At 74.7% G+C, this 220,903-nt stretch carries 194 protein-coding genes, 5 tRNA genes, 2 pseudogenes and 1 riboswitch (1 of these 202 running past the window's edge); of the genes and pseudogenes, 116 read left to right on the forward strand and 85 right to left on the reverse strand.

Features of this window, described 5'->3' with window-relative positions:
• A protein-coding gene (locus ACZ6PY_RS23055) for a S1 family peptidase (RefSeq protein ID WP_466074945.1) crosses the window boundary here: on the forward strand, positions 1-390 show its 3' portion. It extends 1,164 nt beyond the left edge of the window; 390 of the gene's 1,554 nt are visible here — the last part of the coding sequence; its start codon lies beyond the left edge, outside the window; the stop codon is at positions 388-390.
• Positions 391-477: 87 nt separating this feature from the next.
• Here ACZ6PY_RS23055 and ACZ6PY_RS23060 read toward each other — a convergent pair whose 3' ends face one another.
• Both ACZ6PY_RS23060 and ACZ6PY_RS23065 read right to left on the reverse strand, forming a co-directional pair.
• Positions 478-2,052 (reverse strand): YbjN domain-containing protein, encoded by a 1,575-nt coding sequence (locus ACZ6PY_RS23060; protein ID WP_466074946.1) that lies wholly within the window; start codon positions 2,050-2,052, stop codon positions 478-480.
• Positions 2,049-2,528: a type III secretion system chaperone family protein gene (locus ACZ6PY_RS23065; RefSeq protein ID WP_466074947.1), complete on the reverse strand. Its 480-nt coding sequence runs from the start codon at positions 2,526-2,528 to the stop codon at positions 2,049-2,051. The genes ACZ6PY_RS23060 and ACZ6PY_RS23065 overlap by 4 nt, the downstream gene beginning before the upstream one ends.
• 113 nt (positions 2,529-2,641) lie before the next feature.
• On the opposite strand from ACZ6PY_RS23065, the gene ACZ6PY_RS23070 reads away from it, so the two are divergent.
• Positions 2,642-5,086 (forward strand): DNA translocase FtsK, encoded by a 2,445-nt coding sequence (locus ACZ6PY_RS23070; protein WP_466074948.1) that lies wholly within the window; start codon positions 2,642-2,644, stop codon positions 5,084-5,086.
• Between the two features lie 66 nt (positions 5,087-5,152).
• On the opposite strand, the gene ACZ6PY_RS23075 is transcribed toward ACZ6PY_RS23070, so the two are convergent.
• Complete coding sequence (locus ACZ6PY_RS23075; RefSeq protein ID WP_466074949.1) at positions 5,153-5,392, reverse strand: hypothetical protein; 240 nt, start codon at positions 5,390-5,392, stop codon at positions 5,153-5,155.
• A 94-nt stretch (positions 5,393-5,486) separates the two neighbouring features.
• Positions 5,487-5,801, reverse strand: a complete 315-nt coding sequence (locus tag ACZ6PY_RS23080; RefSeq protein ID WP_355060880.1) for a DMT family transporter — start codon at positions 5,799-5,801, stop codon at positions 5,487-5,489.
• Between the two features lie 52 nt (positions 5,802-5,853).
• A riboswitch (guanidine-III (ykkC-III) riboswitch) is annotated at positions 5,854-5,920 on the reverse strand.
• Between the two features lie 95 nt (positions 5,921-6,015).
• On the opposite strand from ACZ6PY_RS23080, the gene ACZ6PY_RS23085 reads away from it, so the two are divergent.
• The 7 genes from ACZ6PY_RS23085 to pspM all read left to right on the forward strand — a co-directional run bounded on the left by ACZ6PY_RS23085 (position 6,016) and on the right by pspM (position 12,294).
• Complete coding sequence (locus tag ACZ6PY_RS23085) at positions 6,016-6,939, forward strand: ornithine cyclodeaminase family protein (RefSeq protein ID WP_466074950.1); 924 nt, start codon at positions 6,016-6,018, stop codon at positions 6,937-6,939.
• A 77-nt stretch (positions 6,940-7,016) separates the two neighbouring features.
• Positions 7,017-8,516 carry a 30S ribosomal protein S12 methylthiotransferase RimO gene (gene rimO / locus ACZ6PY_RS23090; protein ID WP_466074951.1) on the forward strand — a complete coding sequence of 500 codons (1,500 nt, stop codon included), beginning with the start codon at positions 7,017-7,019 and terminating at the stop codon, positions 8,514-8,516.
• Between the two features lie 47 nt (positions 8,517-8,563).
• Positions 8,564-9,145: a CDP-diacylglycerol--glycerol-3-phosphate 3-phosphatidyltransferase gene (gene pgsA, locus ACZ6PY_RS23095; protein ID WP_313722464.1), complete on the forward strand. Its 582-nt coding sequence runs from the start codon at positions 8,564-8,566 to the stop codon at positions 9,143-9,145.
• Positions 9,146-9,238: 93 nt separating this feature from the next.
• Entirely contained in the window at positions 9,239-9,814 is a 576-nt protein-coding gene (locus ACZ6PY_RS23100) for a CinA family protein (protein ID WP_466074952.1), read from the forward strand.
• 227 nt (positions 9,815-10,041) lie between these two features.
• Positions 10,042-10,479 carry a helix-turn-helix domain-containing protein gene (locus ACZ6PY_RS23105; RefSeq protein ID WP_466074953.1) on the forward strand — a complete coding sequence of 146 codons (438 nt, stop codon included), beginning with the start codon at positions 10,042-10,044 and terminating at the stop codon, positions 10,477-10,479.
• Between the two features lie 166 nt (positions 10,480-10,645).
• A complete protein-coding gene (locus ACZ6PY_RS23110; RefSeq protein ID WP_466074954.1) occupies positions 10,646-11,497 on the forward strand; it encodes a PspA/IM30 family protein in 852 nt (283 codons plus the stop codon).
• Between the two features lie 17 nt (positions 11,498-11,514).
• Positions 11,515-12,294: a phage shock envelope stress response protein PspM gene (gene pspM, locus ACZ6PY_RS23115; protein WP_466074955.1), complete on the forward strand. Its 780-nt coding sequence runs from the start codon at positions 11,515-11,517 to the stop codon at positions 12,292-12,294.
• A 17-nt stretch (positions 12,295-12,311) separates the two neighbouring features.
• Here the strand turns inward: pspM and ACZ6PY_RS23120 are convergent, their stop codons facing one another.
• The 5 genes from ACZ6PY_RS23120 to ACZ6PY_RS23140 all read right to left on the reverse strand — a co-directional run bounded on the left by ACZ6PY_RS23120 (position 12,312) and on the right by ACZ6PY_RS23140 (position 23,313).
• Complete coding sequence (locus ACZ6PY_RS23120) at positions 12,312-15,923, reverse strand: multicopper oxidase domain-containing protein (RefSeq protein ID WP_466074956.1); 3,612 nt, start codon at positions 15,921-15,923, stop codon at positions 12,312-12,314.
• Positions 15,924-16,052: 129 nt separating this feature from the next.
• On the reverse strand, positions 16,053-16,958 hold the full coding sequence (locus ACZ6PY_RS23125) for a zinc finger domain-containing protein (protein ID WP_466074957.1): 906 nt from the start codon (positions 16,956-16,958) through the stop codon (positions 16,053-16,055).
• 37 nt (positions 16,959-16,995) lie between these two features.
• Positions 16,996-17,790 (reverse strand): SAM hydrolase/SAM-dependent halogenase family protein, encoded by a 795-nt coding sequence (locus tag ACZ6PY_RS23130; protein ID WP_466074958.1) that lies wholly within the window; start codon positions 17,788-17,790, stop codon positions 16,996-16,998.
• Entirely contained in the window at positions 17,787-18,293 is a 507-nt protein-coding gene (locus ACZ6PY_RS23135) for a GNAT family N-acetyltransferase (RefSeq protein ID WP_466074959.1), read from the reverse strand. The genes ACZ6PY_RS23130 and ACZ6PY_RS23135 overlap by 4 nt, the downstream gene beginning before the upstream one ends.
• Positions 18,294-18,555: 262 nt before the next feature.
• On the reverse strand, positions 18,556-23,313 hold the full coding sequence (locus tag ACZ6PY_RS23140; RefSeq protein ID WP_466074960.1) for an Lhr family helicase: 4,758 nt from the start codon (positions 23,311-23,313) through the stop codon (positions 18,556-18,558).
• Positions 23,314-23,484: 171 nt separating this feature from the next.
• Between ACZ6PY_RS23140 and ACZ6PY_RS23145 the strand changes: the two genes are divergently transcribed.
• From ACZ6PY_RS23145 to ACZ6PY_RS23190, 10 genes are all read left to right on the forward strand, one after another.
• Positions 23,485-23,853: a hypothetical protein gene (locus ACZ6PY_RS23145; protein ID WP_313722453.1), complete on the forward strand. Its 369-nt coding sequence runs from the start codon at positions 23,485-23,487 to the stop codon at positions 23,851-23,853.
• 121 nt (positions 23,854-23,974) lie between these two features.
• Complete coding sequence (locus ACZ6PY_RS23150; RefSeq protein ID WP_466074961.1) at positions 23,975-26,809, forward strand: Na+/H+ antiporter subunit A; 2,835 nt, start codon at positions 23,975-23,977, stop codon at positions 26,807-26,809.
• Between the two features lie 163 nt (positions 26,810-26,972).
• A complete protein-coding gene (locus tag ACZ6PY_RS23155; RefSeq protein ID WP_466074962.1) occupies positions 26,973-27,455 on the forward strand; it encodes a Na(+)/H(+) antiporter subunit C in 483 nt (160 codons plus the stop codon).
• A complete protein-coding gene (locus ACZ6PY_RS23160) occupies positions 27,452-28,957 on the forward strand; it encodes a Na+/H+ antiporter subunit D (RefSeq protein WP_466074963.1) in 1,506 nt (501 codons plus the stop codon). The genes ACZ6PY_RS23155 and ACZ6PY_RS23160 overlap by 4 nt, the downstream gene beginning before the upstream one ends.
• Complete coding sequence (locus tag ACZ6PY_RS23165; protein WP_466074964.1) at positions 28,954-29,610, forward strand: Na+/H+ antiporter subunit E; 657 nt, start codon at positions 28,954-28,956, stop codon at positions 29,608-29,610. Before ACZ6PY_RS23160 ends, ACZ6PY_RS23165 begins: the two co-directional genes overlap by 4 nt.
• Complete coding sequence (locus ACZ6PY_RS23170) at positions 29,607-29,870, forward strand: MrpF/PhaF family protein (RefSeq protein ID WP_466074965.1); 264 nt, start codon at positions 29,607-29,609, stop codon at positions 29,868-29,870. The genes ACZ6PY_RS23165 and ACZ6PY_RS23170 overlap by 4 nt, the downstream gene beginning before the upstream one ends.
• Before the next feature lie 58 nt (positions 29,871-29,928).
• Positions 29,929-30,258, forward strand: a complete 330-nt coding sequence (gene mnhG / locus ACZ6PY_RS23175) for a monovalent cation/H(+) antiporter subunit G (protein ID WP_466074966.1) — start codon at positions 29,929-29,931, stop codon at positions 30,256-30,258.
• Between the two features lie 161 nt (positions 30,259-30,419).
• Entirely contained in the window at positions 30,420-31,775 is a 1,356-nt protein-coding gene (locus ACZ6PY_RS23180) for a hemolysin family protein (RefSeq protein WP_466074967.1), read from the forward strand.
• The gene (locus ACZ6PY_RS23185) at positions 31,772-32,836 is read left to right on the forward strand and encodes a hemolysin family protein (protein WP_466074968.1); all 1,065 of its coding nucleotides are present in this window, start codon (positions 31,772-31,774) and stop codon (positions 32,834-32,836) included. Before ACZ6PY_RS23180 ends, ACZ6PY_RS23185 begins: the two co-directional genes overlap by 4 nt.
• 104 nt (positions 32,837-32,940) lie before the next feature.
• Positions 32,941-33,867 carry a sporulation protein gene (locus tag ACZ6PY_RS23190; RefSeq protein ID WP_466074969.1) on the forward strand — a complete coding sequence of 309 codons (927 nt, stop codon included), beginning with the start codon at positions 32,941-32,943 and terminating at the stop codon, positions 33,865-33,867.
• Between the two features lie 32 nt (positions 33,868-33,899).
• Here ACZ6PY_RS23190 and leuE read toward each other — a convergent pair whose 3' ends face one another.
• Together leuE and ACZ6PY_RS23200 are read right to left on the reverse strand one after the other, a co-directional pair.
• Positions 33,900-34,568 carry a leucine efflux protein LeuE gene (gene leuE, locus ACZ6PY_RS23195; protein WP_262284563.1) on the reverse strand — a complete coding sequence of 223 codons (669 nt, stop codon included), beginning with the start codon at positions 34,566-34,568 and terminating at the stop codon, positions 33,900-33,902.
• Entirely contained in the window at positions 34,565-35,812 is a 1,248-nt protein-coding gene (locus ACZ6PY_RS23200) for a bifunctional pyridoxamine 5'-phosphate oxidase family protein/GNAT family N-acetyltransferase (protein WP_466074970.1), read from the reverse strand. Before ACZ6PY_RS23200 ends, leuE begins: the two co-directional genes overlap by 4 nt.
• A 38-nt stretch (positions 35,813-35,850) precedes the next feature.
• Here ACZ6PY_RS23200 and ACZ6PY_RS23205 point away from each other — a divergent pair, with 38 nt between their 5' ends.
• Together ACZ6PY_RS23205 and ACZ6PY_RS23210 are read left to right on the forward strand one after the other, a co-directional pair.
• Positions 35,851-37,188: an aminotransferase class I/II-fold pyridoxal phosphate-dependent enzyme gene (locus tag ACZ6PY_RS23205; protein ID WP_466074971.1), complete on the forward strand. Its 1,338-nt coding sequence runs from the start codon at positions 35,851-35,853 to the stop codon at positions 37,186-37,188.
• Positions 37,189-37,408: 220 nt separating this feature from the next.
• Entirely contained in the window at positions 37,409-38,107 is a 699-nt protein-coding gene (locus tag ACZ6PY_RS23210; protein ID WP_466074972.1) for a UdgX family uracil-DNA binding protein, read from the forward strand.
• Between the two features lie 40 nt (positions 38,108-38,147).
• Here the strand turns inward: ACZ6PY_RS23210 and ACZ6PY_RS23215 are convergent, their stop codons facing one another.
• Positions 38,148-38,801 (reverse strand): 4a-hydroxytetrahydrobiopterin dehydratase, encoded by a 654-nt coding sequence (locus tag ACZ6PY_RS23215; RefSeq protein ID WP_466075233.1) that lies wholly within the window; start codon positions 38,799-38,801, stop codon positions 38,148-38,150.
• 130 nt (positions 38,802-38,931) lie between these two features.
• Between ACZ6PY_RS23215 and ACZ6PY_RS23220 the strand changes: the two genes are divergently transcribed.
• The 7 genes from ACZ6PY_RS23220 to rny all read left to right on the forward strand — a co-directional run bounded on the left by ACZ6PY_RS23220 (position 38,932) and on the right by rny (position 46,829).
• A complete protein-coding gene (locus ACZ6PY_RS23220) occupies positions 38,932-40,074 on the forward strand; it encodes an acyl-CoA dehydrogenase family protein (RefSeq protein ID WP_466074973.1) in 1,143 nt (380 codons plus the stop codon).
• Between the two features lie 70 nt (positions 40,075-40,144).
• Complete coding sequence (locus ACZ6PY_RS23225; protein WP_466074974.1) at positions 40,145-41,488, forward strand: MFS transporter; 1,344 nt, start codon at positions 40,145-40,147, stop codon at positions 41,486-41,488.
• A gap of 3 nt (positions 41,489-41,491) precedes the next feature.
• On the forward strand, positions 41,492-41,692 hold the full coding sequence (locus tag ACZ6PY_RS23230) for a DUF3046 domain-containing protein (protein ID WP_148428079.1): 201 nt from the start codon (positions 41,492-41,494) through the stop codon (positions 41,690-41,692).
• Between the two features lie 184 nt (positions 41,693-41,876).
• Positions 41,877-42,923: a recombinase RecA gene (gene recA / locus ACZ6PY_RS23235; RefSeq protein ID WP_091269420.1), complete on the forward strand. Its 1,047-nt coding sequence runs from the start codon at positions 41,877-41,879 to the stop codon at positions 42,921-42,923.
• A 14-nt stretch (positions 42,924-42,937) separates the two neighbouring features.
• Entirely contained in the window at positions 42,938-43,636 is a 699-nt protein-coding gene (locus ACZ6PY_RS23240; RefSeq protein ID WP_466074975.1) for a regulatory protein RecX, read from the forward strand.
• A 47-nt stretch (positions 43,637-43,683) separates the two neighbouring features.
• The gene (locus ACZ6PY_RS23245; RefSeq protein WP_466074976.1) at positions 43,684-44,388 is read left to right on the forward strand and encodes a 3-keto-5-aminohexanoate cleavage protein; all 705 of its coding nucleotides are present in this window, start codon (positions 43,684-43,686) and stop codon (positions 44,386-44,388) included.
• 674 nt (positions 44,389-45,062) lie between these two features.
• Positions 45,063-46,829, forward strand: coding sequence for a ribonuclease Y (gene rny, locus ACZ6PY_RS23250; RefSeq protein ID WP_466074977.1), 1,767 nt, complete (start codon positions 45,063-45,065; stop codon positions 46,827-46,829).
• Between the two features lie 75 nt (positions 46,830-46,904).
• Here rny and ACZ6PY_RS23255 read toward each other — a convergent pair whose 3' ends face one another.
• From ACZ6PY_RS23255 to ACZ6PY_RS23270, 4 genes are all read right to left on the reverse strand, one after another.
• The gene (locus ACZ6PY_RS23255) at positions 46,905-47,792 is read right to left on the reverse strand and encodes an amino acid ABC transporter permease (RefSeq protein ID WP_466074978.1); all 888 of its coding nucleotides are present in this window, start codon (positions 47,790-47,792) and stop codon (positions 46,905-46,907) included.
• Positions 47,792-48,466, reverse strand: coding sequence for an amino acid ABC transporter permease (locus ACZ6PY_RS23260; RefSeq protein ID WP_466074979.1), 675 nt, complete (start codon positions 48,464-48,466; stop codon positions 47,792-47,794). Before ACZ6PY_RS23260 ends, ACZ6PY_RS23255 begins: the two co-directional genes overlap by 1 nt.
• 79 nt (positions 48,467-48,545) lie before the next feature.
• Positions 48,546-49,412, reverse strand: a complete 867-nt coding sequence (locus ACZ6PY_RS23265; protein WP_466074980.1) for a glutamate ABC transporter substrate-binding protein — start codon at positions 49,410-49,412, stop codon at positions 48,546-48,548.
• Positions 49,413-49,468: 56 nt separating this feature from the next.
• Positions 49,469-50,224, reverse strand: coding sequence for an amino acid ABC transporter ATP-binding protein (locus ACZ6PY_RS23270; protein WP_313722431.1), 756 nt, complete (start codon positions 50,222-50,224; stop codon positions 49,469-49,471).
• A gap of 191 nt (positions 50,225-50,415) precedes the next feature.
• Between ACZ6PY_RS23270 and selD the strand changes: the two genes are divergently transcribed.
• The 3 genes from selD (at position 50,416) to miaB (ending at position 53,822) form a co-directional block, all read left to right on the forward strand.
• Positions 50,416-51,411 carry a selenide, water dikinase SelD gene (selD, locus tag ACZ6PY_RS23275; RefSeq protein ID WP_466074981.1) on the forward strand — a complete coding sequence of 332 codons (996 nt, stop codon included), beginning with the start codon at positions 50,416-50,418 and terminating at the stop codon, positions 51,409-51,411.
• Between the two features lie 237 nt (positions 51,412-51,648).
• The gene (locus ACZ6PY_RS23280; protein ID WP_466074982.1) at positions 51,649-52,128 is read left to right on the forward strand and encodes a hypothetical protein; all 480 of its coding nucleotides are present in this window, start codon (positions 51,649-51,651) and stop codon (positions 52,126-52,128) included.
• 194 nt (positions 52,129-52,322) lie between these two features.
• The gene (gene miaB / locus ACZ6PY_RS23285; protein WP_466074983.1) at positions 52,323-53,822 is read left to right on the forward strand and encodes a tRNA (N6-isopentenyl adenosine(37)-C2)-methylthiotransferase MiaB; all 1,500 of its coding nucleotides are present in this window, start codon (positions 52,323-52,325) and stop codon (positions 53,820-53,822) included.
• Positions 53,823-53,873: 51 nt separating this feature from the next.
• Here the strand turns inward: miaB and ACZ6PY_RS23290 are convergent, their stop codons facing one another.
• Positions 53,874-55,487 (reverse strand): cellulase family glycosylhydrolase, encoded by a 1,614-nt coding sequence (locus tag ACZ6PY_RS23290; protein WP_466074984.1) that lies wholly within the window; start codon positions 55,485-55,487, stop codon positions 53,874-53,876.
• 346 nt (positions 55,488-55,833) lie between these two features.
• A complete protein-coding gene (locus ACZ6PY_RS23295; RefSeq protein WP_466074985.1) occupies positions 55,834-57,042 on the reverse strand; it encodes a DUF349 domain-containing protein in 1,209 nt (402 codons plus the stop codon).
• A gap of 202 nt (positions 57,043-57,244) precedes the next feature.
• Between ACZ6PY_RS23295 and ACZ6PY_RS23300 the strand changes: the two genes are divergently transcribed.
• Genes ACZ6PY_RS23300 through dapF form a run of 3 tightly spaced genes read left to right on the forward strand, consistent with a single transcriptional unit; the run spans position 57,245 to position 59,720 of the window.
• Positions 57,245-57,964, forward strand: a complete 720-nt coding sequence (locus ACZ6PY_RS23300; RefSeq protein WP_466074986.1) for a class III extradiol ring-cleavage dioxygenase family protein — start codon at positions 57,245-57,247, stop codon at positions 57,962-57,964.
• Positions 57,949-58,866 (forward strand): tRNA (adenosine(37)-N6)-dimethylallyltransferase MiaA, encoded by a 918-nt coding sequence (gene miaA / locus ACZ6PY_RS23305; RefSeq protein WP_466075235.1) that lies wholly within the window; start codon positions 57,949-57,951, stop codon positions 58,864-58,866. The genes ACZ6PY_RS23300 and miaA overlap by 16 nt, the downstream gene beginning before the upstream one ends.
• 8 nt (positions 58,867-58,874) lie before the next feature.
• Positions 58,875-59,720, forward strand: coding sequence for a diaminopimelate epimerase (dapF, locus tag ACZ6PY_RS23310; RefSeq protein WP_466074987.1), 846 nt, complete (start codon positions 58,875-58,877; stop codon positions 59,718-59,720).
• A gap of 171 nt (positions 59,721-59,891) precedes the next feature.
• On the opposite strand, the gene ACZ6PY_RS23315 is transcribed toward dapF, so the two are convergent.
• Positions 59,892-61,364 (reverse strand): NAD-dependent malic enzyme, encoded by a 1,473-nt coding sequence (locus ACZ6PY_RS23315; protein ID WP_466074988.1) that lies wholly within the window; start codon positions 61,362-61,364, stop codon positions 59,892-59,894.
• 196 nt (positions 61,365-61,560) lie between these two features.
• Here ACZ6PY_RS23315 and hflX point away from each other — a divergent pair, with 196 nt between their 5' ends.
• Complete coding sequence (hflX, locus tag ACZ6PY_RS23320; protein ID WP_466074989.1) at positions 61,561-63,024, forward strand: GTPase HflX; 1,464 nt, start codon at positions 61,561-61,563, stop codon at positions 63,022-63,024.
• Positions 63,025-63,074: 50 nt separating this feature from the next.
• Entirely contained in the window at positions 63,075-64,676 is a 1,602-nt protein-coding gene (locus ACZ6PY_RS23325; protein ID WP_466074990.1) for a hypothetical protein, read from the forward strand.
• A gap of 49 nt (positions 64,677-64,725) precedes the next feature.
• Here the strand turns inward: ACZ6PY_RS23325 and lexA are convergent, their stop codons facing one another.
• Positions 64,726-65,508, reverse strand: coding sequence for a transcriptional repressor LexA (gene lexA, locus ACZ6PY_RS23330; protein ID WP_466074991.1), 783 nt, complete (start codon positions 65,506-65,508; stop codon positions 64,726-64,728).
• Between the two features lie 544 nt (positions 65,509-66,052).
• Here lexA and nrdR point away from each other — a divergent pair.
• From nrdR to ACZ6PY_RS23350, 4 genes are all read left to right on the forward strand, one after another.
• Complete coding sequence (gene nrdR, locus ACZ6PY_RS23335; RefSeq protein ID WP_313722418.1) at positions 66,053-66,529, forward strand: transcriptional regulator NrdR; 477 nt, start codon at positions 66,053-66,055, stop codon at positions 66,527-66,529.
• A gap of 34 nt (positions 66,530-66,563) precedes the next feature.
• Positions 66,564-69,455 carry a vitamin B12-dependent ribonucleotide reductase gene (locus tag ACZ6PY_RS23340; protein ID WP_466074992.1) on the forward strand — a complete coding sequence of 964 codons (2,892 nt, stop codon included), beginning with the start codon at positions 66,564-66,566 and terminating at the stop codon, positions 69,453-69,455.
• Positions 69,456-69,597: 142 nt separating this feature from the next.
• Entirely contained in the window at positions 69,598-70,572 is a 975-nt protein-coding gene (locus ACZ6PY_RS23345; protein ID WP_466074993.1) for a DUF2332 domain-containing protein, read from the forward strand.
• Between the two features lie 42 nt (positions 70,573-70,614).
• Positions 70,615-71,328, forward strand: coding sequence for a nucleotidyltransferase domain-containing protein (locus ACZ6PY_RS23350; RefSeq protein WP_466075237.1), 714 nt, complete (start codon positions 70,615-70,617; stop codon positions 71,326-71,328).
• Positions 71,329-71,388: 60 nt separating this feature from the next.
• On the opposite strand, the gene ACZ6PY_RS23355 is transcribed toward ACZ6PY_RS23350, so the two are convergent.
• From ACZ6PY_RS23355 to ACZ6PY_RS23365, 3 genes are all read right to left on the reverse strand, one after another.
• Entirely contained in the window at positions 71,389-72,576 is a 1,188-nt protein-coding gene (locus ACZ6PY_RS23355; protein WP_466075239.1) for an RNA polymerase sigma factor, read from the reverse strand.
• 65 nt (positions 72,577-72,641) lie between these two features.
• Positions 72,642-72,983, reverse strand: coding sequence for a YciI family protein (locus ACZ6PY_RS23360; protein ID WP_262284531.1), 342 nt, complete (start codon positions 72,981-72,983; stop codon positions 72,642-72,644).
• Positions 72,984-73,079: 96 nt separating this feature from the next.
• Positions 73,080-74,336, reverse strand: coding sequence for an MFS transporter (locus ACZ6PY_RS23365; protein ID WP_466074994.1), 1,257 nt, complete (start codon positions 74,334-74,336; stop codon positions 73,080-73,082).
• Between the two features lie 155 nt (positions 74,337-74,491).
• Between ACZ6PY_RS23365 and ACZ6PY_RS23370 the strand changes: the two genes are divergently transcribed.
• The 4 genes from ACZ6PY_RS23370 to ACZ6PY_RS23385 all read left to right on the forward strand — a co-directional run bounded on the left by ACZ6PY_RS23370 (position 74,492) and on the right by ACZ6PY_RS23385 (position 77,021).
• Positions 74,492-75,133 carry a class I SAM-dependent DNA methyltransferase gene (locus ACZ6PY_RS23370; RefSeq protein WP_466074995.1) on the forward strand — a complete coding sequence of 214 codons (642 nt, stop codon included), beginning with the start codon at positions 74,492-74,494 and terminating at the stop codon, positions 75,131-75,133.
• Positions 75,130-76,107, forward strand: coding sequence for an asparaginase (locus tag ACZ6PY_RS23375; RefSeq protein ID WP_466074996.1), 978 nt, complete (start codon positions 75,130-75,132; stop codon positions 76,105-76,107). The genes ACZ6PY_RS23370 and ACZ6PY_RS23375 overlap by 4 nt, the downstream gene beginning before the upstream one ends.
• Before the next feature lie 36 nt (positions 76,108-76,143).
• Positions 76,144-76,386, forward strand: coding sequence for a DUF5522 domain-containing protein (locus tag ACZ6PY_RS23380; protein WP_466074997.1), 243 nt, complete (start codon positions 76,144-76,146; stop codon positions 76,384-76,386).
• An 86-nt stretch (positions 76,387-76,472) separates the two neighbouring features.
• On the forward strand, positions 76,473-77,021 hold the full coding sequence (locus tag ACZ6PY_RS23385; RefSeq protein ID WP_466074998.1) for a hypothetical protein: 549 nt from the start codon (positions 76,473-76,475) through the stop codon (positions 77,019-77,021).
• Positions 77,022-77,037: 16 nt separating this feature from the next.
• On the opposite strand, the gene ACZ6PY_RS23390 is transcribed toward ACZ6PY_RS23385, so the two are convergent.
• Positions 77,038-77,724 carry a metal-dependent transcriptional regulator gene (locus ACZ6PY_RS23390; protein WP_466074999.1) on the reverse strand — a complete coding sequence of 229 codons (687 nt, stop codon included), beginning with the start codon at positions 77,722-77,724 and terminating at the stop codon, positions 77,038-77,040.
• Positions 77,725-77,822: 98 nt separating this feature from the next.
• Here ACZ6PY_RS23390 and ACZ6PY_RS23395 point away from each other — a divergent pair, with 98 nt between their 5' ends.
• From ACZ6PY_RS23395 to ACZ6PY_RS23405, 3 genes are all read left to right on the forward strand, one after another.
• On the forward strand, positions 77,823-78,665 hold the full coding sequence (locus tag ACZ6PY_RS23395) for a sulfurtransferase (protein WP_466075000.1): 843 nt from the start codon (positions 77,823-77,825) through the stop codon (positions 78,663-78,665).
• Positions 78,666-78,729: 64 nt separating this feature from the next.
• Positions 78,730-79,911: an acetoin utilization protein AcuC gene (locus ACZ6PY_RS23400; RefSeq protein WP_466075001.1), complete on the forward strand. Its 1,182-nt coding sequence runs from the start codon at positions 78,730-78,732 to the stop codon at positions 79,909-79,911.
• A 3-nt stretch (positions 79,912-79,914) separates the two neighbouring features.
• Positions 79,915-82,470, forward strand: coding sequence for a bifunctional acetate--CoA ligase family protein/GNAT family N-acetyltransferase (locus tag ACZ6PY_RS23405; protein WP_466075002.1), 2,556 nt, complete (start codon positions 79,915-79,917; stop codon positions 82,468-82,470).
• Positions 82,471-82,473: 3 nt separating this feature from the next.
• Here the strand turns inward: ACZ6PY_RS23405 and ACZ6PY_RS23410 are convergent, their stop codons facing one another.
• Together ACZ6PY_RS23410 and sigB are read right to left on the reverse strand one after the other, a co-directional pair.
• Positions 82,474-82,881, reverse strand: coding sequence for a VOC family protein (locus tag ACZ6PY_RS23410; protein ID WP_466075003.1), 408 nt, complete (start codon positions 82,879-82,881; stop codon positions 82,474-82,476).
• 82 nt (positions 82,882-82,963) lie between these two features.
• Complete coding sequence (gene sigB / locus ACZ6PY_RS23415; protein WP_466075004.1) at positions 82,964-83,950, reverse strand: RNA polymerase sigma factor SigB; 987 nt, start codon at positions 83,948-83,950, stop codon at positions 82,964-82,966.
• Positions 83,951-84,174: 224 nt separating this feature from the next.
• Between sigB and ACZ6PY_RS23420 the strand changes: the two genes are divergently transcribed.
• Complete coding sequence (locus ACZ6PY_RS23420; protein WP_466075005.1) at positions 84,175-84,963, forward strand: sporulation protein; 789 nt, start codon at positions 84,175-84,177, stop codon at positions 84,961-84,963.
• Positions 84,964-85,025: 62 nt separating this feature from the next.
• Here the strand turns inward: ACZ6PY_RS23420 and ACZ6PY_RS23425 are convergent, their stop codons facing one another.
• The 4 genes from ACZ6PY_RS23425 to ACZ6PY_RS23440 form a co-directional block, all read right to left on the reverse strand.
• The gene (locus ACZ6PY_RS23425; RefSeq protein ID WP_466075006.1) at positions 85,026-86,012 is read right to left on the reverse strand and encodes a transcriptional regulator TrmB; all 987 of its coding nucleotides are present in this window, start codon (positions 86,010-86,012) and stop codon (positions 85,026-85,028) included.
• A gap of 122 nt (positions 86,013-86,134) precedes the next feature.
• Positions 86,135-89,833 carry a S8 family serine peptidase gene (locus ACZ6PY_RS23430; RefSeq protein WP_466075007.1) on the reverse strand — a complete coding sequence of 1,233 codons (3,699 nt, stop codon included), beginning with the start codon at positions 89,831-89,833 and terminating at the stop codon, positions 86,135-86,137.
• A 96-nt stretch (positions 89,834-89,929) separates the two neighbouring features.
• Positions 89,930-90,352: a D-aminoacyl-tRNA deacylase gene (gene dtd / locus ACZ6PY_RS23435; protein WP_466075008.1), complete on the reverse strand. Its 423-nt coding sequence runs from the start codon at positions 90,350-90,352 to the stop codon at positions 89,930-89,932.
• Positions 90,352-91,836: a DUF7782 domain-containing protein gene (locus tag ACZ6PY_RS23440; protein WP_466075009.1), complete on the reverse strand. Its 1,485-nt coding sequence runs from the start codon at positions 91,834-91,836 to the stop codon at positions 90,352-90,354. Before ACZ6PY_RS23440 ends, dtd begins: the two co-directional genes overlap by 1 nt.
• A 185-nt stretch (positions 91,837-92,021) precedes the next feature.
• Between ACZ6PY_RS23440 and ACZ6PY_RS23445 the strand changes: the two are divergent.
• The 4 genes and pseudogenes from ACZ6PY_RS23445 to ACZ6PY_RS23460 all read left to right on the forward strand — a co-directional run.
• Positions 92,022-93,236, forward strand: a pseudogene (locus ACZ6PY_RS23445) (S8 family peptidase); the annotation flags it as partial.
• Between the two features lie 114 nt (positions 93,237-93,350).
• Positions 93,351-93,935, forward strand: a complete 585-nt coding sequence (locus ACZ6PY_RS23450) for an HhH-GPD-type base excision DNA repair protein (protein ID WP_466075010.1) — start codon at positions 93,351-93,353, stop codon at positions 93,933-93,935.
• A 62-nt stretch (positions 93,936-93,997) separates the two neighbouring features.
• Complete coding sequence (locus tag ACZ6PY_RS23455) at positions 93,998-95,197, forward strand: low temperature requirement protein A (protein WP_466075011.1); 1,200 nt, start codon at positions 93,998-94,000, stop codon at positions 95,195-95,197.
• Between the two features lie 76 nt (positions 95,198-95,273).
• Positions 95,274-96,506, forward strand: a complete 1,233-nt coding sequence (locus tag ACZ6PY_RS23460) for a low temperature requirement protein A (RefSeq protein WP_466075012.1) — start codon at positions 95,274-95,276, stop codon at positions 96,504-96,506.
• A 3-nt stretch (positions 96,507-96,509) separates the two neighbouring features.
• Here the strand turns inward: ACZ6PY_RS23460 and ACZ6PY_RS23465 are convergent, their stop codons facing one another.
• Positions 96,510-96,821 (reverse strand): BrnA antitoxin family protein, encoded by a 312-nt coding sequence (locus ACZ6PY_RS23465; RefSeq protein WP_262284514.1) that lies wholly within the window; start codon positions 96,819-96,821, stop codon positions 96,510-96,512.
• Entirely contained in the window at positions 96,811-97,122 is a 312-nt protein-coding gene (locus ACZ6PY_RS23470; protein ID WP_466075013.1) for a hypothetical protein, read from the reverse strand. Before ACZ6PY_RS23470 ends, ACZ6PY_RS23465 begins: the two co-directional genes overlap by 11 nt.
• A 106-nt stretch (positions 97,123-97,228) precedes the next feature.
• Between ACZ6PY_RS23470 and ACZ6PY_RS23475 the strand changes: the two genes are divergently transcribed.
• A complete protein-coding gene (locus tag ACZ6PY_RS23475) occupies positions 97,229-97,585 on the forward strand; it encodes a DUF3099 domain-containing protein (RefSeq protein ID WP_466075014.1) in 357 nt (118 codons plus the stop codon).
• 36 nt (positions 97,586-97,621) lie between these two features.
• Here the strand turns inward: ACZ6PY_RS23475 and ACZ6PY_RS23480 are convergent, their stop codons facing one another.
• Both ACZ6PY_RS23480 and ACZ6PY_RS23485 read right to left on the reverse strand, forming a co-directional pair.
• Positions 97,622-98,518 carry a carbohydrate kinase family protein gene (locus ACZ6PY_RS23480; RefSeq protein WP_466075015.1) on the reverse strand — a complete coding sequence of 299 codons (897 nt, stop codon included), beginning with the start codon at positions 98,516-98,518 and terminating at the stop codon, positions 97,622-97,624.
• Positions 98,515-99,450, reverse strand: a complete 936-nt coding sequence (locus ACZ6PY_RS23485; protein ID WP_466075016.1) for a pseudouridine-5'-phosphate glycosidase — start codon at positions 99,448-99,450, stop codon at positions 98,515-98,517. Before ACZ6PY_RS23485 ends, ACZ6PY_RS23480 begins: the two co-directional genes overlap by 4 nt.
• A gap of 88 nt (positions 99,451-99,538) precedes the next feature.
• Between ACZ6PY_RS23485 and ACZ6PY_RS23490 the strand changes: the two genes are divergently transcribed.
• The 3 genes from ACZ6PY_RS23490 to ACZ6PY_RS23500 all read left to right on the forward strand — a co-directional run bounded on the left by ACZ6PY_RS23490 (position 99,539) and on the right by ACZ6PY_RS23500 (position 102,361).
• Complete coding sequence (locus ACZ6PY_RS23490; RefSeq protein WP_013284783.1) at positions 99,539-99,757, forward strand: DUF3039 domain-containing protein; 219 nt, start codon at positions 99,539-99,541, stop codon at positions 99,755-99,757.
• A gap of 40 nt (positions 99,758-99,797) precedes the next feature.
• The gene (locus ACZ6PY_RS23495) at positions 99,798-100,448 is read left to right on the forward strand and encodes a trimeric intracellular cation channel family protein (RefSeq protein WP_466075017.1); all 651 of its coding nucleotides are present in this window, start codon (positions 99,798-99,800) and stop codon (positions 100,446-100,448) included.
• Positions 100,449-100,627: 179 nt separating this feature from the next.
• On the forward strand, positions 100,628-102,361 hold the full coding sequence (locus ACZ6PY_RS23500; RefSeq protein ID WP_466075018.1) for a DEAD/DEAH box helicase: 1,734 nt from the start codon (positions 100,628-100,630) through the stop codon (positions 102,359-102,361).
• A 200-nt stretch (positions 102,362-102,561) separates the two neighbouring features.
• Here ACZ6PY_RS23500 and ACZ6PY_RS23505 read toward each other — a convergent pair whose 3' ends face one another.
• Together ACZ6PY_RS23505 and ACZ6PY_RS23510 are read right to left on the reverse strand one after the other, a co-directional pair.
• Positions 102,562-102,795 (reverse strand): DUF7455 domain-containing protein, encoded by a 234-nt coding sequence (locus tag ACZ6PY_RS23505; RefSeq protein ID WP_013284786.1) that lies wholly within the window; start codon positions 102,793-102,795, stop codon positions 102,562-102,564.
• 245 nt (positions 102,796-103,040) lie between these two features.
• Positions 103,041-104,666 (reverse strand): RNA polymerase sigma factor, encoded by a 1,626-nt coding sequence (locus ACZ6PY_RS23510; RefSeq protein ID WP_466075019.1) that lies wholly within the window; start codon positions 104,664-104,666, stop codon positions 103,041-103,043.
• Positions 104,667-104,951: 285 nt separating this feature from the next.
• On the opposite strand from ACZ6PY_RS23510, the gene ACZ6PY_RS23515 reads away from it, so the two are divergent.
• Positions 104,952-105,773: an inositol monophosphatase family protein gene (locus ACZ6PY_RS23515; protein WP_466075020.1), complete on the forward strand. Its 822-nt coding sequence runs from the start codon at positions 104,952-104,954 to the stop codon at positions 105,771-105,773.
• A gap of 87 nt (positions 105,774-105,860) precedes the next feature.
• Here ACZ6PY_RS23515 and ACZ6PY_RS23520 read toward each other — a convergent pair whose 3' ends face one another.
• Positions 105,861-106,373, reverse strand: coding sequence for a LytR C-terminal domain-containing protein (locus ACZ6PY_RS23520; RefSeq protein ID WP_262284590.1), 513 nt, complete (start codon positions 106,371-106,373; stop codon positions 105,861-105,863).
• Between the two features lie 437 nt (positions 106,374-106,810).
• Here ACZ6PY_RS23520 and ACZ6PY_RS23525 point away from each other — a divergent pair, with 437 nt between their 5' ends.
• On the forward strand, positions 106,811-107,107 hold the full coding sequence (locus ACZ6PY_RS23525; RefSeq protein ID WP_091269374.1) for a DUF4193 domain-containing protein: 297 nt from the start codon (positions 106,811-106,813) through the stop codon (positions 107,105-107,107).
• A 132-nt stretch (positions 107,108-107,239) separates the two neighbouring features.
• Positions 107,240-108,094 (forward strand): hypothetical protein, encoded by an 855-nt coding sequence (locus tag ACZ6PY_RS23530; protein WP_466075021.1) that lies wholly within the window; start codon positions 107,240-107,242, stop codon positions 108,092-108,094.
• A gap of 21 nt (positions 108,095-108,115) precedes the next feature.
• On the opposite strand, the gene ACZ6PY_RS23535 is transcribed toward ACZ6PY_RS23530, so the two are convergent.
• Entirely contained in the window at positions 108,116-108,607 is a 492-nt protein-coding gene (locus ACZ6PY_RS23535) for a DUF3093 domain-containing protein (protein ID WP_466075022.1), read from the reverse strand.
• 86 nt (positions 108,608-108,693) lie between these two features.
• Between ACZ6PY_RS23535 and dut the strand changes: the two genes are divergently transcribed.
• The 4 genes from dut to ACZ6PY_RS23555 all read left to right on the forward strand — a co-directional run bounded on the left by dut (position 108,694) and on the right by ACZ6PY_RS23555 (position 111,122).
• Positions 108,694-109,191: a dUTP diphosphatase gene (dut, locus tag ACZ6PY_RS23540; RefSeq protein ID WP_466075023.1), complete on the forward strand. Its 498-nt coding sequence runs from the start codon at positions 108,694-108,696 to the stop codon at positions 109,189-109,191.
• A 25-nt stretch (positions 109,192-109,216) separates the two neighbouring features.
• Positions 109,217-109,849: a DUF3710 domain-containing protein gene (locus tag ACZ6PY_RS23545; RefSeq protein ID WP_466075024.1), complete on the forward strand. Its 633-nt coding sequence runs from the start codon at positions 109,217-109,219 to the stop codon at positions 109,847-109,849.
• Positions 109,850-110,070: 221 nt separating this feature from the next.
• Positions 110,071-110,451: an OB-fold nucleic acid binding domain-containing protein gene (locus ACZ6PY_RS23550; RefSeq protein ID WP_313722389.1), complete on the forward strand. Its 381-nt coding sequence runs from the start codon at positions 110,071-110,073 to the stop codon at positions 110,449-110,451.
• Positions 110,452-110,507: 56 nt separating this feature from the next.
• Entirely contained in the window at positions 110,508-111,122 is a 615-nt protein-coding gene (locus ACZ6PY_RS23555) for a DUF3159 domain-containing protein (protein ID WP_466075241.1), read from the forward strand.
• A gap of 18 nt (positions 111,123-111,140) precedes the next feature.
• Here ACZ6PY_RS23555 and ACZ6PY_RS23560 read toward each other — a convergent pair whose 3' ends face one another.
• Together ACZ6PY_RS23560 and ACZ6PY_RS23565 are read right to left on the reverse strand one after the other, a co-directional pair.
• Entirely contained in the window at positions 111,141-111,830 is a 690-nt protein-coding gene (locus ACZ6PY_RS23560; protein ID WP_466075243.1) for a potassium channel family protein, read from the reverse strand.
• Positions 111,831-111,832: 2 nt separating this feature from the next.
• The gene (locus ACZ6PY_RS23565; protein WP_262284501.1) at positions 111,833-112,498 is read right to left on the reverse strand and encodes a potassium channel family protein; all 666 of its coding nucleotides are present in this window, start codon (positions 112,496-112,498) and stop codon (positions 111,833-111,835) included.
• Positions 112,499-112,655: 157 nt separating this feature from the next.
• Here ACZ6PY_RS23565 and ACZ6PY_RS23570 point away from each other — a divergent pair, with 157 nt between their 5' ends.
• The 4 genes from ACZ6PY_RS23570 (at position 112,656) to dxs (ending at position 119,193) form a co-directional block, all read left to right on the forward strand.
• A complete protein-coding gene (locus ACZ6PY_RS23570) occupies positions 112,656-114,719 on the forward strand; it encodes an APC family permease (protein ID WP_466075025.1) in 2,064 nt (687 codons plus the stop codon).
• Positions 114,716-115,972, forward strand: a complete 1,257-nt coding sequence (locus ACZ6PY_RS23575; RefSeq protein ID WP_466075026.1) for a class I SAM-dependent RNA methyltransferase — start codon at positions 114,716-114,718, stop codon at positions 115,970-115,972. The genes ACZ6PY_RS23570 and ACZ6PY_RS23575 overlap by 4 nt, the downstream gene beginning before the upstream one ends.
• A gap of 46 nt (positions 115,973-116,018) precedes the next feature.
• Positions 116,019-117,179: an anhydro-N-acetylmuramic acid kinase gene (locus ACZ6PY_RS23580; protein WP_466075027.1), complete on the forward strand. Its 1,161-nt coding sequence runs from the start codon at positions 116,019-116,021 to the stop codon at positions 117,177-117,179.
• A gap of 70 nt (positions 117,180-117,249) precedes the next feature.
• Entirely contained in the window at positions 117,250-119,193 is a 1,944-nt protein-coding gene (gene dxs / locus ACZ6PY_RS23585) for a 1-deoxy-D-xylulose-5-phosphate synthase (protein ID WP_466075028.1), read from the forward strand.
• 218 nt (positions 119,194-119,411) lie between these two features.
• On the opposite strand, the gene ACZ6PY_RS23590 is transcribed toward dxs, so the two are convergent.
• Both ACZ6PY_RS23590 and ACZ6PY_RS23595 read right to left on the reverse strand, forming a co-directional pair.
• Positions 119,412-119,933, reverse strand: a complete 522-nt coding sequence (locus ACZ6PY_RS23590; protein ID WP_466075029.1) for a hypothetical protein — start codon at positions 119,931-119,933, stop codon at positions 119,412-119,414.
• A 154-nt stretch (positions 119,934-120,087) separates the two neighbouring features.
• Positions 120,088-121,272 (reverse strand): hypothetical protein, encoded by a 1,185-nt coding sequence (locus ACZ6PY_RS23595; RefSeq protein WP_466075030.1) that lies wholly within the window; start codon positions 121,270-121,272, stop codon positions 120,088-120,090.
• A 237-nt stretch (positions 121,273-121,509) separates the two neighbouring features.
• Between ACZ6PY_RS23595 and ACZ6PY_RS23600 the strand changes: the two genes are divergently transcribed.
• A complete protein-coding gene (locus tag ACZ6PY_RS23600) occupies positions 121,510-123,318 on the forward strand; it encodes a DUF6311 domain-containing protein (protein WP_466075245.1) in 1,809 nt (602 codons plus the stop codon).
• Entirely contained in the window at positions 123,276-125,063 is a 1,788-nt protein-coding gene (locus ACZ6PY_RS23605) for a DUF6311 domain-containing protein (RefSeq protein ID WP_466075031.1), read from the forward strand. The genes ACZ6PY_RS23600 and ACZ6PY_RS23605 overlap by 43 nt, the downstream gene beginning before the upstream one ends.
• A 24-nt stretch (positions 125,064-125,087) precedes the next feature.
• On the opposite strand, the gene ACZ6PY_RS23610 is transcribed toward ACZ6PY_RS23605, so the two are convergent.
• On the reverse strand, positions 125,088-126,923 hold the full coding sequence (locus tag ACZ6PY_RS23610; RefSeq protein ID WP_466075247.1) for a DUF6311 domain-containing protein: 1,836 nt from the start codon (positions 126,921-126,923) through the stop codon (positions 125,088-125,090).
• Positions 126,924-127,019: 96 nt separating this feature from the next.
• On the opposite strand from ACZ6PY_RS23610, the gene ACZ6PY_RS23615 reads away from it, so the two are divergent.
• Complete coding sequence (locus tag ACZ6PY_RS23615) at positions 127,020-128,300, forward strand: outer membrane protein assembly factor BamB family protein (RefSeq protein WP_466075032.1); 1,281 nt, start codon at positions 127,020-127,022, stop codon at positions 128,298-128,300.
• Positions 128,285-129,580: an outer membrane protein assembly factor BamB family protein gene (locus tag ACZ6PY_RS23620; RefSeq protein ID WP_466075033.1), complete on the forward strand. Its 1,296-nt coding sequence runs from the start codon at positions 128,285-128,287 to the stop codon at positions 129,578-129,580. The genes ACZ6PY_RS23615 and ACZ6PY_RS23620 overlap by 16 nt, the downstream gene beginning before the upstream one ends.
• Before the next feature lie 24 nt (positions 129,581-129,604).
• On the opposite strand, the gene ACZ6PY_RS23625 is transcribed toward ACZ6PY_RS23620, so the two are convergent.
• Entirely contained in the window at positions 129,605-130,852 is a 1,248-nt protein-coding gene (locus tag ACZ6PY_RS23625) for a peptidase C39 family protein (RefSeq protein WP_466075034.1), read from the reverse strand.
• 160 nt (positions 130,853-131,012) lie between these two features.
• Here ACZ6PY_RS23625 and ACZ6PY_RS23630 point away from each other — a divergent pair, with 160 nt between their 5' ends.
• The 4 genes from ACZ6PY_RS23630 (at position 131,013) to ACZ6PY_RS23645 (ending at position 136,229) form a co-directional block, all read left to right on the forward strand.
• Entirely contained in the window at positions 131,013-131,681 is a 669-nt protein-coding gene (locus ACZ6PY_RS23630) for a response regulator transcription factor (RefSeq protein WP_466075035.1), read from the forward strand.
• On the forward strand, positions 131,678-132,838 hold the full coding sequence (locus tag ACZ6PY_RS23635) for a sensor histidine kinase (RefSeq protein ID WP_466075036.1): 1,161 nt from the start codon (positions 131,678-131,680) through the stop codon (positions 132,836-132,838). The genes ACZ6PY_RS23630 and ACZ6PY_RS23635 overlap by 4 nt, the downstream gene beginning before the upstream one ends.
• A gap of 257 nt (positions 132,839-133,095) precedes the next feature.
• Complete coding sequence (locus tag ACZ6PY_RS23640) at positions 133,096-135,636, forward strand: malectin domain-containing carbohydrate-binding protein (RefSeq protein WP_466075038.1); 2,541 nt, start codon at positions 133,096-133,098, stop codon at positions 135,634-135,636.
• Between the two features lie 206 nt (positions 135,637-135,842).
• Positions 135,843-136,229, forward strand: a complete 387-nt coding sequence (locus ACZ6PY_RS23645) for a VOC family protein (protein ID WP_466075040.1) — start codon at positions 135,843-135,845, stop codon at positions 136,227-136,229.
• A gap of 65 nt (positions 136,230-136,294) precedes the next feature.
• Here the strand turns inward: ACZ6PY_RS23645 and ACZ6PY_RS23650 are convergent, their stop codons facing one another.
• From ACZ6PY_RS23650 to ACZ6PY_RS23665, 4 genes are all read right to left on the reverse strand, one after another.
• Positions 136,295-137,137, reverse strand: a complete 843-nt coding sequence (locus ACZ6PY_RS23650) for a hypothetical protein (protein ID WP_466075042.1) — start codon at positions 137,135-137,137, stop codon at positions 136,295-136,297.
• Positions 137,138-137,380: 243 nt separating this feature from the next.
• Positions 137,381-139,447, reverse strand: a complete 2,067-nt coding sequence (locus ACZ6PY_RS23655) for a 3-hydroxyacyl-CoA dehydrogenase NAD-binding domain-containing protein (RefSeq protein ID WP_466075044.1) — start codon at positions 139,445-139,447, stop codon at positions 137,381-137,383.
• Complete coding sequence (locus ACZ6PY_RS23660; protein ID WP_313722366.1) at positions 139,444-140,640, reverse strand: thiolase family protein; 1,197 nt, start codon at positions 140,638-140,640, stop codon at positions 139,444-139,446. The genes ACZ6PY_RS23655 and ACZ6PY_RS23660 overlap by 4 nt, the downstream gene beginning before the upstream one ends.
• 203 nt (positions 140,641-140,843) lie before the next feature.
• Positions 140,844-142,166: a ribonuclease D gene (locus ACZ6PY_RS23665; protein ID WP_466075046.1), complete on the reverse strand. Its 1,323-nt coding sequence runs from the start codon at positions 142,164-142,166 to the stop codon at positions 140,844-140,846.
• Between the two features lie 625 nt (positions 142,167-142,791).
• Here ACZ6PY_RS23665 and ACZ6PY_RS23670 point away from each other — a divergent pair.
• Both ACZ6PY_RS23670 and ACZ6PY_RS23675 read left to right on the forward strand, forming a co-directional pair.
• Positions 142,792-143,952: pseudogene (locus ACZ6PY_RS23670) on the forward strand (S1C family serine protease); the annotation flags it as partial.
• A 124-nt stretch (positions 143,953-144,076) separates the two neighbouring features.
• The gene (locus ACZ6PY_RS23675; protein ID WP_466075048.1) at positions 144,077-144,970 is read left to right on the forward strand and encodes a hypothetical protein; all 894 of its coding nucleotides are present in this window, start codon (positions 144,077-144,079) and stop codon (positions 144,968-144,970) included.
• An 81-nt stretch (positions 144,971-145,051) separates the two neighbouring features.
• Here ACZ6PY_RS23675 and ACZ6PY_RS23680 read toward each other — a convergent pair whose 3' ends face one another.
• Positions 145,052-145,624 carry a DUF3000 domain-containing protein gene (locus ACZ6PY_RS23680; protein WP_313722363.1) on the reverse strand — a complete coding sequence of 191 codons (573 nt, stop codon included), beginning with the start codon at positions 145,622-145,624 and terminating at the stop codon, positions 145,052-145,054.
• Between the two features lie 192 nt (positions 145,625-145,816).
• Between ACZ6PY_RS23680 and hemE the strand changes: the two genes are divergently transcribed.
• From hemE to hemQ, 3 genes are read left to right on the forward strand one after another with little or no spacing between them, the layout of a single operon-like run.
• Positions 145,817-146,908: a uroporphyrinogen decarboxylase gene (gene hemE / locus ACZ6PY_RS23685; RefSeq protein ID WP_466075051.1), complete on the forward strand. Its 1,092-nt coding sequence runs from the start codon at positions 145,817-145,819 to the stop codon at positions 146,906-146,908.
• A 12-nt stretch (positions 146,909-146,920) separates the two neighbouring features.
• Positions 146,921-148,330, forward strand: a complete 1,410-nt coding sequence (hemG, locus tag ACZ6PY_RS23690) for a protoporphyrinogen oxidase (RefSeq protein ID WP_466075053.1) — start codon at positions 146,921-146,923, stop codon at positions 148,328-148,330.
• Positions 148,327-149,028 (forward strand): hydrogen peroxide-dependent heme synthase, encoded by a 702-nt coding sequence (hemQ, locus tag ACZ6PY_RS23695; protein ID WP_466075055.1) that lies wholly within the window; start codon positions 148,327-148,329, stop codon positions 149,026-149,028. The genes hemG and hemQ overlap by 4 nt, the downstream gene beginning before the upstream one ends.
• A gap of 46 nt (positions 149,029-149,074) precedes the next feature.
• On the opposite strand, the gene ACZ6PY_RS23700 is transcribed toward hemQ, so the two are convergent.
• From ACZ6PY_RS23700 to ACZ6PY_RS23710, 3 genes are all read right to left on the reverse strand, one after another.
• Positions 149,075-150,184, reverse strand: a complete 1,110-nt coding sequence (locus tag ACZ6PY_RS23700; protein ID WP_466075057.1) for a lytic polysaccharide monooxygenase auxiliary activity family 9 protein — start codon at positions 150,182-150,184, stop codon at positions 149,075-149,077.
• A gap of 130 nt (positions 150,185-150,314) precedes the next feature.
• A complete protein-coding gene (locus ACZ6PY_RS23705; protein WP_466075059.1) occupies positions 150,315-150,764 on the reverse strand; it encodes a GNAT family N-acetyltransferase in 450 nt (149 codons plus the stop codon).
• A 30-nt stretch (positions 150,765-150,794) separates the two neighbouring features.
• On the reverse strand, positions 150,795-151,055 hold the full coding sequence (locus ACZ6PY_RS23710; protein ID WP_466075061.1) for a Prokaryotic metallothionein: 261 nt from the start codon (positions 151,053-151,055) through the stop codon (positions 150,795-150,797).
• A 157-nt stretch (positions 151,056-151,212) separates the two neighbouring features.
• Between ACZ6PY_RS23710 and ACZ6PY_RS23715 the strand changes: the two genes are divergently transcribed.
• Complete coding sequence (locus ACZ6PY_RS23715; RefSeq protein WP_466075063.1) at positions 151,213-151,488, forward strand: isoamylase early set domain-containing protein; 276 nt, start codon at positions 151,213-151,215, stop codon at positions 151,486-151,488.
• Positions 151,489-151,495: 7 nt separating this feature from the next.
• Here the strand turns inward: ACZ6PY_RS23715 and ACZ6PY_RS23720 are convergent, their stop codons facing one another.
• Complete coding sequence (locus ACZ6PY_RS23720) at positions 151,496-151,867, reverse strand: hypothetical protein (protein ID WP_466075065.1); 372 nt, start codon at positions 151,865-151,867, stop codon at positions 151,496-151,498.
• Positions 151,868-151,903: 36 nt separating this feature from the next.
• On the reverse strand, positions 151,904-152,314 hold the full coding sequence (gene msrB, locus ACZ6PY_RS23725; protein ID WP_466075067.1) for a peptide-methionine (R)-S-oxide reductase MsrB: 411 nt from the start codon (positions 152,312-152,314) through the stop codon (positions 151,904-151,906).
• A 47-nt stretch (positions 152,315-152,361) separates the two neighbouring features.
• Here msrB and ligD point away from each other — a divergent pair, with 47 nt between their 5' ends.
• The 5 genes from ligD to ACZ6PY_RS23750 all read left to right on the forward strand — a co-directional run bounded on the left by ligD (position 152,362) and on the right by ACZ6PY_RS23750 (position 161,144).
• Positions 152,362-153,390, forward strand: coding sequence for a non-homologous end-joining DNA ligase (ligD, locus tag ACZ6PY_RS23730; protein ID WP_466075069.1), 1,029 nt, complete (start codon positions 152,362-152,364; stop codon positions 153,388-153,390).
• A gap of 141 nt (positions 153,391-153,531) precedes the next feature.
• Entirely contained in the window at positions 153,532-156,717 is a 3,186-nt protein-coding gene (locus ACZ6PY_RS23735) for an FtsX-like permease family protein (protein WP_466075071.1), read from the forward strand.
• Positions 156,714-159,437 carry an FtsX-like permease family protein gene (locus ACZ6PY_RS23740; RefSeq protein WP_466075073.1) on the forward strand — a complete coding sequence of 908 codons (2,724 nt, stop codon included), beginning with the start codon at positions 156,714-156,716 and terminating at the stop codon, positions 159,435-159,437. The genes ACZ6PY_RS23735 and ACZ6PY_RS23740 overlap by 4 nt, the downstream gene beginning before the upstream one ends.
• 1 nt (position 159,438) lies before the next feature.
• Positions 159,439-160,428: an ABC transporter ATP-binding protein gene (locus ACZ6PY_RS23745; RefSeq protein ID WP_466075075.1), complete on the forward strand. Its 990-nt coding sequence runs from the start codon at positions 159,439-159,441 to the stop codon at positions 160,426-160,428.
• Complete coding sequence (locus ACZ6PY_RS23750) at positions 160,428-161,144, forward strand: ABC transporter ATP-binding protein (RefSeq protein ID WP_466075077.1); 717 nt, start codon at positions 160,428-160,430, stop codon at positions 161,142-161,144. Before ACZ6PY_RS23745 ends, ACZ6PY_RS23750 begins: the two co-directional genes overlap by 1 nt.
• 84 nt (positions 161,145-161,228) lie before the next feature.
• Here the strand turns inward: ACZ6PY_RS23750 and ACZ6PY_RS23755 are convergent, their stop codons facing one another.
• Both ACZ6PY_RS23755 and ACZ6PY_RS23760 read right to left on the reverse strand, forming a co-directional pair.
• Complete coding sequence (locus tag ACZ6PY_RS23755; RefSeq protein ID WP_466075079.1) at positions 161,229-161,771, reverse strand: hypothetical protein; 543 nt, start codon at positions 161,769-161,771, stop codon at positions 161,229-161,231.
• Between the two features lie 236 nt (positions 161,772-162,007).
• Entirely contained in the window at positions 162,008-162,460 is a 453-nt protein-coding gene (locus ACZ6PY_RS23760) for a GNAT family N-acetyltransferase (protein WP_313722345.1), read from the reverse strand.
• A gap of 73 nt (positions 162,461-162,533) precedes the next feature.
• On the opposite strand from ACZ6PY_RS23760, the gene ACZ6PY_RS23765 reads away from it, so the two are divergent.
• Positions 162,534-163,025: a potassium channel family protein gene (locus ACZ6PY_RS23765; RefSeq protein WP_466075082.1), complete on the forward strand. Its 492-nt coding sequence runs from the start codon at positions 162,534-162,536 to the stop codon at positions 163,023-163,025.
• A 13-nt stretch (positions 163,026-163,038) separates the two neighbouring features.
• Here the strand turns inward: ACZ6PY_RS23765 and ACZ6PY_RS23770 are convergent, their stop codons facing one another.
• Positions 163,039-164,187 carry an RsbRD N-terminal domain-containing protein gene (locus tag ACZ6PY_RS23770; RefSeq protein ID WP_466075084.1) on the reverse strand — a complete coding sequence of 383 codons (1,149 nt, stop codon included), beginning with the start codon at positions 164,185-164,187 and terminating at the stop codon, positions 163,039-163,041.
• Positions 164,188-164,359: 172 nt separating this feature from the next.
• Here ACZ6PY_RS23770 and ACZ6PY_RS23775 point away from each other — a divergent pair, with 172 nt between their 5' ends.
• On the forward strand, positions 164,360-165,637 hold the full coding sequence (locus ACZ6PY_RS23775; RefSeq protein ID WP_466075086.1) for a YncE family protein: 1,278 nt from the start codon (positions 164,360-164,362) through the stop codon (positions 165,635-165,637).
• 15 nt (positions 165,638-165,652) lie between these two features.
• Here ACZ6PY_RS23775 and ACZ6PY_RS23780 read toward each other — a convergent pair whose 3' ends face one another.
• Both ACZ6PY_RS23780 and ACZ6PY_RS23785 read right to left on the reverse strand, forming a co-directional pair.
• A complete protein-coding gene (locus ACZ6PY_RS23780; RefSeq protein ID WP_466075088.1) occupies positions 165,653-167,239 on the reverse strand; it encodes an alpha/beta hydrolase in 1,587 nt (528 codons plus the stop codon).
• A gap of 34 nt (positions 167,240-167,273) precedes the next feature.
• Positions 167,274-168,386, reverse strand: a complete 1,113-nt coding sequence (locus ACZ6PY_RS23785; RefSeq protein ID WP_466075090.1) for an ATP-dependent DNA ligase — start codon at positions 168,384-168,386, stop codon at positions 167,274-167,276.
• A 135-nt stretch (positions 168,387-168,521) separates the two neighbouring features.
• Between ACZ6PY_RS23785 and ACZ6PY_RS23790 the strand changes: the two genes are divergently transcribed.
• On the forward strand, positions 168,522-168,734 hold the full coding sequence (locus tag ACZ6PY_RS23790; RefSeq protein ID WP_091311643.1) for a hypothetical protein: 213 nt from the start codon (positions 168,522-168,524) through the stop codon (positions 168,732-168,734).
• Between the two features lie 189 nt (positions 168,735-168,923).
• Here the strand turns inward: ACZ6PY_RS23790 and ACZ6PY_RS23795 are convergent, their stop codons facing one another.
• The gene (locus ACZ6PY_RS23795; protein ID WP_466075092.1) at positions 168,924-169,436 is read right to left on the reverse strand and encodes a GNAT family N-acetyltransferase; all 513 of its coding nucleotides are present in this window, start codon (positions 169,434-169,436) and stop codon (positions 168,924-168,926) included.
• Positions 169,437-169,529: 93 nt separating this feature from the next.
• Between ACZ6PY_RS23795 and ACZ6PY_RS23800 the strand changes: the two genes are divergently transcribed.
• Positions 169,530-170,051: a DUF1990 family protein gene (locus ACZ6PY_RS23800; protein ID WP_466075094.1), complete on the forward strand. Its 522-nt coding sequence runs from the start codon at positions 169,530-169,532 to the stop codon at positions 170,049-170,051.
• Here the strand turns inward: ACZ6PY_RS23800 and ACZ6PY_RS23805 are convergent.
• The 9 genes from ACZ6PY_RS23805 to ACZ6PY_RS23845 form a co-directional block, all read right to left on the reverse strand.
• Positions 170,045-170,959 carry a DNA-3-methyladenine glycosylase family protein gene (locus ACZ6PY_RS23805; protein WP_466075097.1) on the reverse strand — a complete coding sequence of 305 codons (915 nt, stop codon included), beginning with the start codon at positions 170,957-170,959 and terminating at the stop codon, positions 170,045-170,047. The genes ACZ6PY_RS23800 and ACZ6PY_RS23805 overlap by 7 nt on opposite strands.
• Positions 170,960-171,151: 192 nt before the next feature.
• On the reverse strand, positions 171,152-171,796 hold the full coding sequence (locus ACZ6PY_RS23810) for a hypothetical protein (RefSeq protein WP_262284454.1): 645 nt from the start codon (positions 171,794-171,796) through the stop codon (positions 171,152-171,154).
• A gap of 205 nt (positions 171,797-172,001) precedes the next feature.
• Entirely contained in the window at positions 172,002-172,793 is a 792-nt protein-coding gene (locus ACZ6PY_RS23815) for an anti-sigma factor family protein (RefSeq protein WP_466075103.1), read from the reverse strand.
• Positions 172,790-173,488, reverse strand: coding sequence for a sigma-70 family RNA polymerase sigma factor (locus tag ACZ6PY_RS23820; RefSeq protein ID WP_151465193.1), 699 nt, complete (start codon positions 173,486-173,488; stop codon positions 172,790-172,792). Before ACZ6PY_RS23820 ends, ACZ6PY_RS23815 begins: the two co-directional genes overlap by 4 nt.
• A gap of 82 nt (positions 173,489-173,570) precedes the next feature.
• Positions 173,571-174,428: a spermidine synthase gene (locus ACZ6PY_RS23825; RefSeq protein WP_466075107.1), complete on the reverse strand. Its 858-nt coding sequence runs from the start codon at positions 174,426-174,428 to the stop codon at positions 173,571-173,573.
• The gene (locus ACZ6PY_RS23830; protein WP_466075110.1) at positions 174,428-175,384 is read right to left on the reverse strand and encodes a hypothetical protein; all 957 of its coding nucleotides are present in this window, start codon (positions 175,382-175,384) and stop codon (positions 174,428-174,430) included. The genes ACZ6PY_RS23825 and ACZ6PY_RS23830 overlap by 1 nt, the downstream gene beginning before the upstream one ends.
• Before the next feature lie 19 nt (positions 175,385-175,403).
• Positions 175,404-177,878, reverse strand: coding sequence for an AAA family ATPase (locus ACZ6PY_RS23835; protein WP_466075112.1), 2,475 nt, complete (start codon positions 177,876-177,878; stop codon positions 175,404-175,406).
• Positions 177,878-179,026 (reverse strand): exonuclease SbcCD subunit D, encoded by a 1,149-nt coding sequence (locus tag ACZ6PY_RS23840; RefSeq protein ID WP_466075114.1) that lies wholly within the window; start codon positions 179,024-179,026, stop codon positions 177,878-177,880. The genes ACZ6PY_RS23835 and ACZ6PY_RS23840 overlap by 1 nt, the downstream gene beginning before the upstream one ends.
• A gap of 10 nt (positions 179,027-179,036) precedes the next feature.
• Entirely contained in the window at positions 179,037-180,785 is a 1,749-nt protein-coding gene (locus ACZ6PY_RS23845) for an ATP-binding protein (protein WP_466075116.1), read from the reverse strand.
• Positions 180,786-181,023: 238 nt separating this feature from the next.
• Between ACZ6PY_RS23845 and ACZ6PY_RS23850 the strand changes: the two genes are divergently transcribed.
• On the forward strand, positions 181,024-182,658 hold the full coding sequence (locus tag ACZ6PY_RS23850) for a lipase family protein (RefSeq protein WP_466075118.1): 1,635 nt from the start codon (positions 181,024-181,026) through the stop codon (positions 182,656-182,658).
• A gap of 9 nt (positions 182,659-182,667) precedes the next feature.
• On the opposite strand, the gene ACZ6PY_RS23855 is transcribed toward ACZ6PY_RS23850, so the two are convergent.
• Both ACZ6PY_RS23855 and ACZ6PY_RS23860 read right to left on the reverse strand, forming a co-directional pair.
• A complete protein-coding gene (locus ACZ6PY_RS23855; protein WP_466075120.1) occupies positions 182,668-183,078 on the reverse strand; it encodes a DUF7144 family membrane protein in 411 nt (136 codons plus the stop codon).
• 203 nt (positions 183,079-183,281) lie between these two features.
• Positions 183,282-184,067: a pyrimidine reductase family protein gene (locus ACZ6PY_RS23860; protein ID WP_466075122.1), complete on the reverse strand. Its 786-nt coding sequence runs from the start codon at positions 184,065-184,067 to the stop codon at positions 183,282-183,284.
• Positions 184,068-184,217: 150 nt separating this feature from the next.
• Here ACZ6PY_RS23860 and ACZ6PY_RS23865 point away from each other — a divergent pair, with 150 nt between their 5' ends.
• The 6 genes from ACZ6PY_RS23865 to ACZ6PY_RS23890 all read left to right on the forward strand — a co-directional run bounded on the left by ACZ6PY_RS23865 (position 184,218) and on the right by ACZ6PY_RS23890 (position 190,891).
• Positions 184,218-184,763, forward strand: a complete 546-nt coding sequence (locus ACZ6PY_RS23865; RefSeq protein ID WP_466075124.1) for a plasmid pRiA4b ORF-3 family protein — start codon at positions 184,218-184,220, stop codon at positions 184,761-184,763.
• 244 nt (positions 184,764-185,007) lie between these two features.
• Positions 185,008-186,324 (forward strand): extracellular solute-binding protein, encoded by a 1,317-nt coding sequence (locus ACZ6PY_RS23870; RefSeq protein ID WP_466075126.1) that lies wholly within the window; start codon positions 185,008-185,010, stop codon positions 186,322-186,324.
• 121 nt (positions 186,325-186,445) lie between these two features.
• A complete protein-coding gene (locus tag ACZ6PY_RS23875) occupies positions 186,446-187,426 on the forward strand; it encodes a carbohydrate ABC transporter permease (RefSeq protein ID WP_466075128.1) in 981 nt (326 codons plus the stop codon).
• Positions 187,427-187,435: 9 nt separating this feature from the next.
• Positions 187,436-188,332 (forward strand): carbohydrate ABC transporter permease, encoded by an 897-nt coding sequence (locus tag ACZ6PY_RS23880; RefSeq protein ID WP_466075130.1) that lies wholly within the window; start codon positions 187,436-187,438, stop codon positions 188,330-188,332.
• A complete protein-coding gene (locus ACZ6PY_RS23885) occupies positions 188,329-189,762 on the forward strand; it encodes a GH1 family beta-glucosidase (RefSeq protein WP_466075132.1) in 1,434 nt (477 codons plus the stop codon). Before ACZ6PY_RS23880 ends, ACZ6PY_RS23885 begins: the two co-directional genes overlap by 4 nt.
• An 82-nt stretch (positions 189,763-189,844) precedes the next feature.
• Positions 189,845-190,891, forward strand: coding sequence for a LacI family DNA-binding transcriptional regulator (locus ACZ6PY_RS23890; protein WP_357077524.1), 1,047 nt, complete (start codon positions 189,845-189,847; stop codon positions 190,889-190,891).
• A 55-nt stretch (positions 190,892-190,946) separates the two neighbouring features.
• On the opposite strand, the gene ACZ6PY_RS23895 is transcribed toward ACZ6PY_RS23890, so the two are convergent.
• Positions 190,947-192,020, reverse strand: a complete 1,074-nt coding sequence (locus ACZ6PY_RS23895) for a phosphotransferase family protein (protein WP_466075134.1) — start codon at positions 192,018-192,020, stop codon at positions 190,947-190,949.
• Positions 192,021-192,170: 150 nt separating this feature from the next.
• On the opposite strand from ACZ6PY_RS23895, the gene ACZ6PY_RS23900 reads away from it, so the two are divergent.
• Together ACZ6PY_RS23900 and ACZ6PY_RS23905 are read left to right on the forward strand one after the other, a co-directional pair.
• Positions 192,171-192,875, forward strand: a complete 705-nt coding sequence (locus ACZ6PY_RS23900; RefSeq protein WP_466075136.1) for an ACT domain-containing protein — start codon at positions 192,171-192,173, stop codon at positions 192,873-192,875.
• Positions 192,876-192,955: 80 nt separating this feature from the next.
• Entirely contained in the window at positions 192,956-194,041 is a 1,086-nt protein-coding gene (locus ACZ6PY_RS23905) for a GNAT family N-acetyltransferase (RefSeq protein WP_466075138.1), read from the forward strand.
• 52 nt (positions 194,042-194,093) lie between these two features.
• Here ACZ6PY_RS23905 and ACZ6PY_RS23910 read toward each other — a convergent pair whose 3' ends face one another.
• From ACZ6PY_RS23910 to ACZ6PY_RS23920, 3 genes are all read right to left on the reverse strand, one after another.
• Entirely contained in the window at positions 194,094-195,659 is a 1,566-nt protein-coding gene (locus ACZ6PY_RS23910; protein ID WP_466075140.1) for an aldehyde dehydrogenase family protein, read from the reverse strand.
• A gap of 267 nt (positions 195,660-195,926) precedes the next feature.
• Entirely contained in the window at positions 195,927-196,451 is a 525-nt protein-coding gene (locus ACZ6PY_RS23915) for an isochorismatase family protein (RefSeq protein WP_466075143.1), read from the reverse strand.
• A gap of 93 nt (positions 196,452-196,544) precedes the next feature.
• Positions 196,545-197,327 (reverse strand): LPXTG cell wall anchor domain-containing protein, encoded by a 783-nt coding sequence (locus tag ACZ6PY_RS23920; RefSeq protein WP_466075145.1) that lies wholly within the window; start codon positions 197,325-197,327, stop codon positions 196,545-196,547.
• A 295-nt stretch (positions 197,328-197,622) separates the two neighbouring features.
• On the opposite strand from ACZ6PY_RS23920, the gene ACZ6PY_RS23925 reads away from it, so the two are divergent.
• The 4 genes from ACZ6PY_RS23925 to ACZ6PY_RS23940 all read left to right on the forward strand — a co-directional run bounded on the left by ACZ6PY_RS23925 (position 197,623) and on the right by ACZ6PY_RS23940 (position 202,719).
• On the forward strand, positions 197,623-200,487 hold the full coding sequence (locus tag ACZ6PY_RS23925) for a glycoside hydrolase family 9 protein (RefSeq protein ID WP_466075147.1): 2,865 nt from the start codon (positions 197,623-197,625) through the stop codon (positions 200,485-200,487).
• A gap of 117 nt (positions 200,488-200,604) precedes the next feature.
• Complete coding sequence (locus ACZ6PY_RS23930) at positions 200,605-201,558, forward strand: endonuclease domain-containing protein (RefSeq protein ID WP_466075149.1); 954 nt, start codon at positions 200,605-200,607, stop codon at positions 201,556-201,558.
• Between the two features lie 63 nt (positions 201,559-201,621).
• Complete coding sequence (locus tag ACZ6PY_RS23935) at positions 201,622-202,143, forward strand: DUF488 domain-containing protein (protein WP_466075151.1); 522 nt, start codon at positions 201,622-201,624, stop codon at positions 202,141-202,143.
• Positions 202,144-202,194: 51 nt separating this feature from the next.
• On the forward strand, positions 202,195-202,719 hold the full coding sequence (locus tag ACZ6PY_RS23940; RefSeq protein WP_466075153.1) for a GNAT family N-acetyltransferase: 525 nt from the start codon (positions 202,195-202,197) through the stop codon (positions 202,717-202,719).
• Between the two features lie 20 nt (positions 202,720-202,739).
• On the opposite strand, the gene ACZ6PY_RS23945 is transcribed toward ACZ6PY_RS23940, so the two are convergent.
• The 3 genes from ACZ6PY_RS23945 to bioB are packed head-to-tail and all read right to left on the reverse strand — an operon-like array spanning position 202,740 to position 204,536.
• Positions 202,740-203,246 carry a GNAT family N-acetyltransferase gene (locus ACZ6PY_RS23945; RefSeq protein ID WP_466075155.1) on the reverse strand — a complete coding sequence of 169 codons (507 nt, stop codon included), beginning with the start codon at positions 203,244-203,246 and terminating at the stop codon, positions 202,740-202,742.
• A 2-nt stretch (positions 203,247-203,248) separates the two neighbouring features.
• Positions 203,249-203,533, reverse strand: coding sequence for a biotin synthase auxiliary protein BsaP (gene bsaP / locus ACZ6PY_RS23950; protein WP_466075157.1), 285 nt, complete (start codon positions 203,531-203,533; stop codon positions 203,249-203,251).
• A 7-nt stretch (positions 203,534-203,540) separates the two neighbouring features.
• On the reverse strand, positions 203,541-204,536 hold the full coding sequence (gene bioB / locus ACZ6PY_RS23955; RefSeq protein WP_466075159.1) for a biotin synthase BioB: 996 nt from the start codon (positions 204,534-204,536) through the stop codon (positions 203,541-203,543).
• 167 nt (positions 204,537-204,703) lie between these two features.
• On the opposite strand from bioB, the gene ACZ6PY_RS23960 reads away from it, so the two are divergent.
• Genes ACZ6PY_RS23960 through ACZ6PY_RS23975 form a run of 4 tightly spaced genes read left to right on the forward strand, consistent with a single transcriptional unit; the run spans position 204,704 to position 209,110 of the window.
• Positions 204,704-205,840 carry an 8-amino-7-oxononanoate synthase gene (locus ACZ6PY_RS23960; protein WP_466075161.1) on the forward strand — a complete coding sequence of 379 codons (1,137 nt, stop codon included), beginning with the start codon at positions 204,704-204,706 and terminating at the stop codon, positions 205,838-205,840.
• Positions 205,841-205,895: 55 nt separating this feature from the next.
• The gene (gene bioD / locus ACZ6PY_RS23965; RefSeq protein ID WP_466075164.1) at positions 205,896-206,630 is read left to right on the forward strand and encodes a dethiobiotin synthase; all 735 of its coding nucleotides are present in this window, start codon (positions 205,896-205,898) and stop codon (positions 206,628-206,630) included.
• Between the two features lie 54 nt (positions 206,631-206,684).
• Positions 206,685-208,436 carry a sensor histidine kinase gene (locus tag ACZ6PY_RS23970; protein WP_466075166.1) on the forward strand — a complete coding sequence of 584 codons (1,752 nt, stop codon included), beginning with the start codon at positions 206,685-206,687 and terminating at the stop codon, positions 208,434-208,436.
• On the forward strand, positions 208,433-209,110 hold the full coding sequence (locus ACZ6PY_RS23975; RefSeq protein ID WP_466075168.1) for a response regulator: 678 nt from the start codon (positions 208,433-208,435) through the stop codon (positions 209,108-209,110). The genes ACZ6PY_RS23970 and ACZ6PY_RS23975 overlap by 4 nt, the downstream gene beginning before the upstream one ends.
• Before the next feature lie 15 nt (positions 209,111-209,125).
• Here the strand turns inward: ACZ6PY_RS23975 and ACZ6PY_RS23980 are convergent, their stop codons facing one another.
• From ACZ6PY_RS23980 to ACZ6PY_RS23995, 4 genes are all read right to left on the reverse strand, one after another.
• The gene (locus tag ACZ6PY_RS23980; protein WP_466075170.1) at positions 209,126-209,947 is read right to left on the reverse strand and encodes an ABC transporter permease; all 822 of its coding nucleotides are present in this window, start codon (positions 209,945-209,947) and stop codon (positions 209,126-209,128) included.
• Positions 209,944-210,876: an ABC transporter ATP-binding protein gene (locus tag ACZ6PY_RS23985; protein ID WP_466075172.1), complete on the reverse strand. Its 933-nt coding sequence runs from the start codon at positions 210,874-210,876 to the stop codon at positions 209,944-209,946. Before ACZ6PY_RS23985 ends, ACZ6PY_RS23980 begins: the two co-directional genes overlap by 4 nt.
• 69 nt (positions 210,877-210,945) lie before the next feature.
• Positions 210,946-212,109 (reverse strand): cytochrome P450, encoded by a 1,164-nt coding sequence (locus ACZ6PY_RS23990; protein WP_466075174.1) that lies wholly within the window; start codon positions 212,107-212,109, stop codon positions 210,946-210,948.
• Between the two features lie 9 nt (positions 212,110-212,118).
• Complete coding sequence (locus ACZ6PY_RS23995) at positions 212,119-212,787, reverse strand: class I SAM-dependent methyltransferase (protein WP_466075176.1); 669 nt, start codon at positions 212,785-212,787, stop codon at positions 212,119-212,121.
• Between the two features lie 196 nt (positions 212,788-212,983).
• On the opposite strand from ACZ6PY_RS23995, the gene ACZ6PY_RS24000 reads away from it, so the two are divergent.
• Positions 212,984-213,817 carry a hypothetical protein gene (locus tag ACZ6PY_RS24000; protein WP_466075178.1) on the forward strand — a complete coding sequence of 278 codons (834 nt, stop codon included), beginning with the start codon at positions 212,984-212,986 and terminating at the stop codon, positions 213,815-213,817.
• 84 nt (positions 213,818-213,901) lie between these two features.
• Complete coding sequence (locus tag ACZ6PY_RS24005) at positions 213,902-215,071, forward strand: alkane 1-monooxygenase (protein ID WP_466075181.1); 1,170 nt, start codon at positions 213,902-213,904, stop codon at positions 215,069-215,071.
• Here ACZ6PY_RS24005 and ACZ6PY_RS24010 read toward each other — a convergent pair.
• On the reverse strand, positions 215,059-215,661 hold the full coding sequence (locus ACZ6PY_RS24010) for a TetR/AcrR family transcriptional regulator (protein ID WP_466075183.1): 603 nt from the start codon (positions 215,659-215,661) through the stop codon (positions 215,059-215,061). The two genes, ACZ6PY_RS24005 and ACZ6PY_RS24010, sit on opposite strands and share 13 nt — an antisense overlap.
• 272 nt (positions 215,662-215,933) lie before the next feature.
• Here ACZ6PY_RS24010 and ACZ6PY_RS24015 point away from each other — a divergent pair.
• From ACZ6PY_RS24015 to ACZ6PY_RS24025, 3 genes are all read left to right on the forward strand, one after another.
• Positions 215,934-216,006, forward strand: a tRNA-Gly gene (locus ACZ6PY_RS24015).
• A gap of 34 nt (positions 216,007-216,040) precedes the next feature.
• Positions 216,041-216,111: transfer RNA gene (locus tag ACZ6PY_RS24020), tRNA-Cys, on the forward strand.
• 13 nt (positions 216,112-216,124) lie between these two features.
• A tRNA-Val gene (locus ACZ6PY_RS24025) sits at positions 216,125-216,199 on the forward strand.
• Between the two features lie 49 nt (positions 216,200-216,248).
• Here the strand turns inward: ACZ6PY_RS24025 and ACZ6PY_RS24030 are convergent.
• Complete coding sequence (locus ACZ6PY_RS24030; protein ID WP_466075186.1) at positions 216,249-217,229, reverse strand: ArsR/SmtB family transcription factor; 981 nt, start codon at positions 217,227-217,229, stop codon at positions 216,249-216,251.
• A gap of 70 nt (positions 217,230-217,299) precedes the next feature.
• On the opposite strand from ACZ6PY_RS24030, the gene ACZ6PY_RS24035 reads away from it, so the two are divergent.
• On the forward strand, positions 217,300-218,115 hold the full coding sequence (locus tag ACZ6PY_RS24035) for an isocitrate lyase/PEP mutase family protein (RefSeq protein ID WP_466075190.1): 816 nt from the start codon (positions 217,300-217,302) through the stop codon (positions 218,113-218,115).
• 83 nt (positions 218,116-218,198) lie between these two features.
• Here the strand turns inward: ACZ6PY_RS24035 and ACZ6PY_RS24040 are convergent, their stop codons facing one another.
• The gene (locus tag ACZ6PY_RS24040; RefSeq protein ID WP_466075193.1) at positions 218,199-218,441 is read right to left on the reverse strand and encodes a DUF6458 family protein; all 243 of its coding nucleotides are present in this window, start codon (positions 218,439-218,441) and stop codon (positions 218,199-218,201) included.
• A 184-nt stretch (positions 218,442-218,625) separates the two neighbouring features.
• Between ACZ6PY_RS24040 and ACZ6PY_RS24045 the strand changes: the two genes are divergently transcribed.
• From ACZ6PY_RS24045 to ACZ6PY_RS24055, 3 genes are all read left to right on the forward strand, one after another.
• A tRNA-Gly gene (locus tag ACZ6PY_RS24045) sits at positions 218,626-218,698 on the forward strand.
• A gap of 52 nt (positions 218,699-218,750) precedes the next feature.
• A tRNA-Val gene (locus ACZ6PY_RS24050) sits at positions 218,751-218,825 on the forward strand.
• A gap of 334 nt (positions 218,826-219,159) precedes the next feature.
• Positions 219,160-220,806: a PKD domain-containing protein gene (locus ACZ6PY_RS24055; RefSeq protein ID WP_466075197.1), complete on the forward strand. Its 1,647-nt coding sequence runs from the start codon at positions 219,160-219,162 to the stop codon at positions 220,804-220,806.
• The last annotated feature ends 97 nt before the right edge of the window (positions 220,807-220,903 follow it).

Genomic DNA, 220,903 nt, shown 5'->3' on the forward strand with positions numbered 1-220,903 from the left:
CCCTCCGCGCCGCCCGCCGGGGGCGAAACCACCGCGCCGCCGGAGAGCACCGCACCGGCCACCCCGCCGGCCGGCGACGCCACGGACTGCACCGGGCAGGTGAGCCGGACCGGCCGGATCGCCGCCGGCCGGGCGCAGGTCCAGCCCGACGGCCGCTTCTTCCGGGTGTCCGGCGGCGCCCAGGAGGCGTGCGTGTCCGCGCCGGCGGGTGCCCGCGTGGTGCTGGAGCTGCAACGCTTCACCGGCACCACGTTCCGCACCGTGGCCCGCGCCGGCAGCACCGACGGGCTCGCCCGGCTCACCGCCGACACCCCGGCCGGCGCCTACCGCTACCGGGTGGTCGGGCTGGCCGGCGCCGGCGAGTACACCCTGGCGTTCTCCGCCCGCTGAGCCGCCGCCGGGTCGATCCCGGCGGCACCGGACCGCGGCCCCCGTCCACCACCGCCCGGTGGGCGGGGGCCGCGCCGCGTCCCGGGCTCACGGCAGCGCGGCGACCGCCTCGGCGTACGCGGCCCCGGTGCTGACCGCCGCCGTGACCAGCACGACGAGCTGTGCACGGGCCACGCCGTACGCCAGGTCGGTGGTGACGTCGGCGGCCAGCAGCAGTGTCCCGTCGCCCGGGTCGTGCACGTACGCCGCCGGCAGCAGCCGGTCGTGGTTCCAGGCGTTGCAGAACGCGTACGCCTCGGCGCGGCGGGCGGCCGGCAGCCGGCGCAGCGCCACGGCGCGGGCGTGCAGCACCTCGCCCTGCGGCCCGAGCCGCCGGAACTGGAGCACGGCCTCGCCCCAGCGCCCCACCACCGTGCCGTCGGGTTCCACCGTGTACGCGTCGCCGCGCGCGTCGAGGGCGGCGGTGAGCATCCGCAGGCTCAGCGGGGCGGGTTCCTCCGCGCCGGGCGGGCCGGGCTCGGCCGGGTCGTCGTCGGTGACGTCGTCCTCGGCGGGCAGCGGCACCGGCTCGGCGAGGGGCCGCTCGGCCAGCCAGGACGCGATCCGGCCGGACTGGTGGCCGGTGCCGTTGCGGGCGTCGAAGCTGCCGGCCAGCGTGGTGGCGAGGGCCTGGAGCTGACCGGCGAGCGTGGACACGTCCACCTCGGCGGCGGGCCGGGGCCCGTGGCCGGGGCGGTGGATCCGCCGCCCGCCCAGTCCGGCCTCGGTGGCCAGCCCGCAGAGCAGCGCGCCCGCCGCCGCGAACTCCATGGCGGACAGGTCGTCGGCCGGGTGGTCGAGCCGGGGCAGTTGCTCGGCCAGCACGTCCAGCCCGTGCGCAAGGTGCCCGCCCAGCGCGCAGAACCGCAGGTGGGCGGCGAGCTGCGGGAAGGCCGCCCGCTCGCGGCGGTGCCGCCGGTACGCCCGCACGTGCGCCCGGGCGGCGCGCTCCGCCTCGCCGGTGCGCAGCCAGGGCAGCAGCCCCGCCGCGAGGGCCCGCTCCGGCTGGTCGGTGCAGCCCGGCTCGCCGTCGAGCACCGGCTCCAGCACGGCCAGCGCGGCCGCCGGCTCGCCCCAGCCGGCCAGCAGCTCGGCGCGGCGGGCCGGGGCGCAGCCCGCGCAGCCGGCCACCGGGTCGGTGGCGTCGCCGGAGGACCAGCTGTCGTACTCGCGGCGGGCGGTCGGCTCGTTCCCGAGGTGGTCGGCGAGCCGGCAGCGCAGCTCGGCCACCGGCCCGGCGGCGGGGCCCAGCCGGTCGGCGAGGTCGTCCAACAGGGAGCGGGCCTGGTCCAGGGCCACCCGGGGGGTGCCGAAGAGCGCCTCGACGGCCTGCCGCTGGTGCCGGCGCAGCCGCTCGGCCCCGCCGGGGCCGTCGAGCAGCTCCGGCCGCCGGTCCACCATGGCCACGCAGCGCCGTACCGGCTCCACGGTGCGCCACCGCTCGCCCAGGTGCAGGTACGCCTCGACCAGCGCGAACCGCGCCGCCAGCGCGGTGCGCGGGTCGCCGGTGGCGTCCGCGCGGGCGGCGATGCGTTCCAGCTCGGCGCAGCGGGCCTCGCCGTCGGGCAGGTCCCGGGCGTCGGCGAGCGCGTCGGCGAGCCCCCGGTCCCGGAACGTCGTCATCGCAGGGTCCCGCCGGGCAGGTCCGCCACGGCGGCGGCGAGCTGGCAGCCGGTGGTGACGCCACAGTCGACGAGCTGGTCGAGCTGGTGCGGGGTGACCCCGCGTTCCAGGTCGGTCGTCACCTCGCCGCACACCTGGGCCAGCCCGTCGTCGGCGACGTGCACGAACGCCTTGGGCCAGAGCCGGTCGTGGTTCCAGGCGTTGCAGAAGGCGTGCAGGTCGGGCACCGTCTCGATGCCGAAGCGGTGGGCCGTGACCGTGCGCACCTGGAGCAGCTCCCCGGCGGCGCCGCGCCGGAAGAACCAGATGAGGCTGTCGCCCCAGCGGCCCACCAGGTCGCCGTCGGCGTCCTCGGTCACCGCGTACCCCCGGTTGGTCAGCACGGCGGCGATCAGCTCGCCGGTCAGCGGTCGTAACGTCTGCGGGTGTCCGGCCAGGGGGCCGTCCGGACCGTCCTCGATCTCCGGCGACGCCATGAGGGCATCCCTTCTGAGGCGAATAACACAACGCGCGGCGGATCCCTGCCGCGACGCGCGGACACGACCCGGAAAAGCGGCGATCTGCCGGGTCCCGCCGTTACGGTGACTGTATGGCGGGCCGTACCTCTCAGGCGAGCCGGCGGCGCGGCGCGTCGCCGCGCGGAACCACGAACAGCCGTGCCCGCCAGCCGGCCAAGAAGGCCACGAGGGCGACCGCCCGGCGGCGCCCGGCGCGCGGGCCGAGCCCGGCGGCGTTCGTGGGCCGGGCGGTGGGTGCGCTGTGGATGGGGCTGGCGCACAGCGTGGGCTGGGCGTTCCGGGCCGCCGGCCGGCAGGCCGCCACCACGCGCCAGCTGGACCCGGAGCACCGCCGCGACGGCGCCGGGCTGCTCCTGTTCGGCCTGGCCATCCTCAGCGCCGTGGGCATCTGGTCCGGCGGGGCGGGGCCGGTGGGCCGGCACCTCGCGGACACCGCCCGCCTGTTCGTCGGGGCGATCGCCATCGTGCTGCCGGTGCTGCTCATGGTGGGCGCCTGGCGGCTCATGCGCACCCCGGCCGATCCGGAGCACCGGGGGCGCGGCCTGGTCGGCTGGGGCTCGATGCTGCTCGCCACGGCGGCCATGCTGCACATCGGACAGGACCCGGTCGACGAGGTCCAGCGCGACTACGCGGGCGGCCTGCTGGGCGCCGGCGTGGGCGACCTGCTCAAGTCCGCGGTGACCGCCTGGGTGGCCATGCCGCTGCTGCTCCTGCTGCTGGTCTTCGGGCTGCTGGTCATCACCGCGACCCCGATCAACAAGATCCCGGAGCGGCTCGGCCTGCGCGGCGGCCCCGTGCCGCCGCCCGAGGACGAGGAGACCGAGCCCGAGGCGGCGGCGAAGCCGCCCCGCAAGCGGGCGGCCAAGCGCCTCCCGCCGCCGCTCGACCCGCTGGACCCGGACGACGACCTCGACGGCGTCGACCTCCAGGACACCCTGGTGCTGCCGCGCAAGCGGGTGCCGGCCAGCCGCAAGCCGGTCGAGCCGCCGGAGCACTCCCCGCTGCCCACCCGCGCGGAGCAGCTCGCGCTCACCGGCCTGGCCGGCGATTACACCCTGCCGCCGGCCAACATGCTGGGCAGCGGGGCCGCGCCGAAGACCCGGAGCAAGGCCAACGACGAGGTCATCGCCGCGCTGACCGGCGTCTTCGAGCAGTTCGACGTGGACGCCGCGGTCACCGGCTTCACCCGCGGCCCGACGGTCACCCGCTACGAGGTCGAGCTGGGGCCGGGCGTCAAGGTCGAGCGGATCACCCAGCTCTCCCGCAACATCGCCTACGCCGTGAAGTCACCGGACGTGCGGATCCTCAGCCCCATCCCGGGCAAGAGCGCGGTCGGCGTGGAGATCCCGAACACCGACCCGGAGAACGTGGCGCTCGGCGACGTGCTGCGCTCGCGGGCGGCCACCAGCGACCACCACCCGATGGTGGTGGCGCTCGGCAAGGACATCGAGGGCGGCTACGTGGTGGCCAACCTGGCCAAGATGCCGCACATCCTGATCGCCGGCGCCACCGGCGCGGGCAAGTCGTCCTGCCTGAACTCGCTGCTGGTGTCGGTCCTCACCCGGGCCACCCCGGACGAGGTGCGGCTGCTGCTGATCGACCCGAAGCGGGTCGAGATGACCGGCTACGAGGGCATCCCGCACCTGGTCACCCCGATCGTGACCAACCCGAAGAAGGCGGCCGACTCGCTGGAGTGGGTCGTCCGCGAGATGGACATGCGCTACGACGACCTCGCCGCCAACGGGGTCCGGCACATCGACGACTTCAACCGCAAGGTGCGCAACGGCGAGATCAAGGCGCCGCCGGGCAGCGAGCGGGAGATGCGGCCCTACCCGTACCTGCTGGTGATCGTGGACGAGCTGGCCGACCTCATGATGGTCGCGCCGCGCGACGTGGAGGACTCCATCGTCCGGATCACGCAGCTGGCCCGCGCCGCCGGCATCCACCTGGTGCTGGCCACCCAGCGCCCCTCGGTCGACGTGGTCACCGGCCTGATCAAGGCGAACGTGCCGTCCCGGCTCGCCTTCGCCACGTCCTCGCTGGCCGACTCCCGGGTCATCCTCGACCAGCCCGGCGCGGAGAAGCTGCTCGGCCGCGGCGACGGGCTGTTCCTGCCCATGGGCGCCTCGAAGCCGATCCGCATCCAGGGCGCCTGGGTGACCGAGCGCGAGATCCACGACGTGGTGAAGTTCTGCAAGGACCAGCGCGAGCCGGACTTCCGTCCGGATGTGCTCGCCCCCGCGCAGGACAGCAAGAAGAAGATCGACGAGGACATCGGCGACGACCTGGACCTGCTGGTGCAGGCGGTGGAGCTGGTGGTCACCTCGCAGTTCGGCTCGACCTCGATGCTGCAGCGCAAGCTGCGGGTCGGCTTCGCCAAGGCGGGCCGGCTCATGGACCTCATGGAGACCCGGGGCGTGGTCGGCCCGTCCGAGGGGTCCAAGGCCCGCGACGTGCTGGTCAAGCCCGACGAGCTGGAGGAGGTCCTGGCCGGCCTGCGCGGCGGCGAGGAGTAGCCCGGACGTGGCACGCGACGAGGGCCCGCCGGGATCCGGCGGGCCCTCGTCGTGCGGGGAACGGGGTCAGGAATTCAGCACCGCGGCGGCGAGCACCATGCCGAGGATGGCGCCCACGACGCTCGCGACGGCGGCGTACCAGCCGAGCGGCTTGTCGCCGAGCACCGCGCCCACGATGCCGAGGATCAGCCCGACCAGGCCGAGGAACGGCACGAAGAGGGCGATGACGGCGAAGACGAAACCGATGATCGTGCAGATCCGGGCGGCGTTGCTGCGGGGGCGGGTGCTGGCGGGCATGTCGGCCATGATGTCCTCCGTCGGTGGGTTTCCTCGCGGGTGAAGCGAGGAGGGGATACCCCGGGCGGCAGCAGGTCCAAACGGGACGCCGGCGGGTCGGCGGTCAGTGGAAGAGCTTGAGGCCGACCACGCCGGCGACGACCAGCAGCAGGCAGGCGATCCGGGGCAGGCTGGCCGACTCGCCCAGCGCCACCATGCCGACCAGCGCGGTGCCGACCGCGCCGATGCCGACCCACACCGCGTAGCCGGTGCCCACCGGGATGTCCCGCAGCGCGTACGCCAGCCCGGCCATGCTCGCCACCAGCGAGACGGCGAAGACCACGGAGGGGAGCGGGCGGGTGAAGCCGGCGCTGCGGTCCAGCGCGATCGCCCAGGCGGTCTCCAGGAGTCCGGAGAGCACCAGCACGAGCCAGGCCATGGGTCACCTCTGACGGGACGGGCCCGGCCACCGGGGCCGGGACGGGCGGTCACGCGGGGCGTCTTGGCCTGACCGGGTACGCCCACCACTCGTCCGGGGCGGCACGGTGGCCGCCGGATCCGACGCTAGCACCGCCGGGGTCGGCGGTCCGGCACGGTGACGAACCCCACCATCGCTGGAGTTCACGTGAACTTCAGGTTGCACGATGGTCCGCATGACCGTGCTCTTCTCCGACGAGGACGTCGCCGCCGCCCTGGACGCCCCGCGCACCGTCGCCGCCATGCGGGACGCGCTGCTGGCCGCGTACGAGGGGCGGCTGATCGCCCCGCCCCGGGCGTCCGCCCCGCTCGGCGGCGGCCGGATGGTGCTCACGGCCGGGCACCTCACCGGCGAGTGGTACGGCTTCCGCTCGTACGACACGTTCGGGCACCCGGAGAGCGGGCAGCTCGTGGTGCTGCACGACGCCACCACCGGCGCGGTACGCGCCATCGCGGTCGGCGAGGAGCTGGGCTCGCGGCGCACCGGGGGACTGGGCGGGGTGGCCGTGGACGCGCTGGCCCGTCCCGACGCGGCCACCCTCGGCGTGGTCGGCTCGGGCCGCCAGGCGTGGACCCAGGTCTGGGCCGCCGCCGCGGTCCGCCCGCTGCGCGAGGTGACCGTGCACAGCCGCTCGGCCGCCCGCCGGGAGGCGTTCGCCGCCCGGGTGCGGGCCGAGCTGGGCGTACCGGCCCGCGCGGTCGACTCGGCCGCCGCGGCGGTGCGCGACCGGGACCTCGTCGTACTCGCCACCACCAGCACCTGCCCGGTGCTGGCCGCCGCCGACCTCGCCCCCGGCACCCACGTCAACGCGGTCGGCTTCAAGCAGGTCGACCGGCACGAGTTCGGGCCCGACCTGCTGGCCGCCGCCGACCTGCTGGTCACCGACTCGCCCGCCCAGGCGGCCGCGTACGCCCCGCCGATGCTCGCCGCCGTCGCGCCGTACGGGGACCGGCTGCGCGACCTGGGCGCGGTGCTGGCCGGGGCGGACCCGGGGCGGACCGCCGCGGACCAGATCTCGGTCTTCTGCTCCACCGGCCTGGCCGGCACGGAGGTCTTCCTGCTCGACCGGCTGGCGCGGGTCGGCGCGGCGGCCCGCTGACCCGCGGCCGGAGTGTGAGCCGGCCGATGCCCCCGGCCGGCCGTCGTGGGGTTCCCGGCCCGGCCCGGTACCCTCGGATGGTGTCTGCCACCTCCCCCTCTTCTGCTGACGGCCGTCGCGTCGCCCTGCTGACCCTGGGCTGCGCCCGCAACGAGGTCGACTCGGAGGAGTTGGCCGCCCGGCTGCACGCCGACGGCTGGCAGGTGACCACCGACGGCGAGGGCGCCGACGTGGTGGTGGTGAACACCTGCGGTTTCGTGGAGAAGGCCAAGCAGGACTCGATCCAGACGCTGCTGGCCGCCGCCGACACCGGCGCGAAGGTGGTCGCCGCCGGCTGCATGGCCGAGCGCTACGGCCGCGAGCTGGCCGACAGCCTCCCCGAGGCGCAGGCGGTGCTCAGCTTCGACGACTACCCGGACATCGCCGCCCGGCTGGACGCCGTGGTGGCCGGCGAGACGCTGGGCGCGCACACCCCGCGCGACCGGCGGGAGCTGCTGCCCCTCACCCCGGTGAAGCGCCGGGAGGCGGCCGTGTCGCTGCCCGGTCACGGCACCCCGACCCGGGTCACCACGGAGGCCGACGAGCACACCCCGGCGCACCTGCGGCAGGTGCTGCGGCACCGGCTCGACACCGGGCCGGTGGCGTCGCTCAAGCTGGCCAGCGGCTGCGACCGGCGCTGCGCGTTCTGCGCCATCCCGGCGTTCCGCGGGGCGTTCGTCTCGCGTACGCCGGACGAGCTGCTCGCCGAGGCGGAGTGGCTGGCCAAGACCGGCGTCCGCGAGCTGGTGCTGGTCAGTGAGAACTCCACGTCGTACGGCAAGGACCTGGGTGACCCCCGGGCGTTGGAGAAGCTGCTCCCGCAGCTCGCCGCGATCGACGGCATCGTGCGGGTGCGGGCCAGCTACCTCCAGCCCGCCGAGACCCGGCCCGGCCTGGTCGAGGTGATCGCCACCACGCCGGGCGTCGCCGCGTACTTCGACCTGTCGTTCCAGCACTCCAGCGAGCCGGTGCTGCGCCGGATGCGCCGTTTCGGCTCCACCGACCGGTTCCTGGAGCTGCTCGCCTCCGCCCGCGAGCTGGCCCCGGCGGCCGGCGCGCGCAGCAACTTCATCGTCGGCTTCCCGGGCGAGACCCGGCAGGATGTGGCCGAGCTGACCCGCTTCCTGACCGAGGCGCGGCTCGACGCCATCGGGGTGTTCGACTACAGCGACGAGGACGGCACCGAGGCCGCCGGCCTGCCCGGCAAGGTCTCCGCCGCGACGATCAAGCGGCGCTACGACCGGCTCGCCGCGCTCGCCGACGAGCTGTGCTCGCAGCGGGCCGAGGAGCGGCTCGGCTCGACCGTGGAGGTGCTTGTCGACTCGGTCGCCGACGGCGTGGTCGAGGGGCGGGCCGCCCACCAGGCCCCCGAGGTCGACGGCTCGACCACCCTGGTCGCCCCGCGGGGCGGCGGGGTGGACCTGGCCGCGCTGCGCCCCGGCGACCTGGTCCGGGCCACGGTCACCGCGACCGAGGGAGTCGACCTGATCGCCGTACCGGATGAGATGATCTCGGCGGCGCCCGGCGCGGCACGGTGACGGCGGGAGCGGACGGAACGGGGAAGCCACGTGGGGCGGTGCCGGACATGACCGGAGCGGAGTCGACGGTGGCGGCCCCGGTGCCCCTGCTCAACGCGGCGAACGTGCTGACCGCGGTGCGACTGGTGCTGGTCCCGGTCTTCGCGGTCACCGTGGTCGCCTCCGCCATGAGCCACGCCGGCTGGCGGATGGCGGCCTGCGTGATCTTCGTGGTGGCCTCGGCGACCGACCTGGTGGACGGCTGGATCGCCCGCCGGTTCGGGCTGGTCACCTCGCTGGGCAAGGTGGCCGACCCGATCGCCGACAAGGCGCTCACCGGCGCCGCCCTGGTGCTGCTCTCCTGGTACGACCGGCTGCCCTGGTGGGTGACCGCGGTGATCCTCGCCCGCGAGCTGGGCATCACCGCGCTGCGGTTCTGGGTGATCCGGCACGGCGTCATCGCGGCCAGCCGGGGTGGCAAGGTCAAGACCGCGCTGCAGATCCTGGCGATCACCTGGTACCTCTGGCCGATGCCCGAGGCGCTGGCCCCGGTCGGTCCCTGGATCATGGGAGCGGCCGTGGTCGTCACCGTGGTCACCGGCTTCGACTACATCGCCCAGGCGCTGCGGCTGCGCCGTCCCACCCGCTGATCCCGGCCGGCGCGTCGCCGCCCACAACGTCATGATCGGCGAATCGGTGCGCAGGATGAGTAGGTCGCCGCGGGACGGGAAGAGAGGGCCGGCATGGGGACGGATGCGAACTACGAGCGGCCCGCCGGAAGTCCGGCGGCCTCGGTGGTGCACAGCCTGCACGAGCGCAAGGAGACACTGGCCACCGTCGAGTCACTGACCGGCGGGCTGCTCTCCGCCTCGATCGTGGAGATCGCCGGGGTCAGCGGGGTCTTCCGGGGCGGCCTGGTGGTCTACGCCACCGAGTTGAAGTCGGAGCTGGCCGGCGTACCGGAGGACCTGCTGGCCGAGCGCGGGCCGGTCGATCCGGACGTGGCCGCCGCCCTCGCCGAGGGCGGCCGGCGGCGCTGCGGCGCCGACTGGGGCCTGGCCACCACCGGCGTGGCCGGGCCGGAGCCGCAGGACGGCAAGCCGGTCGGCCTGGTCTACGTGGCCGCCGCCGGGCCCGGCGGCCGCGGCGAGGTGCGTGAGCTGCGCCTCGACGGTGGCCGGGACCACGTCCGCTCGGCCGCGGTGATCGAGGCGTTGCGCCTGCTCGCCGAGCAGATCCACGCCGCCGCCCAGGCCGACGAGGCGCGGTCCGCCGACGAGGCGGACGGCGCCGACCGGGCCGGAGCCGGCCAACGGTGACCCGGTCCGCGACACGCCCGACCGCGGCCGCACCGGCCCGGGGCCGCCGACCGGCCCGCGAGATCGGTCCGGCAGGATTGGAGAGGCGGGGTGGGATGTCGTCGGGGCGACCAACGGGTACGGTTGCGGGAAGGCTCCGGCGGACGACGCCGGCGCCGGGGCGGTCCGCCGCGCCCGGCGCGGCACGCCCGGCCGGAGATGGTGGTTCCCGTTCAGGGGGAGGTGCGATGGTTCTGCTACGCCGGGTGATCGGTGACGCACTGCGGGCGCGCCGGCAGGGGCAGCACCGCACCCTCCGCGAGGTCTCCTCCGCCGCCAACGTGAGCCTCGGCTACCTCTCCGAGATCGAGCGCGGCCAGAAGGAGCCGTCCAGCGAGCTGCTGGCCGCGATCTGCGACGCGCTCGGCGCCCGCCTCTCCGAGCTGCTCCGCGAGGTCAGCGACACCGTCGCCCTGGCCGAGCAGATGCCGGGGGTGCTGGTCCCGGTGACCGATGAGTCGATCGAGCCGACGCCGGCCGTGCGCAAGGCCACCAACCGGGGAGTCCGCCAGGTCACCTCCGACGGCTCGGTGGCCGTCCAGGTCCGCCAGGACTCGCCGCTCAAGGCGACGCTGCGCACCACCCGGGTCCGTTCCGCGGACCGGGACGTGGTCTGCGCCGCCTGATCCCGCCCGTCGCGCCGTGGCCGCCGGTGGCGGACCCGTCGTAGTGTTGATCAGGGTCGTACGGGGTGCCGGGTTGGCGTCCGACTGGGACGATGGAGGCACACCGCGCGGCTCGCCGGTCGACCCCGGTCGGGCGACGCGACGCTACTGAGGGGACAAGGCGGAGATGGCGAACCCGTTCGTCAAGGGTTGGAAATACCTGATGGCGCTCTTCGGCGCGAAGATCGACGAGCACGCCGACCCGAAGGTGCAGATCCAGCAGGCCATCGAGGAGGCCCAGCGGCAGCACCAGGCGCTGGTCCAGCAGGCGGCCGCCGTGATCGGCAACCAGCGCCAGCTGGAGATGAAGCTCTCCCGGCAGATGACCGAGGTCGAGCAGCTCCAGGCCAACGCCCGGCAGGCCCTGGTCCTGGCCGACCAGTCCCGGGGCCGCGGCGACGAGACCGAGGCCGGCCGCTACGAGCAGTCCGCGCAGCTGCTGGCCAGCCAGCTGGTCTCCGCCGAGCAGGCCATGGAGGACCTCAAGACCCTGCACGACCAGGCGCTCGGCGCGGCCGCGCAGGCCCGCAAGGCGGTCGAGAACAACTCGATGATCCTCCAGCAGAAGCTGGCCGAGCGCAGCAAGCTGCTCAGCCAGCTCGAGCAGGCCAAGATGCAGGAGACCGTGGCCCGCTCGCTGGAGTCGATGTCGGCGCTCACCGCCCCCGGCACCACGCCGTCGCTCAACGAGGTCCGCGACCGGATCGAGCGCCGCTACGCCGACGCGATGGGCCGGGCCGAGCTGGCCGGCAACTCCGTCGAGGGCCGGATGATGGAGATCCAGAAGGCGACCCTCGACTCGGCCGGGTCGGCGAGACTGGAGCAGATCCGGTCGAGCATGGCCGGCGAGCAGCTCGGCGGCCGGCAGGAACGCCCCGCCGTGGGGCAGCCCGCCGACCCGGCGGCCGCCGCCCGGCTCGACGAGATCCGGGCCAACATGAGCCGGGAGCGCGGCGCCGGGGAGAGCACCACCAGCTAGGGGGATGGGGGAGACCGATGGTCGACGAGCGGGCGCGGCACTTCCGCCGGCTGCGCAGGTTGCGCCGGTCCGCGCGGCGCTGGAGCGTCCTGGCCGGTGGGCTGGGCGGCGCCGCCGCCGTGCTGACCCCGTACGCCGGGCTGGGCCTGCCCGACGCCGTCTGGGCCGGGGCCGCCGGCAGCGCCGTCGCCGTCGCGGTCTGGCGCTGGGCCGACCTGAGGGTCCTCGCCGCCGCGCCGGCCCCGCCGGCCCTCGACCCGGCCGAGGCCGCCGCCCGCTCCCGCGCCCGGCTGGTCGCCGCCGTCGAGCGGCTGCCCGTCGGCCCCGGCGTCCTCGCCGAGGTACGCCGCGTCCGCTCCCGCCTCGCGCTGCGCGGCACCACCGCCGCCGAGGCGTGGGCCCGGCTGGACCGGGCCGCGCTGACCCTGGCCGGGCTGGCCGGCCGGCTCACCGGGCTGGCCGAGCCGGCGGTCCGCGAGGCGGCCGACGCCGACCGTTCCCTGCGTGACCTGGCCAACCGGGTGGCCGGCGTGGAACGCGCCCTGAAGCTCGCCCCCGCCGACGCACGCGGCTCGCTCGCCGAGGCGCACGCCACCCTGGTCGACCAGCTGGAGAGCGGAGTGGCCGCGTACGAGCGGCTGGTGGTGGCCGCCGCCGGCTACGTGGCCGAGGACGCCCATCCCGCCACCCACGATCCCTCGTCCGCCCGCCTCACCGAGGCCACCGACCTGCTGCATGGCGTCGCGTCCGCCCTGGCCGAGCTCCGCACCGCGCACGCGCCCCTCCGCACCCCCTGACCCACCGCCTCCCCGCGTCAGTCGGGCGTGGTGACCTGGGTGGGGGCGGTCCAGGCCGAGGTGCCGACGACGTTGACCGAGCGGATGCGGTAGTGGTACGTCGCTCCCCGGGCCAGGCCGGTGTTCGTGAAGCCGCGGCCGGTCACGCTGAACGTGGCCAGGTCGTGCGTGAACGCGGCGTCGGTGGCGCGCTGCACCACGAAGCCGGCGCCCGTGCCGGTGGGCGTGCTGGCCGACCAGCTCAGGATCACCGTGGCGGTGTCCGGGGCGGGCGCGGTGGCGGTGGCGAGCACCCCGGTCGGCACCCCGGGCCGGGGCGGCGTGGTCACCGTGGCCACCGTCGACCAGGGTGACGCCGCGCCCAGGTAGGTGGTGCGTACCCGGTAGTAGTAGGTGGTGTCCGGTGCGACCACCGGGTCGAGGTGTGCCTCGCCCACGGCGATGGCCGTGGTCCCCGGCCCGCTCGTGAACGTCGGGTTGGTGGCCCGCTGCACGTCCACGCCGGTCGCGAAGGAGCGGTTCGCCCAGCGCAGCGCGATCCGCAGCGGCGCGGCCGGCGGGATCACGGCGGCCAGCCTGGCCGGCGCGGTGAGCTGCACCGACGCGGGGATGCTGTTCGACCAGGCCGAGCAGCTCACCGCGTTCTCGGCCCGGATCCGGTAGTGGTAGGTCACCCCGGGGGTGACTGTCGCGTCGGTGTACCGGGTGGCCGCGGCGGCCACGGTCAGCTCGGTGAGCCCGGCCGTGAAGGCCGCGTCGGTGGCGCGTTGCAGCCGGTGGCTGGTGGCCGGCGGGCGGCTGCCGTTGCCGGTCCAGGTCAGCGCGATGGCGGGCAGCGCGGTGGCCGAGCCGGGCGCCGGGGTGGCGGTCAGCCCGGTCGGCGCCTTGGGCGCCATCCGCAGCACGAGCGGCCGGCTCATGCCCTGGTCGCGCAGCCCCGCCGAGCGGGTCTGCCAGCGGTACTCCCACCCCAGGTTGACCAGCTGGTTGACCACCGCGGCGGGCCGCCCGTCGACCGGGCTGACCGGGCTGGCGTCCAGCCGGGCGCCGGCCGGCCGGGTCGGGTCGAGCAGCCGCACGCTGTCGCCGATCTTGAAGGGGAGGGTGGGCGGGACCGGGCGCAGGGCCACGATCACGTCCTCCCGCGGGTTGACCCGGACGGTGTCCTTCCAGCCCAGCTCGTTGGCGTCGGGCGGGCGGACCGTGCCGTCCCAGCCGACCCGGTTGACCAGTTGCACGTCGCAGCCCTCGACGTGCACCGGGTGGGTGCGGGGCGCGTCGCCGACGATCCGCCACAGCTGGGTGCCGTCGGCCGGCCCGCCCACCGGCACGGTCGGGTCGGTCGCGTACAGCACCTCGGTGGCCGGGTCGGCGGGGCCGAGCGGCAGGGTGGCCGGGGTGCGGTGCCCGGCGTTCGGGTGGGCGACCCCGAGCCGCCCGACGGCCCGGCCGTGCCGGGGCTCGAAGACCTGCCCTACCGACTTCACGGCCAGCGGCAGCGTGACCGGGGTGGACGCGCCGGCCGGGGTGAACGTCACCGACGTGGCCCGTACGGGCACCAGCGTCGCGCCGGGCGTGCGGGTGCCGAAGGCCGCGTCGTAGGCCGGCTGCGGCACGATCGGCGGTCGCTGGCTCTCCGCGTACGCGCCGGGCAGCCGGGCGGCCAGCCGGTCCCGGTCGTACGGCTCGGCCGGGGTGCCGGTCACCCGGATCTGGAGCAGGGTGCGGGTGTTCGGGCCGTAGCCGGGGCAGGCGGCGGGCAGGCCGCCGGTGGCGGTGCGGTCCGGCGCGTCGGTGTGGTGGTCGTAGCGGGGGTCGAACCGGGGCAGCGGTGCCGGGCAGTCGTTGTAGAGGATCAGGGTGGTGCCCGGCAGGACGGTCGCGAAGTCCACCACCACGTCCGCCCGCTCGCCGGGGGCGAGCAGCAGGGTGTGCCCGTCCAGGTTGAGCGCGGTGGGGTCCTGGCGGTCGTACCGGTAGCCGACCGGGCGGTGGGCCAGCACCACGGGGGCGGGCAGCAGGCCACCCTCGTTGCCGATCTGGATCAGCTCCGGGCCGGCGGCGGCCGGATCGGGCACCCCGCCCTCGCGCCCGTCGGCCGGCCAGTGCGCCGGCCGCCCGGCCGCCCGGACCGCGTCGACCATCGGCACCTCTCCGGCGCGCGGGTCGCCCGGCGCGCCGGTCCCGGTCCACATCGGCTGGTCGGAGACGGCCCGGTAGAGCTGGAGGTTGAGCGTGCGGTCCGGGCAGGCGTTGAGGATCCGGAACCGGTACGCCCGCGGCGCGACCTCCAGGTACGGGTAGGCCACCCCGTTGACCAGCGGCGTGTCCCCGTACGCCTCGGGCACGGCGGACGGGTGCGGCACTCCCGGCGCGAGGGGCGGCTCGTCCGGCTCGGTGACCGGCTCGTGGTGCGGGTTCGGCACCGGGGCGACCCAGGGGCTGGCCCCGCCGTCCGGGTCGTGCGTCCACGGGCCGTAGTCCCAGCGGCCGGTCGGGTTCCCGCCCGTGCTCCGGTACGGGTTCTGCCGGGGCTGGTAGACGTGCGGGTGCCAGAGGCTGCCCTTCGCGCCCCAGCGGTCCCGATCCCAGGTCGGATCCTGGGCGGCGAGCTGGGCGTCGTCCGGCACGAAGGTCTTGTCCTCGATCACCAGGGGCAGCTGGTCGGCGGGCAGCACGCCGTCGTCGACCAGCCGCTCCTCGGCCGGGTCGGTCAGCAGGTAGAGCGCGAGCTGCCCCGAGTAGACGGTGAGCCGGGACAGGCCGAGCGTGTTGTCGTGCAGCCACATGAGCCGGCCGCTCTGCTCGTTGGGGAAGTAGAGCGTCGTGGCGCCCGCGCCGGGCGGCGGCATGTCCGGCACCGGGGTCACCCCCACGCCGGTCGGGTAGGGGGTGATCTCGCCGGCCGGGGTGACCCACTGCCACGGGTTGCCGGCGCTGATCCACGCCGTCTGCGCCCCGGCCAGGTGCGGGACCGCCCGGTTCTGCGGGTACGGCGCGGGCCCGTCCAGCGGACCGGTCCCGGCCCCGTCGACCGTCTCGTCGACCGGCAGGAACAGTTCGCCGGCCCGGCCGGTGGGCAACTGGTTGATGAACTTGATCCGCACCGGCCGGCCGCGCCGGGCGACGATCATCGGGCCGAGGTGCCACGGCCGGTCGGGCGGGGCCACCGTGTTGTGGCCGGCCGCGTCGGTGCCCAGGTTGAGCTGGCGGTAGCCGCGCAGCCGGGTGGCCGGCAGGTCACGGTGCAGGCGCTGCGCGTACTCCTGGAGGCCGATCTCGTAGTAGTCGCAGCCGGGCCACGTGATCGTGTCGGGGACCGCGACGGGCAGGCGGGCGCCGAGCCCGGCGGTGGCGAGGGGACCGGGCACCGGCAGCGGGTCGACGAACTTGCGGATGCCGGTGCCGGGCAGCGGCCGGCCGTCCCGGTCGAGCACGGGCAGCGGGCTGGCGGCGAAGTTCGGCACCGGGCCGAACAGACGCGGCACGGCGGCCGGGTCGAGACTGGCCGGGGTGGGGCCGGTCTCCTCCTCGGCGGCGCGGGCGGCGGGGACCGTCGGCGCGTGGTCCTCGGCGGTCCGGGCGAAGCGGTCCGCCCAACCCGGCCGGAGTCTGCGGAACAGCACCATGGCTCTCCCCGGGGTCGGGGCGCGCCTGCCGTCACCCCGACGTGGCGGGCGTACGCGCTGCTGACGATCGGTGAGCACTCCACCGCAGCATGCGACGCCGAAGGTGCGGAGGGAATTGCCCAATCGTCCCTATCTCGGGCGATCTTGGGTGGTTCGTGGAAGTTCCACGGGCGGGGCCGGCTGGCAGGCCGGGCACCAGTAGGTGACCCGCTCGCCCAGTTCCTCCTTGCGAATGGCGGTGCCGCAGCGCCGGCACGGCTGGGCCCGCCGGCCGTAGACGTAGCTGGTCTGCCCCCGGTGCAGCGACCCGGTGGTGCTCTGCGCCCAGCGGCCCCGGTTGGCGGCGAGCAGCCGCTGCGCGAGCGTGACCGTGCCCGGCAGGTCGGGCACCGCGCGGACCGGCGTCCACGGGTTGACCCCGCGCAGGAACAGCACCTCGCACTTGTAGAGGTTGCCCACCCCGGCCAGGTTGCGCTGGTCCAGCAGCGCCTCGCCGATCGTGTCGTCGGGGTGGGCGGACAGCCGGCGCACCGCCTCGTCCGGGTCCCAGTCGGGGCCGAGCAGGTCCGGGCCGAGGTGGCCGACCAGGGACTCCTCCTCGGCGGTCGGGATCAGGGCCAGCTCGTGCAGGTGGTAGCCGACCGCCACCGCGCCGGGGGAGCGGAGCACCACCCGGATCAGGTGCGCGGGCCGGGCCGACCACCGCTCGCCCGGGGCGTACGCCCGCCAGGCGCCGTCCATCCGCAGGTGCGAGTGCAACGTCCAGTCCCGCCCGCCCCCGTCGCCGGCGCCGCCGGGCGGCGCGGTGGTGCCGCCGTCGGTCGGCTCGGGGGTGGCCCGTGCGGCGGCGTCGGGCGGTGCGGTGAGTCGGAGCAGCAGGTGCTTGCCGCGGCTGGCCGACTCGCGCACGGTCCAGCCGGTCAGATCGGTTGCGGCGAGCTGAGGCACGCGGAAGTCGGAGCCGGTGAGCCGGGCGCCGGCCAGGGCGCGCTGCAGGACGCGGGCGGTGTTCCAGACGGTGTCGCCTTCGGGCACCCGTCCATCCTCCCTCGGTGCGCGGAATCCGCACGGCTCAGTCGCCGGTCACCGTCACCACGTCGCCCGGGCGCACGCCGAGCAGGTCGACCGCGCGGCCGGTGTTGACCGCCAGCGCCACCAGCCCGGCCGAGTCCACGTACGCGACCAGCCCGCCGGCCGGCGCGTCGCCGAAGGTCCGCCCGCGCACCGCCGCCCGGCCCGCCACCCGTACCCGATCCGGCAGCCCGGCCAGCCGCGCGCCGGGGGCGGCGAGCTGGACGTTGCCGAAGTGGTCGACGGTCAGTACCTCGGCCGTGAAGCCGCCGGCGTCGGTGCGGACCAGCGGCTCCGGCAGCCGGACCAGCGTCGCCGGGTCCACGGCGGGGCCCGCCTCGCTGACGGGGGCGCCGAGCGCCAGCCGCGCGGCGACCGGCGCGAACACGTCCCGCCCGTGGAAGGTGCGGGAAACCGTCGGGGCGAGCCAGGCCGGATTGGTCAACTCCACCGCCCCGGTGACCCCGCCGAGGGCCTCGGCGGCGTCCAGCAGCAGCCCGTTGTCCGGGCCCACCAGCAGCCCGCCGGGGGTGGCCAGGGCGACACCGCGCCGCGCCGTGCCGACGCCCGGGTCGACCACCGCCACGTGCACCCCCACCGGCAGGTACGGCACGGCCTGGGCGAGCACGGCCGCACCCCGGCGTACGTCGGCCGGCGGCACCAGGTGGGTCACGTCGATCACCCGGGCGGTCGGGGCGAACCGGGCGAGCACCCCGTGGCAGGCCGCCACGAATCCGTCGGCCAGGCCGTAGTCCGTGGTCAGCGAGATCCAGGCCGTCCCTCCGGGGCCGGTCACGGCCGAACCTCCGGTCCGGTCAGCCGCCGTTCCAGCCGCAACTCGTCATGGAGCGGGATGTCGTCCTCACCCAGGTGCGGGATGCTCGGTTTGACCGCGCGTGCCCGGTCGACCGCGCCCGGGTCCACCGCCACGATCCGCAGCCCCCGGCGCTGGTAGAAGCGGAGCGCCCGGAGATTGTCATTGGTGGTGACCAGCCAGAGCCGGTCCGTCCCGGCGGCCGTGGCGACCGCCTCTGCGGCGGCCAGCAGGGCGCTCCCGGCACCGTTGCCCGGTGCCGTGGCGGCCAGGCTGACCACTTCGAGGCCGCCGTCGGCGAGCCGGTGCACCAGCGCCCCGGCGAAGCCGCCCGCCTCGTCCACGGCCACCAGGGCGGGCAGCTCCCGCAGGTCGTATCGGGTGTCGTGGACCACCACGTGCGGGCCGCCCCACTCCCGCTCGTGCAGTGCCGCGAGGTCGGCGTGGTCGCCGGGCCCGGCGGGTCGTACCTGAATCGAGGCCATCCGCGTCCCTCCTCGTCCGTGCGGGCACACCCTAACGACCAACAACTGGAGCGGATGCCACCTCCCGGCTGTGCCCCGCTCCCGCCACTCGGGAAGCCCATCCGCATCCCGGAACACGACTAGATCTTGGTAGGAAATGGCCCCTACAGGGGCGATTTCCTACCAAGATCGCCCACGTCCGACGCCGACGAGGGCAGCGATGCCCGCAGCAGCAGCGACGGCGCCGACAGGGATGACGCGGTGTGCGGGGTCCGGTGGGTGGTCAGCCGCGGAGGCGGAGGCCGCGCGGGGTGGCGCGGAAGCCGGCGGCCGTGAGCGCGTCGCGCAGCGGCGAGGAGTGCACGGCCTCGCCGTCGGCGCGTTCCACCGAGATCGCGCCGAGCGCGCCGGAGTGCACCGCGTCGGCGAGGGCCTTGCCGGCCGCGGCCAGCGCGTCGGCGTCGTCGGTGAAGGAGAGGATGGTCCGCCCGCCCCGCTCGACGTAGAGCACCAGGTCGCCGCCGACCAGCACGACCAGCGCCCCGGCCTTGCGCCCGGCCCGGTGCCCGGTGGCCGGGGCCGCCCCGTCACCGGAGTCGACCACCCGGTCGGGCCAGGGCAGCGCCGCGCCGTAGGGGTTGGCCGGGTCGGTGGCGGCGAGCACCACGGTCGGCCCGCCTCGGCCCCGGCGGTCGTCGGCGGGGTCGGCGAGGGCGCGGATCCGGTCGACCGCACCGGGCACGGCGAACTGGGCCGCGCCCAGGCCCTCGACGAAGTAGCCGCGCCGGGCCGCCCCGCGTTCCTCCAGCGCGGAGAGCACCGGGTAGACCGCCGCGAAGCCGCCGGTCACCTGCTCGGCCATGACCGCGCCCCGGGTGACCACCCCGTGCCGTTCGAGCAGGAGGTCGGCCAGGGCGGCGGCCCTCCGGGTGGGGTCGAGGTCGCGCTCGGGCAGCCGGGACCAGCGGCCGGCCACGGTGGGCGGGCCGCCGCGGCTGGGCAGCGCCACCCGGCCGGGGCGGCGGTAGCGAGTCCGCGGGGCGGTCGGCCGGCTGCGGTGCGCCCCGCCGCCGCCGAGCGCCGCCCGGAGCGGGGCCAGGGTGTCGTTGGTGAGGTGACCGGCCCAGACCAGGTCCCACACGGCGGCCGCCAGGGCGGTGTCGTCGGTGGCGCCGATCCGGTCGGACAGGGAGCGGAAGAACAGCGCCTGCCCGTCGGCGAGCGCGTCGAGCACGGCCTCGTGCAGCGGGGTGAGGGCCAGCGCCTCGTCGGGCGGGGGCAGCAGCAGCGGCGCGACGTCCGCGTACGCGAGGGTGACCCAGCCGTCGCCGCCGGAGATCGCCCCGGACCCGGCCCAGACCACCTCCCCGCTGGCGCAGAGCTCGTCGAGCTGGGCGGGGGAGTAGTCGGCGATGCGGGCGGGCAGCACGAGACGTTCCAGTGCGGACGCCGGCACGGCCGCGCCCTGCAACTGCTCGACGGTGGCGGCGACCGCCTCGACGCCCCGGGCCGAGGAGCCGACCTGCTGCCAGCGGGGCAGGAACGCGGCGAGCGCCCGGGGCGGCACCGGCTCGATCTCGCGGCGCAGCGCAGCGAGGGACCGGCGGCGCAGCAACCGCAGCACCTCGGCGTCGCACCACTGGGTGCCGACGCTGTCCGGGGCGAACTCGCCGGAGACCACCCGCCCGGTGGCGGCGAGCCGGCGCAGCGCCTGCTCGACGACGAACACCCCGAGCCCGAAGCGCGCGGCGCAGGTGGCCGCCGCGAACGGGCCGTGGGTGCGGGCGTAGCGGGCGACCAGGTCACCGAGCGGGTCGGCCACCGGCTCCAGGTAGGCCTCGGCCACCCCGACGGGCAGCGCCACGCCGAGCGCGTCGCGCAGCCGGGCGGCGTCCTCGATCACCACCCAGCGGTCCTCCCCGGCGATCCGCACGCGCAGCGCCCGGCGGGCGGCCTCCAGCTCGCCCAGCCACCCCGCCGGTACGCCCCGCTCGGCCAGCTCGGCCTCGCTCAGGTCGCCGACCACCCGGAGCAGCTCGACCACGTCCTCGGCGTCGCGGGTGCGGCGCTGCTCGGTGCGCCAGCGCAGTTGCCGCTCGGTCTCGGCCAGCACCGCGGGGTCCAGCAGCTCCCGCAGGTCGACCCGGCCGAGCAGCTCGCCGAGGAGTCCGGAGTCGAGGGCCAGGGCGGCGGCGCGCCGCTCGGCCAGCGGCGCGTCGCCCTCGTAGAGGAACGCGCCCACGTAGCCGAAGAGCAGGGAGCGGGCGAACGGTGACGGGCGCTCGGACTCCACCTCGACCAGCCGGACCTTGCGGGCGCCCAGGTCGCGCATGAGCTCGGCCAGCGCCGGCTGGTCGAAGACGTCCTGGAGGCACTCCCGGGCGGCCTCCAGCGTGACCGGGAAGTCGGCGTACTCGCGGGCCACGTCGAGCAGCTGGGCGGCGCGCTGGCGCTGCTGCCAGAGCGGCTGCCGGCGGCGCGGGTCGCGGCGGGGCAGCAGCAGGGACCGGGCCGCGCACTCGCGGAACCGGGAGGCGAACAGCGCCGAGGTGCCGACGGACTCCTCGACCAGCTGGGCGATCTCCTCGGGGTCGAAGACCACCACGTCGGCGCCGGGCGGCTCCTCGGCGGTGTCCGGCAGCCGGACCACGATCCCGTCGTCGGAGGGCATCACCTGGGCGTCCACCCCGTAGCGCTCGGCCAGCCGGCGGCCGATCGCGAGGGCCCACGGGCCGTTGACCCGGGCGCCGAGCACCGAGTGCACGGCGAGCCGCCAGTCGCCCAGCTCGTCGCGGAACCGTTCGACCACGACGGTGCGGTCGTCGGGCAGCGACCGGGTGGCCTCCTTCTGCTCGCGCAGGTAGGCCATCAGGTTGCCGGCGGCCCAGTCGTCCAGCCCGCCGGCGCGCAGTGCGGCCACCGCGTCGGTGTCGGACTGCCGCAGCAGGGCCCGGACCCGCGCGCCGATGGCCCGGCCCAGCTCGACCGGGCGGCCGAGCTGGTCGCCCTTCCAGAACGGCATCCGGGCGGCCTGCCCGGGCGCGGGGGAGACCAGCACCCGGTCGGGAGTGATCTCCTCGATCCGCCAGGAGGACGAGCCGAGCAGGAACACGTCGCCGACCCGGGACTCGTAGACCATCTCCTCGTCCAGCTCGCCCACGCGGGCGGCCCGCTCGGCGCCGGCCAGGAAGACGCCGAACAGCCCTCGGTCGGGGATCGTGCCGCCGCTGGTGACGGCGAGCCGCTGCGCGCCGGGCCGGCCGGTGAGCACGTCGGCGGCCCGGTCCCAGACCAGTCGGGGGCGCAGCTCGGCGAAGGCGGTCGACGGGTAGCGCCCGGACAGCATGTCGAGCACCGCGTGCAGCGCCGAGTCGGGCAGCTCGGCGAAGGGCGCGGCCCGGCGGACCAGCACGGCCAGGTCGCCCAGCCGCCACGGCTCCAGGGCCACCATCGCCACGATCTGCTGGGCCAGCACGTCGAGCGGGTTGCGCGGGTAGTGCAGCTCCTCGATCGCGCCCTCGCCCATCCGCTCGGCGACCACCGTGCAGGAGAGCAGGTCGCCGCGGTGCTTCGGGAAGACCACGCCCCGGGAGACCGCGCCGACCTGGTGCCCGGCCCGGCCGACGCGCTGCAGGCCAGCGGCGACGCTCGGTGGGGCCTCGATCTGCACGACCAGGTCGACCGCGCCCATGTCGATGCCGAGCTCCAGGCTGGAGGTGGCGACCACGGCCGGGAGCTGGCCGGACTTGAGCGCCTCCTCGATGTGCTTGCGCTCCTCCCGGGAGACGCTGCCGTGGTGGGCGCGGGCGATCACCGGTGGCGCCCCGGCCGCCGCCCCGGACTGCGCCATCACCTCGGCCGGCTGGCGGGGCGCGCGCAGCGGCCCGACCGGCCCGCCGAACGCGTCGGCGCCGCGCCGCCGCGCCGGGCCGACGCCACCCCCCGGACCGTCCCCAGGACCCTCGTCCGCCGGGCCGCCGTCGCCGGCCGCCGGGCCGTGGCCCCCGGGCAACAGCTCGGATACGCGCACCGGCTCCCCGCCCCGGGCCGCGCGGCCGCCGTCCGGGGCGGCCGCCGCCTCCAGCTCCTCGGCGGCCAGCTCGTTGAGCCGGGCGCAGAGCCGCTCGGCGCTGCGCCGCGAGTTGGTGAACACGATCGTCGACCGGTGCGCCCGGATCAACGCGAAGACCCGCTCCTCGACGGCGGGCCAGATCGACGCCCGGCGCGGCCCGACCCCGCCCAGCGCGTCCTCCGGCGGCTCCTGCTCGTCGAGGCGGGTCATGTCCTCGACGGGGACCTGGACGCTGACCTCGATGGTCTTGCTGGTGGGCGGCTGCACCACGTCGACCGGGCGGGCGCCGCCGAGGAACCGGGCGCAGACGTCGATCGGCCGGACGGTGGCGGAGAGCCCGATCCGCTGCGCCGGGGTCTCCAGCAGCGCGTCGAGGCGTTCCAGGGAGAGCGCCAGGTGAGCGCCGCGCTTCGTCCCGGCGACCGCGTGCACCTCGTCGACGATCACCGTGCGGACCCCGCGCAGCGAGTCGCGGGCGGCGGACGTGAGCAGCAGGAACAGCGACTCGGGCGTGGTGATGAGGATGTCCGGCGGGGTGCGGGCGAAGGCCCGCCGCTCGTCGGCGGGGGTGTCGCCGGTGCGCATGCCCACGGTGATGTCGGGCGGGGTGAGGCCGAGCCGGGTGGCGGCCTGCCGGATGCCGGTGAGCGGGGCGCGCAGGTTCCGCTCGACGTCGACGGCGAGCGCCTTGAGCGGGCTGACGTAGAGGACCCGGCAGCGCTGCCGCGCCTCGGCGGGCGGTGGCTCCTTGGCAAGCCGGTCGAGCGACCAGAGGAACGCCGCGAGGGTCTTGCCGGACCCGGTCGGGGCGACGACCAGCGCGTTGCGGCCGGCCGCGACGGACCGCCAGGCGCCTTCCTGGGCGGCGGTGGGCGCCGCGAAGGCCGCGGTGAACCACTCCCGGGTCGCCGCGCCGAACCCCGCCAGGACCGCCGCGCCCCGGGTCACCTCGTCCGCCACGCCCTCCATCCTGCCTCGACCGTGTGACAACCGGTCCTCGCGCGACGCTGATGTGTCCGGGACGGTGCTTTAAGCGACGGATGCGGCCTTGGATGCGTTAAGTCTTACTTAACTGCTTGCTTGCACCGCGCAACATAAAGTAACTTCACTCGCAACGCAGCGTGGGGTGGAGGGGCTTGGATGACCGTGCAGGGGCGAGGGTCCGGGTCCGGCACCGACGTGCTCATCCGCAAGGTCGACAGTCACCTCGCCACACTGCGCACCGGCCTGCACGGCCCCGAGCTGGAGCTGGCCGAGGAACTGGCCCGCTGCCTGCGCGAGCTGGTCGTCGCCACCGCCCACTCCAGCGCCGCCGACCGGGGGCTCGTCCGCGCCGCCGTGCACTACTTCGTGCTGCGCCGGGAGAGCCGCGGCAAGCTGCTGCCGGTGCGCTCGCTGGCCGCCGCCCAGCGGGTCGTCAACAAGGCGGTCCGCCAGCTCGGCCGCACCGACCTGCTCGTCGAGGCGCCCCGCCGGGACCGCTCCGCCCCCGATCCCGCCCTGCGCTGACCGGGGTCGCCGGGCGCCGGGCCGGTTTCCCGAAAACCGCCCGGTCGGGCGCGGATGTGGCGTCTGATCGGTCCTGGCCGCAGCGTGCCTCGGTGCGCTGTCACCTCGACCGGGAGTGCGCGTGCTCGTCCTGCTGATCCTGCACCTGGTGGCGGCCCTGTCCGCCCCGCTGCTGGTCCGCCGGTGGGGCCCCCGCGCCTGCCTGCTGCTCGCGCTCGCCCCGGCCGCCACCTTCGTGTGGGCGGTGGCGCACACCGGGGCGGTCCGCGCGGGCGAAGCGGTGGTCGAGACGTACCCGTGGGTGGCGGAGCTCCAGCTCGACGTGGCCCTGCGGGTCACCACCCTGTCCTGGCTGATGCTGCTGCTGGTCGGCGGCGTCGGCGCGCTGGTGCTCGTCTACTCCGCACGCTACTTCCACGCCGGCTCGGCGGGCCTGGCCCGGTTCGCGGCCGTCATGGTCGCCTTCGCGGGGGCGATGCTCGGCCTGGTCGTCTCCGACGACCTGCTGCTGCTCTACGTCTTCTGGGAGCTGACCACGGTCTTCTCCTACCTGCTCATCGGGCACAGCACCGAGCGGCGGTCCAGCCGCTGGGCCGCCGCCCAGGCGCTGACCGTCACCACGCTGGGCGGGCTCGCCATGCTCGTCGGCTTCCTGCTGCTCGGCCACCACGTCGGCAGCTACCGCTGGTCCGTCGTCACGGCCGCGCCGCTGCCCGGCGGCGGTTACCTGGTGGTCGCCGTGCTGCTCGTCCTGGCCGGCGCGCTCGCGAAGTCCGCGGTGTTCCCCTTCACCTCGTGGCTGCCGGTGGCGATGGCGGCGCCCACCCCGGTCAGCGCCTACCTGCACGCGGCGGCCATGGTGAAGGCCGGGGTGTTCCTCATCGGGCTGCTCGGCCCGGCGCTCGCGCCGGCCGGGCCGTGGCGTCCGGTCACCGTGGTCGCCGGGCTGGTCACCCTGGTCGCCGGGGGCTGGGCGGCGCTGCGGCAGACCGACCTCAAGCTGCTGCTGGCGTACGGGACGGTCAGCCAGCTCGGCCTGCTCACCGTGGTGCTCGGGGCGGGCACCCCGAAGGCGGCCCTCGCCGGCGTCGCCATGCTGCTGGCGCACGCGCTGTTCAAGGCGGCGCTCTTCCTCGTCGTCGGCATCCTCGACCACAGCGCCGGCAGCCGGGACCTGCGCGACCTGTCCGGCGTGGGACGGAGCGCCCCGCTGCTCGCCACGGTCGCCGCGCTGGCCGCCGCCTCGATGGCCGGCGTGCCGCCGCTGCTCGGGTTCGTGGCGAAGGAGGCGGTGCTCGGGGCGTTCACCGAACGGCCCGTGGTGCTCGCCGGGCTGGTGGCCGGAAGCGCGCTGACCGTCGCGTACAGCATCCGGTTCCTCTGGGGCGCGTTCGCGTCGCGGCCGGGCGTGCCGGTCACCGACGTGGAGCGGCCGCCCGCCGCGATGCTCGTACCCCCGGCCCTGCTCGCCGTCGCCGGGTTCGCCGCCGGCCCGGCCGCCGGCTGGCTGGGCGGCCTGCTCCGCCCGTACGCCGAGCTGTTCGGCCCGGTCGAGGAGAAGCTGGCGCTCTGGCACGGACCGACCGCGGCGCTCGGCCTGTCCGCCGTCGTGCTGGCCGGCGGGTACGTGCTGCACCTGGTTCGCGGCCCGCTCACCCCCGCGCTGGCCCGGCTGAAGTCGCCGGTCGGCGGCAACCAGGGGTACGAGTGGATCACCCACGGGTTCGACCGGTTCGCCATCGAGGTCACCGGCGCGACCCAGCGCGGTGCCCTGCCGCAGTACCTGGGCACCGTGTTGGTCTGCCTGGTGCTGGTGCCGGGCGGCGCCATGCTGGCCACCCGGCCCTGGCGCACGCAGATCGCCGTCTGGGACAACCCGACCCAGCTCGTGGTCTGCGTGGTGATCGCGGTGGCCGCGCTGCTCGCGGTGGGTGCCCGGCGCCGGCTCACCGCCATGCTGCTGGTGGGCGTCACCGGCTACGGCACCGCGATGATGTTCGTCCTCTACGGCGCGCCCGACGTGGCGCTCACCCAGTTCCTCGTGGAGACCGCCACCATCGCCGTCTTCGTGCTGGTGCTGCGCCGGCTCCCGGACCGCTTCTCGGCCCGCCCCCTGCGCCGCAGCCGCTGGGTGCGCCGGGGCATCGGGGTGGCCGCCGGCCTGGTCATGGCCGGGCTGGCGCTGGCCGCGGCCGGTGCGCGGCGGACCCCGTCGATCTCCGCGGCGTTTCCCGACCTGGCCGTGGCGCAGGGCTACGGCCGCAATGTGGTCAACGTGACCCTGGTCGACATCCGGGCCTGGGACACCATGGGCGAGATGGCCGTGCTGGTGGTGACCGCGACCGGGGTGGCCAGCCTGATCTTCGAGCGGTCCCGCACCGGGCCCCGGCCGCGCCGGCCCGCCCCGGTCCGGTCCGGCCGGGACCGGCGGACGGTCTGGCTGCGCGGCGGGGCGACCCTGCACGCGCGCCGCCGCTCGATCGTCTTCGAGGTGGTCACCCGGCTGATCTTCCACACGGTGCTGCTCTTCTCGCTGTTCCTGCTCTTCTCCGGGCACAACTCCCCGGGCGGCGGCTTCTCCGGCGGCCTGGTCGCCGGCCTCGCGCTGACCGTCCGCTACCTGGCCGGCGGCCGGTACGAGCTGGCCGAGGCGGCGCCGGTCGGCGCCGGCACCGTGCTCGGCGCGGGCCTGGCCCTCTCGGTCGGGAGCGGGGTGCTCGGGCTGCTCCTCAGCGGCCGGGTGCTGGAGAGCGTGAAGGTCGACCTCTGGCTGCCGCTGGTCGGCGACTTCTACCTGGTCACGTCGCTCTTCTTCGACATCGGCGTCTACCTGGTGGTGGTCGGGCTGGTGCTGGACATCCTGCGCAGCCTCGGCGCCGAGGTGGACCGGCACGTCGAGGCGGCCGGCGAGCCGGCCCGCGGGCTCGCCGTGCAGCGCGAGGGGGAGGCACCGTGAGCGCGAGGAGTGAGCCGGTTCTGCGAGCCCCGCAGTCGCGAACAGGGAGCGGCACCGTGAGCGCGAGGAGTGAGCCGGTTCTGCGAGCCCCGCAGTCGCGAACAGGGAGCTGCACCGTGAACGCGCCGCCGCGAGGGCCGCGGTCCCGGCCGGGGGCGCCGCGGTGACCCGGGGCGCGGCCGGGCCGACCCTGGTGCTGGTGATCGCCGTCGGCGTGCTCGTGGCCACCGGGGTCACGCTGCTGCTGGAGCGCAGCCTGACCCGGATCCTGCTCGGCGTCATCCTGCTCGGCAACGGGGTGAACCTGCTGATCCTGCTCGGCGGCCGGTCCGGGGCCGCGCCGCTGGTTGGCACCGCGCCGGCGCCGGCGATGAGCGACGCGCTGCCGCAGGCCATGGTGCTCACCGCCGTGGTGATCACCTTCGGGCTGACCGCTTTCCTGCTCGCCGTGGCCTACCGGAGCTGGTACCTGTCCGGCGACGACGAGGTGCAGGACGACCTGGAGGACCGGCAGATAGTCCGGCTCGCCAGGCGCAACGAGGTGCCCACCGCGGACCTCGGCGGCGAGGGGCCGGACAACGATCCCGAGCAGGTGGACCCGGAGCCGGCGCTGCGCCGCCTGCGCCACCGGAGGGAGGAGGGATGACCGCTCTCGTGCCGCTGCCGGTGGTGGTGCCGCTGCTCGGCGCGGCGCTCACCCTGATCCTCACCAACCGGCCCCGGCTGCAGCGGTCGGTCAGCGTGATCGGGCTGGCCACGACCCTGGCGGTGGCGGTGGTGCTGCTGGTCGAGGCGTACCGGCACGGGCCGGTGGTGGTCCGGGTGGGCGGCTGGCCGCCGCCGGTCGGCATAGTGCTGGTCGCCGACCAGTTGGCCGCGCTGATGCTGGTGGTCTCCTCGGCGGTCACCCTCTGCGTGCTGCTCTACTCGATCGGTCAGGGGCGGGGGGAGACCAGCGAGTCGGCGCCGGTGAGCATCTATCACCCCACCTACCTGGTGCTGGTCGCCGGCGTGACCAACGCCTTCCTCGCCGGGGACCTGTTCAACCTGTTCGTCGGCTTCGAGATCCTGCTGGCCGCGAGCTTCGTGCTGATCACCCTCGGCGGCACGGAGGTGCGGATCCGCACCGGTTCGACGTACGTGGTGGTCAGCGTCCTGTCGTCGATGATCTTCCTGGCCGCGGTGGGGCTCGTGTACGCGGCCACCGGCACCCTCAACATGGCGCAGCTCGCCGGCCGGTTGGACGCCCTGCCGCCCGGCGTACGCCTGGCGTTGCAGCTCACCCTGCTGCTGGCCTTCGCCATCAAGGCGGCGGTCTTCCCGGTCTCGGCCTGGTTGCCGGACAGCTACCCGACCGCGCCCGCCCCGGTCACCGCGGTCTTCGCCGGCCTGCTCACCAAGGTCGGCGTGTACGCGATCATCCGCACCGAGACCCTGCTCTTCCCCGGCGGGCAGGTCTCCGGCCTGCTCATGGTGGTGGCCGGGCTGACCATGGTGGTCGGCATCCTGGGCGCGGCGGCCCAGTCGGACATGAAGCGGCTCTTCTCCTTCACCCTGGTCAGCCACATCGGCTACATGATCTTCGGGGTGGCTTTGAGCAGCGTCGCGGGCCTGGCCGGGGCGATCTTCTACGTGGTGCACCACATCACCATCCAGACCACCCTCTTCCTGGTCGCCGGCCTGGTCGAGGAGCGCGCCGGCAGCACCGACCTGCGCCGGCTCGGCGGGCTGGCCCGCCTCGCCCCGCTGCTCGCTGTGCTCTTCTTCGTCCCGGCCATGAACCTGGCCGGCATCCCGCCGTTCTCCGGCTTCCTCGGCAAGCTCGGCCTGCTCCAGGCCGGCGTGGCGGCCGGCGGGACGCTGCCCGCCGTGCTCGTCGGGGCCGGCGCCCTGACCAGCCTGCTCACCCTGTACGCCGCCTCCCGGGTGTGGAACATCGCGTTCTGGCGGGCGCCCCGGCTGGCCACCGCCGGCCCGCCCGTCCGGCTGCCCGGGCTGATGGTCGGGGCGACCGCGGCCCTGGTGCTGCTGGGGCTGGTGCTCACCCTGGCCGCCGGGCCGCTGTTCCGGGTCACCTCGGACGCGGCCACCGACCTGCGCCAGCGCACCCCGTACGTCCGGGCCGTCCTGCCGGCGGACCTGCCGTGACCGACAGCCTGCCTCCGGGCCGGCCGGCCGGCGGCGGGGACCCGCCCGGCGGCCCGCCACCGACCGGTTCGGCGCCCGACGCCCCCGCGCCCGCCGTGGGCCGGGGCGGGCGGCGGCGTGACCAGGCCATCGCGCTCGGCTGGCTGGTCGCCATCTGGGTGCTGCTCTGGGGCGACCTGTCCTGGGGCAACGTGCTCGCCGGTCTGGTGCTGGGCGTGGCCGTGCTCCTCTTCTTCCCGCTCCCGCCGGTCACCTTCGGCGGGCGGCTGCGCCCCGGCGCCCTGCTGGTCCTCGCGGTGACCTTCGCCGGCGAACTGGTCACCGCGAGCCTCCACGTCGCCGCCGTCGCGGTGCGTCCCGGCTACCGCCCGCGCGGGGCGGTCATCGCGGTGCCCCTGCGGGTCCGCACCGACCTCAACCTGGCGCTCACCGCCGAGGTGATCTCGTTGGTGCCGGGGACGCTGATCCTCGAGGTGGACCGCGACCGCGGGGTGCTCTACGTGCACGTGCTCGACGTCCGCGGCCCGGAGGACCTGACCGCAGGCCGGGAGCGCACCCTCGCCGTCGAACGGCGCATCGTCCGCGCCGTGGGCTCTCCCGCCGAGGTACGCCAGCTCGATCTCGAACCCGTCGATCGGAGGGACCACCCGTGACCGCGCTTCTCGCCCTCGCGCTGACCGTGCTGCTCTCGGTCACCGCACTGCTCGCCCTGGCCCGGATCTACCGCGGCCCGTCCCTGCTCGACCGGATCGTCGCCGCCGACCTGCTGCTCTCCACCATGCTGGGCGCGGTCGGCGCGGAGGCGGCGGTGAACGGGCACGCCACCACGCTGCCGGTGCTCGTGGTGCTCTCCCTGCTCGGCTTCGTCGGATCGGTGTCCCTGGTGCGGTTCGCGGTCCGGGAGGAAGTGTGAGCGCGAGGAGTGAGCCGGGCCTGCGAGCCCCGCAGTCGCGAACGACGGACGGTGCGCTGTGATCCTCATCGCCGACGTGGTGGGCGGCCTCTGCCTGCTGGCCGGGGCGCTGCTCAGCCTGGTCGCCGGGATCGGCGTGCTGCGCTTCCCGGACGTGCTGTCCCGGATGCACGCCGCCACCAAGCCGCAGGTGCTCGGGGTGCTGCTGCTCCTCGTCGGCCTCGCGCTGCGCCTGCGGACGCCCTCGGACCTCGGCATGATCGCGCTGGTGGCGGTCTTCCAGCTGGCCACCGCGCCGGTCGCCGCGCAGATGATCGGGCGGGCGGCCTACCGTTCGGGGCGGATCGACCGGGAACTGCTGGACGTCGACGAGCTGTCCGGCAGGTGAACCGGACAGCGGGGAGCCTTCCGGCACCCTCAGCGAACCCCCAGCCGCCGCCGATAAAATGGCGGCATGATCGACTCCTCTGCCCAGGAGGGCAGCAGTAGCCAGCCGGGTCGTGCCCGGCAACCTCTGGATCCGACGGCCCCGGGAGCCCTGACCCTCCCGTGCTGATCCTCGTCGGACTCGTCCTCATCATCGTGCTCACCGCCGCCACCGGTTACTTCGTGGCCCAGGAGTTCGGTTACGTCGCCGTGGACCGGGGCAAGCTCAAGCAGCTCGCCGACGGTGGCGACGCCGCCGCCGCCCGGGCCCTGGAGGTGACCGGCCGGCTCTCGTTCATGCTCTCCGGCGCCCAGCTCGGCATCACCGTGACCGCCCTGCTCGTCGGTTACGCCGCCCAGCCGTACCTGGGCGCCGGGCTGGCCGACCTGCTCGGCCTGGCCGGGGTCTCCGACGCCGTGGCGCTGCCGCTGTCGGTGGCGCTCGCCCTGCTCATCGCCACCGTCGTGCAGATGGTCCTCGGTGAGCTGGCCCCCAAGAACCTGGCGATCGCCCGTGCCGTGCCGCTCGCCCGGGCACTCGCCCGGTCCACCCTCATGTACCTGCGGATCGCCGGACCGGTGATCACCCTCTTCGACCGCGCCGCCGTGCGGCTGCTCCGCCGGGTCGGCATCGAGCCGATCGAGGAGCTGCCCAGCGGCGCCACCCCGGAGGACCTGGAGCAGATCATCGCCGAGTCGCGGGAGGAGGGGCACCTCGACGCCGAGATGTCCGACCTGCTCGACCGGGGCCTCGACTTCCGGGAGCTCACCGCCGGGGAGGCCATGGTCCCCCGGGTCGACGTGCACACCGTTCGGGCCGACGAGCCGGTCAGCCGGGTCGTCGAGCTGCTCGACACCGGCCACTCCCGGTTCCCGGTGCGCGGCGCCGAGGGCGTCGACGACCTGATCGGCGTGGTCGGCATCGCCGACGTGCTCGGGGTGCCGCCGGCCGAGCGGGCGAGCACCCGGGTGGCCGCGGTGGCCGTACCCCCGTTGCTGGTGCCGGAGACGCTGCCGCTGCCGACGGTGCTGGACCGGCTCCGGGTCGGGCACCGCCAGCTCGCCTGCGTGGTCGACGAGTACGGGGGCTTCGCCGGCGTGATCACGCTGGAGGACATCGCCGAGGAGCTGGTCGGGCCGATCCGGGACGAGGACGACCCGCCGGAGCGGGCCCCCGCCCGGCAGGCGGACGGCTCCTGGGTGGTGCCGGCCCGCTGGCGGATCGACGAGGTGGCCGACAGCACCGGCATCGCGCTGCCCGAGGCCCCCGAGTACGACACGCTCTCCGGCCTGGTCATGCGCGAGCTGGGCCGGGTGCCCGAGGTCGGCGACCGGCTGGAGATCGCGCTCGCCGTCGACGGCGACGAGCCGGACACCGAGCCCCGCGCCCTGGTCGAGGTGCTCGCCGTGGACCGGCACGTGGCCGACTCCGTCCGGCTGCGGACCACCGCCGGCGCGCGCGGGGAGGAGGCTGCATGAGCCCCGGGTTCGCGCTCTTCTTCTCGGTGGTGCTGCTGGCGCTCAACGGGTTCTTCGTGGCGGCCGAGTTCGCGCTGGTCGCGGCCAAGCGGTACCGCCTGGAGCAGTCGGCGGCCGGCGGCGGCCGGGCGGCCCGCGCGGCGCTGGACGGCGTCCGCGAGCTGAGCCTCATGCTGGCCGGCGCCCAGCTCGGCATCACCCTGTGCACCCTGGGTCTCGGCGCGCTGGCCGAGCCGGCCATCGAGCACCTGCTCAGCCCGCTGCTGCACGCGGTCGGGCTGCCGGACGCGGTCAGCCACCTGGTCGGGCTGCTGTTCGCCCTGGCCGTGGTGACGTTCCTGCACCTGGTGGTCGGCGAGATGGCCCCGAAGTCCTGGGCGATCACCGACGCGGAGCGTTCGGCCATGCTGCTGGCGCTGCCGTTCCGGGCCTTCGCCCGGGTCGCCCGCCCGGTGCTGTCCGCGCTCAACGCGCTGGCCAACGCCGTGCTGCGGCTGGTCGGCGTCCGGCAGCAGGACCAGCTCGCCATGGTGCACGGCCCGGACGAGCTGCGCATCCTGCTGGAGCAGTCCCGCGAACACGGGCTGCTCGGCGCCGAGCAGCACCAGATGCTGACCAGCATGCTGGAGTTGCAGGGCACCACGGTGGCGCAGGTGATGGAGCCGTTCGACCGGATCGTCACGGTCCGCCGGGACGACGCCGCGGAGCGGATCGAGCAGGTCTCCCGCGACAGCGGCCGGTCCCGGCTCGCCGTGGTGGACACCGGCGGCGAGGTCTGCGGCCTGGTCCACGTCCGGGAGGCGGTCCGGGCGGTCACCACCGGCCGGCCGGCGACGGCCGAGGAGCTGATGACCCCGGCGTTCACCCTGCCCGGCGAGGCGTCGGTCACCGAGGCGGTGGCGGCCATGCGGGGCCGGCAGGCCCAGCTGGCGCTGGTCCGCAACGGCGGCGGACCGACCCGGCCGATCGGCTTCGTCGCGCTGGAGGACCTTCTCGAGGAGGTCATCGGCGAGTTCGACGACGAGACCGACCCGGTGCCGCGCGGCCGCCGGATGCGGTGACATTCGATCTCCGCGGGTGCGCCCGTCGTCGCTCCGGCGACAGCGGGCGCACCCGGATCGGCGCGCCGGGCGCATGGGGGAGCGGGCAGCGGGAAACCGGCGGTATGCGGCTGACCGGGGTGTCGTCGGAGTCCGTGTGGACCGGCCTGTCGGTGAGCACCACGCTGCCCAACCCGAGCACCCGCCCCGGCCTGCGCCTGCCCGGCCGGGTCATGCTCACCGCCGGCGGCGCCGACGTCGCCGTCCGGCACATCCGGCTGGGCCTGGTCGCACAGGTCGAGCCCGAGGACCCGGAGGCGCCCCACCGGCTGCTCCAGTACCACCAGGTGCCGATCGCCGGCCGGTTCGTGGTGCCGGCCGGGCGGCGGCGGGCGGTCGACTTCGCTCTGCCGCTGCCCTGGGAGACGCCGGTGACCATGTTCGGCGGGGTGCCGCTGATGAGCCTGCGCACCGGGCTGCGTACCGAGGTGTCCGTCGACCCCGACCTGGACCAGGGCGCCATGGTGCCGGTCCTCGTCCATCCGCTTCCCACCCAGCAGCACATCCTCGCCGCACTGGACACCCTCGGCTTCGTCATGCGCCAGGCCGGGCTCCAGCACGGGCGGCTGCCCGGGGTGGACCAGACGCTCCCGCTGCACGAGCGGCTGGGTTTCTGGGTGGCCCCGCTCTACGCCGGTCCGATCACCGAACTGGAGGTGATCTTCGTGACCAACGCGGCGGGGCTGGAGGTGCTGCTCTGGATGGACCGCCGGCTGTCCCTGGCCGGGGTGACCCACCAGAGCATCAGCCGGTTCCGGATCTGGCACGCGGGCGCCGACCGGCGGGACTGGGTGGCGACCGTGGACGGCTGGCTGCGGCACGCCATCGACCGGCACGCCGCGGCCGCCGCCAACGCCGGGTGGTCCGCCACGGTCCGCGAGTCCGCGCACGTGAGCCGCCCGCCCGACGAACCCGTCGCTCCCGGCTACGGCCTGGGCGGCACGGCCGGGGGCGCGGGCGTGGGCGGCGGCGGAGCCGGCGACGGCACCTGACCAGCGCCGCGCCTCCGGCCCCGGCCCTCTCCTCAGACCGAGGCGGTGGCGAGTTTCAGGCTGAAGCCGAGGAAGAGCACGGCGATGGCCGTGGTGCCGGTCGCGGCGAGCCGCCGCCGGCGGTGGAACTGGGCCGCCAGGAAGGTGCCGGTGAGGATCAGCGCGGTCAGGTATAGCGCGCTGGTCACCTGCGCGATCAGCCCGAGCAGCAGGAACGACAGCGCCGGCCAGGCATAGCCCGGGTCGACGAACTGGATGAAGAACGAGATGAAGAAGAGGATCGCCTTCGGGTTGAGCAGGCTGATCACCAGCGCCCGCCGGAACGGGTCACGCACCGCGGCCGGCTCCGCGGCGTCGATCAGCCGCGGCGCGGTGGGGTCGTTGCGGTCGCGCCAGCGCCGCCAGGCGCCGCGCAGCATGGTCAACCCCAACCACCCGAGGTACGCGGCGCCGGCGTACTTGACCACGAGGAAGAGCGCCGGGTACGCCCGGAGCAGCGACGCCACCCCGGCGGCGGAGAGGATCATCAGCACCGAGTCGCCGACGAACACGCCCCCGGCGGCCCGGTAGCCGGCCGCCACCCCGCGCCGCGCCGCCGTGGACAGCACGAAGAGCGAGTTCGGCCCGGGCAGCAGCACGATCGCCACGGTGCCCAGCACGTACGTCCCGATGTCGGTGATCCCCAGCACGCCGGTCATCATGACGCCACGGGCGCCGCCCGGCGAAGCCGTTCCCGCAGCGTGGCCTGTGCGTTCGGCCACTCCGAGTCGAGCATCGAGTAGAGCGCGGACTCCCGCCAGGTGCCGTCGGCGCGCCGCCGGTTGGACCGCAGCGTCCCCTCCCGGACGGCGCCGAGCCGTTCGATGGCCCGCTGCGAGCGCTCGTTGAGCGTGCTGGTCTGCCAGGTCACCCGGACCGCGTCCAGCTCGTCGAAGGCGCGGGTGAGCAGCAGCAGCTTGGCCTCGGTGTTGATCCCGGTGCGCCACCAGGGCCGGCCGAGCTGGGTGTAGCCGATCTCCACGGTCCGCAGCTCCTCGTCGGGCTGGTAGTAGGAGGTGGTGCCGACCACCGCGCCGGTCACCGCGCAGCGCTGCACCCAGGGCATCCGCACCCCGCGCCGGTGGGCGTCCAGCGCGGACCGGACGCGGGCCGCCATCTCCTCGACGCCGCCCGGGCGCCGGCTGCCGACGTACCGCCAGACCTCCTCGTCGTCGAGGGCCGCGTACAGCTCCTCGGCGTGCGACTCGTCGAGCGGCTCCAGCACCACGTGCTCGCCGCGTAGCACCACCGGCTCCAGCCAGGGCGACGGGACCGGCCGCAGGTACGCCGGCACCGGCGCGGTCACCCCGGCGTCCGGCTCGGGCCGACCCCGGGTGACACGCAGCGGCACCACGCCGGCCCAGTACGGCAGGTCGTAGTCGGCGGGCTCGTCGCTCACCCCGGCGGCCCGGATCCGGACCGACACCTCACGCAGCGGCAGCGCCAGCACGGCCGTCTCGGCCAGCTCCCGGCGGGTCGGCGGCCGGCTGTCGGCGCTGCGTCCCGCGGCCAGCTTCTCCACCAGCGCGGTGAGCACCCGGGCCTTCTCCTGCTCGTCGGTGACCAGCCGGGCGGTGCCGTGCGCCACCAGGGACCGGTAGTTGGCGCTGTGGTGGAACTGGGAGCGGCCGAACACCAGCCCGTCGAGGTGGGTGACCGCGACGCAGACCGGGAGCCCGTCCCCGTCGCGGGCGGCGAGCAGCGGCCGGCTGCCGGTGGAGCCGTGCACGTAGAGGGTGTCGTCGACCCGCACGACGAGGGTGGGCAGGACGCGCGGCTCGCCGTCCACGGTGAACCCGAGCGTGCAGTGGTACGCCTCGTCGATCACAGCGTGGGCGGTTTCCCGGTCGTAGTGCATCCGGTCCCGGTAGCGGCTGGCCGTGGTGCGTGCGGTCGGGGGGTACATGCGACATCCCATCTTCGTGCTAGTACAATCTCCGAACTGTGGCAGCACGTTATCAGATCAGCGGCTCGTCCTCGGCGGCGATTTCGGCGAGCGTGGAAACCGGCATCCGGGCCGGTGACCTCGCCCCGGGCGACGCCCTGCCCGCCGTCCGCGCCCTCGCCGTCGGGCTGGGCGTCAGCCCGGCCACCGTGGCGAAGGCGTACCAGGAGCTGCGGCAGCGCGGCCTGGTCGTCACCGCCGGCCGGCACGGCACCCGGGTCCGCCCCCGCCCGCCGGTGGCCAGCCGCCGCTCCGCGCTGATGCCCCCGCCGCTGCCCGGCGGCCGCAACCTCTCCGCCGGCAATCCCGACAGCCGCCTGCTGCCGCCGCTCGGCCCGCACCTGGCCGCGCTCGCCGCCGAGCTCGGGTCCCCCGGCGGGTACGCGGCCACCGCCGTCCTGCCCGGGCTCGGCGCCGCGGCCCGCGACCGGCTCGCCGCCGACGGGGTGCCGGCCGACCACCTCACCGTCACCGGCGGCGCGCTCGACGGCATCGAGCGCCTGCTCGCCGCCCACCTGCGGCCCGGCGACGCGGTCGCCGTCGAGGACCCCGGCTGGGCCAACCTGCTCGACCTGCTGGCCGCCCTCGGGCTGCGTGCCATCGGGGTGCCGGTGGACGACGACGGCCCCACCGCGCCGGGGGTCGGGGCCGCGCTGGCCGCCGGCGCCCGCGCGCTGATCGTCACCAGCCGCGCCCAGAACCCCACCGGCGCCGCGGTCTCCGCCGCGCGGGCCGCCGAGCTGCGGACGCTCCTCGCCGGCCGCACCGACCTGCTGCTGATCGAGGACGACCACGCCGCCGAGCTGGCCCGCGTACCCCTGCACCCGCTCGCCGGGGCGACCCCGGCGTGGGCGTTCGTCCGGTCGGTGAGCAAGCCCTACGGCCCCGACCTGCGGCTCGCGGTGCTCGCCGGCGACGACGCCACCGTGGCGCGCGTGGCCGGCCGGGCCCGGGTCGGCGCCGGCTGGGTCTCCACCGTGCTGCAACGCCTGGTCCTGGCGCTGTGGCGGGACCCCGCCACCGCCGACCTGGTCACCCGGGCGGCCGAGAGCTACGACCGCCGGCGCGACGGGCTGGTCGACGCCCTCGCGGCGCGCGGGCTGGCCGCCCACGGGCGGACCGGCATCAACGTGTGGGTGCCGGTGCCGGACGAGACCGTCGCGGTCACCGCCCTGCGGGACGCCGGCTGGTCGGTGGCCCCCGGCGCGCTGAACCGGATCGCCGCCGCGCCCGGCGTGCGGATCACCGTCAGCCGGCTCGACGAGGCCGACCTCGGCCCGCTCGCCGACGCGGTGGCCCGCGCCGTCCGGCCGGCGGCCGTCGGCTTCACCACCTGAGCCGCGGCATGGCCGGGCGGCCCGCGGGTAACCGCGGCCGGGAGGTGCGTGTCATGGCTTCGAACAGGTCCCGGACCGGCATCTGGATCGGCGTGGCGGTGGTGGTGATCATTCTGGTGATCATCGCGATCGCGCTGGCCTCGCGCGGCGGTGGCGGCGGCTCCGGATACTGAGGCGGGCGCGTCCGGCGTCGATGCCGAAACCGGTATATAAAGCTGGCATGGCCGAGACCGAGAACGCACCCGGAGCGCAGGAGTTCATCCCGCCGCAGGCGGACACCATCGAGGAACTGCGGGCCGCCGCGACCGGCTGCCGGGGCTGCGAGCTCTACCGGAACGCCTCGCAGACCGTGTTCGGCCGCGGCGACGAGAGCGCCCGGGTGGTCCTCGTCGGCGAGCAGCCCGGCGACATGGAGGACCAGAAGGGCCTGCCGTTCGTCGGCCCGGCCGGCCGGCTGCTGCGCAAGGCCGTGGACGACGCGGGCATCGACCCCGGCCACATCTACCTCACCAATGCCGTCAAGCACTTCCGCTTCGAACTTCGCGGCAAGCGGCGCATCCACCAGACGCCCGACCGGGTGCACATCACCGCCTGCCGGCCGTGGCTGGTCGCCGAGTTCGCCCGGCTGCACCCGGAGATCGTGGTGGTGCTCGGCGCCACCGCCGCCAAGGCCCTCCTCGGCCCGACCTTCCGGGTGACCAAGCAACGCGGCGAGCTGCTGCCGTGGCCGGCCGCCGCCCAGCACCCCGAGGACTTCACCCGGGTCCCGGTGGACAGCGCGGGTGCCGTCGCCGACGCACCGGAGACCCGGCTGCTGGCCACCATCCACCCCTCCGCGGTGCTGCGCGCCGACAACCACGACGTCGCGTACGACGGGCTCGTCGCGGACCTCAAGGTCGCCGCCCGCGCGCTGCGGTGACCGGAGAGGGTCCGGGCTCCCGCCGCGCACCTCGGGCGGGTCAGTCGCGGCCCTGTGACGTGCAGAGGCAGACGCGGTTGCCGTCGGGGTCGGCGAGCACCCAGAAGTGCGGCGCCGCCTCGTCGCTCACCAGCGTCCCGCCGGCGGCGAGCGCGGCCTCGATGCGCGGCCCCACCTCCGCCGGGTCCACCCACACGTCCGGGTGCCAGCGCTGGCGGGGCTCCTCGCGTCCGGACTCCTGGAACCACACCGTGGGCAGCGCGCCAGCCGGATCGCGCACCTCGTCATCCGCCCCCGGGCCGTCCCGGCGCGGCGCCGCCAGCACCGCCTGCCAGAACGGCAGCACGGCGGCGAGATCCGGGCTGTCCAGGGCGAGTTCGAGCCGGGCCACGCCGGTGTGCGCCGGCGACAGGCCGGCCTCGGCGGCGAGCGCGGAGATGGCCCGGGCCAGCCGGATGTCGCGGTCGGTGACCCCGCCCACGTCGTGCGACCGGAGCCGCACGTCCACGTGGGTGTAGCGCAGGTCCAGGTCGGGATGGTGGTCGCGCCGCTCGGCCTCGGCGCCGATCGCGTCCACGAGCGACAGCCCGGCGGCGAAGTCGGGCGTGCGGATGCGGGTGTGCAGGGCGCCGAGCAGGTAGGTCCACCCGTCCAGGGCGGCGTCGGCGATCTGCGCTCCGGTCAGCGTGCTCATCCCGCCATGCTGGCGTACCCCGGGGTTCTGGGCCAGCGCCACGGCGGCGCGACGGACCTGCGCGGCGGGTGGCGCGGGCCGTAGCGCCGGCGGCTGGGCAGCGGGGGCGGGCGGTGCCAGACTGTCCGCCATGGAGCAGCATCTCTACGAACCCGTCCACCAGGAGTTCCGGGACCTGTGCCGGCAGTTCCTTGCCCGCGAGGCCGTCCCGCACCACGAGCGCTGGGAGGCCGACGGGATCGTCGACCGGGAGGTGTGGCGGAAGGCGGGCGCGGCCGGGCTGCTCGGCATGGACGTGGACCCCGAGCACGGCGGCGGCGGGCAGCGCGACTTCCGCTTCAACGCGGTGCTCGACGAGGAGATCGTCGCGGCCGGCTGCAGCGGCCTGGGCTTCGGGCTGCACAACGACGTGGTGGCCCCGTACCTGACCGAGCTGACCACCGACGACCAGCGCAAGCGCTGGCTCCCGGGCTTCTGCTCGGGCGACCTGGTCACCGCCATCGCGATGAGCGAGCCGGGCGCCGGCAGCGACCTGGCCGGCATCCGCACGAGCGCGGTCCGCGACGGCGACAGCTGGGTGCTCAACGGGCAGAAGACGTTCATCACCAACGGCGAGCTGGCCGACCTCGTGGTGGTGGTCGCCAAGACCGCCCCCGACCAGGGCGCGCACGGGGTGAGCCTGATCGTGGTGGAGACCGGCACGCCCGGTTTCGCCCGGGGCCGGCGGCTGGCCAAGGTCGGCCTGAAGGCCAACGACACGGCCGAGCTGTTCTTCGACGACTGCCGGGTGCCGGCGGACAACCTGGTCGGCACCGAGAACCACGGCTTCTACCACCTGATGGCCAACCTGCCCCGGGAGCGGCTCAGCATCGCGGTCGCCGCGGTGGCCGCCGCGGAGAAGCTGCTCGCGCTCACCCTCGACTACGCCCGCTCCCGGGAGGCGTTCGGCCGGCCGATCGGGCGGTTCCAGCACAACCGGTTCCTCCTGGCCGAGCTGGACACCGAGGTCACCATCGCGCGGACGTTCGTCAACCACTGCGTGGCCGAGTACAACGCCGGCCGGCTCTCGGTGACCGACGCGGCGAAGGCCAAGTGGTGGACCACCGAGCTGCAGAACCGGGTCGCGGACCGCTGCGTGCAGCTGCACGGCGGCTACGGCTTCATGCTGGAGTACCCGGTGGCGAAGGCCTGGCTGGACAGCCGGGTGCAGACCATCTACGGCGGCACCACCGAGATCATGAAGGAGATCATCGGCCGGGGGCTCGGCCTGTAGCGAAACCGGGTGCCCCCGACCGGGTCGGGTGCGGGAGGATGGTCACCCCTTACCCCCAGGAGCATCCGCCATGGCCACCGACCTGACCGCGCCGGCACCGAGCCGGCTCGACGTCGCCCCGATCCAGCGGCGCACCGTCCGGCTGCTCTTCCTCACCCAGATCATCGGCGGCATCGGCGTCACCATCGGCATCTCGGTCGGCGCGCTGCTCGCCGCCCGGGTCGCCGGCACCGCGCTGGCCGGGGTGGCGCAGAGCGCGGGGGTGGTCGGCGCCGCGCTGCTCGCCGTGCCGGTCACCCGGATCATGGCGGCCCGGGGGCGCCGGCCGGGGCTGGTCACCGCGTACGTGGTCGGGGCGGTCGGGGGCGTGCTCGTGGTGGTCTCCACCGTGGTGCACCTGGTGCCGCTGCTCTTCGTCGGCATGCTGCTCTTCGGCGGCGGGACCGCGGCCAACCTCCAGGCCCGCTACACGGCCGTGGACCTGGCCGAGCCGGCCCGCCGGGGGCGCCAGCTCTCGCTGGTCGTCTGGGCCACCACCATCGGCGCGGTGGCCGCGCCGAACTTCGCCGCGCTCGCCGACGCCACCACCCGCGGCTGGGGCCTGCCGGCGCTGGCCGGCCCGTTCGCCTTCAGCGCCGCCGCGTTCGTGCTGGCCGCCGTCGTACTGGCCGTGCTGCTCCGGCCGGACCCGCTGCTCACCGCGCGCCGGCTGGCGGCGGCCGGGACCCCGGCCGGCCCGGTCGCCGCGTCGGGTGGGACCGCCCGGCGCCCCGCGGGCATGGCCGGGGCCTGGCGCACGGTACGCGGGCGGCCCGCCGCCCGCCTCGGCATCGCCGCCGTGGCCGTGGGCCACCTCGTGATGGTCGCCGTGATGTCGATGACCCCGGTACGCCTCGGCGAGTCGCACTCCGACGCGGACGTGCTCCGGGTGGTCGGCATCGTGCTCAGCCTGCACATCGCCGGCATGTACGCGTTCTCCCCGCTGGTCGGCTGGCTCACCGACCGGCTGGGCCGGCGCCCGGTGATCCTCGGCGGGGTGGCCCTGCTGCTGGCCGCCTGCGCGGTCGCCGGCACCGCCGGGCACCACACCCCACTGCTCTCGGTGGGGCTGGCCCTGCTCGGGCTGGGCTGGTCGGGCACCATGGTGGCCGGCTCGACCCTGCTGTCGGAGTCGGTGCCCACCGCCGACCGGCCGGGCGTGCAGGGCCTGTCCGACCTGGTCATGGGGCTGGCCGGGGCGGGCGCGGCGGCGGCGAGCGGGTTTGTCATGCGGGCCGTGGGTTATCCGACGCTGACCCTGCTGGCGGCGATCGCGGTGGTGCCGCTGGTGGCGCTAGCGTTGCGTCCGGCGCCGGTCGAGGCGCCGGACGAGCTCCGGCGCCCCTCGGACGACCTGCCCGACAAGGAGGAGTGACACGTGCGGCTGACCGACTTCTGGGCGCGACTGGCGGAGGCGTTCGGGCCGGGCTACGCGGCCAGCATCGCCAGCGACCAGGTGCTGTCCCAGCTCGGCGGGCGGACCATCGAGCAGGCCCTGGCGGCGGGGGTGGAGACGCACGTGGTGTGGCGCGCGGTCGTCGCCGCGTATCCCGACCGGGTACCCGCGCGACTACGCTGAGCAGCCTTTTCGCCGGTTCCGCGTGTCGCTTGTCGAGTCGTACACCTGTTCGGCTATTGTCCACAGCGGGGTGCTCGTCCACAGCTCGCGGCCCGTCGGCTGGTTTTCTGTCGGACCCAGCGCCTAGCGTGTCCGCGTGACGCGAAGCTCAGGAAAGACGCCGGCGAAGGCAGGGGTGGCAACGATGGCGGCAGGGCCCGACCGGGAGAAGGCACTCGACCTTGCTCTCGCTCAGATCGACAAGCAGTTCGGCAAGGGTTCGGTGATGCGGCTGGGGGAGCGACCCGTCGTCCAGACGGCGGTCATCCCGACCAGCTCCATCGCGCTCGACGTGGCGCTCGGCGTGGGCGGCCTGCCCCGCGGCCGGGTCGTCGAGATCTACGGTCCCGAGTCCAGCGGTAAGACCACGGTCGCCCTGCACGCGGTGGCCAACGCGCAGCGGGCCGGCGGCATCGCCGCCTTCATCGACGCCGAGCACGCGCTCGACCCGGAATACGCGAAGGCCCTCGGCGTCGACACCGACGCCCTGCTGGTCTCCCAGCCGGACACCGGCGAGCAGGCGCTGGAGATCGCCGACATGCTGGTCCGCTCCGGCGCGATCGACATCATCGTGATCGACTCGGTCGCGGCCCTGGTGCCGCGCGCCGAGATCGAGGGCGAGATGGGCGACAGCCACGTGGGTCTGCAGGCCCGGCTGATGAGCCAGGCGCTGCGGAAGATCACCGGTGTGCTCAACAACACCGGCACCACGGCGATCTTCATCAACCAGCTCCGCGAGAAGATCGGCGTGATGTTCGGCAGCCCGGAGACCACGACCGGTGGTCGCGCGCTGAAGTTCTACGCCTCGGTCCGGCTCGACGTGCGCCGCATCGAGAGCCTCAAGGACGGCACCGACGTGGTCGGCAACCGCACCCGCGTCAAGGTCGTGAAGAACAAGGTCGCCGCGCCGTTCAAGCAGGCCGAGTTCGACATCATGTACGGCAAGGGCATCTCCCGCGAGGGCTCGCTGATCGACGTCGGCGTGGAGCAGGCGATCATCCGCAAGTCCGGCGCGTGGTACACGTACGACGGCGACCAGCTCGGCCAGGGCAAGGAGAAGGCCCGCGAGTTCCTCCGGGAGAACCCGGACGTGGCCGCCGAGATCGAGAAGAAGATCCTGGAGAAGCTCGGCGTCGGCACCGGCGCGGGCGACGCCGCCGGCGGCCCGGAGCTGCCGCCGGTCGACTTCTGATCCCCGGCTGACCCGTGGCAGGACGACGCGCCCGTACGGGGCGAGGCTGGGATGCCAGCCCGCCCCGCACGGGTGACGCCACCACTCCACCCCGGCCGCGCCGTGGCCGCCGGGGCCGGGCCGAGGAGCCCGACGCCGAGGCGACCCCCGCGCCGCCCCGCGACGAGGCCGAGGTGGCCCGGGAGATCTGCCTGCGGCAGCTCGCGGTCCGGCCGCGCACCCGGGCCGAGCTGGCCGGAGCCCTGGCGAAGCGGGGCATCTCCGCGGAGGTCGCCGACCAGGTCCTCGACCGCTACGACGAGGTCGGCATCGTCGACGACGCCGCCTTCGCCCGCGCCTGGGTGAGCAGCCGGCACAACGGCCGCGGGCTGGCCCGCCGGGCGCTCGCCAACGAGCTGCGCCAGCGCGGCGTCGACGGCGAGGTGGCCAGCGAGGCCCTCGACGAGCTGGACGAGGAGACCGAGGCGGAGACCGCCCGCGCCCTGGTGGACCGGAAGCTGCGCGCGACCCGGGGTGAGCCCGACGCGGTGTTCCGCCGCCTGGTCGGCATGCTGGCCCGCAAGGGCTACCCGGCCGGCGTGGCCATCCGGGCGGTCAAGGACGCGCTGGCCGCGCAGAGCGCCGAGGCGGCCGAGTTCGCCGAGCACATCGACGCCGACGCCCTGGCCGACGCCGAGCACGACCTCGACCCCGCCTCCCGCCCCCTCGACTGACCCGGCCGGGACGACGTCCGGATCCGCTCCTGAGAAAGGTGTGCGGCGTGTTGAAGGCGTGTCTGAACGGCGGGCGGCGGCGACCGGAGCATCCGGCGGTGCCGGTGACCCCCGACGAGCTGGCGGCCGACGCGGTCAGCTGCGCGGCCGCCGGAGCCGCGGCCGTGCACGTGCACCCGCGCGACGCCGACGGCGCCGAGTCGCTCGACCCGGCCGTGATCGCCGCGGCGGTCACCGCGATCCGGGCCGCCCGGCCCGGCCTGCCCGTCGGGGTGAGCACCGGCGCCTGGATCGCCCCCGAGCCCGCCGACCGGGTCGCCGCCGTACGCGCCTGGACGGTGCTGCCCGACTTCGCCTCCGTCAACGCCCACGAACCGGGCGCCGCGGCCGTCGCGGCCGCCCTGCACGAGCGGGGTGTCATGGTCGAGGCCGGCCTCTGGACGGAGGCGGCGGTCGACGCCTGGCGCCGCTGGCCGGCGCCGACCGGGCGGATCCTCGTCGAGTGCCTCGCCGAACCGGTCGACGTGGCCCTCGCCGACGCCGCCGCCATCCTGGCCGCGCTGCCCGCCGACCGCCCGCCCGTGCTGCTGCACGGCGAGGGCCCGGCGACCTGGCCCGTGTTCGCCGAGGCCGTCCGCCGTGGCCTGGACACCCGGATCGGCCTGGAAGACACCCTGGTCCTGCCGGACGGCGGCATGGCACCGGACAACCTGGCGCTGGTGACGGCGGCCCGCACCCTCGGCGCGACCTGAGCCGGCCGCCGGCGCCGGACGGGGCGGTGAAACGCGAGTCACTCCGGCGAGAAGTTGTGGCCTCGCCGGAGCCGGCGACGGGTCACCCCGCACGGCGTCCGAGAAGGGTGGTGTGGCCGTCCTGAGCAGGTCGGGAACGCCGCCGGGGAGGTCGCGACGGGCGAGTTTTGTCCGGCCGTGTCCGGCATCTGGACAGCGCTGAGTGACGCGCCAACTTCTCTCCGTCCGGGTGGTTTGATCATGAGTTCTTGACCGAACGGCCCTCGGAGACCTAGCCTCGCCATACAGGCTCACTTTGCCCGACCAGCGCAGGCTAAGCGCACAACATAGATCGCGTAACAGAACAGCATCACTTTGGCCAGCTTCACCGGCCTTGACGGCAGCTCCGGACGGTCGGTCCGGGGCCGACCGACAACTGCAACCGGCCGCCGGCGATGCCCCGAAAGGGGTCACCGCCGACGGAAAGCTATCCACAGCCAGCCGCTCCGGTCGGGCGTCCAGAGCCGCAGGCGCGTGCCGTCCGCACGCCGCCTGCGGTGCCGACGTTCAGGGGAGGCGGCCATGGCGGGGCGGCACAGGTTCACCGGCGGTCTTCCAGACGCGGCCGGCCGCTCCTCGCCGGGCGGCTGCCCGAGCCGGACCGGAGCGGGCGCCCGCCCGCTCGGAGCGGCCGCATGAGCGCCTTCGACGTCGTCATCCTGGCGGTGGTGCTGCTGCTCGTCGTGGTGGTGGTCGGCGCCGTCCTGTTCGGCGTGCGCGCCATGCGCCGGCTCAGTCTCGCGCCCGCCCCCGAGGATCCGGCCTTCATCGCCGAGAAGGACCGCCAGGAGCAGTCCCTGGCGGCCCTGCGCAACGCCGCCGACGAGGCGAACAGCACCATCGACGTGGCCAAGTCGGCCGCCGCCGCGGCCCGCGCCGAGGCGGCCGCCGCCAAGGCCGAGGCGAAGGCTGCGCGGGCCGAGGCCCGGCGGGTGCTCGACGACGCCCGGGCCGAGGCCGACACGGTGCTGGAGCGGGCGCACAAGCAGGCCGAGGCGGACGCCGACCAGCTCCGCGCCGCCGCCCGCCGCAGCGGCGAACGGGAGGTGGCGGTGCTCGCCGCGACCACCCGGGAACAGGCCGCCGAGGTCGAGCGGCGGGCCGCCCGCATGGACGAGCGGGAACGCCTGCACACCGAGGAGGTCGAGCGGCTCGCCGAGCGGGAGCGGCAGCTCACCGCCGCGAGCGCCGCGCTCGCCGCCCGGGAGGCCGCCCTGGTGGAACGGGAGCGGGCGCTCACCGACGCCGAGGAACAGCGCCGCCGCGAGCTGGAGCGGGTGGCCGGCCTGACCGCCGACGCGGCCCGGGCCGAGCTGGTCGAGTCGATCGAGGGGCAGGCCAAGCGGGAAGCCGCGCTGCTGGTCCGGGAGATCGAGGCCGACGCGCGCGGCACCGCCGAGCAGCGGGCCCGGCACATCGTGGTCGACGCCATCCAGCGGGTGGCCAGCGAGCAGACCGCGGAGAGCGTGGTCAGCGTCCTGCACCTGCCCGGGGACGAGATGAAGGGGCGGATCATCGGCCGGGAGGGGCGCAACATCCGCGCCTTCGAGTCGGTCACCGGGGTCAACCTGATCATCGACGACACCCCCGAGGCGGTCCTGCTCTCCTGCTTCGACCCGGTACGCCGGGAGGTCGGCCGGCTGACGCTGGAGAAGCTGGTGCTCGACGGCCGGATCCACCCGCACCGGATCGAGGAGGTCTACGACCTGGCCCGGCACGAGGTGGAGGAGCTCTGCCACCGGGCCGCCGAGGACGCCCTGGTCGAGGTCGGCATCACCGAGATCCACCCGGAGCTGGTCACCCTGCTCGGCCGGCTCCGCTACCGGACGTCGTACGGGCAGAACGTGCTCAAGCACCTCGTGGAGACCGCGCACATCGCCGGGATCATGGCCGCCGAGCTGCGGCTGGACGTGCCGACCATCAAGCGCTGCGCGTTCCTGCACGACATCGGCAAGGCGCTCACCCACGAGGTCGAGGGCAGCCACGCCATCATCGGCGCCGACCTGGCCCGCAAGTACGGGGAGAGCGAGGACGTGGTGCACGCCATCGAGGCGCACCACAACGAGGTCCCCCCGCAGACCATCGAGGCGGTGCTCACCCAGGCCTCGGACGCCTGCTCGGGCGGGCGGCCCGGGGCGCGGCGCGAGAGCCTGGAGGCGTACGTCAAGCGGCTGGAGCGGATCGAGGAGATCGCGGCCGGCAAGCTCGGCGTCGACAAGGTCTTCGCCATGCAGGCCGGCCGGGAGATCCGGGTGATGGTCAAGCCCGAGGACGTCGACGACATCGGCGCGGCGGTCCTGGCCCGGGACGTGGCCAAGCAGATCGAGGAGGAGCTGACCTATCCCGGTCAGATCCGGGTGACGGTGGTCCGCGAGTCCCGGGTCACCGAGATCGCCCGCTGACCGGGCCCCGGCGTCACGACGAAGCCCTGCCACCTCCGCGAGGGGCAGGGCTTCGTCGTGTGGACGGGCGGGCGGTCAGCCCTGCGGCTCCGCCACGGTGGCGCCGCCGGCCGGGGTCGAGTCCGGCGCCGCGGTCTGCCTCGGGATCCGGAAGCCCCGCCGCCGGGTACGCCGGTCCAGCCAGCCGGCCAGCGCGGTGAGCAGCGAGTTGATCACGATGAAGATGGCGGCCGCCACCATCGCGGCGGCGACCACGTTGCCGTAGTTGGCCGAGAGGTCGTTGACGCCCCGCTGCAGCAGCTCGGGGAAGGCCACGATGTAGCCGAGCGCGGTGTCCTTGAGCAGCACGACGAGCTGGCTGACGATCACCGGCAGCATGGCCCGGGCGGCCTGCGGCACCAGGATCAGCCGCATTACCTGGCCCTTGCGCATGCCCACCGCGTAGCCCGCCTCGGACTGGCCACCGGGAATGGAGCGGATACCGGCCCGGAACGCCTCGGCCAGCACCGACCCGTTGTAGAGGGTGAGGCCGACGACCACAGCCCAGAACGCCGAGACCGGCCCCTGGATGAGGAACGGCACGCCGTAGAAGATGAAGAAGATCATCAGCAGCAGCGGCACGGCCCGGAAGAACTCCACCACCACGCCGGCCGGGATCCGAAGCCACCAGTGGTCGGAGAGCCGGCCGACCGCGAAGACGATGCCGAAGGTCAGCGAGAGCACCATGCCGGTGGCCGCGGCATACAGCGTCTGCAGCAACGCCGGCAGGATGAACTGGGTCCACGTCGTCGGCTCGGTGAAGGGCTTCCACAGCCGGCCCTCCCACTGGCCGGCCTGGTCGAACTTGCTGTAGATCCACCACAGCAGCGCAAGCAGGGCGACGCCGAAGACGACGCTGAGCACCCGGTTGCGGACGCGGGCCCGCGGCCCCGGGTGGTCGTAGAGAATGGAGCCGGTGCTCATCAGCGCTTCACCGCCAGTCGGTTGGCCAGCCAGCCGAACAGGTAGCCGGTCGGGATCAGGATCGCAGCGAACGTGCCCGCGAAGACCAGGAAGATCGGGATGACGGCGTCGCCGTTGCTGTTGATCAGATCCTTCATGACGCTTGACGACTCCATCAGCCCGATGGTGCCGACGATCGTGGCGTTCTTGCACAGCGCGATGAGCACGCTGCCCAGCGGGGCCACCACGGCCCGCCCGGCCTGCGGCAGGATCACGATGCGCAGGGTCTGGAAGAAGGTCAGCCCGATCGCGCGGGCCGCCTCCGCCTGACCGGCCGGGACGGTGTTGACGCCGGAGCGGACCGCCTCGCATACGAACGCGGCGGTGTAGACCGACAGGCCGACCACCCCGAGCCAGTAGTTGTTCAGGTCCAGGTCGTCCGACAGCCGCAGACCGAGCGTGGAGAAGAGGCCGAAGTAGCAGAAGAAGATGATCAGCGTGAGCGGCGTGTTGCGGAAGATGTTGACCCACGCAGCGCCGAGGCCGCGCAGCACCGGCACCGGTGACACCCGGAACGCGGCGAGCAACACGCCGAGCACCAGCGAGAACACGGCCGAGGCGCCGGTGAGCTTGAGAATCCACAGAAAACCCGACACGTACGCGTCGAAGTTGGTCGGATCAGCGAATACGTGCATGCGTCGACTCCCGGGGCACGTCGTCGGCGTCGCGACAGGCCGGGGCCGGCACCCCTAGGGATGCCGGCCCCGGAACCGGTCAGACGCTGCCGCAGTTGGTCAGCTTGGTGGTGTCCAGCTCGGGCGCGGCCTTGCCGCTCTTGCCCAGGGTGGCGTCCCAGGCGGCCTTGTAGGTGCCGTCCGCGGCGGCGGCCTTGAGGATCTCGTTGACCTTCTCGCAGCCGTCCTTGTCGTCCTTCTTCAGGCCGATGCCGTAGGGCTCGGTGGAGAAGGGCTTGCCGACCACCTTGAACTTGCCGGCGTACTGGGACTGCGCGGCGTAGCCGGCGAGGATGATGTCGTCGGTGGTCACCGCGTCGACCTGGCCGTTCTCCAGCAGCGGCAGGCACTTGGAGTACGAGTCGAACTGCTGGAGCTTCGCCTTCGGGTGGTCCGTCTGGATCCGCTTGGCCGGAGTGGAGCCGGTCACCGAGCAGACCGTCTTCCCGTCCAGCGCCTCCGGCCCGGTGAGGGTGGAGTCCGCCTTGACCAGCAGGTCCTGACCGGCGATGAAGTACGGGCCGGCGAAGTTGACCTTCTGCTTGCGCTCGTCGTTGATCGTGTAGGTCGCCACGACGAGGTCGACGGTGCCCTGCTGGATGAAGGGCTCGCGGTTGGACGACACGGTGGTCTTCCACTCGATGTTGTTCGCGTCGACGCCGAGGCCCTTGGCCACGATCTTGCCGATTTCGATGTCGAAGCCCTCGTACTGGCTGCCGGTCTGCAGGCCCAGGCCCGGCTGGTCGGCCTTCACGCCGATGACCAGCTTCTTCTGGTTCTGCGCCTTGCCGATGATGCCCTTGGCCCCGCTGCTGCCGGAGCCGCCGTCCCCGTCGCCGCCGCAGGCGCTCATGCCGAGCGCCAGGGTCGCCGCCGCGGCGACCGCCGCCACGCGCTTCATACGCATACTCATCTCCTTCTTCGAAAGAGCCGCCGGGGGACGGCGCGCTCCAGTACGGACGCTCAGTGCGTGAGGATCTTGGAGAGGAAGTCCTTGGCCCGCTCGCTGCGCGGGTTCGCGAAGAACTCCGCCGGCGGCGCGTCCTCGACGAGCTTGCCGTCGGCCATGAAGATGACCCGGTTGGCCGCGTGCCGGGCGAAGCCCATCTCGTGGGTGACCACGACCATGGTCATGCCGTCGCTGGCCAGCGAGGTCATCACCTCCAGCACCTCGCCGACCATCTCCGGGTCGAGCGCGCTGGTGGGCTCGTCGAAGAGCATCGCCTTGGGCTGCATGGCCAGCGCGCGGGCGATGGCCGCCCGCTGCTGCTGGCCGCCGGAGAGCTGCGCCGGGTACTTGTCCGCCTGGTTGGCGATGCCGACCCGGTCGAGCAGGGCCAGGCCGCGCTCGCGGGCGGCGGCCGGCTTCTCGCGGCGCACCTTCACCGGGCCGAGGGTGACGTTCTCCAGGATGGTCTTGTGCGCGAAGAGGTTGAACGACTGGAACACCATGCCGACCTCGCTGCGCAGCTTGGCCAGCGCCTTGCCCTCGGCCGGCAGCGGGGTGCCGTCGAAGGTGATGGTGCCCGAGTTGATCGGCTCCAGCCGGTTGATCGCCCGGCAGAGCGTCGACTTGCCGGAGCCGGACGGGCCGATGACCACGACCACCTCGCCCCTGCCGACGGAGAGCGAGACGTCGTCCAGCACGTGCAGCGGGCCGAACCACTTGTTCACCCCGTCCAGCACGATCAGCGGTTCGCCCGTCGTCACGTCGTTCACCGTCCCTGTCGTCCGTACGGAAAGCGGGGTCGCGAGACCCCTGGTTGGGCCACTGTAGGCGGCGTGATGTGGCAGAACGCAACTCGAATGGTCACGGAGCGGTAACACCGGTCACCGCCGTACCCGTGCGTCCGAATTCCGTCACGGAGCGGGGCGTCCCGGTGGCGGCCACGCGCGTCGACGGCGATCATGTGGGGATGACAGACGTCCTCCGGCTGACCGATTACGCCCGCGGCGGCGGGTGCGCCTGCAAGATCCCGCCGGGCGAGCTGGAGACGATGGTGGCCGGGTTGGCCCCGGCCGTCGGCGCCGCCGAGCTGCTGGTCGGCCTGGAGCACGGCGACGACGCCGCGGTGGTCCGGCTGGACGAACGCACCGGCCTGGTCAGCACCGCCGACTTCTTCACCCCGGTGGTGGACGACGCCTACGACTGGGGGCGCATCGCCGCGGCCAACGCCCTCTCCGACGTGTACGCCATGGGCGGCACCCCGCTGGTCGCGCTGAACCTGCTCTGCTGGCCCCGGGAGGTGCTGCCGCTGGAGCTGGCCCGGGAGGTGCTGCGCGGCGGTCAGGACGTGGCCCGGGAGGCCGGTTGCCACCTGGCCGGCGGGCACAGCGTCGACGACGACGGCCCGAAGTACGGCCTGGCCGTCACCGGGGTGGTCCGGCCCGAGGAGCTGATCACCCTGGACGCCGGTCGGGCCGGCCTGCCGCTGTCGCTGACCAAGCCGCTCGGCGTCGGGGTGTTGAACACCCGGCACAAGCGCACCGGGGAGCGGTTCCCGGAGGCGGTCGCCTCGATGGCCCGGCTGAACCGGGACGCGGCGCGGGCGGCCGTCGCGGCCGGAATCCGCTGCGGCACCGACGTGACCGGGTTCGGGCTGCTCGGGCACGCTTCGAAGCTGGCCCGGGCCAGCCGGCTCACCGTGTCGATCGACGCGGCCGCGGTGCCCTACCTGCCGGGCGCCCGGGAGGCGTTGCGCGACGGGTTCGTCAGCGGCGGCACCCGGCGCAACCTGGACTGGGTGAGCCCGTGGACCGACTTCGGCGCGGTCGGTGAGGGGGAGCGGCTGCTGCTGGCCGACGCGCAGACCTCGGGCGGGCTGCTGGTGGCGGGCGAGGTGCCGGGCGGCACGGTGGTCGGTGAGCTGCTGCCGGCGAGTGACCACCTGGTCCGGGTGCGCTGAACCGCTCGGTGGGATTCGCGAATCCGTCACCACACCCCGGTGGTTCGTGTCGCGAACGCGGCACCATACCCGATAAACTGTCACCTTCCCGCTACTCTGGGCAAGGCGGCCCAGGGAAATTTTGCCCGGAATGGTCACAGACCGGTAACTTGCGCCCGGCTGAGGTCAAAAGCACCCCACCATCGTGAGTAAGGCCCGATCCGGAGGCCGGTGGGATGAGCGCAGCGAGGAGGCGGCATGACCGAGCTGTGGAACTGGAGAATCGACGGCGCGGCGCCGGTGGAGGTCTACCCGGCGCTGGCCGAGGCGCTCGGCCGGGTGGTGATGCCCCTCGCCGTCGCCGACCCGGCCCGACTTCCCGCGTACGCGGTGGTCTGCGACGTCTGGGAGGCGCCCGGGGCGTACGGGACCGTGGTCGACTGCTACGGGGTGCCCGAGCGCCTGCCCGAGCTGCCCAACATCGCGGCGCTGGCCCGGCTGCTGGACCGCAACTGCCTGATGCGCGACGACACCCTCGACGCCGGGCGGCACCTGCTGGTCGCCCCGGACGGCACGATCCGCCCGGTGCACTTCGACGTGGTCGAGACCGACGACGGCGAGGTCCTCAGCGACCAGCGGCTCTGCACCGTGGCGGACCCCCGCTGCCGGGGCTGGTCGCAGTGCCACCGCTCGCGGTGGGCCCCCGACTCGGTCGCCCCGGCCCTCGCCGCCGCCTGACCGGCGGCGGGGGTGGCCCTCGCGCCGGCCCGGCATCCGCCGCGTCACCGGCGGCGGGGGACCGGCCGGGACCGGCGGCTCAGCCCCGGGTCGCCGGCTGCTGGCCCCGGACCGCCAGCGGGGTCGTGACGCTCCGGCACACGGCTCCTCCTCGTTCGGTCCGACCAGCTCCACCCGGATACGCTGTCCGGGTCATGACTACCGCAGCCGCGGGCAGCCCGCGCACCTACCAGGTGCGCACGTACGGCTGCCAGATGAACGTGCACGACTCCGAGCGCATCTCCGGCCTGCTCGAACAGGCCGGCTACGTGCGTGCCGCCGAGGCCGACGAGCAGCCCGACGTGGTGGTGTTCAACACCTGCGCCGTCCGGGAGAACGCCGACAACCGGCTCTACGGCAACCTGGGTCATCTGCGCCCCGTGAAGGACAGGCACCCCGGAATGCAGATCGCGGTCGGCGGCTGCCTGGCCCAGAAGGACCGCGGCGAGATCGTCCGCAAGGCGCCCTGGGTGGACGTGGTCTTCGGCACGCACAACATCGGCTCGCTGCCGGTGCTGCTGGAGCGCGCGCGGCACAACACCGCCGCCGAGGTGGAGATCCTCGAATCCCTCGACGTCTTCCCGTCCACGCTGCCGACCCGGCGCGAGTCGACGTACGCCGGCTGGGTGTCGATCTCGGTGGGCTGCAACAACACCTGCACGTTCTGCATCGTGCCCTCGCTGCGCGGCAAGGAGAAGGACCGCCGCCCCGGCGACATCCTCTCCGAGGTGCGCGCCCTGGTCGACGAGGGCGTGCTGGAGGTGACCCTGCTCGGGCAGAACGTCAACTCCTACGGCGTCGAGTTCGGCGACCGGTACGCCTTCGGCAAGCTGCTGCGCGCCTGCGGCGACATCGACGGCCTGGAGCGGGTCCGGTTCACCAGCCCGCACCCGAAGGACTTCACCGACGACGTGATCGCCGCGATGGCCGAGACGCCCAACGTCTGCCACTCGCTGCACATGCCGCTGCAGTCCGGCTCCGACGACGTGCTGCGGGCCATGCGCCGCTCGTACCGGTCGGAGAAGTACCTGGGGATCATCGAGAAGGTCCGGGCCGCGATGCCCGACGCGGCGATCACCACGGACATCATCGTCGGTTTCCCCGGCGAGACCGACGCCGACTTCGAGAAGACCCTCGACGTGGTCCGCGAGGCCCGCTTCTCGTCGGCGTTCACGTTCCAGTACTCGAAGCGCCCCGGCACCCCGGCCGCCACCATGGACGGCCAGCTGCCCAAGCAGGTCGTGCAGGAGCGGTACGAGCGGTTGATCGCCACGGTCGAGGAGATCACCTGGGCGGAGAACCGCCGGCTGGTCGGTGAGACCGTCGAGGTGCTGGTCGCGGTCGGCGAGGGGCGCAAGGACGAGCGCACCGGCCGGCTGTCCGGCCGAGCCCGCGACGGCCGGCTCGTACACTTCGACGCCGGGTCGCTGGCCGGGAGCATCCGTCCGGGCGACATCGTGCACACCACGGTCACCTACGCCGCCCCGCACCACCTCAACGCCGACGGGGAGCCGCTGTCGCACCGGCGCACCCGGGCCGGCGACGCGGCCGAGGCGGGGCGCGCCCCGCGTACCCCCGGGGTGCTGCTCGGGCTGCCGACGATCGGCGCGCCGGCCGCGGCGCCCGCCCCCACCGGCGGCTGCGCCGCGCACTGAGCGACCGCCGACGGCCGGGACCGCCCCGTGGCGGCCCCGGCCGTCGCCCGTTCAGCAGGCGGTGCCGTTGAGCTTCACGGCGCCCGGCGCGGCGGCCGTGCCGTTGGCCGTGAAGCCGACGGTCACCGACGCGCCCGGCGCGAGCGACGCCGCCCAGGTCGGGGCGGCCGCGGTGACCGTGGTGCCGGACTGGGTGACGGTGGCGTTCCAGCCGCTGGCCAGCGTCACCCCGGACGGCCACGTCCAGGTCGCCGACCACGGGTTGACCGCCGCGGTGCCGGTGTTCTTCACGGTCAGCTCGCCCTGGAAGCCGCCCTGCCACGCGTTGACCTGCTTGTAGCTGGCCGTGCAGCCGCCGGTCGGGGCCGGCGTGGTCGGGCTCGGCGACGTGTTCGGGGTGCCCGTCGGCGACGGGCTGGTGGTGCCCCCACCCGCTGGCGGGATCAGGTAGGGCTGGAGGATGTCCTGCTTGGCCTGGTTGATCGTGGTCCAGTCGTCGTTGGCGATGCCGCCGGTGTCACCCGAGTTCGGGTTCCACGACCAGTAGGTGAAGGACATCCCGGACACCCCGGTGCCGGTGTACGCCATCAGGTTCTGCAGCCACACCTTGTCCTTCGGGTCCTGGAGCGTGGTGCCGAACTCGCCCATCATGATCGGGGCGAGGTTCTGCTTGTAGAGGTAGCCCCAGTACTTGTCCCAGATCGCCGGCATGTTCGCCGGGTAGGTCGGGTCGTCGAACCAGGCCTGGTGGTAGACCGACGTGGCGTACTCGTGCGGGGAGTAGACCAGCCGGTTGGCCACGTTCAGCCGGACCGGGAACTGCCCGGCCTTCGACAGGTTGCCGCCCCACCAGCCGCAGTCCTCGTCGTTGCTCGGGTCGTTGTCCCAGACGTTCGACAGGCCGCCGCTCGGGCAGCTCACGCCCTCCACGAAGATCAGCCAGTTCGGCTGCACGCCGAGGATCGCGTTGCCGGCCCGCTCGGCGGCGAGCCGCCAGTCCCGTGCGGTGTCGCCGCAGCCCCAGCAGGCGCCTGTGGCGGCCGGGTTGGTGCCCTCGGCGTGCGGCTCGTTGTGCAGGTCCGCGCCGATCACCGTGGTGTTGTTCGCGTACCGCTGGGCCAGCATCTTCCAGTCGGCGATCCAGGTCGCCTCCGACACCGTCGAGGTGTACCAGAGCGGCGACTGCCCGGCCGAGGTGGGCCGGTGCCGGTCCAGGATGACCCGCATCCCCTTGCTGCCCGCGTAGTCGATCACCTTGTCGAGGATCTGCAGCGGGGAGAGGCCGACCAGGTCCGGGTTGACGAAGTCGTTGATGCCGGTGGCCGTCGCGCCCGGCTTCAGGGCGTCGTTCGAGTAGGGGATGCGCAGCGTGTTGTAGCCGAGCCGGGCCATGGTGTCGAGCTGGCCGCGCCACGGGTTGCTCGACCACAGACCGTGGAAGGTCTTGTTGTCGGTCTCCATGCCGAACCAGTTGATGCCGGTGAGCCGGACCGTGGCCCCCGTGCTGTCGACGATCTTGTTGCCGCTGGTGTGCAGGTAGCCGGTGCCGGTCCCGGCGGTCGCGGCGGCGGCCGGGGTGGTGCTGACGGCGGCGGCGACGAGGACGCCGGCCGCGGCGGTGGCGAGCGCCGCGAGGGCGCCGCCGAGGGCGGTGGGTCGGTGCATGACGAGCTCCACTTCGGATGCCCGCGCCGCGCGAGCGCCGCGAGCGGGAGGACCAGGGGGAGACGGCCCGCTCGTCATCGAGTACGCGGACAGCGCGCGTCGGGCCGTGTCACGTGGACGGCCACCCGCGGGGGAGCACCGGCGACCGTCGACGGCCGGATCGGCCGTCGGTGCCCTCGCGCCGGTGTCGGAACCTGGCTCCGCCGCCCATTCTGATCAGCCTGGCTCGATGCCGTCAACCAGCGGCGCGCACCCGCCCCGATCCCGGCCTGGCGCACCGGCCCGACGGGACAGACGGAAGCCCCCGGTCCCGTGGCGGGACCGGGGGCTTCCGGGACGCGTCGGGTCAGCCGGCCTGCTCGGCGAGCTGGAGGAACTGCCGCTTCGAGGCGAGCGCCTGCTCGGCCTCCTTGATCCGGCGGGCGTCGCCGGCCGCCTGGGCCCGGGCCAGCCGGTCCTCGGCCTCCGCGACCTGGGCCCGCATCTGGGCCAGGAGCGGGTTGTCCTCCTTGGAGGTCCGCCGCCACGCCGAGTCCATGACCTCGCGGACCTTGTCGTCGACGGCCCGCAGCCGGCGCTCCAGCCCGGCGGCCGCCTCGCGCGGCACCCGGCCGGCCTCGTGCCACTGCGCCTGGATCTCCCGCAGCTTCGCCTGGGCGCCCTTCGGGTCGCCGTCGACGTCGAGCGCCTCGGCCTCGGCGAGCAGGGCCTGCTTGCGCTCCAGGTTGGCCCGCTGCTCGTTGTCCCGCGCCGAGAAGACCTCGCTGCGCCGGGTGAAGAACTCGTCCTGCGCCGCCCGGAACCGTTCCCAGAGCTTCTGCTCGGCCTCCTTGGAGGCGCGCGGAGCGGCCTTCCACTGGGCCATCAGGTCCTTGAGCTGGTTGGCCGTGGCACCCCAGTCGGTAGACTCCTTGAGCTTCTCGGCCTCGGCGACCAGCTCCTCCTTGACCCCCTGCGCCTGCTTGCGCTGCTGGTCCAGGGAGGCGAAGTGGGCGCCCCGGCGGCGGGTGAAGCCGTCCCGCGCGGCGGCGAACCGCTTCCACAGCTCACCGTCGGCCTTCTTGTCGACCCCGCGGATGGTCTTCCACTCGTCGAGGATCTCCTTGAGCCGGTCGCCGGCGGTCTTCCAGCCGGTCGACTCGGCGGCCAGCTTCTCCGCCTCCTCGACCAGGGCGGTCTTGCGCGCGAGGGCCTCGCCGCGGGCAGCGTCGCGGGCGGCGCGGGCCTCGCCGGCCTTCTCCTCGGCCACCGTGGCGAGCTTGTCCAGGCGGGCGGCCAGAGCGTCGATGTCACCGACGACGTGCGCCTCGGCCAGCGACGCGCGGATCCGCCGGATCGTGGTCAGCGAGTGGCCGGCGTCCGCCGCACCCGAGTTGAGTCGGGCCTCGGTCAGATCCACCTCCGTCACCAGGTCGGCGAAGCGCCGGGCGAAGTGGGCGAGCCCTTCCTCCGGTGCCCCCGCCTGCCAGGATCCGACCACCCGCTCGCCCTCGGCGGTCTTGACGTAGACGGTGCCGTCCTCGTCCACCCGTCCGAAGGCAGTCCAGTCGCTCATGTGCCCATCCTCGTTCTCCCGGCGTCGACGGGACACCTCCCGCGATCGCCGCCACGGCGCAGCAAAGTTCTCCCGGCATTGTCACAGGTCCGACCCGGTCCGTGTCGAGCGCCTGTCGTCGACCGTGACCATACGGTGTCGTAGGGCCTCGATGACCGGATCGGCGCGGGGACGCACCGGGGGATGCGGATAGGTTGGACCGGTGCCCCTGGTCGCCGCCGCCGTCTGCCCCCACCCGCCCCTGATCGTGCCGGAGCTGGCCGGCGCCGCCGCGCCCGAGCTGGACGACCTCCGGGCCGCCGCCGACGCGGCCGTGGCCCGGCTGCTCGCCGCCGACCCCGAGGTGATCCTGCTGCTCGGCGCCGGGCCGGTAAGCAGGACTTTGCAGGCTGCTGACTCCGGCTCGCTGCGTGGCTACGGTCTGAACCGACCGGTGCGCCTGTGGAAGGTCGCCTGCTCGGGAGCCGAGGTGCTGCCGCTGAGCCTGACCATCGGCGCCTGGCTGGTGAACCGGTCCGGCACCGAGCTGCCCCGGCTGGCCCGGGCGGTCGCCGCCGACGCGTCCCCGGCCGAGTGCGCGGCCCTCGGCGCCGAGCTGGTCGCCGCGGCCGGCGAGCGGATCGCGCTGCTGGTGCTCGGCGACGGGTCGGCCTGCCGGGGCGTCAAGGCGCCCGGCTACGACGACCCGCGCGCGCCCGCGTACGACGAGGGGGTCGCCGCGGCCCTGGCCGGCGCGGACGCCGAGGCCCTGCTCGGCCTGGACCCGGCGCTGTCGGCGGAGCTGAAAGCCGCCGGGCGGGCGCCGTGGCAGGTGCTGGCCGGCGCGGTCCGCGCGGCGGGCGGCGACTGGCGCGGCGACGTGAGCTACCACCGGGCCCCCTACGGCGTTGCCTACTTCGTGGCCACCTGGGAGAAGGCGTGACCGTCGTCGCCGTGGTCGGGCCGACCGCGGCGGGCAAGTCGGCGCTGAGCATCGCCCTGGCGCACGCCCTCGACGGCGAGGTGGTCAACGCCGACTCCATGCAGCTCTACCGGGGCATGGACATCGGCACCGCCAAGCTGACCCCGGCCGAGCGGGAGGGCGTGCCGCACCACCTGCTCGACATCTGGCCGGTGACCGAGCCGGCCAGCGTCGCCGAATACCAGAAGCTGGCCCGCGCGGCGGTGGACGACATCCTGGCCCGGGGTCGGGTGCCGCTGCTGGTAGGCGGCTCCGGGCTCTACCTGCGGGCGGTGCTGGAGCAGTTCGAGTTCCCCGGCACCGACCCGGCCGTGCGGGAGCGGCTGGAGGCGGAGCTGGCCGAGGTCGGCCCCGCTCCGCTGCACGCCCGGCTGGCCGAGGCCGACCCGGTGGCCGCGGCGGGCATCCTGCCGAGCAACGGGCGGCGCATCGTCCGGGCCCTGGAGGTCGTCGAGCTGACCGGCGCGCCGTTCACCGCGTCGCTTCCCGCGCCGACGCCGTACTACCCGTCGGTGCAGCTCGGCGTCGACCTGGACACCTCGCTGCTGGACGAGCGGATCGCCCGGCGGGTGGACCGGATGTGGGCCGACGGCCTGGTCGCCGAGACGCGGACGCTCGTCGGCCAGGGCCTGCCCGAGGGGCGGACGGCCAGCCGGGCGCTCGGCTACCAGCAGGTGCTGCGCTTCCTGGCCGGGGAGCTGACCGAGGAGCAGGCGCACGAGGAGACCGTGCGGGCCACCCGTCGGTTCGTCCGCCGGCAGCGCTCCTGGTTCCGCCGCGACCCGCGGATCCACTGGCTGGACTCGGCCTCCCCGGAGTTTCTCGACACTGCGCTGCGGGTGGTCGCCGAGCATCGGGAATGATTGGGGGCGTGGAGTTCACCAAGGGCCACGGCACCGGCAACGACTTCGTCATCCTGCCCGACCCGGACGGGGCGCTCGACCTGACGCCCCGCCTGGTCGCCGCGCTCTGCGACCGGCGGCGCGGCCTGGGCGGCGACGGTGTGCTGCGCGTGGTACGCGCCGCCAAGCACCCGGACGGCGCCGCGCTGGCCGGTGACGCCGAGTGGTTCATGGACTACTGGAACTCCGACGGCTCGTTCGCCGAGATGTGCGGCAACGGGGCCCGGGTCTTCGTCCGCTACCTGCTGGAGACCGGCCTGGCCACCCCGACCGGCGGGACCGTTCCGCTGGCCACCCGGGCCGGCCTGGTCCGCGCCCGGGTCGAGGGGGCCGACGTCGCCGTCGAGATGCGCCGCCCCCGGCTGTACGACACGGCCACCGCCACCCTGGGCGGGCTCACCCTGACCGGCGCGGCCGTGGACGTGGGCAACCCGCACCTGGTCTGCGCGCTGCCCGCCAGCCTGGAGCTGGGCGGCCTGGACCTCACCCGGGCGCCCGACGTCGACCCGTCCGTCTTCCCGGCCGGGGTGAACGTCGAGTTCACCAGCCCGGGCGAGCCGGTCGAGGGCACCGACGGGCACGTGCTCATGCGGGTCTACGAGCGGGGTTCGGCCGAGACGCTCTCCTGCGGCACCGGCGCCTGCGCGGTGGCCGCCGTGGCGCTGCGCGACGCCGGCCGCGAGACCGGCACCATGACCGTCGACGTCCCCGGCGGCCGCCTCACCATCACGATCACCGAGGACACCTGCTGGCTCTCCGGCCCCGCCGTCCTGGTCGCCACGGGCACGATCACCCTCCCCGCCCCAGGCGCGTAACCCCGGGCTGTGCCCACTGCTGGCCCGCCGCGGCCCGCTTCGGTGATCATGAAGTTGGCTGGTCGTTCTGTCCCGGTTCGGGGCGGCCAACCTCATGATCACGCGAGAGGGCGTCGGGTTCGGGTGCGGTTGTTGTCGCCCTGGCGACAACAACCGCACCCGGAGGGGTGGTCAGGGGGTGGCGCTGGCGTTGGCGGCGATCTCCGGGAGGTCGGCCGGGCCCGGGTCGGCAGCCGGCGGGGGCGTCGCGGCCGGGTTCTGGGCGGCGGCGCGCACGGCGGCGGCGACGGCCGGGGCGACCCGCGAGTCGAAGACGCTCGGCACGATCACCGTCGGGTTGATCTTGTCCTCGCCGACCACGTCCGCGATGGCCCGGGCCGCCGCGATCGCCATCTCCTCGGTGAACTCCTCGGCGTGCGCGTCGAGCATGCCGCGGAAGACGCCCGGGAAGGCGAGCACGTTGTTGATCTGGTTCGGCTGGTCGGACCGGCCGGTGGCGACCACGGCGGCGTGCTTGCGGGCCTCCCGCGGGTCCACCTCCGGATCGGGGTTGGCCAGCGCGAACACGATCGCGTCCTTCGCCATGGTGGCGATGTCGTCGCCGGTGAGCAGGTTCGGCGCGCTCACGCCGATGAACACATCCGCGCCCCGGACCGCGCCGGGCAGGTCGCCGGCGTAGTTCTCCTTGTTGGTGTTCTCCGCCAGCCACCGCCAGGCCGGGTTGAGATCGGGCAGGTCGCGGTGCAGGGCGCCCTGCCGGTCGTACGCGATGATGTCGCCCACGCCCTGCCGCAGCAGCAGCTTCATGATCGCGGTGCCGGCCGCGCCGGCGCCGGAGACGACGACGCGGACGTCCGAGAGGTTCTTGCCCACCACCCGCAGTGCGTTGGTCAGCGCGGCCAGCACGCAGATCGCGGTGCCGTGCTGGTCGTCGTGGAAGACCGGGATGTCCAGCGCCTCGCGCAGCCGGGCCTCGATCTCGAAGCAGCGCGGCGCGGCGATGTCCTCCAGGTTGATGCCCCCGTACGCGGGCGCGATCGCCTTGACGATCTGCACGATCTCGTCGGTGTCCTGGGTGTCCAGCACCACCGGCCAGGCGTCCACCCCGCCGAAGCGCTTGAACAGCGCCGCCTTGCCCTCCATCACGGGCAGCGAGGCGGCCGGGCCGAGGTTGCCCAGGCCGAGTACGGCGGAGCCGTCGCTGACCACGGCGACGGTGTTGCGCTTGATGGTGAGCCGGCGGGCGTCGGCCGGGTTCTCGGCGATCGCCATGCAGACCCGGGCCACCCCCGGCGTGTACGCGCGGGACAGCTCGTCCCGGTTGCGCAGCGCGACCTTCGAGTTGACCTCGATCTTGCCGCCCAGGTGGAGCAGGAACGTCCGGTCGGAGACCTTGCGGACGTCCACCCCGTCGAGCGCGGTCAGCGCGTCGACCACCTGGTCGGCGTGACCGGCGTCGGCGGTGTCGCAGGTGAGGTCGACGATCACGTGCGCCGGGTCGGAGTCGACCACGTCCAGGGCGGTGACGATGGCGCCGGCCTCGCCCGCCGCGGTGGTCAGCCGCCCGATGGAGGAGGCGTCCGCGGGGACCGCGATCCGGATCGTGATCGAGAATCCGGCACTCGGCAGTCGGGTGTTGGCCACGAATAACTCCTCCGTCGACGCTGAGCGGCTCGCCTGGCATTTCTACTCGCCCGCCCAGGTCGGCCGGCATCCGACCCCGCTACCGGTTAGTAGCGTCACGGGCATATAGCGGGTGCGTCGGACGTTGGTACATGTCAGGATGCTCATGCACACCGGAAATGCCCCGGCAAAAGACATAACGGACAGGAGTCGCGGTTTGCGAGACCAGGAGACCTTCCTTCCCTACGAGGACGACGAGCTCGACGCCACCACCGGCGAGTTCGAGCTGTCGGAGCGGCAGGCGCTGCGGCGGGTCCCCGGCCTCTCCACCGAGCTCAGCGACATCACCGAGGTCGAATACCGCCAGCTGCGGCTGGAGCGGGTTGTCCTCGTGGGCGTCTGGACCGAGGGGACCCAGGCCGACGCCGACAACAGCCTCACCGAGCTGGCGGCGCTGGCCGAGACGGCCGGCTCGCAGGTGCTCGAGGGCCTGATCCAGCGGCGCAACCGGCCGGACCCGGCGACCTACATCGGTCGGGGCAAGGTCGACGACCTGAGCGCGGTGGTGCTCGCCACCGGCGCCGACACGGTCATCTGCGACGGTGAGCTGTCCCCGTCGCAGCTGCGCAACCTGGAGCAGCGCACGAAGGTCAAGGTGGTCGACCGCACCGCCCTGATCCTCGACATCTTCGCCCAGCACGCCAAGAGCCGCGAGGGCAAGGCGCAGGTCGAGCTGGCCCAGCTCGAATACCTGCTGCCGCGACTGCGCGGTTGGGGTGAGACCCTCTCCCGGCAGACCGGTGGTAGCGGCCGCGGCGGCGGCGCCGGCGGCGGCGTGGGTCTGCGCGGTCCGGGTGAGACCAAGCTCGAGACCGACCGGCGCCGGATCCGGCACCGCATCGCGCGGCTGCGGCGCGAGATCAAGAGCATGACGACGGTACGCCAGACCAAGCGTGCCCGCCGCTCCCGCAACGCGGTGCCCGCGGTGGCCATCGCCGGCTACACCAACGCCGGCAAGTCCAGCCTGCTCAACCGCCTCACCGGGGCGGGAGTGCTGGTGGAGAACGCGCTGTTCGCCACCCTGGACCCGACCACCCGCCGGGCCACCGCCTCCGACGGCCGGCTCTACACCCTCTCCGACACGGTCGGGTTCGTCCGGCACCTGCCGCACCAGATCGTCGAGGCGTTCCGCTCGACGCTGGAGGAGGTCGCCGACGCCGACCTGGTGGTGCACGTGGTCGACGGCACCCACCCGGACCCGGAGGAGCAGGTCCGGGCGGTCCGCGAGGTGCTCGCCGAGGTGGGCGCCGACCGGCTGCCCGAGCTTCTGGTGGTCAACAAGGTCGACGCCGCCGACGAGGAGACGCTGCTGCGGCTCAAGCGGCTCTGGCCGGAGGCGGTCCTCGTCTCCGCGCACAGCGGGCGCGGGCTCGACGGGCTGCGCGAGGCCGTCGAGCAGCGGCTCCCGCGGCCGGCCGTCGAGGTCCGTGCGGTGCTCCCGTACGACCGGGGCGACCTGGTTGCCCGGGTGCACCGGCAGGGCGAGGTGCTCAGCACGGCGCACCTGCCCGAGGGCACGCTGCTGCACGTCCGGGTGGGCGAGGCGCTGGCCGCCGAGCTCGCGCCGTACCGGGCCGGAGACCGGCTCACCAGCGACGAGCCGGTGGCCGCCGGGCGGTGAGCCGTCCGGCGTCACCCGCCGGAAACGCGGGCCGTGCGACACTTGGCGCCATGCGGCACGCTGTCTCCTCGGTCACGATCGCGCTGAGCCTCGTCGGCGCGGTCGTGGCACCGGCCGGGCTCGCCCTGGCGGCTCCCGCCGCGGCCCCCGTGCTGGCTGCGGCTCCCAAGAAGAAGTGCACCGTCGACGACAAGCGGCTCCGGGAGCTGTCCGGCCTCGTGGCCACCAGCACCGGCTACGTCGTGATCAACGACAGCACCGACGACGAGAGCCGCAAACGGGTCTTCTTCCTCGACACGAAGTGCGAGATCGCCAAGGACCCGGTCCGCTACACGGGCTCCGGTCCCTACGACACCGAGGACCTGGCCGTCGGGCCGGACAGGAAGACGCTCTTCATCGCCGACACGGGTGACAACGTCGAGGCCAAGACCCGGCGGGAGCGGGTCGCGGTCTGGACCATGCCGCTGAGCGGGTCGAAGCAGCCGGTGCTGCACCGGCTGGCCTACCCGGGCAAGGAGCCGCACGACGCCGAGGCGCTGCTCGTCGGCGACGACGGCCTGCCGCTGGTCATCACGAAGGAGCTGTCCGGCAAGTCGGAGATCTTCACGCCGACGGTCAGGCTGAAGAGCAGCGGTGACCTCGAGGCCATCCCGATGAAGAAGGTCGGCGAGGTCACCCTGCCCAAGACCAACACCGAGAACAAGCTCGGCGGCCCCGGCCGGTTGCTGATCACGGGCGCGGCCCGCTCGCCCGACGGCGGCAGGGTGGTGCTGCGCACCTACGCCGACGCCTTCGAGTTCGACGTGACCGGCGGCAACGTCGTCGGCGCGCTGACCACCGGCAAGCCCCGGGTCACCCCCCTCGCCGACCCGTTCGGCGAGGCCATCTCGTACGCGCCGGACGGCAGGTCCTTCCTCACCGTCTCCGACGGCGGCCTGCTCGACGCCACGGACCCGATCGACGTCCTCAGCTACACCCCGGCCACGACCGGGGTCGAGGCGCTGCCCAACGCCGGCAAGACCGACACCAAGCCGGCGGCGCAGAAGTCCTGGATCGAAGGGCTCAGCCTCGACGAGATCACGTACCTGATCGCGGCGGTCGGCGTCGTCGGCGCGCTCATGGTCGGCGCGGGCATCTTCGGCATCCTGCGGGCCCGGCGCAAGCCGGCGCCGCCGGCCGAGCCGACCGACGAGCGCGGCGACGACTTCCCGGGCAACTCCGCCTACCCGCCGGGCAACCGGCCCGACGCCCCGCCGCGCGGCGGGGTCTACGGCGGCGGTGGCGGCCCGGGCGGGGTCTACGGCGGCGCCCCGGCGAACGGCGGGCGGCCGGGTGGCGGGGTCTACGGCGGTGGCCGTCCGCAGGGCGGTGGCCGCGGTGGCGCCGTCTACGGGGGCGGCCCAGCGGGCGGTGGTGGTCCCCAGGGCGGCGGACGCCCGCCGGGTGGTGGGGTCTACGGCGGCTCCCCGGGTGGCGGCGGCTACGGCGGCGGCCGGCCCGGTGGGGGCGGAGGCTACGGCCCGGGCCGGGCCGAACCGCCGCGCCGCGAGCCCGACCGCCGGGACCCGCGTGACGGCCGCTACGGCGGCGGGGGCCAGCAGTACGGCCAGGTCCCGGGCGGCGGCCGGGAGTTCCGGGGCGACCGCTACTGAGCGCAGAAAAAGGGGGGGTGACCAACGGTCACCCCCCTTTTTGGTCGTCTCAGATGCGGCGGAGCACGGCGACCACGCGGCCCATGATGGTGGCGTCGTCGCCGGGGATCGGGTCGAAGGCCGGGTTCTGCGGCATCAGCCAGACGTGCCCGTCGCGCCGCCGGTAGGTCTTCACGGTCGCCTCGCCGTCGAGCATGGCCGCCACGATGTCGCCCACCTCGGCGGTCGGCTGCTGCCGGACCACCACCCAGTCGCCGTCGCAGATCGCCGCGTCGAGCATCGAGTCGCCCTTGACCTGGAGCATGAAGACCTCGCCCTCACCGACCAGCTCGCGGGGGAGGGGGAAGATGTCCTCCACCGCCTGCTCGGCGAGGATCGGACCACCGGCGGCGATCCGGCCCAGCATCGGCACGTAGGCGGGGGTGGGGCGCTGGGCGCGGGCCGCCTCGTCGTCGACGTCGCCGGGCGCCCGGACGTCCACGGCGCGGGGCCGGTTGGGATCCCGGCGCAGGAAGCCCTTCTTCTCCAGCTCCTTGAGCTGGTAGGCGACGCTCGAAGGGGAGACCAGGCCGACGGCCTCGCCGATCTCGCGCACGCTCGGCGGGTAGCCGTGGCGCTCTACCCAGGTGCGGATGAACTCCAGGATCCGGCGCTGCCGGGCGGTGAGGTCGACCGTCGCCGGGTCGGGGAAGCTGCTGACCACCGGGGTGACCGGACGCACGGCGGACTGGGCCGCCCGGGTGCGCGCGGTGCGGGGGCGACGGGTCGCCGGCGGACCCGCCCCGTCGATCGGCTGCGGGTTCTTCTGCCGGCTGGCCCGGTCCTCGGTCACGTCCGTCCTCCCTGGTCGGCGCTGGGTGCCTCGTCGGCTCGTGGTGCGTGCTCAGGCGGTGCTGTCGACCGGTCCGCCGCGATCCGCCGCGCCCGGTCGTTGTTGACCGTATAGGTGAGATCGGCCATTTTCAAACATCTGTACGACCTGTTGTCGGCGTGTCGCGCCGAAATCCTGGATTTCCGAACGCCTGTTCTGATAAATGGTACGTCGCTCTCGAACGAATGTTCTATCCCGGCGTCCCGTGACTCCGGCGGCCGCCGGCCGTTGGGCTCCTCGGTACGGCCGGGACGGGGTGGCACGGGTGAGTGATTCTGATGACGCGCCGGACACGCCGGCCAACTTGACCTCGCTAGGGCGACGGCATACGGTCGACCCCTAGATGTTGTGGTTACAAGGGCGTAAGTTGCCTACAGGTTGGGTCCGGTTACCGACCGCACTCCCGCACCGCCGACCCGGCGACGGCCATCGAGAGATGGTGCCGCCGTGGTGACGCGTGCCCGGAGGCGGGCGGCGGGCCGCGGTCGATGAAGGAGGTCAGGCGATGCGGTGTCCGTACTGCCGGCACGCCGACTCCCGGGTGGTCGACTCGCGGGAGGCCGACGACGGCCAGCTCATCCGGCGGCGGCGGTCCTGCCCGGAGTGCGGCAAGCGGTTCACCACCGTCGAGGAGGCGGTGCTCGCGGTGGTCAAGCGCAGCGGGGTGACCGAGCCGTTCAGCCGCACCAAGATCATCGGCGGGGTGCGCAAGGCGTGCCAGGGCCGGCCGGTCGACGACGACTCCATCGCGCTGCTCGCGCAGAAGGTCGAGGAGACCGTCCGGGCCAAGGGGGCCGCCGAGATCCCCAGCCACGAGGTCGGGCTGGCCATCCTCGGGCCGCTGCGCGACCTCGACGAGGTGGCCTACCTGCGGTTCGCGAGCGTCTACCGCTCCTTCGACTCGCTCGCCGACTTCGAGCGCGAGATCGAGACGCTGCGGGCCGCCGCGCGGGCCCGCGAGGGCGCCGGCGCGACCAGTTGAGTTCCACGGATTTCTGACAGTTTGACGATGCGCGGTGGGTGACCGCGCTGACGAGGGGGGCGAGGGCGTGACGACCAGCAAGTCACGGAACAAGGCCGGGACAGGGCTGAAGATCGAGCGCGTCTGGACGACCGAGGGGGTGCATCCCTACGACGAGGTCACCTGGGAGCGCCGCGACGTCGTGATGACGAACTGGCGGGACGGTTCGATCAACTTCGAGCAGCGCGGGGTGGAGTTCCCCGAGTCCTGGTCGGTCAACGCGGCCAACATCGTGACCACCAAGTACTTCCGGGGCGCGGTGGGGACCCCGGAGCGGGAGTGGTCGCTCAAGCAGCTGATCGACCGGGTGGTCGGCACCTACCGCACCGCCGGTGAGGAGTACGGCTACTTCGCCACCCCGGCCGACGCCGAGGTGTTCGCGCACGAGCTGACCTGGATGCTGCTGCACCAGGTGTTCAGCTTCAACTCGCCGGTCTGGTTCAACGTCGGCACGCCGTCGCCGCAGCAGGTCAGCGCCTGCTTCATCCTGGCCGTCGACGACTCGATGGACTCGATCCTCGACTGGTACAAGGAGGAGGGGCTGATCTTCAAGGGCGGCTCCGGCTCCGGCGTCAACCTGTCCCGGATCCGCTCCTCCCGCGAGCTGCTCTCCTCCGGCGGCAACGCCTCCGGCCCGGTCAGCTTCATGCGCGGCGCGGACGCCAGCGCGGGGACCATCAAGTCCGGCGGCGCCACCCGGCGGGCGGCCAAGATGGTCATCCTCGACGTGGACCACCCGGACATCCAGGAGTTCGTGGTCACCAAGGCGCGCGAGGAGGACAAGATCCGCGCGCTGCGGGACGCCGGCTTCGACATGGACCTGGGCGGCGCCGACATCGTCAGCGTGCAGTACCAGAACGCCAACAACTCGGTCCGGGTCTCCGACGAGTTCATGACCGCGGTGGAGAACGGCGGCGGCTTCGACCTGCGCGGCCGGCTCGACGGCCAGGTCATCGAGACGATCGACGCCAAGAAGCTGTTCCGCAGCATCTCCCAGGCGGCCTGGGAGTGCGCCGACCCCGGCCTCCAGTACGACGACACCATCAACGACTGGCACACCTGCCCGGAGACCGGGCGGATCACCGCGTCGAACCCGTGCTCGGAATACCTGCACCTGGACAACTCCTCGTGCAACCTGGCCTCGCTGAACCTCATGAAGTTCATGCGCGCCGACGGCGGTTTCGAGGTGGAGAAGTTCGTCAAGTCGGTCGAGTTCGTCATCACGGCGATGGACATCTCGATCTGCTTCGCCGACTTCCCGACCGAGAAGATCGGTGAGACCAGCCGCGCCTACCGGCAGCTCGGCATCGGCTACGCCAACCTCGGCGCGCTGCTGATGGCCTCCGGCCTGCCCTACGACTCGGAGCAGGGCCGGGAGGTCGCCGCGGCGATCACCTCGCTGATGACCGGCACCGCCTACCGCCGCTCCGCCGAGCTGGCCGGCGTCGTCGGCCCGTACGACGGCTACGCCCGCAACGCGGAGCCGCACAAGCGGGTCATGCGCAAGCACGCCGCCGCCAACGACGAGATCAAGCCGGCCGGCACGGTGGCCACCGCGATCGTCCGCGAGGCCACCAGGCAGTGGACGCTGGGCAACAAGATCGGCGACAAGAACGGCTGGCGCAACTCGCAGGCCAGCGTCCTCGCGCCGACCGGCACCATCGGCTTCATGATGGACTGCGACACCACCGGCGTGGAGCCGGACCTGGCGCTCGTCAAGTTCAAGAAGCTGGTCGGCGGCGGCTCGATGCAGATCGTCAACCAGACCGTGCCCCGCGCGCTGCGCAGCCTCGGCTACCCCGAGGAGCAGGTCGAGGCGATCGTCGAGCACATCGCCGACCACGGCCACGTGGTGGACGCCCCGGGCCTCAAGCCGGAGCACTACCCGGTCTTCGACTGCGCCATGGGTGAGCGGTCGATCGCCCCGATGGGTCACGTGCGGATGATGGCGGCCATCCAGCCGTTCGTCTCCGGCGCCATCTCCAAGACGGTCAACATGCCCGAGCAGGCCACCGTCGAGGACGTCGAGAAGATCTACTTCGAGGGCTGGAAGCTCGGCCTCAAGGCGCTGGCGATCTACCGGGACAACTGCAAGGTCGGCCAGCCGCTCTCGGTGGCCAAGTCGAACAAGACCGCCGCCGAGACCCAGGCCCCGGCCGCCGCGGTCGAGAAGGTCGTGGAGAAGGTCGTCGAGTACCGGCCGGTGCGCAAGCGGCTGCCGAAGAAGCGCCCGTCGGAGACCATCTCGTTCTCGGTCGGCGGCGCCGAGGGCTACCTCACCGCCTCGTCGTACCCGGACGACGGCCTGGGCGAGGTCTTCCTCAAGATGTCGAAGCAGGGCTCGACCCTGGCCGGCGTGATGGACGCCTTCTCGGTGGCCATCTCCATCGGTCTCCAGTACGGCGTCCCGCTGGAGACGTACGTCAGCAAGTTCACCAACATGCGCTTCGAGCCGGCCGGCATGACCGACGACCCGGACGTGCGCATGGCGGCCTCGGTGATGGACTACATCTTCCGTCGCCTGGCCCTGGACTTCCTGCCGTACGAGCGCCGCGCGGAGCTGGGCATCTTCACGGCCAAGGAGCGGGCCGCCCAGCTCGCGGCCGAGGCGGAGGCGGAGGCGAGCGGTGCGGACCTCACCGCGATGGCCGCCTCCGCCCCGGTCGAAGCGCCCGAGCCGAAGGCGGTCGCCCAGCCGAAGCAGGAGGTGGCCGACGTGGCCGCCGCCAAGCCGGCGCCGTCGGTGGGCTCCAGCACCGAACTGCTGGAGGCCGTGATCGGCAAGGCCGCGGACGCGCCGCTCTGCTTCACCTGCGGCACGAAGATGCGGCCGGCCGGCAGCTGCTACGTCTGCGAGGGCTGCGGCTCCACCAGCGGCTGCAGCTGACGCACGACCGCTCGCGAGCGCGGCAGGGGAGCTTCCCTGCCGCGCTCGCGGCCTTTTCCCGATGGACGGCGACTCGGTGGAGCGACGGAGCTCACGCCGTCGACGCAACCCCGGCACGCTGTCCGGCTGGAATGCTCGGGCCATGACCACTGCGGACCGCTACGTCGCCTTCGCCCGCGAGGTGCGTGGGGTGTCGCCGGCCTACGAGCGGCTGTCGGAGGCCGTCGCCCGCGACGACGGGCTGCTGGCCCGGCTCGACACCCTCCCGCCGGCCAAGCGCCAGCCGAACCTGCTCTTCGGCGTGGTGCGGCTGCTCGGCGGCCCGGTCACCGATCCGGCCGCCTTCCACCAGTACGCGCTGGCGAACTGGCCGGCCGTCGAGGCGGAGATGCGGGTGCGGGCCACGCAGACGAACGAGCCGGGCCGGTGTGCCGTACTCCTGCCGGTGCTGGCGTCGCTGCCTCAGCCGCTCGCCCTGCTGGAGGTCGGCGCCTCCGCGGGCTTGAATCTCTACCCCGACCGGTACGCCTACCGCTACGGCGACCACCCGCTCGGCGCGGGTGCGCCGGTCCTCGACTGCGCGATCAGCGGGACGGCGCCGCCGTCCCGTCGGCCCGAGGTGGTGTGGCGGGCCGGCCTGGACCTCAACCCCCTCGACGTGACCGACCCGGCCGACGTGGCGTGGCTGGACGCGCTGATCTGGCCGGAGCACGGGCACCGCCGCGAGCGGTTGCGGGCCGCGGCGGCCGTGGCGGCGGCCGAGCCCCCGCTGCTGGTGCGGGGCGACCTCGTGGACGACCTGCCGGCGCTGGCCGCGCGGGCGCCCCGGGACGCGACCCTGGTGGTGTTCCACACCTCGGTGCTGTACCAGGTGCCGCCACCCCGGCGGGAGGCGTTCGCCGACCTGGTACGCGGGCTGCCCGGGCACTGGATCGCCAACGAGGACCCCGACGTGCTGCGCTACCCCGCGCTGCCCGAGCCGCCGCCCGGGGGTTTCCACAACGTGCTGGCCCTCGACGGAGAGCCGCTTGCCTGGACCCGCGGTCACGGCCAGTCCCTCACCTGGTTCGGCAGCGACAGCAGATCTTGGACCCGTGCCCTTCGTGAGGAACGGTAAGTGTCCAAGATCCATCGAGGCGAGGGGGAGGTCACGGTGAGGCTGGCGGTCGTCGAGGAATTCGCCGGTGAACTCGCGGCGCTCGGCTGGGTCACCGACCTGCTGGTGGCCGGGTCGCTGGCGACAGGCGATTACCGGCCCGGCGTGAGCGACCTCGACCTGGTGGCGCTGACCGACGGGCCGGTCGACGGCGCGCGGGAGGCCGCGCTCGTCGCCGCGCACCGTCGCCTCGACGCGGGCAGCGCCGCCGGGCTGCACCTGGGCTGCGTCTACGTCGACGGCGCCACCGTCGCGGACGTCCACCGGAAGCATCCGACGTGGACGCATGCGCAGCTCGTCCAGCGCATCCTGTCCGGCATCACCCGGGCGGAGCTCGTCCGCCATGGGTACGCCGTCCTCGGCCGTCCGCCCGGCGAGGTGTTCCCGCCGGTGAGCGACGACGACGTGCGGGCCGCCGCTCGCGCAGAACTCACCGGCTACTGGGCCTGGGCGGCCCGGCGTCCGTGGCTGTGGCTCAACCCCGCCCTGGCCGACCTCGGCCTCACCTCGATGGCCCGCGGCCGGCACGCGCTGCGCCACGGCAACCTTCTCACCAAGACCGCGGCGGTCGAGGCGGCCCACGCCCCGGCCTGGCTGATCGACCAACTGGCGGCCCGACGGCGGGGAGAACCGGTCACCTCCCCCCGCCTCCGCACCGCCCTGATCGCCTGGCGGGACGCCCGCCGCACGGTCCGCCAGGCCCGCCGCCCGACCTGAACTCGGTGATCATGACGTTATTGCTCCGACGCGCCGGAGCGGCGGGCGATAACTTCATGATCAACGGGGCGGGGCGACCTCGGTGAGGCGGGCGGTCAGGAAGGCGCGTTCGGCGTCGTTGTCGACCAGGTCGAGCGCCGCGCGGTAGGCGTCCGCGGCTTCGGCCGGCCGGTCGAGGCGGCGGAGCAGGTCGGCGCGGATGGCCGGGAGGTAGTGGTAGCCGGCCAGGTGGGGGTCGGCCGCCAGCGCGTCGACCTCCGCGAGGGCCGCGGCCGGGCCGTCGACCATGGACACCGCGACCGTCCGGTTCAGCGCCACCACCGGGGACGGCCAGCGCTTGAGCAGCTCGTCGTAGAGGCGGACGACCTGCGGCCAGTCGGTGGCGGCGTAGCTGGGGGCGACCGCGTGCAGCGAGGCGATCGCGGCCTGGAGGGCGTACCGGCCGACCCGGCCGGTGCGGAACGCGCCCAGGACCAGCTGGTTGCCCTCGGCCATGGCGGCCCGGTCCCAGCGGGACCGGTCCTGCTCCTCCAGCACCAGCAGCCGCCCGCCGGCGTCGGTGCGCGTGGCCCGGCGGGCGTCGGTGAGCAGCAGCAGGGCGAGCAGGCCCCGGACCTCCGGCTCGTCCGGCATCAGGGCGAGCAGCATCCGGGTCAGGTGCACGGCCCGGTCGACCAGGTCGGCGCGGACCAGGTCGGCCCCGGTCGGCGCGGTGTGCCCCGCGGTGAAGAGCAGGTGGATCACGGTGAGCACCGCGTCGAGCCGTTCGGGCAGTTCGGCGGCCTCGGGCACCCGGTACGGGATCCGGGCGGCGGCGATCTTCTTCTTGGCCCGGGTCACCCGGGCCGCCATGGTCGTCTCGGTGACCAGGAACGCGCGGGCGATGTCGCCGGTGGCCACCCCGCAGACCAGGCGCAGGGTCAGCGCCACCTGGGCCTCCCGGGCCAGCGCCGGGTGGCAGCAGGTGAAGACCAGCCGCAGCCGGTCGTCGGGGACCGCGTCCCCGCCGGGCTCCTCCACCATCTCGGCCTCCGCCGGCTCGACGAGCAGGGGCATCTTCGACCGGAACACCTTCTCCCGGCGCAGCACGTCCAGCGCCTTCCGTTTCGCCGTGGCGGTCAGCCAGGCGCCCGGCTTGTCGGGTACGCCGTCGCGCGCCCACGCGGCCAGCGCCGCCAGGTACGCGTCCTGCACGCACTCCTCGGCCACGTCGAGGTCGCCGGCGACGCGCGCCGTCGCGGCGAGCACGAAGGCCCACTCGCGACGGTGCGCGTCCGCCACCGCCCGTTCGGCGGCGACCGTGGCGGCGTCGCTCACTCGGCCGGCGGCTGGAAGAGCGGCCGGACCTCGACGCCGCCGTCGATGGTGGCCGGGTTCAGCTTGGCGATCTTCAGCGCCACGTCCAGGTCGGGCGCCTCCAGGATGAAGAACCCGGCGACGACCTCCTTGGCCTCGATGAACGGGCCGTCGGTCACCACGTCGCCGCGGATCGCCGTGGCCGTGGTGCTGGGCTGGAGCGCGAACCCGGTGAGGATCTGCCCGCCCAGCTCGGCGACCTGGTCGCCGTAGCGCTCCAGCAGGGCCACGTAGTCGGGGGTCAGGTCCATCGGGTCGGCCGGCGCGGGCGAGTAGACGAGGACTGCGTACTGGGCCATCGGTCTCTCCTTGAGGTTGTCGTTTCCCTCTTCCGTCTCACCGACGGACGGGCGCGGCCGGATTCGACAGCGGTCCGGCGAAAATCCTGCCTCTTTTCAGGACGCCGCGAAGTCCCGCATCCGCCGCAGCGGCGAAAAGACCACGAACAGTGCCGCGCTCCACATGCCGAGCACGCAGACCAGCAGCGCCGGGCGCAGCCCGAGCCGGGTGCCGAGGGCGCCGCCAAGCAGGGCGCCCAGCGGGATCGCGCCGTAGCAGATCCACAGGAACGCGGCGTTGACCCGGCCGAGCAGCCCGGCCGGGGTGACCCGCTGCCGGTACGACATGGCCGCCACGTTGAACAGCACCGCGTTGGCTGCGAACGCCGCGGTGCCGACGGCGTAGAGCAGGGCGCCCCAGCCTGGCCGGGCCAGCGGCATCAGCAGGTAGAGGGGGCCGGGGACGGCCATCGACACCCAGATGGTCCGGGCGCCGCCGAGGAGCGCGGTGACCCGCCCGGCCAGCACCCCGGCCAGCAGTCCGCCCACCGAACCCAGGCTGAACAGGAGGCCGATGGTGGCCGGGGTGGCGTGCAGCACGCGCAGCAGGTAGGGCACCTCGATGGACCGGGTGGCCATGACGAAGAAGTTCGAGGTGGCGGTGCAGGCGAGCACCAGGGCGAGGATCCGCTGCCGGCGGATGAACCCGAGCCCCTCGGTGAGTGCGGCCCGGACCGGCACCCGGCCGCCGGCGCGCGGTGCCGGGCGGTGCCGGATCAGCAGCAGCGTGACCGCACTGGCCAGGAAGCTCGCGGCGTCGGCCACGAAGGTGCGGGCCGCGCCGAGCAGGCCGACGAGCACGCCGCCGGCGCTGGGCCCGGCCAGGGCGGCCAGGTTCTCGCTCACCTCCAGGCGCGCGTTGGCCGAGGTCAGGTCGGCGGGCGCGACGAGGGCGGGCAGCAGGCTCCGGTAGGCCACGGTGAACGCCACGGTCAGCACGCCGCAGAGCCCGACCACCGCGTACAGGAAGGCCAGCGTGAGGTGGCCGACCAGGGCGACCACCGGCACCGACAGCAGCAACGCCGCGCGACTCAGGTCGCAGGCGACCATCAGCCGCCGCTGGTCGACCCGGTCGGCGAGCATCCCGGCCGGCAGCGAGAAGACCAGGTACGGCGACCAGGCCAGGACGGTGAGCAGCGAGACCTGGAAGACGGTGGCGTCCAGCACGTCCGCGGCCAGCAGCGGCACCGCCACCCCGGAGACCCGGGTGCCGACCTCGCTGACCGTCTGGCCGCTCCACAGCAGCAGGAAGTCCCGGCTGCGCCACAGCGAGGTGCGGGTTCCGGTGGTCGGGGTCGTGAGGTGCTGGGTCACCGCTCGGGCCTGTCCGTCGGGGTCATTCGCGACCTGGCACGGTATCCCGCCGGCCCGCTGCGGGGCCCGGCATTTCCCCCCGCGGAGACGTTCGTCGCCGGGCCGGGCCGGGTGCGGGCGGACGCGGGGCCGGCCGGCGACTAGGGTCGACTTTCATGATCGAACCGAACTGGCTCACCGAGACGCGCGCCGCCTACGACACGGTTGCCGTGGACTACGCACGGCTGATTCCCGACGTGCTGGAGGGCCCGCTCGACCGGGGGATGCTGGCCGCGTTCGCGGAGCTGGTGGGGCCGGGCCGGCCGGTGCTGGAGGCGGGTTGCGGTACCGGCCGGATCACCGCACACCTGCGCGGTCTCGGGCTCGACATCTCCGGGGTCGACCTCTCCCCGGGCATGCTCAAGATGGCCCGCCGGAACCATCCGGAGCTGCGCTTCGAGGTCGGCTCGATGACCGCGCTGGACCTCCCCGACGCGGCGCTGGCCGGGCTCGTGGCCTGGTACTCGATCATCCACCTGCCGCCGGACCTGCTGCCCGGGGTGTTCGCCGAGTTCCACCGGGTGCTCGCCCCGGGCGGTCACCTGCTGGTCGCGGTCAAGGCCGGCGACCAGCGGATCCGGCTGGAGCAGGCGTACGGCCACACCGTCTCGTACGACGTGTACTGGCTGCCGCCGGAACGGCTGGCCGAGCAGCTCACCGCGGCCGGATTCGCCGTGCACGCCACGCTGGTCCGCGAGGCGGAGGAGCTCGACCGGGGACCGCAGGCGTTCCTGCTCGCCCGGAAGGCCGACCGATGACCGTCGCGCTGTTCACCTTGGGCGGCACGATCGCCATGGCCGGCGCCCGAGCGCAGGGCGTGGTCAGCCGGCTCACCGGCGCCGACCTCACCGCCGCCGTACCGGGGCTCGCCGACATCCCGCTCGACGTGCGGGACGTCGAGGCGGTGCCCAGCGCCGCGCTGGCGTACCGGCAGATCCTGGACCTGGTGGACGCGGCCGGCGCGGCGGTCGCCGACGGGGCGACCGGCGTGGTGGTGACCCAGGGCACCGACACCCTGGAGGAGACCGCCTTCCTGGCCGACCTGGTCTGGCCGCACCCGGCGCCGCTGGTGTTCACCGGCGCGATGCGCAACCCCACCCTCGCCGGCCCGGACGGCCCGGCCAACCTGCTCGCCGCCGCCCGGGTCGCCGCCGCGCCGGCCGCGCGGGACCTCGGGGTGCTGGTTGCGTTCAACGACGAGATCCACGCCGCCCGCTTCGTCCGCAAGACCCACAGCACCAGCACGGCCACCTTCGCCGCACCGAACGCCGGCCCGCTCGGGCACGTCATCGAGGGCGAGGTACGGCTGCTCACCCGCCCGCCCCGGCACGCCCCGCTGCCGCCGGTGGACCGCGGCCGGCTGGCCGCCACCCGGGTGGCGCTGCACACCGTCACCCTCGACGAGGACCCGGCGCTGCTCGACGCGCTCGCCCCGGGCCTGGACGGCCTGGTGGTGGCCGGCTTCGGGGTGGGGCACGTGCCGCCCGACGTCGCCCCGGCGCTGGGCGGGCTGGCCGCGCGGATGCCGGTGGTGCTCGCCTCCCGGACGGGGGCCGGGTCGGTGCTGCGGAACACCTACGGCGCGGTCGGCTCGGAGGCCGACCTGCGCCGGCGCGGGCTCATCAGCGGTGGGCTGCTCGACCCGTACAAGGCCAAGGTGCTCCTCCGGCTGCTGCTGGCCGCCGGCGCGGACCGGGCGGCGGTCGCCGCGGCGTTCGACCGGCACGGCTGAGCCGGCGCCTCCGGGCGGCCTCCGTAGACTCGCGCGGTGACCGGAGAGCGACGACCCCTGGCGGACCGGCCGTTGACCGAGCCGCACCCGTCGCGGCTGTCGCCCGACCACCCGGACCGGGCGCGGATCCTGGCCGCGCACGCCGCCGCCCTGGCCGCCGGTGAGGCCGGCTACCTGGACCCGGAGACCGGGCTCTTCGTGCTCAGCGCCGGCTTCCTGGCCCGCCGCGGCACGTGCTGCGGGCGAGGATGCCGCCACTGTCCGTATGTGGACGATTGAGGACTTCCGTCCCCGGCGGGCAGCCCGTACGGTGGCCGACGGACATCCGGCGGGCGGCCCCCGCCGACGACTGCGGAGGTCTCCACGTGCGCGCCCGGACCTGGCTGGCCGCTTCGGCCGTACTGCTGACCGCCGGCTGCGCCGCCGAGCACACACCGGTCGAGGTGCCGGCGGGAGAGCCGAGGGCGGTCGAGGTATCCGCCGCCTCGTCCGGCGGGGCGTGCCGGCTGCTCGACTTCGCGGTGATCGCCAAGCACACGGGCGGCAGGTTCGACGTGGCCGCCGCCATGGACAAGGGTGACACGCACACCTGCGTGGTCCGGGCCGAGCGGGCCGTGCTGCCGGAGCTGACCCTGACGGTGACCGACACGTCGATCGACACGTCGACCTTCACCCTCGACGTGCTGCCCCGGGGCGCCAAGAAGGTGACCAAGCTCGGCAAGATCGCCTACCGGCACACGCTGCCGAAGACCGCGAAGAGCGGCCCGGCGGCGGAGGTGGGCTGGCTGGCCGGCGAGGGGCGGCTGGCCACGCTGCGCTGGACCAGCCCGCGCGGCACCGCGACGGCCGAGGCCGACAAGGCGGCCGGCAAGCTGGTCAACCTCGCCAAGGTGATCGACACCCGGCAGCTGTGACCGCCGGGCCGTCGGGTCAGCGGGCCGCGACGAACACCCGGGAGGCGACCTCGCGGGGCAGCCGGACCCGGTCACCGGAGCGGTCGATGGAGACGCCGTCGCGCTCCTGGGCGACGGTCACCGTGGCGCCCGGGTCGACGCCCGCCGCGTGCAGCTGCCGGAGGACGTCGGCGTCGGTCTGCACGCTCTCGCAGATCCGCCGTACCACGACCGGCCCGGACAGGCCCGGAAAGGCCAGGTTGCGCTCGCCCTCGGCGGTCTCGGTCGCCAGCGGGCCCGGCTCACCCAGCTCCTCAAGGCCCGGGATCGGGTTGCCGTAGGGGGAGCGGGTCGGGCGGTTGAGCAGGTCGTAGACCCGCTTCTCCACCGCGTCGCTCATCACGTGCTCCCAGCGGCAGGCCTCGTCGTGGGCCTCCTCGTAGGGCATCCCGATCACGTTGACGAGCAGCAGCTCGGCCAGCCGGTGCTTGCGCATGACCGACACCGCCGTGCTGCGGCCCTGCGCGGTGAGCATCAGGTGGCGGTCACCCTCGACGGTGAGCAGGCCGTCGCGCTCCATGCGGGCGACGGTCTGGCTGACGGTGGGACCGCTCTGCCTCAACCGCTCGGCGATCCGCGCACGCAGCGGCGGCACCCCCTCCTCTTCCAGCTCGAGGATGGTGCGCAGGTACATCTCGGTCGTATCGACCAGGTCATGCTTCACGTCAGCGTCCCTCCGGCGTTCGATGCTACCCCGGACCCCCGACGATCCACGGACGCCGAACCGGGAGGTCGCTCCCCGGATGGTGTTGACTGGACCGCATGTCCGGAACCGAAGACCTGCTCGTCGAGCCCGACCGGCTCGCCGCCGAGCTCGACCGCGCCGATCCGCCCACCCTCCTGGACGTCCGCTGGCGGCTCGCCGGGCCGCCCGGCCGGGAGGACTACGCGGCCGGTCACCTGCCCGGCGCGGTCTTCGTGGACCTGGACACCGAGCTGTGCGGGCGGCCGGGCGCCGCCGGCCGGCACCCGCTGCCCGACCCCGCCGCGCTCCAGGCCGCGCTGCGGGCCGCCGGCGTCCGCGCCGGGCACCCCGTCGTGGTGTACGACGGCGGCGACGGCATGTCGGCCGCCCGCGCCTGGTGGACCCTGCGCTGGGCCGGCCACCGCGCGGTCCGGGTGCTGCACGGCGGCTTCCCGGCCTGGGTCGCGGCCGGCGGACCCGTCTCCACCGAGGCGCCGGCGCCCGCGCCCGGCGACGTCACGGTCCGCCCGGGCGCGCTGCCGGTGCTGGACGCGGGGGAGGCCGCCCGGCTGGCCGCGGCCGACGCCGGGGTGCTGCTCGACGTGCGGGCCGCCCCCCGCTACCGGGGCGAGACCGAGCCGATCGACCCGGTCGCCGGGCACGTCCCCGGCGCGGTCAACCTGCCCGCCCCCGGGTACGTCACCGAGGGGCGCTTCCCCGCCGCCGAGGCGCTGCGCGAGCGGTTCGCCGCCGCCGGGGTGGCCCAGGACGCGCCGGTCGGCGCGTACTGCGGGTCGGGGGTGACCGCCGCCCAGGCGGTCCTGGCGCTGCACCTGGCCGGCCGCCCGGACGCCGCCCTGTACGTCGGCTCGTGGAGCAACTGGGTGGCCGACCCGGACCGTCCGGTCGCCACCGGGTAGACACCCGGGCCGCCGCGGCGCGCGCGTGACGGGCCGGCCCCGGCCCGCGTGCGACGATGGCCCCATGGCCGACGACACGGTGGTGGTGTGGGACGAGGCCCTGCTCGGGTACGACATGGGCGACCATCCCCTCGACCCGGTGCGGGTCGAGTTGACCATGGCGCTCGCCCGCGAGCTGGGGGTGCTGGACCGGCCCGGTGTCCGGCTGGTGAAGCCGGAGCCGGCCGACGACGCCCTGCTCACCCGGGTGCACGATCCGCGCTACCTGGAGGCGGTCCGGGCCGCGCCCCGCGACCCGCTCTTCGCCGGGTTCGGCCTCGGCACCTCCGACAACCCGGTCTTCGACGGCATGCACGAGTCGAGCGCGCTGATCGCCGGGGCGAGCGTGGCCGCCGCCGAGGCGGTCTGGCGCGGCGACGCCCGGCGGGCGGTCAACGTGGCCGGCGGGCTGCACCACGCCATGCCGGCCCGGGCCTCCGGCTTCTGCGTCTACAACGACCCGGCGGTGGCCATCGCCCGCCTGCTCGACCTGGGCGCGGAGCGCATCGCGTACGTGGACGTGGACGTGCACCACGGCGACGGGGTGCAGGAGATCTTCTACCGGGACCCGCGGGTGCTCACGGTCAGCCTGCACGAGACCCCGCTCGCGCTCTTTCCCGGCACCGGGTTCCCCGACGAGACCGGCGGCCCGGGCGCCGAGGGGTCGGCGGTCAACGTGCCGCTGCCGCCGGGGATCGGCGACCCGGGCTGGCAGCGCGCGTTCCACGCGATCGTGCCGGCGGTGCTGCGGGCGTTCGGGCCGCAGGTGCTGGTCACCCAGTGCGGGGCGGACGGCCACCGGCTCGACCCCCTGGCCGACCTGCACCTGTCCGTCGACGGGCAGCGGGCCACCTACCGGGCGCTGCGGGCGCTCGCCGACGAGCTGTGCGACGGCCGCTGGGTGGCCCTCGGCGGCGGCGGGTACGCGCTTGTCGAGGTGGTGCCGCGGGCCTGGGCGCACCTGCTCGCGGTGGCCACCGGGGAGCCGCTCGACCCGGCCACCCTCACCCCGCCCGGCTGGCGGGAGCTGGCGGCGCGCCGGCGGCCCGGGCAGGAGGTGCCGCTGCGGATGACCGACGACGTCGACCCGTCGTACCAGCCGTGGCAGCCCAGCGGCGAGCCGACCGCCGTGGACCGCGCCATCGCGGCGACCCGCAAGGCGGTCTTCCCGCTGCACGGGCTCGACCCGCACGATCCCCGCGACTGACCGGTGACCACCGTCGAGCAACCGGTGGACGTGCTGCTCAGCGACGGCACGACCGTCCAGCTGCGGCAGATCCGCCCGGACGACGCCGCGGCCGTCGTGGCCATGCACTCGCGCTTCTCCGAGCGCACCCGCTACCTGCGCTACTTCTCGCCGTACCCGCGCATCCCAGAGCGGGACCTGCAACGGTTCGTCACCGTCGACCACCGCGACCGGGAGGCGTTCGTGGTGCTGGCCGGCGACCGGATCGTCGCCGTCGGCCGCTACGAGCGGCTCGGGCCCGGCTCGCCGGAGGCCGAGGTGGCCTTCGTGGTGGAGGACGCGTACCAGGGCCGGGGCATCGGCTCGGTGCTGCTGGAGCACCTGGCCGACGCGGCCCGGCGCTACGGCATCGTGCACTTCGTCGCCGAGGTGCTGCCGGCCAACGGGACGATGCTGCGGGTCTTCTCCGACTTCGGCTACCAGGTCCAGCGCCAGTACGCCGACGGCGTCGTGCACCTGAACTTCCCGATCGCGCCCACCGAGGCGACGCTGGAGGTGCAGCGCGGCCGGGAGCACCGCACCGAGGCCCGCTCGATCGCCCGGCTGCTCGCCCCGCGCGGCATCGCCGTCTACGGCGCCAGCACCACCGGCCAGGGCGTCGGCGCGGCCCTGCTCGGGCACCTGCGCGACGGCGGGTTCACCGGCGCGATCGTCCCCGTGCACCCGACCGCGGCGACGGTGGCCGGGCTGCCCGCGTACCCGTCGGCGGTCGACGCCGGCGAGGACGTGGACCTGGCCGTGGTGGCCGTCGCCCCCGAGGCGGTGACCGAGGTGGTCGCCGACGCCGCGCGGGCCGGCGCGCACGGCCTGGTGGTGATCTCCGCCGGGTTCGCCGAGTCCGGCCCGGCGGGGGCGGCGGCCCAGCGCGCCCTGGTCCGCGCCGCCCACCTGGCCGGCATGCGGGTGGTCGGCCCGAACTGCCTCGGCGTCGCCAACACCGACCCGGCGGTACGCCTCAACGCCACCCTGGCCCCCGTGCTGCCCGCCCCCGGCCGGGTCGGCGTCTTCAGCCAGTCCGGCGCGTTCGGCGTGGCGCTGCTCGCCGAGGCGTCCCGGCGGGGGCTCGGCCTGTCCAGCTTCGTCTCCGCCGGCAACCGGGCCGACGTCTCGGGCAACGACCTGCTCCAGTACTGGCAGGACGATCCGGGCACCGACGTCATCACGCTCTACCTGGAGACGTTCGGCAACCCGCGCAAGTTCGCCCGGCTGGCCCGGCGGATCGGCCGGAGCAAGCCGGTCGTGGCGCTCGCCTCGCTGGCCCGCCCGCCGGGGGTCGGCGACGCGCCGGCCCTGGACGCCGCCGCGGTGAGCGCGCTCTTCGCCCAGTCCGGGGTGGTCCGGGTGGACACCGTCGCCGAACTGCTCGACGTCGGCGTGCTCCTGGCCCACCAGCCGCTGCCGGCCGGCCGCCGGGTCGCCGTGGTCGGCAACTCCTCGGCGCTGACCGGGCTGGCCGCCACCGCCTGCGCGGCCCAGGGCCTCACCGTGGCCGACGGCTACCCGCACGACGTGGGCCCCCGGGCCGGCGCCGCCGAGTACGCCGCCGCGCTCGCCGCGTCCGCCGCCGACGAGCGGGTGGACGCCGTGGTGGCGGTGTTCGCCCCGCCGCTGCCCGGCCAGCTCACCGACCCGGAGGCCGACTTCACGGCCGCGCTGCCCGACGCGTCCACCACCGGCAAGCCCGTGGTGGCCACCTTCCTCGCCGGCCGGGTGCCCGCCGGGGTGCCCGCCTATCCGAGCGTGGAGGAGGCCGTCCGGGCCCTGGCCCGGGTCACCACGTACGCCGACTGGCTGCGCCGCCCGCCCGGCGTGCTGCCCGAGCTGGACCGGGTGGACCGGTCGGCCGGTCAGGCCGCGCTGCGCCCGGACGGCGCCGACCCCGCGGCGCTGCTGCGGGCGTACGGCATCGACGTGGTGGAGTCGGCGCCGGCGCACTCGGCCGGGGAGGCGGTGGTGGCGGCGGAACGGCTCGGCTGGCCCGTCGCGCTCAAGGCGGCCGCCCCCGGGCTGCGGCACCGCCTCGACCTGGGCGCGGTCCGGCTCGACCTGCCCGACGCCGCCGCGCTGCGCCGCGCGTACGACGAGATGGCGCCGGTCTTCGGCGCGGACGTGCTGGTCCAGCCGATGGTCCCGCCCGGGGTGGCCTGCGTGGTGGAGCTGGTGGAGGACCCGGCGTTCGGGCCGGTGGTCGGCTTCGGCCTGGGTGGCGTGGCCACCGAACTGCTCGGCGACCGGGCGTGGCGGGCGGTGCCGCTGACCGACCGGGACGCCGCCGAGCTGGTCGACGAGCCCCGGGCCGCGCCGCTGCTGCACGGTCACCGGGGCGCCGCGCCGGTGGACCGGGCCGCCCTGGTCGACCTGCTGCTGCGGGTGGGGCGGCTCGCCGACGAGCAGCCCCGGGTCCGGTCGCTCACCCTCAACCCGGTGCTGGCCCGGCCGGACGGCATCTCGGTGCTGCACGCCACCGTCCGCACCGGCGCCGAGGCACCCCGTCCGGACACCGGCCCGCGCCGGTTGTGAGGCTCAGGCCCGGCTGGAGATCTGCTGCACGGCCCAGGCGTTGCCGTCCGGGTCGGTGAAGAAGACGAAGCCGACGTTGTCCAGCGGGTGCGGCACCGGGCCCGGGTTCTGCCCGATCACCTGGATCTCGCTGACCGCCACGCCCCGCTCGACCAGCTCCGCGTGGGCCTTCTCCAGGTCGGGCACGACCAGCTGCAGCCCCTTGAGCGAGCCCGGCGGCATCTCGGGCACGACGCCCCGGCCGAGGACGATCGAGCAGCCGGAGCCCCGGGGCGTGAGCTGGACGATCCGCCCGAGGCCCCCCAGGTCGGTGTCGTGGTCGACGGCGAACCCGAGCCGCTCGGCGTAGAAGCTCTTGGCCCGGTCCAGATCGGAGACCGGCACGACCACTACTTCCAGTGTCCAGTTCATCGCCCCAGAGTGGTCGCTGCGGGCCGCCGCTTCAAGCGCGACAGGCCCCGGCGCACCGCCGGGGCCTGTCGCGTCGGTCAGTTCAGCAGGCGTACGCCTCCAGCCGGTTGGCCCGCTCCGGGGCGCGCAGCTTCAGCAGCGTCACCTTCTCGATCTGCCGGATCCGCTCCCGGGACAGCCCGAACTCGCGACCCACCTCGTCGAGCGTGCGCTGCCGGCCGTCGTCCAGGCCGAACCGGAGCCGGATCACCGCCTGCTCCCGCTGGGAGAGCGTGGCGAGCACGATGCGTACCTCGTTGCGCAGCTCGCCGTCGCCGGCGGCCTCGCCCGGCTCGGCGTTGGGGTCGACGGCGGCCACGAAGTCGCCCAGCGCGCTCTCGCCGTCCTCGCCGACCGTCTGGTCCAGGCTCACCGGCTCCCGGTCGTACGAGATCAGCTCGATCACCTGGTACTCCGGGATCTCCAGCGCGGTGGCCACCTCGGCGACGGTGGGCTCCCGGCCCAGCGTGACCGACAGCTCGCGGCGGACCCGGACCATCCGGTTGACCTGCTCGACCATGTGCACCGGGATGCGGATGGTGCGGGCCTGGTCGGCCATGGCGCGGGTGATGGCCTGGCGGATCCACCAGGTGGCGTAGGTGGAGAACTTGTAGCCCTTGGTGTAGTCGAACTTCTCGACCGCGCGGATCAGGCCGAGGTTGCCCTCCTGGATGAGGTCCAGGAACGCCATGCCGCGACCCGTGTAGCGCTTGGCGATGCTCACCACCAGCCGCAGGTTGGCCTCCAGCAGGTGGTCCTTGGCGGCGCGGCCCTCGGCCGCGACCAGCTCCAGGTCGGCGCGCAGCTCGCCGGAGACCGGGGTGCAGGTGGAGAGCTTCTCCTCGGCGAACAGGCCGGCCTCGATCCGCTTGCTCAGCTCGACCTCCTGCGCCGCGGTGAGCAGCTTGGTGCGGCCGATGCCGTTCAGGTACGCCCGGACCAGGTCCGTGGAGACGCCGCGCTCGTCGGTGGCGTCCAGATCGGTCATGGTGACGTCCATGTCCTGGTGCTCGATCATCTGCTGGGCCATCTCGATCTCTCCCCGTGTCCGTCGTGCCGTACCGGTTCGTGCCGTCCGCCGGCGCGGTGGTGCCGGTGAGGAACAGCTTGGCGGGCGGGGCGTGAAACGGGAGTGAGGCGATCGGGGACCCGACAGCAATCCGGGCGGAACGGCGGCTGTGCCTTGCCGGGCCCGGTTACCGTGCAGCGGCCGGCCAGCGAGGCCCGGCGACGCACAGGCGATCGGAGGACGTGGTGGTCTTCAAGCGGCTCATGCAGGCGATGGGTGTGGGTGGACCGTCGGTGGAGACGGTGCTGGCCAACCCGAACTGCCGCCCCGGCGGGCAGGTGGAGGGCCGCGTCCAGGTGGTCGGCGGGGACCACCCGGTGGAGGTGAGCTACGTCGCGCTCGGCCTGGTCACCCGGGTCGAGGTGGAGAGCGGCGACTCGGAGTACGACACCACGCAGGAGTTCGGCCGCGCGCAGGTGACCGGCGCGTTCCGGCTGGACCCGGGGCAGCGGTACGAGGTGCCGTTCCGTTTCCAGGTGCCCTGGGAGACCCCGCTCACCGACCTGTACGGCCAGCACCTGCACGGGATGACCATGGGGCTGCGGACCGAGCTGGAGGTGGCCCGGGCGGTCGACAAGGGCGACCTGGACGCCGTGGCCGTGCACCCGCTGCCCGCCCAGGAGCGGCTGCTGGAGGCGTTGCTGCGGCTGGGCTTCCGGTTCGCCCGGGCCGACGTCGAGCGCGGCCACCTCTACGGCGTACGGCAGAGCCTGCCGTTCTACCAGGAGATCGAGTTCCACCCGGCGCCGCAGTACGCGCGGGCCATGAACCAGCTCGAACTGACCTTCGTCACCGACCCGCAGCAGGTGCAGGTGGTGCTGGAGCTGGACAAGCGCGGCGGAATGTTCACCGAGGGCCGCGACGCGTTCGGCCGCTTCACGGTCGACCACGCGACGGCGGACCGCACCGACTGGGCCGCCCAGCTGGACGGCTGGCTGCGCCAGTCCCTGTCCCGCCGCGGCCTCTTCTTCTGACCGGCCCGGCTGCTCTTTTGACCGGCCCGGCTGCGCCGACGGTCAGGCCCGGCCGCCGACGGTCAGGCCCAGCCGTGGCGGGCGGCGTGCCAGCCCAGCTGCATGCGGGTCTGCACGCCGGCCAGGTCCATGAGGTGGCGCAGGCGCCGCTGCACGGTGCGCAGGGAGAGGTCGAGCTGGGCCGCGACCACCTGGTCGGTGAGGCCGGCCAGCAGCAGGGCGATGATCTTGCGGTCCAGCTCGGTGAAGCCGTCCCGGGCCTCGGTGACCACGAGGTCGTCCGCCGCGCCGGTGAGCGCCGCCGCGTGGAGCGGGTGGGCGTGCCGCCACACGTTCTCGAACAGCGCGTCCATCGCGGCCAGCAGCCCGGTGCGGTGCAGCAGCACCGCGCCGGGCTCGCCGCCGGGCGTGGCGGTCAGCGGCACCAGGGCCAGCTCGGCGTCGGCGAGGATCATCTTGATCGGCAGCGCGTCGACCACCCGCACCTGGACGCCGTCGCGAAGGGACTCCAGGGTTTCGGCGATCACGCCGGGCTCGGCGAGGGTCGGCCGGTCGATCACGACCCGGAACCGCACCCCGTGGGCGACCGCCACCGACTCCACCGCGTTCTCGCCGGGTGGCACGGCGATGAAGGGGATCGTGACGAAGCTGCGGACCTCGGTGCGTGCCGCGTGCTGCACCTGCGCGAACCGGTGCCGGACGGCGTCGACGCCGCTGACCACCTCGATGAGTTCGTCGATGGCCCGGCCGGCGACGGCCCCGCGGTACTCCTCGGCGAGCGTGACAAGCGCCAGTTCGGCGCTGCGCAGGGCGTTGCGCTGCTCGCTGAGCAACGCGCCGAGCGCCACCGCGGGCGGCGCCACCGAGAACGCGCCGTCCGGCCCGTCCTTCACCAGGCCGCAGGCGGTCAGGTGGGACAGCGCCGCCTCGACCGCGGCAAACGGCATCCGCAGGGCGTCGGCCAGTTCGGCCGGGCCGGCCTGTGCCTGCCGGACCAGCAGACCGTAGACGGCCTCGTCGTCGGGGCCCAGACCCAACACGCCCAGCATCGGTGGCTGCCTCCCTCCGCCGACGGCACGGAGAGTATGGGGCACGGCGATCGATCCTGACCAGGGGTCGGAGTGGGGCGGGGCCCCGGGACGGTGCCGGTCCCGGGACCCCGCCGGCCACCTCACCGCAGGCCGTACGCGCGGGTCAGCTCCTGCCGGATGCCGAAGCCGGCGTCGGTGCGCGCCTGGGCCCGCACCGAGACGAAGCCGCCCGGCCGCTTCGGCGGCGTGAGCGAGCCGGTCCAGCGGTCACCGTCGCCCCGGCGCAGGGTCACCGACTGCCAGGTGGCGCCGTCGTCGTACGAGACCTCCAGGCTCACCGAGGTGACCTTCCCGGTGCCGGTGCCGCCCGGCTGCGGTCCCGCCTTGACGCTTATCGGCAGGCGGCTGCCGGCCTTCACGTCGCCCCGCAGGTCGGTCTCCAGCGCGTAGTCGAGCTGGAGCAGCGCGAACGGCACGAACTGGTCGGCGTCGTTGGAGCTGGAGACGAAGTCCCACTCGGTGTGCGTACGCGTCGACAGCCGCCAGTCCTCCGCCGGCCGCGAGGCGTCGAGCACCAGCCGGTACGGCAGGGTGCCGGCCGGCACCTCCTTCCACTGCAGGTCGGAGTTGTACGGGTTCTCGTGCAGCAGCGTGTCGCCCTGGTAGAGCTTGAGGGTCGTCGGCACCGAACCCCACTCCAGGTTGCCGCCGTGCTCCAGAACGTCGTCCGACGGGCTCCAGGTCTGCACGTTGAGCGTCATGTAGTCCTGGTACCTGCTGTTCCGGACCGCGAACGCCCGGTTGAAGGCCGGCCGGACGGCGGGCGCGAACCAGTCCAACCGGGTCGTCGTGCCCCGACGGTAGGTGTTGAAGTACGCCGTGTCGGTCCAACCTGCCTGCTGGTGCGACTCGTGCCAGACCACGTCCGGGGTCACCCACTCGGTGCGGGTGCCCGGGTGCCACTCGGACTCCTGGAAGCCGACCGCGGGGTTGAACGTCATGTCGTACCGGTAGCCGGAGCCCGGGGTGTCCTTGACCGCGTGGTAGCGCGCGTCGATCCGGGCCAGGTCGCTCCGCTGCGGGTGGTAGGTGAGCGGCCGGTCCGGCACCCGGCCGGGCCAGACCCGGGTCAGGTCGTAGACGTAGTCCGCGTACGGCGTGCGGGCGACCTTCAGCTTCGGCGTGCCCGCCTTCGCCAGCCGGATCAGCGTCGCGCCGGCGTCGCGGTGCACGCTGGCGACCGGGATGGGGGACTCGCCCACGTACTCGTTGAGGGTGCCGCGGCCGTCGTGAACGACCAGCAGCAACGTCGCCCCGGCGGCCGCCGCGGCGGCCGCCCGGTCGGCGGGGGTGATCGCGTCGCTGCGGGTCACCACCGCGATCCCGCCCTTGACGGCCAGGCCCGCGTACTCGGCCGGGGTGCCGGTGCCGGCGTAGACCGGCCGCAGCGTCTCGGCGCCCGCCGTGAGGGTGGCGCCCGGCTGCACCGTGGCGTCGACGGGCGACCGGCCGGGGACGGCCAGGGTCAGCATGGGCTCGCCCTTGCGCCACCGGGCCGCCATCGTGAACGACGACTGGCCGACCCGGTCGGTCGGCATGACATAGAGGTCGTCGTACTTCACCGGGATCTGGTACGCCTCGCGGAAGCTGTCGCCGTTGGCGTACCCGACCTCGAAGTCCAGGCGGCGCTGCCGGTCCTCGGTGCGCTGCGGCGCCGTGGTCTCCAGCAGTCGGGCCCGGCTCGCGTCGAGCACCACCTCGGCCGCGCCGTCGAGCACGGTCTCCGGGTCGACCAGCAGGGCGAGGCCCAGGCCGTCCGCCCGTTCACCCGGCACGTCCAGCGCCGCCTCGACGGTGTACGTCCCGCGGGGCAGGCGCAGCGTCCGCTCGCCGTCCACGGCGTACTGCCACGGGTAGAACTCGCCCGCCATCTTGACGACGACCGTCGAGCTCGCCGGCTTGCCGTCCCGGCCGCGCAGCCTGATCGTCAGGTCGTACCGCTCGTCCTCCTTGAGCAGACCGAGGGCGGTGCGGGTGACCGCCGTGCCGGTGGCCGCGTCGGTGCCGACCAGGTAGCCGGTGAGCTGGCCGGTGGCGGCGCCGCGCGGGTCGCCCGTCACCGGGACGTCCACGCTGCCGCCCGCGGGCACGGTCACCGAGGCGGCGCCCGGCGTGAACGGCCCGGTACCGGTGACGGCCAGGTTCAGGGTGACGGCCGTGCCGCCGGAGTTGGTGAACCTCACCGGCCGGGTGACCGGGGCGTCGCTGGGCTCGTGCGGCCAGTCGAAGGTGCCGAAGAAGGCCGAGCCGGTGGCCCGCACGCCGGTGCGCACGGCGGCCGCCACGTCCAGCCGGCCGGTGCCGACCTCGTACGGGGTGTAGCTGTCGGCCAGGCCCTTGGCGCTGCTCATGAGCGCGTCCTTCATCTGCTGGCCGGACCAGTCCGGGTGGCGCTGGGCGAGGATCGCCGCGGCTCCCGAGACGTGCGGGGTGGCCATCGAGGTGCCGTCCATGCTCTGGTACATGCCCGAGCCGCCGGTCTGCTGCGAGCGGGCCGCGGTGATGGCGACGCCGGGGGCGGCGAGGTCCGGCTTCAGGGCTCCGGTTCCGGCCAGCGGGCCGGTGCTGGAGAACCAGGCCAGCTGGTCCTGCTTGTCCACCGCGCCGACGGTCAGGGCGCTGCCGGCGGTGCCGGGTGACCCGATCGTCTGCGGTCCGGCGTTGCCGGCCGCGATGACGAACAGCGTCCGGTACCGGGCGGAGAGGGTGTCCACGGCGAGCGCCATCGGGTCGGTGCCGTCGGTCAGGGACGAGTCGCCGAGGCTCATGCTGACCACGTCCGCGCCCGACTCGGCCGCCCACTGCATGCCGGCGAGGATCCAGGAGTCCTGGCCGTATCCCTCGTTGCTGAGCACCTTCCCGACGATCAGGTCGGCGCCCGGCGCGACGCCCTTGTAGGCACCGCCGGAGGCGGCCCCCGTGCCCGCGATCGTGGAGGCGACGTGGGTGCCGTGCCCGTTGACGTCGGAGGTGTCCTCGCCGGGCACGAAGCTGACCTTCTCGTCGATCTGGTCGACCAGGTCGGGATGGGTCGCGTCGACGCCGGTGTCCAGGACCGCGACGGTGACTCCGCTGCCGTCGTAGCCGGCGGCCCACGCCTCGGGCGCCCCGATCTGCGGCACGCTCTCCTTCAGGTCGGCCGTCACCCGCCCGTCCAGCCAGAGCTTGCCCAGCCCGGCGCCGAGCGTGGCGGCGGAGCGGGCCGCCGCGGGGGGCGCCACGGTGGACCAGAAGGCGCGTGCCTGCCTCTTGTCGGCGGCCAGCGCCGCGCCGGTGACGCTGGGCAGGTCGCGGACGACCCGGCTGCCCCGGGGCGCGGCCGGGCGGGCGGCGCGGGCCTGCGCCGCCGGGTAGGTGGCGATCAGTGGCAGCGCGGCGGTGCGGGCGTCGTCGTACCCCATCTCGATGAGGTCGGTGACGTTGAACAGCCGCCGGTCCAGCCGGTTGGCGCCCAGCAGCGGCAGCGCCTCGTCGGGCAGCACGTACAGGTCGCCGCCGCTCTCCTGCAGGTGGACGCCGCCGGTGGCGTGCTCGGGCCGGTCGACGTCGGCCGTCGACCGGCCGTCGGCGGCGGTGGTCACCGTGACGACGTCGCCGGTGATCAGGGTGACGGTGTGGCGGTCACGGGTCGGAGCCGGCGGTGTGGTGGGCGGGGCGGCCGCGGCGGCGGGGGTCTGGACCGCGGCCAGCCCGGCCGCGACCAGCCCGGCGGCCGCCGCGGCGGCGATCAGCCGGCGTCTGGTGCGGCTGCGGAGGACGGGATGTGAGGGCGATGACATGCGACGGTTCTACCGCCGTGGCCTGGCCGCGTGAACGGCCTGCGCTGGCGGAGTACCGCCCTGACGTGACTCCGCCAGCGTGCCGTCGCCGGGCGGTCAGAGCTCCAGCAGCACGGTACGCGGCCCGACGTTGACGCTCTCGACGAGCATGTGGGTGCGGAAGCGGCCGGTGTCCACCGTGGCGCCCCGGGTGCGGAGGGCCGCCACCACCGCGTCGACCAGGGGCTCGGCCAGCTCGGCCGGGGCGGCGGCCGTCCAGCTCGGGCGCCGGCCCTTGCGGGCGTCGCCGTAGAGGGTGAACTGGCTGACCACCAGGATCGGCGCGCCGGTGTCGGCGGCGCTGCGCTCGTCGTCCAGGATGCGCAGCTCGTGGACCTTGCGGGCCATGGTGGCCGCCACCTGCGGGGTGTCGGTGTGGGTGACGCCGAGCAGCACCAGCAGCCCGTCGGTGATCGCGCCGACCACCTCGCCGTCGACCGTCACGGCGGCCCGGCCCACCGTCTGCACCACCGCCCGCATCAGTCCGCCACCGGCTCGATCAGGCCGCGCTCGACCAGGTGCGCCACGATCGGCCCGGCCGCCTCGGCCAGCTCGTCCGGCGCGACGTCGTGCGCGGCGGCGAGCAGGGCGAGCTGGTCGCGCAGCGGCAGCCGGCCGTCCGCGCCGCCGACCAGGGCGAGCACCAGCGGGTCGATCTCCTCGGACCAGCGCAGCCCGTGCGGCATGGCGAGGACCTGCCGGTCCACGGCCCAGCCCTCCGCACCCATGGTGGCCTCCTGGCGCAGCTGGAGCCCGTCGGCGGCCCGGTAGCGGGCGGCGAGCAGACCGTCGGTGCCCCGGGCGCGCAGCCAGTCCTGCCGGTCGAACCACTCGCCCACCCGGTCGCCCAGCGGCGGCTCCACCCGCTGGCGCAGGTCCTCCACCCGGACGACCGGCCGGTCGTGGCCGGTCCGGCGCAGCGAGACGATGCCGAACCCGATGGCCTCCACCTTGTGCGCGTCGAACCAGTCCAGCCAGGCCGCCATCCGCTGCGGGTCGGCGGTCTCGCCGACGTCGGTGAGCCACAGGTTGACGTACGCCATCGGGTCGGCCACCTCGCGCTGGATGACCCAGGCGTCCAGCCCGGTGCCGGCGAACCAGCCGGTCACCCGCTCGGCCCAGTCCTCGCCGGTGACGTGCACCCAGTTGGCCAGGTACTGCATCGTGCCGCCCTCGGTGAGCAGGTGCGGGGCGGCGGCGGCCAGCTCGGCCCCGATCGCGTCACCGACCCGGCCGGAGTCGCGGTAGACGTGCGTGGTGGTGCCGGGCCCGACCACGAACGGCGGGTTGCTGACCACCAGGTCGAAGCGGCGGCCGGCCACCGGGGCGACGAGGTCGCCGCGGAGCAGCTCCCAGTCCTGCCCGTTGAGGGCGGCGGTGGTGGCGGCGAAGCGCAACGCCCGTTCGGAGACGTCGGTGACGGTGATCCGGCGGGCGTGGGTGGACAGGTGCAGGGCCTGGACGCCCGAGCCGGTGCCCAGGTCCAGCGCGGTCTCCACCGGCCGGCGCACGGTCGCGCCGATCAGCGTCTGGGTGGCCCCGCCGATGCCCAGCACGTGCTGGGCGTGCAGCGGGCGGCCGGGGCGGGCGCTGGCCGGCACGTCGGCGAGCACGAACCAGTCGTCCCCGTACGGCTCTAGGTCGACCCCGGCGCGCAACCCGTCGCCGTGCCGCTCGACCAGGCCCCCGGCCAGCGCCTCCTCGACGGTCAGCGGGGCGAGCGCGGCGGCCACGGCCGGCTCCGGCTCGGTCTGGTCGCAGATGAAGACCCGGATCAGCGTGGCGAGCGGGTCGCGGTCCTCGGTGGCGCGGAGCGCGGCGCGGAAGTCGTTGCGGGCCACCGCGCCGGTGGCCTGCGGGCCGAGCCGGTCGGCGATGCCGTTGGCGGTGAAGGCCGCCCGGGTCAGCGCGGTGCGCAGCGCGTCGACGCCGGCGGGGGAGAGCAGCATGTCGTGACGGTCCACGTCGTCATCCTGCCCTCCGCGGCCGCTCTCCCGGCCGGCACCCGGCGGATCCATACCACCAGCTCAGGGTATCGGCCGTTATCTCTTTTATGTTCATCGATGTATGGCTACCATCTGCCCCAACATCCGCCGATGGGCGTCCCCGGTGTCCGAGAGCCCGGGCGCGCCCGGTAGGGAGCCAGACGATGTCCGACGTGTCCGTTCCCCGGCGACGCGCGTTGCGCGCGCTCGCCGTCACGGCCGCCGCCGCGGCCCTCACCGCCGCCGCCTCCACCCCCGCCCTCGCCGCACCGACCGGCGACGTCCGCTACGCCTCCGCCCCCGACGCCATCAGCGGCAGCTACCTCGTGGTGCTGAAGGGCGACGCCGTCGGCCCCGCGAACAGCCTCACCGCCCGCACCGCCGTGCCGGACCGGGCCGCCGGCCTGGCCAAGCGCTACGGCGGCAGCGTCGGCACGGTGTGGAGCGCCGCCCTCACCGGCTACAGCGCGACGATGAGCCCCGCGCAGGCCCGACGGCTGGCCGCCGACCCGGCCGTCGCGTACGTCGAGCAGGACCGGGTGGTCACCACCCAGGCCACCCAGACCAACCCGCCGTCCTGGGGCCTGGACCGGATCGACCAGCGCAACCTGCCGTTGAACTCCAGCTACACCTACCCGAACACGGCCTCGAACGTCCGGGCGTACATCATCGACACCGGCATCCGGACCACCCACACCGACTTCGGTGGCCGGGCCACCTGGGGCACCAACACCGTCGACAGCAACAACACCGACTGCAACGGCCACGGCACCCACGTGGCCGGCACCGTCGGCGGCACCCGGTACGGCGTGGCCAAGGGCGTCCGGCTCATCGCGGTGAAGGTGCTCAACTGCTCCGGCAGCGGCAGCACCACCGGCGTGGTGAGCGGCATCAACTGGGTCACCTCGAACGCCGTGAAGCCGGCCGTGGCCAACATGAGCCTCGGCGGCGGCGCCAGCAGCTCGATCGACAACGCGGTGACCAGCTCGGTCAACTCCGGCGTCACCTACGCCGTCGCGGCCGGCAACTCCAGCGCCAACGCCTGCAACTCCTCGCCCGCGCGGGCCGCGGCCGCGATCACCGTCGGCTCCACCACCAGCAGCGACGCGCGCTCGTCCTTCTCCAACTACGGCTCCTGCGTGGACATCTTCGCCCCCGGGTCGAGCATCGTCTCCGCCTACCGGACCAGCGACACCGCCAGCAGCACGCTGAGCGGCACCTCGATGGCGTCGCCGCACGTGGCCGGCGCGGCGGCGCTGGTGCTCGGCGCCAACCCGTCGTACACCCCGGCGCAGGTGACCAGCTACCTGACCACCAACGCCACCACCGGCAAGGTGACCAACCCCGGCTCCGGCTCGCCGAACCGGCTGCTCTTCGTCGTCAACTGACGCGTCGCGCGGCCACACGGCCCGGTGGACCCCACCCCTGTCCATCGGGCCGTGCCGCGCGTGCCGCGGGGAGTCGGCGCGGCGGGCGGCGGCCGGCGGGGCAGGATGGGGGGCATGACGCTCTCGCTGCCCATCGACCCGCAGGCCAACGAGCTGCTGGCGCGCAGCCCGCTGGCCCTGCTCCTCGGCATGGTGCTGGACCAGCAGGTGCCGATGGAGAAGGCGTTCTCCTCCCCGTACGTGCTGGCGCAGCGGCTCGGCCACGAGCCGGACGCCCGGGAGCTGGCCGGATACTCCCCGGAAGCCCTGGTCGAGCTGTTCGCCACGCCGCCGGCCCTGCACCGGTTCCCCAAGGCCATGGCGGCCCGGGTGCAGGAGGTCTGCCGGGCCCTGGTCGAGCGCTACGACGGGGACCCGGCCCGGCTCTGGTCGGAGGCGGCCGACGGCAGGGACCTGCTGCGCCGGGTCGGCGAGCTGCCCGGCTTCGGCAAGCAGAAGGCGCAGATCTTCGTGGCCCTGCTCGGCAAGCGGTTCGGGATCACCCCGAACGGCTGGCGCGAGGCGGCCGGCGGCTACGGCGACGCGGACGCGTACCGGTCGGTGGCCGACGTGACCGACCCCGAGTCGCTGCGCCGGGTCCGGGAGTTCAAGCAGCGGATGAAGGCGGAGGCGAAGGCCGCCAAGGCCTGACGCAACCCGCGCCCGCGCTGGCTCGTTGTCATGATCGTCAAGGCGGTGACGACGGGCGGGTGATGGCGGACGAGCGGGGAGCGGAACTCCTGCGCGGGGGCGGGGGCAGTCACCGCGCGACCTTCCTGGAGCTCTTCCTCGACGTCGTCTTCGTCTTCGCCTTCACCCGGGTCTCGCAGCGCCTCATCGACGACGTGACGACGGGCGGGGGTCGCCTCCCGCTGGAGCTGACGCAGACCCTGGTGCTGCTGCTCGCGCTCTGGATGGTCTGGTCGCTGACCGCCTGGGCCACCAGCCACTACGACCCGGAGCGGCCGCCCATCCAGGCGGTGATGGTCGGGTCCATGTTCGGCAGCCTGGTGATGGCCGTGTCGGTGCCGGCCGCGTACGGCCCGCACGGGCTCAGCTTCGCCGCCGGGTACGTCGCCATCCAACTCGGCCGCTCGGTCTACCTCACCGTGGCGCTGCGCCGGCACGTCCAGCGTCACCTGTCCGGCCGGATCCTGGTCTGGTCGGGCGTCTCGGCCGTGTTCTGGCTGGGCGGTGGCCTGGTCGGGGACGACGCGCGGCTGCTCTGCTGGGCGGTGGCCCTGGTGATCGACTACGGGGGCGTGGTCATCGGATGGCCGCTGCCCCGGATGGGCCGGGCGGCGGCCACGGCGTGGACGGTGACCGGCGAGCACCTGGCCGAGCGGTACCAGCAGTTCACCATCATCGCGCTCGGCGAAATGATCTTCGTGGCGGGCGTCGGGTTCAGCGGCAGCGACTTCACGCTGCTGCGCTGGATCGCCCTCGTGGACGCCTTCGCCACCACCGTGCTGCTCTGGCGGATCTACTTCCACCGGGCGGGCTCGGTGCTGGCCGAGGCGGTGGCCCAGGCCCGGCAGCCGGCCCGGCTCGGCCAGTCGGCCACCTGGACGCACCTCACGATGATCGCCGGCATCGTCACCACGGCGGTCGGTTACGAGGTGGCCATCTCCGAGCCCGGGGGGCACGCCGACGTGGTCCGGGTGGCGGCCATCGTCGGGGGTCCGGCGCTCTTCGTGGTCGGCCGCTCCCGCTTCGAGTACGAGGTGTTCGGCCGGGTCTCCCGCTCCCGCCTGATCGGCCTGCTGCTCCTGGTCCTCGGCGTGCCGCTGCTGAGCCGGCTGCCGCTGATCGGCATGGCCGTCGCCGTCACGGCGGTGCTGACCGGGATGGCCGTGGCCGACGCGCTGCGGGCCCGGGGCCGCCCGCCGGAACGCCCCGCCTCGCCGATGTGAGCCGCCGGCCCCCCGACACGCAACCGGTACGGCGGCCCGGTCGTTGGGAGCCAGGGCGGCGGACGGGGGTGGCGCGGTGGCGGAACGCGGTGCCGCGCTGCTGCGCCCGCCGGGAAGCGCCGCGCGTGCCACCTTCCTGGAACTCTTCTTCGACCTGGTCTTCGTCTTCGCGCTGACCCGGGTCTCCCAGCGGCTGATCAACAGCCTGCCCGCCACCGGGTGGACGCTGGCCGCCGCGGTCGGCCGTACCGTGCTGCTCTTCCTGGTGTTGTGGCTGATCTGGACGATCACCGTCTGGGTGACCAGCCGCTACGAGCCGGAGCGGACGGTCATCCAGGCCGTCGTGGTCGGCACGATGTTCGCCAGCCTGGTCATGGGTGTGGCGCTGCCGCGGGCCCTGGAGGAGCGGGCGCTGCCGTTCGCCCTCGCGTACCTGGCGGTGATGCTCGGCCGGCCGCTGGTCGTCGCCGCCGCGCTGCACGGCCATCCACGGCGGCTGGTCCCGCTCCGGCTGGCCGCCTGGGCGGGGTTGACCGCGCCGCTGTGGCTCGCCGGGGCGCTCGCCCCCGAGGACGTGCGCCTGCCGCTCTGGGCCCTCGCGCTGACCGTGGACTACGCGGCCCTCTTCACCGGCTGGCCGCTGCCCCGGATCGGGTCCGCGCCGACCGGCGGGTGGCGGATCGCCGGCGAGCACCTGGCCGAGCGCTACCAGCAGATCTTCCTCATCGCGCTGGGCGAGTCGATCCTGGTCATCGGGGTGACCTACAGCGGCGAGAAGTTCTCCGGCGAGGGCGCGGGAGCCTTCGTGGTCGCCTTCGTGACCACCGCGCTGCTCTGGCGGATCTACTTCCACCGGGCCGGGCACCTGCTGGCCGAGGCGCTGCGGCTGGCGCCCGTGCCGGGCCGGCTGGGCACGTCGGCCACGATCACCCACCTCATCATCGTGCTGGGCGTGCTCACCGCGGCGGTCGGCTACGAGGTGGTCATCGCCGAGCCGTTCCACCGGTCCGACGAGGCGCTGCTGCTGTTCGTGGTGGGCGGGCCGCTGCTCTTCCTGGCCGCGCGGGCCCGCTTCGAGTACGAGATCTTCGGCCGGGTCTCGCTGACCCGGATCCTCGGCGCGGGCGTGCTGCTCCTGCTCGTGCCGCTGCTGGCGCGCGGTCCCGCCGTGCTGGCCCTGGCCCTGGTGGCCGCCGTCCTGGCCGTGGTGGCGCTGCTGGACGCGCGGCGCAGCCGGGGGCGCCCCCCGGAGATGTCGGCCTCCCCGTTCGGCCGGACGGGACCGGAGAGCAGCGGCCCGGGGGCCTGACCCTCAGGCGGCGGTGGGGCGGGACAGCGCGGCCAGGGCCCGGCGCACGTCGGCCAGGGAGACCGTGGCGGACTCGTCGAGGTCGGCCAGGCCGGCCTCGATCCACTGCCGCATGAGCGTGGTCACCCCGATGCCGCGCGCCTCGGCGGCCGCCCGGACCCGGTCGTACGTCTCCAGCGGCAGGCGCACCGAGCGGCTGACCATCGGCACGTCGGTGTCGGGGGTGGGCAGCTCCGCGGGCTGGGTCTCGTCGATCAGGTCGGCGAGCGCGTCGCCGGCGTCGTGGAACCGCTTGGTCGCCTCGTTACGGTGCATCGTGACCGCCTCCTCGTCGGCGTGACCTCCGCACCGCGTCGTCGTAGCGCTTGGCCTCGACGTCGCTCAGCTCGCGGGCGGAGAGGATGTCCCAGTCGTTGTCGCTGCCGTCGGCCTCGGCCAGCAGCACCGCGAGGCGTCGGCCCCGGTGGTCGCTCGCGTAGACCACCATGACGTCGTCCCCGAGGTGCCGGATGACCCGCCGGCTGCTGTGCAGGGCCTCCCAGACTTCCCCGGGCGTGACGTCGTAGACCCGCAGGTTGGCCAACGCCTCGTCGGTGAAGCTGAACCGGTTGCCCACCGACGGAGCGTACCACGAACGTAACACGCGCCGCCCTTGTCACGATTTTCGCCGATCACCCGTCGAGGGTGACAGGATGGGTCGTAATCCCTCGAGGAGGTCCGTGGTGAAGCGTCAGGCGTACCAGCCGATCCTGATCACCGACGCCTCGCGCAGCCAGGACGACCAGCTCACCAGCCGGCAGAAGCGCTACGTGCTGATGATGGGAATCCGGGTCGCGTGCCTGGTGCTCGGTGCGGTTCTGGTCGGCGTCCAGGCACCACTGCTCTGGCTGTGGCTGCCGCTCTGCGCCCTCGGGATGGTCCTCATCCCCTGGCTGGCCGTGCTGCTGGCCAACGATCGTCCGCCCAAGGAGCAGCACCGGCTGGCCGGCAAGTTCCAGCCCCGCCACCGGGACGAGACCCCGCCCATGGCGCTTCCCGCCGAGGAACTCCCGCACAAGGTCATCGACGCCGAGCCCTGACCGGCCCGGGCGGCAGCCGCCCGGACCGGTCCGCCGTCAGGGCTGGGGCCGCGCGCCGACGGTGGTGACCGCCAGCGCGCCGAGATCGCCGGCCCGGGCCAGCGCCGCGCGCGGGTCCGCGCCGGCCAGCCACGCGGTGAGCAGGCCGGCGGCGAAGGCGTCGCCCGCACCTGTCACGTCCACCACGGCCACCCCGGGCGCCGGGGCCGTCTCGACCAGCCCGGTCCGGTCCACCCAGACCGCGCCGGCCGCGCCCCGCTTCACCACCACCCGGTGGGCCACCGAGGTCAGCGCCCGGGCCTGCGCCGCCGGGTCCAGCCCGCCGGCCAGCACCGTCGCCTCGTCCGTGTTGACCAGCAGCAGGTCGACGTCGCGTACCCAGGTCAGGAAGGCCGTGCCGACCCGCCGCAGCGGGGCCGCGGAGGCGGCGTCGACGCTGGTGGTGAGCCCGCGCTCGCGGGCGGCGGCCAGCGCCCGCAGGCCCGCGCCGCGCGACCCGACGTCCAGCAGCGTGTACGCGGACAGGTGCAGGTGGCCGGCGTCGGGCGCCGCCGCGATGCTCCGTTCGACGTGCTCCGTGGTCAGCCGCAGGTTCGCCCCCCGCTGGCTGACCATGGTCCGCTCCCCGTCGTGGGTGAGCACAATCACCGTGCCGGTGGGGTAGCCCTCGTGCCGCTCCGCGGCACAGGTCACCCCGACCCGCTCCAGTTCGGCGACCCGCTCGCGGCCCGTCTCGTCGTCGCCGACCGCGGCGACCAGCGTGACGGCCGCCCCCTGGCCGGCGAGCCAGGCCGCGGTGTTGGCCGCCTGGCCGCCGCCGCTGAACCGGATTCCGGCGGCGGTGTCCGAGCCGGTGGCGAGGGGGCCGGAGAGCACCGCGAGCACGTCGGTGATGACGTCGCCGACGACGACGATGCGGGGGGCGGGGCTCATGCCGGGGCGGCGGTGCGGCGGGCCGCCGCGGCGACCGCGATCCGTGCCGCCAGGTCGGCGTTGCGCAGGATGATCCGCACGTTCACCGCAAGGCTGGCGCCCTCGGTGGCGGAGTGGAAGTGGGCCAGCAGGAACGGGGTCACCGCCTTGCCGGTCACCCCGTCGCGGGCCAGCATGGCCAGCCCCGTGGCCAGGGTGCGGTCGTGCAGCGCCGGGTCGAGCTGCTCGTCCACCGGCAGCGGGTTCGCCACGATCAGCCCACCGGAGTGCACGCCCTGTTCCCGGCGCGCGGCCAGCACGTCGGCCGCCTGCTCCGGCGACTCCACCGACCAGTCCAGGTCGAAGCCGGCGTCGGTGAGGTAGAAGCCGGGGAAGCGGCGGGTGCGGTAGCCGACGACGCTGACCCCGAGGGTCTCCAGCCGCTCCAAGGTGGCGCCCACGTCGAGGATCGACTTCACGCCGGCGCAGACCACCGCGATCGGGGTCCGGGCCAGGGTGACCAGGTCGGCGGACTCGTCGAAGGTCTGCGCCGCCTCCCGGTGCACCCCGCCCAGGCCGCCGGTGGCGAAGACCCCGATCCCGGCCGCCGCGGCCACCGCGCTGGTCGCCGCCACGGTGGTGGCGCCGTCCGCGCCGGTGGCCGCCGCCACGGCCAGGTCGCGCACCGAGAGCTTGCTCACCCCGTCGACCGTGGCGAGTCGGGTGAGCTGGGCGTCGTCCAGCCCCACGATCAGCTCACCGGCGACCATGCCGATGGTGGCCGGAACGGCTCCCGCATCCCGGACCGCCTGCTCGATCTGACGCGCGACGCGAAGATTGTCCGGTCGGGGCAGGCCGTGGGAGACGATGGTGCTCTCCAGGGCGACGACCGGACGCCCGTCGCGCAGGGCGTCGGCCACCTCGGTGCCGAGACTGATGTGAAAGTTGGTCACTTCGGCTACGGTACGGGCCGCCTCCGGCGCGGGCCCAGGTGGACCGGGCGGGATCGACCTGCAAAACTGGACCGTTGGAGGTGTAGTCGTGAGTACAGAGGTTCTCGAGCGTCCCGAGCTGAAGGACGCCGACACCGGCCCGGAGATGTTCCACTACGTCCGCAAGGAGAAGATCGCGGAGAGTGCCGTCATGGGCACCTACGTGGTCGCGCTCTGCGGCGAGACCTTCCCGGTGACCAAGGCCGCCAAGCCCGGTTCCCCGGTCTGCCCGAAGTGCAAGGAGATCTACGACTCGTACGCCGAGTGATCCCGGGCGGCCCTCCCGGCCGCCCGCGTAACCTGCGGCGGTGACCACCTCCACCCCGCTCCTTCTCGCCGACCTCACCGGCGTGGCGGTCTTCGCGGCCTCCGGCGCCTCCGCGGCGGTGGCCAAACGGCTCGACCTCTTCGGGGTGGTCTTCGTCGGCGTCGTCGCCGCCCTCGGCGGCGGGATCTTCCGCGACCTGGTCATCGACGAGGTGCCGCCGCTGGCCTTCGCCGACTGGCGGTACGCGGTCACCGCGGCGGTCACCGCCGCCGCCATCTTCTGGCTGCACCCCCAGTTCGCCCGGCTGCGCACCACCGTGCTGGTGCTCGACGCGGCCGGTCTGGCACTGTTCACCGTCACCGGCACGCTCAAGGCCCTCGAGGCCCACGTGCCGGCCGTCGGCGCCTGCATGATCGGCATGCTCACGGCCATCGGCGGCGGGCTGGGCCGAGACCTGCTCACCGGTGAGATCCCCGTGGTGCTGCGCCGGGAGATCTACGCCGTGGCCGCGCTGGCCGGGTCGATCGCGGTGGCGCTGCTGTCGACGTACGGCGCGGCGACCGCGGCGCCGCTGACCGCCGCGGCCGTCTTCGTCTTCGCGCTGCGCCTGGTGTCGCTGCGGCGGCGCTGGTCCGCCCCGGTGCCGGCGCCGCGGCCGCCGCGCACCGGCGCCCGGGGACCACAGGTCTGAGCCCCGCGCCCCGGGGTGGGCGGATGTGACCAGCGTGGCGTCGAGTGGGGCGGACGGCCCCCGCTGGTTATGCTGAGTCGGCCTTCGCGGCACCCGATGCGCGAGGGCCTTTTCATGGGCGGCCGCACCCGTGGCCCTCGGCCGGGGTCCGCCGTCGTGCGGTCGGAGAGGAGCTACGCGTGGCACCGCGGTTGCCGGCGCTCGACACATTCCCGCCCCTGCGTGCCTGGCAACGCAAGGCGATGGTGGAGTACCTGCGCCGCCGCACCGACGACTTCACGGCGGTTGCCACGCCCGGCGCCGGCAAGACCACCTTCGCCCTGCGGATCGCCGCCGAGCTGCTGAACGACGGCACCGTCGAGGCGGTCACCGTGGTGGCGCCGACCGAGCACCTGAAGACCCAGTGGGCGGAGTCCGCCGCCCGGGTCGGCATCCAGCTCGACGCCGCCTTCCGCAACGCCGACCTGCACTCCGCGGCGGACTTCCACGGCGCTGTCGTCACGTACGCCCAGGTGGGCATGGCCCCGCAGGTGCACCGGCGGCGCACCATGACCCGGCGCACCCTGGTGATCCTCGACGAGATCCACCACGCCGGTGACTCGCGGACCTGGGGCGACGGCGTCAAGGCGGCCTTCGAGCCCGCCGTACGCCGGCTCATGCTCACCGGCACGCCGTTCCGCTCCGACGACAACCCCATCCCGTTCGTCAGCTACGAGCGGGGCGGGGACGGACTGCTCCGCTCCCGCGCCGACTCGGTCTACGGCTACTCCGACGCGCTGCGCGAGGGCGTGGTCCGGCCGGTGCTCTTCCTGGCGTACTCCGGGGAGACCCGGTGGCGCACCAACGCCGGCGAGGAGCTGGCCGCCCGGCTGGGCGAGCCGATGACCCAGGACCTCGTCGCGCAGGCCTGGCGGACCGCGCTGGACCCGGCCGGCGACTGGATGCCGCAGGTGCTGCGCGCCGCCGACGCCCGGCTGACCGTGCTGCGCACCAACGGGATGCCCGACGCCGGCGGTCTGGTGATCGCCAGCGACCAGCAGGTGGCCCGCTCGTACGCCAAGCTGCTGGAGCAGGTGACCGGTGAGAAGGCCGCCGTGGTGCTCTCCGACGACCAGGGCGCCTCCGCGCGGATCGCGACGTTCGCGGCCTCCGAACAGCGTTGGCTGGTCGCGGTGCGGATGGTGTCCGAGGGCGTCGACATTCCCCGGCTGGCCGTCGGCGTCTACGCGACCAGCGCCAGCACCCCGCTGTACTTCGCGCAGGCGATCGGCCGGTTCGTCCGGGCCCGCCGCCCCGGCGAGACCGCCTCGGTCTTCCTGCCCAGCGTGCCGCACCTGCTCGGTCTGGCCAGCGAGATGGAGGCCGAGCGGGACCACGTGCTGGGCAAGCCGAAGGACTCCGACGGCCTCGACGACGACCTGCTGGAGCGTGCCCAGCGGGACGACCAGGCCAGCGGCGAGCTGGAGAAGCGGTTCGCCGCGCTGTCCGCGACCGCCGAGCTGGACCAGGTGATCTTCGACGGCGCCTCGTTCGGCACGGCCGCCCAGGCGGGCACGCCGGAGGAGGAGGAATACCTCGGCCTGCCCGGTCTGCTCACCGCCGACCAGGTCTCGATGCTGCTCACCAAGCGGCAGGCCGAGCAGCTCGCCGCGCAGCGCCGCCGGGCCACCCAGCGGGCCGCTGAGCCGGCCGCTGCGGCCCCGTCGGCGGCTCCGCCTCCCATGAGTGCCGCCCAGCGTCGGGTGGCCCTCCGGCGGCAGCTGAACGCCCTGGTGGCCGCCCGCCACCACCGCACCGGCCAGCCGCACGGCAAGATCCACGCCGAACTCCGCCGCCTCTGTGGCGGCCCACCCAGCGCCCAGGCGACGATCGAGCAACTGGAAGAGCGCATAGCCACAGTCCAAACCCTCTGACTAGCCTGCCCCCCTGCTCCCTCACCCCTCACCCCGTCCGGGTGATCATGAGGTTGGCGGCGAAGTTGATCGCCGGAACTGCCGCAAACCTCATGATCACGAGGTCCGGGTGGGGTGGGTGGGGACGGGGGTACGCAAAAAGCCGGCCGGAGGTCCCTGGGGACCTCCGGCCGGCTTTATGTCGTGCGGATACCTCGTACTCAGTTCGCCATCAGATCGGCGCCACGCCAGCTGAACTCGGGGTCCGACGCGTAGCGCACGGTGATCTTCACGAGATCCTCCGCGTACTTGTTCGCGTGGTGCCCACAGAACACCAGCTCGCTCCCACCCGCCAGAGTGATCCGGAGCTTGCCGGCAGCATTGCAGCGGTCGCACCGTTCATCGGCGGCCGGGGGGCTCACCGTCTCGGGCGGCGGCGTGAGGGTCGGGGTCATCGCCTTCCTCCTCTGGTCGTCACCGATGAACACTCTCTTCGGTTGCTCACCTATCGTGCAACACCCTTCTCGGGCCCTGCCTTCCCTGTGTGCCCGTCGGGGACGGAGGTCACACCTGGCGTGGGAGACAGTGTGCCGTGCACCAAGGGTGCCACGTCAACGATCACAAACGGGCAACCGTCAGGTCACCGGAGAGTGTTCTACGGCTGGTGATCAAACCGACACGTCTGGTTGACGCGTGCCGGTCAGTCCAGGTAGTCGCGGAGCACCTGGGAACGCGAGGGGTGCCGCAACTTGGACATGGTCTTGGATTCGATCTGCCGGATGCGCTCCCGGGTCACGCCGTACACCTGGCCGATCTCGTCCAGGGTGCGCGGCTGGCCGTCGGTGAGGCCGAAGCGCAGGCGTACCACGCCCGCCTCGCGCTCGGACAGCGTCTGGAGGACCTGCTGGAGCTGGTCCTGCAGCAGCGAGAACGACACCGCGTCGACCGCGACGACCGCCTCGGAGTCCTCGATGAAGTCGCCGAGCTGGCTGTCACCCTCGTCACCGATGGTCTGGTCGAGCGAGATGGGCTCCCGGGCGTACTGCTGGATCTCCAGCACCTTCTCCGGTGTGATGTCCATCTCCTTCGCCAGCTCCTCCGGGGTGGGCTCGCGGCCCAGGTCCTGGAGCAGCTCGCGCTGGATCCGACCCAGCTTGTTGATCACCTCGACCATGTGCACCGGGATGCGGATGGTGCGGGCCTGGTCGGCCATGGCGCGCGTGATGGCCTGGCGGATCCACCAGGTGGCGTAGGTGGAGAACTTGTAGCCCTTGGTGTAGTCGAACTTCTCGACCGCGCGGATCAGGCCGAGGTTGCCCTCCTGGATGAGATCCAGGAACGCCATGCCGCGACCGGTGTAGCGCTTGGCCAGCGAGACGACCAGCCGGAGGTTGGCCTCCAGCAGGTGGTTCTTGGCCCGCTCGCCGTCCCGGGAGATCCACATCAGGTCGCGCTGCATGTCGCGGGTGAGCTTCTCCTCGCCCTCGTCGGCGGCGCGCAGCCGCTCGGCGGCGTAGAGGCCGGCCTCGATCCGCTTGGCGAGCTCGACCTCCTGCTCGGCGTTGAGCAGCGGCACCTTGCCGATCTGCTTCAGGTACGCCCGCACGGAGTCGGCGGAGGCGGTCAGCTCGGCGTCCCGGCGCGCCTGCTTCAGCGCCTCGGACTCCTCGTCGTCCCACTCGAAGTCGTTGTCGGTGGCGGAGCTGGCCGCGTCGGCCTCGGCGGCCTGGGCCAGCTCGGCCGGCTCCTCGACCACCACGTCCTCGATCTCGGCGGCCAGTTCCTCCGGCGAGATCTCGCCCTCGGCGCCCTCGGCCTTCGCGCCGTCCTTGGCCGGCTTCGCCGCCGCGCTCTTGGCGGCCACGGTGGCCTTGGTGGCGCGGGTGCTCTTGGTGGCCTTCGCCGGGGCGGCGGCCTTGGCGGCCACCTCGGCGGTGGTGCCGGTGGCGGTGGCGCCGGCGGCCTTGCGGGCCGTCGCCTTCCGCGGGGCCGGGGCCGGGGACTCCTCGGCGGCCGAGGCCTGCTTCGGGGCGGGCGCGGCGGCCTTCTTGGTGGTCTTGGCGGTGGTGGCCCGGGAGGCCGGGGTGGCGGACCGGGCGGCGGCCACCCGGCGGCGGGTGCTCGCGGAGCCGTCCACGACCACCGTCACGCCCGCCTCGGAGAGCGCACGGAGGATCTTCTTGGCCTGAGCCGGGGTCACCTCAGCGGACTCGACGGTGCGCGCGAGCTGGGCCGACGTGAGCTGGCCGCCGGCGCTCTGCGCGTGGGCGATCAGGGTGTCGGTGAGCGAGCGAACGTCGGCGCCGGGCTGGCGGGGTTCTGTCACGAATGACCTTCCGGAGGCGAAGAGCGAGCACGGCCGGGTCGTCCGGCACGCAAGGAACGCGGTGTCGGGCGATGTCGTTGAGGGACCCCCGTGTCCCGGGCCGGCCGGTCGGTGGCGGTCCGTGGCGCGTGGGCAGGGTGAATTGTAACGCCGTCTGCCGCGATCATCCTGCGCCGCACGGCGGACCGGCCGTACGGACCACCGATCAGGCGCAGTTGTGGACTTTGTAAGGATGATACCCGCGCACGAAGCGGCAGGTCCGCGTCGTGCCGGAAGGGGACGAACATGATCGCCTCGGCACCCACGCCGCAGGAACTGCTCACGATCGCCGTCGAGGTGGCGCGGGACGCCGCGGCCACCGCGCACCGGATGCGGGCCGAGGGGGTCTCCGTCGCCGCGACCAAGAGCACGGTCACCGACGTGGTCACCGCCGCCGACCGGGCGGTGGAGCGGCAGGTGCTGGAGGCGCTGCGGGCGCGGCGCCCCGGCGACGCCGTGCTGGGCGAGGAGTACGGCGCGGGCGAGACCGGCCCGGCCGCCGAGGACGGGGTGCGCTGGATCGTCGACCCGATCGACGGGACCGTCAACTACCTCTACGGGCTGCCGTACTGCGCGGTCTCCCTGGCCGCGGAGGTGGCCGGCGAGGTCGTCGCCGGGGTGGTGCGCAACGTGGCCACCGGCGAGGAGTGGACCGCCACCGCGGGCGGCGGCGCGTGGCGGGACGGGCAGCGGCTGAGCTGCTCCGGCGAGACCGACCTCGGGCAGGCGCTGATCGCGACCGGGTTCGGCTACGACGCCGGCCGCCGGGCGCACCAGGCGCGGGTGGTCGCCGAGCTGATCCCGCAGGTGCGGGACATCCGCCGGATGGGCGCCGCCGCCCTCGACCTGTGCCTGGCCGCCGAGGGCCGGGTGGACGCCTACTACGAGAAGGGGCTGGCCGCCTGGGACCTCGCCGCGGGCGGGCTGGTCGCGCGGGAGGCCGGGCTGCTGGTGACCGGGCTGTCGGGCCGGCCGCCCGGCCCGGACCTGGTGCTCGCCGCGCCGCCGGCGCTCCACGAGCCGCTGCACACCCGGCTCGCCGCCCTGGACGCCTCCGGCGGCCCGTGACCGGTCCCACCCGCACGTACGGAAAGAGTGGCCGCCCCGCCGGGGGGAGGCCACTCTTTCGCGCTGGCGGGCCGACCGAACGGCCGGCTACTTCACCGGGCCCGGGCAGGTGCCGGTGGGCGCCTGCGGCGAGCCGAGGTCGCCCAGGGACTGGTTGACCTCGGTGGTGGTGGCCAACTGCTGGAAACCGTTGCCGAGGATCACGTCGACCGTGTCGTCCTTGCGCTTCAGGTCGGGATCCAGCTTGGCCTCGTTGAGGAAGTAGGCCCGCAGCAGGTGCGCGGAGCCGACACCCTTGGGGCCGTAGCGCAGCACCGCCACGCCGTCCACGGCCTTGGGGGCGTTGGCCTCCTTCTTGACCTGGAACTTGCGGTTGCGGAAGTCGTCCGCGACGCTGCCGGCCAGCCCGGCCTCGTCGGTGCCGTTGTAGACGTTGATTTTGACGTCCTTCTGCTCGCGCAGGCGGACGTCGGCGATCGGCCAGCCCTCGGGGCAGTCCGCGGCGGTGCCGGCCTTGCTCTGGGTGTCGCGGACCAGCGCGACGACGACGAAGACCAGGGCGATGGCCGCCAGCAGTCCGACGACAACGAGTGCCCGCACTCGCGCAAAACTCATTCTGGGCGCTCCCCGGGCGTGATTGGGTGGCGGCGACCGCCGGCGGTCGGTCCGCCCCGCCGGCCGTCGAGTACGCCGCTGAGGTTAACGCTTGTCCGGCCGTCGCGTGGAAACAGTCCGACATGCCGGCGCGCCACCGGGGGAACGGGTACTACTACCCCTATCTTCGTGTCGCCTGAGTCACATTGGGAACAACTTCGGGCGCCGGGGCGTACATCTCTGCCACGAGGGCGGTATACATGCCTCGCCCAAAGGGGGGGTAAGGTTCCGCGCTCGCTGGGGGAGTTCCTTCCTGGCGGTCCCGGCCCAACGACGGTCGGGTCGGGTGCCCGACACTTTTGGTGGCCGGCCAGCGGAACCGAAACAGCGTCGTCCGGCGTTACAACCGGAAGCGACCATATCGATATGGGAGAGTGAAACCGATGGCCACCGACTACGACGCCCCGCGTCGCGACGAGGTCGACCTCGGCGAGGACAGCCTGGAAGAGCTCAAGGCCCGGCGCGTCGACACACAGTCGGGCGCCGTGGACGTCGACGAGGCCGAGGTGGCCGAGAGCTTCGAGCTGCCCGGCGCCGACCTGGCCGACGAGGAGCTCACGGTCAAGGTGCTACCGATGCAGCAGGACGAGTTCCGGTGCGCCCGCTGCTTCCTGGTCCACCACCGCAGCCAGCTGGCGGTCGAGCGCAACGGCGAGCTGATCTGCCGCGAGTGCGTCTGACCCCGACCCGAGACACCGGCGGCGGCCTCCTCGACGGGGCCGCCGCTTATCGAGCCGCCGTGCGGCGGTGGCCGGAAGCTGCTTGACTCGTACCGGCGGGGGTGACGCCGCGCGGAGCAGGAGGGCGGACGGGTGAGCGAGCGCAGCGAGCGGGCCGACGGGCCGGGCGCCGACGACAGCGGCGCCGACCGGCCGACCGACGCGGCCCCCTCGGGCGCCGCCGCCGGGTCCACGCCGCCGGGCGCGGACGCCGACCAGCTCGGCGCGACCGTCGCCGCGCTGACCGCCGACGACCTGCCCGTGGCCCGCCGCCGGCAGCTGCTCACCCGGCTGGTCGGCCAGGCCCGCGCCCGCGGCATCACCGACCTGTACAAGCCGAAGGCCGCGGTCCGCTGGATGGCGGACACCGTCGCCGAGATCGCCCCGCGCGTGCCGATCCGCGACCTGGCCACCCTCCGGAAGCACTTCCCCGGCCTGGACGACGAGGCCCTCGCCGACCGCCTGATCCGCAACGCGTCCCGGGCCACCGCCGGCGTCGGCGCGGCCGGCGGCGGCGTCGCCGCGGTCGAGTGGGCGGTCACGCCGACCCTGCTCTCCGCCCCGGTGCTGCTCGCCGCCGAGACCGTCGCCGTCGTGGCGATCGAGCTGAAGCTGATCGGCGAGCTGCACGAGGTGCACCGGTTGCCGCTGCCGGCCGGCGGCGCCCAGCGGGCCGTGTCGCTGGTGCAGTCCTGGGCCACCCAGCGCGGGGTCAACCCGATGATGCCGGGCGTCGGGGTCAGCGCGGTGCTGGGCACCGCCGCCCGCCGCGAGCTGCGCGACAGCCTGCTGCGCCGCTTCGGCCGCAACCTCACCACGCTGGGCCCGTTCCTGACCGGCGCCGCCGTGGCCGGCTACCTCAACCGGCGGGCCACCCGCACCCTCGGCGACCAGCTCCGCAAGGACCTCCGCCACCAGGCCCGCGCCCTGCCCGGCACGCAGCCCTGACCGGGGAACGGCGCGGGCGGGTCAGGCGGCGTCGCGGGCGGCGATCAGGGCCGCGGCCAGCTCGACGGGGTGCCGGGAGCTGACCACCCAGAACGGGGTGGGGTCGTCGGGGTCGTCGAGCACCACCTGCACGGCGCCGCCCACCCAGGGCCGCTGCACCACGAAGGCGAGCGGGTCGGCGCCGACGCCGAGCACCTCGCGCCGGCCGGCCGCGTCCAGCGGCACCGCGTCCGCGACGTACCGCACCGGCAGGCGCGCGTCGTCGACCCGCAGCTCCCCGGCCCGCACCGTGACCCGGATCCGGCCCAGCCACCAGAGCGTGGCCGCCGCCGCCGGGATCAGCAGCACGAACGGCAACCAGGCCCGGACACCTGTCGCACCCATCCACAGCTCGGCGGCGAGCAGCCCGGCGAGGGCCAGGCCGATCGGCCAGGCCCACCAGGGCAGGCCGAGGCGCTCCGAGTAGTCCGGAGCGGCGGTCACCGGGGCGGCCGGGGATGACGACTGACGCACAGTGCAGAGGGTACGGCGCGCGGACGGCCGCGGAACCGGCAGGATGGCAGGGTCACCCCGCAAGGACCGGACGGAAGAGGATGACCGTGACAGACGTCGTACCCGTGCCCGTGCGGCAACTCGACCCGGAACTGCCGCTTCCGGCGTACGCCCATCCCGGCGACGCGGGCGCGGACCTGGTGGCCGCCGCGGACGTGGAGCTGCCGCCCGGCGGGCGGGCCCTGGTGCCGACCGGCGTGGCCATCGCGCTGCCGGAGGGGTACGTCGGCCTGGTGCATCCCCGATCGGGTCTGGCGGCGAGGCTCGGCGTGACGGTGCTCAACGCGCCCGGTACGGTCGACGCCGGCTACCGGGGTGAGATCCTGGTCAACCTGATCAATCATGATCGGGAGACGCCGGCGAAGATCAGCCGGGGCGACCGGATCGCGCAGCTCGTGGTCCAGCGGGTCGCCCGGGCCGAGTTCCAGCCGGTGGCCGAGCTGCCCGCGTCCCGGCGCGGGACCGGCGGGCACGGCTCCACCGGCGGGCACGCCGGGCTGGTCCCGGCTCCGGCGGGCGGGCGGACGGAAGAGGTGGCAGGGTGAGTGCGAACAGCGGAGGGTGGGCGCAGTGATCTTCTCCCGTAAGCGGGCCGAGGGCGCGCGGCACGCGCGTGACGAGCGGGACACCGGCGTCCTCGACGCCGAGGAGACCCCGCAGGCGCCGGCCCGCGGCCCCTACGACCTGGCCGAGGCGCCCGACGCGCCCCGGCTCGACCTGGGCAGCCTGCAGATCCCGGCGGTGCCCGAGGTCGAGGTGCGGGTGCAGGCCGACCCGCAGGGCGTCATCCAGCAGGTGGTGCTGGTGCACGGCGAGAACGCCCTCCAGCTCGGCGTCTTCGCGGCGCCCCGCTCCGAGGGCATCTGGGACGAGGTGCGCGAGGAGATCCGGCAGTCGCTGTTCAACGACGGCGCCGCCGCCCAGGAGGTCGAGGGGGAGTACGGCACGGAGCTGCGCGCGCGCGTCCGCACCCCGGACGGCATCACCGACCTGCGCTTCGTCGGCATCGACGGGCCGCGCTGGATGGTGCGTGGGGTCTTCCAGGGCGCCGCCGCCACCGACCCCGACGCCGCCGGTCCTCTGGCGGCCTGCTTGGACGGCCTGGTCGTCGACCGCGGCCAGGAGGCCAAGCCGGTCCGTGAGCCGCTGCCGCTGCGGCTGCCCCGCGAGGTGGCCGAGCAGCAGGCCGGGCAGGAGGTCTGAGCACCGCGATCCGGGCCCGGTCGAGTCGGCGTGACGCCGGCCGCCGGGCCCGTCGCGCGTCCGGGCCCGGCAGCGGTACGCCTCGACGCCGGTCCCGCCGGCGGGCCGGATCGGCGTACGCTGGCGGGACGGTTCCGCCACCTGCGGGGCCGCGCCGGCGCGGCCGGCCGATCCAGGGCGCCGGCGCGGGCCGGCCGAGGTGGAGAGGTGACGCGGAGGTCATGACGACCGACGAGAGCCGGGTGTCGCTGCGGCGGCTCCTGCAACGGCTCACCGCGAGCGAGGCCGAGATCGAGGCGCAGGAGCTGCGCCGGGAGAGCGCCGAGTCCGGCGGCATGCCGGCCCACCAGTGCATGCGCGGCCAGGTGGTCTCGGTGGCCGGGCGGCTGCGCACGGTGGTCTACACGCCCCGGACGAACCTGCCCACGCTGGAGGCCGACCTCTACGACGGCAGCGACGTGGTGACCCTGGTCTGGCTGGGCCGGCGGCACATCGCCGGGATCGAGCCGGGCCGGCACCTGACCGCCCGCGGCCGGGTGGCCGTACGGGACGACCGCAAGGTGATCTACAACCCGTACTACGAGCTGGAGTCGCCGAAGTGACGACCGGACAGCACACCGAGCCGGAGCTCGGGCCGGACGACGAGCGGCTGCCCAGCATGGCCGAGCAGATGGCCGACCAGCTCGGCGGCTGGCGGGGTCTGGTCGAGTCGAGCATCCCCGTGGTGGTCTTCGTGCTCGCCAACGTGGTGGGCGACCTGCGCCCCGCGGTGATCGCCTCGGTGGCCGTGGCCCTGCTGATCGCCGGGCTGCGGCTGGCCCAGCGCCGGCCGGTGCGGCACGCGGTCAACGGCCTGTTCGGCATCGCCATCGGCGCGGCCATCGCCTGGCGCACCGGCGACGAGCGCGACTTCTACCTGCCCGGCATCCTCTACGGCATCGGCTACGGCCTGGCCCTGCTGCTCTCGGCGGCCATCCGGCAGCCGCTGGTCGGCTGGATCTGGTCGGTGCTGGTGGCCAAGGGCCGCTCCGAGTGGCGGGACGACCCGCGGCTGGTGCGCACCTTCACCCAGCTCACCGTGCTGTGGGGCGTGGTGTGGCTGGCCAAGGTGGGCGTGCAGGCGGGGCTCTACCTGGCCCACCAGGACACCGCGCTGGGCGTGGCCCGGCTGGCCCTGGGCTACCCGCCGTACGCCCTGCTGCTGCTGATCACCGTGTGGGTGGTGCGCCGGGTGACCCGGGAGCCCGCGCCGCAACCGCTGCCGGGGGCCTGAGCCCCCGGCGCCCGTCGGTCAGGGCCGCTCCCGCTTGCGCTCGACGCTGTCCGGGCCGAGGATCACCGCCCGCACCTCGTTCTCCACGGCGGCCGTGCACACGAAGATCAGCTCGTCGCCGGCCTCGATGGGGTCGTCCGGGCTGGGCACCAGCACCCGCTTGCCGCGCAGGATCGCCACCAGCGCCGCGTCCCGGGGGATCGGCACCGCGTGGATGGGCTGCCCGACGTAGGGCGCCGTGGGCGGCAGGGTGATCTCGACCAGGTTCGCCTCGCCCTGGCGGAAGGTCATGAGCCGGACCAGGTCGCCGACGGTGACCGCCTCCTCGACCAGCGCGGCCATCACCCGCGGCTTGCTCACCGCGACGTCGACGCCCCACTGCTCGGTGAAGAGCCACTCGTTCTCGGCCCGGTTGACCCGGGCCACCACGCGGGGCACCGCGAACTCGGTCTTGGCCAGCAGGGACACCACGAGGTTGACCTTGTCGTCGCCCGTGGCGGCCACGACCACCTCGCAGCCGGCCAGGTTGGCCTCCTCCAGGCTGGCCAGCTCGCAGGCGTCGGCCAGCACCCAGTCGGCGGCCGGCACCCGGTCGGGGCGGAGCATCTTGGGCTGCCGCTCGATCAGCATCACCTGGTGGCCGTTGTCGATCAGCTCCTGGGCGATCGACCGGCCCACGTTGCCGGCGCCGGCGATGGCGATGCGCATGCTCACTGCCCCCCTTCGGGCGGCGCCGCCGCCACCGAGGTGACCGAGGCGGCGATGTCGTCGGTCACCAGCATGAAGACCTGGTCGCCCTCCTGCACCACGGTGGAGGCGGTGGGCAGCGTGCCGATCCCGAACCGGATCAGATAGGCCACCCGGGCTCCGGTGGCCTCCTCCAGCTGCCGCAGCGACCGGCCGATCCAGTCCTTGTGCACCGGCACCTCGATGATCGACACGGTGCTGGTGGGGTCGCGGAACATCTCGACGTTGCCCTCGGGGACGAGGTGGCGCAGCATCCGCTCGGCAGTCCACCGCACGGTGGCCACGGTGGGGATGCCGAGGCGCTCGTAGACCTGGGCGCGGCGCTGGTCGTAGATGCGCGCGGCCACCCGGGACACGCCGAAGGTCTCCCGGGCCAGCCGGGCCGAGATGATGTTGGAGTTGTCGCCGCTGGAGACCGCGGCGAACGCGTCGGCGCGCTCGATGCCGGCCTGCCGCAGCACCTCGCCGTCGAAGCCGGCGCCGGTGACCGTGATGCCGGCGAAGTCCGGCCCGAGACGGCGGAACGCGTCCGCGTCCTGGTCGATCACCGCCACCGAGTGCCCCCGGGACTCCAGGCTTTGCGCCAGGGTCGACCCGACCCGGCCGCAGCCCATGATCACGACATGCACGGTGTCCGCTCCTCCCACGGTGCCGCACGCTGGCCCGTCGACTGCGAGCCTGCCACGTCCCCGCGCCCGGCGGGGGACCGACCGTACCGCGCGGTCCCGCGCGGGACGATCAGGCACCCCCACCGCCCGACCGGGGGTGGTCGTACTCTTGGCGCTTGTGGCCAGACCCACCTCGCTGCTGAAGCGACTCCTCCTCGGTCGACCGTTCCGGTCCGACCGACTCCAGCACACCCTCCTGCCGAAGCGCATCGCGCTGCCGGTCTTCGCCTCCGACGCGCTCTCCAGCGTCGCCTACGCCCCCGACGAGATCCTGCTGACGCTCTCCATCGCGGGCGCGTCGGCCTTCTTCTTCTCGCCGTGGATCGCGCTCGCGGTCGTCGTGGTGATGCTCACCGTGGTGGCCAGCTACCGGCAGAACGTGCACGCCTACCCCTCCGGCGGCGGGGACTACGAGGTGGCGACGGTCAACCTGGGGCCGCGGGCCGGGCTCGCCGTGGCCAGCGCGCTGCTCGTCGACTACGTGCTGACCGTGGCGGTGTCGGTCTCCTCGGGCGTCGCGAACCTCGGCTCGGTGGTGCCGTTCGTGGCCACCCACAAGGTGCTCATCGCGGTCAGCGCCGTGGTGCTGCTGACCGCCATGAACCTGCGCGGCCTGCGCGAGTCGGGCACCGCGTTCGCCATCCCCACCTACGGCTTCGTGATCGTCATCGGCGGCATGCTGCTGACCGGGCTGGTCCGGATCTTCATCCTCGGTCACGACCTGCGGGCGCCGAGCGCCGGGCTGGAGATCCACGCCGAGCACAGCGTGACCGGCTTCGCGTTGATCTTCCTGTTGCTGCGCACCTTCTCCTCCGGCTGCGCGGCGCTCACCGGCGTCGAGGCGATCTCCAACGGCGTGCCCGCGTTCAAGAGCCCCAAGTCGAAGAACGCGGCGACCACCCTGCTGCTGCTCGGCACCATCGCGGTCAGCATGCTGGTCGGCATCATCTGGCTGGCCAAGCTGACCGGCCTCCAGTTCGTCGAGGACCCGGCGCAGATCGTCTCCGGGCCGGACGGCTACGTGCAGAAGACCGTCACCACCCAGCTCGGCCAGACCGTCTTCGGCGACGGCTCGGTGCTGCTCTACGTGGTGGCCGGGATGACCGCGCTGATCCTGTTCCTGGCCGCGAACACCGCCTTCAACGGCTTCCCGGTGCTCGGCTCGATCCTGGCGCAGGACCGCTACCTGCCCCGCCAGTTGCACACCCGGGGCGACCGGCTGGCCTTCTCCAACGGCATCGTCTTCCTGGCCGTCTTCGCGGTGGTGCTGATCATCGGCTTCCAGGCCGAGGTGACCCGGCTCATCCAGCTCTACATCGTCGGGGTGTTCGTCTCGTTCACCCTGTCCCAGGCCGGCATGATCCGGCACTGGAACCGCCACCTGCGCACCGAGCGCGACCCGGAGGCGCGGCGACGGATGGTCCGCTCCCGCGCGATCAACGCGTTCGGCATGGCGATGACCGGCGTGGTGCTGATCATCGTGCTGCTCACCAAGTTCCTGCTCGGCGCCTGGATCGCGATCGCCGCCATGGCGATGATCTACCTGGTCATGCTGGCCATCCGCCGGCACTACGACCGGATCGCCGCCGAGCTGGAGCCGACCGAGCAGCGCGCCGTGCTGCCCGCCCGCAACCACGCCATCGTGCTGGTCAGCAAGCTGCACCAGCCCACCCTGCGGGCCATCGCGTACGCGCGGGCGACCCGGCCGGACACGCTCACCGCCGTGACGGTGAACGTGGACGACAAGGACACCCGGGACCTCCAGGCCGACTGGGAGCGGCGGGAGCTGCCGGTGCCACTGACCGTGATCGACTCCCCGTACCGGGAGATCACCCGGCCGATCCTCAACTTCGTGGCGTCGACCCGCCGGGAGTCGCCCCGCGACGTGGTCACCGTCTTCATCCCGGAGTACGTGGTGGGCCGCTGGTGGGAGAACCTGCTGCACAACCAGAGCGCGCTGCGGCTCAAGGGCCGGCTGCTCTTCGAGCCGGGCGTAATGGTCACCAGCGTGCCCTGGCAGCTCGCCTCGACCGCCAGCAAGAACCTGGACCGGCTGGACGCCACGCTGACCCGTGGCCCGGCCCGCGGCCCCCGGGTCGCCCCGCGCAGCACCCTGCCGCCCAGCGTCCCGCCGGTGGTGTCCGCGCCGCCCGGTGAGAGCGGTGCGGGGGAGCGCCCGTGACCGCGCCGGCCCGCAGCGGGCTGGAGGAGGCGCAGCGGGTCGAGCTGACCGTGGACGCGGTGGCCCCAGGCGGGCACTGCGTGGCCCGCGTCGACGGTCAGGTGGTCTTCGTCCGGCACGCGCTCCCCGGCGAGCGGGTGGTGGCCGAGGTGACCGAGCTGCACCGGGGCTTCGCCCGCGCTGACGCCGTGGAGATCCTCACCCCCTCACCGGACCGGGTCGAGCAACCCTGCCCGTACGCGAAGCCGGGCCGGTGCGGCGGCTGCGACCTCCAGCACGTCACCCCGGCCGCCCAGCTCGACTGGAAGCTCGCCGTGGTGCGCGAGCAGCTCACCCGCCTGGGCGGGCTCACCGACGACCAGGTCGACGCGCTGGGCGTCCGGGTCGAGGCGCTGCCCGGCGGCCCGCTCGGCTGGCGCTCCCGGGTCCGGTACGCGGTCGACGCGGCCGGCCGGGCCGGGCTGCTCAAGCACCGCTCGCACGAGGTGGTGCCGATCGACCGCTGCCTGATCGCCCACCCGGCCCTCCAGGAACTGCCGGTGCTGGCGCCCAGCGGGGCCCGCTGGTCGGACGCCGACGCCGTCGAGACGGTCGCCTCCACGGGCGGCGACGTGAGCGTCGTCGCGTACGCCGAGGGGGTCCCCACCCCGGTGAGCGGCTCGGCCGATGTGCGCGAGGTGGCCGCCGGCCGGGACTGGACGCTGCCCGCGTCCGGCTTCTGGCAGGTGCACCCGGCCGCCGCGGACACCCTGGTCGGCGCGGTGCTCGACCTGCTCGACCCGCGCCCCGGCGAGACCGCCTGGGACCTCTACGGCGGCGCCGGGCTGTTCGCCGCGGCCCTCGCCGGCCGGGTCGGCGACGCCCGGGTCACCCTTGTCGAGTCGAGCGGAAGCGGGGTGGACGCGGCCCGCGCCAACCTGGCCGACCTGCCCCGGGTCGAGGTCGTCGCCGCCCGGGTGGAGGCCGCGCTGGCCCGCCGCCGGGTCACCGGCCCGGTCGACCTCGTGGTGCTCGACCCGCCGCGCTCCGGCGCGGGCGCCCCGGTGGTGCGGGACATCGTCGCGGCCGGACCGCGGGCGGTCGCCTACGTGGCGTGCGACCCGGCGGCCTTCGCCCGGGACGTGCGCACGTTCACCGGGGCCGGCTGGCGGCTCGCCGCCCTGCGCGGCTTCGACCTGTTCCCGATGACCCAGCACGTCGAGCTGGTCGGCCTGTTCCTGCCCCCTGCGACGACTCCAGCTCGGCGCGTCTGACGCCGCGCCGCGACCTGGAGCCGTCGGGAGTGACTAGCCTGGCCCGGTGAAGATCGTCGGGCTGATGTCGGGGACCTCGTACGACGGGGTGGACGTGGTGGCGGCCGAGTTCGCCCGGGACGGGGAGATGCTGACCCTGCGGCCGCTCGGGCACCGGAGCCTGGACTACCCCGCCGACCTGCGGGCCGAGATCGGCGCGCTGCTGCCCCCGGCGGCCACCACGATCGAGGCGGTCTGCCGGCTGGACAACCGGCTCGGCGAGGTCTTCGCCGACGCGGCGGCGGTCGGCGTCGAGCTGGCCGGTGGCGCGGCCGACGCGGTGGTCTCGCCCGGGCAGACCGTCTTCCACTGGGTCGAGGCGGGCCGGGTGCGGGGCACCCTCCAGCTCGGCGCGCCGGCCCGGGTGGCCGCCCGGGTGGGCGTACCCGTGTTGCACGACCTGAGGTCGGCGGACGTGGCGGCCGGCGGACAGGGCGCGCCGCTGGTCCCGGCGTTCGACGCCCTGCTGCTCGACGCGGCCGCCGGGCCGCGGGCGGCGCTCAACCTGGGCGGGATCGCCAACCTCACCGTGGTCGCCCCCGGGGCGCCGGTCCTCGGGTACGACGTGGGCCCGGCGAACGCCCTCCTGGACGCGGCGGCCCGGCGCTTCCTGGACCGCCCCTGCGACACCGACGGCGCCCGGGCGGCGGCCGGGCGGGTGCACGACGGGCTGCTGGCGCTGCTGCTCGCCGAGCCCTACTACGCCGCGTCCCCGCCCAAGTCGACAGGCAAGGAGCTGTTCCACGCCGGCTACCTGGACGACCGGCTGGCCGCCCTGGGCGAGCCGGTGGCCGCCGACGACGTGCTCGCCACGCTCACCGAACTGACCGCCCGGACGGTCGCCGACGCCTGCGACCGGCACGGGGTGACCGAGGTCATCGCCGCCGGCGGGGGAGTGCGCAACCCCACACTCCGGGCCCGGCTCGCCGCCCTCGGGGAGGGGCGCTGGCGGCTGCGCACCACCGACGAGCTGGGAGTGTCGGCCCAGGCCAAGGAGGCGTACGCGTTCGCCCTGCTGGGGTGGCTCTCCTGGCACGGGCTGCCGGGGGCCCTCCCCTCGGTCACCGGGGCGTCCCGGGCCGCCGTGCTGGGCTCCTGGACCCCCGCCGGCCCTCCGTTCGCCGCCACCCCGGCCCCGGCGCCCCGCCGGTTGGTCGTCGTCCCCTGATCGGGGCTCTGACCTGGGAAGATCCACGGCCGCGCTGCGGGCTGTCGGGTGGCCGATAGACTCTCCGGTCATGAGTGTTGAAGAGGGCACGGCCAACCACGGTCGGCTGCTGGGCACGGTCCGCGGCCCGCAGGACGTGAAGCGGATGACGGCCGAGCAGCTGGACATCCTCGCCGCGGAGATCCGGGACTTCCTGATCGCCAAGGTCTCCCGCACCGGCGGGCACATCGGCCCCAACCTGGGCGTGGTCGAGCTGACCCTGGCCATGCACCGGGTCTTCGACTCGCCGCGCGACCGGCTCCTGTTCGACACCGGCCACCAGGCCTACGTGCACAAGATCGTCACCGGCCGGCAGGAGGGCTTCGACAAGCTCCGCCAGCGCGGTGGCCTCTCCGGCTACCCGAACCAGGCGGAGAGCGAGCACGACCTCATTGAGAACTCGCACGCCTCCACCGCCCTGTCCTACGCCGACGGGCTCGCCAAGGCGTACGCGCTGCGCGGTGAGAAGCGCGCCGTGGTGGCCGTGGTCGGCGACGGCGCGCTGACCGGCGGCATGTGCTGGGAGGCGTTGAACAACATCGCCACCGCCGGCAACCCGCTCGTGATCGTGGTCAACGACAACGGCCGGTCCTACTCGCCGACCATCGGCGGCCTCGCCGACCACCTGTCGTCGCTGCGGCTCAACCCCGGCTACGAGAAGGTGCTCGACACCGTCAAGGACGCCCTCGGCTCGACCCCGCTGGTCGGCAAGCCGATGTACGAGGTGCTGCACGCGGTCAAGAAGGGCATCAAGGACGCGGTCGCCCCGCAGGCCATGTTCGAGGATCTCGGCATCAAGTACGTCGGCCCGGTCGACGGCCACGACATCCCCGCCGTCGAGTCGGCGCTGCGCGCAGCGAAGAACTTCGGCGGCCCGGTGATAGTGCACGCGGTCACCCGCAAGGGCTACGGCTACCGCCCGGCCGAGGAGGACGAGGCGGACTGCTTCCACGGCCCGGGCGCGTTCGACGCCGAGACCGGCAGGCTTGTCGCCGCCCCGTCGGTGAAGTGGACGAACGTCTTCGCCGACGAGCTGGTCACCATCGCCGACGAGCGCCCCGACGTGGTCGGCATCACCGCGGCCATGGCCGAGCCCACCGGCATCGCCACCCTGGCCCGCAAGTACCCCAACCGGGTGTACGACGTGGGCATCGCCGAGCAGCACGCCGTCACCTCGGCGGCCGGCCTGGCCATGGGCGGCCTGCACCCGGTGGTCGCCGTCTACGCCACCTTCCTCAACCGCGCCTTCGACCAGGTCCTGCTCGACGTGGCCATGCACAAGCTGCCGGTCACCTTCGTGCTGGACCGGGCCGGCATCACCGGCCCCGACGGGCCCAGCCACTACGGCATCTGGGACATGTCGGCGTTCGGCGTGGTGCCCGGCCTGCGGATCGCCGCGCCCCGCGACTCGGCCACCCTCCGCGAGGAGCTGCGCGAGGCGGTCGCCGTGGACGACGGCCCGACCATCCTGCGGTTCCCGACCGGCACCGTGGCCGCCGACGTGCCGGCCGTCCGCCGGGTCGGCCCGGTCGACGTGCTGGCCGAGTCGGCGCGCACCGACGTGCTGCTGGTCGCGGTCGGCTCCTTCGCCGGCCTCGGCATGGAGGTCGCCACCCGGGTCGCCGAGCAGGGGTACGGCGTGACAGTGGTCGACCCGCGCTGGGTGCGCCCGGTGCCGGCCGAGCTTGTCGAGCTGGCCGCCGGGCACCGGCTCGTCGTCACCGTCGAGGACGGCGTCCGTGTTGGCGGTGTCGGATCGGCCCTCGCCCAGGCCATGCGGGACGCGGACGTCCGGGTGCCGGTGAAGGACCTCGGCGTGCCGGCGGACTGGCACCCGCACGGGACGCGGGCGCAGATCCTCGCCGACCTGGGGCTGACGGCTCAGGACGTGGCGCGGAACGTGACCGGGTGGATCTCCGGGCTGGACGCGCAGTCGGTCGAGACGGCCGCCGACGAGGCCACCGCGAAGAACTGATCTCCGCTACGCCGAACTGGCGGTCCTGCCGTGCGCAGGGCCGCCAGTTCCTGTCAATGCCGGTAGCCGATCCGCCTCCACCGCCTCGTCCAGGACCTGCCCAGAAAGATCTTGGACGGAAACGGTCCCTACCGGGGCCGTTTCGTACCAAGATCGCCAGCGGGAGGGCGAGCCCAACCCCGCGGGCGGACTTCAGCGGCGCGGGCCGCTACGGGGCGTCAGGGTGTGGTCGGCTCGCATTCCGCCGTGAACGTGTCGAAGGCGACCGTCACGGTGCCGTCGGCGTTGAGGGTGGTGTGGTTCCTGATCCGGAGCAGGGCGTCGTTGCCCGGTCCCGGTCCCACGATCTTGAAGACCAGTTCCTGCGTCGAGGTGATGGGCAGCCCGCCGGAGCCCTGGTTGTAGACGAAGAGGTTGACCCGGGTGCTGACGTACCGGTCGCCGGTCGTCGCGCCGGTGCCGTGCACGTTCGACTGGGTCTCGACGATGTGGACGTGGAACCCGCCGGTGCCGTCGACGGTCACGTGGTAGACCTCGCTGATCGTGCCGTCGAAGTCGACGACCTCGCCGAGGCCGCCGTTGGCGCAGGGCAGGACGACGGAGAGGTCCAGCGGGGCCCGGAGGATCCGGGTGGTGGTGTCCGCGGCGTGCGCGGGCGTCGGCCCGGCCACGAGCGCGAGCGACGGCGCGAGCAGCGCCACCGCCGAGGCGAGTCGGGCCCTGGACCTGAGTGTGGGCATGGCGACCGTCCTTCCGGGACGCCCCGGCCGCGACCGACCGGGATCCCCTGGAATCTGCTCTCCGGTGGGTGAGGGCGTCAATACGGTGCGCGTACGGCGGCGGGTCGGCCCTTCGGCCGGCGGGAGGCGCCGGCACGGACGCCGGGTCGACCGCTCAGCGCCCGCCGACGGACCGGTACCAGGTCTTCTCGGTGCCCGCCAGGCTGAACGTCTGCTTCCGCTCCGGCTGCGCCACGACCACGAGACCGGGACGGTCCACCAGCCGCGTGGTCCCCGGTGGCGCCGCGAACGAGGCGTCCCGCGTCCGCCAGGTCAGCACCGCGAGCGGCTGCCCCGGCACCGGCAGGTAGTAGGCCTGCAGGGTCGTGGAGCGGTCGGCGGGGGAGACCACGGGAGCCCCGCCTCCCGCCGGCCGGTAGACCACCGCCGTCATCGTCCCGGTGGCGCTCTCCCAGGTGAGCTGCTCCAGCTCACCCGGCTCGCCGCCACCCAGCGTCACCGAGCCCAGCGACCGCACCGCGATCTTCGCCATCGGCCACGACTCCGGCGCCGAGCGCGGCGCCTGCCGGTCCCCGATCCGCCGCGGCACGCTCCCGAACGGCCCCCGCTCCCCGCCGAGCACGCAGGTGTCCAGCCCGGTCAGCGCCCGCTTGCCCGAACCCGTCTCGTCCCGCACCAGCGGATAGCGGGGCGCCGGGGTCGCCGTACCCAGGTCGAGGACGCGGTCGGCGGCCCGACCGCGCGGCAGCGAGCGGGTGGCCCGCAGCGTCGCGGTCACCGCCACCGCCTGGCAGGCGGGCACGGCGACCGGCTCGGTGATGCCGTCGGCCGCGGGCAGCGCCGTGCCGTCGGGGCCGAGCAGCCGCTCCACCCGGGCGGAGGTCAGGTAGCGGCGGCCGGTGGGCTGCTGGACCGGCAGCACGTCGGAGTAGACCAGGTAGCCGGGGTCGGTGTACTCGGTGGCGTGGGCCACCCGCCAGCGCTGCCCGTCGCGGTCGAGTTGCAGCAGCCAGGAGGCGGCCTCGCCGGGCACGTCGGCGGCGACCAGGGCGAGCGGCGACCCGGCGACCTCCCCGGAGTAGAGGATGCCGGAGGAGGACAGGTGGGCGCGGTCGTCGACGGGGGAGCGCCAGTCGCGGACGGCGGCGGTGATCCCGGCGGTCGCGGCGGCGTCGCGGGCCAGGCTGCCCCGCGCCGGCCAGACCGCCAGCGTGCCGTCCCGGCTGTCGTAGCCGACCGGCAGCGCCGCGGGCTGCCGCCCGGCGACCGGGCCGCAGCCGGTCAGCAGCAGGGCCAGCAGCGCGGTGGCCGTCGTGCCGCGTCGGCGGGCTGAAGCCACCCTGTACGCCCCCTGTTATCCCATCGCGGTCGTGTCCGGAAGCCCACATGGTACGAGACGACCCGTCACCCGGCCGCGCGCGGCTCACCCTTTCGGCCGATGACCATTGAGGACGGTGGGACGTGCGATTCGTACGCCATTCTCCTGCTCCGGTAGACTCCGCCGACTGTGACGCCTGCCGAGCCCCGTGGCGACTCGACGCCGGACGCCGACGCCTCGGGCGGACCGCTCTCCGTCATGGTGGACGAACGCGCGGTCACCGCCCGCGACCCGGAACCGGCCGCGCCGGCCGCCCGGCGGCGGTGGCGGTGGACGCCGCGCCGGCTGGACCTGGCCGTGTACGGGGTGTTCCTGCTCGTGGCGCTCTGGGTGACCAGCGGGATCTGGGCCGACCCGGCCGGCCGGGTGGCCGCGCTCTACAGCAGCGACCCGGCGCAGGTGCAGTTCTTCCTGGCCCACTCGGTGCGGGTCGTGCTGCACGGCGAGTACCCGTTCTACACCGACCAGTTCAACTATCCGGACGGGGTCAACCTGATGGCGAACACCGCCGTCCTGGCCCTCGGCATCCCCATGGTGCCGGTGACCCTCCTGTTCGGACCGGCGGTCTCCTTCGTCACCCTGGTCACGCTGGGCCTCGCCGGCACGGCCGCGGCCTGGTACCGGGTGCTCTCCCGGCACCTGGTGCGCCACCGGCTGGCCGCCGCCGTGGGCGGCTGGTTCTGCGGGTTCTCGCCGGCCATGCTGTCGCACGCCAACTGGCACCCGAACATCATCAGCCAGTTCCTGCTGCCGTTCATCGTGTGGCGGGTGCTGGTGCTGACCCGCTCCACCCGGCCGGTCCGGGACGGCGCGCTGCTCGCCCTGCTGGTCACCGCGCAGGCGTTCGTCAACGAGGAGATCCTGCTCTTCACGGCGCTGGCCTGCGGGGTGTTCCTGTTCGCCGTCGTGGTGCAGCAGCGCGAGCGGTGGGCCGCCGCCCGGCGCCCGCTCGGCGTGGGGCTGGCCGTGTGCGCGGTGCTCGCCGGGGCGCTGCTGGCGTACCCGCTGTGGGTGCAGTTCGCCGGGCCGATGGCATATCACGGGCTCAGCGACACGGTCCGCGACTACGGCAACGACATCGCCGCGTTCTTCACCCCCGGCTCGCCCACCCTCGGCGGCAACGAGCGGGCCAACGTGAACCTGGCCCCGAACTACTCGGAGGAGAACGCCTTCTTCGGCTGGAGCCTGTCGCTGCTCGCCGTCGGCATCGTGGTCTGGCTGCGCCGGGAGGTGGTGGTCCGGGCGCTCGCCGCGACCGGGCTGTTCTTCGCCGTGCTCTCCCTCGGCGAGCGGATCTCCTGGTGGGACCGGGACCTGGTCACCGGCCCGTGGGAGCTGCTGGTCAAGGTGCCGCTGCTGGACGCCGTGGTGCCCACCCGGTTCGGCCTCATCACCACCGTGGTCGTCGGGGTGCTGCTGGCCCTGGCCGTCCAGCGGGCCGCCGCGCTGGGGGTCGTGGAGCCGCGCACCATGCGTACCCTGACCGCCGCCGGCCTGGTGTTCGCGCTGCTGCCCATCGCGCCCATGCCGTTGCGGGTCACCACCCGGCCGGCCGTGCCGACATTCATCACGGCCGACCGGTGGCGGCAGTACGTCGGCCCGGACCAGACGCTGGTCTCCGTGCCGGTGCCGGCCATGGGCAACACCGATCCGATGCGCTGGGCGGCCAGCACCGACCTGGCCTTCAAGATCCCCGGGGGCTACTTCCTGGCCCCCCGCAACGGGGTCACCGGCGACCCGGGCCGCTTCGGCGGCCGGCCCAGCGGCATCGGCGAGCTGCTCGCCGAGGTCGAGGCCACCGGGCGTACGCCGAAGCTCGACGACCGGCAGCGCCGCCGCTTCCTCGACGAGCTGCGGCACTGGCGGGCCGCCATCGTGGTGCTGCCGCTGAACGAGCAGAACGCCGAACCGCTGCGCCGCACCGTGGAGCAGCTGGTCGGGCCCGCCCGGCAGGAGCTGGACGTGTGGTTGTGGGACGTCCGGACACTGACCAGCCAGTCCGCCTGACCGGCCCGGACCGCCCCGACCCCGCGCCCCGGCGCCGGTGGCGGCCGCGCCCGGTCGACGCGCTCGTGGTCGCCGGCTACCTGGGCGTGGCCGTGCTGCTCACCGCCGGCCAGTGGGGCCGGCCCGACCGGCTGTTCCACCAGGCCGGCGACCAGATGCTCTTCGAGTGGATGCTGGCCCGCGCCTCCCGGGCGGTGACCGGCGGGGAGAACCCGCTGCACAGCACCGCGTTGAACGTGCCGGACGGCGTCAACCTGATGGCCAACACCTCGGTGCTCGGGCTGGGCGTGCCGCTCACCCCGGTCACCGCGCTGTTCGGCTCGCAGGCGGCCTTCCTCGTCGCCGTGGTGCTCTGCCTCGCCGGCACCGCCACCGCCTGGTACGCGCTGCTCGCCCGCCGGCTGGTCCGCTCCCGGGCCGCCGCGGCGGTGGGCGGACTGTTCTGCGGTTTCGCCCCGGGCCTGGTGTCACAGGCCGGGGCGCACCTGCACATGGCGGCCCAGTTCCTGGTCCCGGTGATCCTCGGGCTGGTGTTCCGGCCGGCCGCCGACCGGGTCCGCCGGGACGGGATCCTGCTCGGGCTGGCCGTCGCGTACCAGGTCTTCCTCGGCGAGGAGGTGCTGGTCTTCCTCGCCCTCGCGGCCGGGGTGTTCGCCGGGGCGTACGCGCTCGCGGACCGGGCCGGCGCGCGCCGGCTGGCACCCGTGGTGGCGCGCCGGCTCGGCATCGGCGCGCTGGTCGCCGGGGCGCTGCTGGCGTACCCGCTGTGGGTGCAGTTCCACGGCGCCGGGCACTACCGGGGGATGCCCTTCTACACGCGGGGCTACCGGCTGGACCTGGCCTCCTACGCCGGCGCCGCCCGGCAGACCGTCGCCGGGGACGGCTACCACTCCGGGCTGCTCTCGCCGAACCCCACCGAGGAGAACTCGTTCTTCGGGCCGTTCCTGCCGCTGCTGGCCGTGCTGATCGTGGTCCGGCTGTGGCGGCGGCCCCTGGTCCGGGCCCTCGCGGCCTGCGCGCTTCTCTTCGCGCTGCTCTCCCTCGGTACCACGGTCGTGGTGAACCGGCACGACACCGGGCTGCCCGGGCCGTACCGGCTGCTCGCCGGGGTGCCGCTGCTCGACCTCGTGGTGCCGGCCCGGTTCGCGCTGGTGTGCGTACCGGTGCTCGGGGTGCTGCTGGCCCTCGCCCTGAACCGGGTCCGGGGCCGCGCGGCCCGGACCTGGGTGCCGTGGGCGGGCGCGGTCGCGGCCGCGCTGCTGCCGCTCACCCCGACCCCGATCCGCACCGTGCCGGCCATGCCGGTGCCGGCCTTCGTCACCGACGGCGACTGGCGGGCGTACGTGCCGCCGGGGCGGACGCTCGTGCCGGTGCCGCCGGTCACCGGGTCCGGGGTCAGCCCGGCCATGTTCTGGTCGGGGCGCGCCGGCCTGGCCTTCGACGCGCCGGGCGGCTACTTCATCGGCCCCCGCTCCGCCGGCGACCCCACCGCGCACTGGGGTGCGCCGGACCGGCCCACCTCGCTGCTGCTGCGGCGGGCCGCCGAGACCGGCCAGGTGCCCCCGATCGGCGACGCGGAACGCCGCCAGGCCGTCGCGGACCTGCGGCACTGGCGGGCGGCCGTGCTGGTGCAGGCCGACTCGACGCCGGGCGACCCGGTGCGCGCCACGGTCGACGCCCTGGTCGGCCCCGGCCGCGACGTCCCCGGCGCCCACCTGTGGGACGTCCGGTCCCTCCTCGGCTGACCGGCCCCTCCTCGGCTGGCCGGGTCAGACGCGGTCGCGGACGTCCCAGAGCCAGACGTCGTCGACGCGCCGCGGCTCGCCGAGCAGCTGGGTCATCAGCTCGCGGAGGACCGCCTCGCGCGGGTTCGCGCCGAGCACCACCACCGACGCCTTCCAGAAGCGCAGGTCGTCGAGGGCCTGGCGGCGGTTCTCCCCGGTCAGCGGCGGGACCTTGTTCGCGTCCATGGTGGCGTAGATGAGGGTGCTGGTCGGCCGGTTCGGCGCGCCGAAGACCCCCTCGCCCGCCTCGTTCGGCCCGATGAAGTAGCCGCCGGGGATGGGGAACGCCTGCGCGGTGAGCGCGCTCCAGCGCAGCGTGGGCAGGCCGTGCACGTTGCTCGGGATCGGCACCGGCACCAGGGTGCGGCCGTCCGGCACGTAGGGCCGCCAGCCGCCCGCCGTGATGAAGTGCGGCGGCGGGTCGATCCGCTGGGCCGGCAGCGGGCGGGGGAACAGGGGGAGCAGGGCGGCCACTATGGCCGCGTACCCGACGGGACGCAGCCAGCGTGGGCGCGGCCCGGGAGGGGCGGAGCCGGTGCGCTGGGCGGGCACCGGGGGGCGGCCGCGGCCGGACAGGGCGTCCCAGGCCAGCGCGAGCAGCACGCCGACCGCGGCGGCCACCACCAGGCTGAGCCGGGTCGGCATCATCATCTCGACCAGCGGCAGGTTGTCCGGCACGTACGCCCACGGGCCGTCGACGGTGGTCTCCACTCCGCCGAAGCGCACCTTCGGGCCGATCGCGGCGACGGAGAAGACCACCACGAGCACGGCCAGGATCCGGGCCGGCAGCGAGCGGCGCACCAGCAGCACCAGGGCGACAAGCGCGACGAGCACCAGCGGCCAGCCGAACCAGGTGTTCTGCTCGGTCAGCCCGATGGTCTGCTCCACCGCCTCGTTCCCGGCGACGGTGTCCCGGGCGAAGGTGACGAAGGCCATCAGGTCCTCGCCCCAGTTGTGGAAGACCCCGCCCTGCAGGCCCCGGTAGGACTGCGGCCCGTTGAACTGGAACCAGATCGGGTACGCGGTCAGCAGCAGGGCCAGCCCGCCGCCCACCCCGGCGGCGGCGAGGAACGCGCCGGCCCGCTCGCGCGCCGCGCGTGGCCGCTGCACCACCCAGGCCACCACGACCACCAGGCAGGCCAGCGCGGTGAGCAGCAGCATCTCCTCGTTGATGAAGATCTGGTACGCCACCAGCAGGCCCAGCGCGATCCCGTTGCGCCGCCAGCGACCCGGTTCGCCCAGGCGCAGCACCCGGGCCACGATCAGCGGGAGCAGGAAGTTGGAGACGAAGTTCGGCTGCCCGTTGGCGTGGTGCACGATGCCCGGGGCGAAGCCGAGGAAGGCGCCGCCGACGAAGGCGGCCCCGCGCGAGCGCACCAGGTGCCGGGAGAGCATCCAGTAGGAGGTCGCCGCCGTCGCCGAGAGCGCCGCGCCGAGGTAGAGCGCGTACACCACCTGTGGGCCGAGCAGCAGGGTGAGCGGCGCCAGCGGCAGGGTGACCCCGAGCAGCGAGGTGTTCGCCATCATGTTCACCCCGTCCGGCGCGTTCTGCCGGGCGGTGAAGAGCGGGTTCTCCAGGTGACGCAGCGAGTACGCGCCGTGCGCGAAGAGCCACTCGAACCAGCTGTGGTCGGTCGGCAGGTGCGAGGAGACCCGGTGTTGCACGTCGCCCCAATAGTTGAGGCAGACGAGAACGCCGAGCACCGCATAGGCTCCGATGGCCAGCACGTCGGCGCGGGCCGGCCGGCGTCGGGGCCGACGCGGCGGGTCCGCCACGACGGCCTCGGCCTCGACGGGCGAGGAGTTCAGCGAGGGGTCCACCACCGGCACAGCCACGACGGGCCATCGTACAGGCGGCACGTCGTCGCGCCGGTCACGGCCGGGCCGCCGGTGCGGCGGCGTGGAGAGGGGGTGGTCGTGGCCGTCATCGATCTGGGTGAGCTGCGCGACGACACCGCTCCCGGCACGATGGCACGGCGGCCGCGGGCCGCCGGCCGTCCGTTCCGGAGCGTCGTGGTGCTCCTGGTGGCGCTGGTCACGCTCGCCGCCGCCGCCCCGCCGGCGCGGTCCGCCGCGCGCACCCTGCCGGGCTCCGCCGCGTCCGCCGCGTTCGTCGCCGGCGACCGGGTGTACGTGGTGCAGCCGCCCGACCCGCAGCGCGGCGTGGGCCGGCAACTCGTCGCGTACCGGGCCGCCGGCGGTCCACTCCGGACACTCTGGCGGACGCTGGTGCCCGGGGCGGGCGTCGCCACCACGGTGTGGGAACAGGACGGCATGGTGCTGCTCGTCGGGCGGACCGCCGGCGACTCCGCGTGGGAGACGATCGGCTTCGACGCCCGCACCGGCCGGGTGGGCTGGGTCCAGCCCGGGGTGGGCTTCCCGGCCGGCGGGGCGCTGCTCCTGCAGGTGCCCGAGATGGCGGGCCGGGAGGCGGTCCGCCGGGTGGCGCTGAGCGACGGCCGGACCCTCTGGTCGGTCCCGGGCACGCCGGACGACGTCGAGCTCAACTTCGGCCCGTCCGGGGTGGACCGGCTGGTGCACCTGCCGGCCGCCGGTGCGACCGCCGTGTACGACGCGGCCAGCGGCACCCGGCTGGCCGCCCGCGACCTGGCCCCCGGTGACCGGCCCACCCGGCAGCGGACCCTGCTCGCCGCCGGGATGCTGCTGGCGATGGGGGACGACGGCGGCACCGTCACCGCCTACGACCTGGACACCCTCCGGCAGCGCTGGACGGCCCGGCTCCCGCTGGTCGGCTACGCCGAGCGGTGCGGCGACCTGCTCTGTGCCACCCGGCTGACCGGCGGGATGTGGGCGCTCGACCCCGACACCGGCGCGGTGCGGTGGTCCGACGACCGCTGGACGGGGGCGCTGGCTACCGACGGCGGCCGCCTCCTGGTCGCCACGGGCGACCCCACCGCCACCGGAACCGCCCTGGCGGTGGTGGAGGAGGCCACCGGACGGCTGGTGGCCGACCTCGGCCGGTGGGACGTGATCCCGCAGGACGAGTACGACGGCCGGCTGTTCGGCGTCCGGCGGATCCGGAACAGCCGCCTGCTCCTCGTCGAGCTGGACCCGACCGCCGGCCGCCCCGAGGTGCGTGACGTGCTGGTCGGCGCCGTCGGCGACTGCCGGACGGGCGCGGAGCTGCTCGTCTGCCGCCACACCGACGGCGGGTTCGGGCTGTGGCGGCTGCCGTGAGCCCGGTCATCGAGCTGGGGGAGATGCGGCATGGCGAGGAGGCCGACGAGCCTTCCCCGGCGCCGGTCCGGCCGCCGGGCCGGGTGGCCCGGGTCGTGGCGGTCTGCTGCCTCGCCCTGCTGACCCTGGCGGGCGCGACCCCGCCGGCCCGGCCGCCGGCGGGGCTCAAGGTGCCCGCGCCGCAGGGCGCCATCTTCCTGGTCCTGGCCAACCGGCTGGTGGTGGCCGACGGCCCGGGCACCGTCGGCCTGGGCGGCCGGGTGGTCACCGGGCACCGGCTGCCCGGCGGCGAGCCGCTGTGGCGGTTCACCCTGACCGCGGGGGACCACGTCCTCGGCCTCGGCACGGTGGCCGGCGGGCTGCTGGTGACGAGCAGCCCGGCCGGGGCCGGCGACACCCTCTCCACCCTGCTGGACCCGGCGACCGGCGCGGTGCGCTGGCGCCAGTCCGGGTACGCGGTGTCGACCGCGTCCGGCGGGGTGCTGTTCGAGACGCCGCGCGCGGCGGGGACGGGCACGGTTCTGGCCGTCGACCCCGCCTCCGGCGCGGTGCGCTGGTCGCTGCCGCTGCCCAGCAACGGGGTGGCGTACCGGACGGGCGCCCGGGGAGTGACGCAGATCGTGCTGGTCACCCCCGACGGCCGGGTGGAGGTGCACGACGCGGACTCCGGGGCGCTGGTGCACGCCGGCCGGGTGCCGCCCGCCGCGGATGGCGTCTCCTACCGGTTCACCCAGGTGGTGGCCGGCCTGCTGCTGGTCGACGGCACGCCGGGCACCGTCACCGCGTACGGGCTCGACCGGCTGGACCGGCGCTGGGACGTGCCGGTGGAGCCCCGCGCCGGGGTGTGGTTCGTCGAGTGCGCCGGCATGGTGTGCATCCGCGACCAGGTCGGCGGCGTACGCGCCCTCGACCCCGCCACCGGTCGGCCCGGCTGGGTGGACGACCAGTGGATCGGGATGGCCCCCGTCGGCGACCGGCTGCTGGGCGCCGAGCCGGGCGTCGGGCTGGAACTGGAGCTGTCGGTGCTCGACCCGGCCACCGGGCGCGCCCTCGCCCGGCTCGGCCGCTGGCGGACCGCCGGCGTCGAGAGCGGCCAGCTGCTCGGCCTGCGCCGCCTGACCGGCGACCGGACGCTGGTCGGCACGCTGGACGTGGCGGCCGGCGAGGCGCGGATCCGGGCGGTGCTGCCGGGCACCTGGGACGAGTGCGCCGACTCGGGCACGGCTGTGGTCTGCCTGCGCCCGTCGGGCGGGCTGGTGATCTGGCGGACGGGCCGGTGACTCAGCGGGCGGCGGGCGGCCGGGTCACCAGTTGGCCTGGGCGGGTGCCGGCGGCAGCGGCACCGAGTCGGGGCGCACCACGTAGACGACGCCGCCGCTGCCACCCTGCCAGGCGGCCTCGAACGCCGACCGGGGCACGGTCCGGCGCACCCCCTCGTCGTCGGGCGCGTACGGGTCGTTGAGCACCGGGTCGCCGTCGGCCGTGAAGCCGACCAGCACGATGAGGTGCCCCCGGGTGTCGTAGTCCAGCCCGGGCACCTGCCCCCGGGTGAAGGCCGCCGAGACGATCAGCGGGATGCCGGCGGCCACGAACCGTTCCGCCTCGGCCAGGGAGCGCAGCCGGGTGACGAACGCGTCCACCCCGTGCAGCCCCGCGTACGCGGTGTTGAACGCCCAGTTCCCGGCCCCCGCGTACGCGTGGTCGTAGCAGTGCCGGGCGGCGTGCACCACCACCGGCCGGGGGCCGGGCGGGGCGACCCAGGCGTACCGGTCCGGGGTGGGGCCGGCGCCCCAGAAGTCGAGCACCATCGAGACGCAGGTGGGGCTGCACCAGGAGTCCCCGCCGCCGCCCCAGCGGGTCTCCCCGCCGGCGTGCAGCCGCTGCGCGTAGCGGGGCACGTCGAGCACCCGGCCCCGCGCCGCGCCGGCTGCCGTGCCGGCCGGGGCCGGCGTCGGGACCGGCCCGCCGTGCGGCGCGCCGCCCGCGCGGGTCGCCGGCGTGCCGGTGCCGGTCCGGGTTTCGGCCGAGGCGACCACGCCGACCGTGCGCAGCACCGGGCCGGCCGGCGCGTCGGGGCGCCGGAGCAGGGTGACCCGGACCTGCCAGCCGGTGACTGTCGCGCCCGTCACGCGCAGGGTGTCGGCCGCGACCGAGGCCGCGCCGTCCGCCTGGCCGGGCACCGAGGAGCGGTGGATCGCCGTGTCGTCGGCGGCCCACCGGCCCAGCTCGTACCAGCCGGTGGCGGCGGTGTCCCCGGCGAAGCCGCGCAGCTCCACCCGCAGCCAGCAGCCGGGCGGGGTGTCGGCGGTCCAGGAGGGGACCAGCTCGGCGGCGGAGAAGCCGACCGGCACCACGGGGGAGGTCCAGGTCGCGGCGTCGTACCCGGCGGTGTCGCCGGAGTGCGGGTCGGTGTGGTCCAGGCGGTCGGCCGGCGTGGCCAGCACCAGGCCGTCCGGGCCGGCGGCCACCCCGTCGGCGGCGCCGAGGCGCAGGTCCGCCGGGAAGCGGAAGCGGTGGTACGTCACGTCCCGGCCGGGGTCGACAGCGGTCATGCGGGCTCCCGTCGGGCTCGGGCCCGGCCCGGTGGCCGGGGCGCTTGTCGCTCGCTGCCGGGCAGCATCGCGTACCTGAAGATCTTTTGCAATGACGGCGCGCGAGGGACGCTTGGCGGCCCGCACTAGGTTGTGGGAGGTCACGAGGTGGGAGGCCGGGATGCGGGTACTGGTGGTCGAGGACGAGCGGAACCTCGCCGACGCGATCGCGCGCGGACTGCGCAAGCGCGGGATGGCCGTGGACGTCGCCTACGACGGCGACGCCGGGCACGAGGCCGCCTTCGTGACCCGCTACGACGTGGTGATCCTGGACCGGGACCTGCCCGGCGTGCACGGCGACCGGATCTGCGCCGACCTGGCCGCGTCCGGCGCGCTGACCCGGGTGCTGATGCTGACCGCGAGCGTCACGGTCGCCGACCGGGTGGAGGGGCTGCGGCTCGGCGCCGACGACTACCTGCCCAAGCCGTTCGCCTTCGACGAGCTGGTCGCCCGGGTGCAGGCGCTGGGGCGGCGGGCCACCCCGGCCGCCCCGCCGGTGCTCGAGGTGGCCGACCTGGTGCTCGACCCGGCCCGCCGGGTGGTCACCCGGGGCGGCGAGCCGGTCGACCTGACCAACAAGGAGTTCGGCGTGCTGGCCGAGCTGCTCAAGGCGCGGGGCGCGGTGGTCTCCAGCGAGGAACTGCTGGAGCGGGTCTGGGACGCGAACACCGACCCGTTCACCACCATCGTCCGGGTCACCGTGATGACACTGCGCAAGAAGCTCGGCGACCCCCCACTGATCGACACGGTGGTCGGCGCGGGCTACCGGATCGGCGAGGCCACCGCATGACCGGGCGATCCCGGCCGCGGCCCACCCTGCGGCTGCGGCTCACCCTGCTCAACGGGGTGCTGCTGGTCGGGGCCGGGGCGGTCCTGGTGCTGCTGGCCTGGCTGCTGGTCCGGGACGCGCTGCGCCCCACCGACGAGCTGCTGCCCGGCACCACCGTGGTGCTCGCCGACGGCCGCACCCTCGACGCCGGGCACTGGCAGCGGGAACTGGTCGACGCCGCCTCCCGCGAGCTGCTGGTCAAGGCCCTGGTGGCGCTGGTGGCGATCGGCATGGTCGGGATCGCCGGCGCGTACGCGGTGGCCGGCCGGGCGCTGCGCCCGCTGCACCAGGTCACCGCCACCGCGCGCCGGCTCGGCGAGACCACCCTCGACGAGCGGATCGGCTGGTCCGGCGCGAACGACGAGGTGGCCGAGCTGGCCGAGACCTTCGACGCCATGCTGGACCGGATCGGCGCCGCGTTCGAGGCGCAGAAGCGGTTCGTGGCCAACGCCTCGCACGAGCTGCGGACCCCGCTCGCGGTGATGCGCACCGAGATCGACGTGACACTCAGCGACGACGAGGCGGACCTCGCCGAGTACCGCCGGATGGCCAGCGTGGTGCGGGACGCCTCGGAACGCGCCAACGGGCTTGTCGACGCGCTGCTGGTGCTGGCCCGCAGCGAGGCGCAGACGGGCGGCCGGCTGGCCCGGCGCACCGAGTTCGACCTCGCCGTGGGCACCGCCAACGCGCTCTCCGCGATGGCCCGCGAGGTGGAGCGGATCGGCCTCAAGGTGCACACCTCGCTGCGGGCCGCGCCGGTGGTCGGCGACCCGGGCCTGCTCGACCGGCTCGCCGGCAACCTCGTGGAGAACGCGGTCCGCTACAACCACCTGCACGGCCGGCTCTGGGTGCGCACCGGCACCGACGGGCAGCGGTCCTGGCTCGTGGTCGGGAACACGGGTTTCGAGGTGGCCCCGGCCGACGTGCCGGGGCTGTTCGAACCGTTCCGGCGCGGCGGCCAGGAGCGCACCGGCGCCCGCGGCTCGGGCCTCGGACTGTCCATCGTGCGCGCGGTCTGCGACGCGCACGGCGGCACGGTGAAGGCGGTCGCCCAGCCGGGCGGCGGCCTGGAGGTGACCGTCACCCTGCCGTCGGCCGACGCGCCCGCGGCCACGTAGGAGCCGATCGGCGTCCGCGCGGCCGACCGACGGTACGCGCCGGACCGCCGACCTGACGGCCGCCGCCCGCCGAACCACCATCCGCGGCCACCTGTTCGTGCGGGCGGTCCGGCTGTCCCGGCCGGTCGCGCCGGGTGGTCGGGCGGGAGCGGCGCGGTGGTCGGGCAGAAAGCGCGGCCGGTGCTGGACGGCGCGTGGCGGGTGGCCCAGGGTGAGTGCTGCCTCACGCCTGTCCGTACCAGTCTCCGGAGCTGCCAGTGACCCCACCCTCGGCCCTTCCGCGCCGTGTCCTCGTGGCCCTCGCCGCCGTCGCGCTCACCGCCGCCGGACTGGCCCCGGCCGGTCCCGCCGCCGCCGCGCCCGGCCACACCACCGTGGTCAGAGAGACGCCCTCCACCGCCTCGCCAGACATCATGGACGGCACGGTCGACGCGATCCACGACGCCGGCTCCAAGATCATTGTGGCCGGCTCGTTCACCCGGGTGCAGAACCGCGGGTCCGACGTCGACATCACCCGCAACTACCTGCTCGCCTTCGACAAGGCCACCGGCACGGTCGACACGGCCTTCGCGCCGGCCGTCGACAACGAGGTGTTCGCGGTGGTCGCCGGACCCACCGCCGGGACGGTCTTCGTCGCCGGCAAGTTCAACACCGTCAACGGGGTGACCCGGCGCAAGGTGGCCCTGCTCAACGTCGCCACCGGAGCGGTGGTCACCAGCTTCGCCGGGCCGGCGTTCAACGGGCTGGTCAACGACATCGCCCTGGTCGGCGGGCGGCTGCTGGTCGGCGGCATCTTCACCACGGCCGGCAACCCCAACCCGCGCGGCGGCCTCGCCTCGCTCAACGCGAGCACCGGCGCGGTGGACGGCTACCTCACCACGACGCTCACCGAGCACCACAACTACGACGGGGTCAGCGGCTCCAACGCCGGCGTCGGGGCCGAGAAGCTGGCCGTCTCACCGGACGGCACGAAGCTCGTGGTGATCGGCAACTTCAAGAAGGCCGACGGGGTGCTGCACGACCAGATCGTCAAGCTCGACCTGGGCGCCACGGCGGCCACCGTGGCCGACTGGAACACCAGCCGGTACACCCCGCGCTGCGCCTGGTGGGCGTTCGACTCGTACATGCGGGACCTCGCGTTCGCCCCGGACGGCAGCTACTTCGTGGTGGTGACCACCGGCGCGCCCAACGGCGGCACGCTCTGCGACGCCGCCGCCCGCTGGGAGGCCGACGCCACCGGCACCGACCTCCAGCCCACCTGGGTCGACTACACCGGCGGCGACACCTACCTCTCCGTCGGCATCAGCGAGCAGGCGGTCTACGTGGGCGGCCACTTCCGCTGGTTGAACAACAGCTTCGGCGGCGACTCCGCCCAGGCCGGCGCCGTGGGCCGGCCCAGCATCGCGGCCCTCGACCCGCGCACCGGGCTGCCCCTGTCCTGGAACCCCGGCCGGCACCCGCGCGGCATCGGCGCCTCCGAGATGCTGGTCACCCCGGCCGGCCTCTGGGTCGGCTCGGACACCTCGTGGATCGGCAACTTCCAGTACCGGCGCGAGCGGATCGCGTTCTTCCCGCTGGCCGGCGGCGCCGCGCCGCACCCGACCACCACGGCCACCCTCCCCGGGAACGTGTACCAGGCCGGGGTCCCGGCGCCGACGAACGTGCTGTACCGGGTCAACGCGGGTGGTCCCCTCGTCGCCTCGACCGACACCGGACCGGACTGGGCGGCCGACGACGGCGGGAACCCCAGCCCGTACCACAACGCCGGCAGCAGCACCGCCGGCTTCGCGCCGGTCGGCGGCGTCGACGCCACGGTGCCGGCCGGCACCCCCGCCGCGCTCTACAACGACGAACGCTGGGACCCGGCCGGCGACACGGAGATGAGCTGGCAGTTCCCGGTGCCCACGGGCACCGAGGTGCAGGTCCGGCTCTACCTGGCCAACCGGTACGACGGCACGGCCGCCCCCGGCTCCCGGGTCTTCGACGTAGCCGTGGAGGGCACGACGGTCCTGGACGACCTCGACCTGTCCGCCGCCGTGGGCCACAACGTGGGCACCATGCGGGCGTTCACCGTGGTCAGCGACGGCTCGATCGGCGTCGACTTCCAGCACGTGGTGGAGAATCCGCTCGTCGACGGCATCGAGATCGTCAAGACCGGCACCCCGCCCGCCGGCACCGGCAACGAGGTGCAGGTCCGGTCGTACGACGGGGTCGCCACGGTCGGCGCGGCCGCCCCGGTGGCCGTGCCGGACGGCACCGCCTGGTCCACCGCGCGCGGCGCGTTCTGGGTAGGTGGCACGCTCTTTTACGGCATGAACGGGTCGCTGTGGCGGCGCACCTTCGACGGGTCCACCTTCGGCGCCGCGTCGGCCGTCGACCCGTACCACGACGCCTACTGGGACGCCGTGGAGACGGACTCCGGCCCGGCCGGCCAGACGTACGCCGGGGTGACCAGCAACTTCTATCCCGAGATCCCCAACGTCACCGGCATGTTCTACAGCGGCGGCCGGCTCTACTACACCCTCGCCGGGCAGGGCGGCCTGTTCTGGCGCTGGTTCACCCCCGACAGCGGCGTGGTGGGCGCGGAGAAGTTCACCGTCACCGGGGCGAGCGGCTTCGGCGACGCCGGCTCGGTCTTCCTGGCCGGCAGCACCCTCTACAAGGTCAACCGCGGCACCGGCGAGCTGTCGGCCACCGACTGGGCGGGCGGTGCGCCGTCCGCCGCGTTCACCGTCCGCAGCGGCCCGGCCGTGGACGGCGTCGACTGGCGGGCGAAGGCGGTCTTCGTCGGCCCGTGACCCCGGGCCTCTCGTCCGGCCCGGTCCCGCCACGCGGGGCCGGGCCGGCCTTGTCCCCGCCGCCGGCTGATGACATGATCAGCGGCGTCAGCCCGAGGTGTGGAAGGGGGTGCGGTCGATGTCCACGATGAACAGTCCCGCGCCCCGCAGTCCCCGCTGACCCGTCCTCACTCCGCGGGGCGCACTCCGATCCAGGAGGAAGCACCGTGAGTGCACAGATCCACTGCGTCACCGTCGAGAGCGACGACCCGTACGTCCTGGCCAGCTGGTGGGCCCGGGCGCTCGACCGGAAGCTGCACGACGACGACCACCCGGGCGACCCGGAGGCGGTCCTCGCCGCCCCCGACGGCCATGGCCCCGACCTGCTCTTCGTCGCCGTGGGCGAGCGGCACGGCAAGGGCGCGTTCCACCTCGACGTGCACGCGGCCGAGGGGACCCGGGACGAGGAGGTGGCCCGGCTGCGCGACCTCGGGGCCACAGTGGTCGACGACCGGCGCCGGCCGGACGGCACCGGCTGGGTGGTCCTCGCCGACCCCGAGGGCAACGAGTTCTGCGTCTGCCGCAGCCCCGCCGAGCGGGCCGCCTCGGCCTGACCGGTGAAAACGGAAACCGGGCCCCCGCCGGCCGGCGGGGGCCCGGTGCACCGGGTCGGCGGGGACTAGTCCCGCTTCTCGATCTCGCCGCGCATGGTCACGAACTCCTGCTGGATCTCGGTCGCGGACTTGAAGTAGACCACCACCATGCCCAGGCTGCCCTTGTCGACCCAGAGGCACACGGCCACCGGGACGTCCTCGGCCTTGCCGTCGCCACACTTGGCATCGCCGCCCAACGGGCCGGCGTCGACCGTCTTGAACTCCTTGGCGCCCAGCTGGGGGGTGATCGCCGTGATGGCGTCCGCCATCTCCTTCTGCGGGTCGGCGATGACGCCGGACGCGCCGGCGATCATGACGAGGTCCTTCTTCGCCGGCTCGCCGTAGAACGCGCCCACGGTGCTGGTGGCGTTCGGGACGTCCTTGGCGATCTCGGACTTCATCTGGGTGGCGGCCGTCTGGAGCTCCGGCTCGTTCACCTTGGCCCGGCCCGCCAGCGTGGCGGGCTCGACCAGGCGGGTCTTCGTCGCCTGGACGACCTCACCGACCTCGTCCTTGGCGGCGAACCAGATGGCGACACCGCCGCCCACGCAGAGCACCAGCACGACGGCCAGCACGATGAGCAGGATCTTGCCGACGCTCGACTTCTTCTTCGGCGGCAGCGGGGCCGGGGCGCCGTAGCCGGGCTGGCCGGCCTCCGGGTAGCCGCCGTACTGCTGGCCGGGCTGGCCGGCCTGGCCGGGCTGGCCGCTCTCCGGGTAGCCGCCGCCGTACTGCGGCTGCTGCTGGGGAGCCGGCGGGTAGCCGCCGCCGTACTGGGGCTGCTGCTGCTGCGGCGGCTGGTAGCCGCCGGGCTGCTGCGGGGGCGGGGGGTAGGAACCGGGGTAGGGATTGGACGGCGGCTGGGACATGTTTTGGCAGCTCCTGCTGAGAAGTCCGGACGCGTGATCGTAGCCAGCCGCACCGACAGCGCACTGTCCGGCCACCGACGACGTGACGAAACCGGAACCAGGTCGTGACCGCGCCGGCCGCCCGGTGACCGCGGGGTGGCCGGCCGGTGACCGGATTCCGGCCCCGGAACGACCGATCGCGGTGGCCGGACCGTCCCGAGGGGACGGCCGGCCACCGCGATCGTGGGGGAGCGGCGGTGGGGATCAGCCGCGCAGGCTCGCGACCCCGCGCGGCAGGAACCGGCGGCCGGTGACCCGCTCGGCGGTGCCGGTCCGGTCCAGGTACGGCGTGACGCCGCCCAGGTGGAACGGCCAGCCGGCGCCGAGGATCATGCACAGGTCGATGTCCTGCGCCTCGGCGACGACGCCCTCGTCGAGCATCAGCCGGATCTCCTCGGCGAGCGCGTCCAGCGCGTTCTGCCGGACCTGCTCCGCGGTGAGCGGCTGGTCGCCGACCACGAGCAGCTTGGCGACCTCCTCGTTGACCTGGTCGTCGACCACGATCGGCTGGCCCGAGTCGGCGATCCGCTTGAGGTTCTCGCTGACGCCGAAGCGGTCCGGGAACGCGGTGTGCAGGGTGCCGCCCACGTGGTAGGCCACGGCCGGGCCGACCAGCTGGAGCAGGGCGAGCGGGCGCATCGGCAGGCCCAGCGGGTCCAGCGCGCTGTTCGCCACGTCCAGCGGGGTGCCCTGGTCGACGGCGGCGAAGACGGTGCCGAGGAAGCGGGTCAGCAGCCGGTTGACCACGAACGCCGGAGCGTCCTTGACCAGCACGCTGGACTTCTTCAGCTGCCTGCCGACCGCGAACGCGGTCGCGAGGGTGGCGTCGTCGGTCCGCTCGCCGCGGACGATCTCCAGCAGCGGCAGCACGGCGACCGGGTTGAAGAAGTGGAAGCCGACCACCCGCTCGGGGTGCTCCAGGTCGGCGGCCATCTCGGTGATCGACAGGCTGGAGGTGTTGGTGGCGAGCACCGCCTCCGGCTTGACGATCTTCTCCAGCTCGGCCCAGACCTGCTTCTTGACGCCCAGGTCCTCGAACACCGCCTCGATGACGAAGTCGGCGTCGGCGAAGACGGACTTGTCGACCGAGCCGCTGACCAGGCCGTACAGCTTGGCCGCCGTGCCCTTGTCCATCCGGCCCTTGCTGACGGCCTTCTCGATCTGGGTGTGCACGTAGCCGACGCCCTTGTCCACCCGGGACTGGTCCAGGTCGGTCATGACGACCGGCACCTGGAGGCGGCGGGCGAAGAGCAGGGCGAGCTGGCTGGCCATCAGGCCGGCGCCCACGATGCCCACCTTGGTGACCGGCCGGGCCAGGCCCTTGTCCGGCGCGCCGGCGGGCCGCTTGGCCCGCCGCTGCACCAGGTCGAAGGCGTACAGGCCGCTGCGCAGCTCCTCGGAGAAGACCAGGTCGGCCAGCGCCTCGTCCTCGGCCGCGGTGCCGGCCGCGAAGTCGGCGTCCTTCGCGGTCTCCAGCAGGTCCAGCGCCTTGTACGCGGCCGGGACCGCGCCGTGCAGTCGCTGGTCCAGGGTCTGCCGGGCGAAGTAGAGCACGCCCGCCCACATGTCCTTGTCGACCTCGGGACGGGTCACGCTGACCTCGCCCCGGACGACGCCGGCGGCCCACTCCAGCGACCGCTCCAGGAAGTCGGCCGGCTCCAGCAGCACGTCGGCGATGCCCATCTCCGCCGCCTGCTTCGGCTTGAGCATCTTGTTCTGCATCAGCGGGTTCTGCAGGATCACCTGCGTCGCGGCCGGGATGCCGATCAGGTTCGGCAGCAGCTGGGTGCCGCCCCAGCCGGGGACCAGGCCGAGCGAGACCTCGGGCAGCGCCAGGGCCGCCGCGCCCGCCGACAGGGTCCGGTAGTGGCAGTGCAGGGCCAGCTCCAGGCCGCCGCCCATCGCCGCGCCGTTCACGAAGGCGAAGGTGGGGACGGTGCTGTCCTTGAGCCGGGCGAAGACCCGGTGGCCCAGCCGGCCGACCTCCAGCGCCTGCTCGCGGTTCTCCAGCGCCGGCAGGCTGGTGATGTCCGCGCCGACACAGAAGATGTACGGCTTGCCGGTCACCGCGACGAACGCGGGGTCCGCCGCCAGGGCGGCGGTGATCGCCTCGTCCAGGCTGGTCAGGCCGCCCGGGCCGAAGCTGTTCGGCTTGGTGTGGTCGAAGCCGTTGTCCAGGGTGATGAGGGCGGCGGGACGGTCCAGCCCCGGTACGTTCACCCGGCGCAGCAGCGCCTTGGTGACGACCTCGTTCGGTGCGGCGAGGCTCACTTGTCTCCACCCTCCCAGTGCGGGTTCTCCCAGATGACGGTGCCGCCCATGCCGATGCCGATGCACATGGCGGTGAGGCCGTAGCGGACCTCGGGGTGCTCGGCGAACTGCCGGGCGAGCTGGGTCATCAGCCGGACCCCGGAGGAGGCGAGCGGGTGACCGATGGCGATCGCGCCGCCCCACGGGTTGACCCGCGGGTCGTCGTCGGCGATGCCGAAGTGGTCGAGGAAGGCGAGCACCTGCACGGCGAAGGCCTCGTTCAGCTCGAACAGGCCGATGTCGTCGATGCTCAGGCCGGCGATGCGCAGCGCCTTCTCGGTCGACGGGATCGGGCCGACGCCCATCACCTCGGGCTCGACGCCGACGAAGCCGTACGACACCAGCCGCATGCCGATCGGCAGGCCCAGCTCGCGGGCGGTCTCCTCGGCGACGAGCAGGGCCGCGGTGGCGCCGTCGTTCAGGCCGGCCGCGTTGCCCGCGGTGACCTTCCCGTGCGGGCGGAACGGGGTCTTCAGGGTGGCGAGCTTCTCCAGCGAGGTCTCCCGGGGAGCCTCGTCGGTGGTGGCCAGGCCCCAGCCGGCCTCCGGGTCGCGGATCGCCACCGGCACCAGGTCGCCCTGGAGCTTGCCGTTGGCGTACGCCTTGGCGGTCTTCTGCTGGGAGGCGAGCGCGAACGCGTCGGTGCGCTCCTTGGTGATGTGCGGGACCCGGTCGTGCAGGTTCTCCGCGGTGGCGCCCATGACCAGCGCGGACGGGTCGACCAGCTTCTCCGCGATGATCCGCGGGTTGGGGTCGACGCCCTCGCCCATCGGGTGCCGGCCCATGTGCTCGACACCGCCGGCGATGGCCACGTCGTACGCGCCCACGGCGATGCCGCTGGCGACGGTGGTGACGGCGGTCATCGCGCCGGCGCACATCCGGTCGATGGCGAAGCCGGGCACCGTCTTGGGCAGGCCGGCCAGCAGGGCGGCGGTGCGGCCGATGGTCAGGCCCTGGTCGCCGATCTGGGTGGTGGCCGCGATGGCGACCTCCTCCACCTTCTCCGGCGGGAGCTGCGGGTTGCGCCGCATCAGCTCGCGGATGCAGCGGATCACCAGGTCGTCGGCGCGGGTGTTGGCGTACATGCCACCCGCCTTGCCGAACGGGGTGCGGACGCCGTCGACGAAGACGACATCGCGAACTTCACGGGGCACTTGGAGCCTCCTAGCCGGCACTGGCGTTTCCCCGGATGCTACTCGCCAGTAACCACCGCCGACACCACCCCCCGTGTGGTCAACCCCACACAGCCCGCGCTCGCGGTCGCCCGGTCGATCATGAGGTTGGCGGCGATGTCGATCTCCGAAACTGCCGCCAACCTCATGATCGACGCTGGGACCGGGGTCCGGTCCGGGTCCGGTCAGGAGGTGGGGAGGTGCAGGGCCTCCGTCAGGGCCGGGAGGAGGAGGGTGATCTGCCATTCGCGGGCGCCGAAGGTGCGCAGGGTCTCCGCGACCGTGTCGTCGGTGACCTCCTCGGGCGGTTGCCAGGCCAGGCGGCGGATGTAGTCCGGGGCGATCAGGTTCTCCGGCGGCAGGTGGTGCGCGCCGGCCGTGCCGACCACCACCTCCCGGCAGCGGGCCAGGCGGCCGGCCGCCACCGGGTCCCGCTCCGCCCACCGGTGCGGCGGCGGCGGTCCCTCCACCACCGGGTTCACCGGCAGGGCGTCGTCCGGCAGCTGGCGCGCGTCGTCCAGGGCCGCCAGCCAGGTACGCGCCAGCCGGCGCACCGAACGGCCACCGAACCCGGGGAGGGTCAGCAGGGTCTTCTCGTCCTTCGGGTCCAGCTCCGCGGCCGCCACGATGGCCGAGTCCGGCAGCACCCGGCCCGGTGCCGCGTCCCGCCGCGCCGCGATCTGGTCCCGCGCGTACCACAGCGAGCGCACCCGGGCCTGGGCCCGCGCGCCCCGCACCCGGTGGATGCCCGAGGTGCGGCGCCACGGCTCGGCCCGCACCCGGGGCGGGCGGGCGCCGTTGCGCACCAGCGCGGCGAACTCCTCCGCCGCCCACGCCGACTTGCCCTGCTTGGCCAGCTCCTCGTCGAGCGCGTCGCGCAGGTCGACCAGCAGCTCCACGTCCAGTGCCGCGTACGTCAACCAGGACTCCGGCAGCGGCCGGCTCGACCAGTCCGCCGCGGAGTGGTGCTTCTCCAGGCTGTAGCCGAGCACCTGCTCGGTCAGCGCGGCCAGACCCACCCGCTCGAAGCCGGCCAGCCGGGCGGCCAGCTCGGTGTCGAACAGCCGGCGCGGGCGCAGGCCCAGCTCGGCGAGGCAGGCGAGATCCTGACTGGCGGCGTGCAGCACCCACTCCGCCCCGGCGATCACACCGTCGAGGGCGGTCAGGTCGGGCAGCGGCAGCGGGTCGATCAGCGCCGTGCCGGAGCCCGCCCGGCGCAGCTGCACCAGGTAGGCGCGCTGGCTGTAGCGGTAGCCGGAGGCACGCTCGGCGTCCAGGGCCACCGGGCCGGTGCCGGCCGCGAAGCGGGCCACGACCTCGTCGAGCTCGCTCGGAGTGGCCACCGGCGCGGGCGTGCCCTCGCGCGGGGCGGTCAGCGGGACGGGCCCGCCGGCGGTGGGTTCGGTCCCCGCGTCCGCCGGCTCCGGCGTGGCCGAGGACGGATGCGGCGACGCCTCTTCCGTACGGCTTTCGGCGGCCCGACGGCGCAGGGGTGGTTCGTCGGTCACCTGACAACCCTAGTGCGCCGGGCGATCCGGTGTGCGCAGCCGGTCGGGCGCGTGTCGGCCGGATGTCCCGCAGGTGTCGTGACCGGGTCGGGTTGCGCCGGGGTGGCAGGGTCGGACACCGGGGGAGACAAACCCCGTTCACGCAGGTACGGTCCATCGAGCCGCGGGCCGCGAGGGGATGCCGGGTGGCGGTGCGGGCACGGGGGAGGACAGGGCGATCATGACGGGCGTCTACGGAGCCGGGGACGGCGTGCCGGGGCGGGGCGGCGACGAGACCGCCGCACCGGAGCGGGCCGGGGCCGACCGGCCGGGGCCGCTGCCGCCGCGCATCGTCCCACCGACCGGCCACGCCACCGTGCCCACCCAGCCCGCCGGGCCGGCCCCGGGCCTTCCGGGCGCGCCCGCCGACGGCTTCCCGCCGGGCGGCGCCACGGCCGGGCCCGGGGCGGCCTACGGCTCTCCGCCCGCCGCCCCCGCCGCGGGCTTCGGCTCCGCACCCGCCGCCTTTGGCGCGCCGCCCGCTGCCTCCGGCTCCGCGCCCGCCGCATTCGGCGCGGCGCCCGCTGCTTCCGGCTCCGCATCCGCTGCCTTTGGCGAGGCGCCCGCCGCCTCCGGCGCGGCGCCCGGTGCGCCGGGCGCCAGCCAGCCGGGTGCCGGGGCCGCGTGGTCGGCGGCGCCGAACAGCGGTCAGTGGGGCGGGCCGGCCGCACCGACCCCGCGCACTCCCGGCGATTGGCCGCCCGCACAGCCGGGCGCCGTTCCGGGTCAGTTCGCCGGCCAGCCCGGCGTCGCCGCACCACCGGCCCCGGCGTCCGGCCCGGCTTACCCGGGTCAGCCCACGTCCGGCCCGGCCTACCCGGTTCAGCCCACGTCCGGCCCGGCCTACCTGGGTCAGCCCACGTCCGGTCCGGCGTACCCGGGTCAGCCCGCGTCCGGTCCGGCGTACCCGGGTCAGGCTGCCGGCGGGCTGCTGCCGGTGCCGCCCGGCGGGCACCCCGAGCGGTCCGGGCGGGGGCGGCGGCTGCCGGTGGTGGCGCTCGTCCTGGCCGGGATCCTGGCGCTGGTGGCGGGCCTGCAGGCGTACCAGATCCACCGGCTGGACGACCGGCTCGCCGCCACCGACCGGCGGCTGGCCGAGGCCCAGGGCGCGGCCGCCGGCCGGCTCGACGGCCTGGAGGAGCGGGCGGGCGTCCTGGAGAAGCAGGCCGGGGCGGCGTTCAACCCGGAGGCCGTGGCGAGCGCGGTGCTGCCCAGCGTGTTCCGGGTCCGGGCCGGCCAGTTCACCGGCACGGCCTTCGCCATCGGCAAGGCGCCCTCCGGCGGCGGCACCACGCTGCTCACCAACTTCCACGTGGTGGAGGCGGTGTTCACCGCGGGCGACCGCAAGGTCTTCCTGGAGCGCACCGACCAGCGGTTCGAGGCGACCATCGTCGAGGTCGACAAGGACAAGGACCTCGCCCACCTGCGCACCACCGCGAAGTTCACCGGCCTGGTGGCGGCGCGTACCCCGGTCAAGTCCGGGCAGCAGATCGTGGTGGTCGGCGCGCCGCTCGGCCTCCAGGACAGTGTCACCACCGGCGTGGTGAGCGCGTTCCGCAAGGACGAGGGCGGCTCCGGTCCGGTGATCCAGTTCGACGCGCCGATCAACCCCGGCAACTCCGGCGGTCCGGTGATCAACGGCTCGAAGGAGGTCGTGGGGATCGCCACGGCCAAGGCCCGGGACGCCGAGGGCATCGGCCTGGCGGTGCCGATCAAGACCGCGTGCGACCGCTTCAAGCTCTGCTGACCGGCGCGCCGCCGGCGGCTTGACCGCGTACCGCACCGTCGAGGCGGGGGCCCGACCCCGCCGACCGCAGACCCCGGCCCTACGGGCCACCCCGCGGGGGACCAGCAAACCTGGAGGAAGAACCATGTCCCAGCCACCGACCGGAGCGGGCGGCTACCCGCCCCAGCCGCCGGGGGGCACCGTCTACGGCAGCCCGTACGGGGTGCAGCCGGAGCCCCCGCAGCACGGGGCGGCCCAGCCCGACCCCACCCTGCCGCAGCCCACCGCCCCGGTGCCCGGGCAGTACGCGCCAGGCGCCGCCGCACCGGCCCCGCCGCCCGGTGCCCCGTTCTCCGCGCCGGGCTACCCGCAGCCCATGTCGGCCCCGCCGACCTCCGGCGCGGGCGCCGCGCCCGGCTACCCGCAGCCCATGTCCGCCCCGCCGACCTCCGTGCCGCCGGTCTCCGGCGCCGCCCCGGCGCCCGGCTACCCGCAGCCGATGTCGGCCCCGCCGGGCTACCCGCAGCCGATGTCGGCCCCGCCGGGCTACCCGCAGCCGATGTCGGCCCCGCCGGGCTACCCCATGTCGGCCCCGCCCGGCTCGGCGCCGCCCTACGGGGCGCCGGCGGCGGGTGGCGGCAGGGGGCGGGCCGCCCTGATCCTGGGCATCGTCGCCGGGCTGCTCCTGGTCCTCGGCGGCGTGATGACCGGCCTCTACGTGACCACCAACGGCAAGCTGCACAAGGCCGAGCAGCAGGTCAGCCAGCGGGACGGCACGATCACCGCGAACCGGCAGGAGATCGACAAGCTCAAGGGTGACCTCCAGACCGTCCGCGACCGGCTCGCCGACACCGAGCAGGACCTGACCGGCACCAAGAACGACCGGGACGAGCAGGCCCGCCAGAAGAAGGTCATCGGGAGCTGCCTGGACAAGCTGACCGCGGCCATCGCGGCGGCGTCCCGGGGCGACAAGGCGGGCTTCGACGCCGCCAACAAGGGTTTGGACAAGGTCTGCGACGAGGCCGAGAACTACCTCTGACCGGGGTTCACGACGGGCCGCTCCGACCGGTCGGAGCGGCCCTCGTCGTGCCCGGGCACGACGAGGGCGGCGGGCGCGGGGTCAGGCGGCGCCGGCGGGGCGGCGGGTGTGCAGCGCCGTGACGCCGGGTGGGGGGAGGCCGGCCGTCGAGGCGAGCAGGGTGCACCAGCCGAGCAGGTGCGGGGCCAGGTCGGCGCCGAGCGGCGTCCAGGAGGCGCGGATCTCGATGTCGCCCGCGGCGGGCGGCCCGGCCAGCTCGCCGAACCGGGTGGAGAGCGTCTGGGTGACGGTGCCGCCGATGGCCCGGTAACGGGCCTCCTGCGCGTCGAGGGCGTCGGTCAGCCAGGTCCAGCCCACGCCGGGCAGCAGCGGGTCGCTGGCCAGGTCGACCTCCAGCTCGGCGGTCACGTAGGTGACCAGCCGCAGGGTGCCCTGCCACGCCTCGTGCCCGGCCGGGTCGTGCAGCAGGATGAGCCGTCCGGTGGCCACCTCGTCGCCGTCGCGCAGCACGCCGGCGGAGAGCGCGAACGCGTAGGGGGCCAGGCGCTGCGGGGCGCCGACCTCCTCGAGCACGATCTCCGGGCGGCATGTCACCGATCGCAGCCCCGCGACCGCGCGGGCGAACACTTCTGGGAGCGCGATCGGGGGGGCCATGACGGCAGCCTATGCCGCCCCGCGCCGCCCCGTGTGACGGCACGCCGGGCGGTCATCCCGATCTTGCGGACAGGATCGGGTGGGAAGGGGACACGCCGCTGCCGCGGCCGTCGACAAGGGGCCCCTCCTTTCACGTCACAAAAGGCGGCGGTGGTGGCGGGGGGTGTCCGGGCGCGTGGCACGATTGCCGCGATGACCACCGACACCACGGGCACTGCCGCCCGAGACGGAGAACCCCGCCGCGGCGGGCCGGCCGACTCGCCCTTCGTCCGCGCCTGCCGGCGCGAGCCGGGCCCGCACACCCCGGTCTGGTTCATGCGCCAGGCCGGCCGGTCGCTGCCGGAGTACCGCGACATCCGGGCCAACGTGCCGATGCTGGACTCGTGCCGCCGCCCCGAGCTGGTCCGGGAGATCACTCTCCAGCCGGTCCGCCGGCACGGTGTCGACGCGGCCATCCTGTTCAGCGACATCGTGGTGCCGGTGGCCGCCGCCGGTGTCGACCTGGACATCGTGCCCGGCACCGGCCCGGTGGTGGCCGAACCGGTCCGCACCGCCGCCGACGTCGAGCGGATCAACCCGATCGGCCGCGACGAGGTGTCCTACGTGGACGAGGCCGTGCGGCTGCTCGTCGCCGAGCTGGGCGACACCCCGCTGATCGGCTTCGCGGGCGCGCCGTTCACCCTGGCCAGCTATCTGGTCGAGGGCGGCCCGTCGCGGAGCCACGCGAAGACCAAGGCGCTGATGTACGGCGACCCGGAGCTGTGGCACGCGCTCTGCGACCGGCTCGCCGAGGTGACGCTGGCGTTCCTGCGGGTGCAGGTCGACGCCGGGGTCTCCGCGGTGCAGCTCTTCGACTCCTGGGCCGGGGCGCTCTCCGAGGCGGACTACCGCCGCTACGTGCTGCCGCACTCGGCGTACGTGCTGGCCGGCCTGGCCGACGCGGGAGTGCCCCGCATCCACTTCGGGGTGGGCACGGCGGAGCTGCTCGGCGCGATGGGCGAGGCCGGCGCCGACGTGGTCGGCGTGGACTGGCGTACGCCGCTGGACGTGGCGACCCGCCGGATCGGCCCGGACCGGGCCGTGCAGGGCAACCTCGACCCGGCCGTGCTGCTCGCCCCCTGGCCGGTGGTGGAGGCCGAGGTGCGCCGGATCCTCGACGAGGGGCGGGCCGCCCCCGGCCACGTGTTCAACCTCGGGCACGGCGTGCTGCCGGAGACCGACCCGGACGTGCTGACCCGGGTGGTCGCGCTGGTGCACGAGCTGTCCGCGCGGCCGGACGCGTAAGGAGGGACGACCGTGGCGCGACCGTGGCGGGTGGCGATCGTCGGTGGCGGGATCACCGGGCTGGCCGCCGCCGTCCGGTTGCGCGACCGCGCCCCTGCCGGCACCGAGATCACCGTGTACGAGCAGTCCGGCCGCCTCGGCGGCAAGCTGCGCACCGGTGAGCTGGCCGGCGGACCTGTCGAGTTCGGCGCCGAGTCGTTCCTGATGCGCGACCCGGCCGGCGGGGAGTCGGCCGTGGTGACCCTGGTCCGCCGGCTCGGCCTGGCCGACGCGATCGTGCACCCCACCGTCGGGCAGGCGGCTCTGCTGGTCGACGGCGGGCTGCGCCCGGTCCCGGGCGGCACCCTGGTGGGCGTACCCGGGGATCTGGACCGGGTGGCGGCGGTGGCACGGCCGGCCGCGGCGGCCGACCGGGACGGCGGCGCGCCGCTGCTCCCGCCGGACGCCGACGTGTCGGTCGGCGCGCTGGTCCGCGACCGGCTCGGCGACGAGGTGGTGGACCGGCTGGTCGACCCCATGCTCGGCGGCGTCTACGCCGGCCGGGCCGACGACCTGTCGCTGGTCACCACCATGCCGGCGCTGGCCCGCGCGGCCCGGGTCGAGCACACCCTGGTCGGTGCGGTCCGCGCCGCGCAGGCCGCCGCCCCGCGCGCCCCCGGCGCCCCGGTCTTCGGCACGCTGGCCGGCGGGCTGAGCACGCTCGTCGACGCGGCGGCGCGGGAGAGCGGGGCGACGGTCCGCCGGGACGCCGCGGTGCGCGAGCTGCACCGCACCCCGACCGGCTGGCGCCTCACCGTCGGTCCGACCCGGGACCCTCAGTTCGTCGAGGCCGACGCCGTGCTGCTCGCCGTGCCGGCCCGCCCGGCCGCCCGGCTGCTCGCCGGCCCGGCCCCGGAGGTCGCGGCGACCGTCGGCGCGCTGGACTACGCCAGCGTCGCGCTGGTCACCATGGCCCTGCCCGAGCCGGAGCTGCCCGAGCTGTCCGGCTTCCTGGTGCCCGCCACCGAGGGGCTGCTCGTCAAGGCGTCCACCTTCTTCACCACGAAGTGGGGGCACCTGCGCCGGCCGGACGGGCTCGCCCTGGTCCGCGCCTCGGTGGGTCGGTACGGCGAGGAGGCCTCGCTCCAGCTCGCCGACGACGACCTGGTCGCCACCGTGCACCGGGAGCTGTCGAAGGTGCTCGGCACGCCGCTGCCCGCACCGGTGGCCCGGCACGTGCAGCGGTGGGGCGGGGCCCTGCCGCAGTACACCCCCGGCCACCTCGGCCGGGTGGCGGCGGTCCGGGCGGCCCTGCGGGCCGCCCAGCCGACGCTGGCCCTGGCCGGGGCCGGCTACGACGGCGTCGGCATCCCGGTCTGCGTCCGCTCCGGCGAGACGGCGGCCGAAGAGATCATCACTGCACTGGGAGGATCGGCAGCATGACGGAGCAGACCAACGCGGCCCGGCTGCGGGAGCTGAACGACACCATCCGCTACACCATGTGGTCGGTCTACCGGGCCACCAGCCCTCTCCCGTCGCTGCGCGAGAACGTCGTGGCCGAGGTCGAGTCGCTCTTCGAGGAACTGGCCGGCAAGGACGTGACCGTCCGCGGCACGTACGACGTGGCCGGCCTGCGCGCCGACGCGGACCTCATGATCTGGTGGCACTCGTCCTCCAGCGACGCCCTCCAGGACGCCTACCTGCGGTTCCGGCGCACCACGCTGGGCCGGGCGCTGACCCCCGTCTGGTCGCAGATGGCGCTGCACCGGCCGGCCGAGTTCAACAAGAGCCACATCCCGGCGTTCCTGGCCAACGAGGAGCCCCGCGCCTACCTCTGCGTCTACCCGTTCGTCCGCTCGTACGAGTGGTACCTGCTGCCCGACGCCGAGCGGCGTGAGCTGCTGGCCGAGCACGGCAAGATGGCCCGGGGCTACCCGGACGTGCGCGCCAACACGGTCGCCTCGTTCGCCCTGGGCGACTACGAGTGGATGCTCGCCTTCGAGGCCGACGAGCTGCACCGGATCGTCGACCTCATGCGTGACCTGCGCGCCTCCGGCGCCCGCCGGCACGTGCGCGAGGAGATCCCCTTCTACACGGGCCGCCGCCGCTCGATCGCCGACCTCGTGACCTGCCTGGTCTGACCGTGCCCGGCCGGGGCCGCGAGCCGCGACCCCGGCCGGACGGCGGTCAGGCGACCGTGGTGCAGGAGACGTTCCCCGGCACCGGGTTGCTCGCGCCCGACGAGCCGACGAAGCCGAACGACGTGCTCGCCCCCGCGGCGAGGGTGCCGTTGTAGGCGACGTTGCGGGCGGTGACAAGCGTCCCGTTGGTGCTCACCGTGGCGTTCCACACCGAGCCGACCTGCTGGCCGTTGGCGTAGTTCCAGCTCACCGACCAGCCCCGGACCGGTGACCCGCCGTTGGTCACCTGCACCTCGGCCTGGAAGCCGCCGCTCCACTGCCCGGTGATCCGGTAGGTCGCCGTGCAGGCGCCGGCCGGGTTCGGCGTCGTGGGCGGGGTGGTCGTCGGCGGGGTCGTGGTCGGGGGCGGCGTGGTGGGCGGGGTGGTGGTGGGCGGCGGCGTCGTCGGCGGGGTGGTCGAGCCGCCGCCGAAGTCCACGTCGCTGCACAGGTAGTACGACTGGTCCAGGTGGCTGGCCTGCCAGATGGTGTAGACGACGTGCCGGCCGCTCCGGCCCGGCGCGTTCGCCGGCACCTGGATCGACACGCCCTGGCTCTCCGGCGTCCACTGGCTGGCCGGGGTGTTGCCGATCTGGCCGACCAGCTCCAGGTCGCTCCAGCGCAGCGGCGTGGTGAGCGCGTTGTAGCCCTGCTTCGTCACGTACACCCGGATGTAGTCGGCGCCGTGGCTGGCCTGGTCGTACAGCTTGATCCGGAAGTTGGTGGTCACCGGCGAGGTCTTCCAGGCGCCGACGGTGTCGAGGGCGTTGTAGCGCCCACTGGCGGTGCGCCCGCCGCTGCACAGCTGGCCGTCCGGGATGGCCGCCTGGTGGTTGCCGGCGACGCCCTCCCGGAACAGGCCGTTCCAGTTCCACATGGCGTTCGGGTCGGCCTGCCAGGCCTGCCAGCACATCGGGTCCTGGGTGGCCATCGCCGGGTTCTGGAAGTCACTGCCCCAGCGCTGCCAGCAGCCGTAGTTGCGCGACGCCGGGTCGACCACCGACCCGTGCGCCGAGGCCGGGCCGGACAGGGCGGTGGTGAGCAGCGCGGCGACGACCGCGCAGACGCTCAGGATCGCCGCCACGATCGGGGCGCGGCGGCGGTGCGGAGTGGACATGGTGAGCCTCCGGGGTGGGGGTGTCGGTTGCACGACGCCCGGACGGTGCGGGAGTTGCCCCCTCCCGCGGCTCGCGTGGCGGCTCCGCCTGGCACGCTGCCACAGGAAAGCGGTATCCGTCAATGTCTGCTCAGGCGGCGGCGCGGCCCTCCCGCCGCATCGGCGTGTGCGGGATCCCGTCCTCGACGTAGCCGGGGCCGCTCACCGCGAAGCCGTGGCCGGCGTAGAAGCCGACCAGGTGGGTCTGCGCCTCCAGCACGCACGGGCCGTCGCCCACCACCGCCAGGGCCTCGGTCATGAGCGCCCCGGCCAGGCCCGCGCCGCGGGCCGCGGGCGCCACCACCACCCGGCCGATCCGCGCCACCCCGTCCGGGTCGGCCAGGATCCGCAGGTACGCCACCACGTCGCCGTCCCGGGTCAGCCAGAGGTGCCGGGTGCCGGGTTCGACGTCCCGGCCGTCCAGCTCCGGGTACGGGCAGGACTGCTCCACCACGAACACGTCGATGCGCAGCCGCAGCAGGTCGTGGAAGGTGCGGGCGTCCAGGTCGGCGAAGGCGGCCAGGTGGGACTCGGTAGGCATCCCGCGATGGTAGGCCCGCCCCCGGAGCGCTTACGCGGGGCGGGCGCCGACCGCGTCGCGGACCTCGGCGCCCTGGTCGCCCTCGACCGCCCGCGCGCAGTGGGCGCAGCAGAAGAAGCGGCCGGAGACCTCGACGCCGTGCCCGACGATCTTGATCTGGCAGTGCTCGCAGATCGGTGCCATGCGGTGGATGGCGCACTCGAAGGAGTCGAAGGTGTGCGTGGCCCCGTTGACCGTGCGCACCTCGAACGCCATCCAGTAGTCGTTGCCGCAGACCTCACAGGTAGCCATACGAAACCCCCCGAAAACGGACCCGTCATCCCAGGGTCGGCGAGCGGACACGTCCCGGCAACCGAAACCGGCGAACCTGATCCGGCTCGACGGCGAGTCGTCCCCGGCGTGTCGCGCGTTGGACCTGGTGACCGCCTCGAACCTCGGAGGAACCCCCTTGATCAAGCGCAACAGGCTCTTCGGCAACCAGACCCGGGTCACCTTCTGCCTGCCCCGGGACACCCCGCCCGGCACGGTCAGCGTCGTGGGCTGCTTCAACGACTGGCAGCCCGGCCGGCACGAACTGGTCGCCCGCCGGGACGGCACCCGCACGGTGACGGTCCGGCTCGGCCCCGGGGAGTACCGCTTCCGCTACCTCGCCACCGGCGGCGTCTGGCTGGACGACGAGTCCGCCGACCAGGTCGACGACCGGGGCGGCACCCTCCGGCTCTGACCCGCGGTCAGCGGCCGCGGGCCTGCCGGACCGCGAGCACGAGCGGCAGCAGCGGGACGAAGATCCACAGCTGGCGCGGCGTGTAGTGGCGCAGCTCGGCGGGAACGTCGACGCCGGCCAGCTCCCGCTCCAGCGCGCCCCGTCGGCTCAGGGTGACCGCGTGCAGCGCCAGCGGCACGTAGTTGAGGCCGACCAGCGCCAGGTAGACGCCGAGGGCGGTCCGGACCGGACCGCCCCCGCGCGCCGCCCAGAGTCCGAGCGCGACGCAGCCCACCACGCCGACGACGAACTCCACCAGGATCACCCGGCGCCGGACCGGCGAGCCGGCCGAGCCGTACATGTCCACGGCGGCGAGCCGCCGTACGTCGAGACGGGGCATGACCTCATCAGTAGCGTGCCCGGGCAAGCGGCCGCCTCAGGAGTCCTTCGGCTCCAGCCGGACCGAGATCGAGTTCACGCAGTGCCGGGTGTCCTTCGGGGTGAAGCCCTCGCCCTCGAAGACGTGCCCCAGGTGGCTGTCGCAGCGGGCGCAGCGGATCTCGACCCGTCGCATGCCGAGGGTGTTGTCGGGGATCTCCTTGACCGCCCCGGGGATGGCGTCGTCGAAGCTCGGCCAGCCGCAGTGCGAGTCGAACTTGTCCTCACTGCGGAACAGCTCGGCCCCGCAGGCCCGGCAGTGGTAGACGCCGGGGGTCTTCGTGTCGACGTACTCGCCGGTCCAGGGGCGTTCGGTGCCGGCCTCGCGGAGCACCCGGAACTCCTCGGGGCTCAGCCGGACCCGCCACTCGTCCTCGGTGCGGGGCAGTTCATTGTCGGAAAGACTCACCGGTCAACGGTACGTCGGCCGTCGGTGGCATCGCATAGGGTCGCCCAATGGCTGGCAGCAAGGCCGCAGTCGAGGAGATCGAGGTCGCCGGGCATACCGTCCGGCTGAGCAGCCCCGACCGGATGATCTTCCCGCAGCGCGGCTTCACCAAGGCGGACGTCTTCCACTACTACCTGTCGGTCGGCGAGGGGATCATGCGGGCCCTGCGCGACCGGCCCACCACCCTGCAGCGCTTTCCGGAGGGCATCGAGGGGGAGGCGTTCTTCCAGAAGCGGGTGCCGGCCCGGGGCGTGCCCCCGTGGGTGTCCACCGCGGAGATCAGCTTCCCCAGCGGCCGGAAGGCCGCCGAGCTGTGCCCGGCCGATCTGGCGCACGTGGCCTGGGCCGCACAGATGGGCACCGTGGTGTTCCACCCGTGGCCGGTGCGCGCCGCCGACGTCGACCGTCCCGACGAGCTGCGCATCGACCTGGACCCGCAGCCCGGCACCGACTTCACCCACGCGGCCACCGCCGCCGGTGAGCTGCGCGGGCTGCTCGACGAGCTGGGCGTGACCGGCTGGCCGAAGACCTCCGGCGGCCGGGGCGTGCACGTCTACCTGCGCATCCAGCCGCGCTGGACGTTCGTCGAGGTGCGCCGCGCCACCATCGCGCTGGCCCGCGAGCTGGAACGGCGCCGCCCCGAGCTGGTGACCACCGCCTGGTGGAAGGAGGAGCGGGGCACCCGGGTCTTCGTGGACTTCAACCAGATGGCGCGCGACCGCACCATCGCCTGCGCCTACTCGCTGCGGGCCAACGGGCGGGCCACCGTCTCCACCCCCGTCGAGTGGGCCGAGCTGCCCGACGTCGACCCGGACGACCTCCACCTGGGCAGCGTGCCGGCCCGCTTCGCCGAGCGGGGCGACCCGCACGCCGGCATCGACGACGCCCCGTGGGACATCACCCCGCTGCTGGACTGGGCCGAGCGGGACGCCGCGGCCGGGCAGGGCGACATGCCCTACCCGCCGGAATACCCGAAGATGCCCGGCGAGCCGAAACGGGTGCAGCCCTCCAAGGACCGGGACCGCCCGCGCGCCTGAGCGGTCAGCGCCTCCCCGGCCGGCCCGGCGGTGCGCCGGTCCCGTGCCGCGGATAACGATCACGTAACGCGCGCGAACCTTTCCCGCCCCCCGACGGGTCTACCTGGTCGTCGGCCCGCCGGGGCCAGGGGAGGACGTCGGATGAAGCTGGTGTGGAGGCGGGCGGTCGAGGCTCGTGGACTGCTGCTCGCCGCCGCTGTCGCGGCTCTGGTCGCGGTCGCGTTGGTCACCGGGCTCTCCGACTACAACCGCCGGGCGGTCGACGCCGGCGCCCGGGCGGTGCTGGACGCCGCCCCGGCCGACGAGCGCAGCCTGCTGGTCAGCGGCTCCGGCGGCCGGGACGCCGCCGCGTACGCCGACCGGGACCGGGCGGTCCGCGCCCAGTTCGCCGACGGCCTCGGTGGCGTACCGGTCTCGGTGGCCGCGGCGCGCTACGGCACCGGCCGGGAGCTGACCGGCGACCTCGGGCCGGCCCGCACCGACGACGACCCGATGTTCGCCAACCTCGCCACGCTGGCCGACCTGCCGGCGCACGCCGAGCTGACCGGCGGGTCGTGGCCGGCGCCCGGCGCGTCGCCGTTGCAGGTCACCCTCCCCGAGAAGATCGCCGGCCAGCTCGGCCTGCGGGTCGGTGAGCGGGTGCCGCTCTACGACCGCAGCGCCGAGCGGGCCGGGGCCGTGGTGCTGGCCGGCACCTGGCGGCCCCGCGATCCGGGCGACGCGTACTGGCGTCTCGCCCCGGGCGTGGGCGACAGCCAGGGCGACGCGGCGAGCGAATCGTACGGGCCGTTCGCGCTGGACCCGGCCGACTTCGCGCGCACCTTTCCGGGTTCGACCTCGGGCGCCTGGCTGGTCGCACCCGACCTCGCCACGGTCGAGCCGAGCCGGCTGACCGGGGTGACGGCAGCCCTCGCCACCGTCGTCGAGGAGATCCCCGAGGCCACCGGTCTCGGCTCCTCCACACAGACCGTGAGCCACCTGGACCGGCTGGTCGACCGGCTCGGCCGGGCGGACCTGGTGGGCCGGTCCGCCCTGCTCACCCCGCTGCTGCTGATCGTGGTGCTCGGCGGGTACGCGCTGGTGCTCGTCGCCGCGCTGCTCAACGAGGACCGCCGCGGGCAGACCGCGCTGCTGCGCGCCCGGGGCGCCGCCCGCGGCCAGCTCGCCGGACTCGCCGTCCGCGAGGCGACCCTGGTGGTGGCCCCGGCCGTGCTACTCGCCCCGGCGCTGACCGGGCAGGCCGTGCACCGGCTCGGCGGGGACCTGCGGCTGGCCGACGGCGGGGCGGCCCGGATCTGGCTGGTCGCCGTGGCCGCCGCGATCGGCTGCCTGCTCGCCATGGTGCTGCCGGCGCTGCGCCGGGCCGGCACCTACGTCGCGGACATGGCGGCCCGGTCCCGTCCCACCCGGGGCGCGGCCGTGCAGCGGGCCAGCGTCGACGTGGCCCTGGTCGCGTTGGCCGTGCTCGCCTGGACCCAGTTGCGGCAGTACTCCTCGCCGCTGGCCGGGGCCGGCGGGCGGCTCGGCATCGACCCGCTGCTCGCCGCCGCGCCCATCATCGGCGTGCTGGCCGGCGCGGTGATCGCGCTGCGGCTGCTGCCCCCGGCCACCCGGATCGCCGAACGCTTCGTCGACCGGCGGCCGTGGACGGCCACCATGTTCGGCATGTGGCAGGCCGGCCGCCGGCCGCACGCCGGCCCGGTGCTGCTGCTCGCCCTCGCCGTCGGCGGCAGCACGCTGGCCTGGTCGCTGGTCGCCTCCTGGGAACGGTCGCAGAGTGACCAGGCGCGGCACACCGTCGGCGCGGACCTGCGGCTCGTCGAGCGCAACGGCGCCGCGCCCACCGACCGGGCCGGCCGGTTGGCCGCCACGGCCGGGCTGGACCGGGTGCTGCCGGCCTGGCGGGACGATGTCCGGCTCGGCCGCGACGACCGGCCGGCCAGCGTGGTGAGCCTCGACGCCGCCGCCGCGGCCGGGATGCTCACCCTCGACGACGCGGCCGGCGGGGCGTCCACCGCCGCGCTGCTGGACCGGCTGGTCAAGGGGCGGGCCACGCCCGCCGGGGCGGTCCTGCCGGCCGGCGCGCACACCCTCGCCGGCACCGTCCGCGCCCCGGTCGACACCCCGTTCGCGAACCCGCAACTGACCGTGTCCGCGCTGCTCACCACCGATGCCGGCGCCGCCTGGCGGGTGCCGCTCGGCATCGCCGAGGGCGACGGTCGCCCGGTGCGTTTCGCGGTGCCACTGCCGGAAACCGGTGGCGCACCGCTGCGGCTGGCCGGGTTCGAGGCCGACGGCGGGGAGGCGGTCGGCTTCACCTACCGCCTGAAGATCGACGGGCTCCGGCTCACCGACGCCGCCGGTGCGGCGCTGCCGCTGCCGCTCGACGGGGACTGGCGGGTCACCGACACCGCGCAGGGACCGCACGACCCGGCCCGGGTCGCCCCGACCACCGTCGACGCCACCCACAAGATCGACCTGCCGGACGGAGCCCTGGAGTTCGCCCGCCAGCCGTCCTCCCGGTTCGCCGTGGTGCCCGCCGCGACCGACCCGCCGGTGCCCGCCCTGGTCACCCCCGGCGTCGCCGCGGCGCTGAACATCCGCGCCGGCGACACCGTGCCCCTGCAGCTGTCCGGGGTGTCGCTGCCGGTGAAGGTGGTCGGCCAGGTGACCGCCGTGCCCGGCACCACAGGCGACGGCGTGCTGCTCGACCTGCCCGCCGCCACCAACCTGCTGCTCCGCCAGCAGGGCACGGTCCGGCCGGTGGCCGAGTGGTGGCTGCGCACCGACGCCGGCGGGCACGCCGCCGCGGCGGAGCAGCTGGCCGGGTTCCCCGGCACGACGCTGCTCGACCGGCGGCAGGTCGCCGCGGAGGCGGCCCGGGACCCGTACTGGCGGGGCGCCCGCACCGGGCTGCTCGCCGCCGCGCTCGGGTCCGTGCTGCTCGCCCTGGTCGGCCTGGCCGTCGACGTCTGGGCCACCACCCGGCACCGGCTCGCCGAGTTCGCCGTGCTGCACACCCTCGGCGCCAACGCCCGGCTCCTGGCCCGCGCGCTCCTCGCCGAACAGGCCTTCCTGGCCGGCATCGGCGTCGGCGTCGGGCTGCTCGTCGGGGCCGGTGTCGCGGCCACCATGGTGCCGTTGGTGATCCTCACCCCGGCCGCCGGCCGGCCGGTGCCCGAGGCGGTGTTCATCGTGCCGTGGTCGCCCGTCGGGCTGACCGCCGTCGGGCTGCTGCTGGCCGCGCTGGCCTTCGCCGCCCTCATCACCACCGGCATCCGCCGCCGGGTGGCCGCCGCACAGCTCCGGATCGGGGGAGAACGATGAGTCCGTCAGGTGCGCCGCGGCGGGTCCGGGCGTACGGGGGGCACTTCCTGCTGCTCGCCGTCCTGACCCTGGTCACCGCACTGTTGATCACCGCCCTGCCCCGGGTCGTCGAGCGGCTCACCGGGCAGGGGCTGCGGGAGCACGTGGCCGCCCAGCCGGTGGCCCGGCGCGACCTGACGTACAGCACCGAGCAGACGATCCTGCCCCGGACCGCCTCCCGGATCGCCGCCACCCGCGCCGCCGACCTGGACGCCGTCGAGGCGCGGATGCCCACGGCCGTGCGGGAGGTCATCGGCGAGCGGTGGTACGCCGCGGAGACCGGGTTCACCCGGCTGACCGGGCCGACCCTGAGCGCCGACAAGGGCCTGATCGACGTCAGCCTGCGCACCGTGACCGGCCTGCCCGAGGCGGCCACCCTGGTCGACGGGCGCTGGCCGGCCGGTGGCGCCGGCGCCACCGTCGAGATGGCCCTCGCCGACACCGTGGCCCGGCCGCTCGGGATCCGTGCCGGCAGCACGTTCGCCCTGTCCGTCCTCGACGAACGCGGCAAGCCGGTGCGCAGCATCAGGGTGGCCCTGGTCGGCGTGTTCCGGCCCACCGCCCCGCACGGCGGGATCTGGGACGCGCTGCCGTCGATGCTGCGGCTCGCCGCGCCCACCGGCGACGGGAAGCCGTTCCTGTCCGTCGCGTACACCTCCGAGGCCGGCTTCGACGCGGCCGCCACCTCCGGCTGGCCGGTCAGCTTCAGCTGGCGCTACCGGGTGGCCCCCGACCGGTTCGACCCGGGGCAGCTCTCCGCCGCCGTGGCCGGGCTCGCCGCGATGGAGCGGACCCGGCCCGCCGGGCTCACCCTGACCCAGGGCGTCGACATCCCGCTGCGCCGCTTCGCCGAGTCGCTCGCCGCCGCCCGTACGCTGCTCGCCGTCATCGTGGCCGGGTTGCTCGCCACCCTGGCCGGCCTGGTCCTGCTCGCCGCCCGCCTCACGGCCCGCCGCCGCCAGAACGAGTACGTGCTGCTGCGCGCCCGGGGCGGCGCGACGAGCGCGGTGCTGGGTCGCGGCCTCGCCGAGTCGCTGCTGGTGCTGCCCCTCGCCGGCGGCGTGGGCTGGCTGCTCGGCGGGCTGGTCCCCGGTGGCGGCGCCGAGCTGCGCTGGGTGCTGCTCGCCACGCTGCTGGCCACCCTGGTCCCGCCGCTCGCCGCGCTCACCGCCGGCCGCGGCGGTGGCGGCCGGAGCGACCTGGTCGGCGCCCGGTCCCCGGCCGTGCGGCTCACCGTCGAGGCGACCGTGCTGGCGGTCGCCGCGCTCGGCGCGTTCCTGGTGCGCCGGCGGGGCCTCACCCTCGACGGGACGGTGGACCCGCTGCTCGTCTCGGTGCCGGTGCTGCTGGCCGTCGCCGCCGCGCTGGTCGCGCTGCGCGCCTACCCGTGGCCGCTGCGGCTGCTCAGCCGGGCCGCCGCCCGGGCCCGGGGGAGCGTCGCGTTCCTCGGCACGGCCCGCGCCGGCCGGGCCGCCACCACCGGCCCGCTGGTCGTGGTGGTGCTGTCCGTGGCGACCGCCGCGTTCTGCGGGGTGGTCGCCACCGGCATCGAGAACGGCCGGGACCGCGCCGCCGCGGCCGCCGTGCCCGGGGACGTCCGGGTGGACGGCGACCGGTTCGCCCCTGACACCACCGACGCGCTCGCCGCGCTGCCCGGCGTCCGCGCGGTCACCCCGCTGCTGGTGGAGGCCGGCCAGCGCCCGTACGCCGACCAGGCCGGCCGGTTCGCCGGCGTGGGGGACACCCGGGTGCTGCTGGTCGACGGCGCCCGGTTCGCCGAGGTGGCCCGCCGCGCGGGTGTCCCGGTGACCGTCCCCGACCCGCTGCGGGCCACCGGCGACGGCACCACGCCGCTGCCGGCGCTGGTCTCCCCGGCGCTCGCCGACGAGTTCACCGACGCCGGGCTGGCCGACCCGGCCGGCCGGCGCCCCGCCTGGCTGGACGTGCAGGGCAACCGGTTCCCCGTGCGCACCGCCGCGACCGTCGACGAGTTCGCGCTGGTCGACCGGAGCGTGACCCGGTTCGTGGTGCTGCCCTGGCCGACGCTGCCCGCGGACGCCCTGCACCCGCTCGCGCCCACCGGCTTCCTGCTGGCCGGCGACCGTGTCGACCCGGCCGCGGTGGCCCGGGCGGCCGTCGAGGGGCAGGAGCGGTACCAGCGCACCGGCGTGGTGACCGGCGGGGAGCGACCCACCCAGCCCACCGTCACCACCCGGTCGGCGGTCCGCGCCGAGCTGGGCGGCAGCGGGGTGAACGGCCTGCTGGTCTTCGGCTTCACCATCGGCGCGGCCGGCGGCGCCGTGCTGGGCCTGCTCGCGCTGGCCTTCGCCGTGCTGGCCGGGGCGCGCGGCCGCGGGCAGGTGCTGTCCCGGCTGCGCACCATGGGCCTGTCCCGCCGGCAGTGGCGCGGCCTGCTGCTGGTGGAGCTGACCCCGCTCGTGCTGGTCTCCGTGCTCACCGGCGCGGTGGTCGGCGCCCTGCTGCCGGTGCTGCTCACCCCCGTGCTCGGCCTGCCCGCCTTCACCGGCGGGATGGCCGTGCCGGCACGTTTCGAACCCGGCCTGGTGGCCGGGGTGCTGGGCCTCGCCGTGGTGGCCCTCGCCTTCGCCGTCGCCGTCGAGACCCTGAACAACCGTCGGATGCGCCTCGGCGAGGTGCTCCGGCTCGGAGAGGAGAGCTGAGATGACCGCGATCGCCGAGGCGTCGGCCGTACCGGACCTGGCCGCCCTTCAGCAGCGCGCCGCGGAGCGCGCCGCCGAACGGGCCGGCGGCCGGGACCGGCTGCGCGGGCACATCGTCTGCGACGGGCTGGTCCGCATCTTCAAGACCGAGGGGGTGGAGGTCGTCGCCCTCCAGGGCCTCGACCTGGTCATCGACCGGGGTGAGCTGGTGGCGATCGTCGGCGCGTCCGGGTCCGGCAAGTCCACCCTGCTGAACATCCTCTCCGGGCTGGACACGCCGACCGCCGGCATCGCCCGGGTCGCCGAGTACGACCTGCTCGCCCTGTCGAACCGGCGCCGGCTCGCCTACCGCCGCCAGATGGTCGGCTTCGTCTGGCAGCAGACCGGGCGGAACCTGCTGCCGTACCTGACCGCGCTGGAGAACGTCGAGCTGCCGATGAAGCTGGCCGGTGGCCGTTCCCGGCGGGCCCGGCGGGAACGGGCCCGCCAGCTGCTCGACATGGTCGGGGTCGGCTACTGCGCGGACCGCCGGCCGGGCCAGCTGAGCGGCGGCGAGCAGCAGCGCTGCGCGGTGGCCGTGGCGGTCGCCAACGACCCGGAGGTCCTCTTCGCCGACGAGCCGACCGGCGAGCTGGACGAGGCCACCGGCGCCGAGGTCTTCGCCGCGCTGCGCACCATCAACGCCGAACTGGGCGTCACCATCGTGGTGGTCACCCACGACCAGGCCGTGGCCGGTCAGGTCCGCCGCACGGTCGCCATCCGCGACGGCCGCACCTCCTCCGAGGTACGCCGCACCGCCCGGGTCGCCGCCGACGGCAGCACCGAGCTGGTCAGCGAGGAGTACGCGGTGCTCGACCGGACCGGCCGCATGCAGCTGCCGGCGTCCTTCGTGGACAGCCTGTCCCTGCGCGACCGGGTCCGGCTCAACCTGGAACCCGACCACGTCCAGGTGCGGCCGGGCGACCGGGCGCACGACGAGGAGAGTGAGTGATGACCGAGCAGCTGACCGTGGCGCCGGCCCGCGTCGCCGTCGACGAGGTGGTCCGGGTGGAGGGGGTGAGCCGCACCTTCGGCAGGGGCGAGCACGCCGTCCACGCCGTACGGGACGTCTCCTTCGTGGCGGGCCGGGGGGAGCTGGTCGCGGTCCGGGGCCGCTCCGGCGCCGGCAAGACCACCCTGCTGAACCTGGTCGGCGGGCTGGACCGGCCGGACAGCGGGCGGGTGCGGGTGGCCGGGCACGAGGTCACGACCGCGAGCGAGCGGGAGCTGCTGGCGCTGCGCCGGGGCACCGTCGGGTTCATCTTCCAGACCTTCGGCCTGGTGCCGATCCTGTCGGCGGCGGAGAACGTCGGGGTGCCGCTGCGGCTGGCCAAGCTGCCGGCCGCCGAGCGGGAGCAGCGGGTGGCCGTGCTGCTGGAGCTGGTCGGCCTGGGCGGGCACGCCGCGCAGCGCCCGTACGAGATGTCCGGTGGCCAGCAGCAGCGGGTGGCGGTGGCCCGGGCGCTGGCCAACGAGCCGGACCTGCTCATCGCCGACGAGCCGACCGGCCAGCTCGACTCGGAGACCGGCCGGTCCATCATGGACCTGCTCCGGGCCGTGGTCCACGCCCGCGGCATGACCGCCCTGGTCGCCACCCACGACCCGGCCCTGATCGACATGGCCGACCGCACCCTGACCCTCCGCGACGGCCGCCTGGTAACCGACTGACCCACCCCCACCCCCACGCCCCCGACCTGGTGATCATGAAGTTGTTGTCGCGACACGCCGCACCGGCTGGCGACAACTTCATGATCACCGCGGGGGGTGGCGGTGGTGGTAGGACCACGTGAGGGCCAGGAGGAGGGGGCCCCAGAGGAGGAGGGGGGCGTAGCAGGTCACCAGGAGGGTGAAGCCGGGTGGGGTGAAGCCGAGGTCGTTGCCGTGCACGCCCCAGGCGGCGTAGCCCCAGATCAGCGTGAGCGCGGTGGCGCCGGTGGTGGCGGTTGTGACCGCGAACCGCGGTGGCACCCGCCGGCCGCCGACCAGCGGCAGCCACCCCGGGAACACCTCACCCCACGGGCGGACCAGGCCGAGCGCGAGCAGCGCCAGCCCCTCGGAGACCAGGCTCAGCGAGACGATGTAGACGCTCTCGCCGGGGCCGGGATCGACCGGGGCGCCGTGCGCCGACGCGCCGATCGGCAGGCCGGCGACCAGGGCGATCCGCCACAGCCCGGACGGCAGCACGAGCAGCGGGATCAGGTGGGCGACGCGGACCGTCCAGGCCGGCGCGGGCCGGCCGGCGCGGAGGTGGGCGGTGCGGAGGTGGGCGGTGCCGGACGCGGTGTCGTTGATCATGGGGCCTCCCCGGAGCTGGAACTGGATCCAGCCTGCCGACGGGTCCGGCACGCGGCCTCCCCGCGACCGGGGAATCCGCTCCCCCGGCCGGGGGAGCAGCCGGTCAGCCGGCGGCGCCCGGGGGAGGGGCGGTCAGCCGGCGGCGCCTGGGGAGGGGCGGTCAGCCGGCGGCGCCTGGGGAGGGGCGGTCAGCCGGCGGCGCCTGGGGGAGGGCGGTCAACCGGCGGCGGCCGGGATCACAGGGCCAGCTTCATGCCCTCGTGGCTGGCCACGAAGCCAAGGTTGCGGTAGAAGCGGTGCGCGTCGGCGCGGCTCTTGTCGGTGGTGAGCTGCACCAGCGCGCAGCCCCGCTCCCGGGCCCGGTCGATCGCCCACACCATCATCTCCCGGCCCAGCCCCCGGCCGCGCAGGTCGGAGCGGACCCGGACCGACTCGATGAGGGACCGCTCGGCGCCGTGCCGGCCCAGCCCCGGGATGTAGGTGATCTGCATGCAGCCGACCAGTTCGCCGCCGGTCTCCGCGACGACCAGGTGGTTGCGCGGGTCGGCGTCGATGGCGGCGAACGCCCGCTCGTACGCCTCGTCCACCTCGGTGAAGTCACGGGCCTTGCCGAGCACGTCGTCGGCGAGCAGGGCGATGACGGCGGGCAGGTCGGCCCGGACGGCCTCCCGGAAGATCACGTCGGTCATGCGGGGAAGCCTCGCACAGTCACCCCCGACGATGCGGTCGCGCCGGTTGCCGGCACCGGGCAGCATGTGCGCCATGGACGCCCTGCTGTTGCCGTTCCGCTGGATCTACCGGGGTCTGGTCTGGTTCGCCAACTCGCCGCGCACGTTGATCACCTCGTACCTGCTCATGATCGTGGTGGCCGGCGTGCTGTACAGCCAGGCCGAGCACAAGAACGCGGCGGACTCGATCTGGTGGGCCGTGGTGACCGCGTCCACGGTCGGCTACGGCGACATCTCTCCGACCTCGTTCGCCGGGCGGTTCCTCGCCGCGCTGCTCATCTCCACCATGGTGCTGCTGGTCATCCCGCTGATCACCGCACACTTCGCCAGCCGGCTGATCGTGGACGACGACGCCTTCGAGCACGCCGAGCAGGAAGAGCTGAAGGCGGACGTGCGGCGTCTGCGGGCGCTGGTGGAGGAGATGGCCGCCCGGCAGGGCATCGAGGTGCCCGAGCTGGGGCGTCCCGAGCCGGCCAGCCCGACCCCGCCGTGGGAACGGCGGCGCCGGCGCCGCCGGACCCGGTGACCACGGCCGGCCGTCAGGGCCGGTCGAGCCAGGTACGCAGGGCCCACCACCAGCGGACGGTCTCCGGCACCGGGCACCGCGCGCCCTCCTCGACCGGCGGCCCGCCGGTGAGTTCGCGCAGCCGGCGCAGCCGGTAGCGGACGGTGTTCGGGTGGACGTGCAGGGCGGCGGCGGTCTGGTCCAGCCGCTGGCCGTGGTCCAGCCAGGCCAGCGCGGTCGTGGCCAGCTCCCGGTGGAACTCGTCGGCCGGGTCGAGGCCGCCCAGCAGCGCGGTCCGGAGCAGCTCGGCGAGGGCCGGCTGGGCGGCCAGCGCGGTCGGGACGGCGAGGTCCGTCACCAGGTGCAGACCGTGCAGCCGCCGGTGCGCCGCCGCGCGGAGGGCGGCCAGGCAGAGCGCGTACATGGCCGGGGCCCGGTCCAGCGGCCGGACCGGGGCGGCCACCACCAGCAGGTCGACCGGGCCGGCGGCCGGCAGCCGGGGCGTCAGGCCGGCCAGCCGGTCCTCGACCGTGCCGAGCACCCCGCCGTACCCGGCGAACTGCCGGTGCAGCGCATGCGCCCGGACCGGGTCGGGCGGCTCGGCGACGAGGCAGTGGTAGCGCCCGTCCGGGCGTAGCCCGAACCGGGCCAGCTCGGCCGGCGGCACGCCCGCCGGCCCGCCCAGCAGCAGCCGGCGCAGCAGCCGGGCGCGGGCCGGCGCGCCGGTGAGGGCCAGCTCCCGCTCGGCCGCGCGGTGACCGTCGACCACGGCGCGTTCCACGGCCGCGGCGTACCGGCCGATGGTGAGCAGCCCCTCCAGCAGCACCTCGTCGGGGATCCCGGCCGCCCGCCCGTGCCGGACCACCAGCTCCACGGCCCGGTCCCGACCGGCCTGCACGCCGCACAGCAGCCCGGCCACGGAGACGCCCTGCGCGGCCCGGTCGGCGCCCAGCCGGCGCGCCTCGGTGAAGTCGCGTTCACCCGGGTCCTCCCGCCGCTCCAGCGCGCCGAGCCCGCTGGTGAGCAGGAGGACGACCTGGCGGTGGACCTCCGCCGGCGGGAGCCGGGCCACCTCGGGGGAGTGCGCGCGGGCGGCCCCGACGACCTCCCCGACGGCGACCGGGTCGGCGGCCAGGTCGCGCAGCAGCGCCCCGAAGGAGGGTGCGCTCCCGGTCCGGGTCATCGGCTTCCGCCGCCTCCCGTTGTCGTCGCCGCACAACCGGGCCGGCCGGGCGTTGGCGTCCGGTCCCTATCCGGTGCGGCCGGCGGGTTGCTCTCCTGATTGTTACCGCAAGGTAACACCGCCCGGCGCAGAGAGAAACGTTGATGTCGTAACCGGCCACCAGGAGGCGTCCATGACTCCCGCCCCGACCCGCCCGCCCCGCCCCCGCGGCCGCCGCGCCGCCCTCGCCGCGCTGGCCGCCCTCGCCCTGGCCGTGCCAGGTCCGGTGGCGGCGGCCCCCCGCCCCGCAGCGGCCGCCGCAGGCCTGCAGGAGGTGATGTTCGTCGGCAACAACTGGGAGGGCACGGCCGACGTCATCCGGTCCCGCGGCGACTACGCGCGGCTCGGCCGGATCAACGTGGTCCCGGACCGGGCCGAGCGGCTGCGCGAGATCTACCTGAACCCGATCCGGCTGGCGTTCTTCCTCGGCATCCGGCAGGGCCCGGGGGAGGGCCACGACCAGCTCGTCGACGACATGTACACCACGCCGGACGGCACCGCCCTGGTGGTGTCCCGGCCCAGCTTCGCCGACGTGGTCTCCGTCGACCTGGCCACCGGCCAGATCCGCTGGCGCTTCGCGGTCTCCGGCTACCGCGCCGACCACATGGCCGTGTCACCGGACGGCAGCCGGGTGGCCGTCTCGGCCTCCACCGGCAACACCGTGCACGTGCTCGACATCCGCACCGGCCAGCAGCTCGGCTCGTTCCCCACCGGGGACAAGCCGCACGAGAACATCTTCACCGACGGCGGCCGGCTGCTCTGGAACATGTCCATCGGCGAGGTGAACACCGACCTGGACGCCCCCTGGCTGGACTGGACCAAGGGCGACCGGCGGATCACCGTCGCCGACACCACCACCTTCGGGGTGGTGAAGGTGATCGACATGCGGTCGCGGCTGGACGCCGCCGGTCGCCGCGACCTGTCCGACGCGGTCCGCCCGGCGGTCTTCACCCCGGACGGGAGCCGGCTCTACTTCCAGGTCTCGTTCTTCAACGGCCTGGTCGAGTACGACGTCGCCACCGACCGCGTCACCCGGGTCGCCGCCCTGCCGAAGAACCCCGCCACCAGCGAGGACCGCACCACCTGGGTGAACGACTCGCGGCACCACGGCCTGTCGGTCAGCCCGGACGGCGCCCGGCTCTGCGTCGCCGGCACCATGGACGACTACACCACCGTCGTCGACCGGGCCACCCTGCGCGAGGGGACGCTGGTGCCGGCCAGCAAGCCGTACTGGGCCACGGTCAGCGGGGACGGCCGGGACTGCGTCATCTCCGAGTCCGGGGCCGACCGGGTCACCGCGATCAGCTTCGCCACCGGGCAGAAGGTGGCAAGCGTGCCGGTCGGCGACCACCCGCAGCGGGTCCGCATCGGGCACCTGCCCGTCGACTGGACGCCCCCGGCGGCCGGCTGACCGGCCCGCACACCGTCACCGGGCGGGGCAGCGCAGCCCCTCCCGGGGGACGGTGAGCGAGACCAGGTAGGCGTCGACGGCCTTCGTCACGCAGGCGGTCTGCGGGTAGGCCGTGTGCCCCTCGCCCTCCCAGGTGAGCACCCGGCCGACGCCCAGCATCGAGGCCAGCTCGGCGGTCTGCTCGTAGGGCGTGGCCGGGTCGCCGGTGGTGCCGACCACCAGGATCGGCGGGGCGCCGGCCGCCTTCCCGGTCGGGTACGGGTCCCGCCCGCCGGGCCACTCCACGCAGCCGAGCATCCCGACCGCCAGCGCCGGACCGAACAGCGGGTACTTCTCCCGCCACTGCGACTGCACCGACCGGATCCGCTCCCGGGTCGGCTTCTCGGTCTCGTCGGCGCAGTTCACCGCCATGTTCGCGTCGAACATGTTGGAGTAGTGCCCGTCGTCCTCGCGGCCCGCGTACGCGTCGGCCAGCTTGAACACGCCGCTCGGGTCGCCGCCCTGCAACGCGTCGACCGACCGGGCCAGCTCCTGCCAGCCCTGCTCCGTGTAGAGGGAGGAGATGATCGCGTAGAACACCCAGCCGGCGGTGGCCTCCCGCCCGTCCCGGCCGCGCACCGGCGAGACCCTGGCCTTGTCGATGGCCGTGGTCACGGCGGCCCGCGCGTCGGGCGCGATCGGGCAGCGGCCGGCGTTCGCCGCGCACCAGCGGGCGAAGTTGTCGAACGCGCGCTCGAAGCCCTTCGCCTGGCTCTCCGAGCCGGCCATGAGCTGCTGCCGCGGGTCCACCGCCCCGTCGAGCACCAGCGCCCGCACCCGCTGCGGGTAGAGCTGGGCGTAGGTCGCGCCGAGCAGCGTGCCGTAGGAGTAACCGAGGTAGGTCAGCTTGTCGTCGCCGACGGCCGCGCGTACCGCGTCCATGTCCCGCGCGGCCTGCTCGGTGCCGTAGAGCGGGAGCTGGGCGCCGTACTTCGCGCCGCACCGCTGGCCGATCCGGCGGTTGAGGTCGACGAAGCCGTCGAAGGACGCCTGGCTCTCCGGGTCGGGGTCGTAGCCGAAGCTGGCGTCCAGGTCGGCGTCGGAGATGCACTTGACCGGGCTGGAGCGGGCCACCCCGCGCGGGTCGAAGCCGACGATGTCGAACCGGTCGGTCACCTCGGCCGGCAGCCCCCCGAAGCCCGGCCCGTAGGACAGGTAGACCGCCGTGTCCACGCCGGACGCGCCGGGCCCGCCCGGATTCACCACCAGCGACCCGATCCGGTCGCGCTGCTTGTTCGACCGGATGCGGATCAGCGCGATCTCGAAGGTCTCCCCGGCGCCCGGCCCGGCGGTCGCGCCGGTCGTCGCCCCGGTGCCCCAGTCGCGGGGTACGGCGATCCGGGCGCAGTCGTAACGCATGCCCGTCGCGCCCCGCCCGACCAGCTCGTCCGGCACCTCCGGGCACGGTCGCCAGGTCGGCGCGGTGCCCGGCGCGGCCGCCTCGCCCTGGCTCTCGGCCCGCGGGGCGAACGCCGGCAGCGTGCAGCCGGCCGTGAGCACCAGCGCCGCGAGGAGCCCGGCCAGGGTGGGCCGGCGGCGGATCCGGTCGGAGAAGCGGGTCACGTGGGAGCCCTCCATGATCGTGTGGACCGCCAGGCTACGCCCGGCCCGTCGCCTCGTCGGCGGTCGCCGCCGGGTCGCCCCGGAGCACCTGGTCGACGTCGTAGCGGATCGGGCGCTCCAGCTGCTCGTAGGTGCAGGAGCGGGGATCCCGGTCGGGACGCCAGCGGACGAACTGGGCGGTGTGCCGCAGCCGGTCGCCCTCCATGGCGTCGTAGCCCACCTCGACCACCAGCTCCGGGCGCAGCGGCTCCCACTCCAGGTTCTTGCCGCCGGTCCACCGGCTCACCCCGCCCGGGATGCGCTGCCCCCGCTCGTGGTCGCCGTGCACCCACGGATGGTCGCCGCCGACCTCCCGGTAGGGCTCCAGCTCGTCCAGCAGCTCCTTGCGGCGGGCCGCGGTGAACGAGGAGCTGACCCCGATGTGGTGCAGCACCCCGGCGTCGTCGTAGAGGCCGAGCAGCAGCGAGCCGACCACCGGGCCGGACTTGTGCCAGCGGAACCCGGCCACCACGGCGTCGGCGGTGCGCGCGTGCTTGACCTTGAACATCAGCCGCTTGCCCGGCTCGTAGGGCAGGTCGGCCGGCTTGACGATGAGCCCGTCCAGCCCCGCCCCCTCGAACACGTCGAACCAGCGCCGGGCCGTCTCCGGGTCGGTGGTCACCTGGGTGACGTGCACCGGCGGGCGGACCTTGGCCAGCGCCTTCTCCAGGCGGCCGCGGCGCTTCGGGTAGGGCCGGTCGGTCAGCAGCTCGTCGTCGAGGGCGAGCAGGTCGAAGGCGACGAAGTCGGCAGGGGTGGTCTCGGCGAGCAGCTTCACCCGGGAGGCGGCCGGGTGGATCCGCTGGGCGAGCAGCTCGAAGTCGAGCCGCGGCTGGCCGCCGGGGCCGTCCCGGCGGATCACGATCAGCTCGCCGTCGACCGCGCACCGCTCCGGGAGCTGGCGGCGCGCCTGCTCAACCACCTCGGGGAAGTAGCGGGTCATCGTCTTGCCGCCGCGGCTGGCCAGCTCGACCTCGTCGCCGTCGCGGAAGATGATGCAGCGGAAGCCGTCCCACTTGGGTTCGTAGGTCAGGCCGGGATCGGTGGGCAGTTGGGGCACGCTCTTCGCCAGCATCGGCTCGACCGGCGGATTGATCGGCAGGTCCACGGCGACCAGTCAATCAGACCCCACCGACGGGGGTGAGCCGGATCACCGGCGCCGCCGGGCGGCGTGTCCCGTCCCGGGCCTGTTCGTCACCCGCGCCCGGATGGTGAAACCGCAGGTCAGCGCTACGGTCGCGGCGTGCCGGAGTGGAGCTGCGGATGCTGCGGTCGCTGGCGGGTCAGCGTGGAACTGATCCGGGGGCGCTACCGCTACCGGCTCGTGCACCGCTATCCGGCCGAGCACGGCGGCGGCGCGAACGTGGTCGGCGAGGTGGCCTCCGTGGCCGAGCTGGAGCTGCTGCTGCGCCGGTACGCCCCGGTCGGCCTGGCCGACCTCCGTGAGGCGGCCTGACCGGGATCACCCGCGGTCGACCCCCGGCGTAGCCCTCACCCTGACCACGGCAGGGAGGGGAGCGGCATGCGCGTCGTCGAGTCCGTCGAGATCGCCGCCGACGTCGACCGGGTCTGCCGCTGGCCGGGCTCGTCGGGCTGCTCGCCGGCCGGACCATCCGCCGTTACCTGCGGCAGGAGGCCGACGGGCTCAGGCGCCGCTGCGAGCGGGACTGACCCCGCCGGGCGCGCCCGCGACGACCTTCTCCAGCACCGCCAGGCGGTTGCCGTTCTCGTCCGGCCGGTGCGTCACGACCCGGTAGCCGCGCCGCGCGTACAGGCCCAGGTTCTCGGCGCTCTCCGCGCCGGTGAACAGGGCGAACCGGGCCACCCGGCCGGCGCAGGCGGCCTCCACCGCGGTCAGCAGCCGGCCCCCGATCCCTCGCCCCTGCTGGTCCGGGGCCACCGAGAGCCGGCCGACGTGGGCGGTGTCGCCGTCGACGCGGGCGCGTACCGAGCCGACGAGGCGGGGCCCGAGGCGGGCGGCCAGCACCACTGTCGGCCCGGCCAGGGCGGCGCGGACCTCGTCCAGGGTCTCGGTCAGCGGCGGCAGGAACACGTCCCGGTAGCGCTGCGCCTCCACCAGGTACGCGGCGCGCTGCACGGTGAGGATCTCGCCGGCGTCCGCGACACCGGCCGGGGCGACGGTCAGCTGTTCGGTCACCCGACAAGCCCACCACAGCCCGCCGGACCGACGCCGGGCGGGCCACCCCGTCCGGCCGTACGCTGGCGGGGTTTCCGCGAGGAGGAGGCCGACGTGCCCGAGCTGACGTACCCCGAGGTGGGCGCGACCCGCGACGGGCGCCTGCCGGCCGGCTACGACCACCTGCGCCACCGGGTCCGGCTGCCCGACGGCGGCTTCCCGACCGCGGCGGACGCGGTGCTCGGCTGGCGGCTGCACCGGGCCGCCGGCGTCGTCATGCGCACCGACGCGCCGCGCGCCGCCGCCGGTGTGCGGGTCACCCCGGGGCTGGGCGTCGGCCCGCTGCGGGTCTGGGGCCCGACCGAGGTGGTCTGGACGGTCGACGAGCCGGACCGGGCCGGGTTCGGCTACGGCACCCTGCCCGGGCACCCGGAGATCGGTGAGGAGGCGTTCCTGGTCACCCGGAGCGCCGGCGGGGTCTGGTTCGAGGTGACCGCGTTCAGCCGGCCGGCCCGCTGGTACGTGCGCGCCGCCGGGCCGCTCACCCGGGCCGTGCAGCGGGCGTACGCGTGGTGGCTCGGCCGGACCCTGCGCCGGCTCTGCGCCGGCGGTCAGGCGACCGCCCGGGGTCAGTAGCCGGCGAAGGAGCGGATCGGGGCGCGCGGCCCGTACTTCGGCGCCTGGATGCCGGCGGCCTCCAGCAGCACGCAGACCCGGCCGCGGTGGCCCCGGAACGGCTCCAGCAGGGCCAGCATCCGGGCGTCGTCGCCGCGCGGCTCGCTGGCCAGCGCCCAGGCCACCGTGTTCGGGACGTGGTAGTCGCCGACGCTGACCGCGTCCGGGTCCCCGTACGCGATCCGGACCACCTCGGCGGCGGTCCACGGCCCGACGCCGGCGATCGCGGTGAGCCGGCGGGTGGCCTCGGCGGCGTCGGCGCAGCGTTCCAGCCGGTCCGCGACGGCGGCCGCGCGCCGCAGCGTGTCGGCCCGCCGCTGCTCCACCCCGAACGGGTGGAAGACCCAGTACGGTGTCGCCGCCACCGCGGCCGCCTCGGGCGGCAGCAGCAGCGGCTGCAGCGGCCCCGGCGCCGGCTCCCGGAAGTGCCGCACGGTCGCGGAGTACGCCCGGTACGCCTCCTTGCCGGTCACCTTCTGCTCGAAAACGGCGCGCAGCAGCCGGGGGAAGACCTGGCCGGTGGTGGGCATCCGCAGCCCGTGGTGCTCGCGGGCCAGCCGGGCGACCAGCGGGTGCGCGCCGGCCAGCGCGGCGAACCCGGTCAGGTCGTCGCGGAGCCCGGCCACCGCGTCGGCCCGCTCGACCACCCAGTCCGCCCCCGGGCCGTAGCCCTCGGCGACCAGGTCGCCCGCCTCGGGGCGCAGCGCGAGGGTGGCCGGTCCGGCCGGGGTGCGGGTGGCCCACCAGAAGCTGCCGGCGGCGATCCGGGCGCACGGGTCGTAGGGGCTGAACGTGAGCGCGCGGACCGAGGCGGCCAGCCGGTAGCCGGCCGGGGGGCGCAGCGTCCGGCGGGCGGCGGGGGAGGTCACCCCGCCACTCTGCCATGACCGGCGCGGAACACGGCGGCCGCCGGGGCGCTTCTGTGCGGGGTGCGGCGCCGGCCCGCATCGGGCCGGCGCCGCGTCGGGACGCGGGGCTGCCGGATAGCCGTCGTCCCGGAACCACGACGGTGGCCGGCCGCGCCCTCCCCGGCTGCGACCGGCCACCGTGTCCGGGGTCCGTCAGTACGAGTAGCCCGAGTCGCCGCCCGAGTCGCCCGACGCGGGCGGGGCGACCGCCTTCGGGGTGCCGGAGGGCAGGCAGGTGAGGTTCTTCTTGCCGTTCGGGTCGACGACGAACCAGGTGCCGCCGACGCCCTGGCCCTTCCACTGACCGGGCTTCTTGTCCCCGATGTAGCGGTAGACCGGCCAGCCCCCGATGGTGATCTGCCGGGTACCGTCCTGCCGGGTGACCGTGCCGACCTTGTCGTCGGAGACGCCCTGGAGCTGCGGGTTGCCGTCGGTCAGCGCGGGCGGCCAGACCTGGGCGCACTTGTCCACGCAGTTGGACTGCGGCGGATCGGCCGAGTCCTTGTCGAACCGGTACAGCACCCAGCCGTCCTGGTCGGTGACGACCTTGCCCATCCGGGGCAGCTTCTTGCCGACCAGTTCGTCGGTGAGTTGCACGTCGGACGGGGGAGCCTTGTCGGCGGGCGCGTCCGGGGACGCGGACGCTTCCGGTTCGGCCGACGCGGTGGGTTCGGCCGCGGCGACGGCGACCGGCTCGGCCGCGCTCGAGTTCGCCCCGTCGTAGCCCGCGGGGGCGCAGGCCGTTAGTGCGACCATCGCGCTCGCGACGATGACGGTCGTCCGCTTCAGGTGTGCCACGTGCCCTCCTCGTTCTTGGCAGTTCGCCGAGTAGTACGGGCGGTGCGCTGTCAAGGTTGAAGAGAAAAGGGTGGTCCATTTCACAGTGGACCCGTTGAACCGATCCGGCCGGCGGCGCGTGGGGGAGCACGTCGGGTCCGTCGTGCCCGGGCACGACGGAACGGCGCCGGGCGGTGTCGCTGCCCGGCGCCGGCGGTCCGGCGGGTCAGAGGTCGCTCACCGTCACCAGCGGGCTGGCGATGCCGTTGACGTCGACCGACTGCACCTGGATCTTCTCGATGTCCTTGAGCGGGGCCGAGGTGGACGCGCTCAGCTCCAGCGGGAGCTGGTTGGTGTTCGTGCCGTAGCCACCGCCCGGCACCGACCAGGTCGAGACCACCTCGCTGGTGGCGTTCTTCCGGACCACGACCAGCCGGCAGGTGCGCGGCCCGGGCAGGCGGGTGAGCTGGAGGTCGATCTGCGTCCCGTACTCCTTCGACGCCAGCCACATGGTGGTCTTCACGCCGGTGCCCGGGTCGACCGCGTTGTGCTGGTCGCCCTCCTGGGGAGTGCCGTTGCCGACGCCAGGATCGTTGGGGTCGGCAGGCTCGCTGCTCGGTGGCGCGGTGATCGGCGCGGTCAGCGTCGGCTCCGCCTGCGGGATCCGCTTCCCCTCGTCGCCGTCGAACACCCCGGCGGCGGCGACGCCGCTCAGGCCGCCGAACACCACCACGGCCGCCGCGGCGGCCAGCATCTGCCGCATCCGGGTGCGCCGCCGGTCCCGGCGGACCGCCATGAGGGTGCGGTCCAGCAGCGCCGGGTCGGTGTGCGTCTGCTCCAGCGCGGCCATCGCCTCGCCGTCGATGCCGGACAGCATCCCCACCACCGGGACCATCGTCTCCAGCTCCGCCGCGCACGCCCAGCAGGTGGCCAGGTGCTCCTCGAACCGCTCCGCGTCCTGCGGGTCCAGCACGCCGAGCGCGTACGCGGCGACGTCCATGTGGTCCGCGCGGCTCATTCCGTCACCCCCCTCTCCTGCAGGGCCGTGCGCAGCGCGCGCAGCGCGTAGTAGACCCGCGACTTCGCGGTGCCGAGCGGAAGGCCCAGCTCCTCGGCCGCCTCGGGCACGGTACGCCCCCGGAAGTACGTCGCCACCAGGATCTCCCGGTGCGACTGGCTCAGCGTACGCAGCGCGTCCGCCACGGTCATCGTGCGCAGCACCCGGTCGGTGCTGTCCGCCTCGGCGAACGCGGTCAGGTCCCGGTCGTACGTCTCCGCGGGGCGGGCCTGTTCGCTGCGGTGCTCGTCGATGGCGATGCGCCGGGCCACCGTGACGAGCCACGGGCGCAGCGAGCCCTGACCATGGGTGCCCAGCCGGTGCGCGTTGCGCCAGGCCCGCAGCAGCGTCTCCTGCACGATGTCCTCGGCGCGCTGCCGGTCACCGCCGGTCAGCCGCATCACGAACATCAGCAGGGGCCCGGCGTGCTCGGCGTAGAGCAGGCGGATCAGCTGGTCGGAGTGGCTCGCCTCGGTGGACGTGGCCTGGTGGCGTCCGGGCGCCGGTCGCGGCGTCACCGGGTCATTCTGGCGATCCGAGGGGCAGGCGTCGACCCCCCGGCCCGACCTCGACGCGCGCGACCGGGGCTGTGCCCGGGCGAACATCCACTCGGGCCTCGCCACCTCGCCGTGCCAGCCGGCCGCCACCGCGTGCATGCAAGACCTCCGGTGTCCGATGACTCAGCCGGCCCCCCACGGGCATGGCCGCCCGGTGATACGGACCGGCCCGCCGAGCGGATCAACGCCGGACGGAAAAAATTCCGGGCGGGGGCGGTGTGGAGTCGGTGGCGTCGGCGTCGTGGACCACCGGGGCGCCCCCGGCGAAGCGGTCCAGCTCGGCGCCGGACAGCACCCGGCCGGGGAACCAGTCGCCGGCGGCCCGCCGGGTCAGCTCCGGCACCGGCGGCTCCACCCGGGACGCGACGAGCACGAGGTTGCCGTAGCGCCGGCCGCGCAGCACCGCCGCGTCGCCGACCAGGCAGGCGCGGGGCAGCACGGTGCGCACCGTGGCGACCTGCCCGCGGGCGTGCCGCAGCGGCGGGCCGTCGGCGATGTTCGCCAGGTAGGAGCCGTCGGGCCGGAGCACCCGGGCCACCTCCGCGGCGTACTCGGCCGAGGTCAGGTGGGCGGGGGTCCGGGCGCCGGCGAAGACGTCCGCGACCACCACGTCGTAGCTGCCGTCCCGGCTGGACGCGAGGGTGGCCCGGGCGTCGGCGACCCGGACCCGCAGCCGGGGGTCGGCCGGCCAGGGCAGCTCCCGCCGCACCAACTCCACCAGCGCGCCGTCCACCTCGGACACCCGCTGCGTGGAGCCGGGACGGGTGGCCTGGACGTAGCGGGGCAGGGTAAGGGCGCCACCGCCCAGGTGCAGCACCCGCAGCGGCGCGCCGGCCGGCGCGACCAGGTCGATGGCGGCGGCCAGCCGCCGGACGTACTCGAACTCCAGGTGGGTGGGGTCGGCGAGGTCCACATGGGACTGCGGGGCGCCGTCGAGCAGCAGCGTCCAGGAACCCGGCCGGTCCGCGTCCGGCACCAGCTCGGCCTGCCCGGTGTCGACCTGCGTGACCGCCCGGTCCGCGCCGCGTCGCCGGCCCATCAGCGCCGGATCCCCCGGGCCGCCGCGGTGAGCACCCGGTGCAGCAGGCGGGCGTCGCCGAGCATCCCGCGCAGTCGCCGTTCCAGGCCGGCGATGGGGATGAGGTTCTGCGGGGCGCGCGGATCCTTGTACGGGGTGGAGGCGAACCGGGGCAGCGTGACCAGGGACAGGTCGGCCAGCCCGATGGCCTCGGTCTCGGTCAGCTCGGCGGAGCACTCGACCCGCACGATGCCGGCCCACGGGGCGCCGCCGGCCACCGGCAGCCGCAGATACCACGAGTAGCCGCCCCACGCGGTGCCCAGCCGGAACACCGGGCAGCGCTGTCCCGGCGCCAGCCCGGTGACCACGGCGGTGAGCCGCCCGTCCAGGTACTGGCTGTGCTGCGTCTTGATGTAGCCGAGGGTGCGGGGCAGGTTCCGCCGGCTGCGCAGCGGCCCGTCCACCACCAGCAGGTCGCCGTCGGCCCGCACGGCGTCGGAGACCGCCACCTCCAGGGCGGTGAGCGGGCCCTGCACGGCGGCGGGGAGCTTGCTCAGCTCGCCCGTGCCGCTCACCCGGTGCACCGGGTAGCGGATCGCGCCGGCCACCACGTCCTGGGCCGACGGGCTGGCCGTGAACAGGCCCCGGTCCACCCGCGAACCGGCCAGCTCCGCCGCGCCCCGCTCCAGGTCGCAGCGGACCACCCCCGCCGCGTAGGAGGCGGCGATGCCCGGGAACGAGCCGCCGTCGTCCTCCGCCGTCCAGACGCTGGCGTCGATCCGGCGTACCCCGTCGACCAGCAGCACCACGTCCGGGGCGGCGACGTCGCGCCGGACGTCGACGGCCCGCCAGTCGGTGGCGGGCAGCTCGACGTCGGCGTCGACCTGGGCGCTGCTCGGCGCCGCCGGCCCGCCCCCACCCGCCTCGAACGACGTGCCGTAGGCCGGGTCCCACGCGTCGACGAAGAACCTCGTCACCGGGCCGTCCTTCCCGCGCTCACAGGCCGGTGCGTTCGACGCGGGCCGTGCGGGCGTCCTTGCGGACCTCGAAGCGGACCGGGATCCGCTCGGCGAGCGCCGGCACGTGGGTGACCACGCCGACCATCCGGTCGCCCCGGGCGGCCAGGTTCTCCAGGGTGGCCGCCACCGTGTCGAGGGTGGCCGCGTCCAGCGTGCCGAAGCCCTCGTCGAGGACGATCGACTCCAGGCTGGCCGCGCTCGTGGACATGCCGGCGAGCTGCTCGGAGAGCGCCAGCGCCAGCGCCAGCGACGCCTGGAACGTCTCCCCGCCGGAGAGCGTGCGCACCCCGCGCCGCAGCCCGGCGTCGTGGTGGTCGACCACGAAGAACTCGCCCTTGTCGTGCACCAGGTCGTACTGGCCGCCGGAGAGCTCGCGCAGGATCCGCGAGGCGCCGTCGACCAGCAGGTCCAGCGCCTCGGCCAGCAGCCAGCGCTCGAAGTTGTTGGCCCGCAGGTGCCCGGCCAGGGCGCGGGCCACCCGGGCCTCCCGCTCGTGGCCGGCCCGCTGCTCGCGCAGCTCGGCGGCCTGCTCGCGGCGCTCCTCCAGCCGGCGCAGCTCCGCCTCGGCCCGCTCCACCGCCACCGCGGCGTCGCGCTGCGCGTCCCGCGGGGCGGGCAGCCCGGCCGCGTCGAAGAGGCCGCCGATCCGCTCCGCGACCTCGCCCGCCGCCGCCTCGGCGGCGTCGACGGCAGCGGCCAGCCCGTCCCGCGCGGCGCGCCGCCGCCCGGCCTGCTCGCCGGCCCACTCGGCGAGGACCGACCAGGCGGCGGCCACGTCGTCGCGGTCCGCCGCCGGCGGCCCGAACCGGGCCAGCCCGTCGCGGACCGTGTCGAAGTCGCGCCAGGCCCGGCGCAGCCGCTCCTGCGCCCCGTCGAGCGAGCTGCGGGCCCGCCGTGCGGCGTCGCGGCCGGCGCGGACCGCACCCGCCGCCTCCTCCAGCGCCCGGCGCAGCCGGGCGTGCTCGGCCAGGGCGCCGCGCAGCGCCTCCGGGGTGGCGGCCCCGGCGAGCTGGCCGTCCAGCTCGGCCAGCCGGGCACCCAGCTGCTCGTGCTCGGCGCGGGCGCGCAGCAGCACCCGGTCCAGCTCCCGGGCGGCCGCGTCGCGCTCCTGCACCACGCGCTTGGCGGCCTCGCTGGCCGCCCGGGCCGCCTTGCCGGCCGCGAGCGCCCGGGTCACCGCCGACCCCTTCGGCACGGCCGGCACCCGGGGGACCGGCTGCTCGCAGACCGGGCAGGGCGCGCCGTCGACCAGGTGCGCCCGCAACGCCACCGCCTGGTCGACGGCCTTCGCCTCCTCGTGCGCCCGGAACGCCGCCTCCAGCTGCGCCTCGGCCCGCTCGGCCTCGGCCCGGGCCGCGGCGAGCGCCCCGGCCGCCGCGTCGTGCTCGGCCTGCGCCGCGTCCACCGCCGCGCGGACCGTCGCCGTCTCGCCGGTCAGCCGCTCCCGGTCGGCGTGGGCCTTCAACTGGAGACGCAGCGCGCTCTCGTCGCCGGCCGCGGTCAGCTCGCCGCGCAGCTTCTCCTCGCGCTCCTCGGCCAGCCCGACGGCGGCGGCCGCCTCGTCGGCGGCCGTCCGCGCCGCGGACACCGCCCGGGCCAGCTCGGCGATGCCGTCCGGCGGCCGGACCCCGCCCAGCACGGTCAGCTCGGCGTCGAGCGCCGCGAGCGCCGCCGCCTGCTCGCGCGCCGTCGCCCGCACCCGCTCCAGCTCCGGTACGGCCGCCGCGACCGCCCCGGCCAGCTCCCGCATCCGCTCGACCCGCTCCCGGGCGGCGGCGAGGCTGTCGTCGTCGACGTCGGCGAGCCCGCCGAGCACCTTGTCGACCGCCTCCAGCTTCGCCTCGGCCTGCCCGGCGCGCTCGGTGGCCTTCTTCTGCACCTCCTCGTAGATGCCGAGCCCCAGGAGGTTGACGAGGATCTGCTGCCGGGTGGCCGGCTTGGCGTGCAGGAAGTCCGCGAACTGCCCCTGCGGCAGCACCACGCAGCTGGTGAACTGCTCGTACGGCAGCCCGACCGCGTCCAGCACCGCCTGCTCCATCTCGGCCGGGGTGCCGGCCACCACCTCGCCGAGATCCTCCGGGCTGAGCCCGGTGTCGAGCTTGGTGACGTCGAACCCGGGCGGCATGAGCTGGAGCCCGGCGTTGGCCGTCTTCACGGTGCCCCGCCCGTCCCGGCGGACCACCCGGGTGGCCACGTACCGGTCGCCGGCGGACTCGAAGACCAGCCGCACCCGCGCCTCGGTGGCGGAGGGTGCGAGGGCGTTGGCCAGGCCGCGCGTGCCACCCCAGCGGGGGACCGTGCCGTAGAGGGCGAAGCAGATCGCGTCGAGCACCGTCGACTTGCCCGAGCCGGTCGGACCGACCAGCGCGAAGAAGTCCGCGTCGGTGAAGTCGACGGTGGTCTCCTCGCGGAAGACGGTGAAGCCCGCCATGTCCAGCCGCATCGGCCGCATCAGTGGTCCACCTCCTCGAGCAGCTCGTCGAAGAGGTGCCGGACATCCTCGTCGGCGTGGCCCCGGCTGCCCAGGTAGTCGGCGAACAGCTCGCGCGGCGAGCGCCCGGCCCGCTGGGCGGTGCGGGTGCCGCTGCCCGGTGCCGGCACCAGCTCCGGGTCGATCCGGATCTCCAGCGCCCGGGGGAGCAGCTCCTGCACCTCCTCCCGCAGCCCGGCGCGGGGCTGCTCGCGGACGTAGACCCGCAGCCAGCCGTCGGGCGCGTCGATCTCGGCGAGCTGGGCCAGGGTGCCGCGGACCGTGCGCAGCGGGACGGCGCCGGGCACCGGCACCTCCCGGATCTGCGCGGCGGTCGTCGCGGTCACCTCGACGATCGTCACCGACCCGACGTTCTCCTGCTCGCCGAAGTCGACGGCGAGCGGGCTGCCGCTGTAGCGGACCGGGCAGGGGCCGATCACCCGCTGCGAGCGGTGCAGGTGGCCCAGCGCCACGTAGTGCGCGTTGCCCGGGAACACGGTCGCCGGCACCGCGTAGCCGAGCACGGTGTGCGCGTCCCGCTCGCCGCCGCCGGTGCTCGCACCGACCACGGTGAGGTGGGCGGTGACCAGGTGCACCCGGTCCGGCTCGGTGAACCCCTCGGCCAGGCGGGCGAGCACCCGCCCGAGGTGGTCGGCGTAGGTCTGGTTGGCCTCGGCGGGGGTCAGGTCGTACATCTCCACGGCGCGCACCGCGTAGCGCTGGGAGAGGAAGGGCAGCGCGGCGACCTGCCAGCGCTCGCCGTCGCGGGTGGTGCCGTCGATGACGTGCTCGGCCGGGTTTTCCCGGACGCTGCCCCGCAGGGTGATCCCGGCGGCCTCGGCCCAGGGGCGCAGCGCGTCGAGCGCCGCGCCGTTGTCGTGGTTGCCGCCGATCGCCACCACGTCCGCCCCGGTGCGGCGCAGCGCGGTCAGCGCCCGGGTGACCAGCCGGGTCGCCTCCGGGGTGGGCGCCGCCGTGTCGTAGAGGTCGCCGGCCACGATCACCAGGTCGGGCCGCTCGACCCGGGCGATCTCGATCACCTGGGCGAGCACCTGCTTGTGCTCCTCGGCCCGGGACTGCCCCTTGAGGACCTTGCCGACGTGCCAGTCGGAGGTGTGCAGGATCTTCATGCTCAGCCCCCTAGAACGGGATGTCGTCGTCGGAGGTGCCCGAGCCGACCACCGCGAACGGGTCGGCCGCCTGGGTGATCGAGCGCAGCGTCTCCGAGGGCGCCCGGCCGGCCTCGGAAACCCGGGTGGCCCAGGCCGGGAAGGGGAACTCCAGGCAGAGCGGGACCGGGATGTCGGGCTGGTTGACGAACATCGTGCCCGGCTTGGCCAGCAGGGCCCGCTGGCGCTGGGCGGGCGGGAGGAACCCGTATTCCGGGCGGGACGCCTCGGCCGGGTCGAGCCGCCCGACCACCCGGACCGCCGAGTTGGTGACGATCCGCCGCTCCACCTCGCTGGCGGTCTGCTGGGCGCCGACCAGGATCACCCCGAGCGAGCGGCCCCGCTCGGCGATGTCGAGCAGCACCTCCTTGATCGGGGAGGAGCCCTCCCGGGGCGCGTACTTGTTGAGCTCGTCGAGGACCACGAAGAGCAGCGGCTTGGCGGTGCCCGCCTTCTCCTTGCGCTCGAACTCGCTCTTGAGCGTCACGCCGACCACGAAGCGCTGCGCCCGGTCCGGCAGGTTGTGCAGGTCGACCACGGTCACCTGGGCGGACTCGGCCGTGTTGATCGAGTGGGGGCGGCGGGTGGCGAGGTCGCCCCGGATGAGCCGGGCGAGGTCCTTCTTGCTGCCGATCAGCCGGCGCGCGAACGCGTTGACCGTGCCGAGGCCCACCGCGCTGCCCGCCCACTCGCTGCGGGTCTCGTCGTCGTTGAGCTGCCCGACGACGTGGTCGACCAGGTCGGCGTAGGACCCCAGCCGGACCCCGTCGATGCTCACCCCGCCGTCGGCCGGCTGGGCGTGCCGGGCCAGGTGGGCGGCGACCGAGTGCACGACCATCGTGTACTGCTGGCGCTCGTCGTCGGCGTCGGCGAAGACGTAGGGCAGCAGGCGGTCGGCGCAGAACTCGCTCAGCGTCCAGTAGAAGCTGTCCACCCCGGTGAGCCGGCTGCTCACGTCGGGCGTGCCGGAGGAGTCGCCGACCCGGGGCGGCGCGTAGACCCGGACGTCGGGGAAGGCGCCGGCGTCGAGCCCGAGCTTCGCGTAGCCGGCCCGGGTGGCGTCGTCGAGCCGGGTGTTGGGGTGGTCGAGGAAGAGCAGGTCCTCGCCCTTGACGTTGAAGATCAGCGCCTTGGCGTTGACCGCGTCGCCGCCGAGCACCCCGGAGCGGAAGACCGAGTAGAGCAGGAAGGTGGCGAAGCTGGTCTTGGTGGCCACGCCGGAGATGCCGGAGATGGACACGTGCGCGCCCCGGGTGCCGTCGAGGAAGTCGGCGTTGAGGTAGACCGGGACCCCGTCGCGACCCATGCCCATCGGGATGCGCCGCTCCATCCGGTCGAAGTGCAGCGCCCGGGCCCGGGCGTCGCCCTCGGCCCGGTGCACCACGGCGCCCGGGGTGGGCGGCACGTAGAACTCGGGGTCGACGCGGGTGGTGGTTATCTCGGCGGCCTCCTGCACCTGGGCCGGCAGGGTGCCGTCGGCGATGGCGAACACGTCGGAGTCGAACTGCGCGCCCTCGTGGCGGGCGCGGACCTGGGTGACCACCCCGGCGATGGTGACCGGCTCCCGGTCGGGCAGCTCGCGGCGGGTCACCACGACGTCGTCGAGCTGGAGGTAGCTGCCCGGGGCGACCGCCGTCCAGAAGGTGAGCGGGGTGGCGTCGGCGGTGCCGAGCACCCGGCCGACCCCGTCGCCGGGGCCGTCGAGCAGGTCGTCGGTCATCGGCGGTCTCCGGTCGGCTGGTCGTCCCGTTCGCGGCGCACGTCGTGCATCCTGCCCGAGGGATGCGACAGGTTGCCACGCGACGCGGCGGACGCCACCTCGCCCGTCCGCCGACCGTGCGCAGCGGCGCCGCCCGCTGACTCTCCGTACGCCCCGGTCGGCCATTCCGGCACCACCGGGTCGGCTCCCGGGGGATCCTGCAAGGGGCCGGAGGACGGAAACGGCGCGAGGAGCGGCGGTGGAAGCAGTGCGGAGCCGGACCGCGTTGCTGCTGGCGCTCGCCGTGCTGCCACCGGTCCTGCAGGAAGCGGTGGTGGTGGGGATCGGGTTTCACGGCGCCCGCGGGCTGGCGCCCCAGGTGACCGCGGTCTGGCCCTACGACTCGTTCCACGACCTGCGGTGGCTGCTGGTCTACCACGACTCCTGGTGGAACTTCGGCCTCGGCCTGGTGGTGCTCACCGTGTTCCGCGGGCTGCTCTCCGCCGGGCTGACCGCGCTGGCCTGGCCCGAGCGGGCGCCGCGCCCGTCGTTCGGCTGGCTGGTGCGGCGCAACCTGGAGGTGGCCGCCCTCGCGCTGGTCATCATCTCGCCGTGGGCCGCCATCTCGGTCGCCTTCTCGGCGGTCGCGCTCTCGCTCTACCTGTTCGCCTCGCTCGCCCCGATGCTGGTGCTCGCGCCGTTCCTCCAGCGGGCCGGTGTGGTCGGGAACTGGTGGCGCGGCCTGCCCACCATCGAGCTGCTCGGCTGGTCGGTGCTCAACTTCGTGGTGCTCACGATGGCGGGGGCGGTCATCTCCAGCACGTCGGGCTGGTGGGGTGTCCCGGTGGCCGCGCTGGCCGGCCTGGCCAACGGCCTGCTCTGGCAGCGCACCGTGTCGGCGGCCGTGCTGCCGGCCCGGATCCGCCTGGCCCGGGTCCCGGTCGCGCCGGTGGCCATCGTCCTCACCATGGCCGCCGCCGTCGGGTCGCAGTCCCTCGTCGGCCTGGCGACGGGTCCACCGCCGGAGTGGCTGCCCCCGCTGCTCACCGAGCGGCTACCCGACCGGGTGCCGCACGCGGTGATCGCCATCGCCGGACACGACTCGCAGTGGAACGGCCGGCAACCGGCGGATTCCCGGGTGGAACGCTTCTCCTACCGGGGTCTCGACCGGCAGAAGCGTCCGGTGCCGTATCAGCCGCAGGACACCCACCAGTCCCTCGACTCCAGCGCGGTGCTGCTGGCCGCACAGATCGACGAGTTGCACCGCCGGACCGGCCGGCCGATCGCCCTGCTCGGGTTCAGCGAGGGGGCCATGGTGGCGCGGACCTACCTGGACCGGTGGGCGCAGCCCCTGCCGGTGGAGGCGGTGCTGCTGTTCAGCCCGCTCATCCAGCCCGGCCGGGCCTACTACCCACCCCCGGGTTACAGCGGGTGGGGCGTGGCCGCCGGCTGGGAGCTGCGGGGGATCTTCTGGCTGGCCAACCTGGGACGCAAGGTGAAGAGCATGCCGGACGAGCCCTTCGTCCGCTCGGTGCTGGTGAACGCGCCCTTCTACCGCAACCGCACGCTCTGCCCGGTGGCCGGGGTCCGCGTGATCGCCTTCCTGCCCACGGTCAGCGCGGCGGAGGCGCCGCCCGGCGAGTACAGCCGCGTCCCGGTGTTCCAGATGCCCGCCCTGCACGGCGGGCTGATCGGCGAGCGGCTCGCCCAGGAACGGGTGGTCGACTTCCTCGCCGGCGACCGGGTCGACCAGCCGCGCCGGGAGTATCGCCTGCTCCAGCGGCTGGGCGCCGCCTGGCAGGCGCCACCGCTGCCGCTGGTCCTCAACCCGGTGTGGGCGGCCGCCCGGGAGGGCGACCCGGCCTTCACCGGCCGGATCTGTGAGCCCCGCTGACCGGCGGCCTCACTCCACCCGGCCGACGGCCCGGCGGTGCCGGAGCAGCAGCCGGATGGCCGCCGCGTCGACGGCGGCCACGATGAGCAACCGGATCGGCGCGTACGGCAGCATGAACAGGTCCACGGCGATCGCCAGCGCGGCGCAGCCGATCGCGACGGTGGCGGCGTCCCGCCGGCCGGTGACCGCCACCAGCCCGGCCAGCGCGACCGCGGCCCCGATCGTCAGGTGCAGCCACGCCCAGAACGTCAGGTCGACCTGGTGCATGCCGCCCTTGCTCAGCACCACGAAGACCCCGGACCGGAGCATGCCGTACGCGGCCAGCATGTCGACCAGGCCGGTGGCGACCAGCAGCCCACCGGCGAGGACCGGGCGACCGGTCCGCTCCGGCGCCGTCCCGGTCGCCTGCGGTGTGCGCATTCCCCGAGGTTACGGCGCTGATCAACCGCGGGTTCGCGAGACGGCGCAGCCCGACCCGGCGGGCCGTGGTTCCGGCACTGCCCGCACCGCGGTGCGGGCAGGTCAGCGGGCCGCACCGCGGTGCTGGCCCGCCCGCCCCGCCGTGGCCGGGGCGGGCTGTCCGCGTACCTTCCGGTCGTGGGCCGGGGCGCGGCGGTCTCCGGTCAGGCGGCCGGGGCGGCGCCGGCGGGCGGCGCCGCGTCGGCGTCGCGGGCGTAGCGCAGCATCAGCATGCCGTCGGCGGCGGCCAGCACGTGCCGTAGCGGCAGGTGCCGCGGCGCGCTGCCGGCCCCGGCCGTGATCCGGCCCGGGCCGGCCCCGGCGAGCAGCGGCGCGACGGTCAGGCACAACTCGTCCACCAGGTCGGCCGCGGTGAGCGCGCCGAACAGGTGCGGCCCGCCCTCGCAGAGCAGTTGGCCGAGCCCGCGCCGGCGCAGCTCGGCCAGGCCGGTGGCCAGGTCGACGCGTTCCGTGCCGCAGCGGACGAGGTCGGCCACGTCGGTCAGCCCGGGTGGCGGCTCGGCGGCCGCGTGGGTGAGCACGAGCGGCCGGACGGGCGCGTCGGCGAAGCACGCCTGGGCCGGGTCGAGGTCGAGCGAGCCGGAGACCACCACCAGGGTCGGGTACTCGGCCAGCCCCTGCTCGCGTCGCCAGGCGCGGCGCGCCTCGCCGAGCCGGACCGCCCGGTAGCCCTCGTGGCGCAGCGTGCCGGCGGCCACCACGAGCCCGTCGCAGAGCATCCGCAACAGGCCGAAGACGCGCTTGTCCGGCTCGCCGGAGAGCCCGGCGGAGTAGTCGTCCAGGGTGACCGCGCCGTCGGCGCTGGCCACGAAGTTCACCCGCAGGTGGGGACGGGGCGCGCGGCCGTAGAGCGCGGTCAGCTCCGGGTCGGTCAGCGGTCCGGTGGCGGGCGTCGGCCAGACCCGTTGGATCGGGATTCCGACGCTCATTCGCCGGCCGGACCGGTGACCGGCGGGGTCGGTTCGGGGGTACGGTGCTGGCAGTCGCACCACTTCCGGCCTGGACACTCGTCGTGCCGCCGCTCCCGGCAGGCTCGGCAGATCATGTGGGCAGCCTATGCCGAGGAAGGATGGGACAGCATGCCGCGTCAGATCTTCCAGCTGAAGGTCTCGCTCGCCGGGGTCCGCCCGCCGGTGTGGCGGCGGGTGCTGGTGCCCGGCGGCTACACCCTGGACCGGCTGCACCGGGTGGTCCAGCACGCGATGGGCTGGCGGGACTGCCACCTGCACTCGTTCGAGATCGACGGCCGCCAGTACGGCGAGCCCGATCCGGACGGCGAGCTGGCGCTGCGCGACGAGCTGGACGTCCGGCTGGACGCGGTGGTGGGCAAGGGCGACCGGTTCCGCTACACCTACGACTTCGGTGACTGGTGGGAGCACGACCTGGTGGTCGAGGACGTGTGCACGGCCGATCCGGACGAGCGCTACCCGGCCTGCGTCGAGGGGGAGCGCGCCTGCCCGCCCGAGGACGTCGGCGGCCCGGCCGGGTACGCGGTCCTGCTGGCCGCGCTGGCCGACCCGGGGCACGCCGAGCACCGGATGATGCGGGAGTGGGCCGGCCCGGGCTTCGCGCCGGAGTTCTTCGCCGCCGAGCGGGCCACCACCCTGCTGCGCCGCTTCTGCTGACCGCGCCTGCGGGGAGGCCCCCGGCAATCGCGCGGTAACGATCTGGGAACGCTCCCATCCGTCTATTGACACCCCTGACGCCTGCCGGCAATCTCATGGGAGCGCTCCCGAGAGTGGCGCGGGTCTCATCCCTGCCCCGCTCCCGGGGTCGCCTCCGGCGGCCACGACGGCCGGTGGCGGCGAGCCGCGCGACAGCACCCCCCACCACACAGATATCGCCTCACCACCGAAAGAGGGGTCTCGGATGAGCGTCCCAATCCGCCGCCGGCGGCTCGCGGCCATCGCGCTCGCGTCCGTCGCGGTGCTCGCCGCCGCCACCGCCTGCGGCGACGACTCGTCGGGCAGCAGCGGCAGCAGCGACGGCCCGGTGACCCTGGTCGTCGACGTCTTCGGCGACCAGGGCTTCGGCTACGACGAGCTCTACAAGCAGTACGAAGCGGAGCACACGAACGTCAAGATCCAGGAGCGGGGCAAGGGCCTCGGCCTCGGTGACTACAACACCCGGCTGACCCAGCAGATCACCGCCGGATCGGGAGCCGGCGACGTGGTGGCCCTGGAAGAGGGCACCATCGTCCAGTTCTACGCCCAGGCCGACAAGTTCGTGAACCTCGCCGACCACGGCGCGAACGATCTCAAGGGCAACTTCCTGCCGTGGAAGTGGGAGCAGGGCACCACCCCGGACGGCAAGGTGCTCGGCCTCGGCACCGACGTCGGCTCGATGGCGCTGTGCTACCGCAGCGACCTGTTCAAGGCCGCCGGCCTGCCCACCGACCGCGAGCAGGTCGGCGCGCTCTGGCCCACCTGGGACCAGTTCATCGCCACCGGCCAGCGGTTCGCCGCCGCCGACAAGAAGCACAAGTTCGTCGACTCGGCGACCAACTTCTACAACGTGGTGCTGATGCAGACCGCGGGCGCGGGCACCGGCTACACCTACTACGACAAGAGCAACAAGCTGGTCATCGGCGAGAACCCGGACATCAAGTCCGCGTACGACCTCACCACCAAGATGATCTCCGCCGGCCTGTCGAACAACCTGCAGTCCTTCTCCAACGAGTGGAACGCCGGTTTCAAGAACGGCACCTTCGCCACCATCGCCTGCCCCGCCTGGATGACCGGCGTCATCAAGGGCCAGGCCGGCGACGCGGCGGCCGGCAAGTGGGACATCGCCAAGGCGCCCGGCAACGGCGGCAACTGGGGCGGCTCCTTCCTGGCCGTGCCGAAGTCGAGCAAGCACCAGAAGGAGGCCGCCGAGCTGGCCAAGTTCCTGACCAGCGCGAAGGGCCAGACCGAGGCGTTCAAGAAGGTCGGCAACCTGCCCTCCTCGCCGCAGGCGCTGGCCGACCCGGCCGTGGCCGACTCGACCAACGACTACTTCAGCAAGGCTCCGGTCGGCAAGATCTTCGCCGCCGGTGCGAGCGAGCTGAAGCCGGTCTACCTCGGCCCGAAGAACAACGCGGTCCGCACCGCCGTGGAGAACAGCCTCCGCGCCGTGGAGCAGGGCAAGACCGCCGACGAGCAGTGGCAGGCGGCGTTGAAGAACGGTGCGGCCGCCGGTAAGTGATCCGGCCGACCCGCCCGCGGGTGGCGTCGACAGCCCCGCTGTCGGCGCCACCCGCGCTGCCCGGAGAGCCCCGGCGTCGCCCGTCTGGGCGGGTGACGCCGGCCGAGGAGAAGGACTCCCCATGAGCCTCGACCTGCACGCTGCGGCGCCCCCCGACCCCGGACCGTCCCGCGCCGCCCGCCCCGCGCACCGCCGCGCCAGCTCGGCGACCCGGCTGGACCTGAAGTACTCGCCCTACCTGTACGTCCTGCCGTTCTTCGTGATCTTCGCGGTGTTCAGCGCGTATCCCATCGCGTACACGGTGTGGATCGCGTTGACCGACCGGTCGCCGATGAACTCGACGATCTCCTTCGTCGGGCTGGACAACTTCGTCGAACTGATCACCGACGACCCGCAGTTCTGGAACGCGGTGGTGAACACGTTCGGCATGTTCCTGCTCTCCACCGTGCCGCAGCTGCTGCTGGCACTGCTGCTGGCCAACGCGCTGAACCGGAAGCTGCGCGCGCAGACGTTCTTCCGGATGGCCATCGCCATGCCGATCATCACCTCGACGGCCGTGGTCGCGCTGATCTTCTCGATGATCTACGCAAAGGACTTCGGCCTGGTCAACTGGCTGCTCGACAGCGTCGGCGTGGACCCGATCGACTGGCGGGCCAACCGGTACGCCTCCTGGTTCGCCATCTCCACCATGGTCGACTGGCGCTGGGTGGGCTACAACGCGCTGATCTACCTGGCCGCCATGCAGTCCATCAGCAAGGACATGTACGAGGCCGCGGCGATCGACGGTGCCTCCCGGCGCCGGCAGTTCTGGTCGATCACCGTGCCGCAGCTGCGCCCGACGATCATCTTCACGCTGATCATCTCGACCATCGGCGGCCTCCAGCTCTTCACCGAGCCCCTGCTGTTCACCAGCGGCTCGGGCGGTCTCTCCGGCGGCTCGGAGGGGCAGTTCCAGACCATCACCATGTACCTGCTCGACGTCATGAACCAACGCTTCCGGTGGGGCTACGCCGGCGCGGTCGCGCTCGTGCTCTTCCTGCTCATCGCGCTGATGTCGACGGTCAACTACCTGCTGGCCCGCCGCATCAGCTCCGACAAGTGAGGTGACGAGATGACGACCACCACGCTCCGCCCACCGACCCGGCCGAACGCCCCGGTCCGGGCCGCCCACCAGGCCGAGCGGCTCTGGAAGGCCAGCCCGCTCACCTGGGTCGGTCTGGTCTTCGGGGTGCTCCTGTCGCTCTTTCCGTTCTACTGGATGATCGTGATCGCCTCGCGGACCAACGACGCGGCCAACTCCTGGCCGCCGCCGTTCCTGCCCGGCGGCAAGCTCGGCGAGAACATCCAGCGGGTGCTCGACAACGGCGACGCGAACATCGTCAAGGGCCTGCTGAACTCGTTCCTGGTCTCCGGGACCATCACGATCGCGACGGTGTTCTTCGGCTCCCTGGCCGGCTTCGCCTTCGCCAAGCTGCGCTTCCGGGGCAAGAACGCGCTGCTGCTGATCATCCTGGCCTCGATGATGGTGCCGATCCAGCTCGGCGTGCTCCCGCTCTACATCCTCATGGCCAAGCTCGAGTGGTTGAACACCATGCCCTCGGTGACCGTGCCGTTCCTCATCGGCGGCTTCGGGATCTTCATGATGCGGCAGTACGCCGAGCAGGCCGTCCCGAACGAGCTGATCGAGGCGGCCCGGGTGGACGGCTGCTCCACCTGGCGGGTGTACTGGCACGTGGTGGCGCCCGCGCTGCGTCCCGCCGCCGCGGTGCTCGGCCTGCTCACCTTCATGGAGCAGTGGAACCAGTTCTTCTGGCCGTTCGTGGTGCTGGCCGACCCGGCCAACCCGACCGTGCAGATCTCCCTCCGCAGCCTCAACACCGCCTACTTCGCCGACAACTCCCAGATCTTCGCGGGTACGTTGATCGCGACCCTGCCCCTGTTCATCGTGTTCGTTCTGTTCGGCCGCCAGATCATCGGCGGAATCATGGAAGGCGCCGTCAAGTCGTGAGCAACCCAGCCAGCCCGCCCGCCGTCGGCGTCCTCGACGAGGGTGCGGCAGCCACCTTCCCGCCCGGCTTCCTCTGGGGCGCGGCGACCGCCGCGTACCAGATCGAGGGCGCGGCGACCGAGGGCGGCCGCACGCCGTCGATCTGGGACACCTTCAGCCACACCGAGGGGCGGACGGTGGCCGGGCACACCGGCGACGTGGCCTGCGACCACTACCACCGGATGCCCGACGACGTGCGGCTGATGGCCGACCTCGGGCTGAAGTCCTACCGCTTCTCCGTCTCCTGGCCGCGTGTGCAGCCCGGCGGCGCCGGGGCGGTCAACCCCGAGGGGATGGACTTCTACCGCCGCCTGGTGGACGAGCTGCTGGGCCACGGCATCGAGCCCTGGCTGACCCTCTACCACTGGGACCTGCCGCAGCCGCTGGAGGACGCGGGCGGCTGGCCGGCCCGGGACACGGCCGCCCGCTTCGCCGACTACGCCCAGCTGGTCGCCGACGCCCTCGGCGACCGGGTGAAGTACTTCACCACGTTCAACGAGCCGTGGTGCTCGGCCTTCCTCGGCTACGGCTCCGGCGCGCACGCGCCCGGCCGGTCGGACGGGGCGGACGCGGTCCGGGCCGGGCACCACCTCATGCTCGGGCACGGGCTGGCCGTGCAGGCGCTGCGGGCGTCCCGCCCGGACGCGCAGCTCGGCATCACGGTCAACCTCTACCCGGTCACCCCGGCCAGCGGGTCCCCGGAGGACGCCGACGCCGCCCGCCGGATCGACGCGCTGGCCAACCGGTTCTTCCTCGACCCGGTGCTGCGCGGGGCGTACCCGGCCGACCTGGCCGCCGACCTGCGCGAGGTCACCGACTTCGGGCATGTCCGGGACGGCGACCTGGCGGTCATCTCGACCCCGCTGGACATGGTGGGGGTCAACTACTACAGCCGGTACGTGGTGGCCGCGCCGGCGGAAACCCGGCCGGCGGAGGCCTACTGGCGGGCGCCCTCGTGCTGGCCGGGCAGCCAGGACGTCCAGTTCGTCACCCGGGGCGTCCCGGTGACCGACATGGGCTGGGAGATCGACGCCCCCGGCCTGGTGGAGACGCTGGAGCGGGTGCACAAGGAGTACACCGACCTGCCGCTCTACGTGACCGAGAACGGCTCCGCGTTCGTCGACGCGGTGGTCGACGGCCGGGTCGACGACCCGGACCGGCTGGCGTACTTCGACGCGCACCTGCGCGCCGCGCACGCCGCGATCAGCGCCGGGGTGCCCCTGAAGGGATACTTCGCCTGGTCGCTCATGGACAACTTCGAGTGGGCGTGGGGCTACACGAAGCGCTTCGGCATGGTCTACGTCGACTACGACAGCCAGGCCCGGATCCCGAAGTCCAGCGCCAGGTGGTACGCCGATGTGATCCGACGCAACGGCCTGGCCGCACAATAGGCTGAGCCAGCCAGTGACGGGCGGCCCGGCGCCGGCGCCTCGACAGGTGCCGGGCCCGCCCGATGTCGGAGGAGCACAGACGATGACAACGCAGCGCACACGGTCGCTCGGGCGCCCGACCCTCGACGCGGTCGCGGCCCGCGCCGGCGTGGGGCGCGGCACGGTCTCCCGCGTGGTCAACGGTTCGCCGCAGGTCAGCCCCGAGGCCCGCGCCGCCGTCCAGGCGGCCATCGCGGAGCTGGGCTACGTGCCCAACCGGGCGGCCCGGGCGCTGGTCACCCAGCGGACCGACTCGGTGGCGCTGGTGGTCTCCGAGTCGGGGGAGCGGGTGTTCACCGAGCCGTTCTTCGCCGGGATCGTGCGGGGCGTCAGCTCCGCGCTGCTGGAGACCCCCATGCAGCTCTGGCTGGCCATGGCGCAGTCGCAGATCGAGCGGGAACGGGTCGAGCACCACCTGACCAACCAGCACGTGGACGGCGTGCTGCTGCTCTCGCTGCACGACGCGGACCCGCTGCCCACCCTGCTGGAGGAGCGCGGCCTGCCCACCGTGCTCGGCGGCCGGCCGGCCCGGATGCTGCACCCGAACGCCCAGCCGGCCTGGTTCGTCGACGTGGACAACGTCGGTGGCGCCCGGCAGGCGGTGGAGCACCTCTTCGCCCGCGGCCGGCGGCGGGTCGCCACCATCGCCGGCACCCAGGACATGGGCGCCGGCCTGGCCCGGTTGTCCGGCTACAAGGAGGCGGTCCGGGCCGCGGGCGGCGACCTCAACCCGGACCTCATCGCGTACGGGGACTTCAGCGAGGGCAGCGGCACGGCGTGCATGCGCCGGCTGCTGGAGGTCTGCCCGGAGCTGGACGCCGTCTTCGTGGCGTCCGACCTGATGGCCTTCGGCGCCCTGCGCGCGCTGCGCGAGGCCGGCCGCCGGGTGCCCGAGGACGTCGCGGTGATCGGCTTCGACGACGCCCCGATCGCCCGGCAGGCCGAGCCGCCGCTGACCACGGTCTTCCAGCCGGTGGAGGAGATGGGCCGCCAGATGGCCCGGCTGCTGGTCTCCCGGATCCGCGGCGAGGAGCTGCCCAGCCCGCACGTGCTGCTGGACACCAAGCTCATCCACCGCGCCTCCGCCTGAGGCGCTCAGGCCCGGCGGCGCGGCTCGACCGTCCGGGCGTCGTACGCGGCGTCCACTACTTCTCCCGCACCGCGCGCAGACCGTGCGCGACCAGCGGCGCCACCATGTCGCCGATCCGGTCGAAGCCCCCGCCGAGCGTCTGCCCGAGGGTGTGCCGGTAGTGGATGCCCTCGCAGATCACCGCGAGCTTGAAACAGCCGAGCGCCACGTGCCAGTGCAGCGGGCCCACGTCGACGTCGCTGCGGCCGGCGTACCGGTCGATCAGCTCGGCGCCGGTGGGGAACCCGGCCCGCGGGCCGATGCCGTCGGCGACCGGGTTGCCCTCGGCGCTGTCGCTGTCGCCCAGCACGTCCCAGTAGGTCAACAGCAGCCCCAGGTCGGCGAGGGGGTCACCGAGGGTGGCCATCTCCCAGTCGAGCACCGCCCGCACCGCCACCGGCTCCACCGTGGCGAGCAGGTTGTCCAGCCGGTAGTCGCCGTGCACGACCCGCCCGGCGTTCGCGCCCTCCGGCACGCTGCCGGCGAGCGCGTCGCGCAGCTCGTCGATGCCGGGCAGCGGGCGGCTGCGGGAACGGTCGAGCTGGCCGGCCCAGCGGCGCACCTGCCGGGCCAGGTAGCCCTCGGGGCGGCCGAAGTCGGCCAGCCCGACGGCGGCCGGCTCGACCATGTGCAGACCGGCGAGGGTGTCCATCATCGCCATGGCCAGGTCGCGCCGCTGGCCGGCGGTGAGCGCGTCGGTCTGCTCCCGCCGCCGGTAGACCTCGCCGTCGACCCGCTCCATGAGGTAGAACGGCGCCCCGATCACGTCCGGGTCGGGGCAGAGCAGCAGCGCCTCGGGCACCGGCACCGCGGTGGGGGCGAGCGCGGAGATCACCCGGTACTCGCGGGCCATGTCGTGGGCGGTGGCGAGCACGTGCCCGAGCGGCGGCCGGCGCAGCACCACCTCGCGGTCGCCGGCGCGCAGCAGGTAGGTCAGGTTGGACTTGCCCCCGGCGATCAACCGGGCCGACAGCGACCCGGCCAGCTCGGGCCGGTGCGCGGCCAGGTACGCGGCGAGCCGGTCGAGGTCGAGCCCGCGCGGGGCCGAACCGGTCGGGGTCTGCGGTGCGTCGACGGCCGGATCGGTCATCCGGCTAGTTGATGGCAGCTCAGCTTTGTTGTCAAGGTGGGATGTTCCCGGCGGGACATGCCGCTGCAACGGGGGCGAAATGGTCAACCGGCAGGCTGGGGCCCAGCCTGCCGGCCGCCACGGTCGGCCCGCCGAGCGGAGGAACCAGACATGCTGCTGAGAGTTCGGGTGACGCTGCCGGACCGACCGGGCACCCTCGGCCAGGTGGCCCGGACGCTCGGCGTCTCCGGCGCCGACATCGTCCAGGTGGTGGTGCTGGAGCGGCTCGGTGGCCGGGCGGTCGACGACTTCACCGTGGTCTGGCCGGGAGCGGCACGGGTGGAGCGCCTGCTCGCCGGCCTGGCCGCGATCCCCGGCGTACGGGTGGACGGGGTGTGGCGGGCGATCGGCGCGCCGACCACCACGGGCCAGGACGCCGAACTGCTCGCCCAGGTCGCGGCGAACCCGACCGACGGGGTGGCCACCCTGGTCGACGCGGTGCCCGGGCTGCTCGCCGCGGACTGGGCGGTGGCCGCGGTGGTGCCGCTGGACTGGGCCGCGCGCGGCGGCGGCACCGGCGGGGCGACCGTCGGGCACGCGAGCTGGCGGGCCCCGGTCCCGCCCCGGCTGCCCGAGGTGACCCCGCTGCGCGCCCGCGCCCTGACCACGCCGGACGGGCACCACTACGCGGTCGCGCCGTTCGGCCGGGCCGGCCTGGTGCTGGTGGTGGCCCGCGAGCACAGCGAACCGCTCGCCGCGGCCGGGTTCCACTCGACCGAGGTGGACCGGCTCGCCCAGCTGGTGCGGGCCGGCGCGGTGATCCTCGGCGACCGGCTCGACCTGGTCGGCGTCCCGCCCGTGACCACCGTCACCTGACCGGTCCCGCCGTTTCACGGGTGGGCAACGGGGGCGCAACAGGCGGCCGGCAGGGTCGGTGGTGAGGAAGGGAGCGAACCATGGCGCTGTGGCGGATCCGTGCCACCGTGGACGACCGGCCGGGCTACCTGTCGGTGCTCACGGCGAGCCTCGCGTTGCGTGGGGTCAACATCCTCACCGTGCAGGTGCACACCACCGAGCTGGGGGCGGTCGACGACTTTCTGGTCGACGCGCCCGACCGGCTCACCGAGGCCGACCTGCGGGCGGCCGTCGAACGAGGGCGGGGCCGGAACTGCTGGGTCGCGCGCAGCGAGGCGCGCGGGCTGGCCGACCAGCCCACCCGGGTGCTCGGCCTGGCCGGCCGGCTGGTCCGGGACCCGGACGCGGCCGGCGAGACACTGCGCGTCCTGCTCGGCGCGGACGCGGTGACCTGGCGGCCGACGCCGGCGACTGCGCCGGGCGGCGTGGACGGGACCGCCATGCTGCTGGCCGACCCGGCCGGCGGCTCGTACGAGCTGCGGCGGCGGGAGCCGAGCTTCACCCCGGCCGAGTACGCCCGCGCCCAGGCGCTGGTCGAGCTGGCCGCCACGGTGGCCCGCCGGGACGCCGACCGGGTCACCCTCGTGCTGCCCGACGCGGCCGAGGTGCTGGTCCGGCCGGCCACCGCCGAGGACCTGGCGGGCGTGCTGGAGCTGCACGCCGGGTGCTCGCACCGGAGCCGCCAGCGGCGCTACCTGAGCGGGGCGGGGCACCCGGCGCCGGCCCGGCTGCGTCGGCTGCTCGAACCGGCGCGGGGGCTGACCCTGGTCGCCACGGCCGGCTCCGCCGGGACCGCGGCGACCGTGGTGGCCATGGCCAACCTGCTGGGCGAGGGGGACGAGGCGGAGGCGGCGCTGCTGGTGCGGGACGACTGGCAGCGCCGCGGCCTCGGCTCGGCCCTGCTGCGGCGCCTGCTCGGGCACGCCGACCGGGCCGGCTACGCGGCGGTCCTGCTGCACGTGCAGGCCGAGAACACCCCGATGCTGCGCACCGTGCGCGGGGTGGGCCGGCCCACGTCGGTGGAACGGGACGGCGGCGTGCTGACCGTGACGGTGCCGCTGGCACCCCGACCGGCCGCGCCGCTCCGGCCGGCCGACGCGACCGCTCGGGCACACCGGTCGCACTGACGCGGGCAGGGCCCCCGGTGCGGGGGCCCTGCCCGGTCCGGGCCCGCCCCGGTCAGGTCGCCGGGTAGCTGCTGTAGTCCGGGAAGTTGCCGTAGAGCCGACCGTCGCCGCCCACGGTGACCGCCTGGACCAGCAGGTCACCGCCGACGAACGCGCCCTTCCAGGACGCGCCCCGGCCGCCGAACGGCTCGTCCCGGTCGCCACGGGAGCGGGGCTTGTTGATGCCCACCTTGAACGCCTGCAGGTCGACCGCGAGCTTGCCGGCCAGCTCCTCGTCGTCGCAGGCCAGGGAGGCGACCAGCGCGCCGTTCGACGCGTTCATCTGGGCCAGCAGCTCGTCGGTGGTGTCCACCACGACGATGGTGTCCACCGGGCCGAACGGCTCGGCGTGCATGAGCCGTGACCGGCCGGGCGGCGCGAGCAGCACCGCCGGCGCCACGTACGCCGAGGTGTCCTGCCCGTCGAGGAACGGCGCGCCGTCCAGCTTGCCGCGGTGCAGCGGCACCGCGCCGCCGCGGACCGCCTCCTCGACCTTGCGGCGCAGCTCCTCGGCCTTGGCCGCGCTGATCAGCGGACCGAAGTCCAGCTCGGGCAGCGGGTCACCGGCCGACCAGTCGTCACCCACGGCGAGCGGGTGTCCGAACCGGACGGAGCGCACCACCGGCAGGTACATGTCGAGGAACTCGTCGACCAGGTCGCGCTGGACCACGAACCGCGGGTACGCCGTGCAGCGCTGCTTGCCGTACTCGAAGCCCTTCTTGAGGTGCGCGGCGAGCAGGTCCCACCGGGAGAAGTTCCAGATGCCCCAGGCGTTGAGGCCCTCCTGCTCGATGAAGTGCCGCTTGTCGGAGTCGAGCAGCGCCGCGGCCACCTTGCCGCCGTTGGAGCGGCCGCCGACGAACGCCACCGCGCCGATCTCCGGGGCCCGCACCAGCACCTCGGAGAGCTCCTCGCCGCTGCCGGAGAGCAGGGTGGCGGGCAGCCCGGCGCGGCGCATCAGCGCGTGCGCCACGGTGAGGCAGACCGCCCCGCCCTGGGACGGGGTCTTGGCGATCACCGCGTTGCCGGCGAGCAGCTGCACCAGCTCGGCGTGCACGAGCACGCTCATCGGGTAGTTCCAGGAGGCGATGTTGCTGACCGGGCCCGGCAGCGGCTCGCGGCCGTCGGCGAGCATCCGGTCGATCTCCTGCACGTACCAGCGGACGCCGTCGAGCGCGCGGTCGACGTCGGCGCAGGCCAGCCGCCACGGCTTGCCGATCTCCCACACCAGCAGCAGGGCGAGCAGGTCGCGGTGGGCGGTGAGCGCGTCCAGGGCGTCCTCGACCCGGGCCTTGCGCTCGACCAGCGGGGTCTGCGCCCACTCGCGGTGCGCGGCGGCGGCGTGTGCGACCGCGGCGCGCGCCGCCTCGGCGTCGAGGCGGGCCAGGTTGACCAGCACGGTGTTGTCGACGGGGGTGTGCACCGGGGTCGGCGCGCCGACCGCCCGCCACCCGCCCTCGACCAGGTTGTGCAGGGTGGCGGTGCCGTCGGGTGCGGTGCCGAAGGCCTCCGGCGTGGCGGCCACCGCGCGGGCGAGGGTGTCGGACCAGGAGGTGCCGTCGGCGAGTCTGAGAGCCATCGCGTTCTCCTCAGGGTTGTCCGGGGGAGCGGCGGCGTCGATGGCACCGCTGGTGTCGCGTACTGTCCCGCGCGGCCGAGCGGGCGGGCAACCGTACGCTCGTATGCCAGGACGCCCGGCCGGCCACCGCGACGCGTCGCGGCCCGACCTCCAGCGGCGTGACCTGGGGGTACGCGGGAAATAGATAGAAGATCGTCGATTATGTGATCCAGCTCCGGGCGGCGTCGACCGGGTTACCCGTCAGTACGGATCATTGCCCCGACGGGTTCAACCGCCCAGCGCGGCGATCGCCTCCGCGGTCGTGCACACCGTGCCGAGCCGGCGGAAGACGTAGTCGACCGCGAACTCGTGGGCGTACGCGTCCAGCCCGGACATCGCGTCGTGCGGCAGCACCACCCGGTAGCCGATCTCATCGCCGATGCGGGCGGTCTGCTCGACGCCGAAGTTGGTGGCGATCCCGCCGATCACCAGGGTGTCCACCCCGCGTGCCCGCAGCGCGGCGTCCAGGCCGGTGTCGTGGAAGGCGCCCCAGGTGTGCTTGACCACCGCCACGTCGCCCTCGCGGGGCGCCACTTCGGGCAGCAGTTCGCTGCCCGGCGGCTGCGGATCGGTGCCGGGCCGGTCGACGCGGACCACCACCACGGTGGCGCCGGCGGCGCGGGCCGCCTCGGCGAGGGCGAGGCAGCGCGCGACCACCTCGGGGCCGGTGTGCGGGGCGGTCGGCAGGTCCACGATGCGACGCTGGAGGTCGATCAGGACGACGGCGGTACGGGTCGGGTCGAGAGCGTCCACCCCAAGATCATATCGGCACGGGGTCGCCGCGGCGGTCCCGAACGGCGGAACCGGCCGCCGGACCGGGGTCCGACGGCCGGTTCCCGAGCCGGCTCAGCTCGTGAAGGTGATCCGGTCCCGGCGGCGCCGCAGCACCATCAGGAGGACACCGCCGCCGATCAGGGCGAGGCCGGTGAGCGAGATGCTGGTCGCGGCCACGCCGGTGAGCGGCAGGCCGCCCTCGGTGCCGCTGCCGCCGCCCTGGCCGCCGCCGACCGAGGTGCCCGGCGCCGGGGTGCCCGACGGGTTCTCGGACGGGTTCTCGGAGCCGCCCGGCGTCGGGGTCGGCGTCTCCTCGCCTGGGGTGGACGGGGTCGGCGTCGGGCTCTCCGGCGACTCGCACGGCGTCAGCCAGAAGACCTTGTGCTTGTCGTCGAACGCCTTGCCGTCGGTCAGGTCCACGTCGAGCTTGAGGTGGTAGCCCTGCTTCGGGTGCAGCTTCAGGCCGGCCAGGTCGAGGTCGTCGGCGGAGAGCCGGATGACCTCGTCGTGGTCGTTCTCCGCGCCGGAGGCCGGGTCGGTGCTGATCACCACGTCCTTCTTCGACCAGACGACCGTGTCCTTCGGGCTGGCCGACGGCGCCTGCGCCCAGAGGGTGATGTTCGCCTTCTGGTCCTGGTCGAAGTTGAAGAACTCCAGCTCGAAGTCGCAGGTGACGTGCGGCTGGTTGTCGACCTTGTCGGAGAATGGAGCGCCGTCGATCTTGACGGTGCCGTTGTCGCCCTTGGGGTTGTGCGGGTTGCCGGTGGCCCACGCCGGGGCGGCCACCAGTCCGAGCATGGCCGTGGCGGCGGCTGCGGTGAGGGCAGCGCGCGCCACGTGCCGACGCTGTGGCATGAGGAATCCTCCGAGATCGGGAGAGGGGGACGGTACATGATCACATGTCAGCGCGCTCCCGTCCAGATCGGACGACTGTCCTGAGCTGCGAAGATGTCGCCGGGGAAGGCGAAATCGGGGCCACTTTCCAGGCGTGTCGGCGTAACGCGGAACGGTCTTGCGGCGCTTCGCCGTCCCCGGCGGGGGATGCCGTCTTCACAACCGGGGATGCCGACATTACATTGTCGACTATCCATGGGAGCGCTCCCGCGCTTCGTTCGGCTCACCCCACCACCGCCACCCACAGGAGCTCGCCATGCCCCGTCCGACCCCGCCGCCTCGCGGCCCCTCCCGGCTCCGCCGGCTGCTCGCCGCCGGCGCCGCGCTGGCCGCCGGCCTCGCCGCGGCCGTCAGCGTCCCGCCGCCCGCGCCCGCCACCGCCGCGCCCGCCTTCAACTACGCGGAGGCGTTGCAGAAGTCGCTGTTCTTCTACGAGGCCCAGCAGTCCGGGAAGAAGCCGGCCTGGAACCGGGTCTCCTGGCGGGGCGACTCGGCGCTCACCGACGGCGCCGACGTCGGCGTCGACCTCACCGGCGGCTGGTACGACGCCGGCGACCACGTGAAGTTCGGCTTCCCGATGGCGTTCAGCGCCACCATGCTGGCCTGGGGCGCCGTCGAGTACCGCGACGGCTACGCCGCCTCCGGGCAGCTCCCGCACCTGCTGAACAACCTGCGCTGGGTCAACGACTACTTCGTGAAGGCGCACCCCGCGCCGAACGTCCTTTACGGACAGGTCGGCAAGGGCGACGACGACCACAAGTGGTGGGGACCGGCCGAGGTGCTGCCGATGGCGCGGCCCGCGTACAAGATCGATGCGAGCTGCGGCGGGGCGGACCTGGCGGGGGAGACGGCGGCCGCCATGGCCGCCTCGTCGATGGTCTTCCGTCCCACCGACGCCACCTACGCCGACAAGCTGCTCGGCCACGCGAAGCAGCTCTACACCTTCGCCGACACGGTCCGGAAGAGCTACCACGAGTGCATCACCGACGCGACAAGCTTCTACCGGTCGTGGAGCGGATGGCAGGACGAGCTGGTCTGGGGGGCGGTCTGGCTGTACCGGGCCACCGGCGACGCCACCTACCTCGCCAAGGCCGAGAGCGAGTACGACAAGCTCGGCACCGAGCCCCAGTCGACCACCCGCTCCTACAAGTGGACCATCGCCTGGGACAACAAGCAGTTCGGCGCGTACGTGCTGCTGGCCAACCTGACCGGCAAGCAGAAGTACGTCGACGACGCCAACCGGTGGCTCGACTGGTGGACCGTCGGCGTCAACGGCTCCCGGGTCAACTACTCGCCCGGCGGTGAGGCCGTCCTCGACTCCTGGGGCTCCCTGCGCTACGCCGCCAACACCGCCTTCGCGGCGCTGGTCTACAGCGACCGCACCAGCGACACCACCCGCAAGGCGCGGTACCACGACTTCGCCGTCCGGCAGATCAACTACGCGCTCGGCGACAACCCACGCAGCTCCAGCTACCTCATCGGCTTCGGGGCCAACTCCCCGCGCAACCCGCACCACCGCACCGCCCACGGCTCCTGGTGGGACAGCCAGACCGTGCCCACCGAGACCCGGCACGTGCTCTACGGCGCGCTGGTCGGCGGCCCGTCCTCGGCCAACGACGCGTACACCGACAGCCGCTCCGACTACGTCATGAACGAGGTCGCCACCGACTACAACGCCGGCTTCACCTCCGCCCTGGCCCGGCTGACCGGCGAGTACGGCGGCAGCCCCCTCGCCGGCTTCCCGACCGCCGAGCAGCCCGACCTCGACGAGTTGACCGTCGAGACCACGGTGATGCAGGCCGAGCCCCGGGCCACCGGGCTCAAGGCCATCATCTACAACAAGTCCGCCTTCCCGGCCCGGGCACTGACCACCGGGAAGTTCCGCTACTACTTCCGCCCCGACGGCACCGGCCCGGTGCAGGTGACCCCCGGCTACACCCAGGGCTGCCCGTCACCCACCACGGCCAGGCAGTTCTCCGGCGACATCTGGTACGTCGAGGTCGACTGCACCGGATACACCATCGCGCCCGCCGGCCAGTCGCAGCACCGGATGGAGGTGCAGTTCAAGGTCGGCGTACCGGAGGGCGGCACCTGGGACCCGACCAACGACCCCTCGTACCAGGCTGCCGCCGGCCCCAACCGGAAGGTGCCGCTCTACTCCGGCGGGACGCGGGTCTGGGGCGAGGAGCCCGGACCGGCCACCCCGGACACCACGGCGCCGACCGTGCCCGGCACCCCCGTCGCCTCGGCCGTCACCGCCACCGGCCTCACCCTGACCTGGCCCGCCTCCACCGACACCGGCGGCAGCGGCCTGGCCGGCTACGAGGTCACCCGGGCGCAGGCCGGCAGCGACGCGCTCGTCCTGACCGAGGCCACCACCAACACCCTCGCGGTGACCGGGCTGCTGCCCGAGCGGACGTACCAGTTCACGGTGCGCGCCCGCGACGGCGCCGGCAACCGGTCGGCGGCCGCACCGGCCCTGACCGTCACCACCCCGGCCGCCCCCGCGCCGGACACCACCCCGCCCACCGCACCGGGCACGCCCACCGCGTCGGCCGTCGGCCCGACCGGGCTCACCCTCGCCTGGGGTCCGGCCACCGACAACGTGGGCGTCACCGGCTACCGGGTCTACCGGTCGGGGAACACCCTCGTCGGGTCGGCCACCGGGACCACGCTGGCCGTCACCGGGCTGACCGCCGCCACCGCGTACACCTTCACCGTGGTCGCGGTGGACGCGGCCGGCAACGTCTCGGCGGCCTCGCCCCCGCTCACCGTCACCACCGCGGACCCGCCGGCCACCGGTGGCTGCGCGGTGACCTGGACCACCAGCGGCTGGGACACCGGGTTCACCGCGAACATCACGATCACCAACACCGGGACCGGCACCATCAACGGGTGGAGCCTCGGCTTCACGTTCCCGAGCAGCGGGCAGAAGGTGGGCCAGGGCTGGTCGGCCACCTTCACCCAGAGCGGGACGGCGGTGACCGCGACGAACGTGTCCTACAACGGGACGCTGGCGCCGGGCGCGTCGACCAGCTTCGGCTTCAACGGCACCCACACCGGCACCAACCCGAGACCCACCACCTTCACCCTCAACGGCTCCCCCTGCACCGTCTCCTGAGGTTCCTCGTGTGATCTTGGAGAGTTGCCGTATCTGGCGAACGGCAACTCTCCAAGATCCGTCTCTGGCCTGTGGACGGGGCAAAGCGAGGGTGGGATCGGGGGCAGAGTCGGGCGGGTGAGGGCTCTGTCGAGGGACCGCGCGCGGGCGGTGGAGTGGGCGGCGTTCGCGCAGGCGGGGGTGGTGACCACGGCGCAGGCGACCCGGCTGCTGAGCGAGGGCACGGTGCGCGGGCTCGTCCGTTCCGGGCGCTGGCGGTCGCTGTGCCGAGGGATTCTCCTCACCGGCAACGGCCTGCTGACCCGCGACCAGCAGCTGTGGCTCGCCGTGCTGGCTGCCGGACCGGGTGCGGTGCTGGCCGGGGCCACTGCCGCCGCCGAGGCCGGTGTGCGAGGGCTGCGGGCGGAGCCCCTGCACGTCCTCGTGCCGGCGGAGCGGCAGGCCGCGACACTGCTGCGCCGGCTGCCGATCGACATGCCCGCGGTCGTGCTGCGCCGCACGGCGGTGCTGCCCGGAGCGCACCTCCAGCTCGCCCGGCCACCCCGGACGACGACCGCCCGGGCCGTGGTGGACGCCGCCGCTTGGGCACGGGGCATCGAGGAGGCACAGCTCGTACTGGCTTCGGCCTGCCAGCAACGGCGGGTGCTGCCGGCGGAACTGTCCGCCGTGCTCGACGTCCTGCCCCGGATCCCCCGTCGCGGCCTGATCCGGCGCACCGTGGCCGACCTGGCGGGCGGGGCGGAGGCCCTGTCCGAGTTGGACCTGCTGGCGCTGTGCCGGCGGCACCGGCTGCCCCGCCCCGACCTCCAGCACCACCGCCGGGACGCGGCGGGCCGGCGGCGCTGGCTGGACGCCTACTGGCGGGAGTGGCGGCTGCACGTGGAGGTCGACGGGGCGCACCACATGGACGCCCGGCACTGGGCCGACGACATGCGCCGGCAGAACGACGTCTGGACCACCGGCGACCGGATCCTCCGCTTCCCCGCCTGGCTGGTCCGCGCACATCCCGACGAGGTCGCCGCCACCCTCCGCCGCGCCCTCCACTCGGCCGGTTGGCGGTCCGGGGAGTGAATCTTGGCGACTTACCGTTTGGCTCGAACGGTAAGTGTCCAAGATTCGGGGGAACCTGGGGGCGTGTTGGTGACGGTGGGGCACGGGGCCGCCGACCGGGAACGGTTGGGGGAGTTGCTGGCGGGCGCCGGGGTGGCGCTCGTCGTGGACGTGCGGCGCTACCCGGCCAGCCGGACCAACCCGGACGTGCGGCGGGAGGAGCTCGAACGCTGGCTGCCGGAGCGGGGTGTCGACTACCGGTGGGAGCCCCGGCTCGGCGGCCGCCGGCACGTGCCGGCCGGGGAGCCGGAGCCGGACACCTGGTGGACCGTGCCGGCGTTCCGGGCGTACGCCGCCCACACCCGCACGCCGGAGTTCGACGCGGCCCTGGACGAGGTGCTCGCCGACGCGGAACGCCGGACCACCGCCGTGATGTGCAGCGAGAGCGTCTGGTGGCGCTGCCACCGGCGGCTCGTCGCCGACGTGGCGGTGCTCGGTCGCGGGGTGCCCGTCGCGCACCTCATGCCTGACGGCCGGCTCAGCCCGCACCGCCCCGCCGAGGGCGCCCGCCGCCTCCCCGACGGGCACCTGCGCTGGGACCGCTGACGGCCCGGAACTCGGTGGCCGAGCCACGGATCACGCCGCTAGCCTGCCCGGATGCCAGAGCTGATCACACCGACCGCCCGCCTGCACCGGTCCTGGCTGGCCGCCAGGGACGACTGGGGGCGGGGCGTCCACCAGGACGGCAGCGGACTCAAGCCGAGCGACGACGTCGACTCGCCGGAGGGCTTCGCGACCTGGGTACGCCAACTCCAGGACGGAACGGACGAGTCCCGGCTGCCGGCGGGGCTCGTCCCGGCGCTCTACTGGTGGATCGTCGAGGACGACGAGGTGCTCGGCGCCGTCAGCCTGCGGCTGCGCCTCAACGACTTCCTGCTGCAGGCCGGCGGCCACATCGGCTACGGGGTGCGGCCCACGGCCCGCCGACGCGGGCTGGCGACCTTCGCGCTCGGCGAGGCGATCGCCGAGGCGGCCCGGCGGGGCATCGACCCCGTCCTGGTCACCTGCGACGTCGACAACACCGCTTCGGCGCGGACCATCGAGCGGCACGGTGGCGTGCTCGAGGACGTGCGGGACACCGAGCTGGGCCGTTCCCGGCGGTACTGGATCCGGACCCGCTGAGCGGGATGCTCCCGGCTGGCTCAGTCGGCCAGTTCGTCGGCGAGCAGGTCCATGAGCAGGGCGTCGTGCCAGCGGCCGTCCGCGCCCCGCTCATAGCGGCGCATGATGCCGACCGGCCGGAACCCCACCTTCGCGTACGCACGGATCGCCGCGGTGTTGGCCGCCGCCGGGTCGATGGTGAACCGGTGGTGGCCGTACTCGTCGACGAGGTGCCGGACCAGCGTGCGGATGGCGTCCCCGCCGAGGCCGGCGCCGCGGGCCGCCGGGTCGAGGAAGATGTCGAGGCTGGCGTGGCGGTAGTCGGGGTCGGTCTCGGCGTACCACTGGATGGCGCCGATCAGCCGGCCGTCGTGCTCGATCGCGTAGGTGGTGACGTCGCCGTCGGCCAGGTCGGCGCGGACCGACTCGGCGAGGTCGTCCCCGCCCCGCCACCAGTGGCGGACCTCCGGGGCGGCCCGGATCGCCGCGAGGGCCGGCACGTCGGCGTCGGTCGCCGGCCGCAAGGTCACCACCCGCCCCCGCAGCACGGTCAGCCCCGGATCTCGCCGTGCTCGACGCAGACCGCCGACCAGCCGGTCGGCACGACCTGCACCTTCATCCGCCGCCGGCAGTGCGCGCACCAGCGCGGCGGCTCCAGCGCCCGGGCCGCCGCGCACGCCTCGTGCGGGCCCGCCGCCACGGACTCGCCGCAGCGGTCGCACCAGCGTGGCGCCGCGGTGGGCTCCTGCTGCTCGCCCGCATGTCCCGCACCGCGGTGGCGAAGCGGGCCGGCGGCGGGTTCGGCCGGCGGCGCGGGCTCGACAAGCTCGGTCACGTCGTCCTCACAGGGTGGCGGAGAGCGCCTTCACCGGCATCTTCAGGTCGTCCAGCAGCTGCAGGTCGGCGGTCGCCGGCCGGCCCAGCGTGGTCAGGTAGTTGCCGACGATCACCGCGTTGATGCCGCCGAGCAGGCCGTCCCGGGTGCCCAGGTCGCCGAGGGTCAGCTCCCGGCCGCCCGCGTAGCGGAGGATGGTGCGCGGCATGGCCAGCCGGAACGCGGCGATGGCGCGCAGCGCGTCCTTGCCCTCGACCACGGGGCGGTCGGCGAGCGGGGTGCCCGGGCGAGGGTTCAGGAAGTTCAGCGGCACCTCGTGCGGGTCCAGCTCGGCGAGCTGCGCGGCGAACTCGGCGCGCTGCTCCACGGTCTCGCCCAGGCCGAGGATGCCGCCGCAGCAGACCTCCATGCCGGACTCGCGGACCATCTTCAACGTCCCCCAGCGCTCCTCCCAGGAGTGCGTGGTGACCACGTTCGGGAAGTAGGAGCGGCAGGTCTCCAGGTTGTGGTTGTAGCGGTGCACGCCCATCTCGACCAGCTCGTCGACCTGCTCCTGGGTGAGCATGCCGAGCGACGCGGCGACCTGGATGTCGACCTCCGCCTTGATGGCCGCCACACCCTCGCGCATCTGCTTCATGAGCCGCGCGTCCGGGCCGCGCACGGCGGCCACGATGCAGAACTCGGTCGCCCCGGTCGCCGCGGTCTGCTTCGCGGCCTCGACCAGCGCGGGGATGTCCAGCCAGACCGAGCGGACCGGCGAGGTGAACAGGCCGGACTGCGAGCAGAAGTGGCAGTCCTCCGGGCAGCCGCCGGTCTTCAGCGAGACGATGCCCTCGACCTCGACCTCCGGGCCGCACCAGCGCATCCGCACCTCGTGGGCGAGCTGGAGGGCGGCGGGCAGGTGCTCGTCGGGCAGGTTCAGCACGGCGAGGACGCCGGCCTCGTCGAGGCCGACGCCGTTCTCCAGCACCTGGGTCCGGGCCTGGTCGAGGATCTCTGGCATGGCTCGTACCCTACAAGGCCGCCCCGAGCCCGGGAAACGGCCGCGTCGGGCCCCCGCGAGCAGGCCCGGCGAGCCGGACAGCGCCACGCCGGGGCTCTCCGGCCGGGTGGTAACTTCGCCCCGCGGAAGCGCCCGGTGGGCGGCGGGTCTGGGGAAGGAACGTGACAGTGGCGGACTGGCTGGCGGCCCTGGACCGCCGCGCCGAGCTGCGGGCCAAGGCGGGGCTCACCCGCACCCTGCGCCCGCGCGCCGCCGCCGACGCCGTGGTCGACCTGGCCGGCAACGACTACCTCGGCCTGGCCACCCACCCGGAGGTCACGGCCGCCGCCGGGCGGGCGCTGTCGGCGTACGGGCTGGGCGCCACCGGGTCGCGGCTGGTGCGCGGCTCCACGGATCTGCACCACGCCCTCGAGGACGACCTGGCCGGCTGGCTCGGCGTCGACCGGGCACTGGTGTTCTCCTCCGGCTACCTGGCCAACCTCGCCGCCGTCCGGGGCCTGGTGCAGCCGCGTACCCTGCTCGTCTCCGACGCCCACAACCACGCCTCGCTGATCGACGGCTGCCGGATCTCCGGCGCCGAGACGATCGTCACCCCGCACGCCGACGTCGAGGCGGTGGCCGCCGCGCTGGCCGCCGCCCCGGGCCGCCCGGCGGTGGTGGTGACCGAGTCGGTGTTCTCCGTCGACGGCGACCTGGCCCCCCTCGCGGCGCTGCACGCCGTGGCCCGCCGGCACGGCGCGCTGTTGCTTGTCGACGACGCGCACGCGCTCGGCGTCACCGGGCCGGCCGGGGCCGGCGGGGTGGCCGCGGCCGGGCTGGCCGGCGAGCCGGACGTGGTGGTGACGGCGACCCTGTCCAAGGCGCTCGGCGGCGCCGGTGGGGTGGTGGCCGGGCCGGCCGAGTTCGTCCGGCACCTGGTGGAGACCGGCCGCACCTTCATCTTCGACACGGCGCCGCCGCCCGCCGTGGTGGCCGGGGTACGCGCCGCGGTGCGGCTGGCCCGCTCCGGCGACGCCCTGCGCGCCGAGCTGGCCGAGCGGGCCGCCCTCGCGGTGCGCCGGCTGGGCGGGGCGGGCCTGGAGGTCTCCGCGCCCGACGGGGCGGTGGTCTCGGTGACCGCTCCCGGCCCCGAAGCGGCGACCGCCTGGGCGGCCGACTGCCGGGACCGGGGCGTCGCGGTGGGCTGCTTCCGGCCGCCGTCCACCCCGGACAGTCGGTCCCGGCTCCGGCTGACCATCAGCGCGGGCGTCGACCGGACCGACTTCGAACGGGCGCTGGACGTGATCGTGGCGTGTGCACCGTGAGCGCGAGGAGTGAGCCGGGTTTGCGAGCCCCGCAGTCGCGAACGGAGGACGGCTCATGACGAACGGCAACGGCTGGACCGGGCCGGTGCTGGTGACCGGCACGGACACCGAGGTGGGCAAGACCGTGGTGACCGCGGCGATCGCCGCCGCCGCGCAGGCCGCCGGGCTGCGGGTCGCGGTGGTCAAGCCCGGCCAGACGGGTACGGCCACCGGCGAGCCCGGCGACGTCGACTCGGTGACCCGGCTCGCCGCCCCGCTCACCGGCCGCACCCTGGCCAGCTACCCGGACCCGCTCGCCCCGCTCGCCGCGGCCCGGGTCGCCGAGCTGGAGCCGCTGGAGCTCTACGCCGCGGTCGACGCCATCCGCGAGGAGACCGACAAGCACGACCTGGTGCTCGTCGAGGGGGCCGGCGGGCTGCTCGTACCCATGGGGCTGCGCCCGTCGGGCGAGCCCTGGACGGTGGCCGACCTGGCCGTGTCGCTGGGCGCCCCGGCCGTGGTGGTGGCTCGCGCCGGGCTGGGCACCCTCAACCACACGGCGCTCACCCTGGAGGCGCTGGAACGGCGGGCCGTCCCGGCCGGCGTGGTGATCGGCGCCTGGCCGGGCGAACCGGAGCTGGTGCACTGGCTGAACCTGTCCGACCTGGTGCCGAACCTGCTGGGCGCGGTGCCGATGGGCGCCGGCGGGATGGATCCGGGCGTGTTCCGGCGGTCCGCGCCGGGCTGGCTCACCCCGGCCCTCTACGGCGTGCTCGACGACTGGCGCGCCTGGGCCGAGGAGATCAGCTGAGCACCTGACTTTCGTCGGTGTGCGGCCCGGCCGGCCGTGGGTAGCCTGGCCGCCGTGGAAGCGCCGCGAACCCCGCCGTCCGGCCGGCGCCGGGCCGGTGACCTGCTGCTCTGGGCCGTGCTCGCCGCCCCGGTGGCGTACGCCGGGCTGACCCCGCCCTGGCCGCGCCACGCCGCGCCGCTGCTGGCCGCCTCGCTGGCGCTGCTCGGCCTCGCGGTGGCGTTCGGCCGTCGCTGGCCCCTCGCGGCGCTGCTGGCCGTGGTGCTCGGCTCGCTCGTCGACGGCAACTTCGTCTTCGGCATCCCGGTGTTCAGCTACCTGGCCGGCCGGCGCAGTGCCGGCGCCGGCCGGGTGGCCGCCGTCTTCGGCGCCATCGCGGTGGCCGGCACGGCGCTCAACCTCGGGCTGTTCGGCACCAACCCGGGCACCTGGTTCCTGCTGGCCTCGGTGCTGCTGTTCGCCGGGGTCTTCCCCTGGCTGCTGGGGCGGCTGCGCCGGCAGCAGCGGGCGCTCGCCGAGGCCGGGGAGCGGCACGCCGAGGCCGAGGAGCGGGAGCGGCGGGCCGCCGTGGAGCGGGTACGGCTGCGTGAGCGGGCCCGGATCGCGCAGGACATGCACGACTCGCTGGGGCACGACCTGAGCCTCATCGCGCTGCGCGCCGCCGCGCTGGAACTGGCCGCCGACCTGCCGCCCGCCCACCGGAGCGCGGCCGGGGAGCTGCGGGCCAGCGTGTCCGCCGCCACCGAGCGGCTGCACGACATCATCGGCGTGCTGCGGGAGGAGCGGTCCGGGTCGCTGCGGCCGGCCGGCGAGACGGTGGCGGAGCTGGTCGACGGCGCGCGCGACGCCGGGATGGCGGTGGAGCTGCGCGCCGACCCGGACGGCGGCGACCTGCCGCCGCTGGTCGCGCACGCCGTGCACCGGGTGGTCCGCGAGGCGTTGACCAACGCCGCCCGGTACGCCCCGGGCGCCCCGCTGACCGTCACCGTCGACCGGGCCGGCGGGGAGGTGGCGGTGTCGGTCGTCAACGGGCGGCCGCCGGCCGGACCGCTGCCGGGGCCGGCGTCGCACGGCTCGGGGCTGCTGGCTCTGCGCGAGCGGGTCCGCCTGGCCGGGGGCGTGCTCGACGCCGGCCCCCGGGACGCCGGGTTCGCCGTCACGGCACGCCTGCCGATCACCACCGCCGCGGCGCCGGCCGGTCACGACCCCAGCCCGGCGCCGGCCGGTCACGACCCGGGCCCGGCGCCGGCCGGTCACGACCCCAGCCCGGCGCCGGCCGGTCACCGGCCGATCCGGGCAGTGGTCGGGACCGCGCCGGTCCGGGCGGCGATGGATCACGAGCCGGGCCGGGTGGCGGTCGGGGACGAGCCGGCGGACGACCCGGCCCGGAGGGTGCCGTGGTCCGGCGGGCCCGAGGACGGCCCCGGCGGTCCGCGGCCCGGTGGGACCGCGGACGGCCGCCCCGGGGAGGCGGCGCGGCGGCTGCGGGAGGCCCGGCGGCGGGCCCGGCGCAGCCTGCTGGTGGCGTTCGGCGCCCCGGCCGGCCTCGCCCTGGTGCTCGCGCTGGTCTACTACCCGCTCGCCACGGCCGGCGCGGTCCTCGACCGGTCCGGCTACGAGCGACTGCGCCTCGGCGAGGAGCGGGACGCCCTCGGGCTGCCCCGCCGGCAGGCCGACCCGCCGGCCGAGGGCGCGACAGCCGGCTGCGAGTACTACACCGACGGGAACTTCCCGTTCGCGGAGCCGACCTGGCGGCTCTGCTTCACCGACGGCCGGCTGGTCAGCAAGGAGCGGATCGCGCAGTGAGCGACGACCACGGGCGGCCCCTGCGGGTGGTGCTCGCCGACGACGAGGCGATGGTGCGCGCCGGGGTGCGGGCCATCCTGGCCGCCGACCCGGGCATCGAGGTGGTCGGCGAGGCCGGCGACGGCCACGCCGCCGTGGAACTGGTCCGGGCGCACCGGCCCCGGGTGGCGCTGCTGGACGTCCGGATGCCCCGGCAGGACGGGCTGGCCGCGGCGGCGGAGATCCGGCGGCTGGTGCCGGAGACCGCCACGGTCATGCTCACCACGTTCGGCGACGACGACCTGATCGCCCGGGCGCTCGGTCACGGTGCGAGCGGATTCCTGCTCAAGTCCGGCGACCCGCGGGAGCTGCTCGCCGGCCTGCGGGCGGTGGCCGACGGCGGCGCGTACCTGTCGCCGCGGGTGGCGCGCCGGGTCATCGCGCTCAGCGGCGGCCGGCTGGCCCGCGGCCCGTACGCGCGGGACCGGCTGGCGGGGCTCACCGACCGGGAGCGGGAGGTGCTCGCCCTGGTCGGGGCGGGGCTGTCCAACGCCGAGATCGCCCGCCGGCTGCACCTCGTCGAGGGCACCGTGAAGAGCTACCTGACCAGCATCTTCACCCGGCTGGACGTGCGCAACCGGGTGCAGGCGGCGATCCTCGCGTACGAGGCGGGGCTGGTCCCGCCTACCGGCTGACCAGCCCCGCCCCGCTCAGGCGTCCCGGCGGCGCAGCGCCCAGCGGCCCAGCGCCAGCGCGGCGACGGCCCAGCCGGCGAGCACCAGCAGCCCGACCGCCGCCGGGTACGGCTCGGTGTCACCGGCGAGGAAGTGGTTGCCGGCCACCCCGGGGAACGCGTCGGCGATCCGGGTGAGCACGGTGATTCCCGGCTCCTGGAGCGACAGCGGCACGATCATCAGCAGTGCGAACAGCACGGTCAGGGTGAGCACCGCGCCGCGCAGCGCCGCCGCCAGGCCCAGCGCCAGCACGCCCAGCAGCGCGAGGTACGCGGCCGAGGCGACCACGTCGGCCACGGTGCCACCCAGCGGGGCTCGGCCCCACTCGCCGAGCACCGGCCCGGCGACCGCGGCGCCGACCGCGCCGACGGGCAGCCCGGTCAGGAACGTCACGGCGCCGACCACGACCGCCTTGGCCGCCAGCACCCGACCCCGCGACGGGGTGCAGCGCAGCGTCGTCCGGATGGTGCCGGTGGCGTACTCGCTGGTGATCGCGAAGAGGCCGAGGGCCAGCACGACGTACTGGGTGAGTTCCAGCGCGCCGGTGACGATCTCGCCGACCTCGACGATCCCGGGGTTCACGGTCGGGTCGTCGTCGGTGTTCGCGTTCACCGCGTAGATGGCGAGCTGGCCGGCGGTGGCCGTCATGGTGAGCACGGCGGCCAGCAGCGTCCACCAGGTGGAGCGGACCGACCAGAGCTTGGTCCACTCGGCGGCCACCGCACCGGTGAACGGGCCGCTGGTCGGGGCGGGCCGGGCCGGCGGCCGGGTCGGGGTGACGGTGGACAGGGCGGTCATCGGGTCTCGCCTCCGGTCGGGCCGGCCGCGTACTCCACGCTGCCGGCGGTCAGTTCCAGGAACGCCTCCTCCAGGGAGGCGGCCACCGGGGTCAGCTCGTGCAGCCGCACCCCCAGCTCGTACGCGAGGTCACCGACCCGGTCGGCCGTGACGCCGGTGACGGTCAGCCCGCCCTCGTCCGGGTCCACCGTCGCCCCCTCGGCGGCCAGCCGCGCCCCGAGCGTCGCGAGGCCGGCCGGCTCGGGTCCGCGTACCCGGACCGAGCTGGCCGGGCGGGCGGCGATCAGGTCGGCGAGCGGCGCGTCGGCGACGAGCCGGCCCCGGCCGAGCACCACCACCCGGTCGGCGGTCTGCTGCATCTCGCTCATGAGGTGGCTGGAGATGAGCACGGTCCGTCCCTCGTCGGCGAGGCCGCGGGTGAACCGGCGGATCCACCGCACCCCGTCCGGGTCGAGCCCGTTCACCGGCTCGTCGAGCAGCAGCACCGGCGGGTCGCCGAGCAGCGCCCCGGCGATGCCGAGTCGCTGGCCCATGCCCAGCGACAGGGCGCGTCCCGGCTTGTCGGCGGCCCGCTCGTCCAGCCCGACCAGGTCGAGCACCTCGTCGACGCGGCGGGCCGGGATGCCGTTGCTGCGGGCCATCGCCCGCAGGTGCGCCCGCCCGGAGCGGGCCGGGTGCACACCGGTGGCGTCGAGCAGCGCGCCGACCTCGTGGAGCGGGTACCGCAACTCCCGGTAGGGGCGGCCGTTCACCAGGGCCTGCCCGGCGGTCGGCCGGTCCAGCCCGAGCACCATCCGCATGGTGGTGGACTTGCCCGCGCCGTTCGGGCCGAGGAAGCCGGTGACCTGCCCCGGTCCTATCTCGACGGTCAGGTCGTCGACCGCGGTGGCCGCGCCGAACCGTTTCGTCAACGCACGAAGTGTGATCATGCGCCGACGGTAGGCAGCGGAGGGGGTGGCGCACCGCCACCGAAGGGCACCGCCCCACCCTGACTTTCGTCAGGTCCGGCGGACCACGAACGCGTCGGGCATGCGGAAGGTGAGGTTGTCCGGGCACCACGGCGGCCGGACCACGCTCACCCCGTCGAGCAGCGGCGCCGCCTCGGCCACCACCACGGCCGCCTCCATGCGGGCCAGCTGCGCCCCGACGCACCGGTGCGGGCCGGCCCCGAAGGCCAGGTGCCGGCGGGAGCCGCGCTGCCCCGGCCGGAACTCGCCGGGGGCGGCCACCACGGCCGGGTCCCGGCCGGCCCGGGCCAGCCAGGCCACGATGCTGGTGCCGGCCGGGACGGCGACCTCGCCCAGGGTGGTGTCCACCGCGGCCACCCGCCGCCAGGTGACGATCGGCGGTTCCAGCCGCAGCCCCTCCTCGACCACGTCGGCCACCGCGACCTCGCCCGCGCGCAGGCCGGCCCGCACCGCCGGTTCGCCGGCCAGCCGGTGCAGCAGCAGGGTGAGGAACTGGGAGGTGGTCTCCTGGCCGGCGACCAGCAGGAAGAAGAGCGCCCCGACCACCACGTCGGGGGAGTGCCCGGCGTCGCGCAGCCGGGCGGCCAGCCCGCCCCCGGTGGCCGCGAACGCGCGCAGCCCGGTGTGGAACCGGCCCACCTCGGCGGCCAGGGCGAGCTGGCGCGCGGGGTCGAGCGGCGCCCAGAACAGCTCCAGGGCGGCCCGGGCGAAGTCCTTGACCGCGCCGACCGGGGCGTCCGGCAGCTCGACCAGCCGGGCCAGCACCAGCAGCGGCAGGTCGGCGGCGAGTTCCGCGTACAGGTCGACCGGCTCGCCCGCGGCGAGGGCGGCCGCCAGCCGGGTGACCCGCTGCCGCACCAGGCCGGTCAGCCAGGGCCGCTGGGCGGCCACCCGGTCCGGGTGCAGCGCGTCGGCGACGATCGCGCGGATCTCCGGGTGGCTGGCCCCCGCGTTGTTCGCGAGCGTCGGCGGCAGCCGGAACCGGTGCCCGGCGAGCACCCGCAGCGCGGCCACCGGGACCGGGGTCACCGCGTCGAGGGCGTTGTCCGGCCGGAACGTCGCCGGGTCGGTGAGCAGCCGCCGGACCAGGGCGTGCCGGGTCACCACGAGGTGCGGCACGCCGACGTGGTCGACCACGGTGGCCGCGTCGGGCCACGGTCCGTCGACGGCCTCGCCCCAGCCCCGGAACAGCACGGCGTCACGCTAGCGGGCGGCTCCGGGCGGAGCCGGGTCCAGCTCCCACACGGTGGTGTGCTTCACCGGTACGCTCTCCAGCGCCTCCGGCACCGGCACCTCGTAGGCGGCCAGCTCGTGGAAGCGCTCGCGGGGCAGGAACGCCCGGCCGGGGTCGCCGACCAGCACCCGGGCCCCGGACCGGGCCGCCCGGAGCAGGAAGCGCAGCACCCGGCGGGCCATCGCCTCGCTGTAGAACACGTCACCGGCCAGCACCACCTCGGCGTCCCCGGCGTCGCCGTCCAGGATGTCCCCCAGTTCGGCGTCGACGCGTACCCCGTTGGCCTCGGCGTTGAGCGCGACGGCCGCGACGGCGCGCTCGTCCACCTCGACGGCCCGGACGGCGGTCGCGCCGCACCGGGCGGCGGCGATGGCGACCAGGCCGGAGCCGGAGGCGAGGTCGAGCACCCGGCGTCCGGCGACCAGGTCGGGGTGGTCGGTGACGTAGCGGGCGAGGGCCTGGCCGCCGGCCCAGGCGAACGCCCAGAACGGCGGCGGTTGGGCGCTGTGGAACTCGCCCTCGGTCAGCTCCCAGAGACCGATCGGCTCGTCGGCCTGGTGCAGCCGCACCTCCGGGACGAAGGCGACCGGGGTGAGCCGGGCGTGCAGCCGGACGAAGGCCGCGGACAGGTCGGACACCGGGTGATTCTGTCGTACGCCCGGAGGCGGCCGGCGGGCGATCCCGGGCGTGTCGCCGAGGGGGCGTGACCGGTTCACCACGCTCGGTGAGAAGGGGTCCCGGTGTTGCCGGTCCGTGCGAACACGCCCGTCTACCGGGCCGCCCGTGGCGCTCCTAGCGTTTCGGGGTGGACGCGGCCGACGGGAGGAGACGGTGGTGAGCGGGTGGCGGTACGCGCTGCGGATCGGGGTGGTGCTGGGCTGCCTGGCGGGGGCAGGGTTCGGCGCGGCCGTGCCGGCCGGAGCGGCGGCGGCCTTCTCGACCGAGCTGAGCGGGCTGCCGGACGAGTTCACCGCCGGCGACCGGGTCGAGACCCTGTCCGCCGTGGTGTCCCGCACCGACGGGGGCGGCTGCGTCAAGGTGCGCTGGTCGATGGTGCTGCGGGTGCAGGGCCTGCGGCTGGACCAGGTCAAGGTGGACCGGGTCGAGGACGACGGCTCGTTCCCGCTGGAGGTGCGCACCGAGGGGGACACGGCCCGGCTGACCGACCGTGACCTGGACCCGGGGCTGCTGTGCCCGGGTCGCACCGTCACGGCCCGCTATCGGGTGGCCTTCGCCGAGGACGTGGCCCGGGGGCGGGTGAGCTTCGCCGCCGAGGCGTACGACCCGGGGTTGCGCCTGCTGGCCCGGCGGACCGCCGACCGCCGGGTGGTGGGGGAGGAGGCGACGGCCGCGCCGACCGAGGCGACGCCGGAGCCCACGGAGCGCAGCGCCGAGCCGACCGAACCGGCCACCGGGGAGCCGGCGGCGGAGGAGCCGTCGAGCGAGGCGGCGGTGGTCGAACCCCCGCCGCCCGGCGCGGCGGGCCGGCCGGTCGCCACCTCGGGCGGCTTCGGCGTGGTCCAGGTCGCCTTCCTCCTCGGCGGGCTGCTGGTCTTCCTCGGTGCGGGCCTGCTGCTGCGGATGCGGCGCCTGCTGCGCCCCGCCCGCGAGGCACCCGAGGATCCGGGAGCGGCGTTCGCCCGGCCGCCGGTGCGGGCGCGCTGGTGACGGCGCTTTACAAAAATCAGCCTCTTGTAAACCGCCGGGCGGCCTGCCACAGTCTGGGCAGGAGTATCGGATCGGAGGCTGACGATGGGCACCGACACCGTCCCCTGGCGGGACACCCGCAAGCCGCTCTGGCCGCTCGCCCTGCTCGTCCCCGCGCTGCCCTTCCTCGGCTGGTGGCTGTGGCACACCACCGGCGCCGGCTGGGCCTGGTGGCTCACCCCGGCCGTCGTCTTCGGCGTCATCCCCGTGGTCGACCTGCTCATCGGCGACGACCGGGAGAACCCGCCGGAGGAGCTGGTGCCCGCGCTCCAGGCCGACGGCTACTACCGCTGGCTCACCTACCTCTACCTGCCGGCCCAGTACGCGGCCCTCGTGCTCTGCTGTGCCGTGTGGACCCACGGCGGGCTCTCCTGGCCGGCCGCCGCCGGCCTGGTCGCCACCATCGGGGTGGTCGACGGCATCGCCATCAACACGGCCCACGAGCTGGGCCACAAGCGGGAGGCGGCGGAACGCTGGCTGTCCCGGATCGCCCTCGCGCCGACCGGGTACGGGCACTTCCACGTCGAGCACAACCGGGGGCACCACACCCGGGTGGCCACCCCCGAGGACCCGGCAAGCTCCCGGCTGGGCGAGACGTTCTGGGCGTTCTGGCCGCGTACGGTCTGGGGCAGCCTGCGCTCGGCCTGGCGGCTGGAGAGCAGCCGCCTGCGCCTGCGGGGCCGCAGCCCGTGGACCTGGCGCAACGACGTGCTCACCGCCTGGGCCATGACCGTGCTGCTCTACGCCGTGCTCGCGGTCGCCTTCGGCCCCGGGGTGCTGGTCTTCCTCGCGCTCCAGGCGGTGGTCGGCTTCTCGCTGCTGGAGGTGGTCAACTACCTGGAGCACTACGGGCTGGCCCGGCAGCGCACCGCCGCCGGCCGCTACGAGAAGGTCGACCCGCGGCACAGCTGGAACAGCGACCGGACGGTCACCAACGTCTTCCTCTTCCAGCTCCAGCGGCACAGCGACCACCACGCCAACCCGCTGCGCCGCTACCAGACGCTGCGCAGCTTCGACGCCTCCCCGCAGCTGCCGGCCGGCTACGCCACCATGGTGGTCGCCGCGCTGCTGCCGCCGGTCTGGCGGCGGGTCATGGACCACCGGGTGCTCGCCCACTACGGCGGTGACCTGGAGCTGGCCAACGTGCACCCGCCGGCCCGGGACCGGCTGCGGCGGCGGGGTGCCGCCCGCGCCCGGCCCGTTCAGTCGAGTTGAGCCGGCTCCAGGCCCAGCTCCCGTGCCGCGACGAGGCGGACCCACTCGGCGATCTGCCGGCGGGTGATCACCCGCTCGTGCACCGCGAGCTGCACGGCGAGGCCGTCCATCACGGCGCTGATCCGCCACGCCGCGCCGGCCGGGTCGGGGCAGTCGAAGGTGCCGTCGGCCACCCCGTCGGCGATGACCGCGGCCAGGTCCTGCCGCCACCGCAGGTCCAGCCGGCGGGACAGCTTCTCCAGCTCGGGGGTGCGCAGCGACTCGGCCCACCCGTCGATCCACATGGACCAGGAGGTCGACCGGCCGGTCGGGGCGTAGAGGCGGAGCATCCGGCGCAGCTTGGCCAGCGGCGGGGCGTTGGAGCGGAGCACCGTGTCGAGCCGGTGGAGATCCTGCTCGACGGCGTAGGCGAACGCCTGCGCGAGCAGCCGGTCCTTGGTGGCGAAGTGGTAGAAGACCAGGGCCTGGCTGACCCCGGCGGCCTCGGCCACGTCGGCCGTGCGGGTGTTGGCGAGTCCCCGTTCCGCGATCACCTCACAGGCCGTGCGCAGCAGCGCGTCCAGGCGGATCTCGGCGGCACGTCTCGTCACGCCGTTACCGTAGCCCATCCGAGTGACCACGAGGAGTTACCAAGGCCGCTGGTCGGGCGCACGACAGTCGGCTTCCGGACAGTGCGTCCGGGGCGACAATCCGCAGGTCCTCGCCCTGCGTCGCCCTTGATCGCTTTCCACCCAGGCTCCTAGGAAGCTTCGCGGGACGGGAGGTCCGTCACCCGGACGCGCCCGGGAACGGGACCCGATTTGGCAACCGTTCCCGGGCTCGGCTAAAGTTCTCATCCGTCACCGGATAACACCGGGGGCACGCGGACGTAGCGCAGCTGGTAGCGCATCACCTTGCCAAGGTGAGGGTCGCGGGTTCGAATCCCGTCGTCCGCTCGGAGCTGCCGCCACGCATGTCGGGGGCAACCTCGGTGGAGTGGCCGAGAGGCGAGGCAACGGCCTGCAAAGCCGTGTACACGGGTTCAAATCCCGTCTCCACCTCGGCAGTTGACGAGGGCGATTGGCGCAGTGGGAGCGCGCTTCCTTGACACGGAAGAGGTCACTGGTTCAAACCCAGTATCGCCCACCAGCGGAGAAGGTCGTGTCGATCATTCGACACGACCTTTCCTGTTTCTCCGTCACGCCGACGCGCCCAGCAGCGCCTCGGCCACGGCAGTGCGGCTGCTCAGCAGCGACCGCCCCTGCCGGTGCGTCACCACCAGGCCGGCCGCCCGCAACGCGGTGAGATGCTGCGACACCCCGGCCGGGGACAGCCCGGTGCGCCGGGCCAGCTCGGTGGTCGACCGCGGCGCGTCCAGCGCGGCGAGCAGCCGCGCCCGGCCCCGCCCGAGCACCGCGCCCAGCGCGTCCGGCGCCTCCGCCGGGCACTCCCACAGCCCACCGATCCCCCGCGCCGGGTAGGCCAGCTGCGGGACGTCGCCGGCCGCGATGCTGAGCACCGACGGCCAGACGAACACCGAGGGCACCAGCACCAGCCCCCGGCCGTCCGGCACGTCCGGCGCGGCGCAGTGGCGCTGGCTGATCAGCAGGGCGTCGCCCTCCCAGCGGACCCGCTCGTGCAGGTCGTTGAGCAGCCCCGCCGCGCCGTCCTCGGCCAGCCGGCGGGCCCGGTGGAACACCTCGGCGTCGAGGACCGCCCGGATCCGGGGCCAGTCGCGGGCCACGGCCACCCGCCAGTACGCCGCGATCTCGTCGGCGAGCCGGCCCAGCCCGGCCTCCGGGTCGGCGTACAGGGCGGCCACCGCCGCGGGCCGCGGCCCGGGACAGAGGTCCAGCTGGGCGCGGACCGTGTCCGGCGGGGTGGCGCGGAGCACGGCCAGCTCCTGGTCCAGGTCCGGCGTGAGGCCGGCCGGCGGCGGGGTGAGGAAGTCGGGCAGGTAGCCCGGCGCGGGCGGGACCAGGTGCCCGAGCAGGCCGGTGGCCGGGTCGAGCAGCCCCGCCTCGGCCAGCCGCGGCCGGACCCGATTGGCCCAGGGCAGGTGCAGCGCGTGCCGGCCCGGGTCGCGGAGCACCCGGACGCCGGCCATCACCTCCCAGAGACAGGAGAGCGCGAAGCGGACCCGGGCCACGCCACCCGCCGACAACCCGATCGCGACCACGCCGCCCCCCGTCGTTTCAGCCAGGGCTGAAACATTACGGCGGCCGGCGCCGCCGCCCGAGACTGGGCGGGTGAACGAACAGCACACCCGAGCCCTGCACCTCCGATCCCTGCACGTCCCCGGCGAGCCGCTGGTCCTGGTCAACGCCTGGGACGCGGCGAGCGCCCGGATCGTCGCCGCGGCCGGCGCCCGCGCCGTGGCCACCACGAGCGCGGGCGTCGCCTGGAGCCGCGGCGTACCCGACGGCGACGCCCTCGGCCGCGAGACCGCCGTCGACGTCGTCCGCCGCGTCGCCGCCGCGGTGCCGCTGCCGGTCACCGCCGACATCGAGTCCGGGTACGGCGACAGCGCCGACGAGGTCGCCGAGACGGTGGCCGCGGTGCTGGCGGCCGGCGCCGTCGGCGTGAACGTCGAGGACGCCCGCCACGACGGCGGCGCGCCCCTGCGCCCGGTCGAGGAGCAGGCCGCCCGGCTGGCCGCCGTCCGGTCCGCCGCCGACCGGGCCGGCATCCCGCTGTACGTGAACGCCCGCATCGACACCTTCCTCCGCGGGGCCGGCGGGATCGAGGAGACCGTGGCGCGGGCCGGGGCGTACCTGGCCGCCGGCGCGGACGGGATCTTCGTGCCCGGGGTGGTCGACCCGGACACGGTGGCCGCCCTGGTCGCCGCCATCCCGGCGCCGCTGAACGTGCTGGCCGGGCCGGGTGCCCCGCCGGTGGCGGCGCTGGCGAAGCTCGGGGTGGCCCGGGTCAGCCTCGGCTCCGCGGTCGCCGAGGCCGCGTACGCGGTGGCCCGGCGGGCCGCCGAGGAGGCGTTCACCGCCGGGACGTACGGCGCGCTGGCCGACGCGCTCGACTACGGCACGCTGAACGAGCTGATGCGCTGACCGGGTACGCGAAACGGGGGCGCCCGGCGGCGCCCCCGTCACACCCAATGCAGGGACCGATCAGCTCCGGCGGCCCCGGCGGGTCACAGCGGCGGGGCGACGTCCCGGCGCTCCTCGACCCGGCGGTACTCGACCGGCTCGGCCGTGGTGACCACCTCGCGGCGGCGGCGGCCCCACACCAGGGACGTCATGATCAGGCCCAGGACGCCGGCCGCCATGAGGATCCAGCCGACGACGTCCAGGTCGATCCCGCCGACGCTGGCGTTCAGCGCGAACGTGAGGATCGCGCCGACCGCGATCAGGAAGATGCTCGTTCCGATACCCACGACAGCCTCCTTCGGGGGATTGTTGTGCTGTCGCAGCAGTCAGTACCCCCGGGGCGAGCGGCGCAACCACCAGGCCGTGACGGCGGTCACCCGATCGTCGCCCGGGGCGCGCCGGGGCCCTGCCGCGCGGCGATCTTGCCATCGGGTACAGTTGCAGCCGTCGCCGGCGCGAGCCGGTGACAACGCGGACGTAGCGCAGCTGGTAGCGCATCACCTTGCCAAGGTGAGGGTCGCGGGTTCGAATCCCGTCGTCCGCTCGCGATCCGCCCCCTCGCAGGCCGACCGTCGCCGGTGATCCGGCGGGTGCCCGGGCGATTGGCGCAGTGGGAGCGCGCTTCCTTGACACGGAAGAGGTCACTGGTTCAAACCCAGTATCGCCCACCAGCAGTCCGAACAGCACGAAGGCTCGTCACCGCCCGCGGTGGCGGGCCTTCTTTCTTCCGCCCGAACCGACCGGCGACAGGAACGCTTCGTCACGTAGCGGATCACGGCGGCTCCGAGGGGTACGGGCGGTGGTGGCCATCGTGCCGTCGACCGCCGACATCGGGTGGATCGTGCCGCCGGTCGCCGCCGCCCGCGGTCCGCCGGGTCGCCGGCCACTGGCCACATCGGTCGCCCGGCCACACGGAGGAACTGGTACCGATCCGCCCAACGGGTTATGGAACCGCTGGCCCGCAGCGTGACAGGGTGATGGCCCGTGGAGCTGGGAGGCGATCGTATGCGGTCAGTCAGGCAGGGACGGTGGCGGCGCACAGCCGCCCGGCTGGGTGTGGCCGCGCTGTTCGTGGCCACCGGCGTGGGGCTGGGCGCCTCGCCCGCGCAGGCGACCGCCACCCGGACCGTCGCGTTCTGGAGCATGGACGAGCCGGCCGGGTCGACGGTGCTCAGGGACAGCAGCGGCAACGGCCGCAACGGCGCCATCGGCGCGGAGGTCGTCACCGGCGCGCTCTACGCCGGCGCGACCGGGCACCGGTTCGCCACCCACCTGCCCACCGACCAGGAGTACGTCCCGGGCCACGTGAACGTGGTGCCGCACACCACCGACTTCAACCCGGACGCCGGGGACTTCTCCTTCACCATCCGCTACCGGACCACGTACTCCTTCGGGAACATCCTCCAGAAGGGACAGGGCGCGACCGTCGGCGGCTACTGGAAGTTCGAGGCCCCGGGCGGCAAGCCGAAGTGCCTGTTCCGGGGCGGCGACGGCGCCTCCCGCACCGGCTACACCGACGTGCCCATCTCCGACGGGCAGTGGCACACGGTCACCTGCAACCGCACGGCCAGCTACGTGGAGATGTACGTCGACGGGGTGCGGACCAGCCGGCTGAACGGGCCGACCGGCACCATCGCCAACACCAAGCAGCTCTCCATCGGCGGCAAGAGCCAGTGCGACGGCGTGGAGGTCACCTGCGACTACTTCGCCGGTGACATCGACTACGTGAAGATCCTCAAGGGCTCGGGCGGCCCCGCCAACCAGCCGCCGGTGGCGCGGCTCGTCCCGTCCTGCTCCGGGCTGGTCTGCACCTTCTCCGCCGCCGGGTCCACCGACGCCGACGGCGCGATCCAGGACCACCACTGGGCCTTCGGCGACGGGTCCACCACCGACACCGTCTCCGTGCCGACCACCTCGCACACGTACGCGGCGGCCGGCACCTACCCGGTCACCCTCACGGTCACCGACGACCGGGGTGCCACCGGCACGGCGACCGTCGACGTCACCGTCGCGCCGGTGCCCGAGCGGATCGCCTTCGTCGGCCAGGCCACCGCGAACGCCAACTGGACCAGCCACGCGGTGACCGTGCCGCCGACCGTCCAGCCGGGCGACACCCTGCTGCTCCTGCTCAGCCAGAACACCCACACCGGCACCGGTGAGCCCACCGGGGTCACCGGCTGGACCCGCCTCGACCGGCTCGACGGTGGCTTCGCCACCACCACCGCCTGGTGGAAGGTCGCCGCCGCCGGGGACGCCGGAACCGCGGTACGCGTCGCCCTCGACAGCCAGGCCAAGGGCAACCTGGTGGTGGCCGCGTACCGGGGCGCCGCCCCGAGCGCGCCGGTCTTCGCCCGGGCCACCGACCCGGCCAGCACCGCCACCCGCATCACCCCGTACGCCCCGGTCACCGCCGAGCAGAGCTGGGCCGTGTCGTACTGGCTGCACGGCGACGCGGCGTCCACGGCGCTGACCCCGCCGGCCGGCGTCGACGTGCGCAGCAACAGCTCCCAGACCGGCGGCGGACGGGTGACCGCCCTCCTCGCCGACTCGGGCAGCAGCGTGCCGGCCGGCACCTACGGCGGCCTGGCCGCGGTGGGCGCGGCGGCCAGCACGACGACCACGACCTGGACGTTCGTCCTGCGCCCGGCCTGACCCGGATACGCCGCTGGCCGGCACCCCGTGTTCCGGGGTGCCGGCCAGTTTGCGTTGGGTCAGCTGTTCCAGTGCTGGTGGACGATGTCGGTGGCCT

This window comes from Micromonospora sp. NPDC048907 (assembly GCF_055586885.1).

Bases quoted from the DNA above. Each gene is read 5' to 3' on its own strand.
- ACZ6PY_RS23060 (WP_466074946.1), bottom strand. From the start codon at position 2,052: ATGACGACGTTCCGGGACCGGGGGCTCGCCGACGCGCTCGCCGACGCC.
- ACZ6PY_RS23065 (WP_466074947.1), bottom strand. From the start codon at position 2,528: ATGGCGTCGCCGGAGATCGAGGACGGTCCGGACGGCCCCCTGGCCGGA.
- ACZ6PY_RS23070 (WP_466074948.1), top strand. From the start codon at position 2,642: ATGGCGGGCCGTACCTCTCAGGCGAGCCGGCGGCGCGGCGCGTCGCCG.
- ACZ6PY_RS23075 (WP_466074949.1), bottom strand. From the start codon at position 5,392: ATGGCCGACATGCCCGCCAGCACCCGCCCCCGCAGCAACGCCGCCCGG.
- ACZ6PY_RS23080 (WP_355060880.1), bottom strand. From the start codon at position 5,801: ATGGCCTGGCTCGTGCTGGTGCTCTCCGGACTCCTGGAGACCGCCTGG.
- ACZ6PY_RS23085 (WP_466074950.1), top strand. From the start codon at position 6,016: ATGACCGTGCTCTTCTCCGACGAGGACGTCGCCGCCGCCCTGGACGCC.
- rimO (WP_466074951.1), top strand. From the start codon at position 7,017: ATGGTGTCTGCCACCTCCCCCTCTTCTGCTGACGGCCGTCGCGTCGCC.
- pgsA (WP_313722464.1), top strand. From the start codon at position 8,564: ATGACCGGAGCGGAGTCGACGGTGGCGGCCCCGGTGCCCCTGCTCAAC.
- ACZ6PY_RS23100 (WP_466074952.1), top strand. From the start codon at position 9,239: ATGGGGACGGATGCGAACTACGAGCGGCCCGCCGGAAGTCCGGCGGCC.
- ACZ6PY_RS23105 (WP_466074953.1), top strand. From the start codon at position 10,042: ATGGTTCTGCTACGCCGGGTGATCGGTGACGCACTGCGGGCGCGCCGG.
- ACZ6PY_RS23110 (WP_466074954.1), top strand. From the start codon at position 10,646: ATGGCGAACCCGTTCGTCAAGGGTTGGAAATACCTGATGGCGCTCTTC.
- pspM (WP_466074955.1), top strand. From the start codon at position 11,515: ATGGTCGACGAGCGGGCGCGGCACTTCCGCCGGCTGCGCAGGTTGCGC.
- ACZ6PY_RS23120 (WP_466074956.1), bottom strand. From the start codon at position 15,923: ATGGTGCTGTTCCGCAGACTCCGGCCGGGTTGGGCGGACCGCTTCGCC.
- ACZ6PY_RS23135 (WP_466074959.1), bottom strand. From the start codon at position 18,293: ATGGCCTCGATTCAGGTACGACCCGCCGGGCCCGGCGACCACGCCGAC.
- ACZ6PY_RS23140 (WP_466074960.1), bottom strand. From the start codon at position 23,313: ATGGAGGGCGTGGCGGACGAGGTGACCCGGGGCGCGGCGGTCCTGGCG.
- ACZ6PY_RS23145 (WP_313722453.1), top strand. From the start codon at position 23,485: ATGACCGTGCAGGGGCGAGGGTCCGGGTCCGGCACCGACGTGCTCATC.
- ACZ6PY_RS23160 (WP_466074963.1), top strand. From the start codon at position 27,452: ATGACCGCTCTCGTGCCGCTGCCGGTGGTGGTGCCGCTGCTCGGCGCG.
- ACZ6PY_RS23185 (WP_466074968.1), top strand. From the start codon at position 31,772: ATGAGCCCCGGGTTCGCGCTCTTCTTCTCGGTGGTGCTGCTGGCGCTC.
- ACZ6PY_RS23190 (WP_466074969.1), top strand. From the start codon at position 32,941: ATGCGGCTGACCGGGGTGTCGTCGGAGTCCGTGTGGACCGGCCTGTCG.
- leuE (WP_262284563.1), bottom strand. From the start codon at position 34,568: ATGATGACCGGCGTGCTGGGGATCACCGACATCGGGACGTACGTGCTG.
- ACZ6PY_RS23200 (WP_466074970.1), bottom strand. From the start codon at position 35,812: ATGTACCCCCCGACCGCACGCACCACGGCCAGCCGCTACCGGGACCGG.
- ACZ6PY_RS23210 (WP_466074972.1), top strand. From the start codon at position 37,409: ATGGCCGAGACCGAGAACGCACCCGGAGCGCAGGAGTTCATCCCGCCG.
- ACZ6PY_RS23215 (WP_466075233.1), bottom strand. From the start codon at position 38,801: ATGAGCACGCTGACCGGAGCGCAGATCGCCGACGCCGCCCTGGACGGG.
- ACZ6PY_RS23220 (WP_466074973.1), top strand. From the start codon at position 38,932: ATGGAGCAGCATCTCTACGAACCCGTCCACCAGGAGTTCCGGGACCTG.
- ACZ6PY_RS23225 (WP_466074974.1), top strand. From the start codon at position 40,145: ATGGCCACCGACCTGACCGCGCCGGCACCGAGCCGGCTCGACGTCGCC.
- recA (WP_091269420.1), top strand. From the start codon at position 41,877: ATGGCGGCAGGGCCCGACCGGGAGAAGGCACTCGACCTTGCTCTCGCT.
- rny (WP_466074977.1), top strand. From the start codon at position 45,063: ATGAGCGCCTTCGACGTCGTCATCCTGGCGGTGGTGCTGCTGCTCGTC.
- ACZ6PY_RS23255 (WP_466074978.1), bottom strand. From the start codon at position 47,792: ATGAGCACCGGCTCCATTCTCTACGACCACCCGGGGCCGCGGGCCCGC.
- ACZ6PY_RS23260 (WP_466074979.1), bottom strand. From the start codon at position 48,466: ATGCACGTATTCGCTGATCCGACCAACTTCGACGCGTACGTGTCGGGT.
- ACZ6PY_RS23265 (WP_466074980.1), bottom strand. From the start codon at position 49,412: ATGCGTATGAAGCGCGTGGCGGCGGTCGCCGCGGCGGCGACCCTGGCG.
- ACZ6PY_RS23280 (WP_466074982.1), top strand. From the start codon at position 51,649: ATGACCGAGCTGTGGAACTGGAGAATCGACGGCGCGGCGCCGGTGGAG.
- miaB (WP_466074983.1), top strand. From the start codon at position 52,323: ATGACTACCGCAGCCGCGGGCAGCCCGCGCACCTACCAGGTGCGCACG.
- ACZ6PY_RS23290 (WP_466074984.1), bottom strand. From the start codon at position 55,487: ATGCACCGACCCACCGCCCTCGGCGGCGCCCTCGCGGCGCTCGCCACC.
- ACZ6PY_RS23295 (WP_466074985.1), bottom strand. From the start codon at position 57,042: ATGAGCGACTGGACTGCCTTCGGACGGGTGGACGAGGACGGCACCGTC.
- ACZ6PY_RS23325 (WP_466074990.1), top strand. From the start codon at position 63,075: ATGCGGCACGCTGTCTCCTCGGTCACGATCGCGCTGAGCCTCGTCGGC.
- nrdR (WP_313722418.1), top strand. From the start codon at position 66,053: ATGCGGTGTCCGTACTGCCGGCACGCCGACTCCCGGGTGGTCGACTCG.
- ACZ6PY_RS23345 (WP_466074993.1), top strand. From the start codon at position 69,598: ATGACCACTGCGGACCGCTACGTCGCCTTCGCCCGCGAGGTGCGTGGG.
- ACZ6PY_RS23360 (WP_262284531.1), bottom strand. From the start codon at position 72,983: ATGGCCCAGTACGCAGTCCTCGTCTACTCGCCCGCGCCGGCCGACCCG.
- ACZ6PY_RS23370 (WP_466074995.1), top strand. From the start codon at position 74,492: ATGATCGAACCGAACTGGCTCACCGAGACGCGCGCCGCCTACGACACG.
- ACZ6PY_RS23375 (WP_466074996.1), top strand. From the start codon at position 75,130: ATGACCGTCGCGCTGTTCACCTTGGGCGGCACGATCGCCATGGCCGGC.
- ACZ6PY_RS23395 (WP_466075000.1), top strand. From the start codon at position 77,823: ATGTCCGGAACCGAAGACCTGCTCGTCGAGCCCGACCGGCTCGCCGCC.
- ACZ6PY_RS23400 (WP_466075001.1), top strand. From the start codon at position 78,730: ATGGCCGACGACACGGTGGTGGTGTGGGACGAGGCCCTGCTCGGGTAC.
- ACZ6PY_RS23410 (WP_466075003.1), bottom strand. From the start codon at position 82,881: ATGAACTGGACACTGGAAGTAGTGGTCGTGCCGGTCTCCGATCTGGAC.
- sigB (WP_466075004.1), bottom strand. From the start codon at position 83,950: ATGGCCCAGCAGATGATCGAGCACCAGGACATGGACGTCACCATGACC.
- ACZ6PY_RS23425 (WP_466075006.1), bottom strand. From the start codon at position 86,012: ATGCTGGGCGTGTTGGGTCTGGGCCCCGACGACGAGGCCGTCTACGGT.
- ACZ6PY_RS23430 (WP_466075007.1), bottom strand. From the start codon at position 89,833: ATGTCATCGCCCTCACATCCCGTCCTCCGCAGCCGCACCAGACGCCGG.
- dtd (WP_466075008.1), bottom strand. From the start codon at position 90,352: ATGCGGGCGGTGGTGCAGACGGTGGGCCGGGCCGCCGTGACGGTCGAC.
- ACZ6PY_RS23450 (WP_466075010.1), top strand. From the start codon at position 93,351: ATGGGGGGCATGACGCTCTCGCTGCCCATCGACCCGCAGGCCAACGAG.
- ACZ6PY_RS23455 (WP_466075011.1), top strand. From the start codon at position 93,998: ATGGCGGACGAGCGGGGAGCGGAACTCCTGCGCGGGGGCGGGGGCAGT.
- ACZ6PY_RS23465 (WP_262284514.1), bottom strand. From the start codon at position 96,821: ATGCACCGTAACGAGGCGACCAAGCGGTTCCACGACGCCGGCGACGCG.
- ACZ6PY_RS23480 (WP_466075015.1), bottom strand. From the start codon at position 98,518: ATGAGCCCCGCCCCCCGCATCGTCGTCGTCGGCGACGTCATCACCGAC.
- ACZ6PY_RS23505 (WP_013284786.1), bottom strand. From the start codon at position 102,795: ATGACCCCGACCCTCACGCCGCCGCCCGAGACGGTGAGCCCCCCGGCC.
- ACZ6PY_RS23515 (WP_466075020.1), top strand. From the start codon at position 104,952: ATGATCGCCTCGGCACCCACGCCGCAGGAACTGCTCACGATCGCCGTC.
- ACZ6PY_RS23525 (WP_091269374.1), top strand. From the start codon at position 106,811: ATGGCCACCGACTACGACGCCCCGCGTCGCGACGAGGTCGACCTCGGC.
- ACZ6PY_RS23550 (WP_313722389.1), top strand. From the start codon at position 110,071: ATGACGACCGACGAGAGCCGGGTGTCGCTGCGGCGGCTCCTGCAACGG.
- ACZ6PY_RS23555 (WP_466075241.1), top strand. From the start codon at position 110,508: ATGGCCGAGCAGATGGCCGACCAGCTCGGCGGCTGGCGGGGTCTGGTC.
- ACZ6PY_RS23560 (WP_466075243.1), bottom strand. From the start codon at position 111,830: ATGCGCATCGCCATCGCCGGCGCCGGCAACGTGGGCCGGTCGATCGCC.
- dxs (WP_466075028.1), top strand. From the start codon at position 117,250: ATGAGTGTTGAAGAGGGCACGGCCAACCACGGTCGGCTGCTGGGCACG.
- ACZ6PY_RS23590 (WP_466075029.1), bottom strand. From the start codon at position 119,933: ATGCCCACACTCAGGTCCAGGGCCCGACTCGCCTCGGCGGTGGCGCTG.
- ACZ6PY_RS23600 (WP_466075245.1), top strand. From the start codon at position 121,510: ATGGTGGACGAACGCGCGGTCACCGCCCGCGACCCGGAACCGGCCGCG.
- ACZ6PY_RS23625 (WP_466075034.1), bottom strand. From the start codon at position 130,852: ATGACCGCTGTCGACCCCGGCCGGGACGTGACGTACCACCGCTTCCGC.
- ACZ6PY_RS23630 (WP_466075035.1), top strand. From the start codon at position 131,013: ATGCGGGTACTGGTGGTCGAGGACGAGCGGAACCTCGCCGACGCGATC.
- ACZ6PY_RS23635 (WP_466075036.1), top strand. From the start codon at position 131,678: ATGACCGGGCGATCCCGGCCGCGGCCCACCCTGCGGCTGCGGCTCACC.
- ACZ6PY_RS23650 (WP_466075042.1), bottom strand. From the start codon at position 137,137: ATGTCCCAGCCGCCGTCCAATCCCTACCCCGGTTCCTACCCCCCGCCC.
- ACZ6PY_RS23675 (WP_466075048.1), top strand. From the start codon at position 144,077: ATGTCCCAGCCACCGACCGGAGCGGGCGGCTACCCGCCCCAGCCGCCG.
- ACZ6PY_RS23680 (WP_313722363.1), bottom strand. From the start codon at position 145,624: ATGGCCCCCCCGATCGCGCTCCCAGAAGTGTTCGCCCGCGCGGTCGCG.
- hemE (WP_466075051.1), top strand. From the start codon at position 145,817: ATGACCACCGACACCACGGGCACTGCCGCCCGAGACGGAGAACCCCGC.
- hemQ (WP_466075055.1), top strand. From the start codon at position 148,327: ATGACGGAGCAGACCAACGCGGCCCGGCTGCGGGAGCTGAACGACACC.
- ACZ6PY_RS23700 (WP_466075057.1), bottom strand. From the start codon at position 150,184: ATGTCCACTCCGCACCGCCGCCGCGCCCCGATCGTGGCGGCGATCCTG.
- ACZ6PY_RS23705 (WP_466075059.1), bottom strand. From the start codon at position 150,764: ATGCCTACCGAGTCCCACCTGGCCGCCTTCGCCGACCTGGACGCCCGC.
- ACZ6PY_RS23710 (WP_466075061.1), bottom strand. From the start codon at position 151,055: ATGGCTACCTGTGAGGTCTGCGGCAACGACTACTGGATGGCGTTCGAG.
- ACZ6PY_RS23720 (WP_466075065.1), bottom strand. From the start codon at position 151,867: ATGCCCCGTCTCGACGTACGGCGGCTCGCCGCCGTGGACATGTACGGC.
- ligD (WP_466075069.1), top strand. From the start codon at position 152,362: ATGGCTGGCAGCAAGGCCGCAGTCGAGGAGATCGAGGTCGCCGGGCAT.
- ACZ6PY_RS23735 (WP_466075071.1), top strand. From the start codon at position 153,532: ATGAAGCTGGTGTGGAGGCGGGCGGTCGAGGCTCGTGGACTGCTGCTC.
- ACZ6PY_RS23740 (WP_466075073.1), top strand. From the start codon at position 156,714: ATGAGTCCGTCAGGTGCGCCGCGGCGGGTCCGGGCGTACGGGGGGCAC.
- ACZ6PY_RS23745 (WP_466075075.1), top strand. From the start codon at position 159,439: ATGACCGCGATCGCCGAGGCGTCGGCCGTACCGGACCTGGCCGCCCTT.
- ACZ6PY_RS23750 (WP_466075077.1), top strand. From the start codon at position 160,428: ATGACCGAGCAGCTGACCGTGGCGCCGGCCCGCGTCGCCGTCGACGAG.
- ACZ6PY_RS23755 (WP_466075079.1), bottom strand. From the start codon at position 161,771: ATGATCAACGACACCGCGTCCGGCACCGCCCACCTCCGCACCGCCCAC.
- ACZ6PY_RS23760 (WP_313722345.1), bottom strand. From the start codon at position 162,460: ATGACCGACGTGATCTTCCGGGAGGCCGTCCGGGCCGACCTGCCCGCC.
- ACZ6PY_RS23765 (WP_466075082.1), top strand. From the start codon at position 162,534: ATGGACGCCCTGCTGTTGCCGTTCCGCTGGATCTACCGGGGTCTGGTC.
- ACZ6PY_RS23770 (WP_466075084.1), bottom strand. From the start codon at position 164,187: ATGACCCGGACCGGGAGCGCACCCTCCTTCGGGGCGCTGCTGCGCGAC.
- ACZ6PY_RS23775 (WP_466075086.1), top strand. From the start codon at position 164,360: ATGACTCCCGCCCCGACCCGCCCGCCCCGCCCCCGCGGCCGCCGCGCC.
- ACZ6PY_RS23815 (WP_466075103.1), bottom strand. From the start codon at position 172,793: ATGAGCCGCGCGGACCACATGGACGTCGCCGCGTACGCGCTCGGCGTG.
- ACZ6PY_RS23820 (WP_151465193.1), bottom strand. From the start codon at position 173,488: ATGCACGCGGTGGCGGCCGGCTGGCACGGCGAGGTGGCGAGGCCCGAG.
- ACZ6PY_RS23825 (WP_466075107.1), bottom strand. From the start codon at position 174,428: ATGGGCCGGCGACGCGGCGCGGACCGGGCGGTCACGCAGGTCGACACC.
- ACZ6PY_RS23835 (WP_466075112.1), bottom strand. From the start codon at position 177,878: ATGCGGCCGATGCGGCTGGACATGGCGGGCTTCACCGTCTTCCGCGAG.
- ACZ6PY_RS23840 (WP_466075114.1), bottom strand. From the start codon at position 179,026: ATGAAGATCCTGCACACCTCCGACTGGCACGTCGGCAAGGTCCTCAAG.
- ACZ6PY_RS23845 (WP_466075116.1), bottom strand. From the start codon at position 180,785: ATGACCGACGACCTGCTCGACGGCCCCGGCGACGGGGTCGGCCGGGTG.
- ACZ6PY_RS23855 (WP_466075120.1), bottom strand. From the start codon at position 183,078: ATGCGCACACCGCAGGCGACCGGGACGGCGCCGGAGCGGACCGGTCGC.
- ACZ6PY_RS23860 (WP_466075122.1), bottom strand. From the start codon at position 184,067: ATGAGCGTCGGAATCCCGATCCAACGGGTCTGGCCGACGCCCGCCACC.
- ACZ6PY_RS23865 (WP_466075124.1), top strand. From the start codon at position 184,218: ATGCCGCGTCAGATCTTCCAGCTGAAGGTCTCGCTCGCCGGGGTCCGC.
- ACZ6PY_RS23870 (WP_466075126.1), top strand. From the start codon at position 185,008: ATGAGCGTCCCAATCCGCCGCCGGCGGCTCGCGGCCATCGCGCTCGCG.
- ACZ6PY_RS23875 (WP_466075128.1), top strand. From the start codon at position 186,446: ATGAGCCTCGACCTGCACGCTGCGGCGCCCCCCGACCCCGGACCGTCC.
- ACZ6PY_RS23880 (WP_466075130.1), top strand. From the start codon at position 187,436: ATGACGACCACCACGCTCCGCCCACCGACCCGGCCGAACGCCCCGGTC.
- ACZ6PY_RS23890 (WP_357077524.1), top strand. From the start codon at position 189,845: ATGACAACGCAGCGCACACGGTCGCTCGGGCGCCCGACCCTCGACGCG.
- ACZ6PY_RS23895 (WP_466075134.1), bottom strand. From the start codon at position 192,020: ATGACCGATCCGGCCGTCGACGCACCGCAGACCCCGACCGGTTCGGCC.
- ACZ6PY_RS23900 (WP_466075136.1), top strand. From the start codon at position 192,171: ATGCTGCTGAGAGTTCGGGTGACGCTGCCGGACCGACCGGGCACCCTC.
- ACZ6PY_RS23905 (WP_466075138.1), top strand. From the start codon at position 192,956: ATGGCGCTGTGGCGGATCCGTGCCACCGTGGACGACCGGCCGGGCTAC.
- ACZ6PY_RS23910 (WP_466075140.1), bottom strand. From the start codon at position 195,659: ATGGCTCTCAGACTCGCCGACGGCACCTCCTGGTCCGACACCCTCGCC.
- ACZ6PY_RS23920 (WP_466075145.1), bottom strand. From the start codon at position 197,327: ATGCCACAGCGTCGGCACGTGGCGCGCGCTGCCCTCACCGCAGCCGCC.
- ACZ6PY_RS23925 (WP_466075147.1), top strand. From the start codon at position 197,623: ATGCCCCGTCCGACCCCGCCGCCTCGCGGCCCCTCCCGGCTCCGCCGG.
- ACZ6PY_RS23940 (WP_466075153.1), top strand. From the start codon at position 202,195: ATGCCAGAGCTGATCACACCGACCGCCCGCCTGCACCGGTCCTGGCTG.
- bioB (WP_466075159.1), bottom strand. From the start codon at position 204,536: ATGCCAGAGATCCTCGACCAGGCCCGGACCCAGGTGCTGGAGAACGGC.
- bioD (WP_466075164.1), top strand. From the start codon at position 205,896: ATGACGAACGGCAACGGCTGGACCGGGCCGGTGCTGGTGACCGGCACG.
- ACZ6PY_RS23980 (WP_466075170.1), bottom strand. From the start codon at position 209,947: ATGACCGCCCTGTCCACCGTCACCCCGACCCGGCCGCCGGCCCGGCCC.
- ACZ6PY_RS23985 (WP_466075172.1), bottom strand. From the start codon at position 210,876: ATGATCACACTTCGTGCGTTGACGAAACGGTTCGGCGCGGCCACCGCG.
- ACZ6PY_RS24005 (WP_466075181.1), top strand. From the start codon at position 213,902: ATGGGCACCGACACCGTCCCCTGGCGGGACACCCGCAAGCCGCTCTGG.
- ACZ6PY_RS24055 (WP_466075197.1), top strand. From the start codon at position 219,160: ATGCGGTCAGTCAGGCAGGGACGGTGGCGGCGCACAGCCGCCCGGCTG.